Origin of the sequence: Porticoccus hydrocarbonoclasticus MCTG13d, from assembly GCF_000744735.1 — a bacterium.
GTDB classification, from domain to species: Bacteria; Pseudomonadota; Gammaproteobacteria; order Pseudomonadales; family Porticoccaceae; genus Porticoccus; species Porticoccus hydrocarbonoclasticus.
On sequence record NZ_JQMM01000001.1, the window covers coordinates 807,402 to 1,038,087 of the forward strand.

At 54.4% G+C, this 230,686-nt stretch carries 215 protein-coding genes, 1 other RNA gene, 1 pseudogene and 1 riboswitch (2 of these 218 only partly in view); of the genes and pseudogenes, 134 read left to right on the forward strand and 83 right to left on the reverse strand.

The features are described from left to right. On the reverse strand, positions 1–473 hold the start of the coding sequence (locus tag U740_RS03870) for a TolC family outer membrane protein (RefSeq protein WP_036859101.1). 943 nt of this gene lie to the left of the window's left edge; the window shows 473 of its 1,416 coding nt (coding positions 1–473); the start codon lies at positions 471–473; the stop codon falls past the left edge of the window. Positions 474–770: 297 nt separating this feature from the next. Here U740_RS03870 and U740_RS03875 point away from each other — a divergent pair, with 297 nt between their 5' ends. The 13 genes from U740_RS03875 to U740_RS11790 all read left to right on the forward strand — a co-directional run bounded on the left by U740_RS03875 (position 771) and on the right by U740_RS11790 (position 12,906). After that, positions 771–1,376: an NUDIX domain-containing protein gene (locus tag U740_RS03875; RefSeq protein ID WP_152556780.1), complete on the forward strand. Its 606-nt coding sequence runs from the start codon at positions 771–773 to the stop codon at positions 1,374–1,376. A gap of 71 nt (positions 1,377–1,447) precedes the next feature. Continuing rightward, a complete protein-coding gene (locus U740_RS03880) occupies positions 1,448–1,906 on the forward strand; it encodes a DUF1249 domain-containing protein (RefSeq protein WP_036859104.1) in 459 nt (152 codons plus the stop codon). Positions 1,907–1,957: 51 nt separating this feature from the next. Continuing rightward, a complete protein-coding gene (locus tag U740_RS03885; RefSeq protein ID WP_051921186.1) occupies positions 1,958–2,755 on the forward strand; it encodes a phosphodiesterase in 798 nt (265 codons plus the stop codon). Positions 2,756–2,860: 105 nt separating this feature from the next. Next, positions 2,861–3,442: a YqiA/YcfP family alpha/beta fold hydrolase gene (locus U740_RS03890; protein WP_036859109.1), complete on the forward strand. Its 582-nt coding sequence runs from the start codon at positions 2,861–2,863 to the stop codon at positions 3,440–3,442. Next, positions 3,439–5,322, forward strand: coding sequence for a DNA topoisomerase IV subunit B (gene parE / locus U740_RS03895; protein ID WP_036859110.1), 1,884 nt, complete (start codon positions 3,439–3,441; stop codon positions 5,320–5,322). The genes U740_RS03890 and parE overlap by 4 nt, the downstream gene beginning before the upstream one ends. Positions 5,323–5,384: 62 nt before the next feature. After that, complete coding sequence (locus U740_RS03900; RefSeq protein WP_036859111.1) at positions 5,385–8,201, forward strand: DUF748 domain-containing protein; 2,817 nt, start codon at positions 5,385–5,387, stop codon at positions 8,199–8,201. Between the two features lie 44 nt (positions 8,202–8,245). Beyond that, positions 8,246–10,501 (forward strand): DNA topoisomerase IV subunit A, encoded by a 2,256-nt coding sequence (gene parC / locus U740_RS03905; protein WP_036859112.1) that lies wholly within the window; start codon positions 8,246–8,248, stop codon positions 10,499–10,501. A gap of 121 nt (positions 10,502–10,622) precedes the next feature. After that, positions 10,623–10,787, forward strand: coding sequence for a YqaE/Pmp3 family membrane protein (locus U740_RS11985; protein ID WP_036859114.1), 165 nt, complete (start codon positions 10,623–10,625; stop codon positions 10,785–10,787). Between the two features lie 35 nt (positions 10,788–10,822). Then, on the forward strand, positions 10,823–11,035 hold the full coding sequence (locus U740_RS03915) for a DUF4177 domain-containing protein (RefSeq protein ID WP_036859116.1): 213 nt from the start codon (positions 10,823–10,825) through the stop codon (positions 11,033–11,035). A 3-nt stretch (positions 11,036–11,038) separates the two neighbouring features. Beyond that, the gene (locus U740_RS03920; RefSeq protein WP_036859118.1) at positions 11,039–11,425 is read left to right on the forward strand and encodes a TM2 domain-containing protein; all 387 of its coding nucleotides are present in this window, start codon (positions 11,039–11,041) and stop codon (positions 11,423–11,425) included. Positions 11,426–11,448: 23 nt separating this feature from the next. Beyond that, the gene (locus U740_RS03925) at positions 11,449–12,255 is read left to right on the forward strand and encodes a mechanosensitive ion channel family protein (protein WP_200877036.1); all 807 of its coding nucleotides are present in this window, start codon (positions 11,449–11,451) and stop codon (positions 12,253–12,255) included. A 62-nt stretch (positions 12,256–12,317) separates the two neighbouring features. Next, on the forward strand, positions 12,318–12,569 hold the full coding sequence (locus tag U740_RS03930; protein ID WP_036859120.1) for a GlsB/YeaQ/YmgE family stress response membrane protein: 252 nt from the start codon (positions 12,318–12,320) through the stop codon (positions 12,567–12,569). Between the two features lie 43 nt (positions 12,570–12,612). Next, positions 12,613–12,906 carry a hypothetical protein gene (locus U740_RS11790; protein WP_051921187.1) on the forward strand — a complete coding sequence of 98 codons (294 nt, stop codon included), beginning with the start codon at positions 12,613–12,615 and terminating at the stop codon, positions 12,904–12,906. 83 nt (positions 12,907–12,989) lie between these two features. Here U740_RS11790 and aceK read toward each other — a convergent pair whose 3' ends face one another. From aceK to U740_RS03950, 3 genes are read right to left on the reverse strand one after another with little or no spacing between them, the layout of a single operon-like run. Continuing rightward, positions 12,990–14,741 carry a bifunctional isocitrate dehydrogenase kinase/phosphatase gene (gene aceK / locus U740_RS03940; RefSeq protein WP_081890834.1) on the reverse strand — a complete coding sequence of 584 codons (1,752 nt, stop codon included), beginning with the start codon at positions 14,739–14,741 and terminating at the stop codon, positions 12,990–12,992. Between the two features lie 18 nt (positions 14,742–14,759). After that, entirely contained in the window at positions 14,760–15,422 is a 663-nt protein-coding gene (locus tag U740_RS03945) for a replication protein P (protein WP_160172041.1), read from the reverse strand. Then, a complete protein-coding gene (locus U740_RS03950; RefSeq protein WP_036859121.1) occupies positions 15,331–16,455 on the reverse strand; it encodes a DnaT-like ssDNA-binding domain-containing protein in 1,125 nt (374 codons plus the stop codon). Before U740_RS03950 ends, U740_RS03945 begins: the two co-directional genes overlap by 92 nt. A 130-nt stretch (positions 16,456–16,585) precedes the next feature. Here U740_RS03950 and U740_RS03955 point away from each other — a divergent pair, with 130 nt between their 5' ends. The 9 genes from U740_RS03955 to U740_RS03995 all read left to right on the forward strand — a co-directional run bounded on the left by U740_RS03955 (position 16,586) and on the right by U740_RS03995 (position 27,383). Then, positions 16,586–18,643 (forward strand): TonB-dependent receptor plug domain-containing protein, encoded by a 2,058-nt coding sequence (locus U740_RS03955; protein ID WP_036859122.1) that lies wholly within the window; start codon positions 16,586–16,588, stop codon positions 18,641–18,643. 74 nt (positions 18,644–18,717) lie between these two features. Next, positions 18,718–20,088, forward strand: a complete 1,371-nt coding sequence (gene radA / locus U740_RS03960) for a DNA repair protein RadA (RefSeq protein ID WP_036859125.1) — start codon at positions 18,718–18,720, stop codon at positions 20,086–20,088. A 70-nt stretch (positions 20,089–20,158) separates the two neighbouring features. Next, positions 20,159–20,402: riboswitch (cobalamin riboswitch) on the forward strand. 115 nt (positions 20,403–20,517) lie between these two features. Further along, positions 20,518–22,467 (forward strand): TonB-dependent receptor plug domain-containing protein, encoded by a 1,950-nt coding sequence (locus U740_RS03965; RefSeq protein WP_036859127.1) that lies wholly within the window; start codon positions 20,518–20,520, stop codon positions 22,465–22,467. 26 nt (positions 22,468–22,493) lie between these two features. Next, complete coding sequence (locus U740_RS03970; RefSeq protein ID WP_036859130.1) at positions 22,494–23,189, forward strand: Dph6-related ATP pyrophosphatase; 696 nt, start codon at positions 22,494–22,496, stop codon at positions 23,187–23,189. After that, a complete protein-coding gene (locus tag U740_RS03975; protein WP_036859133.1) occupies positions 23,186–24,112 on the forward strand; it encodes an ABC transporter substrate-binding protein in 927 nt (308 codons plus the stop codon). Before U740_RS03970 ends, U740_RS03975 begins: the two co-directional genes overlap by 4 nt. Before the next feature lie 9 nt (positions 24,113–24,121). Then, the gene (gene cobO, locus U740_RS03980) at positions 24,122–24,715 is read left to right on the forward strand and encodes a cob(I)yrinic acid a,c-diamide adenosyltransferase (RefSeq protein ID WP_036859135.1); all 594 of its coding nucleotides are present in this window, start codon (positions 24,122–24,124) and stop codon (positions 24,713–24,715) included. Between the two features lie 11 nt (positions 24,716–24,726). Further along, positions 24,727–25,743, forward strand: a complete 1,017-nt coding sequence (locus U740_RS03985; RefSeq protein ID WP_407674692.1) for a FecCD family ABC transporter permease — start codon at positions 24,727–24,729, stop codon at positions 25,741–25,743. Positions 25,744–25,747: 4 nt separating this feature from the next. Beyond that, complete coding sequence (locus U740_RS03990; RefSeq protein ID WP_036859139.1) at positions 25,748–26,518, forward strand: heme ABC transporter ATP-binding protein; 771 nt, start codon at positions 25,748–25,750, stop codon at positions 26,516–26,518. Position 26,519: 1 nt separating this feature from the next. Continuing rightward, on the forward strand, positions 26,520–27,383 hold the full coding sequence (locus U740_RS03995; RefSeq protein WP_036859141.1) for a cobalamin-binding protein: 864 nt from the start codon (positions 26,520–26,522) through the stop codon (positions 27,381–27,383). Between the two features lie 105 nt (positions 27,384–27,488). Here the strand turns inward: U740_RS03995 and U740_RS04000 are convergent, their stop codons facing one another. Then, positions 27,489–28,799 carry an ammonium transporter gene (locus U740_RS04000; RefSeq protein ID WP_036859143.1) on the reverse strand — a complete coding sequence of 437 codons (1,311 nt, stop codon included), beginning with the start codon at positions 28,797–28,799 and terminating at the stop codon, positions 27,489–27,491. 303 nt (positions 28,800–29,102) lie between these two features. Between U740_RS04000 and U740_RS04005 the strand changes: the two genes are divergently transcribed. The 4 genes from U740_RS04005 to U740_RS04020 are packed head-to-tail and all read left to right on the forward strand — an operon-like array spanning position 29,103 to position 30,936. Beyond that, positions 29,103–29,378, forward strand: coding sequence for a DUF4404 family protein (locus U740_RS04005; RefSeq protein ID WP_160172042.1), 276 nt, complete (start codon positions 29,103–29,105; stop codon positions 29,376–29,378). Between the two features lie 43 nt (positions 29,379–29,421). Further along, positions 29,422–30,228 (forward strand): SPOR domain-containing protein, encoded by an 807-nt coding sequence (locus U740_RS04010; protein ID WP_036859148.1) that lies wholly within the window; start codon positions 29,422–29,424, stop codon positions 30,226–30,228. Continuing rightward, complete coding sequence (locus U740_RS04015; protein WP_036859151.1) at positions 30,221–30,601, forward strand: thiol-disulfide oxidoreductase DCC family protein; 381 nt, start codon at positions 30,221–30,223, stop codon at positions 30,599–30,601. Before U740_RS04010 ends, U740_RS04015 begins: the two co-directional genes overlap by 8 nt. Next, positions 30,601–30,936, forward strand: coding sequence for a cupin domain-containing protein (locus U740_RS04020; protein WP_081890835.1), 336 nt, complete (start codon positions 30,601–30,603; stop codon positions 30,934–30,936). Before U740_RS04015 ends, U740_RS04020 begins: the two co-directional genes overlap by 1 nt. Positions 30,937–30,944: 8 nt before the next feature. Here the strand turns inward: U740_RS04020 and U740_RS04025 are convergent, their stop codons facing one another. The 4 genes from U740_RS04025 to U740_RS04040 all read right to left on the reverse strand — a co-directional run bounded on the left by U740_RS04025 (position 30,945) and on the right by U740_RS04040 (position 35,498). Then, a complete protein-coding gene (locus U740_RS04025; protein ID WP_051921189.1) occupies positions 30,945–31,910 on the reverse strand; it encodes a GIDE domain-containing protein in 966 nt (321 codons plus the stop codon). 55 nt (positions 31,911–31,965) lie between these two features. Next, the gene (locus U740_RS04030) at positions 31,966–32,541 is read right to left on the reverse strand and encodes a LemA family protein (protein ID WP_036859160.1); all 576 of its coding nucleotides are present in this window, start codon (positions 32,539–32,541) and stop codon (positions 31,966–31,968) included. A gap of 202 nt (positions 32,542–32,743) precedes the next feature. After that, a complete protein-coding gene (gene ettA, locus U740_RS04035; protein WP_036859163.1) occupies positions 32,744–34,408 on the reverse strand; it encodes an energy-dependent translational throttle protein EttA in 1,665 nt (554 codons plus the stop codon). A 205-nt stretch (positions 34,409–34,613) separates the two neighbouring features. Then, positions 34,614–35,498, reverse strand: coding sequence for a diguanylate cyclase (locus U740_RS04040; protein WP_036859166.1), 885 nt, complete (start codon positions 35,496–35,498; stop codon positions 34,614–34,616). A gap of 327 nt (positions 35,499–35,825) precedes the next feature. On the opposite strand from U740_RS04040, the gene U740_RS04045 reads away from it, so the two are divergent. Further along, positions 35,826–36,647 carry a polyphosphate kinase 2 family protein gene (locus U740_RS04045; RefSeq protein ID WP_036859174.1) on the forward strand — a complete coding sequence of 274 codons (822 nt, stop codon included), beginning with the start codon at positions 35,826–35,828 and terminating at the stop codon, positions 36,645–36,647. Between the two features lie 126 nt (positions 36,648–36,773). Here the strand turns inward: U740_RS04045 and U740_RS04050 are convergent, their stop codons facing one another. The 5 genes from U740_RS04050 to U740_RS04070 all read right to left on the reverse strand — a co-directional run bounded on the left by U740_RS04050 (position 36,774) and on the right by U740_RS04070 (position 39,424). Next, on the reverse strand, positions 36,774–37,259 hold the full coding sequence (locus U740_RS04050; protein WP_036859176.1) for a hypothetical protein: 486 nt from the start codon (positions 37,257–37,259) through the stop codon (positions 36,774–36,776). 207 nt (positions 37,260–37,466) lie between these two features. Next, entirely contained in the window at positions 37,467–37,718 is a 252-nt protein-coding gene (locus tag U740_RS04055) for a GlsB/YeaQ/YmgE family stress response membrane protein (protein WP_036859178.1), read from the reverse strand. A gap of 13 nt (positions 37,719–37,731) precedes the next feature. After that, the gene (locus tag U740_RS04060) at positions 37,732–37,947 is read right to left on the reverse strand and encodes a DUF3185 family protein (RefSeq protein ID WP_051921190.1); all 216 of its coding nucleotides are present in this window, start codon (positions 37,945–37,947) and stop codon (positions 37,732–37,734) included. 118 nt (positions 37,948–38,065) lie between these two features. Beyond that, positions 38,066–38,485, reverse strand: a complete 420-nt coding sequence (locus U740_RS04065; RefSeq protein WP_036859180.1) for a hypothetical protein — start codon at positions 38,483–38,485, stop codon at positions 38,066–38,068. A 201-nt stretch (positions 38,486–38,686) separates the two neighbouring features. Next, positions 38,687–39,424, reverse strand: a complete 738-nt coding sequence (locus U740_RS04070) for a FadR/GntR family transcriptional regulator (protein ID WP_036859182.1) — start codon at positions 39,422–39,424, stop codon at positions 38,687–38,689. Between the two features lie 206 nt (positions 39,425–39,630). Between U740_RS04070 and U740_RS04075 the strand changes: the two genes are divergently transcribed. The 4 genes from U740_RS04075 to glyA all read left to right on the forward strand — a co-directional run bounded on the left by U740_RS04075 (position 39,631) and on the right by glyA (position 47,990). Then, a complete protein-coding gene (locus tag U740_RS04075; RefSeq protein ID WP_200877037.1) occupies positions 39,631–43,074 on the forward strand; it encodes a methylmalonyl-CoA mutase family protein in 3,444 nt (1,147 codons plus the stop codon). A 290-nt stretch (positions 43,075–43,364) separates the two neighbouring features. Continuing rightward, positions 43,365–44,591, forward strand: coding sequence for an ATP-grasp domain-containing protein (locus U740_RS04080; RefSeq protein WP_036859188.1), 1,227 nt, complete (start codon positions 43,365–43,367; stop codon positions 44,589–44,591). Continuing rightward, positions 44,584–46,590, forward strand: a complete 2,007-nt coding sequence (locus U740_RS04085) for a hypothetical protein (RefSeq protein WP_036859190.1) — start codon at positions 44,584–44,586, stop codon at positions 46,588–46,590. Before U740_RS04080 ends, U740_RS04085 begins: the two co-directional genes overlap by 8 nt. Positions 46,591–46,730: 140 nt before the next feature. Continuing rightward, positions 46,731–47,990: a serine hydroxymethyltransferase gene (glyA, locus tag U740_RS04090; protein ID WP_036861236.1), complete on the forward strand. Its 1,260-nt coding sequence runs from the start codon at positions 46,731–46,733 to the stop codon at positions 47,988–47,990. Here glyA and U740_RS12185 read toward each other — a convergent pair. Further along, positions 47,987–48,163 (reverse strand): hypothetical protein, encoded by a 177-nt coding sequence (locus U740_RS12185; RefSeq protein WP_160172043.1) that lies wholly within the window; start codon positions 48,161–48,163, stop codon positions 47,987–47,989. The genes glyA and U740_RS12185 overlap by 4 nt on opposite strands. On the opposite strand from U740_RS12185, the gene nrdR reads away from it, so the two are divergent. From nrdR to hisF, 11 genes are all read left to right on the forward strand, one after another. Further along, positions 48,162–48,635, forward strand: a complete 474-nt coding sequence (gene nrdR / locus U740_RS04095) for a transcriptional regulator NrdR (RefSeq protein ID WP_036859192.1) — start codon at positions 48,162–48,164, stop codon at positions 48,633–48,635. The two genes, U740_RS12185 and nrdR, sit on opposite strands and share 2 nt — an antisense overlap. A 5-nt stretch (positions 48,636–48,640) precedes the next feature. Next, on the forward strand, positions 48,641–49,744 hold the full coding sequence (gene ribD, locus U740_RS04100) for a bifunctional diaminohydroxyphosphoribosylaminopyrimidine deaminase/5-amino-6-(5-phosphoribosylamino)uracil reductase RibD (RefSeq protein WP_327078578.1): 1,104 nt from the start codon (positions 48,641–48,643) through the stop codon (positions 49,742–49,744). A gap of 57 nt (positions 49,745–49,801) precedes the next feature. Further along, complete coding sequence (locus U740_RS04105; protein WP_036861239.1) at positions 49,802–50,410, forward strand: riboflavin synthase; 609 nt, start codon at positions 49,802–49,804, stop codon at positions 50,408–50,410. 45 nt (positions 50,411–50,455) lie between these two features. Continuing rightward, positions 50,456–51,568: a bifunctional 3,4-dihydroxy-2-butanone-4-phosphate synthase/GTP cyclohydrolase II gene (ribBA, locus tag U740_RS04110; RefSeq protein ID WP_036859194.1), complete on the forward strand. Its 1,113-nt coding sequence runs from the start codon at positions 50,456–50,458 to the stop codon at positions 51,566–51,568. 69 nt (positions 51,569–51,637) lie between these two features. Continuing rightward, positions 51,638–52,108 (forward strand): 6,7-dimethyl-8-ribityllumazine synthase, encoded by a 471-nt coding sequence (ribH, locus tag U740_RS04115; RefSeq protein WP_036859196.1) that lies wholly within the window; start codon positions 51,638–51,640, stop codon positions 52,106–52,108. 9 nt (positions 52,109–52,117) lie between these two features. After that, a complete protein-coding gene (gene nusB / locus U740_RS04120; RefSeq protein WP_036859199.1) occupies positions 52,118–52,558 on the forward strand; it encodes a transcription antitermination factor NusB in 441 nt (146 codons plus the stop codon). Positions 52,559–52,589: 31 nt separating this feature from the next. After that, on the forward strand, positions 52,590–53,552 hold the full coding sequence (thiL, locus tag U740_RS04125; protein ID WP_036859200.1) for a thiamine-phosphate kinase: 963 nt from the start codon (positions 52,590–52,592) through the stop codon (positions 53,550–53,552). Between the two features lie 55 nt (positions 53,553–53,607). Beyond that, positions 53,608–54,096: a phosphatidylglycerophosphatase A family protein gene (locus U740_RS04130; RefSeq protein WP_036859202.1), complete on the forward strand. Its 489-nt coding sequence runs from the start codon at positions 53,608–53,610 to the stop codon at positions 54,094–54,096. Positions 54,097–54,157: 61 nt separating this feature from the next. Further along, positions 54,158–54,808, forward strand: coding sequence for a TIGR02281 family clan AA aspartic protease (locus U740_RS04135; protein WP_235189811.1), 651 nt, complete (start codon positions 54,158–54,160; stop codon positions 54,806–54,808). 92 nt (positions 54,809–54,900) lie between these two features. Further along, positions 54,901–55,515, forward strand: coding sequence for a GTP cyclohydrolase II (gene ribA / locus U740_RS04140; protein ID WP_036859204.1), 615 nt, complete (start codon positions 54,901–54,903; stop codon positions 55,513–55,515). Continuing rightward, positions 55,515–56,285, forward strand: coding sequence for an imidazole glycerol phosphate synthase subunit HisF (hisF, locus tag U740_RS04145; protein ID WP_036859205.1), 771 nt, complete (start codon positions 55,515–55,517; stop codon positions 56,283–56,285). Before ribA ends, hisF begins: the two co-directional genes overlap by 1 nt. Before the next feature lie 27 nt (positions 56,286–56,312). Here the strand turns inward: hisF and U740_RS04150 are convergent, their stop codons facing one another. The 4 genes from U740_RS04150 to gpmI all read right to left on the reverse strand — a co-directional run bounded on the left by U740_RS04150 (position 56,313) and on the right by gpmI (position 60,742). Beyond that, positions 56,313–56,546 carry a DUF6316 family protein gene (locus U740_RS04150; RefSeq protein ID WP_036859208.1) on the reverse strand — a complete coding sequence of 78 codons (234 nt, stop codon included), beginning with the start codon at positions 56,544–56,546 and terminating at the stop codon, positions 56,313–56,315. Between the two features lie 137 nt (positions 56,547–56,683). After that, positions 56,684–57,967 carry a S41 family peptidase gene (locus U740_RS04155; RefSeq protein ID WP_036859211.1) on the reverse strand — a complete coding sequence of 428 codons (1,284 nt, stop codon included), beginning with the start codon at positions 57,965–57,967 and terminating at the stop codon, positions 56,684–56,686. Positions 57,968–58,019: 52 nt separating this feature from the next. Then, positions 58,020–59,195, reverse strand: a complete 1,176-nt coding sequence (locus U740_RS04160) for a murein hydrolase activator EnvC family protein (RefSeq protein ID WP_051921191.1) — start codon at positions 59,193–59,195, stop codon at positions 58,020–58,022. Then, complete coding sequence (gene gpmI / locus U740_RS04165; protein WP_036859213.1) at positions 59,192–60,742, reverse strand: 2,3-bisphosphoglycerate-independent phosphoglycerate mutase; 1,551 nt, start codon at positions 60,740–60,742, stop codon at positions 59,192–59,194. The genes U740_RS04160 and gpmI overlap by 4 nt, the downstream gene beginning before the upstream one ends. Before the next feature lie 163 nt (positions 60,743–60,905). Here gpmI and U740_RS04170 point away from each other — a divergent pair, with 163 nt between their 5' ends. The 3 genes from U740_RS04170 (at position 60,906) to secB (ending at position 62,174) form a co-directional block, all read left to right on the forward strand. Next, positions 60,906–61,316, forward strand: coding sequence for a rhodanese-like domain-containing protein (locus U740_RS04170; RefSeq protein WP_036859215.1), 411 nt, complete (start codon positions 60,906–60,908; stop codon positions 61,314–61,316). Beyond that, positions 61,303–61,581, forward strand: coding sequence for a glutaredoxin 3 (gene grxC, locus U740_RS04175; RefSeq protein ID WP_272980879.1), 279 nt, complete (start codon positions 61,303–61,305; stop codon positions 61,579–61,581). Before U740_RS04170 ends, grxC begins: the two co-directional genes overlap by 14 nt. 83 nt (positions 61,582–61,664) lie before the next feature. Continuing rightward, entirely contained in the window at positions 61,665–62,174 is a 510-nt protein-coding gene (gene secB, locus U740_RS04180) for a protein-export chaperone SecB (protein ID WP_036859223.1), read from the forward strand. Between the two features lie 59 nt (positions 62,175–62,233). Here the strand turns inward: secB and glnG are convergent, their stop codons facing one another. The 4 genes from glnG to glnA all read right to left on the reverse strand — a co-directional run bounded on the left by glnG (position 62,234) and on the right by glnA (position 66,961). After that, complete coding sequence (gene glnG / locus U740_RS04185) at positions 62,234–63,649, reverse strand: nitrogen regulation protein NR(I) (RefSeq protein WP_036859224.1); 1,416 nt, start codon at positions 63,647–63,649, stop codon at positions 62,234–62,236. Positions 63,650–63,652: 3 nt separating this feature from the next. After that, positions 63,653–64,720: a nitrogen regulation protein NR(II) gene (gene glnL, locus U740_RS04190; RefSeq protein ID WP_036859225.1), complete on the reverse strand. Its 1,068-nt coding sequence runs from the start codon at positions 64,718–64,720 to the stop codon at positions 63,653–63,655. A gap of 180 nt (positions 64,721–64,900) precedes the next feature. Then, on the reverse strand, positions 64,901–65,431 hold the full coding sequence (locus tag U740_RS04195) for a DUF4124 domain-containing protein (RefSeq protein ID WP_036859226.1): 531 nt from the start codon (positions 65,429–65,431) through the stop codon (positions 64,901–64,903). A gap of 123 nt (positions 65,432–65,554) precedes the next feature. After that, the gene (gene glnA, locus U740_RS04200; protein WP_036859227.1) at positions 65,555–66,961 is read right to left on the reverse strand and encodes a glutamate--ammonia ligase; all 1,407 of its coding nucleotides are present in this window, start codon (positions 66,959–66,961) and stop codon (positions 65,555–65,557) included. Positions 66,962–67,298: 337 nt separating this feature from the next. On the opposite strand from glnA, the gene thiI reads away from it, so the two are divergent. Both thiI and U740_RS04210 read left to right on the forward strand, forming a co-directional pair. Beyond that, positions 67,299–68,753, forward strand: coding sequence for a tRNA uracil 4-sulfurtransferase ThiI (gene thiI, locus U740_RS04205; RefSeq protein WP_036859228.1), 1,455 nt, complete (start codon positions 67,299–67,301; stop codon positions 68,751–68,753). Positions 68,754–68,875: 122 nt separating this feature from the next. Continuing rightward, positions 68,876–70,648: an SLC13 family permease gene (locus tag U740_RS04210; RefSeq protein WP_036859229.1), complete on the forward strand. Its 1,773-nt coding sequence runs from the start codon at positions 68,876–68,878 to the stop codon at positions 70,646–70,648. Between the two features lie 176 nt (positions 70,649–70,824). On the opposite strand, the gene U740_RS04215 is transcribed toward U740_RS04210, so the two are convergent. Further along, positions 70,825–71,775: a sensor domain-containing diguanylate cyclase gene (locus U740_RS04215; RefSeq protein ID WP_200877038.1), complete on the reverse strand. Its 951-nt coding sequence runs from the start codon at positions 71,773–71,775 to the stop codon at positions 70,825–70,827. Between the two features lie 297 nt (positions 71,776–72,072). Between U740_RS04215 and typA the strand changes: the two genes are divergently transcribed. Continuing rightward, complete coding sequence (gene typA / locus U740_RS04220; RefSeq protein WP_036859231.1) at positions 72,073–73,884, forward strand: translational GTPase TypA; 1,812 nt, start codon at positions 72,073–72,075, stop codon at positions 73,882–73,884. A 23-nt stretch (positions 73,885–73,907) separates the two neighbouring features. On the opposite strand, the gene U740_RS04225 is transcribed toward typA, so the two are convergent. The 13 genes from U740_RS04225 to U740_RS04285 form a co-directional block, all read right to left on the reverse strand. Then, on the reverse strand, positions 73,908–74,546 hold the full coding sequence (locus U740_RS04225; protein ID WP_456107053.1) for a DNA-3-methyladenine glycosylase I: 639 nt from the start codon (positions 74,544–74,546) through the stop codon (positions 73,908–73,910). Then, entirely contained in the window at positions 74,543–75,058 is a 516-nt protein-coding gene (gene yjgA / locus U740_RS04230) for a ribosome biogenesis factor YjgA (RefSeq protein WP_036859232.1), read from the reverse strand. Before yjgA ends, U740_RS04225 begins: the two co-directional genes overlap by 4 nt. A 5-nt stretch (positions 75,059–75,063) precedes the next feature. Then, complete coding sequence (gene mgtE / locus U740_RS04235) at positions 75,064–76,422, reverse strand: magnesium transporter (protein ID WP_036859233.1); 1,359 nt, start codon at positions 76,420–76,422, stop codon at positions 75,064–75,066. 94 nt (positions 76,423–76,516) lie between these two features. After that, the gene (locus tag U740_RS04240) at positions 76,517–76,798 is read right to left on the reverse strand and encodes an HPr family phosphocarrier protein (RefSeq protein WP_036859234.1); all 282 of its coding nucleotides are present in this window, start codon (positions 76,796–76,798) and stop codon (positions 76,517–76,519) included. A gap of 25 nt (positions 76,799–76,823) precedes the next feature. Next, a complete protein-coding gene (rapZ, locus tag U740_RS04245; RefSeq protein WP_036859235.1) occupies positions 76,824–77,684 on the reverse strand; it encodes an RNase adapter RapZ in 861 nt (286 codons plus the stop codon). Between the two features lie 12 nt (positions 77,685–77,696). Continuing rightward, positions 77,697–78,155 carry a PTS IIA-like nitrogen regulatory protein PtsN gene (gene ptsN, locus U740_RS04250; RefSeq protein WP_036859236.1) on the reverse strand — a complete coding sequence of 153 codons (459 nt, stop codon included), beginning with the start codon at positions 78,153–78,155 and terminating at the stop codon, positions 77,697–77,699. Between the two features lie 5 nt (positions 78,156–78,160). Then, positions 78,161–78,448, reverse strand: a complete 288-nt coding sequence (hpf, locus tag U740_RS04255) for a ribosome hibernation-promoting factor, HPF/YfiA family (protein ID WP_036859238.1) — start codon at positions 78,446–78,448, stop codon at positions 78,161–78,163. Positions 78,449–78,468: 20 nt separating this feature from the next. Further along, on the reverse strand, positions 78,469–79,920 hold the full coding sequence (locus U740_RS04260; protein WP_036859240.1) for an RNA polymerase factor sigma-54: 1,452 nt from the start codon (positions 79,918–79,920) through the stop codon (positions 78,469–78,471). 124 nt (positions 79,921–80,044) lie between these two features. Further along, entirely contained in the window at positions 80,045–80,770 is a 726-nt protein-coding gene (gene lptB / locus U740_RS04265; RefSeq protein WP_036859241.1) for an LPS export ABC transporter ATP-binding protein, read from the reverse strand. Beyond that, a complete protein-coding gene (gene lptA / locus U740_RS04270; protein WP_036859242.1) occupies positions 80,771–81,274 on the reverse strand; it encodes a lipopolysaccharide transport periplasmic protein LptA in 504 nt (167 codons plus the stop codon). Then, positions 81,264–81,845 carry an LPS export ABC transporter periplasmic protein LptC gene (gene lptC, locus U740_RS11795; RefSeq protein ID WP_051921193.1) on the reverse strand — a complete coding sequence of 194 codons (582 nt, stop codon included), beginning with the start codon at positions 81,843–81,845 and terminating at the stop codon, positions 81,264–81,266. The genes lptA and lptC overlap by 11 nt, the downstream gene beginning before the upstream one ends. A gap of 4 nt (positions 81,846–81,849) precedes the next feature. Beyond that, entirely contained in the window at positions 81,850–82,383 is a 534-nt protein-coding gene (locus U740_RS04280; protein WP_036859243.1) for a KdsC family phosphatase, read from the reverse strand. Positions 82,384–82,385: 2 nt separating this feature from the next. After that, complete coding sequence (locus U740_RS04285; RefSeq protein ID WP_036859245.1) at positions 82,386–83,357, reverse strand: KpsF/GutQ family sugar-phosphate isomerase; 972 nt, start codon at positions 83,355–83,357, stop codon at positions 82,386–82,388. 273 nt (positions 83,358–83,630) lie between these two features. Here U740_RS04285 and U740_RS04290 point away from each other — a divergent pair, with 273 nt between their 5' ends. From U740_RS04290 to hisC, 6 genes are all read left to right on the forward strand, one after another. Continuing rightward, positions 83,631–84,290, forward strand: coding sequence for an MlaC/ttg2D family ABC transporter substrate-binding protein (locus U740_RS04290; RefSeq protein WP_051921194.1), 660 nt, complete (start codon positions 83,631–83,633; stop codon positions 84,288–84,290). A gap of 3 nt (positions 84,291–84,293) precedes the next feature. Then, on the forward strand, positions 84,294–84,527 hold the full coding sequence (locus U740_RS04295) for a BolA family protein (protein ID WP_036859246.1): 234 nt from the start codon (positions 84,294–84,296) through the stop codon (positions 84,525–84,527). Positions 84,528–84,598: 71 nt separating this feature from the next. Then, positions 84,599–85,864, forward strand: coding sequence for a UDP-N-acetylglucosamine 1-carboxyvinyltransferase (gene murA, locus U740_RS04300; protein WP_036859247.1), 1,266 nt, complete (start codon positions 84,599–84,601; stop codon positions 85,862–85,864). 53 nt (positions 85,865–85,917) lie between these two features. Then, positions 85,918–86,550 (forward strand): ATP phosphoribosyltransferase, encoded by a 633-nt coding sequence (gene hisG, locus U740_RS04305; protein WP_036859248.1) that lies wholly within the window; start codon positions 85,918–85,920, stop codon positions 86,548–86,550. 2 nt (positions 86,551–86,552) lie between these two features. Further along, positions 86,553–87,866 (forward strand): histidinol dehydrogenase, encoded by a 1,314-nt coding sequence (hisD, locus tag U740_RS04310; protein ID WP_036859250.1) that lies wholly within the window; start codon positions 86,553–86,555, stop codon positions 87,864–87,866. A gap of 10 nt (positions 87,867–87,876) precedes the next feature. Further along, positions 87,877–88,941: a histidinol-phosphate transaminase gene (gene hisC / locus U740_RS04315; protein ID WP_036859251.1), complete on the forward strand. Its 1,065-nt coding sequence runs from the start codon at positions 87,877–87,879 to the stop codon at positions 88,939–88,941. Positions 88,942–88,950: 9 nt separating this feature from the next. On the opposite strand, the gene U740_RS04320 is transcribed toward hisC, so the two are convergent. Both U740_RS04320 and U740_RS04325 read right to left on the reverse strand, forming a co-directional pair. Beyond that, complete coding sequence (locus tag U740_RS04320; RefSeq protein ID WP_272980885.1) at positions 88,951–90,099, reverse strand: trypsin-like peptidase domain-containing protein; 1,149 nt, start codon at positions 90,097–90,099, stop codon at positions 88,951–88,953. 88 nt (positions 90,100–90,187) lie between these two features. Then, positions 90,188–90,703 carry a Z-ring associated ZapG family protein gene (locus U740_RS04325; RefSeq protein WP_051921195.1) on the reverse strand — a complete coding sequence of 172 codons (516 nt, stop codon included), beginning with the start codon at positions 90,701–90,703 and terminating at the stop codon, positions 90,188–90,190. 220 nt (positions 90,704–90,923) lie between these two features. On the opposite strand from U740_RS04325, the gene zapE reads away from it, so the two are divergent. From zapE to U740_RS04365, 8 genes are all read left to right on the forward strand, one after another. Further along, positions 90,924–92,060 (forward strand): cell division protein ZapE, encoded by a 1,137-nt coding sequence (gene zapE, locus U740_RS04330; RefSeq protein WP_036859252.1) that lies wholly within the window; start codon positions 90,924–90,926, stop codon positions 92,058–92,060. A 150-nt stretch (positions 92,061–92,210) separates the two neighbouring features. Next, positions 92,211–92,639, forward strand: a complete 429-nt coding sequence (gene rplM, locus U740_RS04335) for a 50S ribosomal protein L13 (protein WP_036859253.1) — start codon at positions 92,211–92,213, stop codon at positions 92,637–92,639. 13 nt (positions 92,640–92,652) lie between these two features. After that, positions 92,653–93,045, forward strand: a complete 393-nt coding sequence (gene rpsI / locus U740_RS04340; RefSeq protein WP_036859255.1) for a 30S ribosomal protein S9 — start codon at positions 92,653–92,655, stop codon at positions 93,043–93,045. 181 nt (positions 93,046–93,226) lie between these two features. Further along, positions 93,227–93,820, forward strand: a complete 594-nt coding sequence (gene petA / locus U740_RS04345) for a ubiquinol-cytochrome c reductase iron-sulfur subunit (RefSeq protein ID WP_036859256.1) — start codon at positions 93,227–93,229, stop codon at positions 93,818–93,820. After that, positions 93,820–95,853, forward strand: coding sequence for a ubiquinol-cytochrome c reductase (locus U740_RS04350; protein ID WP_036859257.1), 2,034 nt, complete (start codon positions 93,820–93,822; stop codon positions 95,851–95,853). The genes petA and U740_RS04350 overlap by 1 nt, the downstream gene beginning before the upstream one ends. 68 nt (positions 95,854–95,921) lie before the next feature. Further along, positions 95,922–96,548, forward strand: coding sequence for a glutathione S-transferase N-terminal domain-containing protein (locus U740_RS04355; RefSeq protein ID WP_036859258.1), 627 nt, complete (start codon positions 95,922–95,924; stop codon positions 96,546–96,548). Positions 96,549–96,645: 97 nt separating this feature from the next. Further along, positions 96,646–97,083 carry a ClpXP protease specificity-enhancing factor gene (locus U740_RS04360; protein WP_036859260.1) on the forward strand — a complete coding sequence of 146 codons (438 nt, stop codon included), beginning with the start codon at positions 96,646–96,648 and terminating at the stop codon, positions 97,081–97,083. Between the two features lie 11 nt (positions 97,084–97,094). After that, positions 97,095–98,273, forward strand: coding sequence for an acetyl-CoA C-acyltransferase (locus U740_RS04365; protein WP_036859262.1), 1,179 nt, complete (start codon positions 97,095–97,097; stop codon positions 98,271–98,273). A 68-nt stretch (positions 98,274–98,341) separates the two neighbouring features. Here U740_RS04365 and U740_RS04370 read toward each other — a convergent pair whose 3' ends face one another. The 4 genes from U740_RS04370 to U740_RS04385 all read right to left on the reverse strand — a co-directional run bounded on the left by U740_RS04370 (position 98,342) and on the right by U740_RS04385 (position 101,886). Then, positions 98,342–98,914, reverse strand: coding sequence for a BON domain-containing protein (locus U740_RS04370; RefSeq protein ID WP_036859264.1), 573 nt, complete (start codon positions 98,912–98,914; stop codon positions 98,342–98,344). Next, positions 98,914–99,501 (reverse strand): D-sedoheptulose-7-phosphate isomerase, encoded by a 588-nt coding sequence (locus tag U740_RS04375; protein ID WP_036859266.1) that lies wholly within the window; start codon positions 99,499–99,501, stop codon positions 98,914–98,916. Before U740_RS04375 ends, U740_RS04370 begins: the two co-directional genes overlap by 1 nt. Positions 99,502–99,524: 23 nt before the next feature. After that, the gene (locus U740_RS04380) at positions 99,525–99,914 is read right to left on the reverse strand and encodes a YraN family protein (RefSeq protein WP_235189812.1); all 390 of its coding nucleotides are present in this window, start codon (positions 99,912–99,914) and stop codon (positions 99,525–99,527) included. Positions 99,915–99,987: 73 nt separating this feature from the next. Then, entirely contained in the window at positions 99,988–101,886 is a 1,899-nt protein-coding gene (locus U740_RS04385) for a penicillin-binding protein activator (RefSeq protein ID WP_081890838.1), read from the reverse strand. A gap of 5 nt (positions 101,887–101,891) precedes the next feature. Between U740_RS04385 and rsmI the strand changes: the two genes are divergently transcribed. Continuing rightward, positions 101,892–102,728: a 16S rRNA (cytidine(1402)-2'-O)-methyltransferase gene (rsmI, locus tag U740_RS04390; protein ID WP_036859269.1), complete on the forward strand. Its 837-nt coding sequence runs from the start codon at positions 101,892–101,894 to the stop codon at positions 102,726–102,728. Positions 102,729–102,749: 21 nt separating this feature from the next. On the opposite strand, the gene U740_RS04395 is transcribed toward rsmI, so the two are convergent. Further along, on the reverse strand, positions 102,750–103,457 hold the full coding sequence (locus U740_RS04395) for a ParA family protein (RefSeq protein ID WP_081890839.1): 708 nt from the start codon (positions 103,455–103,457) through the stop codon (positions 102,750–102,752). 163 nt (positions 103,458–103,620) lie between these two features. On the opposite strand from U740_RS04395, the gene rnpB reads away from it, so the two are divergent. The 21 genes from rnpB (at position 103,621) to mutT (ending at position 127,667) form a co-directional block, all read left to right on the forward strand. Further along, an RNA gene (gene rnpB / locus U740_RS11940) (RNase P RNA component class A) lies at positions 103,621–104,007 on the forward strand. Between the two features lie 456 nt (positions 104,008–104,463). Then, positions 104,464–104,919: a division/cell wall cluster transcriptional repressor MraZ gene (mraZ, locus tag U740_RS04400; RefSeq protein ID WP_036859270.1), complete on the forward strand. Its 456-nt coding sequence runs from the start codon at positions 104,464–104,466 to the stop codon at positions 104,917–104,919. Between the two features lie 17 nt (positions 104,920–104,936). Then, positions 104,937–105,872, forward strand: a complete 936-nt coding sequence (rsmH, locus tag U740_RS04405) for a 16S rRNA (cytosine(1402)-N(4))-methyltransferase RsmH (protein WP_036859271.1) — start codon at positions 104,937–104,939, stop codon at positions 105,870–105,872. Further along, positions 105,869–106,174, forward strand: coding sequence for a cell division protein FtsL (ftsL, locus tag U740_RS04410; RefSeq protein WP_036859273.1), 306 nt, complete (start codon positions 105,869–105,871; stop codon positions 106,172–106,174). The genes rsmH and ftsL overlap by 4 nt, the downstream gene beginning before the upstream one ends. Continuing rightward, the gene (locus U740_RS04415; protein ID WP_152556784.1) at positions 106,171–107,913 is read left to right on the forward strand and encodes a peptidoglycan D,D-transpeptidase FtsI family protein; all 1,743 of its coding nucleotides are present in this window, start codon (positions 106,171–106,173) and stop codon (positions 107,911–107,913) included. The genes ftsL and U740_RS04415 overlap by 4 nt, the downstream gene beginning before the upstream one ends. After that, positions 107,913–109,415, forward strand: coding sequence for a UDP-N-acetylmuramoyl-L-alanyl-D-glutamate--2,6-diaminopimelate ligase (locus U740_RS04420; RefSeq protein WP_200877102.1), 1,503 nt, complete (start codon positions 107,913–107,915; stop codon positions 109,413–109,415). Before U740_RS04415 ends, U740_RS04420 begins: the two co-directional genes overlap by 1 nt. Then, a complete protein-coding gene (locus U740_RS04425) occupies positions 109,412–110,770 on the forward strand; it encodes a UDP-N-acetylmuramoyl-tripeptide--D-alanyl-D-alanine ligase (RefSeq protein ID WP_036859274.1) in 1,359 nt (452 codons plus the stop codon). Before U740_RS04420 ends, U740_RS04425 begins: the two co-directional genes overlap by 4 nt. A 2-nt stretch (positions 110,771–110,772) precedes the next feature. Then, positions 110,773–111,855, forward strand: a complete 1,083-nt coding sequence (mraY, locus tag U740_RS04430; protein WP_036859275.1) for a phospho-N-acetylmuramoyl-pentapeptide-transferase — start codon at positions 110,773–110,775, stop codon at positions 111,853–111,855. A 21-nt stretch (positions 111,856–111,876) separates the two neighbouring features. Next, a complete protein-coding gene (gene murD, locus U740_RS04435; protein ID WP_036859276.1) occupies positions 111,877–113,220 on the forward strand; it encodes a UDP-N-acetylmuramoyl-L-alanine--D-glutamate ligase in 1,344 nt (447 codons plus the stop codon). Further along, entirely contained in the window at positions 113,217–114,401 is a 1,185-nt protein-coding gene (gene ftsW, locus U740_RS04440) for a putative lipid II flippase FtsW (protein ID WP_051921197.1), read from the forward strand. Before murD ends, ftsW begins: the two co-directional genes overlap by 4 nt. A gap of 13 nt (positions 114,402–114,414) precedes the next feature. After that, complete coding sequence (gene murG / locus U740_RS04445; RefSeq protein WP_327078579.1) at positions 114,415–115,467, forward strand: undecaprenyldiphospho-muramoylpentapeptide beta-N-acetylglucosaminyltransferase; 1,053 nt, start codon at positions 114,415–114,417, stop codon at positions 115,465–115,467. Beyond that, the gene (gene murC / locus U740_RS04450) at positions 115,457–116,881 is read left to right on the forward strand and encodes a UDP-N-acetylmuramate--L-alanine ligase (protein WP_407674696.1); all 1,425 of its coding nucleotides are present in this window, start codon (positions 115,457–115,459) and stop codon (positions 116,879–116,881) included. The genes murG and murC overlap by 11 nt, the downstream gene beginning before the upstream one ends. A gap of 3 nt (positions 116,882–116,884) precedes the next feature. Further along, on the forward strand, positions 116,885–117,826 hold the full coding sequence (locus U740_RS04455) for a D-alanine--D-alanine ligase (RefSeq protein WP_200877039.1): 942 nt from the start codon (positions 116,885–116,887) through the stop codon (positions 117,824–117,826). A 68-nt stretch (positions 117,827–117,894) separates the two neighbouring features. Next, the gene (locus U740_RS04460) at positions 117,895–118,725 is read left to right on the forward strand and encodes a cell division protein FtsQ/DivIB (protein WP_051921199.1); all 831 of its coding nucleotides are present in this window, start codon (positions 117,895–117,897) and stop codon (positions 118,723–118,725) included. Positions 118,726–118,733: 8 nt separating this feature from the next. Further along, positions 118,734–119,972, forward strand: coding sequence for a cell division protein FtsA (gene ftsA / locus U740_RS04465; RefSeq protein ID WP_036859281.1), 1,239 nt, complete (start codon positions 118,734–118,736; stop codon positions 119,970–119,972). A 38-nt stretch (positions 119,973–120,010) separates the two neighbouring features. Further along, entirely contained in the window at positions 120,011–121,195 is a 1,185-nt protein-coding gene (gene ftsZ / locus U740_RS04470) for a cell division protein FtsZ (RefSeq protein WP_036859282.1), read from the forward strand. Between the two features lie 142 nt (positions 121,196–121,337). After that, complete coding sequence (lpxC, locus tag U740_RS04475; RefSeq protein ID WP_036859284.1) at positions 121,338–122,252, forward strand: UDP-3-O-acyl-N-acetylglucosamine deacetylase; 915 nt, start codon at positions 121,338–121,340, stop codon at positions 122,250–122,252. 42 nt (positions 122,253–122,294) lie between these two features. Further along, positions 122,295–123,215, forward strand: coding sequence for a M23 family metallopeptidase (locus U740_RS04480; RefSeq protein WP_036859286.1), 921 nt, complete (start codon positions 122,295–122,297; stop codon positions 123,213–123,215). A gap of 77 nt (positions 123,216–123,292) precedes the next feature. Next, the gene (gene secA, locus U740_RS04485; RefSeq protein ID WP_036859287.1) at positions 123,293–125,992 is read left to right on the forward strand and encodes a preprotein translocase subunit SecA; all 2,700 of its coding nucleotides are present in this window, start codon (positions 123,293–123,295) and stop codon (positions 125,990–125,992) included. Positions 125,993–126,048: 56 nt separating this feature from the next. Then, positions 126,049–127,266: a bifunctional glutamate N-acetyltransferase/amino-acid acetyltransferase ArgJ gene (gene argJ, locus U740_RS04490; RefSeq protein WP_036859288.1), complete on the forward strand. Its 1,218-nt coding sequence runs from the start codon at positions 126,049–126,051 to the stop codon at positions 127,264–127,266. Then, on the forward strand, positions 127,263–127,667 hold the full coding sequence (gene mutT / locus U740_RS04495) for an 8-oxo-dGTP diphosphatase MutT (RefSeq protein ID WP_081890840.1): 405 nt from the start codon (positions 127,263–127,265) through the stop codon (positions 127,665–127,667). The genes argJ and mutT overlap by 4 nt, the downstream gene beginning before the upstream one ends. 43 nt (positions 127,668–127,710) lie before the next feature. On the opposite strand, the gene yacG is transcribed toward mutT, so the two are convergent. The 5 genes from yacG to pilB all read right to left on the reverse strand — a co-directional run bounded on the left by yacG (position 127,711) and on the right by pilB (position 132,644). Continuing rightward, positions 127,711–127,929 (reverse strand): DNA gyrase inhibitor YacG, encoded by a 219-nt coding sequence (yacG, locus tag U740_RS04500; protein WP_036859290.1) that lies wholly within the window; start codon positions 127,927–127,929, stop codon positions 127,711–127,713. A gap of 188 nt (positions 127,930–128,117) precedes the next feature. Then, positions 128,118–128,741 (reverse strand): dephospho-CoA kinase, encoded by a 624-nt coding sequence (gene coaE, locus U740_RS04505; protein WP_327078580.1) that lies wholly within the window; start codon positions 128,739–128,741, stop codon positions 128,118–128,120. A gap of 82 nt (positions 128,742–128,823) precedes the next feature. Beyond that, the gene (locus tag U740_RS04510) at positions 128,824–129,687 is read right to left on the reverse strand and encodes a prepilin peptidase (protein WP_036859293.1); all 864 of its coding nucleotides are present in this window, start codon (positions 129,685–129,687) and stop codon (positions 128,824–128,826) included. A gap of 8 nt (positions 129,688–129,695) precedes the next feature. Continuing rightward, positions 129,696–130,904: a type II secretion system F family protein gene (locus tag U740_RS04515; protein ID WP_036859294.1), complete on the reverse strand. Its 1,209-nt coding sequence runs from the start codon at positions 130,902–130,904 to the stop codon at positions 129,696–129,698. Between the two features lie 3 nt (positions 130,905–130,907). Then, a complete protein-coding gene (gene pilB, locus U740_RS04520; RefSeq protein ID WP_036859296.1) occupies positions 130,908–132,644 on the reverse strand; it encodes a type IV-A pilus assembly ATPase PilB in 1,737 nt (578 codons plus the stop codon). Positions 132,645–133,040: 396 nt separating this feature from the next. Between pilB and U740_RS04525 the strand changes: the two genes are divergently transcribed. Together U740_RS04525 and U740_RS04530 are read left to right on the forward strand one after the other, a co-directional pair. Next, on the forward strand, positions 133,041–133,526 hold the full coding sequence (locus U740_RS04525) for a pilin (RefSeq protein WP_036859298.1): 486 nt from the start codon (positions 133,041–133,043) through the stop codon (positions 133,524–133,526). A 135-nt stretch (positions 133,527–133,661) separates the two neighbouring features. Further along, positions 133,662–135,764, forward strand: coding sequence for a sulfatase family protein (locus U740_RS04530; protein WP_036859299.1), 2,103 nt, complete (start codon positions 133,662–133,664; stop codon positions 135,762–135,764). A gap of 75 nt (positions 135,765–135,839) precedes the next feature. On the opposite strand, the gene U740_RS04535 is transcribed toward U740_RS04530, so the two are convergent. From U740_RS04535 to U740_RS04570, 8 genes are all read right to left on the reverse strand, one after another. After that, the gene (locus tag U740_RS04535) at positions 135,840–137,252 is read right to left on the reverse strand and encodes a sulfatase-like hydrolase/transferase (RefSeq protein ID WP_160172044.1); all 1,413 of its coding nucleotides are present in this window, start codon (positions 137,250–137,252) and stop codon (positions 135,840–135,842) included. Positions 137,253–137,398: 146 nt separating this feature from the next. After that, a complete protein-coding gene (locus U740_RS04540; protein WP_200877040.1) occupies positions 137,399–138,481 on the reverse strand; it encodes a class I SAM-dependent methyltransferase in 1,083 nt (360 codons plus the stop codon). Positions 138,482–138,834: 353 nt separating this feature from the next. Beyond that, positions 138,835–139,083, reverse strand: a complete 249-nt coding sequence (locus U740_RS04545; RefSeq protein ID WP_036859303.1) for a hypothetical protein — start codon at positions 139,081–139,083, stop codon at positions 138,835–138,837. Between the two features lie 65 nt (positions 139,084–139,148). Further along, positions 139,149–140,462 carry a hypothetical protein gene (locus U740_RS04550; protein WP_036859304.1) on the reverse strand — a complete coding sequence of 438 codons (1,314 nt, stop codon included), beginning with the start codon at positions 140,460–140,462 and terminating at the stop codon, positions 139,149–139,151. Between the two features lie 341 nt (positions 140,463–140,803). Continuing rightward, the gene (locus tag U740_RS04555; protein ID WP_152556785.1) at positions 140,804–142,303 is read right to left on the reverse strand and encodes a hypothetical protein; all 1,500 of its coding nucleotides are present in this window, start codon (positions 142,301–142,303) and stop codon (positions 140,804–140,806) included. A 159-nt stretch (positions 142,304–142,462) separates the two neighbouring features. Further along, entirely contained in the window at positions 142,463–143,530 is a 1,068-nt protein-coding gene (locus tag U740_RS04560; protein WP_036859307.1) for an ABC transporter ATP-binding protein, read from the reverse strand. 1 nt (position 143,531) lies between these two features. Continuing rightward, the gene (locus U740_RS04565; protein WP_036859309.1) at positions 143,532–145,196 is read right to left on the reverse strand and encodes an ABC transporter permease; all 1,665 of its coding nucleotides are present in this window, start codon (positions 145,194–145,196) and stop codon (positions 143,532–143,534) included. Between the two features lie 22 nt (positions 145,197–145,218). Next, positions 145,219–146,244, reverse strand: a complete 1,026-nt coding sequence (locus tag U740_RS04570) for a Fe(3+) ABC transporter substrate-binding protein (RefSeq protein ID WP_036859311.1) — start codon at positions 146,242–146,244, stop codon at positions 145,219–145,221. Between the two features lie 335 nt (positions 146,245–146,579). Here U740_RS04570 and U740_RS11800 point away from each other — a divergent pair, with 335 nt between their 5' ends. The 3 genes from U740_RS11800 to U740_RS04585 are packed head-to-tail and all read left to right on the forward strand — an operon-like array spanning position 146,580 to position 148,837. Beyond that, positions 146,580–147,314: a CDP-alcohol phosphatidyltransferase family protein gene (locus tag U740_RS11800; protein ID WP_160172045.1), complete on the forward strand. Its 735-nt coding sequence runs from the start codon at positions 146,580–146,582 to the stop codon at positions 147,312–147,314. 4 nt (positions 147,315–147,318) lie between these two features. Then, positions 147,319–147,711: a GtrA family protein gene (locus U740_RS04580; RefSeq protein ID WP_036859313.1), complete on the forward strand. Its 393-nt coding sequence runs from the start codon at positions 147,319–147,321 to the stop codon at positions 147,709–147,711. Between the two features lie 31 nt (positions 147,712–147,742). Then, positions 147,743–148,837: an inositol-3-phosphate synthase gene (locus U740_RS04585; protein ID WP_036859314.1), complete on the forward strand. Its 1,095-nt coding sequence runs from the start codon at positions 147,743–147,745 to the stop codon at positions 148,835–148,837. On the opposite strand, the gene nadC is transcribed toward U740_RS04585, so the two are convergent. After that, the gene (gene nadC / locus U740_RS04590; protein ID WP_036859316.1) at positions 148,834–149,688 is read right to left on the reverse strand and encodes a carboxylating nicotinate-nucleotide diphosphorylase; all 855 of its coding nucleotides are present in this window, start codon (positions 149,686–149,688) and stop codon (positions 148,834–148,836) included. The genes U740_RS04585 and nadC overlap by 4 nt on opposite strands. A gap of 297 nt (positions 149,689–149,985) precedes the next feature. On the opposite strand from nadC, the gene U740_RS04595 reads away from it, so the two are divergent. The 4 genes from U740_RS04595 to ampE all read left to right on the forward strand — a co-directional run bounded on the left by U740_RS04595 (position 149,986) and on the right by ampE (position 156,196). Further along, a complete protein-coding gene (locus U740_RS04595) occupies positions 149,986–152,217 on the forward strand; it encodes a DUF1631 family protein (RefSeq protein ID WP_160172046.1) in 2,232 nt (743 codons plus the stop codon). Between the two features lie 190 nt (positions 152,218–152,407). Beyond that, positions 152,408–154,681 carry a DUF1631 family protein gene (locus U740_RS04600; protein WP_036859319.1) on the forward strand — a complete coding sequence of 758 codons (2,274 nt, stop codon included), beginning with the start codon at positions 152,408–152,410 and terminating at the stop codon, positions 154,679–154,681. Between the two features lie 116 nt (positions 154,682–154,797). Further along, on the forward strand, positions 154,798–155,355 hold the full coding sequence (ampD, locus tag U740_RS04605; RefSeq protein WP_051921201.1) for a 1,6-anhydro-N-acetylmuramyl-L-alanine amidase AmpD: 558 nt from the start codon (positions 154,798–154,800) through the stop codon (positions 155,353–155,355). Between the two features lies 1 nt (position 155,356). Further along, a complete protein-coding gene (gene ampE, locus U740_RS04610) occupies positions 155,357–156,196 on the forward strand; it encodes a regulatory signaling modulator protein AmpE (protein WP_051921202.1) in 840 nt (279 codons plus the stop codon). A 7-nt stretch (positions 156,197–156,203) separates the two neighbouring features. On the opposite strand, the gene U740_RS04615 is transcribed toward ampE, so the two are convergent. After that, on the reverse strand, positions 156,204–157,238 hold the full coding sequence (locus U740_RS04615) for an ABC transporter permease (protein WP_036859325.1): 1,035 nt from the start codon (positions 157,236–157,238) through the stop codon (positions 156,204–156,206). Positions 157,239–157,242: 4 nt separating this feature from the next. After that, complete coding sequence (locus tag U740_RS04620) at positions 157,243–158,127, reverse strand: ABC transporter ATP-binding protein (protein WP_200877041.1); 885 nt, start codon at positions 158,125–158,127, stop codon at positions 157,243–157,245. Positions 158,128–158,195: 68 nt separating this feature from the next. On the opposite strand from U740_RS04620, the gene U740_RS04625 reads away from it, so the two are divergent. Then, a complete protein-coding gene (locus U740_RS04625; RefSeq protein WP_051921203.1) occupies positions 158,196–159,575 on the forward strand; it encodes an AmpG family muropeptide MFS transporter in 1,380 nt (459 codons plus the stop codon). On the opposite strand, the gene U740_RS11990 is transcribed toward U740_RS04625, so the two are convergent. Continuing rightward, a complete protein-coding gene (locus U740_RS11990; RefSeq protein WP_081890951.1) occupies positions 159,533–159,841 on the reverse strand; it encodes an MGMT family protein in 309 nt (102 codons plus the stop codon). The genes U740_RS04625 and U740_RS11990 overlap by 43 nt on opposite strands. Positions 159,842–159,941: 100 nt before the next feature. Between U740_RS11990 and U740_RS04630 the strand changes: the two genes are divergently transcribed. The 3 genes from U740_RS04630 to groL all read left to right on the forward strand — a co-directional run bounded on the left by U740_RS04630 (position 159,942) and on the right by groL (position 162,543). Continuing rightward, positions 159,942–160,409, forward strand: a complete 468-nt coding sequence (locus U740_RS04630; RefSeq protein WP_036859327.1) for an FxsA family protein — start codon at positions 159,942–159,944, stop codon at positions 160,407–160,409. A gap of 134 nt (positions 160,410–160,543) precedes the next feature. After that, positions 160,544–160,837: a co-chaperone GroES gene (gene groES / locus U740_RS04635; protein WP_036859330.1), complete on the forward strand. Its 294-nt coding sequence runs from the start codon at positions 160,544–160,546 to the stop codon at positions 160,835–160,837. Between the two features lie 53 nt (positions 160,838–160,890). Next, entirely contained in the window at positions 160,891–162,543 is a 1,653-nt protein-coding gene (gene groL / locus U740_RS04640; RefSeq protein WP_036859331.1) for a chaperonin GroEL, read from the forward strand. A 205-nt stretch (positions 162,544–162,748) separates the two neighbouring features. Here the strand turns inward: groL and U740_RS04645 are convergent, their stop codons facing one another. Continuing rightward, complete coding sequence (locus tag U740_RS04645) at positions 162,749–164,074, reverse strand: sigma-54 interaction domain-containing protein (RefSeq protein ID WP_200877042.1); 1,326 nt, start codon at positions 164,072–164,074, stop codon at positions 162,749–162,751. A gap of 283 nt (positions 164,075–164,357) precedes the next feature. On the opposite strand from U740_RS04645, the gene U740_RS04650 reads away from it, so the two are divergent. The 7 genes from U740_RS04650 to U740_RS04680 all read left to right on the forward strand — a co-directional run bounded on the left by U740_RS04650 (position 164,358) and on the right by U740_RS04680 (position 172,393). Beyond that, positions 164,358–165,686 carry a cytochrome ubiquinol oxidase subunit I gene (locus tag U740_RS04650; protein WP_407674729.1) on the forward strand — a complete coding sequence of 443 codons (1,329 nt, stop codon included), beginning with the start codon at positions 164,358–164,360 and terminating at the stop codon, positions 165,684–165,686. Then, positions 165,686–166,684 carry a cytochrome d ubiquinol oxidase subunit II gene (locus tag U740_RS04655; protein WP_036859335.1) on the forward strand — a complete coding sequence of 333 codons (999 nt, stop codon included), beginning with the start codon at positions 165,686–165,688 and terminating at the stop codon, positions 166,682–166,684. Before U740_RS04650 ends, U740_RS04655 begins: the two co-directional genes overlap by 1 nt. Positions 166,685–166,706: 22 nt before the next feature. Beyond that, on the forward strand, positions 166,707–167,603 hold the full coding sequence (locus U740_RS04660) for an MBL fold metallo-hydrolase (protein WP_051921204.1): 897 nt from the start codon (positions 166,707–166,709) through the stop codon (positions 167,601–167,603). A gap of 52 nt (positions 167,604–167,655) precedes the next feature. After that, positions 167,656–169,329: a bifunctional protein tyrosine phosphatase family protein/NAD(P)/FAD-dependent oxidoreductase gene (locus U740_RS04665; protein ID WP_036859336.1), complete on the forward strand. Its 1,674-nt coding sequence runs from the start codon at positions 167,656–167,658 to the stop codon at positions 169,327–169,329. A 16-nt stretch (positions 169,330–169,345) separates the two neighbouring features. Next, a complete protein-coding gene (locus U740_RS04670) occupies positions 169,346–171,067 on the forward strand; it encodes a SulP family inorganic anion transporter (RefSeq protein ID WP_036859338.1) in 1,722 nt (573 codons plus the stop codon). Between the two features lie 211 nt (positions 171,068–171,278). Then, positions 171,279–171,905, forward strand: a complete 627-nt coding sequence (locus U740_RS04675; RefSeq protein WP_036861283.1) for a peroxiredoxin — start codon at positions 171,279–171,281, stop codon at positions 171,903–171,905. 107 nt (positions 171,906–172,012) lie between these two features. After that, positions 172,013–172,393 carry a rhodanese-like domain-containing protein gene (locus tag U740_RS04680; protein WP_036859339.1) on the forward strand — a complete coding sequence of 127 codons (381 nt, stop codon included), beginning with the start codon at positions 172,013–172,015 and terminating at the stop codon, positions 172,391–172,393. 187 nt (positions 172,394–172,580) lie between these two features. Here U740_RS04680 and U740_RS12240 read toward each other — a convergent pair. Further along, positions 172,581–172,897: pseudogene (locus U740_RS12240) on the reverse strand (DDE-type integrase/transposase/recombinase); the annotation flags it as partial. A gap of 58 nt (positions 172,898–172,955) precedes the next feature. After that, entirely contained in the window at positions 172,956–173,537 is a 582-nt protein-coding gene (locus U740_RS04690) for a Fe-Mn family superoxide dismutase (protein WP_036859341.1), read from the reverse strand. A gap of 465 nt (positions 173,538–174,002) precedes the next feature. Between U740_RS04690 and U740_RS04700 the strand changes: the two genes are divergently transcribed. The 10 genes from U740_RS04700 (at position 174,003) to U740_RS04745 (ending at position 185,466) form a co-directional block, all read left to right on the forward strand. After that, a complete protein-coding gene (locus U740_RS04700) occupies positions 174,003–174,641 on the forward strand; it encodes an antitermination protein NusG (RefSeq protein ID WP_036859344.1) in 639 nt (212 codons plus the stop codon). Between the two features lie 131 nt (positions 174,642–174,772). Further along, complete coding sequence (locus U740_RS04705; RefSeq protein WP_036859346.1) at positions 174,773–175,567, forward strand: hypothetical protein; 795 nt, start codon at positions 174,773–174,775, stop codon at positions 175,565–175,567. A gap of 49 nt (positions 175,568–175,616) precedes the next feature. Then, a complete protein-coding gene (locus U740_RS04710) occupies positions 175,617–177,131 on the forward strand; it encodes a fumarate hydratase (protein ID WP_036859348.1) in 1,515 nt (504 codons plus the stop codon). A gap of 140 nt (positions 177,132–177,271) precedes the next feature. Next, positions 177,272–178,237, forward strand: coding sequence for an OmpA family protein (locus U740_RS04715; RefSeq protein ID WP_160172047.1), 966 nt, complete (start codon positions 177,272–177,274; stop codon positions 178,235–178,237). Between the two features lie 91 nt (positions 178,238–178,328). Further along, positions 178,329–179,747, forward strand: coding sequence for an exodeoxyribonuclease I (gene sbcB, locus U740_RS04720; protein ID WP_036861286.1), 1,419 nt, complete (start codon positions 178,329–178,331; stop codon positions 179,745–179,747). Between the two features lie 74 nt (positions 179,748–179,821). Further along, a complete protein-coding gene (locus tag U740_RS04725; protein WP_036859352.1) occupies positions 179,822–180,838 on the forward strand; it encodes an aspartate carbamoyltransferase in 1,017 nt (338 codons plus the stop codon). Between the two features lie 58 nt (positions 180,839–180,896). After that, the gene (locus tag U740_RS04730; protein WP_036859353.1) at positions 180,897–182,045 is read left to right on the forward strand and encodes a 1-acyl-sn-glycerol-3-phosphate acyltransferase; all 1,149 of its coding nucleotides are present in this window, start codon (positions 180,897–180,899) and stop codon (positions 182,043–182,045) included. Between the two features lie 2 nt (positions 182,046–182,047). Continuing rightward, positions 182,048–184,180, forward strand: coding sequence for an ATP-dependent DNA helicase DinG (gene dinG, locus U740_RS04735; protein WP_036859355.1), 2,133 nt, complete (start codon positions 182,048–182,050; stop codon positions 184,178–184,180). 25 nt (positions 184,181–184,205) lie between these two features. Beyond that, positions 184,206–184,553: a YqcC family protein gene (locus U740_RS04740; protein ID WP_036859357.1), complete on the forward strand. Its 348-nt coding sequence runs from the start codon at positions 184,206–184,208 to the stop codon at positions 184,551–184,553. A gap of 73 nt (positions 184,554–184,626) precedes the next feature. Beyond that, positions 184,627–185,466, forward strand: coding sequence for an SDR family oxidoreductase (locus tag U740_RS04745; RefSeq protein ID WP_051921205.1), 840 nt, complete (start codon positions 184,627–184,629; stop codon positions 185,464–185,466). Between the two features lie 41 nt (positions 185,467–185,507). On the opposite strand, the gene dxs is transcribed toward U740_RS04745, so the two are convergent. The 3 genes from dxs to U740_RS04760 all read right to left on the reverse strand — a co-directional run bounded on the left by dxs (position 185,508) and on the right by U740_RS04760 (position 188,658). Continuing rightward, positions 185,508–187,445: a 1-deoxy-D-xylulose-5-phosphate synthase gene (dxs, locus tag U740_RS04750; protein ID WP_036859358.1), complete on the reverse strand. Its 1,938-nt coding sequence runs from the start codon at positions 187,443–187,445 to the stop codon at positions 185,508–185,510. Between the two features lie 89 nt (positions 187,446–187,534). After that, positions 187,535–188,425 (reverse strand): polyprenyl synthetase family protein, encoded by an 891-nt coding sequence (locus U740_RS04755; protein WP_036859361.1) that lies wholly within the window; start codon positions 188,423–188,425, stop codon positions 187,535–187,537. After that, a complete protein-coding gene (locus U740_RS04760; protein WP_036859363.1) occupies positions 188,425–188,658 on the reverse strand; it encodes an exodeoxyribonuclease VII small subunit in 234 nt (77 codons plus the stop codon). Before U740_RS04760 ends, U740_RS04755 begins: the two co-directional genes overlap by 1 nt. Positions 188,659–189,204: 546 nt before the next feature. Between U740_RS04760 and U740_RS04765 the strand changes: the two genes are divergently transcribed. Both U740_RS04765 and U740_RS04770 read left to right on the forward strand, forming a co-directional pair. Then, the gene (locus tag U740_RS04765) at positions 189,205–189,765 is read left to right on the forward strand and encodes an HNH endonuclease (RefSeq protein WP_036861292.1); all 561 of its coding nucleotides are present in this window, start codon (positions 189,205–189,207) and stop codon (positions 189,763–189,765) included. A 114-nt stretch (positions 189,766–189,879) separates the two neighbouring features. Beyond that, positions 189,880–190,647 (forward strand): SDR family oxidoreductase, encoded by a 768-nt coding sequence (locus U740_RS04770; protein WP_036859364.1) that lies wholly within the window; start codon positions 189,880–189,882, stop codon positions 190,645–190,647. Between the two features lie 9 nt (positions 190,648–190,656). On the opposite strand, the gene U740_RS04775 is transcribed toward U740_RS04770, so the two are convergent. After that, positions 190,657–192,006, reverse strand: coding sequence for a sodium-dependent transporter (locus tag U740_RS04775; RefSeq protein ID WP_036861295.1), 1,350 nt, complete (start codon positions 192,004–192,006; stop codon positions 190,657–190,659). A gap of 60 nt (positions 192,007–192,066) precedes the next feature. After that, on the reverse strand, positions 192,067–193,146 hold the full coding sequence (locus U740_RS04780) for a quinone oxidoreductase family protein (protein ID WP_200877044.1): 1,080 nt from the start codon (positions 193,144–193,146) through the stop codon (positions 192,067–192,069). Between the two features lie 143 nt (positions 193,147–193,289). Here U740_RS04780 and U740_RS04785 point away from each other — a divergent pair, with 143 nt between their 5' ends. From U740_RS04785 to U740_RS04805, 5 genes are all read left to right on the forward strand, one after another. Beyond that, positions 193,290–193,709: a universal stress protein gene (locus tag U740_RS04785; protein WP_036859368.1), complete on the forward strand. Its 420-nt coding sequence runs from the start codon at positions 193,290–193,292 to the stop codon at positions 193,707–193,709. 160 nt (positions 193,710–193,869) lie between these two features. Beyond that, on the forward strand, positions 193,870–194,337 hold the full coding sequence (locus tag U740_RS04790) for an Hsp20 family protein (RefSeq protein ID WP_036859369.1): 468 nt from the start codon (positions 193,870–193,872) through the stop codon (positions 194,335–194,337). Between the two features lie 216 nt (positions 194,338–194,553). Next, positions 194,554–195,921 (forward strand): DegQ family serine endoprotease, encoded by a 1,368-nt coding sequence (locus U740_RS04795; protein ID WP_036859371.1) that lies wholly within the window; start codon positions 194,554–194,556, stop codon positions 195,919–195,921. Between the two features lie 265 nt (positions 195,922–196,186). Further along, on the forward strand, positions 196,187–196,567 hold the full coding sequence (locus U740_RS04800; protein WP_036859373.1) for a PA2779 family protein: 381 nt from the start codon (positions 196,187–196,189) through the stop codon (positions 196,565–196,567). Positions 196,568–196,605: 38 nt separating this feature from the next. After that, the gene (locus U740_RS04805; protein WP_036861298.1) at positions 196,606–197,538 is read left to right on the forward strand and encodes a PA2778 family cysteine peptidase; all 933 of its coding nucleotides are present in this window, start codon (positions 196,606–196,608) and stop codon (positions 197,536–197,538) included. A 10-nt stretch (positions 197,539–197,548) separates the two neighbouring features. On the opposite strand, the gene U740_RS04810 is transcribed toward U740_RS04805, so the two are convergent. Both U740_RS04810 and U740_RS04815 read right to left on the reverse strand, forming a co-directional pair. Next, complete coding sequence (locus tag U740_RS04810) at positions 197,549–200,701, reverse strand: efflux RND transporter permease subunit (protein ID WP_036859376.1); 3,153 nt, start codon at positions 200,699–200,701, stop codon at positions 197,549–197,551. A 26-nt stretch (positions 200,702–200,727) separates the two neighbouring features. Then, positions 200,728–201,912, reverse strand: coding sequence for an efflux RND transporter periplasmic adaptor subunit (locus tag U740_RS04815; RefSeq protein ID WP_051921206.1), 1,185 nt, complete (start codon positions 201,910–201,912; stop codon positions 200,728–200,730). 308 nt (positions 201,913–202,220) lie between these two features. Here U740_RS04815 and U740_RS04820 point away from each other — a divergent pair, with 308 nt between their 5' ends. Further along, a complete protein-coding gene (locus tag U740_RS04820; protein ID WP_051921207.1) occupies positions 202,221–202,901 on the forward strand; it encodes a TetR/AcrR family transcriptional regulator in 681 nt (226 codons plus the stop codon). A gap of 10 nt (positions 202,902–202,911) precedes the next feature. On the opposite strand, the gene U740_RS04825 is transcribed toward U740_RS04820, so the two are convergent. Genes U740_RS04825 through U740_RS11805 form a run of 6 tightly spaced genes read right to left on the reverse strand, consistent with a single transcriptional unit; the run spans position 202,912 to position 207,215 of the window. Further along, complete coding sequence (locus U740_RS04825) at positions 202,912–203,670, reverse strand: heme ABC transporter ATP-binding protein (protein WP_036859378.1); 759 nt, start codon at positions 203,668–203,670, stop codon at positions 202,912–202,914. 11 nt (positions 203,671–203,681) lie between these two features. Further along, positions 203,682–204,704 carry a FecCD family ABC transporter permease gene (locus U740_RS04830; protein ID WP_081890845.1) on the reverse strand — a complete coding sequence of 341 codons (1,023 nt, stop codon included), beginning with the start codon at positions 204,702–204,704 and terminating at the stop codon, positions 203,682–203,684. Then, complete coding sequence (locus U740_RS04835; protein WP_051921208.1) at positions 204,704–205,546, reverse strand: heme/hemin ABC transporter substrate-binding protein; 843 nt, start codon at positions 205,544–205,546, stop codon at positions 204,704–204,706. Before U740_RS04835 ends, U740_RS04830 begins: the two co-directional genes overlap by 1 nt. Further along, positions 205,543–205,956, reverse strand: coding sequence for an ExbD/TolR family protein (locus tag U740_RS04840; RefSeq protein ID WP_036859379.1), 414 nt, complete (start codon positions 205,954–205,956; stop codon positions 205,543–205,545). The genes U740_RS04835 and U740_RS04840 overlap by 4 nt, the downstream gene beginning before the upstream one ends. After that, complete coding sequence (locus U740_RS04845) at positions 205,953–206,504, reverse strand: MotA/TolQ/ExbB proton channel family protein (RefSeq protein WP_036859381.1); 552 nt, start codon at positions 206,502–206,504, stop codon at positions 205,953–205,955. The genes U740_RS04840 and U740_RS04845 overlap by 4 nt, the downstream gene beginning before the upstream one ends. A gap of 15 nt (positions 206,505–206,519) precedes the next feature. Further along, entirely contained in the window at positions 206,520–207,215 is a 696-nt protein-coding gene (locus U740_RS11805; protein ID WP_051921209.1) for an energy transducer TonB, read from the reverse strand. Between the two features lie 274 nt (positions 207,216–207,489). Here U740_RS11805 and U740_RS04855 point away from each other — a divergent pair, with 274 nt between their 5' ends. The 6 genes from U740_RS04855 to U740_RS04880 all read left to right on the forward strand — a co-directional run bounded on the left by U740_RS04855 (position 207,490) and on the right by U740_RS04880 (position 212,600). Next, complete coding sequence (locus U740_RS04855) at positions 207,490–209,562, forward strand: TonB-dependent hemoglobin/transferrin/lactoferrin family receptor (protein WP_081890952.1); 2,073 nt, start codon at positions 207,490–207,492, stop codon at positions 209,560–209,562. A 26-nt stretch (positions 209,563–209,588) separates the two neighbouring features. Beyond that, positions 209,589–209,987 carry a heme utilization cystosolic carrier protein HutX gene (hutX, locus tag U740_RS04860; RefSeq protein WP_036859384.1) on the forward strand — a complete coding sequence of 133 codons (399 nt, stop codon included), beginning with the start codon at positions 209,589–209,591 and terminating at the stop codon, positions 209,985–209,987. 19 nt (positions 209,988–210,006) lie between these two features. Continuing rightward, a complete protein-coding gene (locus tag U740_RS04865; RefSeq protein ID WP_036859385.1) occupies positions 210,007–210,531 on the forward strand; it encodes a HugZ family pyridoxamine 5'-phosphate oxidase in 525 nt (174 codons plus the stop codon). A 32-nt stretch (positions 210,532–210,563) separates the two neighbouring features. Next, positions 210,564–211,034 (forward strand): hypothetical protein, encoded by a 471-nt coding sequence (locus U740_RS04870; protein WP_036859386.1) that lies wholly within the window; start codon positions 210,564–210,566, stop codon positions 211,032–211,034. A gap of 201 nt (positions 211,035–211,235) precedes the next feature. Beyond that, positions 211,236–212,258 (forward strand): NAD(P)H-dependent amine dehydrogenase family protein, encoded by a 1,023-nt coding sequence (locus tag U740_RS04875; protein ID WP_036859388.1) that lies wholly within the window; start codon positions 211,236–211,238, stop codon positions 212,256–212,258. Between the two features lie 159 nt (positions 212,259–212,417). Then, positions 212,418–212,600 (forward strand): DUF6435 family protein, encoded by a 183-nt coding sequence (locus U740_RS04880; RefSeq protein WP_036859390.1) that lies wholly within the window; start codon positions 212,418–212,420, stop codon positions 212,598–212,600. Positions 212,601–212,706: 106 nt separating this feature from the next. On the opposite strand, the gene U740_RS04885 is transcribed toward U740_RS04880, so the two are convergent. Continuing rightward, positions 212,707–214,395 carry a diguanylate cyclase domain-containing protein gene (locus U740_RS04885; RefSeq protein WP_036859391.1) on the reverse strand — a complete coding sequence of 563 codons (1,689 nt, stop codon included), beginning with the start codon at positions 214,393–214,395 and terminating at the stop codon, positions 212,707–212,709. 251 nt (positions 214,396–214,646) lie between these two features. Here U740_RS04885 and U740_RS04890 point away from each other — a divergent pair, with 251 nt between their 5' ends. From U740_RS04890 to U740_RS11810, 3 genes are read left to right on the forward strand one after another with little or no spacing between them, the layout of a single operon-like run. Continuing rightward, positions 214,647–214,922, forward strand: coding sequence for an acyl carrier protein (locus U740_RS04890; RefSeq protein WP_036859392.1), 276 nt, complete (start codon positions 214,647–214,649; stop codon positions 214,920–214,922). Continuing rightward, a complete protein-coding gene (locus U740_RS04895) occupies positions 214,906–215,886 on the forward strand; it encodes an alpha/beta fold hydrolase (RefSeq protein WP_036859394.1) in 981 nt (326 codons plus the stop codon). Before U740_RS04890 ends, U740_RS04895 begins: the two co-directional genes overlap by 17 nt. Positions 215,887–215,923: 37 nt before the next feature. Then, positions 215,924–217,324: a class I adenylate-forming enzyme family protein gene (locus U740_RS11810; RefSeq protein ID WP_051921210.1), complete on the forward strand. Its 1,401-nt coding sequence runs from the start codon at positions 215,924–215,926 to the stop codon at positions 217,322–217,324. Between the two features lie 220 nt (positions 217,325–217,544). On the opposite strand, the gene katG (U740_RS04905) is transcribed toward U740_RS11810, so the two are convergent. Continuing rightward, positions 217,545–219,701 carry a catalase/peroxidase HPI gene (gene katG, locus U740_RS04905; protein WP_407674730.1) on the reverse strand — a complete coding sequence of 719 codons (2,157 nt, stop codon included), beginning with the start codon at positions 219,699–219,701 and terminating at the stop codon, positions 217,545–217,547. Between the two features lie 363 nt (positions 219,702–220,064). Between katG (U740_RS04905) and katG (U740_RS04910) the strand changes: the two genes are divergently transcribed. The 3 genes from katG (U740_RS04910) to U740_RS04925 all read left to right on the forward strand — a co-directional run bounded on the left by katG (U740_RS04910) (position 220,065) and on the right by U740_RS04925 (position 226,528). Next, positions 220,065–222,236, forward strand: a complete 2,172-nt coding sequence (katG, locus tag U740_RS04910; RefSeq protein WP_036859399.1) for a catalase/peroxidase HPI — start codon at positions 220,065–220,067, stop codon at positions 222,234–222,236. A gap of 347 nt (positions 222,237–222,583) precedes the next feature. Beyond that, positions 222,584–222,955 (forward strand): group I truncated hemoglobin, encoded by a 372-nt coding sequence (locus tag U740_RS04915; RefSeq protein ID WP_036859401.1) that lies wholly within the window; start codon positions 222,584–222,586, stop codon positions 222,953–222,955. A 1,800-nt stretch (positions 222,956–224,755) separates the two neighbouring features. Next, on the forward strand, positions 224,756–226,528 hold the full coding sequence (locus U740_RS04925) for an LTA synthase family protein (protein ID WP_200877045.1): 1,773 nt from the start codon (positions 224,756–224,758) through the stop codon (positions 226,526–226,528). A 38-nt stretch (positions 226,529–226,566) separates the two neighbouring features. On the opposite strand, the gene U740_RS04930 is transcribed toward U740_RS04925, so the two are convergent. From U740_RS04930 to U740_RS04945, 4 genes are all read right to left on the reverse strand, one after another. Further along, positions 226,567–227,781: a sensor histidine kinase gene (locus U740_RS04930; protein ID WP_200877046.1), complete on the reverse strand. Its 1,215-nt coding sequence runs from the start codon at positions 227,779–227,781 to the stop codon at positions 226,567–226,569. A gap of 68 nt (positions 227,782–227,849) precedes the next feature. Further along, a complete protein-coding gene (locus tag U740_RS04935) occupies positions 227,850–228,593 on the reverse strand; it encodes a response regulator transcription factor (RefSeq protein WP_051921211.1) in 744 nt (247 codons plus the stop codon). A gap of 1 nt (position 228,594) precedes the next feature. Further along, the gene (locus U740_RS04940; RefSeq protein ID WP_036859408.1) at positions 228,595–230,079 is read right to left on the reverse strand and encodes an ArnT family glycosyltransferase; all 1,485 of its coding nucleotides are present in this window, start codon (positions 230,077–230,079) and stop codon (positions 228,595–228,597) included. Continuing rightward, positions 230,063–230,686, reverse strand: the 3' portion of a protein-coding gene (locus U740_RS04945; RefSeq protein ID WP_036859411.1) for a glycosyltransferase family 2 protein. 405 nt of this gene lie beyond the right edge of the window; 624 of the gene's 1,029 nt are visible here — the last part of the coding sequence; its start codon lies beyond the right edge, outside the window — the gene reads right to left on this strand; it ends in the stop codon at positions 230,063–230,065. The genes U740_RS04940 and U740_RS04945 overlap by 17 nt, the downstream gene beginning before the upstream one ends.

The window sequence follows — 230,686 nt, forward strand, 5'->3', positions numbered from 1 at the left end:
TCCAGGTTTTCCCTGGCTCTCAGGACTTCAAAATAGGCGTCGGCAGTGCGGAGAATCAGGAGCTGCTGATCGGCGGCAAACTGTAGTCGGGCTTGATCGCTGAGTGCTTTGCCCTGCTGAAAAGTGAACCAGGCGGGCAGGTCGAAAATGGGCTGTGTCAGGCTGATGGAATAGCCCTTCGTATCCGTATCCGTATGACCCTCGCGACCGAAGACGGCACCCTGTCCCAGCACGGTGGTGTTTGCCCCATCGGACTCCAGCTCTTGATATTCACCGCTTGCCGTAATTTGTGGCAGCAGTCCGGCACGGCCAATATTTTTTGCTTCGCTGCCCGCCCGGTATGCGGCCTGGGCTGCCCGCAATTGGGGGTCGTGTTCCACCGCCTGTTCATAAATCTGAGACAGCGTCTCGCCGACGGCAAACGGGCTGATCAAAACCAGTGCCAGACAGCGTAGATGTTTCAAGGGATGCATCGGAAATCCTTCCATCAGGTGGCTTGTCAGCGCGAGAGTCTAGCAGATTTTGGGCATTGGAACATGGCCCTGTCTGCAGAGTGGGTCTTTCGAAATGGCCTGCGCAGCTGATGAGGTTTCAGTTGTTGAGAATACCGGGATTGGCATGAATTTGTGTCAGGAAAATTTGCCGGTTAGACCTTTGTTGATGAGGGGATGTGCTGGTGGTGTGCAGGTCGTCAAAAGTCGTTTATTGCCCCTGAAAGCATGACCCGCTAATGGGTATCGGTTACAGTGTGAAAAAGAGAGGGGTTGGTTGTGTCCGAGGCGGATCGTTACACGCGGAAGGATGTCGAGGTGCTCGGCAGTGAACAGGTTTTTCGTGGTTTTTTCTCCATGATAAAACTGACCCTGCGGCACAAACTGTTCTCCGGTGAATGGTCAGAGCCTATTGTGCGGGAATTATTCGAGCGGGGCAGTTGCGTGGGTGTTCTGCTCTATGATCCACAACATGAACTCTTGGCGCTGGCGGAGCAGTTTCGTGTGGGGGCGCTGGAGGATACCGAAAGTCCCTGGTTATATGAAGTGGTTGCCGGAATGGTCGAACCGGGTGAACAGCTCGAAGAGGTAGCAAGGCGCGAGACCATGGAGGAGGCGGGCCTGACTCCCGCTAGACTGATGCCGATCTGCGATTACTGGGTCAGCCCCGGTAATACCAGCGAGCGCATGTATTTATTCTGCGCACTGCTGGACTTGAGCGCGGCGGGTGGTATTTACGGGCTGGATCACGAGTCAGAGGACATCAGGCTCCACGTCATGCCAAGAACCGAGGCGTTTGCCCGGCTGGACCAGGGGCAGTGCAATAACGCGGCTACTATGATCAGTCTGATGTGGTTGCGAATGAATTACCCGCGTTTTGTGTGACAGATTGCGCCATTTTTGATGCCGGGAAAGTAAAGTAGGCAAAAACGTGACTGAGTACTGTGAATCCGAAGATGAAAGTACGTTACAAAGTAGACCTGATCGGGTACATGGCCGAGTGTGATGCAAACTACTTGCGGCTCATGAAGCTGTTTCCCGATATGGCGAACGGTGGCGAGCGCAGAATTGGTCTGCGTCACGACGGTGAGCATGTGTTGCGATTGATTCCGCGCGAGCAGACCGCTTACACCACGCTGCTGGAACTGTCTCAGGGAGCCCGCGATGGTGGTAGAGATGGCTGGTTCAAACTGCCGATACTGATGTTGCGTCTTTATCACGATGCACGCGTTGCAGAGGTGTTGTCCTGGGAGGGCGTCCGACAAATCAGGCCTCGTTACGATTATCCCAACCGGCAGATGTATCATCAGGATGAAAAGGCACAATGGAATCGTTTTTTGGGAGAGTGGTTATCCCATTGCCTGAAATATGGTTATCATCTGGAGCCGTTGTTCGGCGAAACGCCATACGGATGAGGCTGGTTGGCTTGCCGTTGCCAGTGAGCATTAAAAGGGAGTCGAATCATCTTGCAGCACACCAACCGGCACATTGCCCGAATACTGCAAATATCGGATAGTCATCTCGGGCCCGATCGTGAATTCAAATTGGCGGGCATCAACACCTACCGGAGCCTTGGTCAGGTACTGTCGGTCTTGCCCGACCAGGATGCGGTGCCTGAGCTGTTGGCGGTGACCGGGGATATTGCCGGTGACGGTGACGAAGGCGCATACCATTTGTTCAATGAAGCCATGGCAGAACAATCTCGGCCTTTTGCCTGGCTGCCGGGCAACCACGACGACTTTCCCCTAATGCGTCAGGTGCTCCATCAGTCGTTCAGGCGGGTCATCGAGCTGGATAGCTGGGTGGCAATCTTTCTGGTCAGTGCCCAGGCGGGTGAAGTGGCTGGGCAACTGGCAGATGCCGAGTTAGCTGAGCTGGCAGACCTGCTGCACCGTTATCGCGATCGCCATGTGCTGCTGTTTATGCACCATATGCCGGTAGAAATCAGCTGCCAGTGGCTCGACAAACACCGGGTTGCCAACCATCGTCAACTGGCTGACCTGATGGCCGGGTTTCCCGGGGTCAAAGCACTGTTTGCCGGCCATGTGCATCAGGCATTTTCGACCTCATGGCAGGGGATCGGGGTACACAGTGCCCCGTCGACCTGTTTTCAGTTTGCCCCCGGCAGTGATGGTTTCGAATTGGCCGAGCAACCCCCCGGATATCGCTGGATTGATCTGTACGCCGATGGTCACCTGAAAACCGGTGAGGGGTTTGTTGCCGGGGCCGGGCAGCAGGTGGATCATCGTTGCAGTGGGTACTGATGTGTTCTGAGTGCTGTTGCTTTGAGGTAGGCAGTATCACAGCCTGTCACTGTGAGTCGATAGCGTTATAATCTTCTGATTGGTCCTGCAGGTTGTACGTCGATCATGCCTCTTGTTTACATTCATGGTTTCAATAGTTCGCCCGCTTCACTCAAGGCGCGCCAGGCAGCGGTATGGTTGAAAAAAAACTGCCCGGAGGTCTCTTTTGTCTGTCCCGCACTGTCCAATGATCCGGCCAGGGCGATTGGTCAACTTGAGGCAGAAATAGAAAAAGCAGGCGCGCCGGTTGGGTTGGTGGGCAGTTCAATGGGTGGTTACTATGCCACCTGGCTGGCTGAAAAATACCGACTTAAAGCGGTGCTGGTGAATCCCGCTGTAAGACCGTATGAATGGATGCTCGAGTATCTGGGCGTCAATGCCAATTATCATACCGGCGAGCGCTACCAGTTGGAGCAGCGCCATGTGGACGCGGTGAAAAGTCTGGATGTTCCAGGGTTGCAGAATGTCGGCAATTACTGGGTATTGCTGCAAACCGGTGATGAGGTGCTGGATTACCGGCTGGCTGAATCTAGGTACAGTGGTTGTCGCATGACCATTGAGCAGGGCGGGGATCACAGTTTTCAACACTATGAGCGTCACCTGCCTGCCATTATCGAATTTTTGGGGTTATCAACCGGGGTTTCATGAATAAATATACCGCTGAAGATATTGAAGTTCTCACAGGCCTCGACCCGGTTAGAAAGCGCCCGGGGATGTACACGGATACCACCCGTCCCAATCATTTGGCCCAGGAGGTTGTCGACAACAGTGTCGACGAAGCTCTTGCCGGTCACGCCAATAAAATTGATGTCACACTCTACCGGGACGGCTCGCTTTCCGTGGCCGACAACGGTCGTGGCATGCCCGTGGATATTCATCCCGAGCAGGGATTGCCGGGGGTTGAGGTGATCCTTGCCACGCTGCACGCGGGGGGCAAATTTTCCAACAAAAACTATCAGTTCTCCGGCGGTCTGCACGGAGTGGGTGTCTCGGTGGTCAATGCATTATCCAGCAAGCTGGAGGTGACGATTCGCCGCGATGGCCGGGTTTATCGCATGGGTTTTGCCGGTGGTGACAAGGTTTCTGACCTGACAGTGGTGGACAGTTGTGGCCAGCGCAATACCGGTACCGAGCTGCGTTTTTTACCGGATCCGAAATACTTTGACACCGTCAAATACTCGGTCTCCCGCTTGCGGCATGTTCTGCGAGCCAAAGCGGTGCTCTGTGCGGGGCTGACGGTAAATTTTACCGACGAGAACAGTGGCGAAACCGAAAGCTGGTGTTACGAGGATGGCCTGGCCGATTATCTGCGGGGGACGACTACTGGCTGGGAGGTGCTTCCGATAACACCTTTTACCGGTAGTTACTCGTCCGAAAGTGAGGCGGTGGATTGGGCACTGCAGTGGCTGCCTGATGGCGGTGAGTTGACCCAGGAGAGCTACGTTAACCTGATACCCACGACGCAGGGTGGTACACACGTCAATGGCTTGCGCACTGGTTTGCTGGAGGCCCTTCGGGAATTCTGTGAGTTTCGCAATCTGCTGCCGCGGGGTGTCAAGCTGGCGCCGGACGATATCTGGGAAAAATGCTGCTTTGTTCTCTCCTCCAAACTGGCAGACCCACAATTTTCCGGACAGACCAAAGAGCGCCTTTCCTCCCGTGAGGCGGCGGCATTTGTATCGGGTGTTGTGAAGGACGCTTTCAGCCTGTGGCTGAACCAGCACACGGAAGATGCCGAGCAGCTTGCCGAGCTCTGTATCAACAATGCCCAGCGGCGACTCAAGGACAGCAAAAAAGTCGCGCGCAAGCGCATTACTGCCGGACCGGCACTGCCTGGCAAGCTGGCAGACTGCTCCAGTGGCAGCCCCGAGCTGTCGGAGCTGTTTCTGGTGGAGGGCGACTCTGCCGGCGGGTCTGCGAAGCAGGCTCGCAACCGCGAGTTTCAGGCGATTATGCCGCTGCGGGGCAAAATTCTGAATACCTGGGAGGTGGATAGCCAGGAGATTCTCGCCTCCCAGGAGGTACACGATATCTCTGTGGCGTTGGGTATCGATCCGGCCATTGACGGACTGGAAGCGCTGAGGTACCACAAAATCTGTATTCTCGCCGATGCGGATTCTGACGGCTTGCATATTGCCACCTTACTGTGCGCCTTGTTTGTGCGGCACTTCCGGCCACTGGTGGCTGCGGGGCACGTGTATGTGGCCATGCCTCCCCTGTATCGGATTGATGTGGGTAAAGACGTGTATTACGCGCTGGACGAAGGGGAAAAAAAGGGCCTGCTGGACCGCATTGAAGCGGAGAAGAAACGCGGCAAAGTCAATGTACAGAGATTCAAGGGGCTGGGTGAAATGAACCCCATTCAGCTGCGCGAAACCACCATGGATCCGGACACCCGACGACTCGTTCAACTAACCATCGAGGCAGGTGATGACACCAATAGTCTGCTGGATATGCTGTTGTCGAAGAAGCGCGCATCAGACCGCAAAGCCTGGCTGGAGCTGAGCGGCAATCTGGCTGATGTCTAGGCCCTGGCCAATGAGTAGGTGAACGGTATGATTCGAAGGGATGCTTCCGGGGAGCAACTACTATGAAAAAGTTACTCATATGCCTCCGCTGGAGCCTGATCGGCATCGCGCTGCTGGCGGTTGTGGTGCTTTCATTGCTGCCGTTTATGATTCGCTGGCAAGGTATCGTCTGGCTGGAGAAGCAGGGGCTGGATGCCAATATCGGTTATGTGGAAATCCGTCCGATGCTGGGCACGGTGCAAGTGAACAATGTCCACATCCAGTCTCCCGGTGGTGAGCGATTGATACTCGACCAGCTGTTGTTTGATATTGCCTGGAACCCCCTTTTTGAAAACGGCCTACGAATTGAAGAGGTATCCATTGAGGGGTTGACGCTTGATCTGGCCATGACGCCTTCCGGTCTGCGTGTTGGCGGTATCCCATTGCGCAACAATGGTGCCGCGCCGGATACAGCGGGCCCGCCACTGTTTGAGCGATTGGCGCTGGATCAGTTTCAGCTTCGCGATCTGACATTTTGTTACCTCTTGATGAATGAGCGCGGTGAACAGCAGGCGAATCAGTGTGCCGGACTGAATGCATTACGGCTCAGTGACCTCACCATGGCAATGGGTGATGCGCCCTCACTGTCGCTGCCCGGTGTATCGCTCAGTGGACTGCGCTGGTTTGACCGGCTTGACCCCTTGCTACTGGCGACGGTTGAGTCACTGGCCGTCACCGGTCTGAGCAGTCCTGATATGGCTCGTTGGCAGTTGGAGAAGGTCAATCTTCAGTCGCTGGCTCTGTTGCCGGGGGGCACTCCTGCCGTGCAACTGAATGAGTTGGTGTTGAACGGTTTCAACCTCGCGGATGATGTGGAGTTGAATGCCGTATCGCTTGATGCCATGGCTGTCGGGCTGGCACTCGATCAGACCAATGGTCTGGCATTTGCGCCGGCACTGCTGAAACGTGTGGGCCAGCTCACGCCCGAGACCGCTTCTCAGGGGGCTGTCGATGCGAGCGGCGACGCAAACGACAGACAGATCAGGCTCAAACAGCTTGTTCTGCGGCAAATCGACATTGGGGCGGATCGCCCGCTATTGTCTGCCGGTAAACTGCGGATCAGCGATATGCGGTTGGCAGGTGCAGCGGTGGCGATAGACACCCTGACCCTCGGCTATCTCAACCTGCTCCCCGGCGCAGAGGAAGTGCTGGCGTTGGACAGTCTTGAGTTACAGGGGCTTGATATGAACCGGGATATTGCCATCGCCGGGCTGACGCTGGGCGACCTTCAGGTGCGCCTGGAGACCGATTCGCGGGGCGCACTGGCATTTGCACCAACGCTGATCAGCCAGCTTATGCCGACGCCGGAAAAGAATGATAGTGCCGTGGAGAGTGTTGAGCCACCATCCGGAGCATCCGCTGCCATGGGTTTTGAGATGGGTGATCTGCAACTGGGATCGCTGGCCGTTTTTGCCGATCGTGAGTTGCTGTCGCTTGATGCGCTCGGACTGCAACAGTTGAAACTTGCCGGCGATCAGGTTGAGCTGGCCAGACTGGAGGTGTCCACGGTGGATTTTCTCGCGCCCGCCCCGGATACTGCCGAGGTGAGTCACTATGTGAAAATCCCCCGGTTATCCCTGGACAACCTGGCAAAAAATTCCGGTACGTTCAGCCTCGGCAAACTCCAGATAGGGGACCCAGAGATCTTCGTGCATCGCAATGCCGATGGCATGCTGTCGATGTCCAGCGAACTCGCCGTTTTGTTGGGGCAGGATGGTGAAACGGTTGCGGGAGAGTCGGAGGATTCTGCACAGCAACTCACCACAGAAAACGCACCGCCGTTAAAGCTGCAACTCGCTTCCCTGACGATTGGCGAGCAGGGACAATTGCGCATACTGGATGAAAGTGTGTCGCCGTCACTGGATCAGCGCTTTACCGGTGTTAGCTTGAATCTCAAACACCTGAACAGCACCCGTACGGATACGCCCGCCGAAGTCAATTTGAACATGGCCCTCAATCAGTTTGGTGCGCTGTCCCTGGCAGGCCAGGTTGCTCCCTTTGGTGATGCCTTAAGCACCGATCTTGAAGGGGAAATCAAAGGTATTGATGTGCGTGATATCTCCGGTTACGCAAAAAAATTCATCGGCTATCATCTTGATCAGGGGCTGGTAGATTTCGACATCAGGGTTGATATCCTTGAAGACACTATTGACTCGGTGGTCACTGTCCGACTCCACAAGTTGCAGGTGTCACCAGTGAGCAAAGCCGATCTTGAGGCCGGTGCCAGCGAACTGGGCGTGCCGCTGGAGTTCGCCCTGTCATTATTGCGCGATAAAAATGGCATGATCGAATTGAAGCTGCCGGTTAGCGGCAATATCAATTCGCCGACTTTTTCCATCAGACATATTGTCAACAAGGTCATGTTCAAGGTGATTAAAGAGACGGTGATCAATTACTACCTGCCTTTTGGGTTGGTGGTGAAGACATTGGTTGGCGACAGTCTGGCCGGGATGGGCTTTGAGCCGGTGCCCTTTGAGCCGGGTACAGCAGCGCTGGATGAAGCCGGTGAGGCCAACCTGAATCGTCTCTCGGACATGCTGCAAAAACGCCAGCAGCTGCAATTGGTGTTCTGTGCACCCGCTACCCTTCAGGACTGGGCTGCACAATTTTCCCCGGATGAGCTGGCAAGCCTGCAGTCATCCGGGGAAAATCCCCAGCTTCCCGACATCACGGCGGAGCAATCTGCCGGATTGGCTGAGCTTGCCAATCAGCGCACGGTTGTCGCGAAACAGTACCTGATTGATCACGGTGTCACTCCGGGGCAAATCATTCTGTGTACCGGGAAGTTTGATCAGCGCAGTACCCTGCGCCCGGAGATGTCCATCACCATTGGCCAGTAATCCATAACCGCAAACCCGTTGTCACCGCACGAGCAGTAAAATTTATGACAGAGACCACGATCATTAATCCGGCAATTGAACAGATACCGCTGCGCAGCTATACCGAAAAAGCCTACCTTGATTACTCCATGTATGTGATTCTCGACCGGGCATTGCCGCATATCGGTGATGGTCTGAAGCCGGTTCAGCGGCGAATCATTTATGCCATGAGTGAGTTGGGGCTCAAATCCACGGCCAAGCACAAGAAATCCGCCCGCACCGTGGGTGACGTCATCGGTAAATTCCATCCCCATGGGGACAGTGCAGCCTATGAAGCGATGGTGTTGATGGCGCAGCCGTTTTCCTACCGCTATCCACTGGTGGACGGCCAGGGTAACTGGGGCTCATCCGATGACCCAAAATCCTTTGCTGCAATGCGTTATACGGAATCAAAGCTGGCACATTTTGCCGAGCTGCTGCTGTCGGAGTTGGCCCAGGGTACGGTTGACTGGAAAGCGAACTTTGACGGTACCCTTGATGAGCCCATTACACTGCCGGCGCGCGCGCCTCATGTATTATTGAATGGTACGACCGGTATTGCCGTGGGCATGTCCACAGATATTCCGCCGCACAACCTGCAGGAGTTGATCAGTGCTTGTGTACATTTGCTGGATCAGCCCGGCGCAACCACGGCGGAATTGTGTGAGCATATACAGGGACCGGACTATCCCACCGAAGCGGAAGTTATTACCCCCCGGGAGGACATCCTGAAAACCTATGAGACCGGTCGGGGTAGCCTGAAAATGCGTGCTGTCTGGCAGTCGGAACAGGGAGATATCATCGTCACCGGGCTGCCTTTTCAGGTGTCTGGCGCGAGGGTTCTGGAACAGATTGCCGCCCAGATGCAGGCCAAAAAATTGCCGATGGTTGCGGATTTGCGCGATGAGTCCGATCACGAGAACCCGACCCGACTGGTGATCGTACCTCGCTCCAACCGGGTTGATCTGGAGGGGCTGATGCAGCATTTGTTTGCCACCACGGATCTGGAAAAGAACTATCGGGTTAACCTCAATATGATCGGGGTAGACGGTCGCCCGGAAGTGAAGCCCCTCAATAAAATTCTCACCGAGTGGCTCGCTTACCGCATGGATACTGTGCGCCGTCGGTTGCAGTTTCGGCTGGACAAGGTGGATCACCGGCTACATCTGTTGGAAGGCCTGTTGATCGCATTTTTGAATATAGATGAAGTGATTCATATTATTCGCAGTGAGGACGAGCCAAAACCGGTATTGATCCAGCGTTTTAGTCTCAGTGATATCCAGGCAGAGTATATTCTCGACACCAAGCTGCGCCAGCTGGCCCGCCTGGAGGAAGTTCGCATTCGTGCCGAGCAGGAAGCGCTGGCGGCGGAGAAACTGGAGCTGGAAAAAATTCTCGGTTCCGCAAGGCGTCTAAAGACCCTGGTGCGCAATGAATTGCTGGCTGTGGCCGATGAATTCGGTGATAAACGCCGTTCACCGCTGGCCCGCCGTGAGGAAGCGAGGGCGTTTTCTGAAACCGAACTGTTGGTGTCCGAGCCGGTAACAGTGGTGTTATCGGAGAAGGGCTGGATACGCTCTGCCAAAGGACACGATGTCGATGGCGCATCACTCAGCTATAAATCCGGCGATCGCTTTCTCTGTGCGGCCAGAGGACGCAGTAACCAGTCGGTGGTTTTACTGGATTCCACCGGTCGAACCTATTCGTTGGCGGTCCACAACCTGCCCTCGGCGAGGGGGCAGGGTGAGCCTGTCACCGGTCGCCTTAACCCCCCTTCCGGCGCCGGTTTTGTGAGCGTCATAATGGGCGATGATTCACAACAGGTGTTGATGGCAACTGATGCCGGTTACGGTTTTATGGCCAATCTGGCAGATCTGCACAGTAAAAACCGGGCGGGTAAAACGACCCTGACGATTCCCAGGGGCGGTCGAGTCATCAAGCCGGTGGCGATTTCTGACCGTGAAAACAGTCTGGTGGTCGCGGTCAGCAACGAGGGTCGTATGCTGGCGTTTCCACTGGCAGAACTCCCCCGTTTGGCGCGAGGCAAGGGAAACAAGATTCTCAGTATTCCCTCCTCGCGAGTTCAGTCCCGGGAAGAGTTTATGGTAGCGGTGGCGGTCGTGACCCCGGCGCAGCAATTGCTGGTGTTCTCGGGCAAACGTCATTTGAACATCAGGGCCAGCGATCTTGAACATTATCGCGGGGAGCGCGGTCGCCGTGGCAATAAACTGCCCCGGGGCTTCCAGAAAGTGGACAGGGTGGAGGTGACGGGCAATGATTAGCGACGATTTGGGCATGTTGCCCCGACATGGCTGTTTACCAGCTGAGTGATTTTCATTATATTTAAAACGGTTAGAGCGGGGCTGCTGCCCACCGTATAAATCTCGTCCAGAGGATGAACAGATGGATAATAATAAGGTGTTGCTGGTTATTGCGTCGCTGTTACTGCCACCACTGGCAGTGTTCCTGAAAAAGGGTGCCGGTAAGGATCTGGTGATCAATATTGTGCTCTGCCTGTGCTTCTGGGTGCCGGGTATCCTGCATGCGCTTTGGGTGACGTTGGCCTGAACCGAATATTGGCAGGGGGGTGACAGGAAGCCCGCATGGCATTCAGTCAATACAAGGTGATGGCTATCAGCGAGGGAGCTCTGGGAACGATTTTTCTCGGTGCCTCCGGCTTTCCCCTGAAAAAAATGGAGACGGTCCTCAACGAGCAGGCGGCCGACGGCTGGCAACTGGTTTTCCAGGTGGTGGAAAGGCGTCGCCTCTGGCTGTTCTGGGCACGGGAAACCGTCATCGTCACTCTGGGCAAATAACCGGTGGCTCTCCGCGACGAACAATCCCGGGAGGACCAGCTTCGCAACCGAATTGCGGAACTCCCCGCAGAACAGCGCAGGGTTTTTCACGGGCGTATGGCGAGATGCCTCAAAGATCCGGACAGCTATGCGGTGCTGAACTATTTGTTTGTCGCCGGGCTGCACCATTTTTATCTGAGGCGCTGGTTTCGCGGTGGAGTCAATCTGGCCGTTTTTCTGGCTGGTCTGGCTTGCCTGCTCACTGGTCAATGGCGCTGGGGGCTTGGTTTGTTACTTTTGATTACGTTAATTGAGTTGCCAGCACTGTTCTGCTCTCAATGCATTGTATTGCGGTATAACAACGACCTGGCTGAATCGCAGTTGGCGGAGACTGGCCACAGTCAGAACTGATTTTTTACTTAATGGAGCGTGTGATGGAAACGATAGGAAATGCCATTATTTTTTATGGTCTGAAGGTTGTTATGGCAGCCGTTATTTTTTTTGTGGGTAAATTTATTGCGGGCTGGCTGAGGGGCCTGGTAGCCGGCTTGATGAAAAAGAAAGACATGGATGTGGCGATCCAGCAGTTTGTCTCTACGCTGGTTTACTATGCCCTTCTGACCTTTGTCTGTATTGCAGCACTGGGTCAGCTGGGCATACAAACGGCCTCCCTCGTGGCTGTGGTGGGTGCCGCCGGTCTCGCCGTTGGCCTGGCTTTACAAGGTTCTCTGGCCAATTTTGCCGCCGGTGTGCTGATCCTGATTTTTCGTCCCTTCCGTGTTGGAGACTATGTTGAAGTGGCCGGTGTCGGTGGTACGGTGTCGAAAATACTGGTATTTACTACCGAGCTGAACACCCCGGACAACAAGCGGATTGTGATTCCCAATGGCCAGGTAATGAGCGGTACCATTACCAACTACTCCACCCACGATACCCGCCGGGTCGATCTGGTGATCGGTATCAGTTACGGCGATGACATCGACAAGGCCAAGGCAGTGCTGCGTGAAGTTGTTGAAGCAGATAAACGTGTGTTGGCAGATCCGGCCCCGAATATCGCAGTTACCCAGCTGGCGGACAGCAGTGTCAACCTCATTGTCCGCCCCTGGGTTGCCACGGGCGACTACTGGGGGGTCTATTGGGATCTCACCGAAGCCATCAAAAAGCGCTTTGATAAGGAAGAGATTTCCATTCCTTTCCCGCAACGCGATGTGCATTTGTATCCGACAGCCGATAACGCTTGAAGGTAAAATGCTCAAGGCCCCTGTGAAGGGGCCTTTTTTGTTCTATAAATAGAGAGGTACACATGGGTATTCTTTCCTGGATCGTACTTGGCCTGGTGGCCGGAATTCTTGCCAAATGGATCATGCCGGGCAGGGATGGTGGTGGGTTTATTCTCACGGTACTGTTGGGTATTGCCGGCGCTTTTGTCGGTGGCTGGATTGGTTCGTTGCTGGGCTTTGGCGGTGCGGGTGGCTTCAGTTTAGCCAGTATCGCCACGGCCACGGTGGGCGCCATTCTGATTTTGCTGCTTTACCGGCAGTTGAGAAAACAGTGAATTTCGGCAGCTGTCCTGTTTAGTGAACACCGAGGAGAACATGATGAAACACACGATTTTATCCATCGCAATGGTCCTCTTGCTGGGCACTGGTATTGCGTCGGTGACACTAGCTCAGAAGCCAGAGCACGCCGGAAGTGGGAAAGGTGTCATGAAAGACGAGGCCCCGGTGGTCCGGGAAACCGAACAGTCGCGCGAAAAAAAGCTGCTCAAAGATATGGAGCAGAAACGGGAGATGAAGGCCGAGCAGGAGCGGAAGGAACTTGGCAAAGGCTCTGAGCAGGGCCGGGACATGCGCCAGGAACACAGTCGCAAATGGTGGCGCTTCTGGGATTAATTGCGCTCTTTTAATCCCTGCCCCACAGAAAACGCAGCCGATGGGCTGCGTTTTCTGTGGGGCATCAATATTTGAATGGGCGATCAGCGGGCGCGATCAAAGCGCCGTTTACGACGGTAGGGAAAGACATCGACAATTTTGCCGTTGCGGATCTGTTCCTGCAGCCCCCACCAGAATTCCACATCATAGATATCGCTGTGGAGTGCCTGAAAGGCTTCCCGGGCAACGGGATTGCCGGAGAAGAATAACCGGAATTCCTCTGGAAAAATATCGTTGGTTGCCACGGTATACCAGGGGGTGGCAGACATCTCCTCCTCATCAGTCTTCGGTTGAGGGATACGCCTGAAGTGACACTCGGTCAATGGGCAGATTTCATCGTAATCGTAAAACACCACCCGGTTGTGGCGGGTGACCCCGAAATTTTTCAGCAGCATGTCACCCGGAAAAATATTCGCCGCCGCCAGTTGTTTGATGGCGTTGCCGTATTCCTCGATGATGTTGCAGGTTTGTTGTTCATCAGCCCGCTGCAGGTAGATATTGAGCGGTGTCATGCGGCGCTCGGTATAGAGGTGCTTGATGATCAGCCGGTCTCCCTCGAAGGTCAGCAGCGAGGGTGCGACTTTCTGTAACTCGGCGAGTAGTTCGTCGGAAAAGCGATCCACCGGAAACGAAAAATTAGCAAACTCCTGGGTATCGGCCATCCGCCCGATACGGTCGTGCCGGGAGACCATGTTGTACTTCTCCCGCACGATTTCGTGGGTGACCTCCTTGGGCGGGTCGAAACGATCCTTGATGATTTTAAAGACAATATCGTAGGACGGCAGCGTGAATACCGACATCACCATCCCCTTGATGCCCGGTGCGATGACAAACTGATCCTGAGAGTTTCTCAGGTGACTGACAAATTCACGGTAAAATTCCGTCTTGGCGTGCTTGGGAAAACCAATGGACGTGTAGATTTCGTTATCGCCCTTGTGCGGCATCAATTGCTTTAAAAAATGCAGGTAGAGGTAGGGCAGTGGAGCATCCACCATAAAATGGGTTCGGGTAAAACTGAACACCACGCTCATCTCTTCCTTGTTGAAAATGGCTGTGTCAATAAACAGGCCGCCTTTTTCATTGTTCAGTACGGGCAACACCAGTGGAAAAAGCCGGTCGCCATCGATGATGCGACCGACAATATAGGCCGCCTTGCTGCGATAAAACACCGAGTCGAGCGTATCAAATTTCAGTGCCGAAACCGGATTCTTCAGGTGGGGCAGTAACTGCTCGTTAAATTCCTGAACGATGAAGTTCACATCCCTGGTGAGGTTTTCCGGTGGCGTAGAGAACTCGGCATCCAGCAAAATCTGCTCAAACACGGCGGCGATATCGTCAATACCCTCATAGCGCACATAAATGCTGTATTCCGCTTCCGGTATCGACGCCATTTGTGAAGACAGTACGTAGATCAGGTCATCGTCAATCTTGTCGTGATCATTGATGCAGCCAAATACGGAGTTGAAAAAAGTCTCGGCAATTTCGTAATTGGGGAAGTTGAAAACCAGTTGGGTATAGACGGCTTTTGCCTGGCGCCATAATTCCAGATCGGTAATATCTTTATTGGTCACCGTGGCGAGCAGCTCCGATACCTGGCGCACTTTGGTCTTGTAGAGTTCCAGTCGGTCCACGTTGGCGCTCTGCACTGCATGCCAGTCGGCCTTTTCAAAGCGCGCCTTGGCGCCGAGAGTCATATTCAGGTAATCGGCAAAATAGCTGCGGAAGCCATTGAGGATGGTTTTCGACATCCGTCGTGCAGTGCTGTTACGAAAAAACCGGGGGTCCGGAGCGGTCATGGGATCAGTCCAGCTGGGTTACTCATCGAGCTTTAAATCAGCTTTCAGTTCTGCCAATCGTTGCCGCGACACTTCGCGACTTAACGGCGGTTTCTCCGTCGCTTCCCCTGCGGGATCCGGTAAGGCCAACAGCCGACCCTTGCCAAGTTCGCGACAGAGTCGCCGATAATGATCGAGAAACAGGGGGTAGCTGACCGTCTCTGCCTCATGGGCCAACAGGTACCAGCCAGTGGCCAGTCCGGCGTGATAGACCACCGGGTGAGACCAGTGATGAGCCGATTTTGGAGAGGGTGCATTGCAGGCTTCGAGATACGCGCTGCGCGGCGAGGGCAACCCCGCCGGGTTCTGGCAGGCCTCACAGCATTGCAGCATGCGGTTCAGCGTAGGCAGATAGTCGGATGTTTCGATCACCCGTTTGGCGCCCAGCAGAATCTGCTCCCGATCGAAGTGTGCCAGTGCGTCCAGCCACAGGCGTTTTACCTGATTGAGCAGATCGGTATCAGAGTAGGCACTGTAAAACTGATTGTGAAAGTTCAGCCGGAACAGGGCGAACACCTGGTTGATCGTGTCCACCAAGTGTTCTGGACGCTCAGGATGTCGCCCAGCTGCGGTCGCTGAGTTCGTCGACGAGGGTGCGACTCCGCGTACTGCCCGGTCGATCAGATCGTTGTTCTTTTCCATCGCTTGAGTCCTGGGTATGTGTTTGGTGACGCGACCATTCCCGTTTTACCTGTTGCAGGAACTTGGTGTTCCAGGAGCCATAGAGTTGGCCGCTATCCCGCCAGTACAAAACAAATTCCGGTACCAGTCGTTCGGCAAAATCGCGGGGAATATTTGCCAGCGTGAGGACCTCAAAGAGTTCTTCTCTGGGTTGCCAATCCGCCGCCAATGGGCGAGGCATGGTGTCCTGTTCCATCGTGTGGGTGAACCTGGCCCACTGACGTTTCACGTGCATGATAAAGCGGCTGTTCCAGGTACTTGAGGATTCGCCCCGTTCCAGCCAGTAGAGAACAAACTCCGGTATGGCGTCCTCGACAAAGTTACGGTTGATAGCCGCCTGCCGGGTGAGAATCTCCATGGCATCCTGTGACGGCTGCCAATCCCGGCTCATAGACGTGTCCTGTCCTCGCCTGGCCGTTTCTGTCTGTTGTGCCCGCCAGAGACGCAGTACATGCTTGATAAATTTTGAGCCCCAGCTGTAGCGCGGCTCGCCACGTTCCGTCCAATATGTAATGAACTCTGGCAACTGGTCGGCAATGAATGCTGCCGGAATGTTGTACTGGGCAAGTTGTTGCAGAACGTCATTTTCCGGTCGCCAGTCGGGGGATATGGGCCGGGTACTTTGGTGTGCCGGGGTTGTCGGAAGTGTCGCGGAAAATTTGCCGGGCTTTGCTGTATGGCTATTGTCGGCACAGTGTTCATTAAAGGCAAAGCGCAATAGATTGGCTTCAGTCAGGGGGGGGGATGCAACCAGCAGAATGCCCTTGTCCCGAAGACTGCCCACGATACGTTGCAGGTCAGCGATAGACCAGAAGGGGGTAAATTTCTGCAGCTGGCCACTGTCGATATTCAGCCAGTCGTAGTCACCCTGCCGTTCGGGCTTGCCATGACACATCAATTCATTGAGTAATTGCAGCAAAACCGTCTCCTCCAGGCCAATGGTGGCAGCCAGGGAGGGAGAAATAATCAGCGGTTTTTCCGGTAGCAGTGACATGGTGACACTTTATCAGAAAGCGGTGGGCAAGTTTATCGGTCACATTCGTTCAGATGTGGTTTTCTATGTGGTTGCCGCATCGTTACAATAGCGCTTCAAAAAAAACAACAAACAGCAAGGTGGCAATGGAATGGTTCCGAAGCAGGCCAGTTTGGTAGGGAGGCGACCAGCGAGCTGGCTTTGTTGCATCCTGTTGTCGCTCAAATGGCTGCCGGTTTTGGCTGCTTCGGCTGAGGGTTATACCGAGGATGATCTGATCGCGGATATTCCGGTGGCTTTGTCTGTCACACGACTGCCCCAGTCGGTGACAGATACCTCAATGGCGGTTTCGGTTATTGACCGAACCATGATTGAGGCGTCCGGATTTATCGAAATTCCCGATTTGCTGCGCCTTGTGCCGGGTTTTCAGGTCGGCCTCAGCTGGCGTGATCACCATGCATCGGTGACCTATCACGGTCAATCCGATGGCCTATCTCGGCGTATGCAGGTTTTGCTCGATGGCCGTGTGGTGGTGGGGTCACTGTTTGGTCTGGTGGATTGGGACCGACTGGGAATCACCGTTGATGATATTGAGCGGATAGAGGTGGTTCGCGGTCCGGCGGGTGTTTCCTTCGGCTCCAATGCTTTTGTTGGCGTCATTAACATTGTGACCCAGAAACCCTACCGCAATCCCGGCTGGCGGTTCAGCGCGACCACAGGCAGCCGCGACACCAGTCTGCTTACGGCACGCTATGCCCATAGCGGTGACCAATTTGATTACCGGGCTTCTCTCAGCTACTTCAATACTGAGGGCTTCCACAGTGTGAATGACGAGTCGATCGCTCGCTCCGGTCGCTTTCAGGGGACTTTTCAGGCGACGCCTGAAACTTCCCTGGATTTTCAATTGGGCTACGCCGAGGGCCCCTGGGGTCGTGGCGGCAGTGGTGTCTCTGTGGACCCCGTCGGCACCAAGGAAGCCAGCGAGCAATATGGCAGCATTCGCCTGACTCGCACCACAGATCCCGGCAGTGCCTGGTATCTGCAGTTTGGTTTCACTTCCGGTGAAGAAAACGATAAATTTTCTGCCGGATTACTGTCGGACTTGCTGGGGGTCGATCCCGCTGATATTGGCGGGGTGATCCCCGGTCAACAGGAGCAAGAGGTGTTTGGTCGCACCTTTGACTATCAGGTTAATCGGCGCGATATCGAGTTTCAGCAACTGTTAAATGGTCAGCGCTACCGGATTGCCTGGGGCCTGGGTTATCGCAAGGACATGGTGAATAGTTTGGAAATCGTCGGCCAAAAAGAGTGGCAGGCCATGGAGACCTTCCGGACCCAGGGTAATATCGAGTACCGGTTGACTGATCAGTTGTTGTTAAATGCCGGCGCCATATACGAAAAGAACAACATCAGCTCCGGTGAGCTGTCCTGGCGGTTGGGACTGAACTTCACCCCGACTAAAGGCCATATGTTCCGGCTATCGGTTGCGGAGAGCTGGCGGCAACCATTTCTGGTAGAGAATTTTCACAATATTGCCGTGCGGCTGAATGATGGTACCGCGATCGAAACTGTTCAGGTGGCGCCCGAACCGATTGATCCCGAGCGGCTGCGCAGTTACGAACTGGGCTATATCGGCAACTGGCTGGATGAACGGTTGACCGCCGAGATCAAACTCTATCGGGAAACCTTTGAGGACGAGATTGAATACGTCTGGGATCCCGCTTATCCGGAGGTGGCATCAATTTTTAATCAGGGCGCCATCCTTGATGTCAATGGCGGCAGTACCGCTATTGAAGGGTTTGAAACCGGGGCGCGCTGGCTGGCATCCGACCGCACCCGTTTCTGGCTGTCCTATGCCTACGCGGACGCCGATCAGTCCAGTTTGCCCATGGCATTTCGCAGTCTCTATCAAACTTCAGCGACACCACGCCATACCGCCAGCCTGTTGATGTCCCATGATCTCGGTCGCCACTGGCAGGTGAGTGCCGGTTATTACTATCTCGACGATATGGTCTGGATTCTGTGGGGCTCCGAAACTGATGCCTATCGACGGCTTGATGTGCGGATTGCCCGCCAGTTCCCGCTGCGCAATGCCGATTTGAAGCTGGAATTGATTGGTCAGAACCTCGGTGGCGATTACGTGGAGTTCAAGCAGGCCAACCGTTTTGAAACGCGGACATTTTTGCGCGCTACACTGCAGTTTCACTGATATCTCCACAGTTAAACACCCTGAACGGGAGATATCACATGGTAGACTGAAAAGCATTTTCGGGAGATTGTTACTTGGCCAGAAAGAAAACCACTGCCTATGTTTGCAACGACTGTGGTGCGGATTACACCAAGTGGCAGGGGCAGTGCTCCGACTGTGGTGCATGGAATACCTTGACTGAAGTGCGTCTCGGCGCCGTTGCCACCCCGGGTAGCCGCAGTGGCGGTGGCTTTGCCGGGGCTGCCGACGGTGTGGTGAACACGCTGGCGGAAATCGATCTGGCCGATATTCCCCGTATCAGTGCGGGTAGTCAGGAGCTGGATCTGGTGCTGGGTGGTGGACTGGTGCCTGGATCCTGCATTCTGGTGGGCGGCGAGCCGGGCGCAGGGAAAAGCACCTTGCTACTGCAAACCCTCTGCAAACTGGCAGAGAGTCAGGTGGCCCTCTATGTCACTGGTGAAGAATCCCCGCAACAGGTCGCCATGCGGGCCCATCGTCTGGGGCTGCCGGTAAACCGGTTGCAGATCATGGCAGAGACTTCCGTGGAAACGGTCTGTGCCACTGCCGCGCGGGTACAGCCCAGAATTCTGGTGGTTGATTCCATTCAGGTCATGCAACTTGAGGAGATTGCCTCGGCGCCCGGCAGCGTTTCACAGGTGCGGGAATGTGCCGCAATGCTGGTTCGCTACGCAAAACAGACGGGCACAGTGTTGCTGCTGGTGGGCCATGTCACCAAGGATGGCAGTCTGGCTGGCCCCAAGGTGTTGGAGCACATGATCGATTGTTCGCTGATGCTCGAGGGAACCAGCGACAGCCATTTCCGGACCCTGCGCAGCCACAAAAATCGCTTCGGTGCGGTCAATGAGCTGGGCGTGTTTGCCATGACCGACAGGGGGCTACGCGAAGTGGCAAACCCCTCCGCCATCTTTTTGCAACGAGGTGATGAGGTGGCTTCCGGCAGCGTGGTTATTGTGGTCTGGGAGGGCACCCGGCCCCTGTTGGTGGAGTTGCAGGCGCTGGTGGATGACAGTCACCTGAGTAACCCGAGGCGGGTGACCGTGGGACTGGAGCACAATCGGCTGGCGATGCTGCTGGCGGTGTTGCACCGTCACGGCGGAATCATGGTCGGTGATCAGGACGTCTTTGTGAATGTGGTGGGTGGCGTCAAGGTCTTGGAGACCAGTGCCGATCTGGCGCTGATCCTGGCGGTTATTTCCAGCTTCCGTGATCACCCGCTGCCCCGTGATCTGGTGGTCTTTGGCGAGGTGGGCCTGTCCGGGGAGATCAGGCCTGTGCAAAACGGTCAGGAGCGACTGCGAGAGGCCGCCAAACATGGCTTCAAGCGTGCCATAATCCCCTTTGGTAATGCCCCTCGCCAACCGATCAAGGGGATGGAAGTGATACCGGTGCGCAAACTGACCGATGCGCTGGATGCGCTTGGCTAATGCCTCCCTGCCCGCGTCTCCCATGCAAAACCCAAAATTGACTTTGCCCGGTTCCGGGCGTAAATTCCTCCACCTTGCTTAGGCAACAGGTTCTCGACGCAGCGTTCAGTGCGTCGGGTGAAACGGGAAGTCGGTGCGCTCCATGACGCCAGTCAAAGGCAAACCCGACACTGCCCCCGCAACGGTAATTGAGTGAACCCGCAGTACGGGTTCAAACGCCAGATCACACAGCCACTGTGCACATGCATGGGAAGGCGATCTGGCAGGGGAAACCGCTCATGAGTCCGGAGACCGGCCTGTCGCTACGCAAACGAACCACGGGGTGTGGTTGCGTTGGTGTCGACAGTTTTCCTGTTTCATCGCCAATCATAACTCCGTGGACTGATCTCACTCAGCACGCGTTCGGGGTCGAACGCCGGAGACTTGTTAATGAAAAAATTTCCTCCCGTCAGTTGCCTGGCACTCCTTGTCATCTCTATTGCCAGCGCACAGGCTGCCGAAACGGCGATTGACACTGAAACCGGTAAAAATAATCTTCAGGAAGTCGTGGTCACCGCGTCCCTGGCACCGGTTCAGTTGCAGCAGACCGGCAACGCCATTCATGTTATTTCCTCCCGGGATATCGAAGTCAGTGGTGCCGCCGTGGTCAGTGACCTGTTGCGCGATGTGCCCGGTATCGCCATCAACCGGAGTGGTCCACTCGGTTCCACTACTCAGTTGAGAATGCGCGGTGCCGAAGGCAACCATGTGCTGGTGTTGGTGGATGGTGTTGAGGTGAATGACGGTGCCCAGGCCGATGAATTTAACTGGGCTCACATGTCTACCGCCGGGGTTGAACGGATCGAGGTGGTGCGGGGTGCACAGAGCGCCCTTTGGGGCAGCGATGCTGTGGCGGGGGTAATCAATATAATTACCCGTCAGGCAGACGAGCCATTTCAGGCGCAGGTTTTCTCCGAAGGCGGCAGTCATGGCACCAACCATACGGGCTTTGTTATCGGTGCCAGTGCCGGGACAGCTCGCATCAACCTCAGTGGTTCTCACCTGTCTGCCGACGGCGACAATATTTCCCGCTCTGGCAGTGAAGATGATGGCTATCGCAATAGCACGCTCAACCTCAACGCCGGCTGGCGACCGCTGGATAACCTGGGCCTATCCCTGACGGCTCGTCAGACAGAAGGTGAAAATGAATTTGATGGCATTGATGACCTGATTACCGGTTTGCCGGAGGACGGCAACCATGAATCAGATTTCCGACAGCGCTTTGTCCGCGCCCAGGCGGACTTGTCCCTGCTGGATAATCGCTGGCAGCACCGGGTCGCTCTGGCTGTCAGTCGCCACAACAATGAAAACTATACCGATGGCGCGACCACCGGTTCGAATGCCACGCGGAAAAAACAGTACAGCTACCTCACCAGTTTCAGCTGGGATGAGCAGACCCAGCGCCTGTCGCTGCTGCTGGAGCGGGAAACCGAGGATTTTCGTCAGCGAGGCCCCATTCTTTTTGGTGACCCGAACCAGAATCAAAGCCGCGAAACCGACAGTGTGGTACTGGAGTACCGGGTGGTGTTGTGGGATGACCTGACACTGGGTGCCAGTGTGCGTCACGATGACAACAGTGAGTTTCAGAATGCCTACACGCGGCGCTTTGATGCCAGTTACCGCATCCCCGCATCCGCCACGCGTTTGCGTGCAAGCTGGGGCACCGCGGTGAAAAACCCCACGTTCTCCGAGCGCTTTGGTTTCTATACAAATTTTGTCGGCAACCCCGACCTGCGCCCGGAAAAGTCCACCAGTTGGGATGTGGGTGTCGATCAGTCACTGTTTGATGACCGGTTGATACTTGGCCTGACCTATTTCCGCGCCCGTCTGGAAAATGAAATCAACGGGTTTGTCTATGATCCGGTTGCCTTTGCCTTCACAGCAGAAAATGTCGATGGTAACAGCGACCGGCAGGGTGTAGAGCTGACCTTTGATGCCAGCCTGACGCCGACCCTGTCCCTCAAGGGCAGTTACACCTACACGGATGCCACTGAGCCAGACAGTGGCGGTCGGGATGTGGATGAACTGCGTCGGCCCCGCCATCTCGGCAGTACGACGCTGAACTGGCAGGTGGCTGAACGCCTCAATATTGTTCTGAATGCCCAGTACAATGGCCACCAGGATGACCAGTATTTTCCACCCTGGCCGCAACCTTCAACACGGATTGAACTGGATGATTACACGCTGGTGAATCTGAGTGCCCAGTATCAGGCGGGCAAATCACTGACCATTTATACCCGGCTGGAAAACCTGCTGGATGAAGATTATGAAGAGGTTTTTGGTTATGAGACACTCGGTTTTGGTGCCATGGTGGGTGTTCGCTACAGCTTCACCCAATAAGTTGTCAGCTCAGGGAGCTGCGTAGCGTGACCGATTTCAGCAGACTCGGGAAAACCCGAGTGTTATTGTCCTGGAGCAGTGGCAAGGATTCCGCCTGGGCGCTTTATCAATTGCAGCGGGATCCCACCGTGGAGGTGGTCGGGTTGTTGACCACCTACAATCAGGCGTTTGCCCGCTCGGCCATCCACGGCGTCCGCCTGAACCTGGTACGCGCCCAGGCGGATGCTGCCGGCTTGCCGCTGTTGGCGATTCCCCTGCCCTGGCCGTGCAGCAATGAGCAGTATGAGCAGGCCATGCGTACCGGGCTGGAGGAAGCCATACAGCAATTCTCACCCGACGCCATTGCCTTTGGCGACCTGTTTCTGGAGGACATTCGCGCCTACCGCGAAAGCCGTATGGCACAGACCGGGCTTGAGGTATTGTTTCCGATCTGGGCTACGCCCACAGATCAACTGGCCCGGGCCATGGTGGACAGTGGCTTGCAGGCACGTGTGACCTGTCTGGACCCCGGTAGGATGCCCCAGTCACTGGCGGGCGCCGCGTTCAATCTGGATTTTCTGACGAAACTGCCGGCAAAGGTCGATCCCTGCGGGGAGAATGGTGAATTCCACAGCTTTGCCTGGAACGGGCCGATGTTCAAATGGCCGATACGGGTTGAGGTGGGTGAAACAGTGACTCGGGAGGGGTTTTTGTACACTGACCTGAAAGAGGTGGTGGCTTGAGGGTTGTCTCGCTGTTGCCCAGCGCCACAGAGATCATCTGTGGCATTGGACTCCGTGACAGTCTGGTGGGTGTCACCCATGAGTGTGATTTTCCGCCCGACGTGGTGGGATTGCCGGTGGTGACTGCTTCCAGGATTCCCAAGGGGCTGGCCAGTGATGAGATCGATACGCTGGTCAGTGACCAACTGGAAACGGACAGTGCGCTATACAGTCTGAACGAGCCGGTGTTACGGGGGCTCGCCCCTGATTTGATCGTCACCCAGGCCCTTTGTGACGTCTGTGCGGTCTCTGCCGGTGAGGTGAATGAGATGGCCTGTCAGTTGCCCGGTGATGTTCGGGTGGTCAATCTGGAACCCACCTGTCTGCAGGATGTTCTGGATACGGTGTTACTAGTGGGAGCGGCGGCGGGTTGTACCGCGGCGGCCGCTACCTATCACGCCGAGCTCTGTCGCCGGGTCAATCAGGTGGCGGCGCGGACAGCGGCGGCTGTGCCGGCGTTGCGTCCCCGAGTGGCAATTCTGGAGTGGCTTGACCCGATCTACGATGGTGGGCACTGGTACCCGGAGTTGATCGAGCTGGCCGGTGGCACGCCCTGTTTTGGCGAGCAGCAGCGGCCATCCCGCCGCCGCTCATGGGGTGAGCTGATGGCCGTGGCACCGGATGTGGTGGTCGTTTCATTGTGCGGATTTGACTTGGAGCGCACGGCCCTGGATATTCCCCTGCTGACAGGCAGATCAGGTTACGGCATGCTGCCAGCGACAGTATCCGATCAGATCTATATGGTAGACGGCAACAGTTATTTCAGCCGTCCCGGCCCCCGGTTGGTGGACAGTCTGGAAATACTGGCCAATCTGCTGCACCCCGAAATTCACCCGCTGCCCCAGGGTATGATGGGCGCAGTGAAAATTCCGAATACCCCCTGAGGAAATGCAATGACCGACAAACACCAGCAGAAGATGCAGAAGCTCAAGGAAAAAGTCGACGCAGGTATAGCGGCCGCAGACCAGGAGCGCGGTGTGATGATTTTGCTCACAGGTGATGGCAAGGGTAAATCCAGTTCTGCCTTTGGCATGGTGATGCGGGCACTGGGCTATCACTATAAGGTGGGTGTGGTGCAATTCATCAAGGGTGAGCAGCTCTCGGGCGAAGAGCTATACCTGCAGGAAAAGTGCCCGGAAGTGGACTTCTACCAGATGGGCACCGGCTTTACTTGGAATACCCAGGATCGTCGTGGTGATATGGAGGCCGCCTTGCGCACTTGGCTGGTGGCCAAGCGGATGCTGGCCGATGAAAGTTTCCATCTGGTGGTGCTGGATGAGTTGACCTACATGCTCAGTTTTCAGTATCTCGATGAGGCGGAAGTGCTGGATGCATTGCGCAACCGACCGTTCAGTCAGAGTGTTGTGGTGACCGGCCGCGGTGGCGGGGCGGGGCTGCAGGCGCTGGCGGATACCGTCTCCGAGATACGGGACGTCAAACACGCCTATCGCGCCGGTATTATGGCACGGCGCGGTGTGGACTTCTGACGGGCCGACCGTTGCATCGTCTTCCCCCTCGGGCCTTTATGGTGTTTGCCCTGGTTTTGCTGCTGCTGGCTGTATTGCTTGGCTTGCTCGTGGGCCCGGTACAGATTGCTCCGGTAAAACTGCTGACGCTCTGGTCTGCTGATCAGGATATGGACGGTCGTGTGCTGGAGCTGATTCGTCTGCCACGGGTGTTGTTGGCGGCTCTGGTCGGTGCCTGTCTGGCCAGTTGCGGTGCCGTGATGCAGGGTCTGTTTCGCAATCCACTGGCCGATCCCTCCCTGATCGGCGTTTCCAGTGGCGCCTCGGTAGGCGCCAGTTGTGTGATTTTCTTCGGTGGTTTTGGCTTCCTGGGCCCCGGGTTGGGGCTGCCAGCCATTGCGATCGGTGCCTTTCTTGGCGGTATGGCTGCCACGGCCGTCGTTTACCGGCTGGCAACCTCGGTAACCGGCACCTCTGTATCCACCATGTTGCTCGCCGGAATTGCCATTACGGCACTGGCGGGGGCGGTAACCAGCCTGTTCAGTTTCTTTGCCGACAATGAAATGCTGCGTCGCATCAGCCTCTGGCAAATGGGTAACCTGGACAGTGCCAATTGGCACCGTGTGATGGTAATTGCCGCGGTGGTGATACCGCTGGTATTGGTCCTGCCGCGCGAAGGCCGTGCGTTGAATGCCATGTTGCTGGGAGAATCCGAGGCCCGCCATCTGGGGATTGGCGTCGAGCAGCTGAAACGGCGATTGATCGTACTGACGGCACTCGGGGTTGGTGTGGCGGTGGCGGTGTCGGGTGTGGTCGCTTTTGTGGGGCTGATTGTGCCCCATCTGGTGCGGTTGCTGATCGGGCCCGATCACCGTTACCTGATTCCCGGTTCTGCCCTGTTGGGGGCGGTGTTGCTGTTGCTGGCGGATACCGGGGCCCGGACCCTGATGTCGCCAGCTGAATTGCCCACCGGGGTGATCACGGCCCTGCTGGGGGCACCATTCTTCGTTGCTCTGTTGCTCCGGCAGCGCCGGGATCTGGTGAGTTAGCGCGATGCTGGAAGCACAGGGTCTGTCATTTTCCATCGCCGGGTTTTCGCTGCTGCGGGATATCGATTTGCGTGTGGAGCCGGGCAAGGTCACGGCCATTATTGGTCCCAATGGGGCCGGTAAAACCAGCCTGTTACGTCTTCTGACAGGCGAACAGCGGTCCACGGCGGGCAACATTGCGCTGAGTGGCCGGCCACTGGGGGACTGGTCGCCGACACAGTTGGCCAGCGTCATGGCGGTGTTGCCCCAGAGTTCACGGCTCGATTTTCCCTTTACCGCCCGGGAGGTGGTGATGATGGGGCGTATTCCTCACGCCACTGGACTGGTCCGCGATACCGCCATTGTCGATGCAGCCCTGGCCGCTGTGGATGGCAGTTATCTGGACAAGCGTTTTTATACCCACATGTCCGGCGGTGAAAAGCAGCGCGTCCAGCTGGCTCGGGTGCTGGCCCAGATCTGGGAGCCGGTGACCGACCATGCCCGCGTGTTGATACTCGACGAGCCCACCTCTTCTTTTGATCTCGCACACCAGCAACTGACCATTACCAATATGCGCAGTTTTGCCGCTCAGGGCGTTGGCGTATTGGTGGTGATTCACGATCTGAACATGGCGGCCCGCTGTGCCGACCAGCTGCTGGTATTGAGTTGTGGGCGGATTGCCGCCTTCGGTTCGCCGCAGCAGGTGCTCACAGCCACGACGATCAAGCAGGTCTTCAATGTGGACGTGTCCATCGGCATCAACCCGCTGACGGGCACGCCACTGGTGATTGCCTGAGATGCCCCGAACTCTACTGATACTTTTGTTGGCATTGTGCGGAGCTGCGGTGTCTGCAGAAATCCGTGTTCAGGATGATATCGGTGAACAACTTGTGCTCGAGGGCCCGGCCCAACGGGTGATTACTCTGGCGCCTCACCTGACCGAATTGGTATATGCCGTGGGTGGTGGTGACCAGATGACTGCTACTGTGGCCTGGAGCGACTTTCCCGCAGCGGCAAAAGCCCTGCCGGTGATTGGCTCCAATAATAAAATCAATTACGAGGCCCTGCTACAGTATCAGCCGGATCTGGTACTGGTATGGTTGAGCGGCAATGGGGAGAGCATGATCAAACGGCTCAAATCCCTGGGCCTGAACGTCTATGTCAATAAGCCCCGCCACTTGGACGATATTCCCCGCAGCGTGTTGAATATCGGCAAACTGCTGGGTCGCGAAGATACCGCGGAGCCTGTGGCTGCCCAGTTTCGCCAGGCCATAAAAACACTGGGTGATGAGTACGGTCAGTCGCGCCCGGTGACGGTGTATTACCAGATATGGCAGTCACCACTGATGACCTTCGGTGGCAGCCACCTGGTCTCGGATGTGATGGCACTGTGCGGTGGGCACAACGTGTTTGCCAATACCGCAGGGCTGGTGCCAAGACTGAGCGTGGAATCAGTTCTGGCAGCCGATCCGGAAGTCATTGTGGTGGGGCAGTACACGGAAGCCGGGACAGCGTTTGATTACTGGCGTCAATGGCCACAATTGCGTGCCGTCGCCGGTGGACATATTTACGATGTAGACCCCTATCTTTTACACCGTCATACCCCACGTATCGTTAAGGGTGCCCGGCAGTTGTGCGAGGCTATCGATCACGTCCGGTGACATAATGCCGGACAAAGTATTATTGCACCCGTAAAAAAGCCGCCCGGAGGCGGCTTTTTCCTGTTCACATTGACCGGTAAACACAATCGGTACAGTAGCAAATCCTCAGATATCGTAGCCCCTCTCATCATGCTGGGAGATATCCAGCCCCTGGGTTTCCTCCTCGTCGTCTACTCTCAGACCAACCATCAGGTTAACCAGCTTCAACAATACAAAAGTCAGTATGGCAGTATAGGCAAGCGTACTGAGTACCCCGATAAACTGGACTTTTAGCTGGGAATCCATCGCCATACCCTCGGCATAGCCCTGACCGCTGAAGACGCCGAGGTCGGCGGAGATGAATATCCCGGCTAGCAGGGTGCCGAGGATCCCTCCGATGCCGTGTACCGGGAAGACGTCGAGTGAGTCGTCAATCCGGAAGCGCAGTTTGAGCATCTGGGTTGCAAAATAGCAGATGATGCCGGCGCTGAAGCCGATCAGCACTGCACCGCCGGGGCCGACAAAGCCCGATGCCGGGGTGATGGTGCCGAGACCCGCCACCATACCTGTAACGATACCCAGTACCGAAGGCTTGCCGTGTTTGATCCACTCCATCATCATCCAGGCCAGTGAACCGGTGGCGGCAGAGATGTGGGTTACCAGGATGGCCATGCCCGCGTCACCGTTGGCAGCGAGAGCCGAACCGCCATTAAAGCCAAACCAGCCAACCCAGAGCATCCCTGCCCCGGTAACGGTCATGGTCAGGTTGTGCGGCATCATTGGCTGTTGCTGGAAGCCACGGCGGCGACCCAGAACGATCGCCGTCACCAGCGCGGCAACCCCAGCGGTAATATGCACAACCGTGCCACCGGCAAAATCCAGCAGCCCCATTTCAGCCAGCCAGCCACCGCCCCACACCCAGTGGGTAATCGGCACGTAGACCACCAGCAGCCAGAGGCAGCTGAACAGCATGACTGCCGAAAAGCGCATACGTTCGGCAAAACCGCCGACAATCAGCGCCGGGGTGATAATGGCGAAGGTCATTTGAAACATGAAGAATACAGTCTCGGGGATATCTCCGGCCAGACTATCTTTCGTTACACCAGCCAGCATGATATTTTGCAGGTTGCCAATCCAGGCATTCATTGAGCCGCCATCACCGAAAGCCAGGCTATAGCCGCAGATCAACCATATCAGTGAGGCCGCACAGGTAATGGCAAAGCACTGCATTAATACCGACAGCACGTTTTTTGCTCTGACCAGCCCGGCGTAAAAAAGCGACAGACCGGGAATTGTCATGAACAGCACCAGCGCAGTGGCGGTCAGAATCCATGCCGTATTTGCACCATTAACGGCCTCTGTGTGACCCATAGTCGGTGCAAGCAAGCTTAATAACAGTGCATACAGGGTGGTGCGGTGTCTTACAGACCTGAACATAATTAATCCCTCACAGTATTGCACTATAAGTGTGCAATATTTTGGCTCATGCTGGTGCTAATGCATCAGAATAGAGCGATTTTTTTGTTTTTTAGCCTTAAACAAGGCGTTCAGATAAGGTTTCGCAAATGCTGTGCCAGAAAAGTCGATTTGGCGCTACTATGGTGCTTGAATTCTTTTGGTCTCCGTATAGAGCGGATATCAATATGTCTGCTTGCCGACGACAAGGACTTGATTCAGGATTGATAGAAACCAGAAACTCACAAGAACCGCTGCGGTTCTGTGTCCGGAGGAGTGATGACCATGTCCAATGAAAATGATGACTTGCGTGACCAATTGGCCACGCTGCACAACGAGCTAGAAAAGGCAAAGACACTGGATCCCGAAGACCGGGATATGCTGGGACATCTAATGTCTGACATGATACGCATTGCCCAGGGGGATCTCGAAAAAGAGCCTCACCATGAATCGTTGCGGGAGCAACTTGAGCGAAAGGCCGGTGACTTTGATCTGGACCACCCCCGCCTGGCAGGCGTCGTGCGTCAACTGCTGGATTCACTCGGGAAAATGGGTATCTAGCTCTGAGGCTCTAGCGGTCCGGGTTGATGGAGTCTATTGGGAAATGGAGAGAAGAGTCTTTGGTCTGATTGTAGTCGGCGCGCTGATTGTCGGCTGTGCCGGCTCCGATACAAATGAAGACAGCGATAACTACATTGGCTGGGTCTGTAGTGGTGCCAGGCAAAGTGATGACTGGTCCTGTGATATGCGCGAAATCAGGAACGGTCGGGCGGTTGCCACATCAACGGTGGCGGCAGTAGGGGAAGCGACAGTTTCCGATGGACAGGGCGTCAGCCCGTCTTCCGAGCGGGACCGGCACAACCTGCAGGTTGTCCCTCCTCCCAGTCAGGACTGGCGAAACCAGTTACCGGGGCTTGACAGCACGCCAGTGATCTCCGAGTCAGAGTCGTCGACTCTGGTAGAGCGTAAGCTGAGGGAGCGGCCGCCCCGTGTCCCCGAGCCGGTACCCTCAGTCGTGGCAAGAAAGACTTCGCCCTCACCTGCATCAGCGCCTCAAACCTCTGTCGCAGAACCGGTCGCTTATGCACTGGGGGACGATATCGGAGGTGACTTGTCCATTGATGCCAAAAAGCCGGCGTATACCCTGCAACTGGCGGCTTTCAAGGATCCCGCCCAGATCAGACTATTTGTTGAGCGACATCGCCTCGGTGATCTGGGGGTACAGCAGTTCCAGTCCTATAGCGAGAAACAGCACTGGCAATTGCTGGTCTGGGGCACTTTTGAGAGTCCGGCCAAGGCGCGGGAGGCCTGGCGGGCCATCGCCAGGCAGTATCCCGGCGTTGAGCCATGGGTCAGATCAATGAGTTCCCTGGACATGGAGTCCAGTCAAGCGGTAGCTGTGGATGGTTGATCGGGCCGAATCCCCCTCGGAGAGACTCACGGTATTCTACGACGGTGCCTGCCCCATTTGCGTAAGAGATCGCCGTGCCTATGAAAAGCTGGCCGGCGAGCGCGACAATGTCTGCTGGGTGGATATCACGGGTGCAGAAGCTCGATTGCGGGAGGCGGGTATTGATCCCCGAAAAGCCCTCACCGAGTTGCATGTGCAGGATGGAGAGGGCAATATCTTTTCAGAGATAGATGCCTACCGGTTGCTGATGGCGAGGATTCCGCTATTGAAGCCTATCGGTTGGCTGATCGGGTTGCCATTGGTGCGTCCGATCCTGAGCAAACTTTATCGCTGGTGGGTTCGCCGCCGGTTGATACGTGACGGGAGGCTTTGATGGCTACCAACAGCGAGGTGATGGTCGGTAACCTGTTTTCGAACATTCCTGTGTTGACACTGGGTGAGCTTTTTGAGGACGTGATTGTTACCGACTTCACTCGCATCCAGCGGATTGTATCCAGGGGGCAGAGTTCCCCGGAGGGTTTCTGGTATGACCAACCGGAAAATGAACTGGTGGTGATTATTCAGGGGAAAGGTGTGCTGGAGTTCGACAATGGTGACCGAATGGACATGGAAGTGGGCGATTTTGCCGCCATTCCGGCACACCGCAAACACCGTGTTGCCTGGACCGATCCCGATACCGAAACGATCTGGCTGGCTATATTTTATTAGAGCCTGAGTTAACCGATTAAACGGCTGGTCATCAGCCAGGTAGCCAGCGTTCCCGCCAACAGAAATCCCGCTGCGTAGGCTAGCGCCCCCCGGCGAAAACCTCTGCTAAGGTGGGTCTGTTCCGCACTGCTGACGATAAAGGGCAGGCCGCTGTGTTCCGGCTGGCTCAACAAATGATCGGGTGGTGCGCCTGCCACCGCCGCCTGTTGCTCGCGCGCTTTTCCCAGAGCGGCTTCCCGAACGAGTTGCCATTCTCTCAGGTCAAGTTCTCCATCACGGTTGTGATCAAATTTCGTCAACAATGCCGGAAAATCCGTCTTCCAGTTTCTCAGGATATCACCGGCCAGCTGATCTGCCGACAATGTTCTCTGGCCCGTACTATCCGTCGTGAAATGCCCCAGCGTATAAAGTGGGTCGCCCTCCATAATCAGATATTCTGTGTAGCGATATCGGCTGCCAAATGAAATCACACGATTGAGACTGAAAAAGCCGTTATTGAGCTGCGCGGGTTTCGGGATGCCAATCGGGCGGCGGGTATTGCCATACCAGACCTGGCGGTGTCGGGTGCTGATATCGCCACCCGCCGGATCTACCCGGCAAATACCGGTGGTGTCCTGCAGATAAAAAGGTCGACTCGAGGCGCGCTTCTCAACGGTACTCCAGCGGCTGGATCTGCCGGTACGCTGATATTTCTCGATGGTGTAGCGCCACCAAAGACACAGGGTACTACTCAATGGTGCCAATTGCGGATGGCCCTGTCGGGTGGCCACGCCAATCAGCTCCGTGTAACCCTGGCTGGCAGAGCGGATTTTTGAGGTGGGCATGTCTTCCACCAGCCGGGCCCGTTTCAGCAGGTGATAGCTTTTCCACAAACTGAACAGCGAAACAGCGATGGCCAGTGTTAACCACAGGGCAAACTTCCCTGTGGAGAGATTTGCCACGCATTCGGCACAAAACAGGCTGTTAATGGTCACGCGGTATCAGCCACGCACCAGTAAGGCCTTGCGGGGGCAGTAGTGGGCCACCACATCACGAATGGAACAGTCCCTTGATGTCGACATCGGCAATCTGTGCTTCGCTGAATCGCAGCAGGTCGTGTGGACCAAACTTGAAGAAACCGGCAATCAGCCTGTCCGGAAACTGTTCGATGCGGATATTATTCTGATTGACTACTTCGTTGTAGAGTTCGCGGCGGTCGGCGATAGCGTTTTCCAGATCGGAGATCCGCACCTGCAAATGACGGAATGACTCATTGGCTTTCAGCTCCGGATAGTTTTCTGCCAACGCAAACAGTTGGCCCAGACCCTTGCGCAGGGCCGTTTCGGCAATGCCAAGTGCCTGCATGTCACCACCCTGTGCCGCAGCCGATACCTGGTTGCGGGCGTTGATGACCTGCTCCAGTGTGGTCTGCTCGTACTGCATGTACTGTTTGCAGGTGTCCACCAACTTCGGCAACTCCTCGAAGCGCTGTTTCAACAGCACGTCAATATTTGACCAGGCCTGCGCCACCCGATGCTTCAAAGCCACCAGGTTGTTGTAGATAACAATGCCGTAGCCGATGCCCAGTATCAGCAAGCCGAGCACAATAAAACTGAATATACCCATGACATTCACCTGTTTTAAAAGGGTCTGTAGCGGAAGGCTTTGAGAATAGGGGCTTTGGCCATTGGCGGCAACAAAACCTGAGCAAAACATCTGTGATGATTCGCGATGCCGGTAAGCGGGCATCTGGAATTATCGCAGTAGAGGGTTGCAGAGCTGCACACCCGGTATTGGTGTGAAGCCCTGCAAATTGCATGGGGCGGGGTCAGGTTTTCAGGCGCTTGTATTTCAGTCGTCTGGGTTGGGCATCCTGGCCTTTGCGCTTGATAAGATCCTCGTGGTATTCGGTGTAGTCGCCCTCGAAGAACACCACTTCGCTGTCGCCTTCGTAGGCCAGAATATGTGTGGCTACCCGGTCGAGGAACCAGCGATCGTGAGAGATCACCAGCACGCAGCCGGGAAAGTTCTGAATCGCCTCCTCCAGAGCCCGCAGGGTTTCGATATCGAGGTCATTTGAAGGCTCATCGAGCAGCAGCACGTTGGCACCCTGTTTCAGGGTATCCGCCAGATGCAGACGGCCGCGCTCCCCGCCGGACAGTTCGCCGACCCGCTTTTGCTGGTCGCTACCCTTAAAATTGAAGCGGCCCAGATAGGCCCGCGAAGGCACCTGATAATTGCCGATCTGCAGGATGTCCTGCCCGTCGGAAATGGCCTCCCAGACGGTTTTTTTGTCATCCAGGTTTTCCCGGCTCTGTTCCACAAAGGCAAGGTTCACTGTATCGCCCAGTGTGATGGAGCCGCTGTCGGGTTGCTCTGTGCCAGCGATCATCCGGAACAGAGTGGATTTACCGGCACCATTGCCACCGACGATACCCACAATTGCGCCCTTCGGAATACTGAGGGTCAGGTTGTCGATCAGCAGTTGGTCGCCAAAACGCTTGCAGACATTTTCCAGCTCGATGACCTTGTCGCCGAGTCGGGGCCCCGGCGGAATATAGATCTCGTTGGTTTCGTTGCGTGTCTGGAATTCCTGGGAGCTCATCTCCTCGAAGCGGGATAAACGGGCCTTGTTCTTGGCATGGCGGCCTTTCGGGTTCTGTCTCACCCATTCCAACTCATTCTTGATGGTGCGCTGGCGGGCGTCCTCCTGCTTCTGTTCAGTTTCCAGCCGTTTTTCCTTGGCCTCCAGCCAGGTGGTGTAATTGCCTTCGTAGGGAATGCCGTGGCCGCGGTCCAGCTCCAGAATCCAGCCCGCCACATTGTCGAGGAAGTAGCGGTCATGGGTCACAGCCACCACCGTGCCGGAAAATTCCTCGAGAAATTTTTCCAGCCAGAATACCGATTCGGCATCCAGGTGGTTGGTGGGCTCATCCAGCAGTAGCATATCGGGCTTTGACAGCAGCAGGCGACACAGGGCCACCCGGCGTTTTTCACCGCCGGACAGCTTGCTGACATCGGCATCCCAGGGCGGCAGGCGCAGGGCGTCGGCAGCCACTTCCAGAGTGTGGTTCAGATTATGGGCGTCCCAGGTCTCGATAATGTTTTCCAGCTCGCCCTGGCGTTTGGCCAGCTTGTCGAAATCCGCATCCGGTTCGGCATAGGCGGCGTACAGTTCGTCCAGTGCGTTCAGAGCGTCCACCGCTTCCCGTACACCGTCTTCCACGTTGCCGCGCACATCCTTGGCGGGGTCCAGTTGCGGCTCCTGTGGCAGGTAGCCCACCTTGATACCGGGCATCGGGCGCGCTTCCCCCTGAATGTCGGTGTCGAGTCCGGCCATGATTTTCAGCAGGGTGGATTTGCCTGAACCATTAAGGCCGAGTACGCCGATCTTGGCGCCCGGGAAAAAGGACAGGGAGATATCCTTGAGAATCTGGCGTTTGGGCGGAACAACTTTGCCCACCCGGTTCATGGTGTATACATATTGGGCCATGGAATACTTGCCTGAGTTTTTGTTAAAAGAATGGTGCCTGTCAGTACTGACCGGGGTGTTATACCCGGCAGGGGCGGGGCTGTTTATGTCTCCTGTGAAGAAACAGCGAACAGGCCATATCAAGTGTGTGGATTGTAGCGGAAACTGAAACGGGTCAGAAGCACCCCGCCGGGTTCTTACTGTGGGGACCCTGCCTGCCGGGTACTCAATATTCTGTCACTACGCGATTGCGCCCCGACTTTTTTGCCTCATACATTGTCTTGTCGGCAATCTCAATGGACGCTTCAACGGGCCGGGATGGGTCGAGCATGGCCACACCCAGTGACGCAGTGACCTGCAGAATGTTATCGAAGCCGTCGGGCTGAATTCGCTGGGCGGCGACGGCATGACACATCCGCTCGGCCACTTCCCGCGCTTCCTCCGGCGTTGTGCCAGGCATGCAAAGAAGGAACTCCTCTCCTCCATAGCGGTATATCCGGTCGTATGGCCGGAGAATGGTCTGCAGGCATTGCACCGTTGAGATGAGCACTTTGTCGCCGGCAAGATGACCGTATTCGTCATTGACCCGCTTGAAGTGGTCGAGGTCCAGCATCGTCAGGGCGCAGTGCTGCCCCCTTCTTTGACTCAAAGCATGTTGTTCGCGAAGCCAGGGTAGCAGGCCGGCTCTGTTTTGTGCCCCGGTGAGGGGGTCCTGATTTTGGATGACCTCTGAAAGTTCAAGTCGCAACGACTGAATCTCCAGCCGCATTTTGTCCAGGGCATTTTCGAATTGATCCAGCTGGCTGGTGGCAACAGGTTTATTGTCAGAGACGAGTTGGAGCAGGGTTCGTGCATAGACGTGCATTTTTTCGTGGGCATCGCCGAGTGAAACAAAGGCCGGATGCTCTCGGAGTAGAGCTGTAGAGACGTTTTCATACCACTGACCAAAGCGACAGTGCTGGTGCGCATCCGGTCTCAGGTCTGCCGGTTCCGCCGGTACCCTTGAAATGAGGATACGCAGCAGGCTTTTGTACCATTGCTCGTGGCTGAAAATCGCCTGATCCAATTCCGCGATGGCCGACTGCAATTCCTGCATGGTAAAAGAGGACATGACGTGAGCTCATTCAGTGGTTGATGGTTCATGTGGTCTAATTCACCTGGATTGACGTCAATCCATCGACCCCAAAATTGTTGTTCACTCTAGACGAAACGGCTGCTGTGTGCGAGTCACCGGGGTTCGGCTATTGCCGGGACATGGCGTGAAAATATGGAAGTTTTGGGTCAGGACATTTAGGCTCAGGGCCATTGGTCGTTGCCCGGCCTGCCGGTTTCGACTACAAAGAACATAGGATGCCGGTGTGGGCATGGGGCACACCACCTGTAAACGCAATGCTGAGGTAACTCCCGCCATGGGTAGAAAAACGAAAGAGACAGATCGATGAAGGCGTCGATTGACCCTGTGGGGGATGGCGTCCAGCTCAGTGATATTGACCCGGATCGGGCGCTCAGGGACAAGGGCGAATATAAACACCTGCTGGGCAAATTGCAGGAAAAGATGCTGCAAATCCAGCTGGCCTATTACACCCAGGGTCGACGGGCGGTGATCGTGCTCGAGGGGGTGGACTGTGCTGGCAAGGGCGGCATTATCCGTCGACTCACTCAACCCCTGGATGTGCGGGGAGTGCAGGTCTGGCCGATCGGTGCTCCCAGTGCTGAGGAGTCCGGGCAGCACTATCTGCAACGTTTTTGGCAGCGACTGCCCTCGTCGGGCTCCATTGCGATTTTCGATCGCTCCTGGTACGGCCGGGTGCTGGTGGAGCGTGTCGAAGGGTACTGCAGTAAATCTGCCTGGCAGCGTGCCTATGCCGAGATCAATGACTTTGAACGGATGCTTCACGACGATGGCGTACCGGTCGTCAAACTGTTGCCGGTGATTACCAAAGTTGAGCAAATGCGGCGTTTTGAAGAACGCCTGCGCAATCCGCGAAAACACTGGAAAATTACCAGCGAAGATATTCGTAACTGGCACCGCTGGGATGACTACCAGCAGGCATTCCAGGAAATGCTTGAAAAAACATCGACGGAGTTTTCCCCCTGGCACCTGATTCCCGGCAATCGAAAATGGTTCGCCCGTGTCGAGGCCCTGAAAGTGGTCACTGAGGTGCTGGCCAGGGGAGTCGATATTTCAGTGCCGCTGTTGGAGCCGGAACTGATGCAGGAAGCCCTGGAAATGTTGCGTCGGGAGTTAAAGGATTCGTAACCATTCGCAATCGGTGCTTTCACCCTGGTTGCCAGTGTCGGATGCCAACTATCGGGAGGGGGCGAATAAAGTGATTGCTGCCCCGATACATCAAGGCTGAAAAGAGGTGGCATTCGCCTTGGCTGTCTACGTGCATTCAGCCAGTAACCTCCCGGCTTTTTGTGGCGAGATGGGCTCGTTGACCAGAACTTCGTTGCCCGACCAGGGTTTGCCATCCATGGAGATGGCCGCCAGAACACCCTGAATTGCGGTAATTTTCTTGTCCATGGGTTCCCGAAAGATATAGAACATTTCCTCGGAGTGGTTTAGCCCGCGCAGATGCACATAGATAAACCGGTCTTTTACCCTGATAGCACCTTTATATTTGAAGGGGTTTTCATGATTGAGCTCCTCGATTGTCACGCCGATAGAGCCGTTTAACTTTCGTGCAATTTTCCACCGGTGGGAAACGAGCTTGCCGGCATCTGTGGTGGCATAGCGGTATGAATAGAATTCACCCTTGTAAGCGAGCCGGATGAACGTCTGGTTTTCGATAAATGTCAGGAGTTTGTCGACGGCGTAACTGATCAGGCCGCCAATGAGCGCCCCGGCAAGAAGTGTGCTCCAGTCCATGGTTATACTCTCTCTTTGGGAATTCGAACCTGTTTACACAGGCTCGAACAGTCAGCTGGATGATTACTTCCTGATTTTAATTTTGGCGGGTTGCCTTGCCATCGGAATTACCTCCTTTTGTGATATTCCTCGGTCGATTTTGCTGGATGCTGGTAGCGACATCAACGGAAATCTGTTTTCCCATCCTGTCTCAGGTGTTAGAACCAGTCAGGCTTTCTTAATGATGCTGACAATATATAACAAAATAACAGCGCCAATGGTGGCCATAATAATCGAGCCTAATAAGCCGCCAGTGGTTATACCTAGCAAACCGAACAAAAATCCACCAAGTACGGCACCGATAATTCCCACAATAATGTTGGCTACGACGCCAAATCCACTTCCCTTTACGATGTTGCCAGCAAGCCAACCGGCCAGTGCGCCAACGGCTAAGAAGATGATTAAGCTGATGATATCCATGTTGACTCCTGTATTAATTTTTAATGAAAAGGTATAGACCAACCACAAAACTGGCAGCACCAGCAATGTAGAGCGTCATGACCTTATCCGTCTCCGATCCTGTAACGGCCTGGGTTATTTCCGAGCCGATGGACTCCGACAGTTGATACCCCCAGAGTGCCAGCCCGGCGCCCACAACCAGAAGGATAAGGCCGATTATTTTTATTGTGCTTGCTGATCCCATTGCCATATTAAATACCTCACTGTTGAATGAAATGTTGGTCGTGAAAACGCTAACGCTTCAGTAACCGGCACGGAACAGTTGCTGCTTTTTAGTGCCCGGTGCCGAACACACAAAGTCATACTGGTTATAGTTCAGTTTGATCATCGGTAGAGCCCTGAGCTTTTGAACGTTGCCCGAATACACGAACGATGACATAGGCAATTAAGGCGAATACAAAAAATACGAGCAGCATCCATGCAATGGATTGCAATGACTCGATAATGGTTCGGTAGATCTCCAGCACCCAGCGATCAGAGGTCAACGCAGGTGGGGTGAAATGTTCCGTTGGCTCTCGCAGGAAGTTCTCAAGGTAGTGAATGCGAACACCGCCGGAGATGCCTACCACATAGACGGCAAATTTCAGATAGGTAGTCCAGGCATAGGCGATATCGTTGGCAACTATTCGCTCAAGTATCCCTTTGATAGGCCTTGCAAATAATTTTGAAACGACGAAACATACCACCAGTGAAACCGCAAATGTGATGCCCAATAACGATAAAAACATTTTACTCTCCCCTAGCGCTATAGGCTGTCAATGCCAAGTCAGGCTGCAACCTCGCCCTGACAGTATAGTGGTTGGAGGTCGCGATCCAGTGTTGGTATCAATAATTATAGATAGGCAGCCAATGGCCGGTATTTTTTGCCGGAAGAGAATTCACAGTTCGCATCACCATTTGGGGCAGGGTGTCGGTCAGCTTTGGGGCGGTTATGCCTGGCCCCGTACCGGTTTATCGAATCCCAGATTGCCGAGTTCGATGCCCCGGCGGAAGTCGCGCATATGTTTTTCCATCCACTCTTCTGCTTTTTCCTGATCACCCGCGCAGATGGCATCGTAGACATGTTGATGGGCTACCAGGATACGTTCACCCGGTGACAGGGCGCGAATCACGGCACCCCAGGCGGGGTAGAACAGTTCGTTGAGGGGTGCGCGGGCCAGCAGCAGGGCGCTGTTGTGGGTGGCTTCGGCCACCAGGTTGTGAAATTCGATTTCCACTTCCAGCAGGACGTCGTGGTCGTCCATCACCTGTGCGGTGCGCGCCAGGTTGTCCGCCAGCAACTGTTTTTCTTCTTGGGTGGCAGACAGGCACGCCAGTTTGCCCGCCAGGGGTTCCAGCCCCATGGCCACCTGCCACAGTTCTTCGAAGGTCACCCGATGCATCAGCATGGCGGCGCTGACGGAGCGACCGATGGCCTCGGTACCGGGTCTCGTCACTACCAGCCGCTTGCGGTCTGCGCGCCCCAGAATGCCGACGTGCTCCAGCAGTCGGATCGCTTCCCTCACGGTGGAGCGGGTGACGCCGAATTGTTCGGCCAGATCGGTTTCGGTGGGGAGCAGTTCTCCCGCCTCAATATCGCCGGAAATAATGGCGTGGCGGATTTTCTCACTGACCAGTCGGTAGGCAGGTTGATGGGCCAGGGGGCCAAAGTTGACGGGTTGAGCCATGATGGATGATCCGTTGCCGGCGGTCTGTTAATAGTGGCAGAAGGATAGCAGAATTTTCTAAATTGACATATTGTCGGACAATATGTCAGCATCGATTCATTCGGCTGATGTTCGATACTGAATACCTATGATTAAAAGGCTGTGAACCTGACAGGCAGAGGGTGCTCTCCCTGTTCTGCGTATCCGGTCTTGTAAAGGAGGTGACTGTGACAGAAGCAATGCGTGATAACCCTGCGCGCCCGGAGGTCGAGACCACGCCGTTGCGGATTGTGACGGCCACGTCACTGTTCGACGGTCACGATGCCGCCATCAATGTGATGCGCCGGTTGATTCAGGGCGGCGGCGTCGAGGTGGTGCATCTCGGCCATAATCGCAGTGTCGACGAGGTGGTGCGGGCGGCGATTCAGGAGGATGCCGATGCCATTGCCATCAGCTCCTATCAGGGCGGCCACATGGAGTATTTCCGCTACATACTGGAATTGTTGCGCGACAATAATGCCTCACACATTCAGGTATTCGGTGGGGGTGGCGGCACCATAACACAAGACGAGATTGCCCAGCTCGAAGCTGAAGGTGTCAACCGTATCTATCACCCGGCTGACGGGATGAAGCTGGGCCTGACCGGCATGATTGACGATCTGGTGGCCCGAGCCCATCAAGCCCGCCGTCCCGGCCCCTGTCCAAAGCAGCCCTCGCCGGATGATGACGTTGCGGTGGCGCAGATGATCTCTGCTATCGAGGAAGGGGCCATTGCCCCGGCTGAACTGGCGCGGCTGACAAAGAGCTGGCAACTGGCCGCCGGCAAAACCCCCGTGGTGGGTGTGACCGGCACCGGTGGTGCGGGAAAAAGCAGTACCGTGGATGAGCTGCTGAGCCGTTTTCTGTTGCAGCGCCCCGGCATGCGCATCGCCGTGCTGGCGGTGGATCCGACCCGCCGCCGCACCGGGGGTGCACTGCTCGGCGATCGTATTCGCATGAACAGCCTGTCCTCACCACAGATTTATATGCGCTCCATGGCGACCCGTCGCCAGCACCTGGCCACCAGTGAGATGCTCGGCGATGTCACCCTGTTCCTGAAATCCCTCGGCTACGATCTGGTGCTGGTGGAGACCGCCGGTATCGGCCAGAGCGATTCCGAGATTGTCGATCTGGTGGATTTCTCTCTCTATATCATGACCAGCGACTACGGCGCGGCGAGCCAGCTGGAAAAGATCGACATGATCGATTACGCCGACATGGTGATTCTCAACAAGTACGACAAGCGCGGTGCTGAGGATGCCTTGCGGGATATTCGCAAACAGTGGCAGCGCAATCACAATGCCTTTGCCGTGACTGCGGAGCAGATTCCGGTATACCCGACCATTGCCAGCCAGTTCAACGACCCCGGTCTGAACAGTGCCTTTTATCACCTGTGTCGCCTGCTGGTGGAAAAGAAGGCCCTGGATGAAAATCTCTGGGTGCCGCCCGCCGTTGATGGCGATATTGCATCGCGGTCCGTGGCGCTGATCCCTGGCAGTCGGGTGCGCTACCTGGCGGAAATCAGTGAGAGTGGCCGCCAGATCAAGGTGGACAATAACCACCAGGCAGAGCTTGCGGCCAGTGCGTTTCAGCATTATCAGGTATTGGCATCCCTGGGCGATCCGCTGTTACCTGAGCCGCTGGGGCTCTACTCGGCGGCGGCCATTAGTGACGGCGAGGCAGACAAGACGCTGTGTGCCCTGCGACGGGGTTATCAGGATGCCATCGGTGAGCTGAATGGCGAGTCGATCCGGCTGTTGCAGGAATGGCCCGCTCGCAAGAGCGGCGTGGAAGACGAACAATATTATTATCAGGTGCGCGGCCGGGATATCAGTGGCGACAACTATGTGGAATCCCTCAGCCATCTGAAGATTCCCAAAATTGCAGCGCCCCAGTACAAAAATTGGGGCGAACTGCTGGCCTTTCTGTTGTCAGAAAACCTGCCCGGCAGCTATCCCTATACGGCGGGGGTGTTTCCCTATCGTCGCGCCGGGGAGGACCCCACCCGGATGTTTGCCGGTGAGGGCACTCCGGAGCGCACCAACCGGCGTTTTCACTACCTGTCCCGTGGGCAATCCGCCACCCGACTGTCCACCGCCTTTGATTCAGTGACGCTCTATGGTGCCGACCCGAATCCGCGTCCGGATATCTGGGGGAAAGTAGGCAATTCCGGTGTGTCGGTGGCGACCCTGGACGACATGAAAAAACTCTATTCCGGTTTCGATCTCTGCTCGCCGTCTACCTCCGTCTCCATGACCATCAACGGTCCGGCACCGATCATTCTGGCGTTTTTCATGAATACCGCCATCGACCAGCAGGTGGAAAAATACCTGAAAGACAACAATCTCTGGGATGAGGCGCAGCAGACAATCGATGCCTGGTTTGGCGATGACCCGCGTCCACAGTATGCGGGTCAATTGCCGGAGGGCCACGATGGCCTGGGGTTGGCACTATTGGGCATTACCGGCGATCAACTGGTGGATGCCGAGACCTATGAGCGTATCCGTGACGAAACCCTGGCGTCAGTGCGCGGCACCGTGCAGGCTGATATTCTCAAGGAGGATCAGGCCCAGAATACCTGTATTTTTTCCACCAGTTTTGCCCTGACCATGATGGGCGACATGCAGGCTTTTTTCATCGAACACAATGTTCGCAACTATTACAGCGTGTCGGTGAGTGGGTATCACATTGCCGAGGCGGGGGCCAACCCGATCTCCCAGTTGGCGTTTACCCTGTCCAACGGGTTTACCCTGGTGGAATACTATCTGTCACGGGGCATGAAGGTGGATGACTTTGTGCCGAATTTCAGCTTCTTCTTTTCCAACGGTATGGACCCGGAATACACGGTGATGGGCCGGGTGGCGCGGCGCATCTGGGCGCGAGCTATGAAGGCCCGTTACGGTGCCAGCCCGCGCAGCCAGATGTTGAAGTATCACATCCAGACGTCAGGTCGCAGCCTGCACGCCCAGGAAATGAGTTTCAACGATATTCGCACCACGTTGCAGGCGCTTTACGCGATTTTCGACAACACCAACAGCCTGCACACCAACGCCTACGACGAGGCCATCACCACGCCCACCACCGAATCCGTGCGCCGGGCGGTGGCGATTCAATTGATCATCAACCGGGAGTTTGGCCTTAATATCTGCGAAAACCCCTGGCAGGGCTCATTTATTATTGATCAGCTGACAGATCTGGTCGAGGAGGCTGTCTACAGCGAATTTGAAAAAATCTCCGAGCGCGGTGGCGTATTGGGTGCCATGGATACTATGTACCAGCGCGGCAAGATTCAGGAAGAGAGCCTTTATTATGAACACCGCAAACACGACGGCTCTCTGCCGTTGATTGGGGTCAATACCTATTTGCCGGAAGCCGGTACAGAGGAAACCATTGAGGGCCGCGAACTGGCCCGCTCCGACGATGCCGAAAAGCAGCAGCAGGTGGATAATCTGAAGGCCTACCAGACACTGCACAGCGGACAATCCCCAGCCGCTCTGGGGAAGTTGCAGCGGGTAGTTCTGCAGCGGGAGAACTCCTTCAGCTGTCTGATGGAGACCGCCAAATGCTGCTCACTCGGGCAGATGAGTGGGGCTTTGTATCAGGTTGGCGGATTATATCGACGCAACATGTGAGCGGTTGGTATGGCCTCGCTGACGGGCATTTTGGCGATAAACTTTTATCCTGATTATTCGGCCGCACCGAGCCCTTTCGGCGGCTGTTTAACGGCGCTGAATCGTCACTAATTCCGTGTTTCTATTGCAATTTCCAAAAAGCCGCTTATTTGATCTTTAACCCCCAAATGGGCCACACTGGTCTCTGAAGTGCCTTTCCTTTGACCAGGTTTCACTGGTTATCAAGCGTCGTTAACTCACTTTTTTGATGAAAAAAAGGCACAGAAACAAGTGTTACCCGGAGGTTTATTATGTCAACAAAGAATCAGGAGAAAGGCTATGTTGCCTTGCTGGGCTGGTCGCTAAATGCTATTGACGCTGTGGACAGGATGGACAGGCGTTACGTGGTCATTGCTCCGCCGTGGGCGGAGGAATATGCAACCAAGCACAGTATTCCCTATATTCCCTGGAACTTTGAGCGGCTGAATGATCGCTCCATGGAAATTGCTCAGACTTTGCAGGATGAGGGTGTGGATGTCGCCATCCCGCTGTTCGAGGAAACAGTAGAATGGGCTGGTGCGATCAACGCGGTATTGATGAAAAACCCCCGCTTGATGGGACAGTCGTTGTTGTTTCGCGACAAGGCGCTGATGAAACGACGTGCGCAACTGGGTGGTATCCGTGTCGGTATTTTTGAAGAAGCCCATGACAAATCGGACGTTATTCATTTTCTTAAACGGGTCAATCAGGCCCTGCTCAAGCTGGATGGCGACCCCAATGACCCGATTCACCTGAAGGCTTTTGACAAGGCCGGCTGTCTCGGTCATCGGGTTGTCAGAACCCCCGATGATGTCCAAGCTATTCCTGAGGACGAGTTCCCGTTTTTGATGGAAAGCCATCTGGACGGCTGGGAATTCGCCGTGGAAGCGTGGATTCACGACCGTAAAATCCGTTTTCTGAATATTTCCGAATATGTCACCCTCGGTTACTCGGTGTTTGTGCCGGCCTCTCCCGAGCTGGAGAAATGGCGACCCCGTATTGAGGAAGAAATAGAAAAACTGATTGAAACATTTGATATTGATTTCGGTTTCATTCACCCGGAATATTTTGTCACCAAAGACGGTAAAATGTACTTTGGTGAGGTGGCTTATCGCCCGCCAGGCTTTAAAGTGTTTGAATTGCTTGAACGGGCTTATGGCTTTAACGCCTATCAGGGCATGGTACTGGCATTTGATCCACACACCACAGAAGAGGAAATTACGGCATTTTTCCCCAAAGAAGTGGTGGACGCCAAAGGCCATGCCGGGTGTTTCGGGGTCTATCCGCGCCGACGGGTAGTGAGTGAATTGCGTATCCCGGAAGAGACGGAACAACATGAGTACTTCGAGTTTCATGAGTTGCAGGCTCCGCAGGAAAACAAGGTGACCAAGCGCTCGGCATTTGGTACGCATTGGGGACTGGTATATTTCTTCGGCGCGGAGCCCTACAGGATGCGTGATTTGCTGAAGTATCAGGAAGAACTGGATTTTTATGTCTGAAGTTCACCCGGAAACGGGCCCTGTGGCCAGCTCCCCTGAGCTGGCTGACGTGATTGAAAACTCCCTGGAGCAGGCAGTTGGCCGGCTGGAGCGCAGTCGGGAGTTCGCCAAACCCGCGGCGACGCCGCAGGTGCTCGAGCTCTGTCGTCGGTTGATGATGCAGCCGGGGGGTATTGAGCGGCTCTATCTGTGGGCCCCCAGACTCGACCGCGCCGGGGTGTTTTTGGGCACCGACTGGCAGGACCCGAAAACGCTGCTGGCTAGTCTGGTGGCCAATACCTTCGAGCTGGGTGACCGGCAGACGCTTGTGATTGAATGTCTCAGTCAGTTGCGGGCGTTGTCAGTGGCCAATGGCAGTTATGTCCGGGCCGGATTTTCAGCAGAGCAGGCCCACCACTTCCTCTCCCAGGTACTGGCCCATAACCTGAGCAAAGTATTTTCTGCCGGTGTTTCCGAGGCGGAACGGCAGAGTCAGCCCGATATGACACGGGTGGTCAATGATTTGCTGCATTTTCTGGTGGAGCACGTCGGCTACGAGGATATTCTGGGCAACCTCACCGATGAAATCTGGCGTATTCTCGGCCAGCGACCGATCCAGGTCGGCCATGTCAAAGCCATGATCACCCAGATCGCGATTACGTTGGCCAGGGGCGATTACAGCCTCGGTGATGCCCGCCTCGGTGCAGACCGGTTGATCTCGGCATTGTTTGGGCCCACCAAGACCAGCCTGGATGATCTTGGAATACCCCACTATCGGGCGTATCTTGCCGCGATGGATTTCAATGCCCTCCAACAAGAAGCTCGCGGGTTTGCCCGGGCCATGCACGATGTGGGACTGGTCTCCGATTACCATGCGGCGTTTTTGCGCTGGCTGCTGGAAAATGAACGGGTTGAGTTGATACCCGATGCGCTGGGTCTGAGCAATACCGGGCTGGATTCACTGCAATGTTACAGCAGGCTGGTCTATCAGTTGATTGAAGAAGCCATCTATCCTGAAACCGCCCAGGCGGTTTACGGACTGGCCATGTTGCTGGAGCGCGGCGTCCTCTTCATTCCGCCGATTGGCCCCGGTCTTTGGCGGCAGATATCGCTCGATCTGTCCGAGAATGCCAACGCTGCGATCAGCGCTGCCTTTGGTCACGCGCTGCCCGCACGGGTCTTCTTGCTGGCCGGGACCATTTCCGTGCTTGGGCAACCCCTGGGTCTTGGGCAGGGCAACAACCCCACCTGTCAGTCGGTGCGGGCGATTTCCATGTGGTCGTTCAATGCCCCCGACTACCTGCTGCATCTGATTGATCAGGTTGGCCATTTTGATGGCATGTTGATGCACTTTGAAGGGGCGTCCATCAATTCCGCAGAGTTACCAGTGGATCTGACACGAGCTGTACCAATCGACAGCGATCCGGTTTCCAATTTGCTGGTGCCACACCTCGATCGTATTTATCTCCAGATGGGACGCCTCTGCGCCGACCGTGGTGAGGATCCGCATCGTTGGATCAATCCGGAGTTTCACGGCTGGTGGGTGGGTCGTGGTTTTAATATCGCCGTCGATGTGGCCACCGGTAAGCTGCACGACTACGATGGTTTTCTGCGCAATTTCTTTGCCTGTTATCACCCGCTCAATAATGGCAACCAGTTAGTGATTCACCCTCAGCCGGCGGGGTTGGCAGTGACCGACAGCTCAGCGCGGTTTGTGGGCTGGCATGCCATTACCATCCTGCGTGTGGCGCTCGATCAGTCGGGAGAAATGCGGGTTTATTTCTATAACCCGAATAATGACAGTGGGCAAAACTGGGGCAATGGCATCAAGGTTTCAACCCAGGACAATGGGGAGCGCTATGGTGAGTCCTCACTACTGTTCAATCAGTTGGCCTCCCGCCTGTATATTTTTCACGATGATCCTCTCACGTCCAATGCTGTCTGGGGTGTGGCAAAGGAGGAATTGCAAAATGTCAAAGAAATGGCCTTTTCAAGCTGGGCCGCTGACCGTATAACTTGATGGTTAAGGGCTGGCCGCTGGGTAGGGTGATATGTTGCCGGTGAGTCAATAGCGTTCAAAGCATTGTATTTAGCTTGGGAATCGCTGGTGGATTTGTGTACAATTCACGCTCTTTTTCCCCAGCCACCAGTGTGAGATCCATGTTCGATAAAGATATCAGCATTGCCAGTTTTGACCCCGAAATCTGGGCTGCCATTCAACACGAAGAGCAGCGTCAGGAAGAGCACCTCGAGCTGATTGCCTCCGAGAATTACACCAGTCCGGCCGTCATGGCCGCTCAGGGCACCAAGCTCACCAACAAGTACGCAGAGGGCTATCCCCACAAGCGCTACTACGGTGGTTGTGAATTTGTTGATCAGACCGAGGAGTTGGCCATTGAGCGAGTCAAGGTGCTATTTGGTGCCGGCTATGCCAATGTCCAGCCGCATTCCGGTTCTCAGGCCAACAGTGCGGTCTATCAGGCACTATGCATGCCGGGTGATACCATCCTCGGTATGAGTCTGGATGCCGGTGGGCATCTAACCCATGGTGCCAAACCGAATTTCTCGGGCAAAATTTACCATGCTGTGCAATATGGTCTCGATCCGGAAACCGGTCTGCTGGACTATCACCAGGTCGAGACACTGGCGCTGGAACACAAACCAAAAATGATTGTGGCCGGCTTCTCTGCTTATTCAGGGATACTGGATTGGGCTAAATTTCGCGATATTGCTGACAAGGTGGGCGCCTACTTGCTGGTGGATATGGCTCACGTGGCGGGTCTGGTGGCCGCAGGGGTTTATCCTAGTCCAGTTCCCTATGCTGATGTGGTGACGTCAACCACCCATAAAACCCTGCGGGGTCCCCGTGGCGGTATCATTCTGACCAACAGCGAAGAGTTGGCAAAAAAAATTAACTCGGCGGTATTCCCTGGTGGTCAGGGTGGCCCCCTGTGCCATGTGATTGCTGCCAAGGCGGTGTCTTTCAAGGAAGCGATGACCGAGGACTTTCGTGTCTACCAGCAGCAGGTGGTGAAAAATGCCAAGGCCATGGCTGCTGCCTTTATGGAACGCGGTATCCGGATTGTCTCCAAAGGCACTGAAAATCACCTGATGCTGGTGGATCTGATCGGCAAGGATTATACCGGGAAGGATGCGGACGAGGCTCTCGGCCGCGCCTTCATCACTGTCAACAAGAATGCTGTACCCAACGATCCCCGCTCACCATTTATAACCTCGGGGCTTCGGATTGGTACGCCGGCAATTACTACCCGTGGGTTTACCGAGAATGAGAGTATCCAGCTCACCCACTGGATCTGCGATGTGCTGGACAGCCTGGAAAACGGTACCGCTGAGCAGGTGATTCCACAGGTAAAAGAAAAGGTGCTGGAGATCTGTGCCAGATTCCCCGTGTATGGCTAAATGACCTCCGCCATCAGATAGTCAGAAAAGCCCTGCTCAAGCGGGGTTTTTTGTTTCTGATTGGGTTCTGATTGAAGGTGTCGTTTTGTCCCTGTGACCGGTTTTACAGAGCGGGTAGCAATGACAAGATGTGGTACCATTTGCGCCTGTTCGAATTCATTGGCAAAACCCATGCACTGTCCTTTCTGTAGCGCCGACGACACCAAGGTGATTGACTCCCGGCTGGTTGCCGAAGGCGATCAGGTACGCCGTCGACGCGAGTGCCTCTCCTGCAAGGAGCGCTTTACCACCTATGAGGTGGCAGAACTGCTCATGCCAAGAGTGATCAAGCGTGATGACGTGCGGGAGCCGTTTGACGAAGACAAGCTGAGGGCGGGGTTGTTGCGTGCGCTGGAAAAAAGGCCAGTAAGTATTGAGCGTATTGAAGCAGCCATTTCCCACATTCAGCACCAGATCCGCGCTACCGGGGAGCGTGAGGTGACGTCCCGAATGATTGGCGAGCAGGTGATGGAGCAGTTGCGCGAGCTCGATGAAGTGGCCTATGTCAGATTTGCCTCGGTCTATCGCAGTTTTCAGGATCTGAGTGAATTTCGTGCGGAACTTGATCGGCTGGAAAAAAATCTGCCTGATATTAAAGGTGCCTGAATCCGGTGAGCCGTCGTCTTGATTTGAGCCTGATGGCCAGAGCAGTGCAACTGGCGGGCCGGGGTCGCTACACTACGAAGCCCAATCCGGTGGTGGGTTGTGTCATCGCCAGCGGTGATCGGGTGATCGGGGAAGGCTGGCATGAGCGAGCCGGTGAGCCCCACGCGGAAATTCATGCTCTGAGTCAGGCAGGTGCCGCAGCCAAAGGTGCCACGGCGTATGTCACACTTGAGCCGTGCAGCCATCACGGCCGTACCCCGCCCTGTGTGGAAGCGCTGATTTTGGCGGGTATATCTCGGGTAGTGTATGCGATGGTGGACCCCAATCCCGAGGTTGCCGGTGCTGGTCTGGAAAAGCTTCGGCGTGCTGGTATCACTGTGGATGGCCCCGTGCTGGAGGATCAGGCACGGGAACTCAATCGGGGCTTTATCAAGCGTCACCAGCACGGCATGCCCTGGGTTACGGTTAAACTAGCCATGAGTATGGATGCGCGCACGGCTATGGCCAGTGGCGAAAGCCAGTGGATTACTGGTGTTGCAGCGCGCAGCGATGTGCAGCGTCTGCGGGCGCAAAGCTGTGCCATTATTACCGGTAGCGGTACGTTGTTGCACGATGATCCATCCCTCACCGTCCGGGCCGCCGAGCTGAGGCTTGATAATGCAGCCGAGATTGCCATGAGGCAACCGCTCAGAGTGGTGGTGTGTGGAAAAAGCCCCTTGCCCCCCGAGGCAGTCCTGCTAACCGACGGTGGCAGGACACTGCTGGTGACGGCGGTTGAAAAAAATATCCCCGGTGTGGCATCGGTCACTCTCGACAGGGGAGATGGCAGCGTAGATCTGGCAGCCCTGCTGCGACATCTCGCAGGGCTGGAATGCAATCGTGTGCTGGTGGAAGCCGGAGCGACGCTCGCTGGTGCGTTTGTCGGTCAGGGGCTGGTGGATGAGCTGATTGTTTACATGGCGCCGACATTACTTGGCAGTCTGGCGAGGCCTATGCTGGTGTTGCCTTTTGATAATATGGATCAGCAGTTGCCGTTGAAGATACGGGATGTCCGCATGGTGGGTGACGATTTGCGGATCACGTCGGAACCCTCGACACCGTCCCGGTAAAAGACGACAAATTGAGCTTGATCAACTGGTAATCGCGTGCTGGTGGGCGCAGGTGTTATGTTTACAGGCATTATTGAAGCAGTTGGCGAAATCGTGGCTTGTGAGCCCCGCAGTGGCGATCTGCGGTTGCGGGTTAAAACCTTTGGTCTTGATCTGGCTGGTATCAGCCTGGGTGACAGTATCGCCACCAACGGTGTTTGTCTGACCGTAATAGAATTGCCCGGCGACGGTTATGTCGCCGATGTGTCTTCGGAGACCCTGGCGAACACCACTATTGGTGACTGGCAAGCGGGAACGCCTGTCAATCTTGAGCGGGCATTGACGCCTTCGAGCCGCCTGGGAGGACACCTGGTTTCCGGTCATGTGGACGCGGTGGGAGAAGTGTTGAGCCGCCACCCCGATGCGCGGTCCGAGCGTTTTCGTCTGCGCGCCCCCGATTCGCTGGCAAAATACATTGCCCACAAGGGATCCATCACCGTTGATGGCACCAGCCTTACGGTAAATCGTGTGGAGGGCGCAGAGTTCGAGCTGAATATTGTTCCCCATACACTCGAGCATACGGTGATGGGTACCTACGTGCCCGGCAGCCGGGTCAACCTCGAAGTTGATTTGGTAGCTCGCTACTTGGAGCGGCTACTGTTGGGTGACAAGGCGGCAGAGGCCTAACCGAAATAGGACCGCGACAAACGGACAGTTAGAGAAGATTGAATTATGGCATTGAATACTATCGAAGAACTGGTTACCGATATCCGCCAGGGGAAAATGGTCATTCTCATGGACGACGAGGATCGTGAAAATGAAGGCGATCTGGTTATGGCGGCGACCATGGTTCGCCCGGAAGATATTAATTTTATGGCCACCCACGGCCGCGGACTGATCTGCCTGACACTCTCCGAGGATCGCTGTCGCCAGCTGAATTTGCCCTTGATGGTGGATGCCAACAAGGCGAGCCATGGCACTAATTTTACCGTATCCATTGAGGCGGCCGAGGGTGTTACCACCGGTATCTCTGCGGCTGACCGCGCCCGGACGGTGCAGGTGGCGGTGTCCAGTAATGCCAGGCCCCAGGATATTGTGCAACCGGGGCATATCTTTCCCCTCAAAGCCCAGCCGGGTGGCGTATTGAGTCGTGCGGGGCATACGGAGGCCGGTTGCGACCTGGCTCGCATGAGCGGCTTTGAACCGGCGGCCGTGATTGTCGAGATCATGAATGACGATGGCACCATGGCCCGGAGAGCTGATCTGGAAGCCTTTGCGGTCAAGCACCAGTTGAAAATCGGCACTATCGCCGATCTGATCCATTACCGGCTGGTGACCGAGAAAACCGTCAGCTGCATCAATGATCGCCCTATTGATACCCAGTACGGTCGGTTTGATCTGAAAACCTATCTCGACGTGGCTCGCAATGAAAAACATTTTGCACTGGTGATGGGTGATGTGACGTCGGGTGAGCCGCCGCTGGTTCGGGTGCATATCAATAAATCATCCCGCGACCTGTTTGCCATGGAGCCCGGTGATGGTTACCGGAGCTGGAGTCTGTCGCGTGCCATGGAGAAAGTCGCCGAGGAGGGTCGTGGCGTTGTCGTGTTCCTCTACTATCCGGAGACGGCGGATGATATTGATGCCAATGTTGATGAAATGCTCAGCCGTGAACCCTCCAGGCCCCAGCAGGCCAGTGAGGTGGTGTATCAGCAGGTTGGCACCGGCTCACAGATACTGATGGATCTCGGCATTCATAAAATGCGCCTGATGAGCGCGCCCTTCCGTTTCACCGGCATTTCCGGGTTTGATCTGGAAGTCGTCGAATATATCAATTGTGATTGATTCCCGCGGATCATTCAGCGGGGGCCTGGAGGCTGTTTTAACAGGCTGTAAACCTACTGGAAAAAGAACATGAGTGAATATCGCCCCGATGAGGGTAGTTTTAACGTGGAGGGTGCACGCATCGCTATTGTGGTGGCGCGCTGGAACAGCCAGATTACCGACAGCTTGTTGGCGGGCGCGCAGCGAGCCTTGTTGCGTCATGGTATTGATGAGCAGGCTATTGATCTGTTCCGGGTCCCCGGCGCCTTTGAGTTGCCGCTGACCTGCAGTCAAGTGGCAAAGACCCGCCGTTATGATGCCGTGGTTGCCCTGGGGTGTGTGATCCGTGGGGGTACACCCCATTTTGACTATGTGTGCAGCGAAACGACTCGTGGCATCGGGGAGGTCGCTCTGCAGGAGGGACTGCCCGTCGCTTTCGGTGTTTTGACAACCGATGATCTGGCGCAGGCGCAACAGCGCGCTGGTGATAATCAGGAAAATAAGGGAGAAGAAGCGGCACTGACCGCACTGGAAATGATCTCCCTTTTTCGTCAGCTTTAGGAGATTGTCTTGTCATTGCCCTCAACACGAAGAAAGGCCCGCCAGTTATTGGTTCAGGCACTGTATCAGTGGCAGCTCTCGGGTTCGGATTTACACAGTATCGAAGCGGAGTTTTTTGTCGACAATGATATGCGCAAGGTGGATACCGAGTTTTTTCGGGAACTGCTGCACGGTATTCCGCGTCATCTGGACGAACTGGATGCTGTTTACGGCAGTCACCTCGACCGTAAGAATACCGATCTGGATCCGGTATCCAGGGCGCTGCTGCGCATGGGTAGTTACGAACTGTGTTATCGCATTGATGTTCCCTACAAGGTGGCTATCAATGAGGCGGTCAATCTGGCCAAGACCTTTGGTCCAACCGATGCGTACAAATATATCAACGGCATCCTTGATAAAGTAGCTTTTGAACGCAGGGCGGTGGAAGTAAAAGCAGCCAGGGCGCGCTGATTCTCTTTCCATCATTCGGGACAGGGTGAACATGCCACTCAATGAATTTTCGCTGATCGAGCACTACTTTTCCGCCATCGGTCAGGCTGATGGGGTGATGCTAGGGGTTGGAGACGACGGCGCGCTACTGGATATTCCAGCAGGTCAGCACCTGGTTGTTTCGGTGGATACATTGGTCGCCGGCGTGCATTTCCCCCCGGATGCCGCCCCTGATGATATTGCCCGTCGCGCCTTGCGGGTTAACCTCAGCGATCTGGCGGCAATGGGGGCAACCCCCCGCTGGTTTACATTGGCACTGACGCTGCCCGGCGCTGATATGGATTGGCTGAAGGCATTTTCCCGGGCATTGGCGGTGGATGCAGAGCAGTTTGGCTGTGCTCTGGTCGGTGGTGATACCACTGCCGGGCCGCTGACTATTTCAATCCAGGTCATGGGTTTGGTGCCAAGGGGGCGGGCGCTGACCCGCGTTGGGGCCCGGGCAGGCGATTATGTTTTTGTCACGGGGACACTGGGTGAGGGAGCGGCAGCACTGCAACTGTTTGACCCCTCGGTTGAACTCGCTGGATCAGTCAGAGAGCGACTGAAAGAACGCTTTTATCAACCCATGCCCCGACTGCGGGAGGGGCTGGCATTGCGCGGCCTTGCATCGGCGGCACTGGATGTATCAGATGGTTTGTTGGCAGATCTCGGGCATATCGCTGAACAAAGCGCCCTCGGTGCCGATTTGGAGTTATCTGCGTTGCCGGTGGCACCCTGGTTGAAGAAGCTCGCCGATGCCGGGACAGTGCAGGACTGGGTGCTGTCCGGTGGTGACGACTATGAGCTCTGTTTTACGGTGCCGGCAGAAAATCTGGCCGCGATTGACGGTATGATAGTCGGGGGTGAATTGATCGCGACCTGTATTGGCCGGATGACCCCCAACACGGGAATCCGCTGTATCAATGGCAACGGCATGTCGGTGCAGGTTGAGCAGACGGGGTACCGGCACTTTTAGTCTTTTTTGGCCGCTCGTTTGATTGATGTTGGCCACTGGTTTTCAGGTGTAGTGAATGGATCGTCGACTGAACCCCTCTTTTGCACAGTTACTGAAAAACCCTGTGCATTTTCTGGCATTTGGCTTCGGCAGTGGGCTGGCTCCCAAGGGTCCGGGTACTGCCGGCACGCTGGTGGCCGTGCTAATCTGGCCGGCCCTGGCCACTCTGCCATTAACGCTCTATTTGTTGATCGTGGCACTGGCCGCGCTGCTGGGTTTTTATCTTTGTGGCAGGACGGCGCACGATCTTGGTGTCAAGGATCATCAGGGGATTGTCTGGGATGAGATGGTGGGCTACTGGCTGACCATGGCAGCACTCCCGGTGACCTGGGTCTGGGCGCTGGCCGGGTTCGTCCTGTTTCGTCTTTTTGATATCTGGAAGCCCTGGCCCATCTGTTGGCTTGATCGTCACGTGGATGGGGGTGCCGGTATCATGCTGGATGATTTGCTGGCCGGTGTGTTTGCCTGGCTCATACTGTTTGCTGTAGGGCAAATCTGGTTTTAGGTATCGAACAGGCGTGTTATAGCCGATACTGTTCAAGGTTTTCGGATAAGCGTGGGCAGGGATGAAACAAAAGTTCGCTGTAATCTTGCTGGGTGTGATAGGGCTGACCGGTTCTCTCCCGGGTTGGTCGATGCCGGAGATTCAGGTGAATGGGCTATTCGGTGGTAGTGCAGTGCTGGTCATCAATGGCAAACAGCACCTGCTCAAGCAGGGCCAGACCAGTCCGGAGGGCGTTACACTGCTGGAAAGTAATAGTCAGCAGGCGGTATTGCTTGTAGATGGCAAGCGATTGTCCCTCGGGCTTTCAGATCGCATCTCTGCCAGCTTTCACGCGGCGGAAAAGGCTGAGGTCAGAATCCCCCGGGCTGAAAATGGCCACTATTATGTCAGTGGCTATATCAATGGCCGCCCGGTCGATTTTATGGTGGACACCGGGGCCAGTGCGGTAGCCATGAATATGCACGATGCCCGGCGGCTGGGGGTGAACTTTCGCCGCGGCATTAAAGGTAATGCCAGCACAGCAGGTGGTATTGTGAATACCTATCACGTCGACCTCGATAAGCTGAGTATCGGCAATATCGCGGTCCATCAAGTTCGATCAACTGTTGTGATCGGTAACTTCCCGGCGCAGGTGTTGCTGGGTAACAGTTTTTTGAGTCAGATTGAAATGAGTGAAGAAGCCGGCGTTCTGGTGATGAGAAAAAAATATTAACTTTTCATGCTTCACTAAAAACCTGGCCGCCAAGCTTTACTCGGCGTCTATCCCGGCTAAAATACCCACCCGCCGAATTTCAGGAGTCGTTGGTGACCCTACGTTTTGTTGAAAGCTCCAAACTGCCCACTCGCTGGGGGGTGTTTGATATTCACGGCTTTGAAGACGTGAATAGCGATAAAGAGCACGTGGCCATTACCATGGGTGACGTCACCGGTGATCGACCTGTTATGTTGCGCGTTCACTCCGAGTGCCTTACCGGTGATGCACTTTTCAGCATCCGCTGTGACTGTGGTGCACAGTTGGAAGAGGCGATGCGGCGTATTGCCGCCGAAGGTCGCGGGGCCATTCTTTATCTTCGCCAGGAAGGGCGGGGTATAGGGCTGCTCAACAAAATCAGGGCATACCACCTTCAGGATGCCGGAGCCGACACCGTGGAAGCCAATGAGCAGCTCGGTTTTGGCGCTGATCTGCGCGATTACAGTATCTGTCAATCGATGCTCAGGCACCTGCAGATAACCAGAGTCAGACTGTTGACCAATAATCCCCGCAAGGTAGAAGCGCTTGAGAGTCTCGGGGTAGAAGTTGTGGAGCGGGTTGCGTTGCAGTCGGGCCGAAACCCCCACAATTTTCGTTATCTTGCGACAAAAGCTGGCAAGATGGGGCACCTGTTCGATGAGCAGAATGAAAATGAGGATGATCATTAATGCTGGCCAAGCGAATTATTCCCTGTCTCGACGTGGACAAGGGGCGAGTGGTTAAAGGGGTTAAATTTCTCGATATACGTGATGCCGGTGATCCGGTTGAAGTGGCTAAGCGCTACAACGAGGAAGGTGCCGACGAAATCACTTTTCTGGATATCACTGCGAGTCATGAAGAGCGGGACACGATGATTCAGACGGTGGAGCGGATGGCCAGCGAAGTATTTATCCCCCTGACGGTTGGTGGCGGTGTTCGCAGCCTTGAGGATATCCGTTCACTGCTGAATGCCGGGGCGGATAAAGTCAGCATCAATTCGACTGCCGTCAAAACTCCCGAATTCGTCCGGCAGGCGGCGGAGCGTTTTGGGTCGCAGTGCATTGTGGTCGCCATTGATGCCAAACAGGTGAGTGCCGACAACGAGCCGCTGCGCTGGGAGGTGTTTACCCATGGTGGCCGTATTGCTACCGGTATTGATGCGGTTGCCTGGGCCGAGCAAATGGCTTTCTTTGGTGCGGGAGAGATTCTTCTTACCAGCATGGATAGGGATGGTACTAAAAGCGGGTTTAACCTTCCCCTCACCAGGGCCATCAGTGATGCAGTCGATGTTCCTGTCATCGCCTCGGGTGGCGTAGGCAATCTGCAACATCTGGTCGATGGTGTCATTGAAGGAAAAGCCGACGCTGTATTGGCGGCAAGCATATTTCACTTTGGGGAATACACCATCAGGGAGGCCAAGGTGTATATGGCAGAACGGGGTATCGAAGTGCGTCTTTGACTTCGTGAGTCTCGGGGGCGGGCGGTTCTAGATGGCGTAACGTGTCCCGATTTTAAAAAACTGCAGTGTCTCCTCGTCTGCTTTCTTGGCAAATTCAATGTAGTCAGCTACGGCCTGAACAGCCCCTTCTTTGGAGTCAAACGGACCAACGGCCGCACCCTCGCGTGTGGCAAAGAACCAGAAATTGTGAAGTTTAAAAAAACGGTCACTTCTTATAAGTGGTTTTTGACTGCCATCTTCTGCTTTTCTTGGCGTTACCATGTGGTCTCCTGCAACTACTGGTATTATTTTTAAGTCAAGGTCTCCACACAATCCGATTAACGTCCTAATGTTTCGAAAGGGTAAATACCCTCTAATTCAGCACAATTTTTCCAGAAAAGTCAATGTGATTACATGTTCTATTGAGCTGCGTCAGCTCGGCTGGTGTTACGTGAAAAAATCTCGAGTCCCTGCAAAAGGTTGATGGCCTCGTATAACTGGTTGTCTGTCTGCAACAGATCTTCCTTGTCAGCTATTTGTGGGTCACTGTCACTGCTCAGATGGCCGGCAAGATTGGCTTCCTTGATCTGTTTCTGTGTCTCAAGCAAGTGAATCTCGGCCGGCCTGACGGTAATGTCGGGCTGAATTCCCTCTGCCTGTATAGAGCGTTTGTTGGGTGTGTAGTAACGAGCAGTGGTCAACTTGATAGCCCGTTTTGTCCCCAGTGGTATCACTGTCTGGACTGAACCCTTGCCAAAACTGCTGGTACCCAGCAGTACCGCGCGGTGATGGTCCTGGAGCGCTCCGGCAACAATTTCCGCCGCTGAAGCCGACCCTTCATTAATCAGCACAACAACGGGAATACCATTCAGTACATCGCCAGCTGTGGCATAAAACTGTTCTTTTGAGCTGGGGATCCGGCCCTCTGTATAAACCACAAGCCCACCGTCGAGTAGCGCATCGGCAACATCCACTGATGAATTGAGTAACCCGCCCGGATTATTACGTAAATCCAGCACGAGCCCTTTCAGGCCGCCTTTCTTTTTCTGGAGATCAGACAGAGCCTCCCGAAAGTCGGCACCAGTATTTTCCTGAAACTGTGCAATTCTGACATAGCCAAAGCCGGGTTCCAGGATTCTGTGCCGGACACTCATCACCTGAATAATGTCGCGGGTAATCTCCACCTCGAAAGGGCCGTCGGTATTTTGTCTAACAATCGTCAAGGTTACTTTTGAGCCTTTTGGGCCGCGCATCAGTTCAATCGCTTCTGTCAGGGGCATGCCCTGTACCAGCTGATCGTCAAGTTTGATAATGAGGTCTCCGGCCTGTATGCCGGCGCGGTATGCCGGGGTGTCGTCGATTGGACTGATAACCTTGATAAAACTGCCTTCCATTCCAACCTCTATGCCGAGTCCGCCAAATTCTCCGCTGGTGCTCTCCTGTAGCTCGGAGAAGGCAGCTTCGTCCATATAGAGCGAGTGGGGATCGAGCCCGTTCAGTAATCCGCTAATGGCCATTTCCAATAGTGCCTGATCGTCAATTTCTTCGACATAGGCCTGGCGTATCTGGTCAAACACCTGAGTGAAATAGCGCAACTCTTCCAGTGGTAAGTGGGCATTTTCAGAATCTTCATTTGCATACGAAATCACTGGCCATGCCAGTAAAAGTAGCGTCGTCAGTAGTGATTTGGTCAGCAGTTTCATGAAATATCCTGATTGATTGATGGCGGTTCGGCCCTTGTCCCTGGAAAATTTCTCAACGCCCGGCTTTACTGGCCAGCCATGCCTTCGGATTGGTGGGTTTGCCATTATGTCGAATTTCAAAGTAAAGTGCATGATCTGCCTGTCCACCAGTGTTGCCCACTCTGGCAATCCGCTCACCGGGCTTAACCCAATCACCGGTTTCCCTGAGCAAGACCTGATTGTGGGCGTAGAGACTCATATAGCCTTCGCCGTGATCAATGATTACTAGCAGTCCATAGCCCCGCAGGTAGTCGGAAAAGATGACTCGGCCATGATGGATACTGTGCACGTGCAGCCCCTCCACGGCTTGCATTAACCAGCCACTCCAGGTGATATCTGCGTTGCGTACTGCCCCAAAATGTTGGGTTAATTTGCCGGATACCGGCCAGGGCAGCTTGCCTTTCTGTTTGCTGAAGGGCTGTTTGGATGCAGGGGCCGCCAGCTGCATGGCGCGCTGCTCCAGTGCTTTCAGTACAGTTTCCAGACGTTGCCGTTCGTTTCTGAGCTGATTCAGTGTTTGTTGAGAATTTTGTATCTGTTTGCCCAGCGAAGTGAGTAACTGTTCTCTCTGTTGTCGATTCTCTCTCAGGGTTTGCTGTTCGATGGCCAGTTGCTGGCGCGATTCTGCCAGGGACTGCTCGCGGGAGGCGATATCGCTTTTGGTCGTCTCAAGCTGTTGATGCGTCTGTCGGTAAGAAGCGAGTTTTTCAGCGCGTGCCGCGAGAAAGTAATCGTAGTACTTGAGGGATCGGCTGAACTTTTCTGGATCTTCCTGGTTGAGAAGAAGTTTGATAGGTTCTTCGCTACCGAGTCGGTAAGCAGCGACGATCTCCTGGCTGATCAACTGTTGTTGGCTGTGTTTTAATGACTCGAGTTTTTTCTGTTGTTTCTCAAGTTGAATGAGCTCTCGGTTCAACGCTGCCCGCTGTTTTTCAATGGTGGAAATTTTGTTGTTCAGATCAGCGGATGCCAGCTCAATTTTTTTCAGCTCACCAGCCAGCTTGTCCTGTTGTCGGCTCTGGCCTTTGATGGACTGTTCAAGCTTGCTGATATCCTTGCCGATTTTTTCCAGTTTGGCGCGGTCTTCCTTTTCCCCGGCACTGGCTGTGCTCAACAGGAGGAAGGCGATTGCCGTGAGCAGTGCCTTTTGTATCCCGACCATGATCATCAGCCATGTTGTTTTCGTCAATGGACAAAACTGACCAGCGAATGTCCGGTCATCTCCGGTGGTGGGGGTAAATCCAGCAAGTCGAGCAGGGTCGCCGCCACATCCGCAAGTGAGCCGTTTTCCCCCAGTATCAACGGTCTTTGGCCCACGTAGATCAGCGGTACCGGCAAGGTTGTATGCTGGGTGTGCACCTGGCCGGATTCTGTGTCAAACATTTTTTCAACATTACCGTGATCCGCCGTGATCAAACATTCACCTCCGGTTTGTCGGAGTGCCTCCAGTACTCGATCCAGGCAGGCATCCACGACTTCCACAGCTTTTACCGCTGCGTCGAAGACACCACTGTGGCCTACCTGATCGCAGTTGGCATAGTTACAGATAATGACATCATATTGGCAACCGGTGATGGCTTTAACCAGTTCGTCCGTCAGTTCGTAGGCACTCATTTCCGGCTTCAGGTCGTAGGTGGCGACCTTCGGGGAGGGGATCAGGATGCGATCTTCCCCCTGAAACAGGGTTTCCTGGCCGCCGTTAAAGAAGAAGGTCACATGGGCATATTTTTCTGTTTCGGCAATTCGCAGTTGTGTCATGCCCCGATTGCTGAGGTATTCGCCCAATGTGTTATGCAAGTCCTCGGGCGGGAATGCACAGTCAGCCTGGATGTCAGCTGCATATTCTGTCGTCATCACGAAAGCGCCCAGCTTGGGATGGGCCGTGCGGGAGAAGCCTGAAAAATCCTTGTCCACAAGTGCGCGTGTCATCTCTCTGGCTCGGTCCGGCCGGAAGTTCATGAACAGCACGGTATCGCCATCCCCAATGGTGGCAGCCGGGTGCAAAGCATCGGCGATGATGGTGGGTAACACGAATTCGTCATTCTCACCGCGCAAGTAAGCGGCGTGTAGCCCCTCGACCGGGTCGGCTGCGCGATGTTCAGTCTTGCCCAGCGTGAGCAGGTCATAGGCGGCCTGAACGCGATCCCAGCGGTTGTCTCGGTCCATCGCGTAAAAGCGACCACAAATAGAGGCGACTCTGCCCACACCGAGTTCGGCCAGTCTGGCACTAGTGCGCTGCAGCGATTGCTCTGCGCTGCGCGGCGGTGTATCCCGGCCATCGAGAAAGGCGTGCACATAAACCTCTTTTGCGCCCCGTTGTGCGGCCATATCCACCATGGCGTTGATGTGATCTTCATGGCTGTGAACACCGCCCTGTGACAGGAGCCCGAGTATATGGATCCTGTGCTTCCCGCTGACTGCTTTATCAATGGCTCGGCTGTAGGCAGGGTTGGTAAAAAAGTCGCCGTCGGCAATGGCCTTGTTGATGCGGGTAAAGCTCTGATAAATCACTCTGCCCGCGCCAAGGGTCATATGGCCCACTTCGCTGTTTCCCATCTGCCCTTCGGGCAGGCCCACAGCCAGTCCCGACGTGGCAATAAGTGTTGTAGGGCAATGGTTCCGGAGGTGGTCCATAACCGGGGTTTTGGCTGCCTGTACAGCATTGGATTCTTTGCTGTCGCTGTGGCCATAGCCGTCAAGCACCAGCAAAACCAGCGGTTTTTTTTGCTCGCTCATGATTTCAGTCAGGGGTTTTCCAGCAAGTTTGAATAGTAGGTGAATCTTACCTGTAAAGGTGTTTCAGTGCTAATGGTGGTTCCTAGAGAAGAGCGTGGTGTGTATACTTTCGCAGCTTCCCGGGGCCGGTTTGGTCCGGCCCGTAACTGTAGGTATCTTAATCGTGGAATTCTTTGTTTTTATCAGCGAGCAGTGGGTGCTGGTGAGTGTATTGCTGATATTGATTTATCTGTTTGCAATCAATGAACGCATTAAAAGTGGCAGACCCCTGTCAGTCCATGCCGTTACTCGTATGATCAATGCAGATGAAGCATTGTTGCTCGATATTCGGGACAGCAAGGAGTTCAAAGCGGGACATATTGCCGGAGCGGTGAATATTCCCCAGACAAAACTGTCAGACAAACTTGCTGAGCTGGATGAGCACCGTGAAAAATTTATTATTATCGCCGACAAGGTGGGGCAGAACGCTGGTGCTGCGGGACGCCGGCTGCGGCAAAACGGCTTTAAGGTATTCCGGCTTACCGGCGGTATGATGGAGTGGCAGAGTCAGCAACTGCCGGTTGTCAAAAGCTGACATGGTTGCGGTAAAAATCTACACCACCCGTAGTTGTGGTTACTGTGTCGCAGCAAAGAATCTTCTTGCGGCAAAAGAGTTGTCTTACCAGGAAATTTCTGTAGATAACGATCCGGCCATGAGGCGAGAGTTGGTGGTGCTGAGCGGTTACCACACCGTCCCCCAGATCTGGATTGGTGAGACCCATATTGGCGGTTATGATGACCTGCGCCGCATGGAGCAACAGGGCGAATTGGATACTATTATCGCTGATCATAACAGTTGAAGTGAGCTGCCTGGAGTCCTGATGCTGCCATGTCGGTACATGATTGGCCAGGCACAAATATTGAGTGAATATAAGGCATGACTATGACAGAAGAAAACGTTACTGATGACGCGGCAGCTGGCACCGAATCTCCACAGTTTGCCCTGCAGCGGGTTTACCTGAAAGACCTTTCATTCGAAACTCCCATGGGTCCTGAGGCTTTTCATCGCGAGCTGAAGCCGCAAATTGCACAGGAATTGGCGACTAAAACCAACCGGCTGGATGAGACGCACTTTGAAGTCGTTATCACCGTGACGATCACGGTTAAAGACGGCAACGACACGGTTTACCTTATTGAAGTACATCAGGCGGGTGTGTTTCTCGTCAAGGGGCTGGATAAGTCCCAGATGACACACGCCATCAATGTGCTTTGCCCTGCAACCCTGTTTCCCTATGCCAGGGAGGTGGTAGACAATATTGTGATCAAGGGTACTTTCCCGGCCTTGATGTTACCGCCAGTCAATTTTGAAGCGCTATTTGCCCAAGCTGTTGCCGAGGCGAAAGAAAAGAAAGAGCAGGAAGCTGAGTCGGATAAAAAAGATGTAACGCACTAAGCTCAGGCCGGTTGAGTCGGCAATTTCTGCAGGTTCGACTGGCTGACGGGTTGCCCGTATTAATGATCTTCTTCATCATTCATCCCCAGCTCTTTCAGTTTTCGGGTGAGCGTATTCCTTCCCCATCCCAATAATTCTGCTGCATCACGTTTTCGTCCACGGGTATGATTCAGTGCCGTTTCGATCAGGGTGCGCTCAAAAACTGGCACAGCTGACGCAAGTATATCCTGCCGACCGGCATGCAACTCGGCATCAGCCCAACTCCGCAATTGTTGTTGCCAGCTTCCCGATGTGACATTTTTTTCCACCGGGCTGTCGCGCAACTCCGGTGGCAGGTCTTCCATATGTACCTCCCGGCCAGATGCCATTACGGTCAGCCAGCGACAGGTATTTTCCAGCTGACGAACGTTGCCAGCCCAGGGGAGGAGGCTGAGGAACTGCTCAACCTCGCTGGACAGAGTCTTGGTCTCTGTCTCAAGCTCCTTGGCGGCCCGCTGGAGAAAATATTGCATCAACATGGGAATATCTTCCCGCCGATCTGCCAGTTTTGGTAGGTGAATGCGGATGACATTCAGGCGGTGAAACAGATCCTCACGAAAACGATTTTCCACCACCAGTTGTTCAAGGTTCTGGTGAGTGGCGGCAATGATACGCACATCGACTTTTACCGGTGTGTGCCCGCCGACCAGATAAAATTCACCGTTAGCCAGTACCCGCAGCAACCGTGTTTGTGCTTCGGGCGGCATATCTCCGATTTCATCGAGAAAAAGTGTCCCGCCATCGGCCTGTTGAAATCTGCCTTCACGTCGCTGGGTTGCACCGGTAAAAGCCCCTTTTTCATGACCAAATAGTTCAGATTCAATCAAATCATGGGGGATCGCTGCCATGTTGAGAGCGACAAAACGTTTGTTGTGGCGTGGGCTGTGATCATGTAATGCCTTGGCGACCAGTTCTTTGCCGGTGCCGGACTCGCCATTGATTAGCACAGTAATGTTGGAGTGGGACAGTCGCCCTATGGCGCGGAAAACCTCCTGCATGGCCGGCGCTTCACCGATAATTTCACCGCTGATGTCAATGTCGTTCTCAACCGGCTTGCGATTCTGTTCTGTGACAAAATTAATGGCTCTATTGGTCACCGCAACGAGTTCGTCGAGGTCGAATGGTTTGGGTAGATACTCGAAGGCGCCCCCCTGATAGGCCGCTACCGCACTGTCCAGGTCAGAGTGAGCCGTCGTGATAATTACCGGCAGTGCCGGGTTGCTGGTGTGAATCCGTTGCAGTAGTTGAAGGCCGTCAATACCTGGCATGCGGATGTCGCTGATGATGGTGTCGGGCTGTTGCTTGTCGAGTTTGGCGATCAGTTCGCTGGCATTTTCAAAGCTGGTGACATCGAGATCTGCACGACTCAGTGCTTTCTCCATTACCCAGCGGATTGAACGGTCGTCATCGACTATCCATACAGTTCGTTTGTCCATTTGTTATGCATCCAAAGGTAGATAGATCGTGAAACGTGTTTCACCACGCTCGTTATCACACTCGATCAAGCCGTGATGAAGGTGGATAGCTGATTGGGCAATGGGTAAGCCCAGGCCGCTGCCCTCGGCGCGGCCGCTGATCATCGGAAAGAAAATACGGTCCATGAGATTTTCGGGTATCCCCGGGCCGTTGTCCGTAATGTCAATTCGGCACACGACCTTGTGATGTGTTTTGCCGATGGTGAACTGACGTTGTATTCGCGTTCTGAGCTTGATGGCAGGCCGCTTTTGGGGGCTATTGCGCAAGGCTTGGACCGCATTGCGGACGATATTGAGCATTGCCTGGATCAGTTGTCCCCTATCACCGCTGATTTCGGGAATGCTCGGGTCATAGTTGCGTTTGATCAGGATGCTGCCCCGGGTTTCTGCCTCAGCGAGCGCGGCGACATGCTCAAGAACCTCATGAATGTTTACCGGTAGAAACTTTGGCATGGTGTTGGGGCCGAGCAATCGATCGACAAGGTTACACAGGCGGTCTGTTTCAGCGGAGATAATATCTGTGTACTCCCTTAGCTCCGGTTGATCATGCAAATCTTCCGAGAGTAATTGTGCGGCACCACGGATACCGCCCAGCGGATTTTTTATTTCATGGGCGAGCCCCCGCACCAGATTCCGGGTAGTATCGTGAGTAGTGATGAGTGCCTCTTCACGATTGATTTTCATCAGCCGATCCATGGGTTGCATTTCCAGCAGCAACATTTCGGCCGAGGTTGTTTGTATGGGTGTGGCGGTAAAATCCACTGTGATATGTGATTGGTCAGGAAGCGTTAGTGGTGCCTGTCGCTGGGTAAAGGGGTGGTTGGTCGCCAGGGCCTCTTTTAGCGAATCGTAAGTACCGTCCCCGGTATCAAAAAGGGTGTTAACGGAGTTTCCGCAGAAGCGCATGGCGCTCACTGCCAGGAGACTTTCTGCAGCAGGATTCAAGTAGCATATATCCAGCTCGTCATTCAGCAATAGCACAGCCGTGCTGAGATTATCCAGTAATAGGTGGTGGAGCTGGTGGTCAGTCATCTCTCTGCTTCATTACGGCTTCTTACAGACTGGGCAGTATTGCCTCTTTATGGTTCAGTACCAGTAAATACATAGCAATTACTGGGCCAGCTTTGTTGTGGCTGTAAGGTGCCTGAACCCCGGTGCATGTGGCTAGAGTGTAGTTAAAGAATTGTTATTTTGCACCAACATGGTGCTCTGCTAGGGGTTGTGCAATATGGAGTGGCGTTTGACATGGATGGTAATGATGTCTGACTGGCCAAGTTGGTTGTCGGAGCCGTCAACCACCTGTGCTTGGAGAGTATGTTTGCCGCGTATCAGTGAATCTATCACGAATGATGTGGCCGGAACTGCTGGGCCGTGGGGCTGGCCATTGTGTAGTAATTGTACCCGGTGCCCCGATCTAAGTGCGGGTTCTAGGTATACCTGTACCACCACCTCAAGCTGCCCGGGCGGGATCGTGGAGTCCTGAGCGGGTGATAGAATGACGACTTCCTTATAACTGACTTCCTCTTTTTGGCTATTTCTGGCAGGTTTTTTCGGTGCCAAGGCGGGCTGTGTGTTGATTGAGGGCAAAGTGAGCTCTTCAGCAGATGTATCATTGGCAGGAGGCTGATCGGTGTATTTAACATTGCCCTTTTCATCCACAGTGCGATAGACCTGAGCAGCAACGGTCAGTGAAAGCATCAGTGCCAACAATGCGATAACGGTTTTACTTTTCTGCAGTGACATGGCTTTCTCCCTACGAATAGTTTTCAAGACTAACTCTGCTTTGACAAAAGAAAAAGCCCGCCATTCGAAAATGACGGGCTTTTTTATTTACTCAGCTACAGCAGCTGAGAGCAGATCTTCTGCTTAAACCGAGTAATACATGTCGAACTCTATCGGGTGAGTGGTGTGCTCAACCCGGTAAACTTCCTGCATTTTCAGCTCAATGTAGGCATCGATCATGTCATCGGTAAAGACACCACCAGCGGTGAGGAAAGCTCGGTCTTCATCGAGGTTGCTCAGTGCTTCACGCAAGCTGCCACAAACTTGCGGGATCGCGGCGGCTTCTTCCGGGGGCAGGTCATAGAGATCCTTGTCTGCAGGGTCGCCAGGGTGAATCTTGTTTTGTACGCCGTCGAGACCGGCCATCAACATGGCAGCAAAAGCCAGGTAGGGATTGGCAATCGGGTCGGGGAAGCGGGCCTCAACGCGTTTTCCTTTGGGCGATGCAACGTAGGGAATGCGGATTGAAGCAGAACGGTTCCGGGCCGAATAGGCGAGCATCACTGGTGCCTCAAAGCCCGGAATCAGACGCTTGTAGGAGTTGGTGCCGGGATTGGTGAATGCGTTAAGGGCTTTGGCGTGCTTGATGATGCCGCCGATATAATACAGGGCCGTTTCGGACAGGCCTGCGTAACCGTCACCGGCAAACTGGTTGACGCCGTCTTTCCAGAAAGACTGGTGACAATGCATGCCGGAGCCATTGTCACCAACAATGGGCTTGGGCATGAATGTGGCTGTTTTTCCATAGGCATGGGCCACGTTGTGAACACAGTATTTAAGTATTTGGGTTTCATCCGCTTTCTTGACCAGCGTGCTGAATTTCACGCCGATCTCACATTGACCAGCAGTGGCCACTTCGTGGTGATGTACTTCCACATCCAGGCCCATTTGTTCCATTGCAGTACACATGGCAGCCCGGAGGTCGTGCAGTGAGTCAATCGGGGGTACCGGAAAATATCCACCTTTCACACGGGGGCGGTGACCCATATTGCCTTCAGCGTATTCATTTCCTGTGGACCAAGCGGCTTCCTCTGAGCTGATTTTGACAAAGCAGCCGCTCATGTCGATGCCCCACTTGATGTCATCGAAAACAAAGAACTCGGGTTCGGGGCCAAAAAAAGCGGTATCCCCAAGGCCGGTGGCGGCCAGGTATTGCTCGGCGCGCTTGGCTACAGAGCGAGGATCGCGCTCATAACCAGTCATGGTGTTGGGTTCCAGGATATCACAGCGAAGAATGACGGTGCTGTCGTCCGAGAAGGGATCGAGAATGGCTGTGCTGTCGTCGGGCATCAGGACCATGTCTGATTCGTTGATGCCTTTCCAGCCAGCAATGGATGAGCCATCAAACATTTGTCCGGTTTCAAAAAACTCCTCATCGACAGACTTTGAGGGAATGGTGACGTGTTGTTCTTTACCTTTTGTGTCGGTGAAACGCAGGTCTACCCAGCGAGATTCACTCTCTTTGATCAGGTTAAGAGTTTTATTGGACATTGGCTCCTCCAAGTGTGGATATCCGGTTTTGTAGGGTTGCCGAAAGCGGCAGCTCTGGGTTGAGTATATCGTTAGTTCAATGGTTTTGTTTTAATGGTTTGCAAGCAATGTGCCAATATGAAGCAAAAGCCATGCCATTGGTATCAGCCAAGTAAAACAACAGGTTATCAGTTTGGCAAGACGGTCTTTTGCACCATATTGGAATCTATTTTATAAATTTTGCACTAAAATAGTGCGAATTGCTTGGGTCCGGTTGCAGTGTTTCATGATAAGCGGATTTGGCCACATTTGTAATATAATCTTGGGCCATTAAACACGAGCTACCGTCATTATCCCCATGCATTTTATCGTCAAGCTTTTCCCCGAGATTACCATTAAGAGTCCCCCTGTCCGCAAGCGTATGACCCGCCAGCTGAGGGATAATCTTCGCAAATTACTATTGAACATCAATCCTGCCATCCATCTTCAACAGGACTGGGAGAAAGTTCAGGTCGTCGGCCCTGCCGACGAGGAGCTGGCCCGCCAGGTTGTAGATCTGTTGGGCAGAACCCCAGGAATCGCCAAATTTGCCCGAATACAGCGCTATCCGCTGGGAGATTTTGATGATGTAGTTGAAAAAACACTGACTTTTTGGCGGGGTCGCCTGGATAACAAAAGTTTTGCTGTTCGCGTGAAACGGGTTGGCGAACATGGGTTCAAGTCCAGTGATCTCGAGCGTTATGTCGGTGCTGCCCTGCTGAGCCACTGTGACTCAGCCCGCGTTAATCTTAAGCAGCCGGATGTCACCGTCCGTCTGGAGATCCGTCACAACGAGCTTTATGTGGTTCAAGCGGTTTATCCCGGGTTGGGTGGCTTCCCTCTTGGTACCCAGGATGCAGTAATTTCACTACTGTCGGGTGGGTTTGATTCCTCTGTGGCCAGTTACCTCACTATCAAGCGGGGCCTGTGCACACATTATCTGTTTTTTAATCTGGGTGGACGAAATCATGAGGTGGGGGTAAAACAGGTGGCCTCTTATCTGTGGCAGAAATATGCCAGTTCCCACCAAGTGCACTTTATAACAATCCCGTTCGCCGGTGTGGTGGAGGAAATCCTGACCAGGGTTGGCAATGCGGAAATGGGGGTTGTTCTGAAGCGTATGATGCTACGTGTCGCCAGTGAAGTCGCCAGGGAGCTTAAAATTGATGCACTGGTGACGGGTGAGAGCGTTGCCCAGGTATCAAGTCAGACACTGGCCAATCTCGCGGTTATTGATGCGGTGACTGATGCGCTGGTCCTCCGGCCACTGATCACCGCTGACAAAGGTGAAATCATCGATATTGCCCGGGCCATAGGAGTGGAAGGTTTTGCGGCCAATATGCCTGAATACTGTGGTGTTATTTCGGTCAGGCCCACCACTCGTGCGACGGGCCAGAAGGTCGCTCACGAAGAGGAGAAATTTGATTTCAGCGTATTAGAGCACGCGCTCGCCCATGCTCGTGTCCAGACCATCGATGAGGTGCTGAACGATAACGGCATCATTCCTCTGGATGTCTTTGAAAACCCACCACCGGACTCAGTGATCCTGGACATTCGCCATCCTGAGGAGGTTTATTCCCGGCCATTGAATGTGCCTGAAGCAGAGGTAGAGCTGATGCCTTTTTATACATTGCAGGGCCGGTTCCGCGAGCTGAAACAGGCCTCCCGGTATGTGCTGTATTGTGACAGGGGGGTGATGAGCCGACTGCATGCGGAGCACCTGATAGAGCAGGGTTTCTGCAATGTGGGCGTTTATCGCCCTGCCCGAAAATAAAGGGTGCAAAGGCTTCGAAAAGCTCTATATATCTTAAATGTACCCGCAGATAATTTTTTATTCTTTGTGAATATTAATAATGCCTCTACCCTTGCTCACTCTGAGCAGGCGAAGTGAAATTTATGGACTGGCAAGGCATTTTATCATTGGCGTTGACACTGGGCGCTTTGCTGATATTGGCAACCACCCGGATTGGACCCCATCTGGTGATGATGGTGGTGCTGAGCATACTGAGCGTCACTGGCATCTTGACTGCCACTGAAGCGCTGTCAGGGTTCAGTAATAGCGGTGTTATCACTGTCGCGGCGATGTTTGTGGTGGCAGCAGGGCTGCATGGGTCCGGTGGGATTGATCTGCTGGTGAACCGTTTCCTGGGGCGGCCTAAAACCGTCCGGTCTGCCTTGACCAGGATGTTTGCACCTGTGGCGTTGCTGAGCGGCTTTTTAAACAACACGCCTGTTGTCGCCACGATGATTCCGGCCATTCATGCCTGGTCGCGACAAATCAATATTGCGCCATCCAAATTGATGATCCCGCTTAGCTATACGGCAATTCTGGGCGGTACCCTGACCCTTATCGGTACCAGCACCAATCTGGTGGTCAATGGTCAATATCAGGTGTTGACGGGTGAAGCGGGATTTTCGTTGTTTTCTATCACTGCTGTGGGATTCCCGGTCGCTGTTATTGGGCTGTTTTTTATCTGGCTATTTTTCCCCAAGTGGCTGCCAGATCGCGGTGATCAGCAGGCTTTTGGCAATCTGCGCGAATTCACGCTGGAAGTTTCCGTTGCGAAAGATGGCCCATTGGTCGGTAAAACGGTGGCAAGTGCAGGGCTGCGGCATTTGAGACGCGTTTATCTTGTGGAAATCGAACGGGGTGGCACCGTGGTGACCGCCGTTCCCTCTGAGGAAAAACTGCAGGGTGGGGACCGCCTGGTGTTCGCCGGTGATACGGAGGCGATTTCAGATCTACTCCGTATCAATGGTCTGGTGCCATCGACGGAGAATGAGGAAGGATTGTCTCTGGATACTGACCGCGCTGAGCGGCGTCTGGTAGAGGTGGTCGTATCTCCCCACTGTGATGCGGTGGGGCATGCCATACGGGATTCTGGATTTCGGAGTCGCTATGGCGCAGTGGTGCTTGCTGTTGCGCGGCATGGTGAGCGGGTTCAGGGGAATCTGGGTACGATTGAGCTGGCAGTGGGCGATACTCTGTTACTCGAAGCCCGGCCCGCATTCGTCAGCCGTCAGCGCTATAACAAGGATTTTCTGTTAGTCAACGAGCGGAATACCGATCCTCCTAGACACGAGCGTGCCTACCTGTCCTGGTCTATTCTGGGGGGTATCGTCGCTCTGGCGGGACTGGGCCTGACCAGTATGCTTAACGCCGCGCTGCTCGGTAGTTTGCTGATGATTCTCAGCGGTTGCTGCTCGGTCAGCCAGGCGGAAAAAAATATCGACATGATGGTTATAGTGACAATCGCAGCGGCGTTTGCACTGGGTATGGCGCTGGAGAAAACCGGAGTGGCGGCATTTCTTGCCGACAATATGATTCAGCTGGGTTCCGGTAAGCCCTGGTTGCTGCTGATACTCTGCTATCTGCTGGTATCAATTCTGACCGAGCTGATTACCAACAATGCCTCGGCCGTACTGGTGTTGCCGATCGTGTTGGAAATGACAGGGCAGGCTGGTTTGAACAACGAACCTTTTATTTTCGCCATTATCATGGCGGCCTCGGCAAGCTTTGCGACGCCTTTGGGCTACCAGACAAATCTGATGGTTTATGGGCCGGGTGGCTACCGCTTTTCGGACTTTCTCCGGGTAGGGGTTCCGATGAACCTGCTTATCGGCGCAGTCACAATAACGGTTTTATTGATCGGTTGGCCGCTCAGCTAATTTTCGAGCGGAAACATGTCGCAACAAGCAATATGAGCCGGCTTTCCGTAACAGGGGGCAGGTAGCCCACAATTGAAAAAGCATGTCCCTGTGTCCGCTTTGTCGTGATCATTGCATTCAGCGGACTTCATGCACAATTTGTCGGTGGAGCAGGCGTTTTTTATTCAGTGCCGCAGCTAACAGGTATCGCTGGCAACTGTCTGATCTCGCCCCCTGCCCTTGGCCTCATAAAGGGCTTTGTCGGCCAGAGAGGTCAGCCGTGAGGAGCTTTCTTCCGTAGTGGGGACCAGGCTGGCGACACCGGCGCTGATAGTTATCGACGATGATATGGGGCTGTCGGCGTGTGGAATTTGCAGTCTATTGATGTTCGCCTGGACCTGGGCCGCTACTTTCAGGGCTCCGGTCAGTGAGGTGTTGGGCAGCAGGATGCAAAACTCCTCACCGCCATAGCGGGTAGCCATGTCGGTGGCGCGTAGCAGGCTGTGCTGTATGGTGGTGGCAATGGATTTCAGGCAGTCATCGCCAACCATGTGCCCGTAGTGGTCGTTGTATTGCTTGAAGTAATCGATATCCAGGAAAATCAGTGCCAGCGGTTCCCGGCTGCGCATACCCCGTCGCCATTCCATGTTGAGATGGTCGGTAAAATAGCGCCGGTTATAGAGGCCGGTAAGCTCGTCGGTGATGGCCATTTTCTCCAGTTTTGACTGGGCATTTTTATAGTCGGTATTGTCCCTGATCGTTTGAACAACGGCGATCAGACTGCCGTGGGCATCGTAGATAGGACCCGCATCCACCGTGAGATAGAGTCGTGAACCGATGCGGGGCATAACGCACCAGTTTTCGGCTTTATAGCCTTCCCCATAGATTGAGAGTTGTGCGTGAACCGCGTAGAGCTGATCGAGCTCAGCTGTTCGTTCCTGCACCAGTACATCAGCGAGACAGAGCCGTTGCTTTGCATAGAAAGCCTTCCAGTGGTCCCGTGTCCCAAGCACTTCCTCGGCCCTGACACCGGTGAGTCGCTCACAGGATTTGTTCCAGATGACGACATAACCCTCCCGGTCGAGGACAAACGTCGCTGTGACCAGATGCTCCATGAGACTGACAGCAAATTTTTGCTGTTGAACCACCAAAATAAGATCCTTATATATGGTGTGCGTAAATTGCTGAGCAGTATATGGCTCTCGGATTGGGATGTCGATTTGCAGTCACTGGCCGGCGTCGGCTGGGTCCCCTCGCCCTGTTTGTTTGTCGGGTTTCATCAAAGTTGTTCGGGGCATCCCGGTTGGAGTTCCTGACTAAAACGGCTTTCCATGATGGTCCTTGCCATTTGTGGGTAGATCTGAGTACGGTGTTGAAGAAATCCCTGCGTTCTGGCGCTATAACCGCTATAATCCGCGCCTATTTTTTACCGACCGAGAAATCCTGTGATCGAAAATCTCCGCAATATCGCCATTATCGCCCACGTTGACCACGGTAAAACCACCTTGGTGGACCGTCTGTTGCAACAATCCGGTACGCTGGACCGCAAAGCCATGGGTGCCGAACGGGTCATGGATTCCAATGATCAGGAGCGTGAGCGCGGTATTACCATTCTGGCCAAAAACACGGCCATCGAATGGAACGGTTACCGGATCAATATCGTCGATACTCCCGGCCACGCTGACTTTGGCGGTGAGGTCGAGCGGGTTCTGTCGATGGTGGACTCCGTATTGTTGCTGGTGGACGCGGTTGACGGCCCTATGCCGCAGACCCGGTTTGTTACCCAAAAGGCCTTCGAGCAAGGGCTCCATCCGATTCTTGTGGTCAACAAGGTGGATCGCCCCGGCGCCCGTCCCCATTGGGTCGTCGATCAGGTATTTGATCTCTTTGATCGTCTCGGTGCCACCGATGAACAACTGGACTTCCCCATTATGTATGCCTCGGCGCTGAATGGCGTTGCCGGTAATGAGCCGGATGATCTGGCGGAAGATATGACACCGCTGTTCCAGATGGTCGTGGATAAGGTCAAAGCACCGGCAGTGAACCGCGATGGCCCACTGCAAATGCAAATCAGTGCCCTGGATTACAGCAGTTACGTGGGGGTTATCGGCATCGGTCGAATTACCCGTGGCAAACTCAAAACCAACGAGCAAGTGGTGGTGGTTGATCGCGAGGGTAAAACCCGGCGCGGTCGCGTATTACAGGTGATGGGTTATCGCGGTCTGGAACGATTCGAGGTAGAGCAGGCCGAAGCGGGTGATATTGTCTGTATCACCGGTATCGACAAATTGAACATTTCCGACACCATCTGCAGCCCGGACAAGCCGGAAGCGATGGTGCCACTGAGTGTTGACGAGCCCACCGTCAGCATGACTTTTCAGGTAAACGATTCCCCGTTCGCCGGTCAGGATGGCAAATACATTACCTCAAGAAATATCCGGGAGCGGCTGGATCAGGAGCTGATTCACAATGTGGCACTGCGGGTTGTGCAGGGGGAGACCCCCGACAAATTTGTGGTGTCCGGGCGCGGTGAATTACACCTGTCGGTATTGATTGAAAACATGCGCCGGGAGGGTTTCGAGCTGGGTGTGTCGCGCCCCGAAGTGATCCAGAAAGATGTGGACGGCGAGATTCACGAACCTTTTGAGCAGGTCGTGATTGATATTGAAGACCGGCATCAGGGTGCGGTAATGGAGGAGTTGGGGTTTCGCAAGGCGGATATGACCAACATGGAACCCGACGGTAAAGGCCGTGTCCGACTCGAATTTATGGTGCCCTCTAGAGGCCTGATTGGCTTTCGCTCACACTTTCTGACGCTGACCAGTGGTTCCGGCATCATGACCAGCATTTTTGATCACTACGGTCCAGTGAAACAGGGTGACATGGCCGGTCGCCAGAACGGGGTGCTGGTCTCCATGACCAAGGGCAAGACACTGGCTTATGCCCTGTTCACCCTGCAGGATCGTGGTCGTTTGTTCCTCGGTCACGGTGCCGAGGTCTATGAAGGGCAGATTATTGGTCTGCATTCCCGCAACAATGATTTGCCAGTGAACCCCACCAAGGCCAAGCAGCTGACCAATATCAGGGCGGCCGGTACCGATGAGAACTTGGTGCTCAGCCCGCCGGTTCGACATACCCTTGAGCAGGCGCTGGAGTTTATTGCCGAAGATGAGCTGGTAGAGGTAACCCCCCACCACATTCGTTTGCGCAAAAAGCTCCTGAGCGAGAACGAACGCAAGCGTGCCGGCAAAAACTGAGAACTATCAGGGAGGAGCCACGATTAAAGATCTTGGCATTGCCGGTGGCGAAAGCAGCCGATCAGGTGGTCGTTGACCAACCCGGTAGCCTGCAGGTAGGCATAACAGATGGTGCTGCCAAAAAATCGGAAGCCGCGTTTTTTCATGTCCCTGCTGATAGTGTCCGATAGCGGGGTAGTCGCGGGGACAGCGTCGGTATCCTGCCAATGGTTCTGAATCGAACGGTTGTCGACGAAGCCCCACAGGTAATCTGCAAAACTGCCGAATTGTGCCTGAATGTCCAGAAATAGACGGGCATTACTGACAGCGCTTTCAATCTTCAGTCGATTTCTCACAATACCCCTATTCTGCAGCAGCTGCGCAACATCTTGCTTATTGAAGCTGGCTACCTGCTCCGGTCGAAATTCGGCAAAGGCTCGTCGATAGTGTTCGCGCTTTCTGAGAATGGTGATCCATGCGAGACCGGCCTGAGCACTTTCAAGTACCAGAAATTCAAACAGCTTTTGGTCATCGCGACAGGGTACACCCCATTCCTGATCATGATAGTCCTGATAGAGTGGATCATTGCCAGCCCAGGGACATCGGAAAACAGGGTTGTCGCCGGATATTCGCTTCCGGGAAAAGCCGATAGAGCACTTCTCCGGGTCGCTGGACGAACTCACTGACAGTTATCCCGAAGGTACTGAAACAATTTGCGACTGGCTGCCGGTGGTTTTTGTTGGGATGCGTCGCGCTGGGCCTGTCTGATTAACTGGCGCAAGTGCTGTCGGTCCAGTCCCGGTATATCGCTAATCAGCTCTTCTAGTGCGGAGTCGCCCTCACTGATCAGTCTGTCGCGCCAGTTCTCCATCCGTTGAAACTGCTGGCGAAAAACCTGACTGTCGTGATGAAAGCTCTCAAGCTCCCGTCGTATGCCCTCGCTGTCAATAACACGCATGATTTTGCCAATATATTGTAGTTGGCGTCGTCGACCCTCGCGATTTTTTAGCCGTCTCGCCAACATCACGGCTTCGGCAAGTTCTTCTGGCATGGTGACCTTGGCCAGTTTGGCCGGGGCTAGATCCACGAGCTCTTCACCGAGCTTTTGCAGTGCGATCATCTCGCGCTTGACGGCCGATTTGCTTTTGGGTGGTTCCTCGTCTGGCAGACGGTCTGGAAAAGAATCTTCAATCATGATGGTTAGCTATAAAACAGGGTGGCGAGACCCAGAAACGAGAGAAAACCCACCACATCTGTAACCGTGGTGAGAGCGACGCTCCCCGCCAGAGCGGGGTCGATACGGCATTTTTTTAGAAACACCGGCAGCAACGTGCCTGCAACAGCGGCGGAGATGAGGTTGATGGCCATGGCGGCAGCAATGATGAAGGCTATGATCGGGTCGTTAAACCAGAGAGCAGCAACGCCGCCCATGACCAGTGCCCATAGCATGCCATTCAATGCCCCGACGGCAAATTCCTTGCTCAGTAACCAGCGCATATTGTTTTTGCTGATCTGTCCCAGTGCCATGCCCCGAATAACCACGGTGAGAGTCTGACTACCAGCAACACCACCCATGCTGGCGACGATGGGCATCAGGATAGCCAGCGCGACGACCTTTTCAATCGTGGCTTCGAAAATGTTGATCACCGAGGAGGCGAGGATAGCGGTTATCAGGTTCATCCCGAGCCAAACGGCCCGACGGGGTGCCGTGCGTTTAACCGAAGCAAACGTCTCTTCTTCATCGCTGAGACCGGCCAACCCTAACAATGAGTGGGCGGCATCCTCGATAATCACGTCTACCACGTCATCGATGGTGATTCGGCCAAGCAGTTTGTGGTCTGCGCCTACCACTGGAGCTGAAACCCAGTCATTCTTTTCAAACAGCAGTGCAACCTGCGAATCGGGCATATCGGCTGTGATGGCCTGTGCATCAGTTACCATCATCTCGCGCACGGTGATATTTGGGCTCGCGGTCAGCAGTTTGGTGAGCGGTAATGTGCCGAGAAAAGTATCTTCCCTGTTCACCACAAAAATATTATCGGTGATATCCGGAATTTCTTCATGGCGGCGCAGATAGCGCAAAACCACATCAATCGTCAGATCGGGCCGGACAGTGATGGTGTCCGTATTCATCAACCCGCCGGCGGTATCTTCATTGTAAGTGAGTACTCGCTCGACCCGCAGCCTGTCCTGGCTGCTCATCGCCTGGAGTACTTCTGGTATTACCTGGTCGGGGAGTTGCTGCAGAATGTCCGCAATATCGTCGGGATCAAGACCTTCAGTGAGTGAGGCGACCTCGTGACTTTCCATTTCACTAAGGATTTCACCGCGAAGTTCCTCGCTGAGCTCACCGATCACTTCGCCTTCCAGCTCCCGGTCAACCAGGTCCCATAATACCCGCCGGGCTTTAGGTGGTGCAGACTCTATCTGGTCAGCGATATCGCCGGGAGAAAGGTTATTGAGCATGTGCCGGAGCAGGCGCACATCGCTCGAATTCATCATTTCGTTGATGCTGGCGAGCCTGGACAAATGGCTGAATTTTTCGTTAGGCCCCTGCATCTGAGAAGTTTTCCCTGACTGTCAGTTTGAAGGCGGATAGTGTATAGGTGGGCGTGACAAAATTATACAGTGGTCTGGTTGGTAGGCGGCGCGGTTAGTGCTCTTCCTCGAATCGGTTACCGATTAACTGTTCGATATCGCGATGGGCGCGCTCCGCATCACTGCCTTCGAAAATGAAATGGAGAGAGGTGCCCTGGGTCGCGGCAAGCAACATCAGTGACATCACGCTTTTGGCGTCCACCAGTTTGTCGGGACTGCGCCCGGTTTTGATGGCGCAGCCATATTTTCCGGCAGTCGAAGCCAGCTTTGCGGCTGCTCGAGCATGCAGCCCTAGACGGTTCACAATGGTGATTTCTGTACAGATTATTTTTGACATAACAGCCTTCTCGTGATGGCGCCCGTCAGGCCAGTTCTCTGTGCCGGACCTGTACATTCGGCATTGTGCTGCTGAAATGTCTGGCTAGAACGCTGGATATGTAGACTGAGCGGTGCTGTCCCCCGGTGCAGCCCACTGCAATGGTTAGATAGCTGCGATTATTGGCAAGAAATGACGGTGTCCAGCGGGACAGAAACTGCTTGATATCATTAGTCATGTCGATGACTTCCGGTTGCGATTCGAGAAATTCGATCACTGGCTGGTCATTGCCGGTAAAGGGCCTTAATTCCTGTTTCCAGTGGGGGTTTGGCAGGCAGCGAACGTCAAAGACAAAATCCGCGTTGACTGGTACTCCGCGTTTAAAGGCAAAGGATTCAAACATGACAGCCATGTCATCTCTGCTGTGGGGGGCAATTTGTTGTTTGATGACATCGCGCAGCTGGTGCAGAGTCATGGTGCTGGTATCAATTCTGCGATCTGCAATTGAGGCAATCGGGTCCAGCAGGGTGGTTTCGAGTTCTATGGCTTCGTGGATATCCACCCGGTCATTGGTGAGGGGGTGCTTGCGACGTGTTTCACTGAAACGCTGGATAATGACGGAATTTCTGGCATCGAGAAAAAGCACTTCATAATTGATGCCCGAATATTTCAGCTCCGCAAGAATTTTTGGTAGTTGGTCAAGGTCTTCGCCCAGGTTGCGGACATCGATTCCCACCGCAATTTTTTCCAGCCAGTGTTGGCTCTTGGCGTTGATGGCTTTCTGAAAAAGACCGGGAAGCAAACTGGCGGGAAGATTGTCAATACAGGTAAAACCGACATCTTCGAGAACGTTCAGTGCGGTACTCTTGCCAGATCCGGAACGCCCACTTACCACCACCAGTCGCATTAGTCTTTCACCTCAGTCACCATCATTGCCGGTTGCTATCCGGAAGAGATCTTGATCACTGCTGGCCTGCCGCAATGCATTGCGAACCGTTTCGTCCTGAAGTAATTCGGCAATGGAAGAGAGGACCTGCAGGTGTTCGTCGTTTTGCTCCTCGGGTACGATTAGTGCAAAGATCAGATCTACCGGCTCTCCATCAATGGCATCGAAATCGACGGCATCAGCCAGTTTGACAAGTGCCCCGGTAATTTTTTCACAGCCTGCCAAACGACAGTGGGGGATGGCAACACCTTCTCCTATCCCGGTGCTGCCCAATCGCTCTCTTGCCAGCAGGCTCTGGTAAAGGTCGTCTGCGTTAACCCCTTCCATGCGTTCTGTCAGGAAGACGGAAAGGTTTTCCAGTACCCTTTTTTTGCTACCGCCCTCGGCGCTGGCAACGGTGTTTTCAGGGGTGAGTACATCAATCAGTTTCATGAGTGTTATCTACCGCGGTTCTTTTCCTTGTGCTTGATCAACTGTCGGTCCAGCTTGTCGGTCAGCATGTCGATAGCGGCATAAAGATCTTCATGCTCGGAATCGGCAAAGAATTCACCGCCGCTGACATGGACTGTTGCTTCAGCTTTCTGGATCAATTTGTCAACTGAGAGAATCACATTCGTGCTGGTGATGCCGTCGTGGTGACGCTCCAGTTTGGATAATTTGGTAGTGACATAGTCTTTGATCGGATCAGTGATATCGAGATGATGTCCGCTGATGTTCAATTGCATGCGGTTCTCCTTAATGGGTGTTAGGTGTTGGGGTTGTAGCGTTTTCTTTCGCTGGAAGAGGGGATACCCATCCCCTCGCGGTATTTGGCAACAGTGCGTCGGGCAACCTGAATACCCATCTCCTGAAGCAGTGCTGTCAGTTTGTTGTCACTGAGGGGCTTGCCCGGATTTTCAGCGCTTACCATTTTTTTCAGCATAGCGCGAATGGCAGTTGATGAACACTCCCCGCCAGCGTCGGTCGAGACGTGGCTGGAGAAGAAATACTTGAGTTCAAAAACACCCTGCGGTGTGTCGATGTACTTTTGGGTGGTCACCCTCGAAATAGTGGATTCGTGCAGTTCCAGTCGTTCGGCAATATCTGCCAGCACCATGGGCTTCATCGCCACGGGTCCCTGTTCCAGAAAGCCCTGTTGTAATTCAATGATGCAGCTGGTGACGCGCATCAGGGTGTCATTGCGGCTTTCCATGCTGCGCAGAAACCATTTGGCCTCCTGGAGGTGATTCTTGAGGAAGGTGTTGTCCTGACTGGAATCGGCTCTGCGAATCAACTGGGCGTACTGTTGATTGATACTCAGGCGAGGGGTGATGTCCTCATTGAGGGAAACTTTCCAGTGATTATCGACTTTGGTGACCCGAACATCGGGTACCACGTACTCGATATCATCGTTTCGAATGGCGTCACCGGGGTTGGGAGACAACGTCTGGATTAGCAGGATGGCACCCTCGAGTATCTCGTGGGACAGACCGGTGATTTTTTCCATTTGTCGAAAATTGCGCTGTCCAACCAGTTCCAGGTGGTCGGTGACGAGCTGGATGGCCTCGTTAATCAGCGGTGTATCCGGAGAGAACTGGTTCAGCTGGATCAGAAGACATTCGGCGAGGCTGGTGGCTGCAACACCAGGTGGGTCAAACTGCTGAATGCGGTGCACTACAGCGAGCACTTCATCCAGCTCAATTTCGTCGTCCAGCGCGGCCCAGATTTCTTCAACCGGTGCCGTCAGCATGCCCCGGCTATCAATTGAATCGATGATTATTTCACCGATCAGGTAATCCTTGGGAGACATCGGCGTCAGATTAAGTTGCCAGATCAGGTGGTCCTGAAGCGACTCTGTGACGTTGTGAACGCTGTCAAAGTCCCGTGTGTCCGCACCGGTGTTTCTAATGGTGGTACTGGGTTGGTAAATATCGTCCCAATTAGCGTCGACTGGCAGGTCAGTGGGTATTTTACTGTCCCATTCACTGCTGTTGAGATCACGGGTTGCACTGTCGATATCTTCATTTTTCCCGGTGGCCGTTTCTGCGGCCAGGTTCTCGGATTCTTCGGCAAGCTCAAGCAGTGGGTTATCGTAGAGGTTCTGCTGGATTTCCTGGTGCAAGTCGAGAGAGGATAATTGCAACAGGCGGATGGCCTGCTGTAGCTGAGGGGTCATCGTCAGCTGCTGGCCGATTTTCAGTTGCAAGCTGGCTTTCATGTTATGACTGCGTATAGAGAGTTGTTACGAAAATGTTCACACGGAAAGTGTAGTCTGCCTCCGGGGGGAGAGACAAGCAAAATGTGTGCCGCTTTGCACAATCGCTGCGCGGTGGTACGTCCCATCAAAGCATAAAGTCTTCGCCGAGATAGATATCCCGTACCTGCTGGTTGGCGACAATATCGGTGGCCTGTCCCTCGGCAATAACCTGTCCTTCACCAACGATATAAGCATGTTCGCAGATATCGAGTGTCTCGCGTACGTTGTGGTCTGTGATCAGGACACCAATACCTATATCGCGTAAATGACGGATGATCTGTTTGATATCGTTGACTGAAATCGGGTCGACCCCGGCAAAGGGTTCGTCCAGAAGAATAAAGGCTGGCTCAATGGCCAGTGCGCGAGCAATTTCCACTCTGCGACGCTCTCCTCCCGAGAGACTCATGCCAAGGGTGTTGCGGATATGGCTGATATGGAACTCCTGGAGCAGCTGTTCCAGCTTTTTCGCTCGCTGTTGTTTGTCGAGATCTTTTCTGGTTTCCAGGATCGCCAGAATATTATTCTCCACGGTCATCTTGCGAAAAATGGAGGCCTCTTGCGGGAGATAGCCAAGCCCTTTTCGAGCCCTGCCGTGCATGGACAGAGAAGTGATGTCTTCATTATCGATATGAACAGAACCGCCATCTTGATGAACCAGCCCGACAATCATGTAAAAGCAGGTGGTTTTGCCAGCACCGTTAGGCCCGAGCAATCCCACGATCGCACCGCTTTCGACGGTGAGGGAGACATCGCGAATCACCGGCCTTCTTTTATAGCTTTTGATCAGGTTTGACGCTTTAAGGATAGCCATTTAGTTTGCATCCTTTTGCTTGTTGGGTGGAATGACCATTTGGATTCGCTGGCGGGGATTGTCGCCACTGCTCGCCTTGACTACCTCTGCCTTCAGGTCATAGTTGATTTTTTCACCGGTGATAACGGTGCCATTTTGCTCAACGCTGGCATTTTTCAGTAGATCAATACGGTCGCTGGCCAGATGGTATTCAATAGTGTCACCCTTGGCGTACATCATGTTGTCGTTGGGGTTCGGTTGTTGTTGGTAGCGGGCAGGCTTTCCCACGCAGACAATTCGAACGACCTGGTTGTTTGCCGTGTAGACGGTGACCTTGTCCGCGTGGATTTTGATGGTTCCCTGGGTAATAACGACAGCGCCTTCGTAGATCGTTGTGCCGGTTTTCTCGTATCGTTCGGCTCTGTCCGATTCAATATTGATAGGCTGTTGTGCGTCGCTGGGTAGCGCCAGACTGGAGGAATGACATGCTGCCAGTAGCAGCAGAATGAATAAATTATGGCGCACGGTGAATCCCCTTTACTTTTGATAGCAGTTTGAATATCTCATCATTAAGATCTGCCCACATGCCTGTGCCAGTGGTCTCTCCCCGAGGTGTTTTAATGGTCACAGGAAGGCCGGTTTCGGCAATATTGGTCTCAGGGAATATGGTTAATTTGCTGGTGAGAAATTCATTCTTGCCGCCTTTTTTAACAGATTGCCACGCATAGACCTCACCGGACAGGACAGCCCGCTCACCCCCGTTGTAGATAGTGCCTTTCTGGGAGGTTACATGCCATGGGGGTGCCTGTTCCGAACCCTCGTTCGGCTCACTGTAAGACACCATGCCGGGGTTCTCCAGTTCCAGTCGGTTGCCGCGATTAAAGTGGCGTGCCTCCGTGGCTGTGAGGGTGTAAGCCCGGTTGCCATCCCTGTCAAAATTTACCGTATCAATATTGTTCATATAACTGTCTGCTTTAGGTAATTCTTCTGCATCGGCGCTTGGCTTGTTCAGAAATACCTCTGGTGGTGACAGCCAGAACAACAGGAAAATCCCTGTTGAGGCGAGCAGCATGGCAGTCATCAAAATATTGCGCATAAGTCTAGAGGTAGTCCGTAAAGGTGGATTCCAGTTTATCCTGAGCCTGCAAAAGCAGCTCGGCCAGTTCCCGGACAGCACCGGCTCCACCGCAGGTGGTGGTCTGCCAGAGTGCGTGTTCAGCAATAATTGGCCGGGCATTTGCCACGGCGGCCCCCAGCCCCACTCGTCTGATGACAGCCAGGTCGGGAAGATCGTCGCCGAGAAAGGCAATTTCATTCATCTGGTAAGGGTGAGTAACCAGCAAGTCTTCCAGAGCGGTCAGCTTGTCCTCTCTTCCCTGTACGACAAGGTCGATACCCAGTTCTTCGGCCCGTCTTGCCACCAGTGCTGAAGATCGGCCGGTGATAATGCCGACTTTGATACCGTTGCGCTGTAACAGTTTGATCCCGAGACCGTCCTGTATATTGAACGATTTCAGTTCCTCTCCATTGTTGCCGTAGTAGAGGCGGCCATCGGTCAGGACTCCGTCTACATCCAGTAGCAATAACCGGATTTGACGAGCTCTGCTGGTGATTTTCAGGTTCGGGGCTGACATGGTTACATGACTCCCGCGCGCAGGATGTCGTGCATATGGAGAACCCCAATCGGATGGTGGTTGGCGTCTTCAATAACAAGTGCCGTAATTTTATTGTCTTCCATGATTTTTAATGCCTCAGCCGCGAGCAGTTCCCGATGAACGGCCTTACAGCTGCCCTTGATTAATTGACGGACCGTGCTCTGATTGATATTGATATCGTTATCGACGGCCCGGCGCAGATCGCCGTCGGTAAATACCCCGACCAATTCTCCCTGGCGGTTAACCACTGTCGTCATGCCAAACCCTTTGGCGGTCATTTCCACGAGGGCTTTTTTCAGTAGCGCGTCCTCGAACACCCGGGGCAGCTCGTCGCCACTGTGCATGATGGTTTCCACCTTGAGTAGCAGTTTTCGACCGAGCGCACCGCCCGGGTGGGAAAAAGCGAAGTCCTCGGCGGTAAAACCCCGTGCCTCCAGCAGAGCAATTGCCAGGGCATCACCCATGACCAGCGTTGCCGTAGTGCTGGTGGTAGGTGCCAATCCCAGAGGGCAGGCCTCACTGGGAACCCGGACATCCAGGTGCGCCTCTGAAGCCTGAGCCAGAATCGAATCCGGGTTGCCGGTCATACTGATCAGCGGAAGGCCCATACGCTTAATGAGTGGTAGCAGGGTAATGATTTCGGCGGTGGTTCCGGAATTGGATAATGCCAGCACCAGATCAACCCGTGTGATCATGCCAAGGTCGCCATGGCTGGCTTCCCCAGGATGAACGAAAAAAGCGGGGGTTCCCGTGCTCGCCAGACTGGCGGCAATCTTCCTGCCGATATGTCCCGATTTTCCCATGCCGGTAACAATGACGCGACCTGTACACTGCATGATCAGCTCACAGGCACGGTCAAAAGCTGCATCAATCCGCTCTTCGAGCAGGGTGACGGCTTCGGCTTCAAGACGGATGGTGCGGCGTGCGGCTTCGGCAAAATTACTGGTGGTCATTGGCTACCCAAAATATTTTGCCAAGTATACCGGCAACGAAGTAATGCTGTAAGTACTGGCAGTGATCAGGGGGAGGCCATCAGTGCCGCCATGTACCGGGTCTCCAATTGCCTGGCTCTCAAGGATTTCGAAAATAGCGGGGCAATGGTATAGTGCATGCCTTTTCAAACCAGCTAATTGGGCACTTGGCTGCGTTGTTGATGTCAAATGGCTGTGGCCGAACAAGGGTCAGCTGTTCAGCCAGTAGGTCCGAATAACTTGAGGAAAATTGCCATGTACAAAAGGTTGATAAAAACATTGCTTCCCGCACTCGTTGTTCTTTTGTCGGGTCATGCAATTGCTACCCAGGCTGCGGATGATGCCGTTACCTCATCGGAACAAAGTCCCCATGAATTAATTGAGACCGTGACCGACGACCTGTTGCAGATGATTGACGAACACCGCGAGACCTTTGACGATGATCCCCAGGCTTTCTTTGATTCGCTGGATTGTCTGCTGACCCGGGTGATTGATTTCAAGTGGATTGCCAGCAATGTTATGGGTACCTATCGTGCTGAGGCTACCGATGAACAGCGTGAGATGTTCGTCAAAACCTTTCATCGCGATCTGATTGAAACCTATGGTCGTGGTCTGATTTCCTATGGCGATGAAACCATTGTGGTGTTGCCGCCCAAGGAAGATCTTGAAGGTAAGCGCCGGGTTACCGTGGTTCAGGAAATTCGTGGCAAGGATGGGGTCTTTCCGCTCTATTACTCTATGGCGCTCAATCGTGAAGGCGCGTGGAAAATCACCAACGTTGTGATCAACGGGATCAACCTGGGTAAAACGTTCCGCAACCAGTTTGCCCAGAGAGCCGAAAAGTATGATGGCAATATCGATCAGGTCATAGCTAATTGGTCCGCTCCTTCAGATGTCATTAAAAGTGAGGGGTAACCCATGACCCCCGATGATGTTCAGGTGCTCCTGCAAAATGCCTTGGCCGATTGTGATATCACCGTGAGTGGCGCTGGTAGCCACTTTGATATCCAGGTCGTTGGCGAATTATTTTCCGGACTCCGCCCGGTACAGCGGCAACAAAAAATCTATGCCGTGCTTCAGCAACACATAGCCGAAGGTGCTATTCACGCGGTAAATATCAAAACCTATACGCCGGATGAAGTTAGCAAATAAGCCCGCGCCGGTTTCCTTCACCAATTTCAGCTCAAACTGGCCACTGCCTTGCTGAATCACAAGGGTTTTGAATGGACAAGTTGTTGATTTCCGGAGGCGGCCCACTGTTCGGGGAAATCCGTATCTCCGGTGCCAAAAATTCCGCACTGCCGATCATGGCGGCCACGCTCCTGGCCGATGGGCCGGTGATGATTTCCAATGTGCCCCACCTGCATGACATAACCACCATGTTCGAGCTGCTCGGATGCCTCGGTGTCAGTGTGGTGTTGAATGAAAAGATGCAGGTGGAAGTTGATGCCACAACTTTGCACAGTCATGTGGCACCCTATGACTTGGTCAAGACCATGCGTGCTTCCATTCTTGTTCTGGGCCCAATGCTCACGAAGTTTGGTGTTGCCAATGTCTCATTTCCCGGTGGATGTGCAATCGGCAGTCGACCGGTAGATCTGCATCTGCGCGGGCTGGAAATGATGGGTGCCGAGATAGATATTGACGGTGGCTACATCAATGCCCGCTGTAATGGACGCCTCAAGGGTGCCCATATTTTGATGGACACGGTCTCCGTGGGTGCAACGGAAAACCTCATGATGGCCGCGGCGCTTGCCGATGGCCAGACCATTATTGAAAATGCCGCTCGTGAACCCGAAGTGGTAGACCTGGCTAACTGTATTAATGCGTTGGGTGGCCAGGTGACGGGTATGGGTACCACAACCCTGACCATCGATGGGGTCGACACCCTGCATCGGGGCAGTTACCGGATTATGCCCGATCGTATTGAGACGGGAACTTATCTGGCGGCGGCGGCAGCGACCCGCGGACGGGTCAAGTTGAAGGATACCGATCCGCATATTCTCGAGGCAGTGTTGATCAAGCTGGAGGAAGCCGGTGCGAAGATAAGCGTCGGCAAGGATTGGATAGCACTGGATATGGAAGGGCGCAGACCGAAATCGGTCAACTTCAAGACAGCGCCCTATCCGGCGTTCCCAACGGATATGCAGGCGCAGCTGACAACCGTTAATGCGGTTGCCGATGGGGTAGGCGCGATTACCGAGACGATCTTTGAGAACCGTCTGGTTCAGACCCATGAGCTGAATCGAATGGGGGCCAAAATTACCCTGGAAGGAAATACCGCCATCGTTACCGGGGTTGAGCGGCTCAAAGCGGCGCCGGTCATGGCTTCAGATCTGAGGGCCTCGGCCAGTCTGGTGATTGCCGGACTGGTGGCTGATGGTGAAACCATTGTCGATCGTATTTACCATATAGATCGAGGGTATGAATGTATTGAGGAAAAGCTGCAGCAGCTTGGTGCCAATATCCGCAGGATTCCGGGTCGTTAGTCCCGGTCGAGCGTTTTCCTCAAGTAACCAGTTGCATAAACAATGTGAGTGCCATGCAAATTACCATTGCCCTGACCAAGGGACGTATTCTGGAAGAAACCCTGCCTTTACTGGCGGAAGTCGGTATTGCACCTCTGGAAGACATCAGTGCCAGCCGCAAGCTTCTGTTTGATACCAGTAGATCCGATGTGCGATTACTGGTATTGCGCGGTTCGGATGTTCCAACTTATGTGCAGTTTGGGGCAGCGGATTTGGGTGTGTCGGGAAAAGACACCCTCCTGGAGCATGGCGGTGACGGGCTCTATGAGCCGCTGGACTTGGGAATCGCCCGCTGTCGTATGATGACTGCGGCAGTGGCTGGGGTAGCGGCTGGCTCAGGGCGTATCCGGGTCGCTACCAAATACGTTAATGTGGCCCGCCGTTTTTATGCCGAACAGGGTCGTCAAGCGGATATCATAAAACTCTACGGTGCCATGGAGCTGGCTCCGATCATGGCCCTGGCGGATGAGATTGTCGATATTGTGGATACCGGCAATACGCTTCGGGCCAATGGCCTGGAGGCCCGGGAGTTTATTGCTGACATCAGTTCCCGGCTAATTGTGAACAAGGCCGCCATGAAGATGAAGCACCGATTGCTGCAAGATATCGTAGACCGTCTGACGGAAGCGGTGAAGAAGGTCCGATGACGATGCAAAGTGAACCCATCAGTATCCTGCAGTTGTCTACCGCAGATAGCTGTTTCGACGACCGGCTGACTGAATTGCTGGCGTGGGAGAATGTATCAGATCAAAAGGTTGAGCAGATCGTTGGTGATATTCTGGCGGCTGTGCGCCAGCGCGGTGATCAGGCTTTGATTGAATTTACCAATCGCTTTGACGCCCGGGATGTCGGTGATGTCCGGGAGCTCGAAATTCCTCCCGACGTTGTTTCCGAAGCATTGGCCGGTCTCCCCGCAGCTGAGCGCGATGCACTGGATTTGGCGGCGGAACGAATTCGCCGTTATCACCAGCACCAGAAGCAGGCCTCCTGGCACTACCGGGAAGAGGACGGCACCCTGTTGGGGCAGCAGATCACCGCACTGGACCGGGTGGGCATTTATGTGCCCGGGGGCAAAGCCAGCTATCCGTCGTCGGTTCTGATGAATGCTCTGCCCGCCCGGGTGGCCGGCGTTAACGAGATTATCATGGTGGTGCCCGCGCCGGGTGGTGAACTGAATCCGCTGGTGCTCGCTGCGGCAGCGATTGCCGGAGTTGATCGCCTGTTTACACTGGGCGGCGCTCAGGCCATTGGTGCATTGGCCTATGGTACGGAAACCGTGCCTCGGGTGGACAAGATTGTAGGGCCGGGCAATATCTTTGTTGCCACGGCCAAGCGAGCTGTGTTCGGAGCCGTGGGTCTGGACATGGTGGCGGGGCCCTCGGAAATTCTGGTGGTTTGCGATGGTCAGACAAACCCGGACTGGATCGCTATGGATCTGTTTTCCCAGGCTGAACACGACGAAGAAGCTCAGGCCATCCTGATCAGTCCGGATATGGATTTCCTTGAACAGGTAAAAACCAGTATTGGCAAGTTGCTGCCCACCATGGAGCGGGCATCGATTATTCGTGCGTCACTCGAGAGGCGCGGTGCCCTGATCGCGGTAGCGGACATGACGGATGCACTGGCGTTGATTAACCGCATTGCTCCCGAGCATCTAGAGCTATCTGTGGCGAGCCCCGAAGACTGGTTGCCGGGTATTCGGCATGCAGGAGCTATCTTTATGGGTCGTTATACCGCAGAGGCGGTGGGTGATTATTGTGCCGGTCCCAACCATGTCCTGCCGACCTCCATGACAGCCCGTTTTTCCTCGCCGCTGGGTGTTTATGATTTTCAAAAGCGCAGTTCACTGATTATGTGTTCCGCCGAAGGTGCTTCGACATTGGGGAAAACTGCGTCGGTGCTGGCCCGGGGGGAAAGCCTGACAGCCCACGCCCGCTCTGCCGAATATCGTATCAAGTCATGATGGTAACCCCGTGAGTAGCCCTTTCTGGAGTGATATTGTTGCAAGGCTGGATCCCTATGTACCCGGGGAGCAGCCTAAGCTGGCCAACCTGACCAAGTTGAACACCAATGAAAACCCCTATGGACCGTCACCCCGGGTTCTGGAAGCCATCGCCGGAGAGTTGGGGGATAGCCTTCGCCTCTACCCTGACCCTAGCGGTACATTACTCAGACAGGCGGTGGCAGATTACTATGGTGTTGATCTGGCTCAGGTGTTCCTGGGCAACGGTTCAGATGAGGTGCTGGCCCATATTTTTCAGGCACTGCTCAAGCACGAGGAACCGGTTCTTTTCCCGGATATCACCTACAGTTTTTACCCCGTCTACTGCGGTCTGTATCAGGTGAATTATCAACGGATACCGCTGGGCAGCGATTACCGCATTCAGGTGGCGGACTACCTGTGCAGTAATGGCGGCATTATCTTTCCCAATCCGAACGCGCCCACCGGGATACTACTGTCGTTGCCGGAAATTGAATGGTTGCTGAAAAAAAATCAGCGGTCGGTTTTGATAGTGGATGAAGCCTACATTGATTTTGGCGGAGAGACAGCGGTTTCCCTGGTCGGGCGTTATCCCAATCTGCTTGTGACTCAGACGCTGTCAAAATCGCGCTCACTGGCTGGCCTACGGATCGGTTTTGCTATCGGCGATGTTGCTCTGATCGAGGCGTTGGAGCGTGTGAAGAACAGTTTTAACTCCTACCCGCTCAGTCGTCTTGCCATTGTTGGAGGCGCTGCGGCCTTCGCCGATGAGGACTATTTCCGCGAGGTCTGCGAGCAGGTTGTTCGTAGTCGTGAAACGTTGGCCTCTGGCCTGAAATCACTGGGTTTTGAGGTGCTGCCATCCTCCGCGAACTTTCTGCTGGCGACCTGCCCGTCCCGGGATGCAGTCGAGCTTGCGGCGCGATTACGTGAAAAGGGTATTATTGTTCGTCACTTCAGGCAGCCAAGAATAGAACAGTTTTTGCGGATTACTATTGGCACAACCGAGCAAAACCGTCGGCTGTTGGATGTTTTGGTCGAATTGCTCAAACAGTAATTCCTGGAGCTATTCGGGCGGTGGTCGGGTGCCTGTCACCGCCATGATTGTGCTTTTTTGCCCTTCCCTTATAACCTCCAGTTTGACGGAGTCACCGGGTGAGAGATCGGCGATCAGATTCATGCTTTTTTCATTGTCTACCACCCAGTAATCATTGATACGGGTGATAATGTCCCCCGGCTGCAGACCTGCCAGATGAGCGGGACTGTTGATGTAAATGCTGGTAATCACAAGTCCCGATGGCGGATCCATGCCCAGTTTCGTCGCCGCCAGCCTGGTCAGTGGGCGGGCTTCGACGCCAAGCCAACCGCGGATTACATAGCCGTGTTCAACGATATCCTGTAGAACCTTTACTGCCGTATTGGCGGGGATGGCAAAGCCGATGCCCACCGAATAGCCGGTCTTGTCGAGAATGGCGGCATTGATACCGAGCAAGTTGCCAAAAGCGTCCACCAGTGCCCCGCCAGAATTACCCGGGTTGATGGCTGCATCAGTCTGGATGAAGTTTTCAAACGTGTTGAGTCCCAGACCATTGCGACCAGTAGCGCTGATAATGCCCTGGGTGACCGATTGTCCGACCCCGAACGGGTTGCCTATGGCCAGTGTGACGTCACCCACCCGGGGCATAGAGGCCGCATCAATATTGATAGGTATCAGGTTGTCGAGATCTATCTTTAGCACAGCCAGGTCTGTATCCGGGTCCTTGCCGATGACCTTGACCATTGCCTCTCGACCATCCTGGAGCTGGACGACGATTTCATCTGCTTCGGTCACCACATGGTTGTTGGTCAGAATGTAGCCGTCTTCGGTCAGGATGACCCCGGAGCCCAGAGATGACTGCATGCGCTGTTGTTGCGGCAGGTTGCTGTTGCTGAAAAAGCGGCGGAAGAAAGGATCGTCCAGTAACGGGTGGCGGGGGCGCTCGAGCGTTTTACGCGTATAGATGTTGACGACCGATGCCGATGCCCGTTGTACTGCAGAGGCGTACGAGGCCGGTCCCTGCCACTCTCCGGAAACGCCAGGTGACAAACCCCTGGTTTCCATTTTGACTGCGTTGTTGAGCGTTTCCGGCAGTAATAACATGAACAGTGCGGCCGCAAGCAGGCCGGCAACTACAGGCCAGCTGATATAGCGCAACACTCTAAAAATAAAAGACACCACAGGCTCCGCGAGCTCACAAAGAGCGCATTATGTCACAAACCGCACAGCGGGAGGCTTTGATGGATCGCTTTGTTCCCGTTCCCCGTCAGCTCACTTTAAGCGTCGGGTCATCATTGTCGTCGGTATCTTCTGCGGTATCATTTGCCACTTTTGCGCGGAGATTGTCGCGGGATGCGCTGTCATCTCTGAGCCCGTATTCTTCGCTGAGAATGCCGCCTGGGACCTTGGGTGCGTAATCTTTCGGCGGTTCTGGTATTTCTGTGGGCAACATTGTGCCGCGCTCCTCAAGGCGTCCAAACCCGGCATCGACCATTTTCTTGCTGGTGTCGGCGCCGGTCAACCGCATGGCGCTGGCAGAGAGGTACTCGTGAACATCGCGGTAGCTGTGTGACAGGTTGTTGAACAGCTCGGAGGTTTTGATGAAATGCTCGGTTACCTCGTGTTCGTAATCCTGGAGCTGTTCCTGTGCTTCCTTGAGTTTGTGCTCGGTGGCTTTGCGTTCTTGCTCCCCGGGGTGAAGGGTTCGCCCGGTCAGCAGGCCAACAACCAAGCCGCCTAACGCACACAGCAAGCCAATCAATAATACAGTCGGGGTATCCAAGCGACCACCTCCAGAGATATGCAGCGGATTTTGACGTGTAGTCTGAAAGAAGCTCTATCTGGAGGCAACTGTTTTTTGAAGAGGCTTTCGTGTGTTCCCTGACGCTGTCGTATGGCAATGATGTCATGCTCACTGTGTGAGTAACGGGTTGCGATTATCCTTTTGCACGGCTAAAGTTCCCGGCCTTGTTTTCTGCATTCTTCCATTGAACCAGTCAATTATGATTCGGGCGTCTGTTCACACACACACACCTTTGCAGCGATATCAGCAGGATTTGCTGCAGGCCTCTTTCAGCTACGATCCTGCCCAGGAGCAGGCAGTGGCTTTGCTACAGGCGCTCTATGAAAAATTATTGGAGCAAAATGCCCGGATAGCAAATCACTCGATTTTTCAACGAGTCAGAGCGTACTTTCGATCTACCCGGCCCTTTGTGCCGGTCAAGGGGTTGTATTTCTGGGGTGGTGTGGGCCGCGGTAAAACCTACCTGATGGATAATTTTTTTGAATCCCTGCCCTTCGAAGAGAAAATGCGCGCGCATTTCCATCGTTTTATGCGCCGGGTTCATCGGGAGCTGCGCCTGCTGGACGGTGTAAAAAATCCATTGGAAAAAGTCGCTGACAATATCGCTGCTGAAGCCAGGGTGATTTGTTTTGACGAGTTTTTTGTCGCTGATATCGCTGATGCAATGTTGTTGGGAGGGCTGCTGAAATTGCTGTTCGAGCGTGGGGTGACATTGGTGGCAACATCCAATATTGTCCCTGATCTACTCTATGAAAATGGTCTGCAGCGGCAACGCTTCCTGCCCGCCATTGCACTGCTCAATACGCATACCCAGGTTGTTAATGTTGATGGTGGCGTCGATTATCGATTGCGTACCCTCGAGCAGGCCCAGTTGTACCACGCGCCTCTGGATGATAGAGCGCAGCGGGCTATAGAAGCGGCTTTTGGCAGCCTTGTGCCAGCCAGTGGTGAAGTGCAAGTGGCTGTGGATATCACCATCGAAGGGCGAGACATTCCCTGTCGCGCGGTTGCTGAAGATGTCGTCTGGTTTGACTTTGATGTGATATGCAATATCCCGCGTAGCCAGAATGACTATATCGAGCTGGCCCGTGAATTCCATGCGGTGCTGGTCACTAATGTTCGGCAAATGGGGCGCGGCAACGAGGATCAGGCGCGGCGTTTTATCAACCTGGTAGATGAATTTTATGACCGGAATGTTAAGCTGGTGCTGTCCGCCGAGGTGCCATTGCCCGCATTGTATACAGAAGGTCGACTGGGTTTTGAGTTTGAGCGAACCCGTAGTCGCTTGCTCGAAATGCAATCACACGAGTATCTGGCACGACCACATCGCCCCTGACGGGGTCGGTCTCAGGAGCCTTGCAGGCAGGGACTGTCCCGTTTGATTCGACAATATTCTTTTAGGCAAAATTATCCTTGAAAAGGGTAGGGGTGGTCTGTAAAATGCGGCCTCCTTTTAGGAAGGCCAGAAACTTTCAGGCAGGAAAAAATGAAAACATTTAGTGCAAAGGCCGAAACCGTCCAGCGCGACTGGTTTGTTGTAGATGCGGCTGACAAAACATTAGGTCGTTTGGCTGTCGAGATTGCCTCTCGCCTTCGTGGTAAACACAAGCCGGAGTTCACTCCGCATGTGGATACCGGCGACTATATTGTCGTTGTGAATGCTGAGCGGGTGCGTGTGACAGGCAATAAGGCCAGAGACAAAATTTATCACCACCACACCGGTTATATCGGTGGGTTGAAGTCCATTAGCTTTGAAAAGCTGATCGCCAAGGCTCCTGAGCGGACTATCCAGACAGCTGTGAAAGGCATGCTGCCTAAAGGTCCGCTGGGTCGCGCTATGTTTAAGAAGCTCAAAGTATACGCAGGCACCGAGCATCCCCACACCGCTCAGCAGCCGCAAGAACTGAACATCTAACGGATTGTTAATTATGGCAGACACCCAATATTACGGTACCGGCCGTCGTAAAACCTCCTCCGCCAGAGTCTTTCTGAAATCCGGAGCTGGTAACATCGTGGTCAACGACCGCACTCTCGATCAGTATTTTGGCCGTGAGGTGGCGCGTATGATTGTGCGTCAGCCGCTAGAGCTGGTGGATCGTGCTACCACATTCGACCTCAATATTACCGTCGCTGGCGGCGGCAGTTTTGGTCAGGCGGGTGCTATTCGCCATGGTATTGCGCGTGCGTTGCTGCAATATGATGAGGGTCTTCGGGGTCAACTTCGGACAGCTGGTTTTCTGACCAGAGATGCCCGTGAAGTGGAGCGTAAAAAAGTGGGTCTGCGCAAAGCCCGCAAGCGCCCCCAGTTCTCCAAGCGTTGATCGATCATTTTGTTCACGGAAAACCCGGCTGTATACAGCCGGGTTTTTTTATGTTTTAAAACAGACTATTACCTACTTTGTATAGGGTTTTGTCTTGTAATAAAAAGTGGTTTTCTTTACTATTGCACGCCATTTTGCACAGATAAAATTTGCCAACCTTTGCTGCTAACGGGAGTGCGTCATGAGCAATGACGGTATTAATCAGGGGCGTAGACGTTTCCTGACGGGGGCCACTTGTGTGGTGGGTGCCGCTGGGGTCGTAGGGGCTGTTATTCCCTTTGTGGGTTCCTGGAACCCAAGTGCCAAGGCAAAAGCCGCTGGTGCTCCGGTAAAAGCCAATATTTCAAAAATCGAACCCGGTCAGATGGTGACCGTCGAATGGCGTGGTAAACCGGTATACATTGTTCGCCGCACCCAGCAGGCGCTCGATAACCTCAAGGGTCGCGAAGAGCTCAGGGACCCGTCGTCCGAGGCATCCGATCAGCCTGCCTACGTGGACGCCGAGCACCGTGCGATTAAGGAAGAGTACCTGGTGCTGGTGGGCCTGTGTACACACCTGGGTTGTGCTCCAATGTTTCGTCCCGATGTGGGTGCTCAAGACTTGGGCGGTGCCGAGTGGCTGGGGGGCTTTTTCTGTCCCTGCCATGGCTCTAAATTTGACCTCGCCGGTCGGGTTTACAAAGGGGTTCCCGCACCGACAAATCTGGTAGTCCCTCCGTATTCCTACGAGAGTGATGGTGTGGTTGTCATTGGTGTAGATCAGGAGGCAGGCTAATGAAAGCGTTGGTGTCTTTACGTGATTGGGTAGATGCGCGCCTGCCAATCGTGCGTGCGTGGAATACCCACATGGGTGAGTATTACGCTCCGAAAAACTTTAACTTCTGGTACTACTTTGGTGTTCTCTCACTGGTGGTATTGGTCATTCAGCTGGTTTCCGGTATCTGGTTGCTGATGAGCTATCAGGGTTCCGCTGAAACTGCATTTGCTTCAGTAGAGTACATCATGCGTGATGTGGACTACGGCTGGATTATCCGCTACATGCACTCCACAGGGGCATCGGCATTTTTCGTTGTTGTATATCTGCACATGTTCCGTGGCCTGCTCTACGGTTCCTACAAGCCACCTCGGGAACTGGTCTGGATTTTTGGTATGACGATTTACGTAGCCCTGATGGCGGAAGCCTTCCTCGGTTATGTGCTGCCCTGGGGGCAAATGTCCTACTGGGGAGCCCAGGTGATTATCTCGCTGTTTGGTGCGATACCCGTGGTTGGTGAAGACATCGTGCAGTGGGTTCGTGGTGATTACCTGATTTCCGGCATTACGCTGAATCGTTTTATGTCACTGCACGTGGTTGCGCTGCCGATTATTCTGCTGGCGTTGGTGGTGTTGCATATTCTGGCGCTACACGAAGTCGGGTCGAACAACCCCGATGGTGTTGAAATCAAGAAAAACAAGAATGCCGACGGTGTCCCTGTGGACGGTATTCCTTTCCACCCATTCTATACCGTGCACGATTTGGTACCGATTGTCGTATTCCTCTTTGTATTCTGCTTTATCCTGTTCTTTGTGCCGGAAATGGGTGGATACTTTCTTGAGCATGCCAATTTCGAGATTGCAGACCCACTGAAGACGCCCGCACACATTGCGCCAGTCTGGTACTTCACGCCCTTTTACTCCATGTTGAGAGCGGTGCCCGACAAATTTGCCGGCTTCATGGTCATGGCAGCAGCAATCGCCATTATGTTTGTGCTGCCCTGGCTTGACCGCAGTCCGGTCAAATCAATCCGGTATAAAGGCCTGTTCAGTCGGTATGCTGTTCTGGTGTTCGCTGCCTCTTTCATTATTCTGGGTGTGCTGGGTGTCAAGGCTCCGACACCAGCTCGCACCTTTCTGGCGCAGGTTTGTACTGTCCTGTATTTCCTGTTCTTCCTTGCAATGCCGATCTGGACCCGAATGGAGAAAACCCAGTCAGAGCCGAAGCGAGTGACTACCGATGGTGGCTTTGGTTTCTGGAAATCCATGGGTGGATTGTTGATAGTTATACTGCTGGCCTGGTTGCCACTGAAAGCGGTCGGTGCGGAGTCGGAATATCATTGCGGCACCATTCCCTGTGATGAATTCGAGGCCGACCCCTCAGACAAGGTGTCCTTGCAGCGAGGCGCCAAGCTGTTTGTGAACTACTGCATGGGTTGTCACTCAGCTGAGTACTCACGTTGGGGCCGGGTCGCCTCAGACCTGAAAATGCCCGCTGGTCTGGTGATGGACAATCTGGTGTTTGCCGATCAGAAGATCGGGGACTTGATGAAAATTGCCATGACCAAGAAAAAAGGTAAACAGTGGTTTGGTGCCCCGCCGCCAGACCTCACCATGATTACCCGCGCCCGTACATCCGAATGGGTGTATACTTACCTGCGACATTTCTACGCCGATCCGAACCGTCCGATGGGCGTCAATAACAAAGTGTTCAAGGATGTGGGCATGCCGCATGCCTTGCTCGATCTTCAGGGACTTCAGGAGTGCGCGCCGGGACCCGTGGTCGCCGCCAATGGTGGTGTGAAGCGAGATCCTTTGACCCGCGAGGAAATCCTCGAAGACAATTGCGGGCGTTATACACTCGTTCAGGAAGGGGCTCTGTCTCCGGAGGAATACGACCAAGCGGCATATGACTTGGTAAACTTTCTTTCCTACACCGCAGAACCAATGGTCGAGGATCGCAAGAGAATCGGCACCTACGTTTTGCTCTTTCTTGCCTTCCTCTTCATCTGGGTTTGGTTGCTGAACAGGGAATACTGGAAAGAGATTCACTGATTTCAATGGGGATGGCTGCCGTATGGCCGCCATCCAACTGCCAATAACAACATAACTGAGGTTTTATTATGGGGGTTGTTGCAAAACGATCTTCGATGACGTTTTTTTCTGACCCTACATGCCACTACAGCCATCGTGTACGTATTGTTTTGGCAGAAAAAGGGGTCACGGTAGACATCGAAAATGTCGACGGCAAAAATTTGCCCGAAGATGTACTTGAACTGAATCCCTACGCATCCCTCCCTACCCTGGTAGATCGGGATCTGGCACTCTATGAAACCAAAGTGATGATGGAGTATCTCGACGAGCGATTCCCTCACCCGCCATTACTGCCTGTCTATCCCGTGGCCAGAGCGTTGAGCCGCCAGTTCATGCACCGTATTGAGCGGGATTGCTGTAGTCAACTGGATTTTATTATTGGCAGCAGTGACAACAAGGCAGTCGAAATAGCCCGCAAGGAGCTTTGTGACAGCTTAACAAGCATTGCACCGATCTTTGCCGATCTGCCATTTTTTATGAGCGAAGAGTTCACGCTGGTCGACTGCTGCCTCGCACCTATTTTGTGGCGATTAAAGCACCTTGAGATTAAACTGCCATCAAATCGTCAGACAAAGCCTTTACAGGACTATATGAAACGATTGTTTGACCGGCCGTCCTTTGCAGAAAGTCTGTCAGAGTTTGAAAGGGACATGTGAAAACCCTGTGTGGCCGGAAAGGATCTTGAAAAGGGGGCATGATATGTCCCTTTTTTCGTAAACTGCAGCACAGAGATATTGGGCCGAAATTACTGTCATGAGCATGACGTCGAATAAAGCTTATCTGGTTCGGGCATTCTATGACTGGATTGTGGATAACGACTGCACTCCCTACATAGTCGCCGATGCCTTTTATCCAGGGGTTGCTGTTCCCCAGCAACATGTCAGTGACGGACAGATTGTGTTGAATCTGGCACCGCGAGCAATAACCTCGTTGGTGATGGACAACCGGATCATTTCCTTTACTACCCGATTTGGGGGGGTGCCGAGTACGATAGAGTTACCTGTGCAGTCTATATTGGGCATTTATGCTCGTGAAAACGGTCAGGGTATGATGTTCGAGCCAGAGACTGGCCACGATCCTCAACCACCTGCCGGGCCGGGTCCTGTGAAATCTGTACCATCGAAAGAGAAACCTTCAGGAGGGATTGCTGGAGACAATGGCAAAAAACCCTCTCTCAGAATTGTAAAATAGAGGTCTCAATTATGTCAGATCCAATTGTCATTGCCGGTATGGCAAGAACGCCTATCGGTAGCATGCAAGGGCAGTTTACCGGTGTTCCCACAACAGAGCTCGGTGCCGTGGCCATCAGGGCTGCCATTGAACGGGCAGGGGTTGCCGGAGAGCTGATTGACTCCGTGGATATGGGTTGTTGTCTCACGGCTGGCCTCCGGCAGGCACCGGCTCGCCAGGCTGCCATTGGTGCGGGATTGCCGCCGAGTGTGGGTGCCACTACCCTCAATAAGGTATGTGGCTCCGGTATGAAAGCGGTGATGAATGCCTGTGACAGCCTGACACTGGGTAATGTGGATGTGGCTGTAGCCGGTGGAATGGAGAGCATGACTAACGCCCCATACCTGATGACCCAAGGTCGCAGTGGTTACCGGTTTGGGCATGCGCAGATTTTTGACCACATGACAATGGATGGCCTTGAGGATGCCTACAATGGCGAAGCGATGGGTATTTTCGCCGAAAAATGTGTCAGCAAATTCGGTTTTACCAGGGAGGAGCAGGACGCTTTTGCCGTGTCCTCACTGGAGCGGGCTCAACGGGCGATCAAGGACGGCAATTTTGAGGATGAAATTGCGCCTGTAACCGTCAAGACCCGCAAGGGCGAGGTAGTCTGTTCAATCGATGAGCAGCCTGGCAAGTCAGTTGCCGATAAAATCTCGCAGATGCGCCCTGCGTTCATCAAAGATGGCACTGTGACAGCGGCCAATGCCAGTTCCATCAGTGATGGCGCTGCGGCCCTGGTGTTGACCCGTCTTTCTGTTGCAGAAAAGCTGGGCATGAAACCCCTGGCAACCATTCACGCTCACAGTACCCATTCTCAGGAACCCGAGTGGTTTACAACCGCTCCGGTAGGTGCCATCAATAAGCTGCTCGCGAAAGTGGCCTGGAGCAAGGACGATGTGGACCTGTTTGAAATTAACGAAGCCTTTGCTTGTGTCACTATGGCGGCCATGAAAGAGTTGGGTTTGCCACATGAAAAAGTCAACATTCACGGTGGAGCCTGTGCCTTGGGTCACCCCATTGGCGCCTCGGGTGCACGGATTATTGTGACTCTTCTGGGTGCTTTGCAAACTTACGGGAAGCGCAAGGGTGTGGCAGCTATCTGTATTGGTGGTGGAGAAGCCACTGCGATGGCCGTCGAACTGATTTAGCCACTCCCGAGTAATTAAAAAACCGGCCCGGCTGATCAGCCGGGCCGGTTTTTTTATAGATGGGACTGTTAATCGATATATTCAAAAACCTTCACAACCCGCTGAGCGCCGCGGGTCTTGCTGGCAATCAGGGCAGCATGGTCGGCGGTACTATGTGTCACGAGCCCCATCAGGTAGATCACACTGTTTTCGGTGATCACTTTTATGGTCGACGATTTCAGGTTTTTTTCAGCAATCAGCTTGGCCTTTACCTTGGTGGTTAGCCAGGTGTCATTGCTTCTCGAGATCAGGGATGTTGGGGTGCGTATCTGCAGTTCATTATGTACTTGGCGGACGCCGCGAAACTTTCTTGCCGTATCACCCGCCAGTGTACGAAGATCTCCGGTAGCCACTTCACCGGTCAGCAGAATCACGCCATTGTATGCTGTAATGTTGACGTGAGCGCTTTCAAGGTCTGTGTGGGCTTTCTTGATATTGACACCGATAAGCGTTTCCATCTGCCAGTCATCAATATCGGTGCCCAGCGAGGTGGACGAGGGGTCGGGCTTGATTGGCTCGTCGGTGGTTGCATGGATAATACTGGTGCAGCCCGAGAGAGCCAGCATACCCGCGAGTAACAGAGGTGCCAGACGTGGCAACATCAAGAATTTCCTCCAAACAATTGTTGATCAATAAGCTCACAAAGACAGAACAGGCTCAATAAATGAATTTCGCTGATGCGATGTCGGTCATGATGATCAACGCGAATTTCAATATCGTCGCCGCTCAGCAATGCCGACAGGTCGACATCGCCTGTACCAGTAAAACCAATGACAGAAATGCCGCGGTCATGGGCGGTGTGAATCGCCTGTACCAGATTGCTTGGGTTGGTCCCGAGGCTGAAAATGACCAGTACATCCTCTGCCTGGCCCAGGGTTTTCAGTTGTCTGCTGAAAATTTCACTGACACTGTGATAATGACCGATAGCAGTAATTGTAGAGCTATTGCTGTTCAGGCAGATTACCGGTAGACCCGGCCTTTCCAGTTTATATTGCAGTAACAGGGATTGTGAAAAAATATTTGATAGTGAGGCGGAGAGGCCATTGCCACAACAGAGTATCTTCTGCCCCTGGAGTAACCGTTGAACCGCCACTGTGCTGGCTTCGGCAATCAGTGGTGCCAGTATCTCGCCACAAGCCATTTTCGCTTCAATGCTCTCGTGAAATAGCTCAATAACACTGGATTCCATAGGTTTTCTTTGGTTTTCTGGGGTTAGTGGTCAAAGGCGTTTGGTAGCCATTCTACCTGATAAGATGGGTCATTAGTGATGTCTTTGCAGAGGCACACCGCGTCAAAACGGCAGGCTACCTTGTCCCACGTCTGGGTGGCTTGTAAAAAATGCCTGGCCGCTGCAATGATTCGCCGTTGTTTCCTGTGATCAATACTATAGATTGCACCACCGAAGGCGGCATGGTTGCGCAGTCGAACTTCGACAAAGACCACGGTCTGACCCTCCTGCATTATCAGGTCGATTTCTCCCTGTGGGGTCCGGTAATTCCGATGTAGCGTCACCAGGCCCTGCCCTTCCAAAAATGTTCTGGCCCATTGTTCGGCAATAGCACCGCTCTGGTTTGAGCGGGCTGGTGGTTTCCCTTTCATCATTTGAAAATTCCTTTTTTCTGATGCTTTTCCCCGTATGTATTTTCCCGATAACCGGAACAGTTTTTCACTGCTATCAAGGGGTTTGATGTGAGGAAGCCGCCTGATGCTCGGCTTCAGGGATTTTTTTCTGCAATTGTATGGCGGGAACCACCCTGCCATTTTTAAAAATGCCCCAGGGCTGTTCACGTTCAATGGTGTCCGGTGGCGTCAGATATAACATGCCGGTGTTCCCGGGGAGTCGGATATTGGGAAACAGCAACATCTGTCCCAGCCATTGGTGCAAATGGTAGGTATCAATGCCCAGCGCAAACATATGCCGGTAAATAGGTTCAAGATCTTCTGCTGGTCCCATAGAGTCGGCACTGTAGCCGGGGAGTGTCCAGGGCATGGCGCTGAAACGAACCCCGTCCAGATCGCGATTGCGTCCCGGATCCTGTATGCCGCTAAAAAGTTGGGAAGTGCCATAAACCTGGAGATCACTGGCGAAAAGAAAATCCAGTGTGGGTTTGATCTGTCGTGCCTGATTGGGTGAGGCGATCAGAAAAACCATATCCAGATCCTGGCGCCGCCTGGGTGTATGAGCCAGTTGTTTTCCGAGTAAACGCTGTAAGCGGTTATTGCGCTCACTACTCTGTTCAATCTGAAGTGTGGGCTTTAGCAACGCGATGAAATCGCTCTGGGATGCTCCGTAGGCGGGAACTTCGACCAGCGTGCCCCCTCGCTCTTGCCAGCGCTCCCTGAATGCTGCCAATGCACGTATTCCCGAGCTGGAGTCTGGCGTGATGGCTAGTGCGAATCGGCGTCCTTCGAGCCATGCCCGGTCGGCGACCTGACGTGCTTCAGCGGTGGAGGAAAGGCCAAATTGAAAAAAATTCTGGTGGACTTCGGTGCTGGGTGTATCCAGATAATTGAGCGCCACTGTCGGTACCGGCAGCTCCGGAAGGGCGAGTAATTGGGCAACTTTTTCCCGTTGTACCGGGCCTATGATCAGCTCGGCCCCATCGCTGATAGTCTGCTGGTAGAGTGGGCCGATGTCGTCGCTGGAGGACGTGTCGTAGAAACGTATTAATGGTGTCTTGCCGCTAGCCCCTCTGACGTCATACCAGGCGGACAGTATGCCGCCGCGAATGGCCTTGCCCGCTTCTGCAAGGGAACCCTGTAGTGGTAGCAGCACTGCAATCTGTTCAGGGAGATTATTCGCGACTTCCTGCAATGCCGTGAGTGATGGTGGCGGATTCAGAGCAGCGGGATGCTCCGACCACTTGATTTGCCAATCTGTTATCTCGCGGAGCTGTTTGTCCATATCGCCCTGGTTTTCCCGAACCCTGCTGGCAAGTGTGTACCAGCCCTGTAACAGCTGATCGGATTCTGTTGCCTGCAATGCCGCCAGGTGCTGCTGTGAAATGTGGGTCAGCAATCGCCATATCGCTTCGGAAATGGCTGTCTGCTCCCCGGGTGATGTCACTAGGCTGGAAAGTTCCGCGTAAGCGCGAATGCTTTGCTCATCTTCCCCCAATAGTGAAAACAGCTCTCCGCGCAGTTTTTGCCACTTAACCCGGAGGCTGGTCGGCAGTTGACCAGTATTGGCCGAGAATTCCGGGTCCGTGAGCAAGTCCCTGGCGAGAAAAAACCGTTCCTGACCCATGGCCACTTCGGTGAACAGCAGGTGGAAGTCCACAAGGCGTTGACCGGAGAGTGCATTCTGATCAATTGATGACAATACCTTTAGGGCCTGTTGGTTGTCCCCCGCGAGTACCAGAAGCTCGGCAGCATCCAGTTGGTGGAGTTGTCGGTGCGGTGCTATGCTGTTCGCGGCCAGTGAGAGCGCCTGTTCGGCGCGCTCTGCGGGACTCAGGGGTGTCGCCGGACCGGTTTTAGGTGTGTCGCGGCCCGTCTGAGTGCAGCCGCCGAGCACTAAAACCAGTCCCAGCAGCACCATCGCTGTTATTCTGAATTTGAACATAGGTGTCATTTCTTATGCCGGGTCAATTGTATGTGGTGGCCACGCCCATTGGTAATCTGGGTGATATGGTACCCCGAGCCGTTGAGGTTCTCCATGCGGTTGATCTCATTGCTGCAGAGGATACCCGTCACAGTGGTCGATTGCTGAAACATCTCGGCATCGATACACCGCTGGTTGCCTATCACGATCACAGCGATGAGCGACAGATGGGCCGGGTTCTCGATATGCTGGTACAGGGCCAGACGGTGGCGCTCATCTCGGATGCGGGAACGCCGTTGATCTCTGATCCAGGCTACCGCCTGGTCAGAGAGGCCCGGTTGCAGGACATCAGGGTCACGCCGATCCCCGGTGCCTGCGCCGCTATTGCAGCCCTGAGCGCTTCTGGCTTGCCCAGTGACCGATTCAGTTTTGAGGGGTTCCCGCCGCCAAAAACTGCTGCCAGAGTGAAAAGATTTGAAACCCTTGCCGAATCAGCCCAGACAATGATTTTTTATGAGTCCCCTCACCGGATACTCGACACACTTAGGGATATGATTACCACCTTCGGCCCCGACCGTGAAGCCGTGCTGGCCAGAGAAATAACCAAGACCTTCGAGACATTCCTGACCGGTACCCTGACGACAATATTGCAGCAGGTTTGTGCGGACAGCAACCAGCAAAAGGGCGAAATGGTGGTGATGGTGAAAGGGAACGTTGATGCTGTCAGTGCGTCCGAGGCAGAGCAATTGAGAATCCTGAAAACGCTGCTGGATGATCTGCCCGTCAAACAGGCTGCTGCACTGGCGGCCAGAATTACCGGCGGCCGGAAAAACGCGCTTTACCAGTTGGCGCTTTCATTGCGCCCCGATTGAAGCCGGTCCGGGTATGGCCGGTCAGGCACTGCAGGCCAGTGCAATGGTTTCCGGGCTGATTTGCCTGAATTGCCGGACAGGCTTGCCCGATGTTTTGCCAGCACACCATTCGGCAATGCGCGCGATATCTTTTTGATCACCCTTGTAGTGGGCTCCGTGCATTTCGACCATGCCGAGGCCCTGGCCGGCAGCGTTGAGGTAATTGCACGAATTGCGCAGGCTGCCGATGACCGGAAGTCGAAACTGTTTGGTCAACGCTTCTGCCTGTCTGGCGGTGGTGACAGTTCGCGGCACACGATTCAAGACCATGGCGATAGTCTGTTTGGACGGCAGCATCCGCTGCAGTTGCTGGACGGTAGTGGCAATGGCGTGCAAATCAAATTCGGCCGTTAACACCGGCAAAAGTATAGCGGTCGCCTCACGCAGCAATGGGCTAAGATTATCCAGATCCGGTCTGGCTGGCGTGTCGAGAACCAGCACTTCCGTATTGCGGGGTGGCTGAATTGCCCAGCTGCGAGTGACATTTTGTGGTGCGTGGTGTGCATCCACCAACTGAACGTAGGAGGCTGTCTCTGGCCGTTTGTGAGCCCAGAACACGCTCGAGCCCTGGGGGTCCAGGTCCATTAATGTGGTTACTTTGCCCCGATGGCTGAAATAACTGGCCAGGTTGGTGGACAGTGTCGTTTTGCCGCAGCCTCCTTTGGGGTTCATTACCACGATTCTTTGCATCTCTTTGGTCCCGTATGATTCGCAAGATTACCTAGGCTACCCAACAACGCTTCGCAGAAACCACGATCAGATCAAAAAATGACCAATACGCCTGCTGTGCAATGAGTTTTTTGCCGCTTTTGCCAATCGCCAGCGGGGCTGGCTTCGTGCTAACCTTGCCGCGGGAGTTGGCCAGGCAACCGCCGCTTTAATTTCTCGCTATCTCCGCAGGTGATGGTGGGAGTGAAGGGGAGGAAAGTCCGGGCTCCATAGGGCAGAGTGCCAGGTAACCCCTGGGGGGCGTGAGCCTACGGAAAGTGCAGCAGAGAGCAGACCGCCGATGGCCGCAATACGTTGTGGCACAGGTAAGGGTGAAAGGGTGCGGTAAGAGCGCACCGCGCAACTGGTAACAGTTTGTGGCACGGCAAACCCCGCTCGGAGCAAGACCAAATAGGGATCCTTTGGCGTGGCCCGCGCTGGATCCGGGTAGGTTGCTTGAGGTGTACGGTGACGTGCACCCTAGAGGAATGGTTGTCCAAGACAGAACCCGGCTTATCGGCCAACTCCCATTTTTTACTCCCCCTTTTTTTGAGTAGCTTGTTCCTCGGCTTGATGGGCGGTGCTCATGTTCGCGTTGAGTCCCTGGAACTTATCAAAGTCGACAGCCCAATGCCGCCGGAATACAGTACCGGGATCAACCCGTTTTCGCCTCTCTGATTTGATCAAAAAATAATCAAAAAAATCTTCCTGTGTGTTTGCCCGTGCATCGTTATTTGAAAGTTAATGTAAAACATTAACGGAAGATTCTAGCGAATTGTTTATCTTCGCTATATTTTTCAACAAGCTTTTCTGTCTGCTGTTCTTAATCGCAAGTTGTTGAGTTTTCGAAACATTTTTCGTGATTCGGGTCCCTTTTTTTGCCTTGACATTGGTCTTGGTCAGCATATAGTGACGAAAAGTGGGTAAAAGTGGGGCGAAGTGGGTTTTCTCACCTAATCCTCCTGTCATTTCGAGTCGGGCGATAGCAGTGTTCAGAGGCAGCAACGAAATTAATGTGGATACCAAGGGGCGAATGGCCATGCCCGCGCGGTACCGTGCCTCCCTGGAAGCCAGCTGTGGTGGCTGCCTGATTGCCACTATCGATATACAGGATAAATGTCTGCTGATCTACCCGCTACAGGAATGGGAAAAGATTGAAGAAGAAATAGCGGAACTGCCTTCCTTCAACCCGCTGACGCGCAAGTTGCAGCGAATCCTGATCGGCCATGCCCGAGAGCTGGAACTGGACAGTAACGGACGTGTTCTGATCCCCCCGGAGTTGCGCCAATACGCGCAACTGGACAAGAAAGTGGTGCTGGTAGGCCAGCGCCACCGCTTTGAGTTGTGGAGCGAAGAAAACTGGAATTCCGGTAGAGAGAGCTGGCTGGCTGACAGCGAAGGCGATCTGCAGATACCGGTAGAAATGCAATCCCTGTCACTGTAATGCTGAGGTAAGGGGCTATGTCGGCACAGGTCGAACACACGACCGTTCTGCTGGACGAGGCAGTTTCTGCCCTTGTCACCGACCCCGACGGTTTTTACGTGGACGGCACTTTCGGCCGGGGCGGGCACGCGACCAGAATTCTCGCTGCGCTGAGTGCGCGGGGTCGGCTGATGGGAATCGACAAAGACCCGGTGGCCTGTAAGGTTGCCAGCGAAAAATTTGCCCAAGACAAACGCTTTCAGATAGTTCGTGGCTCCTTTGCGCAGTTGGCTGAAATGGTCTCGGTCCAGCATAGGTTAGGCGAAGTTCAAGGGGTGCTACTGGATCTGGGTGTTTCCTCTCCCCAGCTGGATGATGCATCGCGGGGGTTCAGTTTTCTTCGCGATGGGCCTCTGGATATGCGCATGGATCCGGAATCCGGTATCAGTGCGGCCGACTGGCTGGCAACCGCAGAAGAGCAGGAGATCACACGGGTGCTGCGCGACTACGGCGAAGAGCGCTTTGCCCGGCGTATGGCGAGGGCCATTATTGCCGCCCGCAACGAGCAACCAATTACCCGCACTGCGAGGTTGGCCTCGATTGTCGCTGAAGCCAATCCCTCCTGGGAAAAGGGCAAACACCCCGCGACCCGGGCTTTTCAGGGCATCCGAATTTTTATTAACCGCGAGCTGGAAGATCTTGAGCTCGCGTTGGCATCAATTCTGGACGTGCTCGCAGTTGGTGGGCGGCTGGTAGTTATCAGTTTTCACTCGCTGGAAGATCGGATCGTTAAGCGGTTTATCCGGGAGAAAGAACGCGGCAAGCCGCTGCCAAAAGGACTGCCCATCATGGAGAAAGATATTGTTCGGCGGATGCGCTCTGTGGGCAAGGCAAGTAAACCCGGTTCGGCTGAAGTGGCCGCTAACCTGCGTTCCAGAAGTGCCGTGATGCGTGTTGCGGAGAAACTGTCGTGATTGCCAGGCGCCCTTTAACCGTTCGCACGGGCGGCTGGCTGCCGGTGCTGTGGCTGTTGTTGGTGCTCTCGGCACTGTCGGTGATCTATGTCAGTCACCTGTGTCGCCAGCTCTACAACGAGCTGGCCAAACTTGAACAGGAAGCCAATGCGCTTCAGGTTGAGTGGGGCCGCTATTTGCTGGAGCAGAGTTCTTGGGCTTCGCTGAGTCGCGTGGAGCAACTGGCCAAATCGGAATTGCAGATGCGGGTGCCGAAACCCGGTGAAGTTATTGTGGTGCGTGCCGGAGAGAAAGTGGAATGAGTGGCATCAGGCCCAACAAGCTCACCATTCAGCGCTGGCGTTACATGCTGGTGGTGATGGTGCTGGCGATTCTGCCGGTGGCAGGTTTCTGGCATATCGCCAGCCTGCAGGTGTTGCCGGACGTCGATCGCGGTTATGAGTTTTTGCAGATACAGGGGCAGGCGCGCACAGTCCGGACCGAAACGATTCCGGCCTATCGGGGCGTCATTACCGATCGTCGCGGCGAGCCGCTCGCTGTCAGTACACCGGTTGTAACACTCTGGGCCAATCCAAAGTTGATGGATAACCAGGCGCCCGAGCTCACCGAGCTGGCCAGTTTGCTGTCTATTACCCGGGAGGAGCTGCAGCAGCGACTGGCTCGTTATGACAACAAAGAGTTTATGTATCTGGCGCGTCAGGTGACACCCGAGCAGGCGGAGCAGGTACTCAAACTTGAAATGCCAGGAGTGTTTGGTCAGCCGGAATACAAACGGTTTTATCCTGCCGGAGAAGTTGCAGCCCAGTTGGTGGGCTTTACCAATATCGATGATCGTGGTCAGGAGGGTATGGAGCTCGCCTACGACCACCTGTTAACCGGTGTGCCCGGGGCAAAGCAGGTTCTCAAGGATCTCAAGGGTCGGGTAATCAAGGATCTGGCGCTGGTGCACAGCGAAAAGCCGGGACAGAATCTGGCCCTCAGTATCGACCTGCGCCTGCAATATGCCGCCTACCGTGAACTCAAGGCGGCGATGGGTAAATTCAAGGCCGTCTCGGGTTCGGTGGTTATACTGGATGTGCGAACCGGCGAAGTGCTGGCGATGGCCAATCAGCCGTCTTTCAACCCCAATGATCGCAGCCAGCTGAGTTCTGATGCGCTGCGCAATCGCGCAGTGACCGATCTGGTAGAACCCGGCTCCACCATGAAGCCGTTCACTGTGCTGGCAGCACTGGAAAGCGGCAAGTATTCACCCGAAACCCTGATTGATACCAATCCCGGCTCAATACGGGTCGGCAGAAAGACTTTCTACGATCATCGCAACTATGGGGTGATTGATCTGACCACGCTGTTGACCAAATCCAGTCAGGTAGGCACCACCAAGCTGGCACTGGATCTTGAGCCGGAGCATATTCGGGAGATGTTCTACCGGGTGGGGATGGGAAAAAGTCCCGGCACCGGATTCCCCGGAGAGAGCCCTGGCAGCCTGCCTGACTACCGTCGTTGGCCCTCAATCGAGCGGGCCAACTTCGCTTTTGGCCACGGGTTTTCTGCCACGGCATTACAGCTGGCCCAGGCCTATGCCGTGATCGCCAGCAACGGTCTGAAAAAACCGGTATCGCTGCTCAGTGTGAATGATGTCCCGGTCGGCGAGCAGGTGGTGGATCCAGAGCTGACTGCCACCATGCGAGAGATGATGACCCATGTCACCCAAACGGGCGGTACAGCCACCCGGGCGGCGATCAGTTCATACGATGTGGCAGGAAAAACCGGCACGGTGCACAAGGTGGGCAAATTTGGCTACGAGAAACATCGCTATGTCTCGATGTTTGCCGGGATGGTGCCTGCTGACAACCCGCGGCTGGTGACCGTAGTGGTGATCAATGATCCGCGGGGTGACGATTATTTTGGCGGGGCAGTGGCTGCGCCAGTATTTTCCGAAGTGACTGCCGATGCCCTGAGAATGCTGAAAATTCCGCCATCGTTGGAAAGTGTCCAGCAGGAAGTGGTGTTGAACAATCGTCAGCCCGGAGATGCCACGTGATGACATCATCCGCGAACACGCCGCTGCCAACACTGGCAACCCTGTTGCCGGGGATGTCTCTGCCTGCCGCATTGGCCGGCATATCTGTTAAAGGGTTGTGTCTCGACAGTCGCCTGATCGAACCGGGCCAACTATTTATCGCGATTCCCGGTACCAGAGCCGATGGCCGCGACTACCTGCCCCAAGTACTGGCAGCCGACGCTGTCGCAGCACTGGCCGAGGCGGATGGGCTCGATTGCCGGGACCCGCGAGTGATCCCGGTCGAGGGCCTGAATCGTCAGCTGAGCGAGCTGGCGGGACGTTTTTATGGCGATCCCTCGGCGTCACTGTTACTGACCGGCATCACTGGCACCAATGGTAAAACTACCTGCAGTCTGTTGTTGGCGCAGTTATTCAGTCTGGCGGGTTATCCGGCCGGAGTAATCGGTACGCTGGGTTGTGGCGTGGCGCGCGACGGTCAGGTGGCACTCACTGAAACCGGTATGACCACACCGGATGCCATCACGCTACAGGCGCTGTTGGCGGATTTTGTCAATGCGTCGGTAGATCGTGTGGCGATGGAGGTGTCCTCCCACAGTCTCGATCAATGCCGGGTGTCGGCCCTGGAGTTTGATACTGCGGTATTCACCAATCTGAGTCGCGATCATCTGGATTATCACGATGATCTGGCGAGTTACGCTCATGCCAAATCGCGGCTGTTCACCCTGCCGGGATTGTCCCACGCAGTGATCAACATTGATGACCCGGTGGGTGCAGAAATGACCTTGCAGTTGCCCGCATCCGTCGCTTTGTATACCTACTCACTGTGCAATCCTGCCGCTGCTGTGTATGCCTCGGACATCACCTTTTCCGCCAGTGGCCTGCAGGCCAATGTAATAACGCCCTGGGGGGAGGGCTTGCTCGTCAGTCCTCTGCTGGGCCGTTTTAATTTACAAAATCTGCTGGCGGTATTGGCCGCTGCCTGCATTCAGGGTCTGCCCCTGGAGCAGGTGTTGAGCGTGTTGCCGGGGTTGCAGTCAGTGACAGGTCGTATGGAGAAAATCACCAAAGGCGTCGGGCCGATGGTGATAGTGGATTATGCCCACACGCCAGCTGCCCTGGAGCAGGTGTTGCTCACCTTGCGCGAGCATTGCAAAGGCCAGTTGTGGTGCGTATTTGGTTGCGGCGGTGATCGTGATCGGGGCAAACGTGGGCAAATGGGTGCAATCGCCAGCCAGCTGGCTGATCGAACCATAGTGACCAGCGACAACCCGCGCAGTGAAAAGCCCGACGAGATCATTGCCGATATTGTTCGGGGCGTCGCAGCAGGTGCTGTCGTGGACGCCATTGCCGATCGCGCTCTGGCCATTCAGAGCGCGGTTTGGGAAGCGGCCGATGCCGATGTCGTGCTGATTGCTGGCAAGGGGCACGAACACTACCAGTTGATCGGTGCCGAACGGTTGCCGTTCAGCGATCAGGCACAGGCCAGGCTGGCGCTGAAGCAGCGAGGGGGGTGTCGATGATTCAGCCGATGACCCTGACGATGGCAGCGCAAACGTTTGGCGGCACACTCATGTATCCCGATTGTGAATTTAGCGCGGTCAGTACGGACAGCCGTCATATCCGTGAGGGCGATGTGTTTGTCGCCTTGCGCGGTGAGCGCTTCGATGCCCACAATTTTCTGCCTGATGTGGCCACCCGAGCCTCCGGAATGGTCGTGGAATACGCCGACAGGGACATCAATCTACCCCAGTGGGTCGTGCCGGATACGACGGTGGCGCTTGGCCAGCTCGCATTGTTGAACCGCCGACGCTTCCACGGGCCGGTGGTGGCGATTACAGGCAGTAGCGGCAAAACCACCGTCAAGGAGATGGTGGCCGCTATTCTCGGCGAATGTGGCTCCGTGCTGGCCACAAAAGGCAATCTGAATAACCAGATTGGTGTGCCGCTGACTCTGCTCAGTCTCACAGCCAAACACCGTTTTGCCGTGATCGAAATGGGTGCCAGCGGGCCGTCGGAAATCAGCTACTTATGCAGTCTGGCGAAGCCGGATGTGGTGCTGGTGAATAATGTACTGCCCGCACATGTGTCAGGTTTTGGCAGTCTGGAGAGGATTGCCAGCGCGAAGGGAGAAATATACAGCGGCGTCTGCTCTGAAGGCACCGCCGTGATCAATCTCGATGAAAGCTGGGCGCCCCAATGGCGTGCGGCCACTCTGGCCAGGGTAGTCAGCTACTCCCTCGTCAACGAATCCGCAGATTTTCGTGCCAAAACCATGGTGTCAGACCCGCAGGGCTGTTACTCGTTTGTGCTGGTGACCCCCGTCGGCGAAGCCGCGGTACAGCTTGCGGTCAGCGGTCGCCACAACGTTGCCAACGCGCTGGCCGCGGCGGCCTGTGCCCATGCAGCGGGTGCCGACCTAGGCGCAGTTGCCGCCGGCCTGAACAAAGTCCGGGCAGTGCCGGGTCGTCTGCACAGGCAGGTGTTGGCCTCTGGCGGCACGCTGATTGATGACAGCTACAACGCTAACCCCGGTTCCGTAAAAGCCGCAGTGGATACCCTGATGACTATCCGCGGAAAACAGATTCTGGTGTTGGGCGACATGGGTGAGCTGGGCGACAACGAAGCTGCACTGCATGGTGAAGTGGGGCGTTATGCCGCTGACAGGGGTGTCTGTCACCTGCTCGCAGTCGGGCCTTTGTCGATCAATACGGTTCGCGAGTTTGGTGAAGGGGCCGAACATCTAGACAGCAAGGAACAGCTGCTGGAAAGATTAAAGAGCCTGCTGGATAAAGATGCCGTGGTGTTGGTGAAGGGATCGCGTTTCATGGCCATGGACACTGTGGTGAAGATGATAACGGAACTGGGGGAACACTAGCCATGTTGCTTTTACTGGCAGACTACCTGACACAGTACTTCACCGTTTTCGGCGTGGTGAAGTACCTGACATTTCGCGGCATTCTCGGTGCGCTCACCGCGTTGGGACTGTCATTGGTGCTGGGTCCGATGATGATCCGCCGGCTCAACCATCTGCAGATTGGGCAGTCGGTGCGCAACGATGGCCCACAGAGCCACCTCAGTAAATCCGGCACACCGACCATGGGTGGCGCACTGATTATTCTATCCATTTTTATCAGTGCGCTGCTCTGGTCCGATCTCACTAACCGTTATGTCTGGGTGGTTCTGGCGGTGATGCTGGCCTTCGGCGCCGTTGGCTGGGTGGATGATTATCGAAAAGTGGTGGAAAAAAATTCCCGTGGCCTGCCGGCCCGGTGGAAATATTTCTGGCAGTCGGTTGCGGGATTTGGGGCTGCCTTTTTTCTTTATTACACCGGTAGTACCGGTGCGGAGAACGAACTGATCGTACCGTTCTTCAAGGAGGTGGCGCTGCCACTGGGCCTGTTCTATGTGCTGCTGGCGTATTTCGTGATCGTGGGTAGCAGCAACGCTGTCAACCTGACCGATGGCCTGGATGGGTTGGCGATCATGCCCAGTGTCGTCATCGGTGGTGCACTGGGGGTGATCGCCTACGCCGTGGGCAATGCCCAGTTTGCCAGTTATCTGCACATTCCCTATGTGGTGGGCGCGGGCGAACTGGTGGTGTTCTGCGCAGCACTGGGTGGTGCCGGTCTCGGTTTTCTCTGGTTCAACACTTACCCGGCCCAGGTATTCATGGGGGATGTGGGTGCGCTGGCGCTGGGGGCGGCACTGGGTACCATCGCAGTGATCGTGCGCCACGAAATTGTGTTTTTCATTATGGCGGGTGTGTTCGTACTGGAAACCGTCTCGGTGATCATGCAGGTGGCCTCCTTCAAATTGACCGGACGGCGGATTTTTCGCATGGCGCCGATCCATCACCATTTTGAACTGAAAGGTTGGCCGGAGCCGCGCGTGATTGTGCGTTTCTGGATTATTACGCTGGTGCTGGTGCTGTTTGGCCTGGCTACCCTGAAGCTGCGTTAAGGGAAGGATACGGGAGTGGCAATGACGCAATTAATCGCTAGTAGCAAACTGAAGGTGGTCGCCGGTCTCGGCGTCACCGGTTTGTCCGTGGCGCGTCATTTAAACGAGATGGGTGAGCGGTTTGTGGTGCTCGACAGTCGCACCAACCCACCCTGCCTGGCACAGCTACAAAGCGAACTGCCCGAGGTGTCGCTGGTCCTGGGCGAGTTAAACGACGACGCCTTTCTGGGTGCCGATGAAGTCATTCTCAGCCCCGGGTTATCGCGCCAGCATCCGGCGGTAAAAACAGCCGTTGAGGCCGGGATTCCGGTGATTGGCGACATTGAGCTGTTTGCCCGGTGCACGAGTGCGCCGATCGTCGCCATCACGGGTTCCAACGGCAAAAGTACCGTCACCACTCTGGTGGGGGAGATGTTTGCGGAAGCCGGCATCGACGCCGCCGTGGGCGGTAATCTAGGCGTGCCCGTGCTCGATCTGCTGGCGCCCAACGTCGCTTATTACGTACTGGAGCTGTCCAGTTTTCAGCTGGAGTCTGTGCTGGCACTGAATGCCGAAGTCGCCACTGTGCTGAACATCAGTCTCGACCACATGGATCGCTATCAAAGTTTGTTGGACTACCATCAGGCCAAGCACCGGATTTTTATCGGGGCTCGCCAGGTGGTGACCAATCGCGACGATCGGCTCAGTGCGGCTCTGGTGGGCGATACCGTCAAACAGTGGAGTTTCGGGCTCGATCAGCCCGATTTCAAAGGCTTTGGCCTGCGTCAGCACCAGGGCGAGCCTTGGTTGTACTACCAGTTTGAACCGCTGATGGCGGAGCGGGAACTGGGTATGACGGGGCGACACAATACCGCCAACGCACTGGCGGCCCTGGCACTGGGGACGGCAGCCGGTTTGCCAATGGACCCAATGCTGGCCGTGTTGCGGCGTTTTGAAGGCCTGCCTCACCGCTGTCAGCGGGTGGCGACGCGTAACGGTGTCACCTACATCAACGACTCCAAGGCCACTAATGTCGGAGCCACCCTGGCGGCAATCGCCGGCCTCCGCGGTGCTGACAATCTGGTGCTGATCGCCGGTGGGCAGGGCAAGGGGCAGGATTTCGCCCCGCTGGCCAGCGCCCTGCAGGGTGCGGTCAGGCAACTGATTCTAATGGGTGAGGACGCAGCGGTGATTGGTGATGCAGTGGCTGGGACCGTTCCCGTTCTATTTGCCACTGGTCTCGATGCGGCAGTCAAGGTCGCCGCACAGGTTGCCAAATCCGGAGACATCGTGTTGTTGTCACCGGCCTGTGCCAGTTTTGATATGTTCCAGGGGTTTGCTGACCGCGGTGAACAATTTGTCCGGGCGGCGGAGGCATTGCAATGAACCTTGCTGCTGTCTACTGGCCGCGCATCACCCTGTTCCTGCGGGAGCTCGATCAGTGGTTGTTGTTGTCGACAATCGCTATTGCCACCATCGGATTGGTGATGATCAGTTCGGCCTCCATCAGTTTTGCCGAACACAACCTCGGCGATGGTTTCTATTTTCTCAAGCGCCAGATGTTGTACATGACTCTGGGGCTGGTAGTAGCTGCGCTGTTTCTCTACATGCCATCGCGATTTTGGTATCACAACGCGGTACCTCTGCTGGTGGTCACCATTATTTTACTGGTGGCGGTGCTGATTCCCGGAATCGGTCGCCGCGTCAATGGTGCCCAGCGCTGGATCCCCCTGGGGCCACTCAATCTGCAGGTGTCCGAAGTGGCCAAGTTCATGATGATTCTGTTCATGGCCAGCTATCTGGAACGTTATCAACGGGAGCTGCGTGAGTACTGGAAAAGCATGATCAGGCCGGTACTGCTATTGATAGGTGTCGCTGGTCTGTTACTGCTGGAGCCGGATTTTGGCTCAATGGTTGTGGTGTGCGGCACGGTGCTGGCCATGCTGTTCATCGGCGGTGCAAAGCTTTGGTTGTTCAGCGGGCTGTTGCTCGCCGGTATCGGTGGTATTGCCTCAATGGCGTTGATCTCCCCCTACCGTCTTGAGCGTCTGGTTACGTTCCTCGATCCCTGGGCGCATCAATACGACAGCGGTTATCAGTTAACCCAGTCGCTGATCGCTTTTGGTCGCGGCGAGTGGTTCGGGGTTGGTCTGGGCAACAGCATCCAGAAATTGTTTTTTCTGCCCGAGGCCCACACGGATTTCGTGTTCTCGATCTATGCCGAGGAGTTTGGCCTGATCGGGGTTGCGGTTGTGCTCGGGCTCTACAGTCTGCTGGTGTCGCGAATTGTGCATGTGGCGAGAAAGGCAGTTCGGCAGGAAGACTGGTTTGCCGCCTACAGCTGTTTCGGTATCGCAATTGTGCTGGCGGGCCAGGCGTTTATCAATATCGGTGTCACCTCCGGGCTGTTGCCCACCAAAGGGCTGACACTGCCCTTCATCAGTTACGGCGGCAGCAGCTTGCTGGTGTGTAGTGCCATGGTGGCACTGGTGCTGAGAATCAGCCGGGAGATGGATGATGTACAGGCCGTTGCAAAACAGGTGAGACGTGACAGAGCGGAGTTGTAACAAGGTGATGGTCATGGCTGGCGGCACTGGTGGGCACGTGTTCCCCGCTCTGGCGGTGGCGCATGTCCTGCGTGCGCGAGATATTGCGGTGTGCTGGCTCGGCACCCGGCGCGGTATCGAGGCCGAACTGGTGCCGGTCAATCGTTTCCCGATCCGTTATATCGAGGTGGCGGGGTTACGCGGTAAGGGGTGGCACAAGCTGATCAGTGCACCCTGGCAGTTGTTGCGGGCACTTTCTCAGGCCATCGCCGTATTGCGCAGCGAGCGGCCGGATGTGGTGCTTGGCTTTGGCGGGTTTGCCTCTGGCCCCGGTGGCCTGGCGGCCAAATTACTGGGTATTCCGCTGGTTATTCACGAGCAGAATGCTGTGGCCGGGACCACCAACCGTTTGCTGGCGAAGGTAGCCAACCGGGTGCTGTCGGCGTTCCCCGATGCCCTGCCTGACGCGGTGTGGACCGGCAATCCGGTGCGGTCCGAGATTGCCGCGCTCGGCGCTCCACAGCAACGAATTGCCCTGTCAGACAGGCCCCGCCATCTTCTGGTGCTGGGCGGTAGTCTCGGTGCGCTGGCCATCAATCAGATTCTGCCGGCGGCGTTGGTTCTGCTACCTGAAGCCCAGCGGCCTGTCGTCCGTCACCAGTGTGGCAGGGACCATGTGGATGCCACTGCTGCGGCCTATGAGCAACAGGGTGTGAATGCCGAGATCGAGCCGTTTATCAAGGATATGGCCGAGGCCTATGGCTGGGCGGACATGGTGGTTTGCAGGGCAGGTGCCCTGACCGTCTCCGAGCTGGCGTCGGCGGGCATCGGTGCCATTCTCATTCCGTACCCCCACGCCATTGACGACCACCAGACCGGCAACGGCCAGTGGCTGGTGGCCGAGGGCGCGGCCGACATGATCCAGCAACAGGACCTGACCGCTGAAAAACTGGCGTCATTGCTGACGGACTGGCTGGCGGATGCCGGCCAGTTGCAACAGCGCGCGCTGAATGCGCGAAAACTGGCCAGACCCGATGTGGCAGAGACCATGGCCGAAATTTGCGAGGAGGTTTGCCGTGGACGCTAAAGGCTTTCATCCCGTACCGGAAATGCGCCGTATCCGCCGTATCCACTTTATTGGTATTGGTGGCAGCGGCATGTGTGGCATCGCCGAAGTATTGCTGAATCAGGGGTACCTGATTTCCGGCTCCGATCTGGCGGACAACAGCAATATTGTCAGACTGCGTCAACTCGGTGTCCAGATTACCCTGGGGCATGCGGCCGAGCATATTGCGGATGCGGATGTGGTGGTGCAGTCCTCCGCGGTGGATGAAGGCAACCCCGAGATTGTCGGTGCGCGGGAACGGCGCATTCCGGTTGTTCGACGCGCGGAAATGCTGGCGGAACTGATGCGCTATCGACACGGCATTGCGGTGGCGGGTACGCACGGTAAAACCACTACCACCAGTTTGCTGGCATCGGTACTGGCCGCCAGTGGCAAGGACCCGACTTTCGTCATCGGCGGGTTGGTGAAGAGCGCGGGAACCAACGCTCGATTGGGGGAGAGCCGCTATCTGGTGGCCGAAGCGGATGAGAGCGATGCCTCTTTTCTTCACCTGCAACCGATGGTGGCCATCGTGACCAATATTGATGCCGACCACATGGAAACCTACGGGTTTGATTTCAACCGGCTCAAGCAGACGTTTGTCGAGTTTTTGCACAACCTGCCGTTTTACGGGTTGGCGGTGCTGTGTATCGATGAGCCGGTGATCCGAGAAATTCTGCCGCTGGTGTCGCGCCCGGTGCTGACCTACGGCTTTGCCGAGGATGCTGATTTCCGCATTGACCAGGTCAGTATTCAACAGAACAACAGCCATTTCGTGATCTATCGGCCCGACCATGCCGAGCCCTTGCCCATCTCCCTGAATATTCCCGGGGAACACAATGTGTTGAACGCAGCGGCAGTGGTGGCTGTCGCCACCGATGAAGGTGTCGACGACCAGGCCATCCAGAGTGGGCTTGCCAATTTCCAGGGGGTGGGTCGACGTTTTGAAATTTACGGCGAATACCCCGTGAGCGGTGGCACAGCCATGCTGGTGGATGACTACGGACATCACCCGAAAGAAGTGGCCGTGACGATCAAAGCCGTGCGTGAAGGTTGGCCCGAGCGGCGTCTGGTCATGGTTTTCCAGCCACACCGCTACACCCGAACCCGCGACCTCTACGAAGACTTTGTACAGGTGCTCTCCGGTTGCGATGTGCTGATCCTGCTGGAGGTTTATCCCGCCGGTGAAGAGGAGATCCCCGGTGCGGACAGCCGCGCCCTGTGTCGCAGTATTCGTCAGCGCGGGCTAGTGGAACCGATCTATGTGAAAGACATTGAAACTGTCGGTGATGTGCTGAAAGACCTGCTCCGCGACGGTGATCTGGTGATGACCCAGGGGGCGGGCAGTGTGGGCAAGTTGGTGAAGCTGCTCGATGATCGACAATTGGTCCAGTGAAACATGACAGAGAGAACGATGGCAGTCAGTGAGGCAATGAAACAGAAATATGGCCGGGTGGGTGTGCTCTACGGGGGCACCTCCGCTGAGCGGGAGATTTCACTGATCTCCGGTAGCTCGGTGATCGCTGCCCTGCAGCGCAGCGGTGTCGACCTGGTGGCCATCGATGTGGGTGCCGACCTGTTGCAGCAATTGCCGCAGCTGTCACTGACGCGGGTGTTGATCATGCTGCACGGGCCGGGTGGTGAAGACGGCTCCCTGCAGGGCGCCCTGCAGTTTCTCGGTCTGCCCTATACCGGTAGCGGCGTATTTGCCTCCGCGCTGGCCATGGACAAATTGCACAGCAAGCAGTTCTGGCAGGGCGTGGGGTTGCCCACGGCAAGATTTTCGGTATTGAACGACAGCACTGACTGGCAGGGAACACTCGATGCCCTGGGCGGAGTGGTGATGGTCAAGCCGTCCCATGAGGGGTCCAGTCTTGGCATGACCCGGGCGGACAGTGCCGCTGAGTTGAAGAAAGCGTGGGTTGAGGCCGCTGCACTGGATAGCAGTGTGATTGCCGAACAGTGGATCAGTGGTGCCGAGTACACCGTGGCGGTGCTCAACGGCGAAGTTTTGCCGCCGATCAAGCTGGAGACCGACCACAGTTTTTACGATTACAACGCCAAATATCTGGCTGATGACACCCGCTATCTATGCCCCTGTGGGCTGGATCAGGACCGGGAGGCCGAACTCAAAGAGTTGGCACTGGCGGCGTTTAACAGCCTCGGCTGCAGTGGCTGGGGTCGGGTCGATGTGATGTGTGATCAGGCCGGTAATTTCCAGCTGCTGGAAGTCAATACAGTCCCGGGCATGACCGACCACAGTCTGGTACCCATGGCGGCGAAGGCGGCGGGCTACAGCTTTGATGAACTGGTATTGAAGATCCTCGACACCTCTCTTTAGCAGCGCTTTGAGGACGAGTGATACAACCTGAACATTTGGCAAGACAACAACGGAGAGACAACGGAGCGATGGCAGGCAAGTTACCAAAAATGGCAGGGGCTAACCGACGGGGCGAGACGAAATCCTGGCGCGAGCACCTGGGCTGGCTGCAACGCGGTCTGTCGCTGCTGCTGCTGAGTGGATTGCTGGTCGGCAGCGGTTGGGGTGCGTGGCTGGTGTTCAACAAAGTTGATGCGCCCATCGGGGTGATCCTGGTGCGGGGGCAATATACCCAGGTGGATCAGGAGCAGATTCAGAAGATGGTTGAGCCGCTATTGAGTGGTGGTTTTATCAGCCTCGACCTGCAAAGGATCCGCGACGGTCTGGAGCAACACCCCTGGATCGAGGAAGCAAGCATCAGTCGCCAGTGGCCGGACAGTCTGGTGATCCGGCTGGTAGAGGAGGTGCCCATAGCCCGCTGGGGCAACAGTGCGTTCCTCAACCATCGCGGGGAGCGGCTGGAAATAGGCGACAACAGCATGCTGTCACACCTGCCGGTGCTGGAAGGCGTTGAACGCAGTGAGCGACAGATGATGCGCTCCTACCGGCAGATGGTGCAGATGCTGCAACCGGCCGAATTGCGTATTGCAGCGTTGAAGCGTGATGCCCGCGATGCCTGGCGGCTGACACTGACCAACGATCTGGAACTGGTGATCGGCCGCGATCAGATAATCGAAAAAATGCGCCGTTTCCTGCTGGTCTGGGATCAGCACCTGAAGACGCGGGCGACAGAGGTTGAACGGGTAGATATTCGTTATGACAACGGTGTCGCGGTGCAGTGGATGAAAAAACCTGCGCAACAGGCGCAACTCAAACAACAGCAATTATCAATGGCATCTGGCGAACCAGAGCAAGTATGAGGTCGAGAATGGCGAACTCAAATGACGAACAACTCATTGTTGGGCTGGATATCGGCACATCAAAAGTCGTGACAATCGTGGGGCTGGCGGGACCCGGTGGCACACTGGAAATCGTCGGTACCGGGCTGCACCCTTCTTCCGGCTTGAAAAAGGGTGTGGTGGTCAACATCGAGTCCACGGTTCATTCCATTCAGCGGGCAATTGAAGAAGCCGAGTTGATGGCGGGGTGCCATATACACTCGGTCTATGTGGGGATCGCCGGCAGTCACATCCGCAGCCTGAATTCCCACGGTATCGTGGCCATTCGAGATCGCGAGGTGCTGCCCCTGGATATTGAACGGGTTATCGACGCGGCGAGGGCCGTGGCGATTCCCGCTGACCAGGAGATCCTCCATGTCCTGCCCCAGGAATTCATTATCGACAATCAGGAAGGTGTTCGCGAACCGCTCGGCATGTCGGGTGTCCGTCTGGAAGCCAAAGTGCATCTGGTGACCTGTGCCGCGAATGCCGCCCAGAACATTAAAAAATGTATTCGGCGCTGTGGTCTGGATGTCGACGACATCATTCTCGAGCAGCTGGCCTCTTCCTACGCTGTGCTCACCGAAGATGAAAAGCAGCTCGGCGTCTGTCTGGTGGACATTGGTGGTGGCACCACGGATATCGCGATTTTCACCGACGGGGCCATTCGTCATACCGGGGTCATTCCCATCGCCGGGGATCAGGTGACCAATGACATTGCCCATGCCCTGCGCACGCCCACTGCGCACGCCGAAGAACTGAAGGTCAAGTATGCCTGTGCGCTGGCCAAGCTGACTGGTCCGGATGAGACCGTCAAGGTGCCCAGTGTCGGCGATCGTGCTCCGCGGGACCTGTCTCGGCAGGCTCTGGCTGAAGTGGTCGAGCCGCGCTACGACGAGCTGTTCACACTGGTGCAGGCGGAGTTGCGTCGCAGCGGTTTTGAAGACCTGGTGGCCGCCGGCGTCGTACTGACCGGGGGCACTTCGAAGATGGAGGGGGTCATCGAACTGGCGGAAGAGATCTTCCACATGCCGGTGCGCGTTGGCTCGCCACACAATATCAAGGGGTTGGCCGACATTGTCGACAACCCGATCTACTCCACTGGCGTCGGACTGCTGCTCTATGGCTTGCAGCAGCAACAGGACGGTACCCGTCCCGTGCGACGCCGGGAGAGCGTCAAGGAAAGTTTTATTGCCCGGCTGAAAAGCTGGTTTCAGGGAAATTTGTAATTTTTTAACGCAGTTATACCAAATGAGGGGTATTTATCATGTTTCAGATCGTGGATAGCGCACCGGATAGCGCAGAAATCAAAGTAATAGGCGTCGGAGGCGGTGGCGGAAACGCTGTCCGTCATATGATGAGCAGCTGTGTGGACGGGGTAGAGTTTATCTGCGCCAATACCGATGCTCAGGCACTCAAGGACCTGGGGCACGCCACCATCCTGCAGTTGGGTAATGGCCTAACCAAGGGACTGGGTGCGGGTGCCAACCCTGAAGTGGGGCGTCATGCTGCCATGGAGGATCGCGAACGCATCGCCGATGTTCTGCAGGGTGCCGATATGGTGTTCATCACAGCTGGCATGGGTGGCGGAACCGGTACCGGTGCTGCGCCCATTGTGGCCGATGTGGCCCGTGAGCTGGGTATTCTGACCGTGGCGGTGGTCACGCGGCCGTTTATGTTCGAGGGCCGCAAGCGCATGGCCATCGCCGAAGAAGGCCTGAAAGAACTGAAAGACCGGGTGGACTCGCTGATCACAGTACCCAATGAGAAATTGCTGCAGGTACTGGGTAAAACCACCAGTCTGCTGGAGGCTTTCAAAGCGGCCAACGATGTGTTGCTGGGTGCTGTGCAGGGGATTGCCGACCTGATTATCCGTCCCGGCATGATCAACGTGGATTTCGCCGATGTGCGCACCGTAATGTCCGAAATGGGGCAGGCGATGATGGGTACCGGCGAAGCCACGGGAGAAGATCGTGCCCGGATCGCCGCTGAAACAGCGATTCACAGCCCCCTTCTGGAAGACATCAACCTGCAGGGTGCCCGCGGCATTCTGGTTAACATCACCGCCGGTCCCGACCTGTCTCTGGGTGAGTTCTCCGATGTGGGTGACACTGTAGAAGCTTTTGCCTCCGATAATGCCACCGTCGTGGTGGGTACAGTGATCGACCCGGAAATGGGTGATCGTCTGCGGGTCACGGTCGTGGCCACTGGTCTGGGGCAGCCCGCACTGGAGCGCAAAGCTCCGTCCAAAGTTATCGACAACGGCCATGTAGCGCCAATTCACATGCGCAAGAGCAGTGGTGAAACCGACTACGATGCCCTGGAAAAACCCACCGTCATCCGGCGCGGGTCCAGTGGTGGCGAGGCGGTGGCACGCAAACTTGACCCCCGTGCCGATGCCGATATGGACTATCTGGATATTCCGGCATTTCTGCGTCGTCAGGCCGACTGACCGCCGTACGTTATCCGGACCCACAAGGTGAACCGCCAGTGACACCCCTCAAATGTCTGGCGGTTTGCTTTATGGAGCTGTGGGCAGAGTTCTGCTAGTATTGCCGACAGTTTTTTGTAATTTTGGCAGGTATTCGTAACGCATGATTCGACAGCGTACTTTGAACAACATGATTCGCGCCACGGGTGTGGGTCTCCACACTGGCGAGAAAGTCTACCTGACCCTCCATCCAGCCCCTGTCAACACCGGCATTATCTTCCGTCGAACCGACCTCGATCCCGTGGTGGAAATTCACGCCAAGGCTGAAAATGTCGGTGAGACCACCCTGTCCACCACCCTGGTGAACGGCGACGTCAAGGTATCCACTGTGGAGCACCTGTTGTCCGCCATGGCCGGCCTCGGTATCGACAACGCCATTATTGATGTCACGGCGCCGGAAGTCCCGATCATGGATGGCAGCGCCGGGCCTTTTGTATTCCTGCTGCAATCTGCGGGTATACGCGAGCAGGAAGAACCGAAACGGTTCATTCGTATCCTGAAGCCGATCACGGTGACTGATGGGGACAAATCGGCATCCCTGCGACCGTTTAACGGGTTCAAAGTGACGTTTTCCATCGATTTTGATCACCCGGTATTTCACAACCGGACCCTTAAGGCCGAAGTGGACTTTTCCACCACCTCCTTTGTAAAAGAAGTCAGCCGGGCCCGCACCTTCGGATTCATGCACGAAATTGAATACCTGCGCTCCATGGGCCTGGCCCGGGGAGGCAGTATGGACAACGCTATTGTCGTGGACGAGTATCAGGTGTTAAATGAGGACGGTCTTCGCTACGAAGACGAATTCGTCAAGCATAAGATACTCGATGCCATTGGTGACCTGTACCTGCTTGGCAACAGCCTGATCGGCGAATTTGTTGCGCACAAATCTGGTCATGGACTGAACAATGCTTCGCTGCGGCAGTTGATTGCGCAGAAAGATGCCTGGGAAATGGTCACCTTCGAAGAGGATGAAGCCGATGTGCCCATCTCCTATATCAAGCCAATGGTCACCGCCTAGCGTGGGCAGTTGTGCAGAACCAAAGAGGGTGACCGTCAACCCGTGAATATCATTTTTATCGGTAACCGCAAGGGAAAAACCTGGACGCTGACCCTGAACAACTGGGCCAAATTCCTGTTGTCCATGTGCCTGCTGGGTTTGCCTGTGTCCGGTGGTATATACCTCGGCATGCAGCTTGGTGAAAGCAAGGTGGATGACCGGCTGATGGACTACATGCAGCAGGAGCTTGCCGAGCAGCAGGCCAATCTCAATGCGGGCCGTGAAGAGGCCAGACAAAAGGTGGCGGCTCTCACCAAAAAACTGGCTGCCCTGCAAACCCGCTTGTTGAGATTAGATGCACTGGGAGCGCGGCTGGCAAGCATTGCCGATCTCGAAGACGGTGAGTTTGATTTCAGTCTGCAACCGGCTATCGGTGGACCAGAACTGGAACCCCTCGCGCTTGAGTACAGCCACACTGAGCTGGACCTCATGTTCGCCCAGCTTCAGTCCCAGGTAGAAAACCGCGAAGGCCAGCTCGGTGTCCTCGAATCACTGATGCTGGACCGCCAGCTTAATGGTCAGAGCCAACCGGCTGGACGGCCGGTGCTGAAAGGTTGGCTGTCCTCCCGCTACGGCAGACGAACTGATCCCTTTAGTGGCCACCGTGCCTGGCATAACGGCATCGATTTTGCCGGCCAGGAGGGTGATCAGATCATTGCGGTTGCCTCTGGTGTGGTTACCCGGGCGGGTCGACACAGCGGCTATGGTGAACTGGTCGAGGTGGATCACGGTGAAGGCTACCTGACACGCTACGCCCACAACCGCGAAAACCTTGTGAAAGCGGGCGATACCGTCAAGCAAGGTGATGTGATTGCCCTGATGGGCAGTAGCGGCCGCTCAACCGGTCCCCACGTTCACTTCGAAGTCTACAAGAATGGTCGTTCGGTCGATCCGGCCAGTTATATCCGGCGCACCATTCGCTAGCGCTCCCATCTGTCCAAACCCCACACCCGCACGTTTTTCAGGGCGCATTGGCGCATCTTGTGATACTGGATTTAATAATGAAACTCTTAAAGAAGCTTCTTGGCACTAAAAATGACCGTGAAATCAAAAAAATGTGGAAGACTGTTCGTCAGATCAACGCATTTGAACCGATTCTTGTGGAGCTCACCGACGATCAGATAAAAGCCAAAACCACCGAGTTCAAACAACGTGTCAGCGAGGGGGAATCTCTCGATCAGCTACTCCCGGAAGCCTTTGCCGTGGTGCGCGAGGCCGCCAGGCGAACCCTCGGGCTGCGCCACTTCGATGTGCAGATGATCGGTGGCCTGACGCTACATCAGGGACGCATTGCGGAAATGGGCACGGGTGAGGGTAAAACGCTGGTGGCGACCCTGCCGGCCTATCTCAATACCCTCGCTGGTGACGCCGTCCATGTGGTTACCGTGAACGAATACCTGGCCCGGCGGGATGCCGAATGGATGTCTCCGGTCTACGAATTTCTCGGTCTGAGTGTGGGCGCGATTATGTCCCAGCAGTTGCCAGAGGACAAAAAACGGGCCTACCAGGCGGACATTACCTACGGTACCAATAACGAATTCGGCTTTGATTATCTGCGCGACAATATGGTGCTGAGGCTCGATGATCGGGTTCAGCGGGGCCAGAAGTTTGCCATCGTGGATGAAGTGGATTCCATCCTGATCGATGAAGCCAGGACGCCACTGATCATCTCCGGTGCGGCCCAGGACAGCTCGGCCTTGTACAAGCGCATGAACAGTATGATGCCGATGCTGAAGCCCCACAGCGATGAAGAACCCGGCGACTTCATCATTGATGAAAAAACCCGCCAGATAGAACTCACCGAAGAAGGCCACAAGAAGATAGAGTCATTGCTTGAAAGTGATGGCTTACTTCAGGCTGGAGATAGCCTCTACAACGCATCCAATTTGGGCATGCTGCACCATGTGCAGTCCGCCCTCAAGGCCCACTACCTATTCCACCGGGATGTCGAGTACATCATTCAGGAGGGCGAGGTCGTCCTGATCGATGAGCACACGGGGCGGACCATGTCGGGCCGGCGTCTCTCCGAGGGTTTGCACCAGGCCATCGAAGCGAAGGAAGGAGTGAAGATCAAGAGCGAGAGCCAGACACTGGCCTCCACCACCTTCCAGAATTACTTCCGTCTCTACGAAAAACTGGCGGGCATGACCGGCACCGCAGATACCGAAGCTTACGAATTTCATCAGATTTACGGCCTTCCGGTGGTGGTCATACCCTCGAATAAACCGCTGGCCCGAAAAGATCTCAATGACCTTATCTACCTCTCCACCGAGGAAAAATACGATGCCGTGGTGGAAGATATCCGCGCCTGTATTGAAAAAAAGGCGCCGGTACTGGTGGGTACAGCTTCCATCGAAACCTCGGAGGCCATGGCGGCCCGCCTTCGGGAAGCGAAAATACCCCATCAGGTTCTGAACGCCAAGCAGCATGAAAAAGAGGCGGTGATTATCGCCCAGGCGGGGCGGCCGGGCGCTGTCACCATTGCCACCAATATGGCAGGTCGCGGCACGGATATCGTGTTGGGGGGCAATCTGGAGGCCGAGATTGCCGAGCTGACTAATCCGGACGAGGCAAAAATTGCAGCAGTCAAAGAAGCCTGGCAGGAGCGTCACGATGCGGTCATTGCCGCCGGTGGTCTGCACATTCTCGGTACCGAGCGCCATGAATCCCGCCGTATTGACAATCAGTTGCGTGGTCGGGCCGGACGTCAGGGCGATCCCGGTGTTACCCGCTTCTATCTATCACTGGAAGACCAGTTGATGCGCCTGTTCGCCTCGGACCGGGTCAAGAACATGATGCGCGCCCTCGGTATGGAGAAAGGCGAAGCCATTGAGCACCGCATGGTGACCGGTGCCATTGAAAAGGCGCAGCGCAAGGTCGAAGGTCGCAACTTTGATATCCGGAAAAACCTGCTGGAATACGATGATGTTGCCAACGATCAGCGGCAGGTCATTTATCAGCAGCGCGAAGACCTGCTGTCGGCAGATCATATCGCCGATGTGATCACGAACATCATGGCCGATGTGGTCAATCAGGCGATCGACTATTTTGTGCCGCCCCAGAGTCTCGCTGAACAGTGGGATATCCCCGGACTGGAAGAACACCTCTCCACGGAATTCGGGTTGAAACTGCCGATTCAACAGTGGCTGGATGAGGATTCCCGGCTGCACGAGGAGGGTCTTCGCAACCGTATCCAGCAGGCGATGAGCGAGCGCTATGAGCAAAAAGCTCAGACTATCGGCGAGGATATCCGCACCATTGAACGGCAGGTGATGTTGCAGGTGCTGGATACCCTCTGGAAAGAGCATCTATCGAACATGGATCACCTCCGCCAGGGTATTGGTTTGCGGGCCTACGCGGCAAAAAATCCCAAACAGGAATACAAGCGCGAATCCTTCATGCTGTTCCGGGAAATGCTCGATAATATCAAGCTGGAGACCATCAAGTTTCTCTGTCGCGTCGAAGTTCGCAGTCACGAGGAAATTGAAGCCCTGGAGCGGCAGCAGCGGGAAGCGCAGCAGCGTCAGCAGTTGCAGATGCAGCACGACGAAGTATCGGCGCTGGGTGGGCAATCGCCTGCACAGCAACAGGGAAACCCGGAGCAACCGTTTGTCCGGGAAGGTCGCAAGGTGGGCCGGAATGACCCCTGTCCGTGCGGCAGTGGAAAGAAATACAAACAGTGTCACGGACGTCTGTCGTGAGTGGGTTCAGGCCCTGCGACGTGTGCCCATAGCGAAAATATAAAGAGACAGACATCATGGCAGTTGGCGAAGACTGTTTTCCGATAATGCACCCGGTGCCGGGTTTCCGGCTCGGTACAGCCAGTGCGGGTATCAAAAAGCCCGGCCGCGAGGATCTGGTGCTGATGGCGATTGCGCCGGGTGGACGCGCTGCTGGCGTGTTCACCCAAAACGCCTTTTGCGCAGCACCGGTACAGCTGGCCAAAGCCCATCTTGCCGGAACTGCCACTCGCTACCTGGTGACCAATACCGGCAATGCCAACGCGGGAACGGGTAAGTCAGGCCGTATTAACGCGGCCCGGGTCTGCGAGAAAGTCGCCGAACTCGGTGATGTTGAACCCACTGCGGTATTGCCATTTTCCACCGGGGTGATTGGCGAACCACTGCCGGTGGAAAAAATTCTGGCTGCCCTGCCATACGCCATTGACGCCCTCAGTGAGGACGGCTGGACCAGCGCGGCCAAAAGCATTCTCACTACCGATACCCGCCCCAAAGGCGCCAGCGTCCAGCTGACCCTGGCGGGGCAGTCAATCACCATCACCGGCATTGCCAAGGGCGCCGGGATGATCAAACCGAACATGGCCACCATGCTGGCCTATGTGGCCACCGATGCCCAAATCTCGGCAACCCGTTTGCAGACACTGGTCAGTACGGCCGCAGAATGCTCCTTCAATCGCATAACCGTAGATGGCGATACTTCCACCAACGACGCGGCCATGCTGGTGGCCACCGGAGCATCGAATCTGGATATTGACCGGCTGTCCGCCGAGGAGCAGACCCGTTTTGAGCTGGCGGTGATCGAGGTGTTTATCTCCCTGGCGCAGCAGGTCATCCGGGATGGCGAAGGGGCCACTAAGTTTGTCACCGTGCGTGTCACGGGTGGCGGTGACAGTGCCGAATGTCTGGCGGTGGCTTATACCGTGGCGGAATCGCCGCTGGTGAAAACCGCCCTGTTTGCCTCGGACCCCAACTGGGGGCGGATTCTGGCCGCCATTGGCCGGGCCGGTATTGCCAATCTCAATGTGGACGCCATTCAGGTCTACCTCGACGATGTGCTGATCGCTGAAGACGGCGGACGCGCCGCCAGTTATACCGAGCAACTGGGCCAATCGGTGATGAGCCAAGAAGAAATTACCATCGAAATCCGCCTCAACCGCGGTGAAGCGAGGGAAACTGTCTGGACCACCGACTTTTCCCACGAGTACGTCACCATCAACGCGGAATACCGCACTTGACCCTTCGCATTCATGTGGCGGCGGCGGTGATTCTGGCGGCAGACCAGCGCATTCTGATTGCCCGACGGCCCGAGCATAAGCATCAGGGTGGGCTGTGGGAATTTCCCGGCGGCAAGGTCGAGCCGGATGAAACCGTGGCGGCCGCCCTGCACCGCGAACTTCAAGAGGAACTGGCGATTTCGGTGCAGTCCGCCGAGCCCTTTATCGAGGTGCAACACGATTACGCCGACAAGGCGGTTCTGCTGGATGTGTGGTGGGTACGGGCATTTTCCGGCCAGCCGCAAGGTAACGAGGGCCAGCCGTTACAATGGGTGACAGTGGCTGAATTGGCGGACTACGCTTTTCCCGCTGCCAATCAGCCGATTATCGATGCACTGCAATCGGCATTACAGCCGAACTGACTGACCGCGCAACCTCCCCAACGCCGGTTAGGCAGGTTGCAGGTCAATGCCGGGTGACACCACCGTTTTCGGCATCTGAATCTGCATCGTCTGGCGGCATGGTCTCATCGCCCGGAATACTGAACTGTTCACTGGCCCAGGCGCCAAAATCCAGCTGTTGACAGCGCTTGCCGCAAAATGGCCGATAGGGTGAGTCCTCTCCCCAGATCACGGATTTTTTGCAGGTGGGGCAGTTTACGGTAAGGGCTTTTGATTCATTCATACTGACATCAGACACTGTTGTTGGAGGGATGGAGCTGTTATTAATTCATTGAAAGTTAAGCCATTATTGACCATACATTACTCGCCATATGCTAATAGCGATAAAGTGAAAGCCCGAATGTTACGGCATATTCACCGATTTATCATCCGGGCTTCTGACACCTCTGTTATGACCGCTCTCGCAGTTTTCTATTGCCCGGTGTGCTGGGCTGCCAACGCCAGATAGCGCTGATGCAGTGCCGCCACGGCCGGCTCCAATGCCGCCAGTGGGCCATCATTATCGATGATGTCATCCGCCCTGCCGAGTCGTCCATAGCGGCTGATCTGGGCATCCATAATGGCGCGAATCTGTGCCTCATCGCCACCGTCACGTTGTATGGCACGGGCCACCTGGGTCGCCTCGCTGACATCCACCACCAATATCCGGTTCACCAATGTATGCTGCGAGGTTTCCAGCAGCAGGGGCGATTCCAGAATAGCGTAAGGGCTGGCGGCATTAGCCAGAGCCTCGTCTATCAGCACTGCAATGGCCGGATGTAACAAGGCTTCCAGCCACTGCCGTTGTTTGGGATCGGCAAACACCGCGCCCCGCAGCCAGGCACGGTTCAGAGAGCCGTTTTCCTTCAGCACCGGGCCCCCAAAATGGGTACGGATTTCCGCCAATGCCGGCGAACCGGGCAGAACGGCCTCGCGCGCCGCCTGATCGGCATCCACCACAGTGATACCGTGCTCTCGAAATAACTGTGCCACGGCACTTTTGCCGCTGCCGATGCCGCCAGTCAGACCTACGGTAAACATGATGGAGTCGCTCACAGGAAAGTTGAAAACCTACTAATTACGGGGGAAAGCATAACCGAGCTAAACATCACCGAACAACGTCCGTCGATGGCATCGCTCAGAACAGCGTCAGGTAACTCGTGATCAGGGTTTCGCCCCAGAGCAGGGCAATCCAGCCAGCCGCTGCCAGGTAGGGGCCGAACGGAATGGGTATCTGCCTGTCCCGCCCCAGCAGAATAACCATCAGCAGGCCCACCACGGCGCCCACCAGCGACGACAGTAAAACGATCAACAGCAATTGTTGCCAGCCCATCCAGGCACCCAGTGCTGCCAGCAGTTTGAAATCCCCGTGGCCCATGCCCTCCTTGCCGGTCACCAGCTTGAACAGCCAGAACACGGACCAGAGACTGAGGTAACCTGCTGCCGCACCAATCACAGCACTGTCCAGCGAGGTGAACAGGCCGTTGACGTTGACCAGCAAACCCAGCCACAGCAGGGGCAGGGTGATGCCATCCGGCAGTATTTGCTCGTTGAAGTCAATGCCGGTAAGCGCCAGCAGACTCCAGCTGAACAGTAATGCCAGCGCGGTGGTCGCCGTCAGACCAAACTGATACACCACCATTACAGTCAGCAGGCCGGAAACCAACTCAACCAGCGGATATTGCAGGGAAATGGCGGCACGACAGTGCGCACAGCGGCCGCGCAGCAGGAGGTAGCTCAACAGTGGGATGTTCTGAATAGCCTTGATCGGGGCACCACATTGCGGACAGTGGGAGGCGGGAAAGACCACATTGAGCGGTTCCGGCACGGCCTCTGAATCCGGTTCGATCTCCAGAAACTCCTGGGAATCCCGGCGCCAAGTGGCTGCCAGTTGCCGGGGCAGGCGGTAAATCACCACATTGATGAAGCTGCCCACCAGCAAGCCCAGTATCAGACTGACAGCCAGCACTGGCGCAACGGATAAACCCAGCATATCGGGCATCAACGGACCTAGATCACCGCGCCAAGTTTGAAGATCGGCAGGTACATGGCAATCAGCAGACCGCCCACCAGAACCCCCAGAACTGCCATAATCATGGGCTCCAGCAATGTGGTCAGGTTATCCACGGCATTGTCGACCGCCTCTTCGTAGAACACGGCAGACTTCTCCAGCATGTCATCCAGCGCACCGGACTCCTCACCGATTGAGGTCATTTGCAGCAACATCACAGGGAATTTGTTGGTTGTTTTGAGGGCCTGGTGAAGCTGAATCCCCGTGGTCACATCGTCCCGAACCTTGTAAATGGCCTCCCGGTAAACCGCATTGCCCGCGGCCCCCGCCACCGACGTGAGCGCATCCACCAGCGGTACCCCGGCGGCAAAGGTGGTGGAGAGCGTGCGGGCGAATCGGGCGATAATGGCCTGGTAGAGAATATTGCCCACCACCGGCACTTTCAGTAGGTATTTATCAATGAACGCATCAAACTTCGTTGAGCGCCGTTTGGCCTCACGGAAGATCAGAAAAAAGGCGACCAGGCTGATTATCCAGATAAACCACCACTCCTGTGCCGTATTCGAAAGGCCCAGCACGAACTGGGTAAACGCGGGCAGGTCGGCCCCGAAGTTACTGAAGGTTTCGGCAAATACCGGCACTACTTTGACCAGCAGTATCCCGGTCACAATCACCGCCACCAGTACAACGGCAATCGGGTAGGTGAGGGCTTTTTTGATTTTGGCTTTCAGGGATTCAGTTTTTTCCTTGTAGGTGGCAATCCGGTCCAGCATGGTTTCCAGCGCACCAGCCTGTTCACCGGCTCCAACCAGGCTGCAAAACAGATCATCAAAGTGTTTGGGGTGTTTGCGCAGGGCGCCCTCCAGGCTGATACCAGAGGAGACGTCATCGCGAATGGTATAAATGATCTCGCGCAGGGATTCTTTATCGGCACCTTCGCCGACCAGATCAAAGCTCTGTACCAGCGGTACACCGGCGCGCATCATGGTGGCCAGCTGACGGGTAAAAATCGCGATATCCTGGGGTTTGACGGGTTTCTGACCTGTGAACAGGGGCTTGGCCTTTTTCTTGACCCGGCTGGCGGCAATGCCCTGCTTGCGGAGCTGGGCCTTCACCATCACTGCGCTACTCGCCTTCAGTTCGCCCTGGATGGGCTTGCCTCTTTTATCCTTTCCCTTGTAGGTATAGACCTGTGCCGTTGTTGCCATGGATTAGTCCTTGGTTACCCGATTAGCCTCTTCCAGGCTGATTATACCTTCGCCCGCACGACGAAGTGCCGACTGGCGCAAAGTTCTGAAGCCTTCTTCGATGGCCGCCTGCTCAATTTCAATCGAATTGCCACCTTCCATAATGAGCCGGGCGATTCTGGGTGTCACTTTCAACACCTCGTAAATCCCCACCCGTCCTTTGTAGCCGTTGGTGCATTTCGGGCAGCCGAACGGGTGAAACAGGGTCAGCTCCTCCAGGGGGCGGCCAATGGTCTTAAAACCCTCATCGATCAGGATATTATGGGGTATATCGTCGGCGGGCTTTTTGCAATGCAAGCAGAGTCGCCTGCCCAACCGCTGGGCAATAATCAGGTTCACCGAGGTGGCCACGTTAAATGCGGGTACGCCCATATTGAGCAGTCGGTTGAGAGTTTCCGGGGCACTGTTGGTGTGAAGGGTGGACAACACCAGGTGACCGGTCTGGGCTGCCTTGATGGCGATTTCGGCGGTATCCAGGTCGCGAATCTCACCCACCATGATTACATCCGGATCCTGCCGCAGGAAAGCCCGTAGCGCCTCCGGGAAAGTGAGTTTCACCTTGTAATTGATCTGTACCTGGTTGATGCCCGGCATGTTGATTTCCACCGGATCTTCGGCCGTGGAGATATTGCGTTCGGTGGTGTTGAGAATATTCAGGCCGGTGTAAAGCGAGACGGTTTTACCACTACCGGTGGGACCGGTCACCAGAATCATGCCCTGGGGTTGGTTCAGCACATCCAGATACATCTGCTTCTGGTCTTCTTCATAGCCGAGGTTTTCAATGCCCACCTGAGCGCTGGTGGGATCAAGAATCCGCAGTACGATTTTCTCGCCGAACTGGGTGGGCAGAGTGTTCACCCGAAAATCGATGGCCCGGTTCTTTGAAATCCGCAGTTTAATCCGGCCATCCTGGGGTACGCGACGCTCGGAAATATCCATTTGTGACATCACCTTCAGACGCGCCGCCAGCCGTGGGGCCAGATTGGCCGGGGGCTTGGTAACTTCGCGAAGAATACCATCGGTCCTGAACCGCACCCGGTAGGTTTTTTCATAGGGTTCAAAGTGAATATCCGAACATCCCTGTTTGATGGCGTCCAGCAGCAGTTTATTGATAAACCGCACAATCGGGGCATCGTCCACATCGGCAGTGTCAATGCCAGTGCCGCCGCCTTTGTTATCCTCGTCGACGGCCTCAATATCCAAGTCATCGAGGTGCACATCATCCATGGTGCCGAGCGCATCGCCCATTTCATGTTCATCCTGCTCATGCAGGTAGGCATCCAGCGCCCGCTCCAGTTTGTCGTGTTCCACCAGCACCAGCTCAACGGACAGGCCGGTCTGAAAGCGCACCTCGCTCACCGCCTGGTGGTTGGTGGGGTCGCTCACTGCCAGAAACAGGCGGTTGGCCCGCTTGAACAGGGGCAGAACCTGGTGCTTGCGAATCAGCTTTTTCTCGACCAGCTCTTTCGGGCTGGACTCGATGTTGTGGGCGGAGAGGTCGTAGAGTGGTGTGCCAAATTCATTGGCCGCAACCGCAGCGATCAGGCTCGGGGCCAACAGGTTATTGTGAGTCAGGTAATGCAACAGGTTGGACTGGTCGCTTTCACATTCTGCCAGTGCCTGCACGGCAATATTTTCTTCCAGCAACTGATCCGTTACCAGACGTTTGGCCAAGCCTTTCAATGTATCGGTTTGTTTCATGGGCGGACAGATACTCAGCGGCTAATAAAGAAGTAGAAGTAGTAGAACCAGCCGTGATGGTAATACAAGGTGACGGCGGGAGCCATAGTCTGGCAATCGGTTGTCAACCCCGTTGGCTGCGGCGCAACCAATTAATGATGGCTGGCGGCTGAATCGCGCCCGCATTCAATGCCTGGTCCCGGATGCCGGTCCGGAAGATCGGTGTAGGTGGAGGGCATTGCCTCAGGCTGAATGCGCCATGACCGCCAGGTCTGGTTATAAACTGACAAAAATTGTCAGTCTGCGGTGAGCGCTAACCCTTGCTAGCCGTCAATCCATTCTTTGGCACGGTAAATGCTAGATATATACCCTGCAATAACGCCAAATGGCATTTAGTGATTTCAAGGGAGAAATACAATGAAGAAAGTACAACAGGGTTTTACCCTTATCGAACTGATGATCGTGGTTGCGATTATTGGTATCTTGGCTGCAGTGGCTCTGCCTGCCTACCAGAACTACGTGGTCAAGGCCAAAATGTCCGAAGTCATCATGGCTACCAGCCAGTGTCGCACTGCAGTATCTGAAACTTATCAAACCGCTAGTGACTCAGCCTCCATGCCCGATTCCGACGGCTGGGGTTGTGGTGAAGGCAGTGGTGAAAACGGCAACGGCATTACCAAATATGTCGCCAGTATTGCGACAAATGCCGATGGGGTGATCACTGTTGAGACTCAAGGCTTTAATGATTCTGATGTTGACGGCGCAACCATTACGCTGACGCCCTATATCGATGACAGCGTTGCCATGACTTCAGCTGACGTGGGCAAGCAGGTGTTCAAATTCAAGTGTGAACCAAGCGATACTGCCATCTTAGGCAAATACATGCCCGGTTCCTGCAAGTAAGGGGTTGCTGGTGTGAGGTGAGTGGGATGGTAGTCCCGTTTCATTCGCCATTATAGTAAGTGAAAACCCTGCCTGGTCCCGATCAGGCAGGGTTTTTTAATGAATGATGATTACCACCAACAGATGTAGATGATAATGACGGATACTCCCGAGACAGAGGCCATCCAGTCCACCAGCCTGGACCAGCAAGCACCTCCACCGCGCCGACCAATTACACTCTATGCCTGGTTGATTCTGGGCTTTCTGGTGGTGGTGCTGGTGGCCAACTTTTATCAGGTGCTGATTGTGGCGCCGGATCAGGTTGATATGAAGGGCTTTTATTATGCGCTGCTGGTCAGCCCCGGCTTCTGGTGGGATCTGGGCTACTTTGTGCTGGCCATGGTGGCCATTCATCTGGCCTGGCTATTTTTACTATGGCTGTCCTCCGCTGGCTGGCTGAGCCTGCCAGCGGTCAGCCCGAAAAACCGCCAGTTGTTGCCGGTATTACTGTTTCTGTTGTCGGCGCTGTTGTTGTTGGTGTGGAGTAACCGGCGCTATCCGCAGATGCAGGGTAGTGGATTTCTGAATCAAAGCCCCTGGTTAATGAGTGACTCGGTATTTGTCGGTCTGCTGGCGATCTTTGCCGTGGCGTTTGTTGTAAGCCTGGGCTTTCTGATTCGGCGCAACGCCCGTGTCTGGGGTTCGGCCTGTGTGTTGGTCGTGGGCGCGTTTGGCGCGATGTACGGGTTGAGCACCACCGCTGGCAATGCGCAATTTAATGGCGGTGTGGTTAATAGTGCTGGGGCCAATGGTGCTGGACCACCCAATATCTTTATTATCGGTATCGATTCCCTGCGCCCGGACCAGACCGGCTATTTTGGCAACACCACCGGTCTAACGCCCAATGTGGACAAATTTCTGCAACAGAGCACCGTGTTTGAAAATGCCTACACGCCCTATGCCAGAACCTTTCCAGCGTGGATGAGTATCCTCACCGGTGCCGAGCCGGTCAACCACAATGGCCGCTACAACCTGACTAACCATAAATATATGGACAAAAATCGCGCCCTGGGACACTGGATGCAGGACAGTGGCTATCGCTCAATTTATGCGATGGACGAGAGACGCTTCAATAACATTGATGAAACCTTCGGCTTCGATGAGGTAGTCGGCCCCGAGTACGGAGCACTCAACTTCATGTTGGGCGGTTTTGATCACCCGCTGGTTAACCTGCTCTGCAATACCGTGGCGGGCAAATGGCTGTTCCCGAATATGTATCTGAACCGGGGGCGCGACATGAACTACGACCCCGAGCGATACAGCCAGGCCATTCTGGATGCTGTGGTCAGCGAGCCGGACAAACCGGTGTTTCTGGCTGCTCACTTTGTATTGCCCCACTGGCCCTGGTTATCACGGGAGTGGGAGCCGCTGGAAGGCGAGCCCTACAGTGAAGACCCCGCTGAGCAGTCGTTTTACCGCTACCGCATGATGCTGAAGCAGGTAGACCGGCAATTCGGTCAGTTTATGGCGGATCTGGAGGCGACCGGTGCGCTGGATAATGCCTACGTGTTTTTTATGTCGGACCATGGTGACGGGTTTGACTTGCCGACCGATGAGTTAACAGCGGCGCGGGACGATGCCATCTTTGAGGTATATACCACCACCCGTGGCCACGCCACTAACCTGCTCAATCTGGGCCAAAGCCGTGTGCTACTGGCGGCGAAAAGTTACGGCAACGACGATTTCGGTCCGGCGCTCCGCGCCGGTAACGGCTCACTGATGGATATTGCTCCGACGATCTCAGAAGTGCTGGACAACCGCTTCGCAGATAAGTCGTTCGATGGCCTATCAATGCTCTCTGCAACTGATACTGAACTGGCAACCCGGCCACTATTTATGGAAACCGGGGTGATTGTCACCGAACTGACCAAGGACGAGATAGATAAAAAACGCCTACTGACCCAGACCGTGGGCATTTACGCCACCGATGCTGCCGGCAAGCTGGTTGTTCGAGATGACTTCCGGGACATGATTATCAGGAGCAAACACCGCGCCGTGGTCAAAGGCGACTGGCAGTTGACTCTGATCCCCAGCATGGGCGAGCACATGGTGCTGATTAACATCCCCGAAAAAAAATGGTGGTCGCTGGACCAGTATGAAGGGGATGCCGACACCGCTGGTATGCTCCGCGATCTATGTGAGCATTATAAGAACGACGTCGGATTTGATGCGGCGGGGGTGTGTGACTCGGTTCGGTAAGAAAGGGTCTGTGCATGGTGAAAACAGAATATTGGACGAACATACTTTTGATGCCCGTCTCTGTCTGGCAACTCACTATTGTTCGCAATGGGTGTCTTGCGTGAAGTTAACCGGATGTATCCCGCTCAGGTTGTTCCAGGGAATGAACCAGGATCTATTCTCAAGTGGTGTCAAGTACTCATCGAATATCCCGCCGAGAATAATTCTGTAGGTGTTAACAATGTTGTACGGACGATCCTTGTAGTTTGAAAATGTCTGGGTGATGGACGCTTTCGTGCTGTAGACCGCAAAAAAAGGCGAAAACCGGTCAGTGAGACAAGTGTTTTCACTGCTGTTCTGATCAAGGTGGGCGCCGCCGCCATGGTCCCCCTGAATGATGATGATTAAATCCTCTGGTGGCGTTTGAAATAACTGTTCAAGTTGGGCCAGCAGTAGTTGATTGGTCACTTTCAGCTTGTTGATGTAGCCCTGTTTATATTGCTCGATTTTTTCCGGTATCAGCCCTGTCGCGTGGTTGCCATCGCCAGTGGTCAGAAACGCCGAAAACTGGTTGGTTGTGTTGCCTTCGTGGTCAAAAATAAAGGGCGGGTGCGGTGACAAAACGTGCTGATACAGGAAAAAAGGTTTTTTTGCCTTCCGATACTGTGAATGGGAGAACGCGTTGACGAGAAGATCTCTGTGTCGGCTGATGGAATCCGATGCCAGTGATTTTTCGAGCCATGGGCCAACGATGGTTCTGAGCGTGTAGTGATAGGTGAAATCGTTGATCAGGTCCCGGCCCGTTTTTGGTTTAAGAAAAACGGCATCTGAGGCGGGTTTGAGGTAGGGATAACCAGAGTCCGTAAAAAGTAGGCTGTAACCAGCGTCTTTCAGTTTGCTGTGCAGAGGTCCCTGCGTTGTGAGTTGACCCCAGCGGCGGCGGGTTGTTTTATTGTTGCCCGAAAATTCATGCGCATCGGTATCCCAGTACCTACCAAGAAAAATTGCGCTGAGTGTTGGTAGAGTCTGGTTATAGGGGCTGTGGGTGTTTTTTAGAACAACAAAGCCCTTGTTTTCAAGTTCTCGGACAAAGCTACTGTTATCGTAGTGATAATTTTCTTTCAGGGAATGCTCTCCGGAGTAGCCGTCCAGAACGATATGAAGTATCGATGGCTTGGAGTCTTGCGCTGCCTGCACATTCAGGTCGTTAAACTCAGACTCTGCACTCTGGTACTCAGCAAATGTATTTTCGGCGACCGGGTTTTTCTGAAAGTCCTGATTGGTAAAAAGCTGGAAGAGCAAATACCCGATCAGATAAAAGCAGAAAATATTTGCAAAAACATTCAGGGTTTCCGGTGGGCGCCAGCGTAAAAGAGCTAGCGCAATGATGGCAGTGGCGAATAGCCAGGCCAGTGAGGCGTTTCCAGTCATGGCAATGCCGCCGAGCGACAACCCGAAGAAAAATGTCAGGACTGCTGCACGATTGCTTGATCCGTAGATTTTTTTCAAAAAAACAAAGATGCAAAAAGAGGCTGTTAAGAGAATGATTTCTATTAGAAAAATATCAATAAAATTAAAAAATTTCGCGTTATCATTCAAAAATTTTATCGGGTAAAAAGCAGCCAGAAGAAAAGGGTAGATTGGCGAGGATATTTTTATTGGCATGAGATGACTTTGTAGGAAAATAGGGTTCTTTTTGTATTAGGCACATCTACTGAATCGATAATTTCCGCCCGTGAGGCCAGCATGGATATGAAGTTTTCTTTTGTGTAATCGCTAAAAATATCTTCTCTATTGGCAAGCATGAATGCCGTGGTCGGATCATCCTTTTCGACAAATTCAATGATGCCCGTGTTGGCAAAATCAAGTAACCACTCAATGATTTGGGCCAGAGGAATATTTTTTGCAATGGCCAGGTGGTGAATAAATGCCAAAGCTAAAATGGCATCGGGGTGGCCGCGTTCATTGAGCCCTTTTCTTTCGGCTTGTCGCCAGCCTTGGGATGGCGAGGTGTTGGCCGCATCAAAATATAACGGCTGAAAGGGCAAGTTGTGTTTCTCTGCGCGAAGAAATGCCCCGTCTACTGCATTCTGGTCGATGTCGAATCCGATAACGCGACATCCACCACGCTGGATAGCCAGTTCAGAATATTCACCCGTATTACAACCAAAATCCCATACCATGGAGGGTTTTTGCCGGTCGATGAATTTTTCTATGAAAGCTTTTTTGGTGGATTCGGCCGCACGGTCATATGTGTTTTCAGTGGCGTAATCCTGCCAGACAGAGCGGTCTTTGGATCCTTTTGGTTGCATCCCGGCAACCCATTTTCTCATGCCAGTCAGCATCCGTTGGTAGGCGGCCAAAGGCATTGGTCTGGAAGGAGACTTGGTTTGCCGGATGTCATGACTGTCGGGATCTATTACAGACGTATTAATTGTCTTTTTCTGCAGTTTTGCTTGGGCAATAATGTGAAACAGCAAGTTCCAGGATAGCCAGGCTGTTTTGGGTAGCATTTTGTAAATGTCATCAATTGGAATACCTTCGAGGTTGCCACGGTACCAGCCGTTGTGGGGTATTCCCCAGCGCGTTCTGAGCAGAAGCGGGGTAATAAACGATTCACAGAACTGGCGGTGGGCCAGCCAGTACTCTCCTTCCCTATAGGGTCTGATAGACAGCAGGTCAATAAAGACGGGCGTCGTACCTCTAAATTGAACGTTGTACGCTGTTCCGTCTGTCAAGGTGTAACCATCTGCCAGCAATTTTAAATGGAAGTCCAGATGAAACAGGGCCGCTTTTTTTAACGCTGAAAACCCCCATTCGTAGGGGTAGGAAATAAAGGGTATGCGCTCATGGCTGACAACATAAGCTGTAGTGTCGGGAAACTCACAGGACAGGGAGGTCATGTCGACTTCACGTGTTTCTATGAGCCAGCCCTGTTCTACTAGGCTCTGCAGGTAGTTTTGATCTCTGAGCTGTTCGTAGTATTGCCTCGCAGGCTCATTGATCGTTCTGTAAATCTGTCCGTCAATCTCAAAAACATGTCCTGACGAGTCTCGAAAGGAACCGCTGTCCGTTAATGGTTCCATCGGGACTATTTCCTTTCGCCCTGTGGATTCCCTTGGCTGTGCGGGGTTTCATCACTGTCCATCGGGCCTTCTTCAGGTCTTTTTCTGGAAAAAAACTGTTTTATTTTTCCGTAATAAATACCAAATACGGTGGTCGCTGTGGCGACAGCTGCCAATAGCCCCTGCAGTATGAGGCTTCCGGTGCCGGGGTCTATGTAGGCGAACGTGTTACTGGAAAACGTCAGGATAAGGATCATCAGAAAAACGTTTTTCATGTTAATGCACCTCGTTACAAGTGAGTCCCCTGCACAAATTATCTTCATATGGGAGGGATTATTAATCAACCCAAGCCGTTAAATACATAATTCACGTATTGCTTGAGCTTGTAGTTCAGGTAGTTCCAGAGATCCTTTTGTCCGACTAGGTTGCTCCGCCATGAGAGGTTGTCCCATTTGCTCTGTCGGCTGGTAGCCATTTCTAACTCGAGGTAAGGCAGGATCTCATCCAGGTCGGTAATATTGAAAGTGTGTTCCATGGGGCCGTTATACAAGTAATTATGAGACAGCCGTCCCTCTGCATGGCTGCTGAAGGCATAGCTTGGGTAATAGTGCCAGAGAAAAATGGGTACTTGATCCCACTTGTCATCCCATGACCAAGGCGGTTTGGGCCTTGACCAGGCGCTTCGGTCATAATCTTCACCCGCAATATACCTGCCCACAAAGAGGGGCTCTCCGTTCTGGTCGGTACCTATGTGAATTTTGTCCTCAAAAACGGTGGTCGCTTTTTCCCCCGACACTGAAACAGTAGTGGCGTATTCATACCAAGGCTGCAGGCTGGTCAGGGTGTAACCGGTATCGAATTGTGTTTCCCGGTCAGCCCGGGGTGGAATCAGTTTTTGTGGATCTGGCTGGTAACGCATGATCTTTGTATTTATATCCAGTGAAGTCAGGTCACTCCTGGTGGCACAGCGCACGCCGTGACCGAGCGCTTGAGCATAGATCACGATGTGGGTGCCACCCTCAAAGAGAGAAAGTGACTGAATGGGCTCGGTGCCCTTGCTTTCACCAGTGGAATTGCAGAGAAAAAACCGGTTGTGGTACCAGGTTTCTACGTGAGCCACGGCCATGCTTTCTTTATCGATTCGTAACTGGAACCCTTCGTTGTCACTGTCGTGATAAGTCCAGTGGGTCAGGAGTTGTCGGAGTGGCTGGTCGTAATCCTTGATGTGATAGAGCATGTAGGCCAGGTAGTAGGAATCCTCGGTTTCTGCAATAACTTCCCCGTGGATTACCGACGGTAATTGATCGACCATGTCAGCGTTTCTGACGTTATTTCTCGGGTCGGGATCTCCATCAAAAAATAGGTCTGTGGGAATATCCCAAAGCGGTCTGTGCCCCATTTTATGAATGATGGTCGGGCTGTAGTTCTCGACCAGATACCTATAGAAGCTGTCCCTGTCGGATGTGGCGGCGGGAGCCAAGTAGGTGGGTTTATAGCCCGGAAGCTCCACGTCCTGTCCCTCAAGCATGTCATCCTCGGTGACCGAAAATTGATAGTTGGGTGTTTCTCCCACAATCTGACCATTAAGGAGGATCAATACTTCAAAGAAGATGGCGATTGTCAGTGGTATGCCTATCAGCAGGTAGGTGACCAAGCCCCAGGCTCTTGTGTGGTATCTATGTCTCCCTGGATGCATGACTTTTCGGGGCAGCCAAAAACTGAACCTGAACAGTGTGGCCGGAAAGAACACAATGGATGTAATCAAGGTTTTAAACATAGGGGATTGGGTGATCTACGGCCAACACAGGGGCTAGTGTAAAGGCACACCCCTCTTGATAACAGTGAGGTAATCAATGTTTTGAGATGTTTGGTGGTAGATTCAGGGTGAATGATTGTGCTGCTAGGGGTTGTGGTTGTCTTTTATTGTGCCTGGCCAGTAAAGAGGCAGAGCGGGACGATACTCGCACCTGTCTGTGCTGAATCGTTTGGCCGGAATTACCCCAACGAATGAATCACGTAGTTCATATAACGTTTGACCTGTACTCCAATGCCCGATTTTTTTGCAGGCGGTAACGACGGCTGTCGGTTTACCGGGTTGGTTTTTCTCGCCAGCTGCTGTGGTGCACGGTGGTAGTGTTCGGTCAGCAGGCTGGTGAGTACGGTGTAGCTTTCATTGGCGGTAAAGATCAGGCTCATCGGGGCGTTGTAGTGATACTGCTCCGAGTAGGTTTCGCCGGTGTGGCTGTTGAAGGCCAGGGCGGGGTGGAAGTGCCACAGGGCGACGGGGATGTCGTCCCAGCGATCATCCCACGCCCAGGGCGGTTTGGGGCGGGACCAGGCGCGCTTTTCAAAGTCGTTGGAAGCGAAGAATTTGCCAATCTGAATTTCCCTGCCGGTGGAATCTGTGCCCAGCACGATGGTGTCTTCGAACAGGGTCGTGGCGTGATTGCCTGAGGTGGCGTGGGTTTTAGCCAGGCGGTACCAGGGTTTCAGGCTGGCGAGCCGGTAGCCGATATTGTATTCGGTGTGGTCGTCGATGCCGGGGGCAATCAGCCCGTCCGGGTCGCTGGCCAGTCGTAGGATTTTGCTGTTGCTGGCCAGTTCGTCGAAATCTGCGGGGTTGGCGCACCGCACGCCGTGCCCCATGCTCTGGACGAACAGGACAATGTGGGTGCCGCCCTCGAACAGGCTGCGGGTCTGGATGGGTTCGGTGCCTTGGGATTCGCCGGTGCGGTTGCACAGGAAGAAACGGTTGTGGAACCAGGTTTCCACCAGGGTAACCTGCATGCTGGCCTTGTCGATGCGCAATTGAATGCCTTCGTTGTCGCCGTCGTGAAAAGTGGCATCGGAGATGGCTTCCCGCACGGGCAAATCGTAGTCCTTCACGTGATAGAGCATGTAAGTGAGGTAGTAGGCGTCGTGGGTTTCGGCGATGACTTCACCGTGGACCACGGCGGGCACTGTGCCTAGGCTCAGGGCTTTGCTCACATTGTTGCGCGGGTCGGTGTCGCCGTCGAAGAAAATGTCGGTGGGAATGTCCCACAGTGGTTCGTGCCCCATTTTGTGAAGGAGGGTGGGGCTGTAGCTTGCCAGTAGCTGACCATAAAACTGGTCGCGTGGCAGTGTCGGGTCCGGCGGTGGGGATACGTTGTCCACATAGCCGGGCAGTGTGACCTGCAGGTCTGAGGGCCATTCCTCCAGTGCCCTGCCTGGCCAGTGGTGAGTGGGGTTGTAGCTGGTCGATGAGATCGGTCGCTGTGTATCTTCGTCGTCATCCATCGGTTGTGCCATCAGCTGGGTATTGATGACGATCAGCATTTCAAGCAACAGCAGGATGGACAGCGGCAGGCCAAACAGGCCGTAAAGTAGCAAGCCGAGAGCCGTGTTGACGCGGGGGTGCCACCGGTCGCCATGCAGCCGTGCGGGGAGCCACAGACAGGCCCGATAAATGGTGATGGGGAACAGCACCACATCCTTGCAGGTTTTTCTTAGCATCAATGATTATTAAAAATAGTTATTATTTTTAGGGGTTGGTCGAGTCGGCGCCTGGGCAGATTAGCTGTGCGAAGTGTAATCCGGCAAAAGCCGTCTGGATAGATAGCAGAGCGGAGTTTTGTGGTTTTTTAAACGGTGCCCGGGATAAGTGACCGGGTGTCAGGTTGCCGGGGATGTGTGCCGCCTGAAAACCGGCAGGTGGTCTGCCTCCAGACGGATACCGAGCATTTCACCGATTTCGTGTTGGTGATGGCTCTGCACCAGACAGAGTACTTTCTGTCCGCTCTCCAGGCGGAGGGTGTAGAGGTATACAGCACCGCGAAAGGCCCTGGCGACGATTTCAGCTTGCAGGTGGCTGTCTTCAACGTGAATGACGTCGTCGGGACGCAGCAATAGGTCGACTATTTTGGCAGGTGAGGTGGCTTCGCCGGGTTCCAGATCACCGGTGACTATCCCCAGTTCGGTGCGCACCTGTTTATCGTTGATGATCATGCCCGGCAGCAGCACACCCTGGCCGATAAAGTCGGCGACAAAGCGGTCGGCAGGCCGGTGGTAAAGGTCAAACCCCGTGCCCCACTGGTGCAGTGCTCCCTCTCCCAGTACGCCGATATGGTCTGCCATGGCAAAGGCTTCGTTCTGGTCGTGGGTCACCAGAATAGCGGTGATGCCATCTTTGCGCAGCAGTTGGCGCACGTCACGAGCCAGTTGTTCGCGCAGTTCCGAGTCCATACTGGAAAAAGGTTCGTCGAGCATCAGGATATCCGGGCGCGGCGCCATGGCGCGCGCCAGTGCGATGCGCTGTTGCTGGCCACCGGAAAGCTGGTGGGGGTAGTGGTTGCGGGAGTCCTGCATCTCCACCAGCCTGAGCAGTTCGTCGACCCGTTGCCGACGTTGCCCGCGAGGCATTTTGCGCAGACCGAAGGCGATATTCCTGGCTACGGTGAGGTGGGGGAACAGGGCAAAGTCCTGAAACACCATGCCGATGTGGCGCTGTTCCGGCGGCAGTATTTTGTCGGGGCCGGAGACGATCCGACCGCGCAGTTCGATCTGTCCGGCGGAAATCGGTTCGAAGCCGGCGATGGCTCTCAACAGGGAGGTTTTGCCGCAGCCAGACGGCCCGACAAGGCAGGCGATTTCACCCGCTTCCAGGGAGAAGGAGATATGTTGCAGGATACTTGTTCCGGCGTAGTTGATTTGCAGGTCCGTGACGGTGAGTTGCGATGTCATGTCATGGGGTATCCCTGGTGACGGCCACCCGGCGGGTCCGGGTAATGGTCCAACTGATCAAGATGACCGGCAGTATACCAGCAGCGACGATGGCCAGGGCAGCGGGCGCGGCTTCGGCGAGGCGTTCATCCGATGCCAGTTCGTAGGCGCGCACGGCGAGGGTATTGAAGTTGAAGGGCCTCAAAATCAGGGTGGCCGGGAGCTCTTTCAGGACGTCGACAAAGACCAGCAGCAGGGCTGTGAGCAGGGAGCCTTTCAGCATCGGCACGTGCACCTGTCTGAGGATTTGCAGGGGGCCATAACCGAAGGAGCGACCGGCTTCGTCCATGGATGGGGTGATTTTGCTCAAGCCGCTGTCCACCGTTTGCAGCGACACGCCGAGAAACCGGGTCAGGTAGGCAAAAATCACGGCCACCACGGTGCCGCTGAGCATCAGCCCGGTGGAGATATCGAAATTGCTGCGCGCCCAGCCATCAATGCTGTTGTCGATAAAGGAAAAAGGGATCATAACGCCCACCGCAATCACCGGGCCGGGTACCGCGTAGCCCATGCCCGCCAGCCGGACGGCACCCTGTAAAACCTTGCCCGGAAACAGTCGTTGGCTGTAGGCCAGCAGTAAAGCCAGCAGCAGAGCCAGCACGGCGGCGTAACTGGCCAGCTTGAGACTGTTTGACACCAGTCCGATGAACCGCGCGTCGAGGACCTGGTCGGCAACGCTGACCGTCCAGCCAAGCAATTGAGTGGCTGGCAGCAGAAATCCCAATGCGACGATACCGAAGCAGAAGCCGCTTGCTGCAACGGCTCGCATGCCCCGCAGTGAATAGCGGTGGATATCCTGATGGCGGCGGCTGGTGTGGTGGTAACGGGCGCGGCGTCGGGAGTAGCGCTCCACCAGAATCAGAATCATCACGAAACACATCAGCCCTGCAGCCAGTTGGGCCGCGGCGGCGGCATTGCCGATGCCGAACCAGGTGCGGAAGATGCCGGTGGTAAAGGTGGAGACTCCGAAATATTGCACGGTGCCAAAATCCGCGAGGGTTTCCATCAATGCCAGCGACAGCCCGGCGATTATTGCCGGTCGCGCCAATGGCAGGGCGACAAACAGAAAGGTGCGCCAAGGGCCGTTGCCCAGAGTGCGGCTGGCATCCAGCACGCAGATGGACTGATTGAGAAAGGCGGCGCGGCTGAGCAGGTAAACGTAGGGGTAGAGCACCAGCGTGAGCATGATGGCGGCCCCTTCGATTGAGCGAAGATCGGGGAAATAATAATCCCCGTAGCCCCAGCCGGTGAGCTCCCGCAGGGTGGTTTGTACCGGTCCCGAGAAGTCCAGCATGCCGGTGTAGGTGTAGGCGATGATGTAGGCGGGCATGGCCATGGGCAGCAGCAGGGCCCATTCGAAAATGCCCCGGCCGGGAAACTGGCACATGCTGGTAAGCCAGCCGGTGCTCACTCCGATCAGCAGGGTGCCGATGGCGACGCCAAGCATTAGCAGCAGCGAGTTGATAATGTAATCCGGCAGCACCGTGGCGGCCAGATGGCTCCAGATTTCGCCAGTGGGTACAAACACGTAGCTCACCACGACAATCACCGGCAGTGCCAGCAACAGTGCCAGAAGCACTGCGCCGGTACTGATCAGAGTCTGTTGTTGTCGTGGAGAGTCTGGCATTTGGAGAGGGCTTGGCGGGCTGCTAGCGCCAGCCGGCCCGATCCATCAGGCGCAGGGCCTCGCCATTGCCGGCTCCAAGCTTATACAGTTCCACCGGGTCCGCCTTGAAGGTGCCCCAGCTGCTCAGTACCGGACCAATCTCGATATTGTCGCGGATGGGGTATTCGCCATTTTCACGTGCATACCAGGATTGTGCCGCATCGGTGCTTAAAAATTCCAGCAGGGCAATGGCGTTGTCGCGGTTGGGTGCCGAGGCGGTGACGGCAGCACCGGAGATATTGACGTGAGCGCCACGACCATCCTGGTTGGGCCAGAACACGGCCATTTTCTCGGCGGCAGCCCGTTGCTCTTCGTCATCGCTGGTGAGCATGCCCGCCAGGTAATAGGTGTTGGCGATGGCCAGGTCGCACTGGCCGGCCGCCGCTGCCTTGATCTGGTCGCGATCGCCACCTCTGGGTGGCATGGCGAAATTGGCCACCAGCCCCTTGGCCCATTCTTCGGTGGCCTCCAGGCCATTGGCGGCGATCAGTGATGCCACCATGGACTGGTTGTAGACATTGCTGGAAGAGCGAATACAGATTTTGCCTTTCCATTTAGGGTCGCTGAGGTCTTCGTAGCTGCTCAGTTCGGCCGGATCCACTTTGTCCTTGACGTAAAGGATGGGCCGCGCACGCAGAGACAGACCAAACCAGTGATTGCTGTCATCGCGATACATCACGGGGATATTCTGCTCCAGTGTGGCCGATTCCACCGATTGGGTCAGGTTGGCCTCTTTGGCCCGGTACAGGCGGCCCACATCGGTGGTGAGCAGAATGTCTGCGGGGGAGTTGCGGCCTTCACTCTTCAGGCGCTGAATCAGACCGTCTGCGTCGCCGGTGACCAGATTGACCTCAATACCGGTCTGTTCGGTAAAGGTGTCCAGCAACGGTTTGATCAGCGCCTCGATCCGTGCGGAATACAAGTTGACTTCAGCGGCTGAGGCAACCGCAGTGGAGCAGGCCAGAAGCAGGCCCAGAATACAGTGTGGAAAACGCCTACTGATTTGCATAACACCCTCTCCGGTAGAAACAACCCTTAATGGTAATGAGATTTATTATTAAATGAAACAGTCGCTTTGAGAAATATGTGGCGGATCGTTGCGCTGGATCAAATTATCACCTCTCATTGCAACGGGTGTCATCGGTTTGAAATAAACGGTGGGAAGCGGCTCTTGACCTTCCTATAATGGCCGGTGTCGAGGGGGCAGAGCAGCACGGGTTTCCCCCGGTCGTAGATGCTGGCTGAAGGTGAAATAAAAATAACCATGTTGCTTGGCATGTTATTCAGGCGAATTCGCCGTCAATGGTTGCCGACTGGAGCCGGTCAGGTCCCCGGGTGTTCGCGGTGATAAAGAGCGAGGCATGGTTTGTGCTGGCGGTATTTGTGTTGATGCTGTCACTCGGCCTGATTTATTTTCTGCGGGGGTTGGCTGGTGGAGGTTTCAAGCGCTATGAGCGAGTGGACCGCCAGGGTGGCAGTGCGCTGCTCGGCAAGGGGGTGATGAATTTTGCCGTTTGGTGTGTCGAACCGCTGGTTAGACTGTTACAGCGCTGTTCGATAACACCCAATCAGGTCACGTTCGTGTCTTTGCTGCTCGGCCTGCTTGCCGCGGTGTCGATTGCCTTCGGCCATTTTGGCTGCGGGTTTTTCCTGGCTTTATTGTCCGGTATCAGCGATGTACTGGACGGTATGCTGGCGCGGTTGCAGGCGACATCGGATCGCGGTGGTGTGGTGCTCGATTCAACTATTGATCGCTATGTGGATTTTATGTTGCTGGCCGGGTGTGCGTTGTTTTTCCGCCATCAGACCTGGGCTCTGCTGGGTTGCCTGCTGGCGATTCACGGTTCATTCATGATCAGTTACACCACCGCCAAGGCGGAGGCCATGACGCTGGCCGTCCCCCGGGGTGTCATGAAGCGCACGGAGCGCTACGTTTATCTGTTGCTGGGATTGGCGGCCTCGGCATTCTGGCCGCAGGGCCTGCCGTTGTTGCTGGTGATCTGGGTCCTGGCCGTACTGGGTAATGTCTCTGCAGCGCTACGGTTCAGAGCGCTGTACCTGTCAGCACGGGCGGGCTGACGGGATGTTTTTTCGAGCGCAGACATCGGCTGTGGTGGCCACAGCTATCGATTTTCTGGTGATGATGCTGTGTTTTCAGGTGTTGGGCCTGCCGCTGGCGTTTGCTGTGGCGGCTGGGCCGATCAGTGGCGGGCTGGTAAACTTTTTTCTCAACCGCCGCTGGAGTTTCAAAGCCCATCGGGAGGGTATTGGCTGGCAGATCTACAGCTATATGCTGGTTTGTCTGATTGCCGCCGCGGCCAATGTGGTTGGGGTGTTGACGCTGGTAGCCTACTTTTCGCTGGATTATTTGCTGGCGAGGATATTGGTGGCGATTGTAGTGGCATTGGCTATTAATTATCCCCTGCACCGGCGGGTGGTATTTGTGACCTCTGGCAGGTTTGTCAGCGACGATTAGTGTGTGCTGTTTTTATGTTTAAGGAGCCGAAGTGGAAAGAAAGAAAATAAGAATAGCTGTGGTGGGTGTGGGCAACTGTGCAAGCTCGCTGATTCAGGGAATTTACCACTACCGTTTGCGCGGGGTGCAGGATTCAATCGGTTTGCTGAATTACGAGCTGGGCGGTTACCGGCCGGAGGACATTGAGGTAGTGGCGGCCTTTGATATCGATAAGCGAAAAGTGGGCAGGGATGTCAATGAGGCGATTTTTTCACTGCCCAACTGCACCACGGTGTTTTGCCCGGATGTGCCGCCCTGCGGTGTAACGGTTTCCATGGGCAATGTGCTGGATGGCTATTCCGAGCACATGGCGGGTTACGGCGATGACCGCACTTTCCTGCCCGGGTCCGAGCCCCAGCCGAGTCTGGCCGATGTGGTGGCTCAGTTAAAGGATGCGGCGGCGGATGTGGTGATGAACTATCTGCCGGTGGGCTCCCAGAAAGCCACAGAATTTTACGCGGAGTGCGCCCTGGAGGCCGGTTGTGCCTTTGTTAATAATATCCCGGTATTCATTGCCAGCAATCCAGATTGGGCCGCCCGCTTCAAGGCAAAGAACCTGCCGATTATCGGCGATGATATCAAGGCCCAGTTGGGGGCGACGATTCTTCACCGCACGCTGGGTAACCTGTTCAAAAATCGTGGTGTGAAACTGGAGCGGACCTACCAGTTGAATACCGGTGGCAACACGGATTTTCTGAATATGCTGAATCGGGATCGCCTGGCCTCCAAGAAAGAGTCAAAGACTGAAGCGGTGCAAAGTGCCATTCCCCAGCGGCTGGCTGATGAGAATATTCACGTGGGACCGAGTGATTATGTGCCCTGGCAAAATGACAACAAGGTCTGCTTTATCCGTATGGAGGGCAAATTGTTTGGTGATGTGCCGATGAATATTGAGCTGCGGCTGTCGGTGGAGGATTCGCCAAATTCCGCCGGGGTGGCCATTGACACCCTTCGCTGTGCGAAGCTGGCGCTGGAGCGCGGTATCAGTGGAGCTGTGGACATCCCCTCGGCGTTCTTCTGCAAGCATCCGCCGCGCCAGATTCCGGACGATGAGTCCTATGCTGCGCTGATGGCAGAGTGGGTTTAGTGCGGCAGGTTTTTCAGCTGTATCCGCATCGACAGGTCAATGGCCCGGCAGTGCTTCGTCAGGCTGCCGGATGACAGGTAATCGATTCCCTCGATAGCTTTGGAGGCGAGGTTGTCCACTTCCAGGTTGCCGGACACTTCCAGTCTGGCGACCCCCCGGTTCATGGCGATGGCTTCGTGGATCTGTTTTTCATCGAAATTATCCAGCATGATAATGTCGGCTCCGGCCTGCAGTGCCTGCTGAAACTCCTCCAGACTCTCTACTTCCACCTCGACGGGTTTGTCGGGGGCGATTTCCCGTGCCTTGGTGACTGCGGCGGCGATACCGCCGCAGGCGGCAATGTGGTTTTCCTTGATCAGAAAGGCGTCGTAAAGCCCGATGCGGTGATTGTGGCAGCCGCCCACGGTCACCGCGTATTTTTGTGCCAGACGCAGGCCGGGGATGGTTTTTCGGGTATCGAGAATCTGAATGGTCGTCCCTTTTACCAGTGCCGCAAACTGCCGTGCAATGGTGGCGGTACCGGAGAGGGTTTGCAGAAAGTTAAGTGCGGTGCGCTCGCCGGTCAGCAGGCTGCGGGCCGGTCCGGATAGAGTCAGGAGAATTTCCCCCGGTTTTATCTCGTCACCGTCGCGAACCCGCCATTCGATCCTGACGGCGGGGTCCAGCTGGGAGAACACTTCATCCACCCAGGCCGTTCCGCATACCACCATCTGTTCACGGGTAATGACGCTGGCCTCGGCAGTGTTTTCTTCTGGAATCAGGAGGGCAGTAATATCCCCTTCGCCGATATCTTCTGCGAGGGCCTGCTTGACGGAGGTGGAGATATGGTTTTCAGGCAAATTCTTTGACATAGGGTATCCAGCTGCGATCCGGGCATATTACAACAGTCGTTTATGGGGGAATAGGCTGGTGTGGAATAAGTTGCGGCAGTTATTGATGGCGACAAGTGTGATCTGTATCTCGGTTTTGGGCAAAGTCAGGATCGACTGGTTAGTTTTGGGAACTGGTTGGCGTTTCACTTATCCCGGGTGCTGGGTAAGAAACCTATAATCCGAGTCAATAGTTGACCATCTTCGTCTTATACGATTTATCTCCGAGCAGGCCACACAATGATGAACGAACGTTTGAAGTTAGTTGAGGCTGAAAAAATGAAGGGCCGAGGCTTTGAAATGCCTGAGTCGCTTCGCCAGTTGAGAGATCACGCAAAAGTCGTTTTGGATCAGCGGCTGGCTGAGGTCTTTGATCATGTGGATGATACGTTTTTCGATCTTGCCGATCGGGCGGCAAGTAACGGTGAACAGGCAACGTACTTCGATGCCATGCGCTTGATTCGTCTGCAGCGAAAATCCATTGAGCATAAGTTTTCACAGGCCATCGACAATTCGTTTCAACGACTTGGCAACCGCGGGTATCGGGGGGCCAGCCAGAGGGCAGTCGCAACGGAGAGCCCGGCGGGCCTCACACTGGTAGAAAACGAAGATCTCGAAGAAATGATAGCCATGGATAGCATGGTTTCCAAAGTTGCGAAGCGCCATAAATACGATCTCAGGTTGCTGGTGATGCGTATCAATTCCATTGTGCCCAGTGACGTCACCGCAATTAACAACCCTCTTGGGCCGGAAATTATCTGTGAATCACTGCGGCAGACGTTGTTGGAGCTGGAAATAGACATTCGCTCAAAACTGGTGTTGCTTAAACTGATTGACCGGCATGTCATGGATGCTGTTGGGCCTCTATTGATTGAAGGTAACCGGCTGCTCCGTAAGTTCGGTGTCTTGCCTGACCTGGAAAAGCAGCAGGCAAAAAAAGCGATCAATTCCAGTCAATCTGCTCAGGTTGGTGGTACGGCAAAAAAACCGGATTATCACGAGGGGAATCCCGCCTTTGCAAAACATGGCACTGAGAGAGCCGGCGGCCACAGCCAGCTTATTTCTCAATTACAGGAGTTTCTGGGGCAGCCGGATTATGGTTACACTTCTGGCTCTGGCGCATCAATCAGCCAGGATCAGCTGGTTTCTCTGGTTTCCGGTTTGCAGCGCGAGTGGGGCGAGAGCAACCACAGTGAAGGGGGGCTGCTTGGTCTGATTGAGGAGCGACTCCAGCAGCAGGGCGGCCCCGGTCTGGGGCGTCAGGATTACAGTGTGGTCAGTCTGCTGGATCAGCTGTTCTCGAGAATGCGCAGTGAAAACCATATTTCGGGCGGGTTTTCCCGTGAGTTGCGGAAGCTCGAATTACCCCTTTTGCGAATTGTGCTTCAGGACCCCAGTTTCTTTGATAAGGAGAAACACCCTGCAAGAAGGCTGATCAATGAGATAACACAGGTTGCCATAGGGTTCCCCGAGGATGTGGATATCAATAGCGATCCTGTGGGTAGAGCTATCTCCGAAATCGCTCAAAAGCTTTCGGCTGAAGAAACCATGGGTACGGAGGACCTTAAACAGTTGCTGCTCGACTTTATTCAGCTGACAGAAAAGGAGCGTCGCAAGGCCCTCATGATGGAGCAGCGGGTTATAGAGAAAGCTGCAGCCTCCGAAAAGGTCAACCAGGCACACCAGTTGGTCGACAAGACCCTGAATGAGCGCATGCAGGGCAAGTCTTTTCCTCGACTGTTGGTACATTTTGCCGAGAAAGCTTGGTGTCGGGTCATGTTCATGGCCTGTCTGCGGACTGAATCGTCGCCCGAGCAGTGGGAAACTGCAGTTGAAATACTGGACCGGGTGCTGGCGCATGCAGATGACGGCGAGGTGAGTGATGACGACGTCAAGTCGTTATTGGCCACCATTCAGGAGCACCTCGAAGATATCGCTTATGAATCCTACGATCTTGGGCGGCTGATAATCAGGCTCGAGGAATACTTTTATCGCAATAAAGCTGAAAACGAGAAACCCGAGGAATGTGTTGGCCAGGCAGAACCGACCGCTCAGGACTTGCCCGGCCAAACGGAAGATCTCGCAGAGCCGAAAGTTCAGACAATCGTTGTTTCCAATAAACCACATGAAACAGTGGTTATCAGGAAAATTAAAACGGACATGCTCGGGCATCGTAAACTGGAGGAGGACGCTGTCACCGAAAGTGACGAGGCGGCAAGCCCTGATGAAGAGTCTCTGAAAGCGCTCAATTCTCTCTGTCGCGGCGCCTGGGTTGATTTTCTGGATCAAACTTCTTCGAACAAGCGCTGCAAGGTAGCTGGGGTTATATCCCCCCCAGGTATCTATATTTTTGTGAACCGCCAGGGTACCAAGGTTGCCGAGATGAACCGCAACCGGACCGCTATCAGCATACAAAACAAAAATCTGGTTGTGTTGGATAACTCACACTTGTTTGACAATACCCTGGAGCGTGTCATAAAAGATATTCGAACCAGCCGTCAGGCCCATTAGGGCTCGTACACACTTTTCTGATGCCCTCTTCTGCGGCAAATGAACAGTTGGTGACATAGCCGGCCTGTCTGGTGGCTTGACACCGTTGCTGTTCCCTGTTGTTAAGCTATTCTTCCAGGAGAACCTGGGACTCAAGTGTGCAGGTAAGTGTTATGATCAGCAACTGGTTGTTCTGGAATAGAGGGCGGAAGTGACAGATGTAGATAAGCTATCAGTAGCTTTGTTTCGGTTACCTCGGCCATTGCTGGCACTCAAGGGGCGTATCCATACATTCCTCTCTTCACGCCTGAACAATATGTTTGATCAGGTGGATGACACCTTTTTCGATCTCGCTGATCGCGCGGACAACAACCGCCAGCAAACCATGTATTTTGATGCGATGCGTCTGATCCGGATGGAACGAAAAAATATCGAGCACAACTTTTTTGGTGTGCTCACCCAGAGCTTTCAGCAGCTGGGTCAGTACCAGGATCCGGAATTACCCAGTCAGGAACCCGAAGGGCTGGAAGTGGTCGAGAACGAACAGCTCGAAGAAATTATCGCACTGGATACCATGGTGTTTCGGGTGTCAGAGCTCTGCAAGCCTGAACTTGATGCCCTCAATACTCGTCTCAGCTCAATGGTCCCGGCCTTGGTGACCCTGAAAAATAATCCGGTCGGGCCCGAAGTAATCTGTGAATCCTTTAATGAGGCTGTGGCCCACCTCGAGCTCAAGCTGCCGGTTAAACTGGTGCTGTTTAAGTTGTTTGATCGCCAGGTAATGGTGTCGTTGAAGGACTTCCTGGTGGAGGGCAACAAGCGTCTCAGCGATATGGGGGTGTTGCCCGATCTGGAGCAGTTGCGCAAGGCCCGGGCTGAGCCGCGTCAGCAGGAAAAGCCCCCGGCGCCGCCGCCAGAACAGACGTCTGTGGCTGGCGCTGCACATTCCTCCTCTTCCCCCGCCTCTTCCACTACCCCGGCTTCCGCTTCTGAAGAGGCCGTTGGTCGGCCCGGCCCGGATAGTCGCACTCCCGACAGTCTCCGTCAGGCCGGTGCCGGACAGGCGAAGAAACGCAGACAGGATGATGGTCAGCGCTATGGTCAGTTGCTTTCCCAACTGAAAAATCTGTTGCACTGGGGGCCGTCGGGAACTTCGGGTTCTGATGCCAGCATGCACCAGCGAATTGAGGGAGACGAGCTTGTCTCCATGGTGGGCAACTTGCAGCAGGACTGGTCCAATGCCGTCAGTACGGAAGCTGATGACAGCGAGGGGCTTTTGCAGCTCATTGATGGCCATCTCGAACGGCAGGGAGAGGGCCGCCTCGATGGGACCGAACGAGGGCTCGTCGATTTGCTTGACAGGTTGTTTGTCAGGGTCAATCACCAGACGATTGCCTGTGCCCAGCTGGCGGCGGAATTGCGCAAACTGGAGTTGCCTATTCTGCAGCTGGCCCTCAAGGACAGCACATTTTTTGATCGGGAAAAGCATCCGGCCAGACGGCTGTTAAACGAAATTGCCGAGGCGTCCATCGGTTACACGGAAAAGGTCGATGTTGACGGAGACCCCGTTGCGCGAGCGATTTCCGGTGTGGCCGCTGAGCTGTCCGGACAGTCCCCCGGCGATCATGCTGCGCTGACACAGCTGTTACTGAATTTCATTGATCTGGTAGAAAAGGAGCGCCGTCGCGTTGCCGTGCTTGAGCAGCGGCTGATGGAGGAGGCGACTGCCACGGAAAAGGTCAATCATGCCCATCAGGCTGTGGTGAGGGTGCTGATGGAACGCGTAAAGGGCAAAACCCTGCCGCGTTTTGTGGTCAGTTTTGCCGAGGACGCCTGGTGCAAGGTGTTGTTTCTGAATCACTTGCGGTCCGGTCAGGATTCTGAAGAATGGCATTGCAGTATTAGAGTGTTGGACCGTTTGCTTGAACTGGTCGCCCAGGGGCAGGCGGATGCCGGGGTTGTAGCACCGGTACTGACAACCATCAGGGAAAGTCTGGAAAACGTCTCTTACGATGCCTATGACATGGGCCGTTTGCTGGGGGCGATGGAACAATATTTTCGTGGTGAGCTCAGCAGTGAGGAGAGCCTGCGTCAGGGGGTGTCTGCCAGTCCACTCCAGTCGGTGCTGGTGGATGCGCTCAGAACCAATATTCCGGGTAATCCTGCCGCGCTGGGGGAAGATTCCGATGGCTCGGTGGATGAGCAATATCTGCGTCGCGCCGATAGCCTCACCAGAGGAGCCTGGGTTGAAATGACCGATGACGGTGCCGACAAGCGACGTTGTAAGCTGGCGGGTGTTGTGTTGCCTTCCGGTAAATTTATTTTTGTGAATCGCCAGGGTGCCAAAGTATCTGAAAAGCACCGCAACCGGGTGGCGATGGATCTGCAAACCGAGAAGCTGCGTCCACTGGAAAAAACCCAACTGTTTGATCGTGCCCTGGAAGGTGTGGTCGGTGAGATGTGCCAGTCCCGATCGGTGCATTGAGGCTATGTTGGCTTACCTGCTGCAAACAAGAGGCTGCGGTGCTGCCCCCGCTAATTCTTTAATCCATGGACAATCCCCACTAGTATTCAGGTGTTTCTTTGTTGGGAGCATAGACTATTTCTGGTTTTTCTATCGATTCGCAAGGCTGGCTGACGGGTGCGCGGCATGTGCCCTCGCCAAATTTTAATCAGCGGCCGGCAACGGCGGCGTTATCACTGCTGGTGATCCACAATATCAGCCTGCCGCCCGGTGAATTCGGCGGGACGCACATCTGCGATTTTTTTACCAATTGCCTGGATGCCGACGCTCATCCCTATTTTCGCGAAATTGTCGATCTCAGGGTCTCTGCCCACCTGTTGATCCGGCGCGATGGTGACGTGGTGCAGTTTGTATCGTTTCACGATCGTGCCTGGCATGCGGGACAGTCCTGCTTTGACGGGGCGGAAAACTGTAATGACTTTTCATTGGGGATAGAGCTAGAGGGCAGTGATGACAAGCCCTACACCGATCAGCAGTACCGCTGTCTGGCGGCGCTGGTTCGGGTTTTGCTGGCGCACTACCCCGGTCTATCAAAACAGCGTATTGTCGGTCACAGTGACATCGCTCCCGGCCGCAAGACCGATCCGGGCCCCTGCTTTGACTGGCGGCGATTAAGCGCTGCCCTGGAGGCGTGATATGGAGTTTATTGTAATTGTGGTGGGGCTTTTGCTGTTGCGTCAGCTGGGTTCGTTGGCATCAATCCAGTCCGATGGCTGGTTTCACCGGTTCTGTGATCGGCTTGCCAACTGGCCAAAGCTTCAGTCTGCTCCCCGCGTGCAGCAGCTGATCACCCTGTTGCTGCCGGTAGCTGCCCTGGCGCTGGTGATCGAGTTGCTGGGCAACAGCTGGTTGGGTTTGCCGCAGTTTGTGCTGAGTTTGCTGGTGTTTCTCTATGCGCTCGGGCGCGGCAGCCTGGAACCTGAGGTGGCAGACTATGAGGAAGACCTGGGGCGGGGTGATCATCAGGCAGCTTATCGCGATGTTGCAGTGCTCAGCCCCGAGCGACAGGACGATGTGATGAATGCGGAGCAGTCCCGCCAGGCGGCCCTGGAGGTGATTACCTACCGTTATTTCGAACGTTATTTTGCTGCGATGTTCTGGTTCATCCTGGCAGGTGCTCCCGGTGCACTGTTATACCGGTTGTCGGTGATTCGGCGAGACCGCACAGTCATAACTGGCGAGTCTGTCGATGCCGGCTGGCTCTGGTTGCTGGAATGGCTGCCAGTCAGGCTGGTGGGTATATCCATGTGCTTCGTGGGTAATTTTTCGGCCTGTCTCAGGCGCTGGCAGTGTTCCTTCTTTTCTTCTGCCGAAAGTGCCGAGGTGTTGGGCAGTTATGTGGAACACGCTGTGCCCGAGGATGAGGTGGCGCTCAATGCAGCCGGTGAAGAGATGCCGGCCAACCTTCAGGCGTTGTTCACCCGGACCTTGATCTTTGCGCTGTCAATGGTGGCGCTGTTGGTGGTGCTCTGGTGAGGGTGGTTCATTCGTGCCAGCGGAACAACAGGCCTGCCAGGGTAATGAATACTGCCGTCATGGCGACCAGCGCCAGTAGCTGAGGGGCGACCTGTAGGATTCCGGCTCCTTCCAGCATGACGCCCCTTGCGGCCGACACCAGGTGGGTTAACGGTAGCAGTTGGGAGAGCTGCTGTAACCAGTTGGGGGCATCGTCAAGCGAGAACCACAGCTCCGACAGCAACAGCATGGGAAAGCTGATCAGGTTGAGCAGACCGTTGGCCAGCTCTTCGCTGGCGGTGCGGGCGGCCATTAGCAGTGAAATGCTGATGATGGACAGGTTGCCGATGATGGCGATCAGCAATAACAGCAGATAACTGCCGGCCATCATGAAACCGATAAACAGATGGCAGACCAGAAACACAATGACGGTTACGGCAAGCATGATGCCCAGTCGTGACAGCCCCTGGGATATCAGAAATTCCCAGGCCCTGAGAGGGGTAGCCTGAAGCCGCTTCAATACACCGTTTTTGCGGTAGCGAACGATGACATAGCCAATTCCCCACAGACCACTGAACATCATGTTCATGGCCAGTATTCCCGGGATGACCCAGTCGATGTAACGAATTTTTTTCCCGCTGACTTCCTGCTTCTGCCAGTTCGGTTTCGGTGGCGAGGTTGTCCCGGTCTGTTGCCGGGCGAGTAGCAGCTTTTCAAGTAGTCGGCCCTTTGCCGATTCGGTATTGACCCAGTACCGGGGTGGCTGCTGGGTGGTGAGGAGAATATCCAGTTGATGAAACTGTACCCGCCGCAGAGCCTCCTGTGGGTCGGTGTATTCGACTAGGCCAATGGCGGTTTCTTCGCCAAAGGGGTGCTTGTAAGTGTGGTCAGAGGCGCCGTCGATTAACAGGCCAGCGCGGAATATTTCCTCATTTTCGGAGGAGAATGCGACCGCCAGCACAATCACGATAAACGGGGTGGCGATGAACGACCAGAACAGGGAGCCTTTGTCCCGGTAGTATTCGCGGTTTCTCGCCATCCACAGGGCCAGTATTCGTCGCATGGGTTTATTCCCTTAAATGGTGGCCGGTGAGTTTGAGGAACAGATCGTCCAGGGAGGGGTTGCGGACTCGCAGGGAGCGCAGATTGATATTGAGGGCCACCAGCTCGGCGAGGGTTTTTTCGACTTCAGAGGTGGCGATGGCAATACCGTCTTCACGCACCTCAACCCGGCTGCCAAGGCTTGCCAGGTCATCGTCGAGATCTTCCCTGTTTAGGCAGATGTAGCTGTCCTTGAAGTGCTGGCGTAACAGGGATTGGGGCGACCCCTCGGCGATGATATTGCCCTTGTCCATAATGATCAGCTGATCGCACAATAGCTCGGCTTCTTCCATGTAGTGGGTGGTGAGCAGCACGGTTTTGCCGCGGGCCTTGATGGTTCGTATCAATGACCAGAAATGTCGTCGGGACTGGGGATCGAGTCCGGTGGTGGGTTCGTCCAGAAACAGAATTTCCGGATCGTTAATCAGTGCCACCGCTAGCAGCAGGCGTTGGCGCTGGCCGCCGGACAGGCGGGTGGCATAGGTGTCCAGAAAATCTTCCAGTTGGCACAACTCGATCAGCGCTTCAATGGGCGTACTATTGGCGTAAAAGCGGGCAAACAGGGCCAGCACTTCGCGGGTTCTGAGATAGTCCATCAGCGAGGTGGATTGAAACTGTATGCCGGTTTCCTCCAGGAAGCTACTGTCTCTGGGCTTGCCCTTGTAGTAGATCTCACCCGAGCTGGGGGTGGTGATGCCTTCCACCATTTCGATGGTGGTGGTTTTTCCTGCGCCGTTGGGCCCGAGCAGCCCGAAACAGGCCCCTTTGGGAATGGCAAAGGAGATATCATCCACGGCTTTCAGTGAACGAAATGATTTGCTCAGGTTGCGTACTTCGAGGATGGCTGTCATGGCGGCGTAGTGTATAGCATCTGCGGGATTATCTGTTAGGGTATTGCCCTGTTTGGAGAGGCGTCGTTATGGCATTGAAGGATGGTACGGCAAGCTGGGGTGAGGCGGTACGGGTCTACTCCAGACCACAGGTCATTGCCATGCTGTTTCTCGGCTTTGCCGCCGGTTTGCCACTGTTGCTGGTGTTCTCGACTCTGACCGCCTGGCTCCGGGATCTAGGGATCAGCCGCAGTACGATCGGTTTCTTTGGTTGGATAGGCATCACCTATTCCATCAAGGTCCTCTGGGCGCCGGTGGTGGATCGCCTCAGGCTGCCGGTGTTGACTCGGCTGCTGGGTCAGCGGCGCAGCTGGATATTGCTCGGTCAGATGGGGGTGATGTTGGGATTGGTGGCGATGGTGCTAACCGACCCGACCGTGTCGCTGGTCAGTGTGGCCATCTGTTCGCTACTGGTGGCTTTTTCAGCCTCTACCCAGGATGTGGCCATCGATGCATTCCGGATCGAATCGGCTATTGATGAATATCAGGGCGCCATGTCGGCCATGTATATCTTTGGTTACCGGATCGCCATGCTGGTGGCTGGTGCCGGTGCCTTTTATCTCGCCGACTGGTCGGGCTGGAGTACGGCGTATTTGTGTATGGCGCTGCTGATGCTGGTCGGCGTGGTAACCGTGTTGCTGGTCAGTGAACCCGAGCGGGCCGTTCCAGCTGAAACGCGGCAGCTTGAATCCGGTTTGAAGCATCGACTGCATGCGGATCGACCCGGTTGGTGGTTCAGGCTGGAAAGCTGGTTTCTGGGAGCGGTGGTGGCACCGTTTGTGGAGTTTTTCCGACGCAACGGGACCTGGGCCATTCTGATCCTGTCTTTTATTGGCCTTTATCGGCTCAGTGATATCACCATGGGCATCATGGCTAACCCGTTTTATCTCGATCTCGGTTTCAGCAAAACGGATATCGCCAATATCGGCAAACTCTACGGTTTTGTGATGACACTGGTCGGCTCCTTTCTGGGGGGGCTGCTGGTGGTGCGTTATGGTATATTCCGGCCCCTTTTTGCCGGTGCGATGATGGTAGCACTGACCAATCTGCTGTTCGTGAAGCTCGCTCTGATGGGCGCTGATCTGACCTGGCTAGCGGTGGCCATAAGTGGCGATAATTTGAGTGGTGGTTTTGCCAATGCCGCTTTTATCGCCTATCTGTCCAGCCTGACCAATCGGGCCTATACGGCAACCCAGTATGCGTTATTCAGTTCGTTGATGACGTTACCGGGAAAATTTTTCAGCGGATTTTCCGGTGTGATTGTCGATGCCAGTAGTTATGAGCTGTTTTTTACCTATGCGGCTCTGATGGGATTGCCCGCCGTATTGCTCTCCTGGTTGTTGTGGCGACACGCGCTGGTTGCCGGTCAGCCTCTCCAGCCAAACTCGGATAAATCCACTCTGCCCTGAGTTACGGTTACGCCCTCGTTTTCAAGTTGTTGCCTCTGACGACGATATGACGAGCTATTCTCCGGAAAGGCAATTGCGCCATCGGCTCTGAGTACCCGATGCCAGGGCAATGTTGTCTCTGCGGGAAGCTGACTGAGGAGTTTGCCCACCTGCCTGGCGCCCCGGGGGAGTTGTGCGAGTGTGGCCACGCAACCGTAGCTGGTGACGAGCCCCCTGGGAATGGCATTAAGCACACTGTAGATACGTAGTTGGTCATCGTATTTCATAGTGAATGATAGAAATATTTTCTTCCGTTCGTCCACTGATTGCCTTGAATTTGGTGGCGACTGCCCCCATTTCGTTGGCTATGGGTTCAGGAGAACGGCTTTGAGATATCTGTTGCTGCTTTTTATCGTGATGCCGGTCGTGGAGATGTGGTTGCTGATTACTGTCGGGCGACAGATTGGGGCTCTGCCAACCATTGGCCTGGTATTGCTCACCGCTGTTGTGGGAGTGGCTCTGTTGCGGGCACAGGGTTTTGCAACCCTGTTCAGGGCGCGACAGAAAATGGATATCGGAGAGTTGCCGGCCATGGAGATGGCGGAAGCCATCGTGCTGGCTGTGTGTGGGGCATTGCTCCTGACGCCGGGTTTTGCGACCGATGTGCTGGGGTTTGCCGGTTTGATTCCTCCGGTGCGGTTATGGCTGGTCTCCAAGTTTGTGAAAAACCTGGTGGTAGCCCGCTATCAGGCGCCGCGTGGTAGTGACCCTTTCTCCGCCGATGAGGCTCCCCAAAAAGGCGAGGGCAAAACCCTTGAGGGGGAGTTCTGGCGGGACCAGGATAATGAAAAATAAAGGTTGAACGCACGAAATATTTTTTTAGGGCCCTTGAAATACCTTCAGGTGCCTCCACATAGTGCACAGCTCGGTTACATCCGGACTCTGTTCTTATTAATAGGGTAGAACGTTAAAAGTTGGAGAGAAACACAATGAAAATTCGTCCCTTACACGACCGTGTCGTTATTCGTCGCAAGGAAGAAGAAGAAAAAACAGCCGGTGGCATCCTGTTACCTGGCTCCGCCAAGGAAAAACCCAATGAAGGCGAGGTGGTCGCCGTAGGTATTGGGCGAGTACTGGATAGCGGTGAAGTTCGCCCGGTTGACGTCAAGGTCGGTGACAAAGTGGTGTTCGGTAAATATGCCGGTAGCGACACCATTGAAATTGACGGTCAGGAACTGGTTATTCTGTCTGAAAGCGACATCAAGGCCGTTATCACTGGATGATGCCTTGTTGCTCAGTAAATCTCATTAGCACGATTCTTTAAGGAAGGTTAATTATGTCAGTCAAAGACGTAAAGTTTGGAGATGATGCGCGCCACCCGATGCTAACAGGTATCAATATTCTGGCGGACGCTGTAAAGGTTACCCTAGGGCCAAAGGGCCGCAATGTGGTTCTGGAGAAATCTTTTGGTGCGCCCACCGTCACCAAAGATGGTGTTTCTGTGGCCAAGGAAATCCAGCTGAAGGACAAGTTCCAGAACATGGGTGCGCAAATGGTGAAGGAAGTCGCCTCCAGAGCATCTGATGATGCGGGTGATGGTACGACCACAGCTACTGTGCTGGCTCAGGCTATCGTTAATGAAGGCTTGAAGTCCGTTGCTGCGGGTATGAACCCGATGGACCTGAAGCGCGGTATCGACAAAGCCGTGATTGCCGCTGTGGCAGAAATTGCGAAACTGGCAAAGCCCTGCACGAACAACAAGGAAATTGCCCAGGTCGGTACGATTTCTGCCAACAGTGATGCCCACATCGGCGATGTCATCGCCGAGGCGATGGACAAGGTTGGCAAGGAAGGTGTCATCACGGTAGAAGAGGGTACTGGTCTGGAGAATGAGCTGGATATCGTGGAAGGTATGCAGTTTGATCGCGGTTACCTGTCGCCTTACTTTATCAATAATCAGGAAAGCATGAGTGTCGAACACGACGATGCCTTCATTTTGTTGGTTGATAAGAAAATTTCCAATATTCGCGAGTTGTTGCCGCTGCTGGAGAACGTTGCCAAAGCCGGCAAGCCACTGATTATTATCGCGGAAGATGTAGAAGGTGAAGCACTGGCTACGCTGGTGGTTAACAATCTGCGTGGTATCGTCAAGGTCGCCACCTGTAAAGCACCGGGATTTGGTGATCGTCGCAAAGCCATGCTGGAGGATATTGCTGTCCTCACCGGTGGTACGGTGATTTCTGAAGAAGTGGGTCTGGACCTGGAGTCAGCGACGCTGGATCACCTGGGTACTGCCAAGCGCGTGGCCATGACCAAGGAAAATACCACTATTGTGGACGGTTCTGGAGATCACGGTGCCATTCAGGGTCGAGTCAATCAGATTCGTGCCCAGATCGAAGATACTTCCTCGGACTACGACCGTGAAAAGCTGCAGGAGCGAGTTGCCAAGCTGGCTGGCGGTGTTGCAGTGATCAAGGTCGGTGCTGCCACTGAAACGGAGATGAAGGAGAAGAAAGCCCGTGTGGAAGATGCGTTGCACGCCACCCGTGCTGCAGTAGAGGAAGGTGTTGTGCCTGGCGGTGGTGTTGCCCTGATTCGTGCGCTTCAGGCGATTGAGTCGCTGAAAGGTGAAAACCACGACCAGGATGCCGGAATCAGTCTTGCCCGTCGTGCTATGGAAAGCCCACTTCGCCAGATCGTTACCAACGCCGGTGAGGAAGCCTCCGTGGTAGTGGCCAAGGTCAAGCAAGGTAAAGGCAACTACGGTTACAACGCCGGAACAGGTGAATACGGTGACATGATTGCCATGGGTATTCTCGACCCCGCCAAGGTGACCCGTACAGCGTTGCAGGCGGCAGGTTCGATTGCCGGTTTGATGGTGACCACCGAAGCCATGGTGGCAGAGGCACCTCAGGAGAACAATGCTGGTGGTGGCATGCCCGATATGGGTGGTATGGGTGGTATGGGTGGTATGGGCGGCATGATGTAAACGTCCAAGCATACTCTCAATAAACCTCAAAAAGGCCTGCAAACCGAGTGTTTGCAGGCCTTTTTTAGCTTGGTGTAGCATTTCATGATAACCCATCAATTACTGGGATATTGATTGGGGGCAGGTTGGTTAGAGAAAATGATGCATCTGTCCACTTAGTGGCCTTCGCGTCTTCGCGAGAGGTGTTCTTATTTGTAGAAGTCTGTTACCCCTCGGCGAGTTTGCGATACAGCGAACGTACACTGATGCCGGCGATCTTTGCCACCTTGCTCTTGTCCCCCTGGTGCGTTGACATTAATGTCAGCAGGTAATTGTATTCCAGTGTCTTGAGATCAATGTCCTGTTGCTCGATGCGAGGTTGCGGAATTTGCGGTAAGTCGTTCAAGCACCTGATAATCACCGAGTCATCAATGACATTGGATTGCTTGAAGATTAGCGCGCGCTCCATTAGGTTGCGCAACTCACGGACGTTGCCCGGAAAGGACTGTTGTTGCAGGAGCTTGACGGCGGAATTGCTGATATGGAGCTTGTCGCCGCCACTGATTTTCTCGAGAACGGATTTGGCGATCAAAGCGATGTCTTCGTACCGCTTGCGCAGTGGTGGTAGCTCAATGGGGAAGACATTGATGCGGTAATAGAGATCTTCGCGGAACTCGCCGCGCTCAATCAGTGCCGGCAGATTCTTGTGGGTGGCGCAGATCAGTCGAAATCGGGCGCGCTTGATTTCTGTGTTGCCCACTGCACGGTAGGTTCCTGTTTCCAGCAAGCGCAAAAGCTTGACCTGCATGCCCAGTGGTACGTCGCCGATTTCGTCGAGAAACAGCGTGCCGTCCTCGGCGGCTTCTATCAATCCGGCTTTCCTGGAGATGGCGCCGGTAAACGCCCCCTTGACGTGACCAAACAGTTCACTTTCGAACAGCGTCTCCGTAAGACCGGCACATTCTACGGTGACTAGGGGTCGATCGTGCCTGGGGCTGGCTTGATGGATGGCGCTGGCGGCCATTTCCTTGCCTGTCCCGGATTCGCCCAGCAGCAACACGGCGGTGTCCCTGGCTGCAACCAGGTTGATCATATCTACCATGTGGTTGAAGGGGGGGCTGCGGCCCACCATCTGCCTGGTGCTGGATTCTGCGCTGGCGATGCTGACCGGCTTTAATAACTCTACAAAAAACTTGGGGCGTCCCTCATCGTCCAGGATGGGTAGCATTTCCACGTCCACATATTCCTTTCCCCGAGATGTATTGTGGATATGCAAAACCCGCTCTTTTTGTCGGGAGTCTGTGCAGGTGGCCAAGGGGCAAGTCTCGCCGGCCTGATCGCAGGGACGGTCGTAGCCATGAGATACCTCAAAACAATGAGCGGGGCGTCCGGGCTCGATCTCGCCGAAACTCTCCAGGTATCGTTCGTTGGTGGCGAGGATCCGGTAGTCGTTGGTGACCAAAATGGCTGGGCATTCAAACCCGTCGAGTATGCGGGCGGCATCCTGATTGGTGTCGCTGGCGATCAAGTGCATGGCTGTCAAATCCGGCAAACGTGTTTGCCAATAATGACAAAGGTGGGTCGGCTGCGGCAACTGCTTTTATCACTCTTGAGTTTATTTCTAAAAAAATTCAGGTAAAACAATTGGCTACTGCATATAGTGTTGTTTGGTAAACACTTGGCATAAGGATTGCAAAAATAATCTCAAGATCAGAGTTGCTGGCATAGTGGAACGCGACATGCAGTCCACCCCACCCCACAGTGGAGCCAGCATCTCCATTCACCATAATTGGGAGGAGTCCATTTTGGAATTTGATGCTTTTGTTCTGGCGCGCATGCAGTTCGCCGCCAACATAACTTTCCATATTCTTTTTCCCAGTATTTCCATCGGCCTGGCCTGGGTGTTGTTTTACTTTCGTGCCCGCTTTACGTTGAGTGGCGAAAGAGCCTGGGAGTTTGCCTATTATTTCTGGGTGAAGGTCTTTGCCCTGACGTTTGCCATGGGTGTGGTTTCCGGAATCACCATGAGTTTCCAGTTCGGCACTAACTGGCCCGGCTTTATGGAACGCGCCGGCAATGTCGCCGGTCCTCTGCTGGGCTATGAGGTACTGACTGCGTTCTTTCTCGAAGCCTCTTTCCTCGGGATCATGTTATTCGGCAAGGATCGGGTATCAAACCGCATGCACCTGGTCGCCTCTTTTCTCGTGGCTTTCGGCACCCTCCTGTCTGCCTTCTGGATTCTCAGTCTCAATTCCTGGATGCAAACGCCATCTGGTTTTTCCATGGAAAACGGCCGGGTAATGGTGGACAGCTGGTGGGCAGTTATTTTCAATCCGTCGTTTCCCTATCGGTTTATTCACATGACGCTGGCGTCGTTTCTGACCACAGCCTTTTTGATCACCGGGGTCAGTGCCTGGCGGCGTAGAAAAAAGGTCGATGGACCGGCAACCTGGAACGTCATGAAAACCGGTATTGTCATCGCCGCGGTGCTGGCGCCCGTGCAGATACTGGTGGGGGATCTCCACGGGCTGAACACGCTAGAGCATCAACCGGCGAAAATCGCGGCCATGGAGGCGATTTGGGAGACGGAAAGGGGCGCGTCTTTTACGGTCTTCGGTTTGCCCGATGAAGAGAGCCGGGAAACACGATTTGCACTGAAGATCCCCTATGCCGCCAGCTGGATTTTGACCCACGAACTGGACGGTGAGGTGAGAGGCTTGAGCGAATTCGCCGACCATCCCCCTGTGGGTTGGGTGTTCTGGTCCTTCCGGGTCATGCTGGCGGTTGGCAGTTTAATGCTGTTGGTTAGCTGGTGGGCTGCCTGGCATGTCTGGCGCGACCGGGTGCCAGGTCCGGCCTTGTTACGGGCGCTGTCGTGGATGACTTTTTCCGGTTGGGTTGCGGTGGTAGCCGGCTGGTATGTGACCGAGATCGGCCGTCAGCCTTGGATTGTCGATGGCGTGCTGCGTACCGCGGATGTGGTGGCGGACCACGCCTCCGCGACGCTCACGGGGACGCTGTTGGGCTATGTCGCACTCTATGTCTTTCTCCTGATGGCCTATATCGGTGCCTTACGTTATCTGGCTAGCAAACCGGCGGCATCCCTGGCGACAAAAAAACAACCAATCGTTTCGCAGCAGCATGGCACGGAGGGAGCGCACTGATGGTGATGGAATTCTGGTTACCAATTGTCTATGTCGCCATCATGGGGTTGGCGTTGTTGATCTATGTCGTGCTGGATGGTTACGACTTGGGGGTAGGCCTGCTTTTACCGGCCGCCGACGAGCGGGAAAAAGACATCATGATCGCGTCCATAGGTCCGTTTTGGGATGCCAATGAAACCTGGATCGTACTCGGTGTGGGCGTGCTGTTGATTGCTTTTCCCATGGCTCACGGTGCCATCCTGACAGCGCTTTACATCCCCGTGACTCTGATGTTAATGGGTTTAATCCTGCGCGGAGTAGCTTTCGATCTGCGCGTCAAGGCGGGTGACCATCGCAAGCAGTTGTGGAACCGGGCCTTCTTCCTGGGGTCATTGGTTGCCGCGGTTTCCCAGGGCTGGATGCTTGGCGCCTATGTCACTGGCCTGCGCGGTGATCTGACTAGTCATCTGTTTGCCCTGTTGATCGGGCTGACTTTGCCGGCGTTCTATCTGCTGCTTGGGTCGGCCTGGTTGCTGATGAAAACGGAAGGCGCCTTGTTCGACAAGGCGTTGCGTTGGGCACGCTGGTCGGTGTTACCCACCGGGCTGGGTCTGCTGGCGGTGTCGGTAGCCACACCCATTGCCAGCGGGGCTATCGCTGCTAAATGGTTCACGCTACCGAATTTTATAGGACTGTTGCCGATTCCAGTGTCCTGCCTGGCGCTCTACGCGGGCATCGTATGGCTCCTGCGGCGAGACAACTGGCTCCGCGAAGGTCACAGCTGGGTGATTTTCGTTGCGATTGTGTTGATTTGCCTGATGGCATCACTGGGACTGGCCTACAGTATCTATCCCGATATCATCATTGGTGAGATGACGATTTGGGAGGCCTCGGCCTCTGTCAGTTCCCTTTTGTTTACTCTGGTGGGCATTGTTATCACGTTGCCCGCGATCCTTTTTTACACTATTTACGTCTACCGTGTTTTTCGCGGCAAGGCGACCGAATTGTCCTATGACTAGCATGAGATTGAGGAGCGAAACCATGAACCAGGCTATCGACTTTGAAGTAGATTTCGAGCACAAACCCGCAGTTGTGCCGTTTTTCGATGAGCAGACCAGTACCTTTTCCTATGTGGTGAAGGACCCGACTTCCCGTGCCTGTGCAGTGGTGGATTCGGTAATGGACCTCGATTATGCGGCTGGACGCTTAAATCTGGACGGTGCCGACAGGATTATCGACTACATCCGCAAGCAGGGGCTTGAGTTGGAATGGCTCATCGAGACCCATGTACACGCCGATCACTTATCCGCTTCGCCCTATATCCAGGAGAAACTGGGCGGTAAGCTCGGCATTGGCTCGAAAATAGTTACCGTACAGGAAACCTTTGGCAAGATTTTCAACGCCGGTACAGAATTCCAGCGTGATGGCTCCCAGTTTGATCACCTGTTTACCGATGCAGAACAATACGCCATCGGCAATATCGTCTGTCATGCCATTCACACACCGGGACATACGCCTGCCTGCATGACCCATCTCATCGGCGATGCCGCGTTTGTGGGGGACACTCTTTTCATGCCGGATGCCGGTACCGCAAGGGCGGATTTTCCGGGTGGTGACGCCCGCGTGCTTTACCAGTCCATCATGCGCGTACTGTCACTGCCGGACGAGGTGCGGATTTTCATGTGCCATGACTACCAGCCCGGCGGCCGCGAGGTGGAATTTGCAACCACTGTGGGAGAGCAGAAAGCCAACAACATCCATGTGGGGACCGGCAAGACCGAGGACGATTTCGTCGAGATGCGGGAGGCGCGCGACGCCACACTCGACATGCCGCGTCTGATACTGCCTTCCCTGCAGGTGAATATGCGCGCGGGACATATGCCGCCGGCCGAGGACAATGGCACGGTCTATCTGAAAATACCGCTGAATGTCCTGTGATAAGTAATCGGGCAGCATTGTGACCATTGCAATCCAATAAGAGAGGCAGTTAATGGAAATTAAGCGAATCAATGACAGCTACTCCGTTTCCGGTCAAGTGAGTCCGGCGGACATCGACACGCTGGTGGAGGCCGGTATTCGCAGCATCGTTTGCAATCGTCCCGATGGCGAAGGCGCCGACCAGCCCAACTTCTCGGAGATCGAGCAGGCGGCGCAGGCCAGAGGTATGGAGACGTACTACCTGCCGGTAACCTCGGGTAAGGTGCTGGACGAGGACGCGGCCAAGTTCGGCAAATTGATGCAGACCATGCCGAAGCCTGTGCATGCGTACTGTCGTAGCGGCATGCGTTCGACGACACTCTGGGCGTTGAATGAAGGCGCCAGGCAGGCGGATCTGCAACAGATTCTGAAATCGGCCCGGGATGCTGGATACGATATGAGTGGCGTGGTGCAACGGATCGCCGGGCAGGGAGTCGAGGGGGCCGTCGAACCCGTCGGTCAGTACGATATTGTCATCGTCGGAGGGGGTGCTGCGGGTATTGCCGCTGCCTCGAGTATTCGGCAGCGATCCCGCAACGTTTCCATCGCCATCATCGATCCGGCTGAACTTCATTATTATCAGCCCGGCTGGACCTTCGTTGGTGCCGGCGTGTTCAGCCCGGAAAAAACCGAACGCCGTATGGCCGCTCTCATTCCCAAGGGGGTGGAGTGGATCAAGGCGGCGGTGGCGGCCTTCGACCCGAAAAACGACGCGGTGATTCTGGAAGGCTGCCGAGCCGTGAAGTACAAACGGCTAGTAGTGGCACCCGGTATAAAACTGGACTGGGATGCCATCGAAGGGCTGCCGGATACCTTGGGCCGCAATGGCGTCACCTCCAACTACCGTTTCGATCTGGCTCCCTATACGTGGGAACTGGTGAAAAATATGACCTCCGGCCGGGCCCTATTCACCCAGCCGCCCATGCCCATTAAATGCGCCGGCGCACCCCAGAAAGCGATGTACCTGTCGGCGGACTGGTGGTATCGCCAAGGGGTGCTCGGGGATATCGATGTCGAGTTCTACAATAGCGGTGCCGTACTGTTCGGTATCAAGGAGTATGTGCCGGCACTGATGGAATACGTGAAAAAGTACAACGCCAGTCTCAATTTTCAGCATCGACTGTTTAAAATCGACGGCCCGGCACAGAAGGCGTGGTTCGAGCACACGGATGACAACGGCAATACCGAGGTGGTCGAGCGCACTTTCGATATGATTCACGTCTGTCCGCCGCAAACCGCGCCGGACTTTATCCGGGTTAGCCCACTGGCGGATGAAGCCGGTTGGGTAGATGTGGATCAGACCACCTTGCGCCACAAAAAATACGACAACATCTGGTCATTGGGGGATGTCATAAACGCCCCCAACGCCAAAACGGCAGCGGCCGCCCGCAAGCAGGCACCGGTGGTGGCTACTAATGTCCTGTCAGACATGGGGCTGATAAAAGGTGTGGCGCATTACGATGGCTACGGGTCCTGTCCTCTGACGGTGGAGCGCGGAAAAGTGGTGCTGGCAGAGTTCGGTTATGGCGGCAAACTATTGCCCAGTTTCCCGCGCTGGTTGGTCAATGGCACCCGCCCTTCGCGCCTGTCCTGGTTGCTCAAGGAAAGGGTCATGCCACCGCTTTACTGGAAGGGCATGCTGCGTGGCAGGGAATGGCTGGCTAATCCCGTGATCAGTGACGAATGAAAAGAACTAACCACTGATGGCAGTAAGAGAGCTGTTTCCTTGTGTTGAGTGGTTGCGGCAATACGATCGCAAGATGCTGATCAGCGACACGATTGCGGCGGTGATCGTGACCATCATGCTCATTCCCCAGTCGCTCGCCTACGCCATGCTGGCGGGGTTACCGCCGGAAATGGGGCTTTACGCCAGTATCCTGCCGTTGATTGCTTATGCCGCGTTCGGCACCAGCCGTACCCTTGCTGTGGGGCCGGTGGCAGTGGTATCGCTGCTCACCGCCGCCGCCGCGGGCAAGGTGGCTCAGCAAGGCTCGCCGGAGTACATGATGGCGGCCATTGTGCTGGCTCTTTTGTCGGGCATGATGTTGTTGTTGATGGGGGTTCTCCGTCTCGGCATGCTGGCGAACTTCCTGGCTCACCCGGTGATCGCGGGCTTTATAACGGCGTCCGGGATCATTATCGCGGTCAGTCAGGTACGCCACATTCTCGGCATTGAAGCCCATGGGGAGAATCTCTTCGATTTGTTGGTCTCGCTTTGTCAACATCTGGGTGATGCCAACATATCCACCATGGTGGTAGGTGTGGGAGCCGTTGCCTTTCTCTTCTGGGTGCGCAGTGGACTTGCGCCACTTCTAGTGCGCACAGGGCTTAACCCTGAGGCTGCCGGGATGGCTGCCAAGGCCGGGCCGGTATTATTGGTGATTGTCACCACGCTGGCCGCCTATACCCTGGACCTGAAGGGGCAGGGTGTGGCTCTGGTCGGTGCAGTACCCAAGGGCCTGCCGGATTTGACGATACCCACATTTTCACTGGGGCTTTGGGGTGAGCTGGCCGGTTCCGCACTTTTGCTGTCGGTTATCGGTTTCGTGGAATCAGTCTCTGTCGGCCATACGCTGGCGGCCAAGCGTCGCCAGCGTATCTCTCCCAATCAGGAGTTGATCGGTCTGGGCGCTTCCAATGTAGCTTCGGCGGTTTCCGGAGGTATGCCGGTTACGGGCGGCTTTTCCCGCTCAGTAGTTAATTTCGACGCCGGTGCTGTCACCCCGGCAGCCGGTGTCTTCACAGCAGTCGGCATCGCGCTGGTGGCGTTGTTGCTCACACCCCTTCTGTTTTTCCTGCCCAAAGCGACATTGGCAGCAACGATTATTGTCGCGGTCCTATCCCTGGTAGATCTGGCGATCCTGAAACGTGCGTGGAATTACTCTCTGTCAGATTTTCTCGCCGTGGCAATCACCATCGGTGTCACTCTGATATTGGGTGTGGAGCTGGGCGTTCTATGCGGTGTGCTCGCGTCCATTGGTATGCATCTGTACAAGACGGCCAAGCCCCATATCGCTGTAGTGGGACAGGTGCCGGGTACCGAGCACTTTCGCAATGTCAGTCGACACGAGGTCATCACCGATCCCCGCATTCTATCGTTGCGTGTGGACGAGAGTCTGTACTTCGCCAACGCGAATTACCTGGAAGATCGTGTCTACGAGTTGCTTGCTCAGCGTCGGGAGCTCAAGCACGTCATCCTCCAGTGTACCGCAGTCAATGAAATCGACATGAGTGCCCTGGAATCACTGGAGGCGATCAACACCCGCTTGCGGGAAGCCGGCATTCAATTACATCTGTCGGAAGTTAAGGGGCCGGTCATGGATCTGCTGAAGTGTACGGACTTTCTCGAGCACCTTTCCGGTGAGGTCTACCTCAGTCATTATCAGTCAGTGAAGGCGCTGTCCGGTGACGGGGAGACGTCCTGATGTCGGTAGCGAGGCTGTTGATCACCAGTGTGGCGCACTGACGACATCTTGAGCAGGGTTGATGATGTCACTGTTGCCGTTGATTCCGGTGTTTTTGCCGGAAGTGAGGAAAAGTGCTATTTGTGTAATGGCACAGATTTACCAAACTGATCGCGGGCGAGGATGTCCGAACTCCGCGGTCATTACAATTGTTAATCAGAAGGAGTCAATTATGAGTTTACGTCTTGGCGATACTGCCCCCAATTTTAAGATTGCCACCACCACAGGTGATATCGACTTTCACGAGTGGGCCGGTGATTCCTGGGTGTTCTTTTTTAGCCACCCGGCGGATTTCACCCCGGTCTGTACCACGGAGATGGGCCGAACGGCACAGCTGGATGCCGAATTCACTGCCCGCAACGTCAAACCGCTGGGCCTGTCCACCGACACCGTGGAAGAGCACCTGAAGTGGATCAAGGATGTGGATGATACCCAGAATACCAGTCTCAAGTTTCCCATCGTAGCGGACAAGGATCACAAGGTGGCCCAGCTCTACAGCATGATCCATCCCGGGGAGAGCGAGACTGCCGCAGTGCGTTCGGTCTTCATCATCGATCCGGACAAGAAAATCCGGCTCACCATGACTTATCCCATGAGCGTGGGTCGCAATTTCACGGAGATACTGCGGGTTATCGATGCCCTGCAGCTATCGGATGAAAAAGGTATCGCCACTCCCGCAGACTGGAAGAAAGGTGACAAGGTGATCATCCCGCCGAGTGTTTCGAACGACAAGGCGAAAGACCTCTTCCCCAACGGTTGGGATGAACTGCGCCCCTACCTGCGGCTGACTAAGGTGTAGGATCCAGAGCCGGTACGACGCCGGCTTTTAGTAATCGCCGCGCCCGTTGTCGGCGTGGCAACCGCTTCCTGGTTCGGGACCACTCGGAGCATTAGTTGGAGTAGCCTATGAAAACTGCACACGATCTGGTGTTAGAAGCCAAACAGCATATTACCGAGATCAATACCGACGAGGCAGAAGTAGAAATAAAAAATGCTGATATTGTCATCGATATTCGGGAGCCTGAAGAGTTCCACCAGGGGCACATTCACGGTGCGGTGAATATCCCCCGCGGTATTCTGGAATTCAGACTCTCGTCAGTGCCGGAATTCGAAAACAGGGAAATGGGTATTGTGCTTTACTGCAAAACTAACGGTCGGGGCGCTCTGGCAGCAAAAAGCCTGAAGGAGATGGGTTACATTCAGGTTAAAACCATTGCTGGCGGTATGGATGCTTGGGCAGCGGCAGACAAACCCATCGCAGTTCCTAGCAAACTCGATTTCGACTGATGATTGTAGCCATTTTACGCTTGGTAGTAATATGCCCGACAGCTGGAGGATCACCGTAACTCCAACCCTGATCCGCATTTTTAAAGTTAGGACGCTGTTGCTCTTTATCGCCGGAGTAACCCCTCCCTCCCCTCTCACTTTATGGGCAGACGGAATCCAATGGTAGGCAGTGATGACAAACTGACCAATGAAAAACAGCGCTCATGGAGCAGTTTATCCCGTTCTGTTTGAGAGGCCGCTGATAATTGCCACAGAGGAACTGGCTGCCCCGATCTGAGTGAAGGATCGGTGAAGTCTCAACTTGCCTCTGTCAGATAGCCATCTCAACAGCAGGCATCACCATCTGCCGATCCTGTCGGTAATGCATAATCCAGCCGACAACTAACTTGCTGAACAGGTCGATAATCACACACAAATAGAGCTTGCCTTCGCTAATAGATACCCCAATTATATCAGTGACTTACCGGGTTTCGGCGCAGTGAAGTTGCGCTCTAGATGGTTCTGTCACCCCCAATAAAAAGGCTCCCGTTTGGAAGCCTTTTTATTGGATACAGCAAATTGCTCAGGCAAAGTTGCTGTTGACGAACTGCCAGTTCACCAACTTCCAGAAAGCTTCCAGGTAGTTGGGGCGGGAATTGCGGTAATCGATATAATAGGCGTGTTCCCAGACATCCACTGTGAGCAGCGGGGTGACGCTGTCATCGGTCAGCGGGGTGCCGGCGTTACTGGTGTTGACGATAGCCACACTGCCATCGGCCTTTTTCACCAGCCAGGTCCAGCCGGAGCCAAAGTTGTTGGCGGCGCTGGTGTTGAAGGCTTCCTTGAACTTGTCGAAAGAGTCGAAGGTGCTGTTTATGGCATCGGCGACCGGGCCGGTGGGTTCGCCGCCGCCATTGGGGCTCAGGCAGTTCCAGTAGAAGGTGTGGTTCCATATCTGAGCGGCGTTGTTAAAGGTGCCTCCGGAGGCAGTTTTCACAACTTCTTCAAGGCTTTTGCCTTCGAACTCAGTACCGGGAACCAGGCCGTTCAGCTTGTCGACGTAGGTTTTGTGGTGCTTGCCGTAATGGTACTCCAGAGTTTCCCGGGAGATCTGTGGGGCGAGTGCATCCATCGCGTAGGGAAGTTCAGGTAATGTAAAAGCCATGATGGTCATCCTTTGGTTACAACGATAAAGGCGCCTTGGATGTGTTGTTACAACAACAGGCATCCGTTTGGCGGAAAGATTTATTCCAGGTGGACGCGGTCGGAGCGGGGAAGTATTGCGAATGGACAGCCCGGTAGTCGATGCCACCAGGTTATCCGGAAAACCTTCCAAGAGTCTGCCGAGAAAAGTTGGCGCCCATTGGACGGGTTAGTATAGCAAACATTGGATGGAAAAGCCTGGCCAGGACAGGATTTACCGTGCCCTGCTTCAGGGCAAAAGCCAGGATTGGCGGGGGCTTTTTTATCTTCATGGCATTTTGTGACAGAATTAAATAGACATGGTGGGTGATTCCGGTTGCTATAATTACGGCGTCGGGGGATTTATCCATAGCCCAACAAGTGCTCAAATGCTTTAATGAAAAAAAACCAAATATAACAATCATTCGCTGTCTGTAAGGAGATTCACATGGAATTCATTAACTTCCTCATCCGCTGGGGGCATCTGCTGTTCGGTATTACCTGGATTGGCATGTTGTACTACTTCAATTTTGTGCAGGGTGGCTATTTCAAGCAGGCTACCCCAGAAGCGCTGGCCGATGCCAAAGCCAAGCTTGCACCCAACGCCCTGTGGTGGTTCCGCTGGGGCGCCATGTTCACGTTTATAACCGGTGTTTTATTACTGGGTGGCCTATCCCACAACAACCAATTCAATAACTCCATTGTCATCGCGGCCCTTATGGGTACGTTGATGTTTCTGAACGTCTGGCTGATTATCTGGCCAAATCAGCAAGTCGCCTTGGGCATGAAGGAGGGTGATGGACCCGCAGCTGGTGCCAAGGCCTTGCTGGCGTCGCGTACGAATGTCCTGTTTTCCGGACCTATGGCATTTGGCATGCTGGCAAGCCCTCACGCATCACAGTGGGGTGGAAGTGGTTACGGCACTGGTGTTGGCGGGATCGACCTGATTGTCTGCATCGTGATCATTGCTGCGCTCGAAGTAAATGCGCTGATGGGTAAACAAGGCCCCATGGCATCAGTGAAAGGCGTTATTCATGCAAGTCTCGGCCTGACGGTGGTGCTGTTTGGTATCCTCTACTATTTGTAAGCACTGCATGACATAAAAAAGCCGGCCCTGGGGCCGGTTTTTTTGTGCTTGAGACGTATATAATAACGCGCTCCGCTCGGCGGGTGTGTCCATACTTGAACGATGTTTTGTAACCAAAGGTTAACGCTATCATGACAGACAGGGATTTTAAGCGTTTTGATCCAATCGTTCCGGAAAGTGATGACCGTATTGGTCGATCCTCGGGTGGTTCGGTTGATGACGGCCGCAGGCGAGCAGCGAAACGGCCGCCACCGTCTGATTCGCACGGTGGTGGATCAATCGGCGGAGTCTGGAAGCTTTTGGTGCTGGTGTTGTTGCTGGGTCTTGCAGGAATGGGCTATATGCTGGTTCAGGAGAAAGCTCGCCTGGCGCAATTGCAGTCCCGCTTTGACGAGCTGGAAGCCAAGATCGTATCCACGGATGAATCGCTCAATCAGTCTGGCGCTACCCTGGGTATGAAAATACGCGAACACACTGAGGCACTGGATAAGCACTGGTCGGAAATTCGTAAATTGTGGGGTGTTTCTTACGATACAAATCGTAAAACTATTGATACAAACAGCAAAACTATCGAATCCCAGGGCGCAACCCTTGCTGCGCAGAATAAGGCCATTAACGGTTTGCAGGCCTCTGCTGGGGCCCGCAAAAAGGAGATAGCCGCGCTTGCCAGTAAAGTTGACAAGGCCGGCCAGTCGGTGGAAACCGCAGCGAGTTCTGCCATGGCAGCCAAGCTGGAGGTGAACGATTTGGCGAGTCAGTTGCAGGATATTACTGCACGTCTCAATGCGGTCGATAAAACGGCCAAGGATTCCAATGCCCGGACTGCGGCAAATGAAGAGGCAATTCGTGCAATTGATGCCTACCGGCTTCAGGTCAATCGCGATCTGCAGTTGATCAAACAGCAGTTGGGCGCCCCCCCAGGCTGATCGCCAGGAACTGAAATTATTTCGGATAGATTACCCTTGAGAGAGTGACATGACTGTAATTCGACAAGACGATCTGATTGATAGTGTGGCCGATGCGCTGCAATTTATTTCTTACTACCACCCGGTGGATTTTATCCAGGCGGTAAATGAGGCCTATGAGCGTGAGGAATCCCAGGCGGCGAAGGACGCCATGGCCCAGATTCTGATCAATTCCCGCATGTGCGCCATGGGCCACCGTCCGATCTGTCAGGACACCGGCATCGTCAACGTGTTCGTCAAGGTCGGGATGAACGTCCAGTGGGAGGGTGATCTGAGTGTCACCGATATGATCAACGAAGGGGTGCGCCGCGCGTACAAACACCCGGATAACGTGTTGCGGGCCTCTGTACTGGCAGACCCGGACGGCGCCCGCAAGAACACCGGTGATAACACTCCGGCGGTGATCAATTACGAAATTGTGCCCGGCGATACCGTCGAGATCGACGTGGCGGCCAAAGGCGGCGGCTCCGAGGCGAAATCCAAGTTTGCCATGCTCAATCCCTCCGACTCCGTGGTCGAGTGGGTGCTGGAACAGGTGCCGAAAATGGGAGCCGGTTGGTGTCCGCCGGGGATGCTCGGTATCGGCATTGGTGGCACCGCCGAAAAAGCCATGCTGTTGGCGAAAGAGTCACTGATGGAGCCAATCGATATTCAGGAATTGCGAGCCCGTGGCGCATCCTGTCGCGCGGAAGAGCTGCGTCTGGAGTTGTTTGAGAAGGTGAATAACCTGGGCATCGGCGCGCAGGGATTGGGCGGTCTGACTACTGTGCTGGATATCAAGGTCAAGGATTTTCCCGCCCACGCAGCCAACAAGGCGGTGGCGTTGATTCCCAATTGTGCTGCCACACGCCATACCCATTTCACGCTGGACGGCTCCGGGCCAGCCTATCAGACGGCACCGGATCTCAATGATTGGCCGGACATTGCCTGGGAGGTCGGCGACAGTGTGCGTCGGGTCAATCTGGATACCGTCACCCGGGAGGATATCAAGGCCTGGAAAACCGGTGAAACTCTTCTGTTGTCCGGCAAAATGCTGACCGGGCGCGATGCCGCCCATAAACGAATGGTGGACATGCTGGCCAACGGCGAAAAACTGCCGGTGGATATGACGGGTCGGTTTATCTATTACGTGGGTCCTGTGGACCCTGTCAGGGATGAAGTGGTGGGTCCCGCCGGTCCAACCACCGCAACCCGGATGGATAAATTTACCCGTACCATGCTGGAGCAGACCGGGCTGATCGGTATGATCGGCAAAGCCGAGCGCGGGCCGGTGGCGATTGAAGCGATCCGCGATAATGAGGCCGTTTATCTGATGGCGGTGGGCGGTTCCGCCTACCTTGTGTCCAAAGCGATTACCGGTGCGAAGGTGGTGGCGTTTGAAGATCTCGGCATGGAGGCGATCTACGAATTCGAGATTGTCGATATGCCGGTGACTGTGGCGGTGGACTCGAAAGGCGAGTCGGTTCACCAGACTGGTCCAAAGATCTGGCAGGCCCGTATCGAAGAGCGCGCGTTGGTAATTTGACCGGTTGATTAGACAATCTTTTCTGTAAAAAGAGCGTCATAACAGGAAAAAAAACCGGAGATGTAGTAAACTCAACACAGTTACTGTTGTAACAAGGCGAGGAGCCTAGTTTTATTAAATTGGAATTTATGGTGGATATGATGAAGAAGATTTCAGCTGTAATGGGTACATTACTTTTAGCCGTATCTGTGTCAGCGACAGCGCAGACACCGGAAGGTTTATATTTGGGTCCGTCACTCGGTTACTACTATCTGGATAGTGAGCGTGTTATCAGCGGACATGATGAATCGGGTGTTTTGGGTCTGAACCTTGGTTACCGTTTTTCAAATGACTGGGCTATTGAAGCGAGCTACGGTCACGATATCGCTGATGCGGATCTCGAAGTTTCACAGATCAACGCCTACTACTGGTTTGGTGAAGACAATGGTGGCTGGCGTCCTTACATGCTGGCAGGTGCAAGCTACTATGATCGCAGTGGCAGCAATGAAAATAACCTGCAGTCCGAAGAAAAATATACCCATCAGCTGCAAGTTGGTCTCGGCCTCTCCAAAATGATTGCCGAGCAATGGGAATTTCGTGGGGATGCACGTTTGCATAGCAAGGTGCGCGAAGGCGGTTTCCAGGGCGTTAACGATGCTTCCGTCAACTTTGCTGTAAATTACTACTTCAACAAGCCGATTGCCCCGGTTGTTGCCGAGCCTGCCCCGGCCCCTCAGCCAGAACCGCCGGCACCAGAGCCCGAAAAACGCACCATCACGATTCGTCTGAACGTTGAATTTGAATTTGACAAGGCAATCGTTCGTGCCATCTACGGTGATGAACTGCAGGCAGTGGCCAGTGCGATGAAAGTGCACGATGACATTACTCTGGAACTCGAAGGTCATACTGACTCACGCGGCCCTGACGAGTACAACCAGACCTTGTCAGAAGACCGCGCTGCAGCGGTTAAAGCAAAAATCGTTGAAGATTACGGCATTGCTGCAAACCGCATTACCACTAGCGGCTACGGTGAAACCCGTCCGATTGCCGATAACAACACCGACGAAGGGCGTGCCCGGAACCGTCGTGTGGTCGGTGAAATGACTTACACCGAAGTGGTTAAATAAGCCGGGATTGATACGGTTTATTGCACGAAACTAACGGCGTCCTCGGACGCCGTTTTTCGTTGAAGACTATGTGGGGGCGGCGGACATTGGTGTGAACACACTTTACTGGCACGATTACGAAACCTTTGGCATTGATCCCGCCCGCGATTGTCCTTCACAGTTTGCCGGGATCCGCACCAATGAATCACTGGAGATTATCGGGGAGCCGTTGCGACTGTATTGTCGGCCACCCCTGGATCGTCTGCCTTCTCCCATGGCGTCACTGGTGACAGGCATTACACCTCAGGATGCTCTCGATAAAGGCGTACCAGAGCGTACTTTCATTGAGCAGATTCACCGTGAATTGTCAGTCCCCGGCACCTGTGGTGTTGGTTACAACAGTATCCGGTTTGATGATGAAGTGACTCGTTATACACTTTATCGGAATTTCTATGACCCCTATCAGCGGGAATGGAAACAGGGCAATTCCCGCTGGGATATTATCGATATGATCCGGCTTGCCAGAGCACTGCGGCCCGACGGTATCGAGTGGCCCGATTACGACGATGGTTCTCCCTGTTTTAAACTGGAACAACTCACTCTGGCCAATGGCATCAGCCATGAGTCGGCCCATGATGCCCTGTCGGATGTTATGGCGACCATAGCCATGGCAAGAGTTGTTCGGGAGAAACAGCCACAGCTGTACCAGTATGTTTATGAGCACCGCCTGAAACACAAGGTGGCTGAACTGATTGATCTCAATCACCGCAAACCTTTCTTACATGTTTCCGGGAAGCTACCCAGGGAAAATGGCTATACGGCGCTTATGATGCCCCTCGCCCGACATCCAGTGAACAAGAATGCCATCATCTGTTTTAACCTGATGGGAGATGCTCGCGCGCTGATGGAACTTTCCCCGGAGCAGATCAGTGAACGACTCTTCACGCGCACGGATGCATTGCCCGAGGGGGTGGCCCGGATACCCTTGAAAGGGGTGCAGTTGAACCGTTGTCCGGTCGTGGCAACGCCGCGGTTGATGGATGCTGCGGCTGCGCATCGGCTGGGTATCGATCTTGCGAGATGCGAAAGACAATGGCGGCTGCTGCTTGAACAGGATTTGACCGCCAAGTTGGCAGCGGTTTTTTCAAGCCAGCAATATGAGCCCTGTGACAATGCTGAACAGGCCCTCTATGAGGGTTTCGCCAGTGAGGCCGACAAGGCACTTTTTCCGGTGGTGAGATCTGCCAGTCCCAGCGAACTGGCCAGTGATACCATACATTTTCAGGATCGGCGCTATCGTGACTTGTTGTTCCTGTATCGAGCGAAAAATTTCCCCGACACTCTCACTGATGAAGAGCAAAACTGTTGGCAGGAGTGCCGCTTTCAACAGTTGACCAATGGCAGGGGCGGCTATCTCTCGCTGAACGATTTTTACGCGCAGATAGAAGCGTTGCACGACAGGGAAGATTTGTCCGAACGGGACAGAACTATTCTCTACGCTCTGCAAGAGTGGGGCGAGCAAATTTTATAGTGGGTGGGCAGCTGGTTCACACCTGACAAAGTCGCTAAAATGCAGCGGTTTTGTTATTCATCTAGGGGCAGTGTGTGGAATTCAAAGGCGCCAGTATTCTTTCCATCAGTCAGTTTGAGCGCAATGATATTGATCGGATTTTCCGGGTGGCCGATCGCATGGAGCCCTACGCGCAGCGGCAGAAAATCACCCGTGTACTGGAAGGCGCAATCCTCGGCAATATGTTTTTTGAGTCGAGCACCCGAACGCGGATCAGCTTTGGCAGTGCCTTCAATCTCCTCGGCGGTGAGGTGCGTGAGACGGCCGGTTTCGAGGCGTCGGCCCTGACTAAGGGTGAGTCCCTGCAGGATACGGCACGGGTACTATCCGGTTTTAGCGACATAATCTGCCTGCGCCATCCCCAGTCCGGTTCTGCAGCGGCCTTCGCCTCCTCCAGCCGGGTTCCGGTGATCAATGGAGGTGACGGCAGCAATGAACACCCCAGTCAGGCGTTACTGGATCTTTATACCATTGAAAAAGAGCTGAAAGGTCGCGGACGCCAGCTGGACGGACTACGGGTTGCCATGATCGGTGACCTCAAGCATGGCCGTACGGTACATTCCCTGTGCCGGTTGCTGATGCTGTTCCGGCACATTTCAGTGGAGCTGGTTTCCCCGAGGGAGCTGGCCATGCCCAGGGAACTGGTGGAGGAGATGCGCACGGCGGGAATCAAAGTGGACGAATCAGACCGGCTTGAGCCGAGCATTGCGCATGTGGACATTGTCTACTCCACACGCATTCAGGAAGAACGTTTTTCCAGTAAGGATGAGGCGGACCTGTATCGCGGACGGTTTCGTCTGAACCAGGCGATTTATACCTCGAACTGTGAACCCAATACCGTCATTATGCATCCGCTGCCGCGAGACTCCCGGGCGGAAGCCAACGAGCTGGATTGTGATCTGGACAGCAATCCGAATCTGGCTATTTTTCGTCAGACGGACAATGGCCTGCTGGTAAGAATGGCCCTGTTTTCAATGATTCTGGATGTCACCCACCTGGTGGAAAAATACGCCACTGAGGTCTGTTGGTATAACCCGCGCTTGTCACCCTGATCCATCCCACGGCCTTTCCTGTGGGCAGTCGATAATAATTTATTACCATGCAGGTCCTATGAACGAATTTGACGATATTCGTCCCTACTACGATAGCGAAGTGCCAGATGTGCTGGCCCGCCTGGCCATTGACCGGGAATTCATCGATACGCTGATGTCCATCAAATATCGGCGTCTGGGTCGCTGGATGCCCTGGCTGATGCGACCACTGATCAGCCGTGTACTCAGAAAAGCCTTTGCCAAAATTGATAATGTACGGGATTTTCAGGAAGCCGTGGGCACCAGCATGGCCAACCTGCTACGCAATATTGGTACCGAGGTAACCGTATCGGGACTGGAGAAGTTGGACCCGGACTCGGCTTATTTGTATATCAGCAACCATCGTGACATCGCCATGGACCCGGCGTTTGTCAATTTTGTGCTCTACCACAACGGCCGCGATACGGTGCGAATTGCTATTGGTGACAATTTATTGACCAAAGATTTTACGTCCGATCTGATGCGCATCAACAAAAGTTTCATCGTCAAACGCTCCCCGGTAGGGCGGCGGGAAAAACTCACTGCGCTGGTACAACTGTCGCGCTACATCCGTTTTTCCCTGCTTGAAGAGCGGGCTTCTGTGTGGATAGCACAACGGGAGGGTCGAGCAAAGGACGGTGTGGATAAAACGGAAAAAGCCCTGTTGAAAATGCTCTCATTGAGCAAGACCAAGGAGCAGAGTTTTGCCGAAGCCATCCGTGAATTAAAGGTAGTGCCAGTGGCCATTTCCTATGAGCTGGATCCGCTGGATGAGGCGAAGGCCAAAGAGCTGTATACCCGTCAAACAGCGGGGGCTTATGAAAAAGAGGCACATGAAGACCTGCTGAGCATCTATCAGGGTATTGTGGGGCGCAAGGGCGCTGTCCATGTGGCTTTTGGTGATCCGCTGGACAGATCAATCGACTCTCCTGAGGCCATGGCCGAAGCAGTGGACCGGCAAGTTATCGGTAATTACCACCTGCAACCTACCAACCTGATTGCCTATCAGAAACTGGAAGGCGATTCACCGCAACTGGCTCACTGGAAAGCGCAGCATCCCTGTGACTGGGCGAGGGAAACCCGGGCTTTTGAGGGGCGCATCCTCGCCATGCCGGAGGCCTATCGGGAGATTGTGCTGGATATGTATGCCAACCCGGTGCGCAGCAAACTGAAACTCGGTCTGGTTTAGGCGTGCTGGAAGAGGAGCTGAGAAACACTATCCAGGGAGGCTACCGCGCTTTTCTCGACAGCAACGGTTTGCGGCCCCGGTTGGGCCAGAAGCAGATGATTGCGGCCATTGCCAACAGTCTGGGTTCCATTAACAGTGATGCAGAGGGGCACCGCAAAGCGGGCAACCCGGTCTGTGTGGTGGAGGCGGGCACCGGTACCGGCAAAACGCTGGCTTATCTGCTGGCGGCATTACCGATTGCACGTCATCGCGGCAAGCGGGTGGTGATTGCCACCGGCACGGTGGCGCTGCAGGAACAATTGGTCAACCGCGATATCCCGGCCCTGCTCAAAAGTACCGGCTGGGATTACCGGATCTCCCTGGCCAAGGGGCGTGGTCGCTATCTTTGTCCGGTTCGTCTTGAACAATGCCTGGACAGTGTCACTGCGAAAGACAGCGGTCAGTTCATGTTCGAAGACGAGATCAGCTTTAATCCCACCGGCAAATTGATTGCCAGCTATCGCGCCATGAATGATGCCCTGCAAACAGATCAATGGGCGGGTGACCGGGATGCCTGGTCGGAATCGCTGGAAGACAGTGACTGGCGTCCCCTGACCGTAGACCGGCGTCAATGTGCAGGTCGTCGCTGTCGCCTGATTCGCGAGTGCTGTTTTTTCAACGCCCGCGATGCACTGGATCAGGCGGATTGTATCGTGGCCAATCACGATCTGGTCATGGCAGATCTGGCCCTGGGTGGTGGTGTCATCCTCCCTCCGCCGGAGGACACGATTTACCTGTTTGATGAGGGGCACCGCATTGCTGGCACAGCGCTCAATCATTTTGCCGGTAGCTGCAGACTGCGAACCACAAGCCAATGGCTGGGCAAGATGCAGAAGCAGGTGGATAGTTGGTACGAATTACTGAAAGACGCGCCGGAAATACAGAGCCGTCTGGAAAAGCTGACGGCCGCTGCCGGTGATGCAGAGAAATTACTGGGATTGGTCTACCCGGTGCTGGAAAAATCTCTGGCCCAGGCTGGTGATGGGGATGCGGAGCCACGCTGGTGTTATCCGAATGGTGATCCCGGTGAAGATGTTCGCGAGCTGGCAGGTCATCTGGCGCAAACCTTTGGTGTTCTATCAACCCTTCTGGAAGTGCTCTCCGACCGGCTGGGTGATGCGATGGACGAGCCCCATTTTCCAGTCCCTAGGGTGGATATTGAGCAGCTTTTTCAACAAGTGGGGATCTGGCAGGGACGTACCGATAGTGTACTGAAACTCTGGTGCTGTTATGCCCGCGAGGATGATCTTGCCAACAGCTCGCCCTATGCCCGCTGGCTCTCCCTTGAGCAGCAGGCCGGCGGTGTCCTGGACATTCAGGTATCGGCATCGCCCACGGATGCGGGTGGCCTGTTCAGGGAGAACCTCTGGCAACGTTGTCATGCGGCGGTGATTACCTCGGCGACCCTGCGTACTCTTGGCAAATTCGAGAATTTCGGCAAACGTTGTGGCCTGCCGGCAGATACGGCGTTCACGGCGGTGGCCGGCGCGTTTGATTTTGCCCGGGCCGGATCGCTGTCGGTGCCGGATATCGGCGCCGATGGCAGTGACAGCAAGGCCCATACCGATGCGCTTATCCGAACCATGCCAGAGCTGGTGGACTGGTCAGAGGGGACGCTGGTACTGTTTGCCTCGCGGCGACAGATGGAACAGGTTTACGAGCAGTTGCCCGATGCCTGCCGGGAGTCCATTCTGCTCCAGGGACAGTGGGCCAACCAGGAGATTGTCCGTCGGCATCGCGCAACAATTGATAAGGGTGCAGGTAGCGCGATTTTTGGTCTGGCCAGTTTTGCCGAGGGCATGGATTTTCCCGGAGATTACTGCCGCCATGTGGTGATTGCCAAGCTGCCGTTTTCCGTGCCGGATGATCCAGTCTATCAAACCCTGTCGGGTTGGCTGGAACTCCGCGGCGTCAATCCGTTCATGGAGTTGATGTTGCCCGATGCCTCACTGCGGTTGCATCAGGCCTGTGGCCGACTGATTCGAACGGAGCAGGATACCGGTAGAATTACCATTCTTGACCGCCGGATTGTGAGCAAACGCTATGGCAGGCAAATGCTCGATGACCTGCCCCCTTTTCGCCGTGAGTTGAATTGATGATACAAGCTGTCGGGAGACTAGAATGAGTGAGGTCCGTCGGCAATTGACTGTACGGCTCTTTGCTGTGGAGCAGCATTTGCGGGATCTCGATGTCTGGTCCGACTCGGCCCCGAGCGCAGAGGCTCTCGCCAGCGACCAGCCCTTTGCCATTGATACGCTGGAATTTGTTGAGTGGCTACAATTCATTTTTCTGCCGCGTTTGCAGGATCTGGTACAGAGTGGGGCTCCCTTGCCCGCAACTTGCGGGATCGCGCCCATGGCAGAAGAATATTTCAGGGGGAGATCAATAGCTAGGGAACACTCAAAAGAGGCAAATACGGAGCAATTGATCGCGGCGCTGACAGCAATTGACCGGCTGCTGTCTGGCTGACCAAATTGCTGCTTGCCTCATAGGTTGCTGGAGACCGGACCTGTTTAGTACCACCATTTCAGGAGACAAATTCATGCCCCAGTGTTCTTTCGATTATCGTGGCAGCGTGGTATTTGTTGCCGGCGGCACCAGTGGTATCAACCTGGGCATTGCCCGGGGTTTTGCGCAGGCCGGTGCGGCTGTTGCCGTACTGAGTCGCTCCCAGGCCAAAGTCGATGCGGCAGTGCTGGCATTGCAGGAATATGGTGGCATCGTACTGGGCTTTGCTGCCGATGTACGCGATGCAGGGCGACTGGAAGTGGTTTTTGGGGAGGCCCACCGCCAACTGGGTTCCATCGACGTGCTGGTCTCCGGTGCGGCGGGCAATTTTTCGGCGGCGGCCAACAGCATGTCCGGCAATGCATTCAAAGCGGTGATGGATATCGATCTGCTGGGGACTTTTCAGGTGCTCCGTTTCTGTTATCCCTACCTGCGGAAACCGGGCGGTTGTGTGATAAATATTTCCGCGCCACAGGCCTTTGTGCCAATGGAAATGCAATCCCATGTCTGCGCCGCCAAAGCGGGTGTCGATATGCTCACTCGCACGACGGCACTGGAGTGGGGGGCGGAAGGCATTCGGGTGAACTCACTGGTGCCGGGCCCTATTGAGGGAACTGAGGGAATGAAGCGACTGTCGCCCCCGGGACCGGGGGGTGCCCGGCAGATAGCAGATTCAGTGCCAATGAAACGGCAGGGCACGGCGGCTGATATTGCCGCAGCGGCGATGTTTCTCGGTTCTTCTGCCGCGAGCTACATCAGTGGCGCCGTGTTACCGGTGGACGGTGGCTGGAGCCTCGGTGGTGCCGGACTGATTGGGCAGATCCTGTCGGGCCAGTCCGAAACAGAACGCGGCGAAAAACCTCTCCAACCGTGAAGCCGTTGCCAGCTTTCGTCGCCAATGCCAGTGGCGTGGTTTCAGGAAGCGGTACCCGACAGATTATTGTTTTTTTGTTGCAGCCGTTGCTGGATGCTGCGCTGGATACCGGCTGCATCAAGCCCGGCCGCCGCCAATTGCTGCTGATGGCTGCCATGTTCCAGAAATATATCCGGCAGACCCAGGTGCATTACTCCTACCAAAAGGCCCATACAGGCCAGATGTTCGCTGACGGCGGCTCCCGCGCCACCTTGGGTAGTATTTTCTTCGAGAGTGACCAGCAGTGTATGTTGTGTGGCTAGCCGGGTTATCAGATCTTTGTCCAGGGGTTTGACAAAGCGCATGTCCACTACGGTGGCATCCAGTTGTTCGGCGGCGTCCATGGCTGCAGGTAGCAGGGTGCCAAAGTTCAGTATGGCCACCTGATGGCCTTTTCGACGGATCAGCCCTTTGCCTATTGGCAGTGCGGTCATCGCCTGCTCAATCGCCGCGCCGGGCCCTGTTCCTCTGGGGTAACGGACCGCAGCCGGGCCGTTGTGAATATAGCCGGTATAGAGCAACTGACGGGTTTCATTTTCATCAGAGGGGGTCATCACCAGCATGTTCGGGATGCAGCGCAGATAGGTGAGATCAAAACTGCCGGCATGGGTTGGTCCGTCTTCTCCCACAAGCCCGGCGCGATCAATACCAAAAAGTACATCCAGACCCTGCAGGGCTACATCGTGAATCAGCTGATCATAGGCGCGCTGCAGAAAAGTGGAGTAGATAGCCACGACGGGCTTGATTCCCTCACAGGCCATCCCGGCGGCCAATGTGACGGCGTGCTGTTCCGCGATAGCTACATCGTGGAAGCGATTGGCAAAGCGATTGGCAAATTCGACCATCCCAGAGCCTTCGCACATGGCCGGTGTAATCCCTACCAGGCGTGAATCTTTTTCCGCCATATCACACAGCCAGTTACCGAATACCTGCTGGTATTTGAGTTTTGGCGGATTGACCTTGGCAACGGGTTTTGCGACTGCTATCTGGGGCTTGGTTTTCGGCTCAATCTTGTTCAGTGCATGATAGCCCACCGGGTCTGCTTCGGCGGGGCCAAATCCCTTGCCCTTGCGGGTAATGGTATGCAACAGGATAGGGCCATTCAGGCAGCGCAGATTGTGTAGTGTTTGCACCAGCAGGGGCAGATTATGGCCGTCGATAGGGCCGATGTAATTGAAGCCCAGTTCCTCAAAGACAATACCGGGTGCCACCATGGCTTTTAGATGTTCTTCTGTTTTGCGAACAAAGGTGGCCGCTGAGGGTATTGAGCGGAGCACCTTTTTGCCACCTTCGCGGATGGAGTTATAGAACCGGCTTGACCAGATTTTCGAAAAATAGGTAGCAAGCCCCCCCACATTGTGGGAGATGGACATATTGTTGTCGTTCAGCAACACCAGTAGGTCGGCATCGGTGTGGGCGGCATGATTGAGTGCCTCGAAAGCCATGCCTGCGGTCATGGCTCCGTCCCCGATTACTGCCACCGCCTTGCGTTTCTCACCATTGAGGGCAGAACCCAGCGCCATCCCCAGGGCGGCGCTGATGGATGTGCTGGAATGACCGCCACCGAAGGTGTCATATTCACTCTCCGACCGTTTTGGGAATGCCGAGAGGCCTTCCATCTGCCGGATATGGAGCATCAGGTCGCGTCGGCTGGTCAGTATTTTATGGGGGTAGGCTTGGTGGCCAACATCCCATACCAGACGGTCATGGGGCGTGTTGTATACATAATGCAGGGCAATGGTCAGCTCGACGGTTCCCAGGCCAGCACCGAAATGGCCGCCGCTTTTCCCAACACTGTAAAGCAGGTAGGCGCGCAATTCATTTGCGAGCTCCGGCAGCTGCTCCGGTTCCAGTTCGCGGAGATGAAAGGGCTGATCGATGGTGTCCAGCAGCGGGGTTTCCGGACGAACCAGTGGTATGTCATCAAAGGTCTTTGGCATGCAAGATCAATTCTGGGTAAAGGGTGCAATCTTACACCAAAAAGTCGTGTGAAACGTCCCCACCTTACCGAGGTCAATAGCCCTGTACGTTAGTATTCCCTTTTGACGATATAGTTTGCTATGGCGCGAAGCTGGTCTGCGCGCTCATCGAAACTGGCCAGTGCGGATAGTGACTTGCCGTGAAGCTCGGCGGCTTTTTGTCGGGCGCCATCAATGCCCAGTAGAGATAGATACGTGGGTTTGTTGCGGGCCTGGTCTGATCCCTGTTGTTTTCCAAGCACAGCGGTATCGGTTGTGACATCGAGAATATCATCCTGTACCTGAAACGCGAGACCGATTGCTTCGCCATAATCTTTCAGCGCACCGAGCTGCCCTTCCGAGGCACCGGCTGTCATCCCCCCCATCATGACACTGGCGGAAATCATGGCGCCTGTCTTGTGGCGGTGCATATGTTCCAGTTGCGGGAGTGTGAGCGTTTGGTTGACGGCAGCCATATCGATGGCCTGACCGTAAACCATGCCATCGATGCCAGCTGCTTTGGTCAGCATCGCGAGTAAGCGCAGCGTTGTCTGTGGGGGCAACTGCTGTGCCTCGAGGAGCTGTTCAAATGCGAGTGCTTGCAGGCCGTCGCCAGCCAGAATCGCTGTGGCCTCGTCGAAGGCAATATGGCAGGTGGGCTTGCCACGACGCAAATCATCGTTGTCCATGGCGGGAAGATCATCGTGAATCAGGGAATAGGCGTGAATCATTTCCAGTGCCGCCGCTACCCGGTCGGTGGAAGGATTGATTTCACCCACTGCATTGGCCGCAGCGTAGGCCAGTAGAGGACGAATGCGTTTGCCACCGTTGAACAGACTGTAGCGAATTGCCTCGAAAAGGGTGGTTTCTCCCTGGCCGGCAATGGGGAGTATGGCATTGAGATGTTGATCAATTCGCTGCTGCGACTGCTGCTGAAAGTCTGCAAAAGAAAGGGTGTCCATCAGCCGCTCTCAGGATCAAAGACCTTGGGTTCAGAGGATCCGCTAGTCAGCATATCGACTTTAAGCTGGGCATCCTTGAGTGCCTGCTGGCATTCGCGGGTTATTTTAATGCCTGCTTCAAAGGCTTTGAGTGAGTCCTCCAGACTTAGAGTCCCCTTTTCCATGTCGTTGACCAGTTCTTCAAGCTGGTGCAGTTTTTCCTCAAAATCCAATGGTTTTTTGCGGCTGGCCACGTTTTACGCTCCAAAAATCAAGCTGCAACACTAACCGAGCCAGGTGAAGTGGTCAATTCTGTGAGCTCACATCTGTAATCTTTTTCCTACAAAAAAAACAGAAAAATACCAATGGTGGCGGCATTGGAAAGAGTAGATAGTAATGTGGCATGGACGCTGTGACACATGGATGTGTAACGCAATGACCAAGGAAAAACATGGATGTTAGGTTATTCTGTGGTTTCCAGATGGAAGCCACAATTTCCTGTACTGCCCCTAAAGCCCTGATATCTCCTGTATCAGGGCTTTATTTTTTATCTGTTGACAGTGTTTTCTCCGGGTTTATTATTGCTGAAGTTGTACCTCGCAGGAGCAATAGGCCTTCAGTTGCAGCAATGAGCCCAAAGCAGTGTGCCGCCCCAAAAAAATACCCGTGATGCTGCGGTGGGTATGCTTTATGCCTTTTTGCCCTGATTCTCAGGCCCCGTTCGTTCTTGACGGGGCTTTTTGCATTCTGGAAAGACGGTCTGCAGCTACTTCTGGAATTGAGCAGTGGTGGTCGGCGTGATACAACCGAGGATTTTACGACTCAATCAGGCAGGCCAGCCTATCGAATGGCTGGATTGGCAGGAAGCCGTGTGCCTGTTTGCCAGGGAGCTTGTTGTCTGGACGTTGGGTGATGTGGTCAAAAAAGTTCATGGAGGTTATAGCCGCCATACCGGAGAACAGACCCGTATGGTATTGCCCAGTATCATTGCCTGTACCGGTGAGCAGTTGGCGCGTCCACAGACACGGCACCCGCTGAGCAATCCTGCACTGTTTGCCCGCGATGGTTATTTGTGCATGTACTGTGCCCGTCCCTTTGAGAGCAATGCGCTCACACGTGATCACATCGTGCCCACTTCCAGGGGTGGGGAGGATCGTTGGGAGAACGTGGTTGCCGCCTGTCGCCGTTGTAACCAGCACAAAGCTGATCGTCTGCTCGATGAATTAAATATGCAGCTGGTCGCTCTGCCGTTCAGGCCCAACAACGCAGAATATCTGGCACTGATTAACTCCAGGCGGATATTGGGGGATCAGATGGAATTTTTGCGGAGCCAGTTTTCCAGAAATTCGAGGCTGTTGTAGTCTATTTGTTCGACACTTCCCGGCGATCCTACAGTTTAACAGGCGTCACATTTTGCCAATTCCATGCTAGCCTCTTGCCCCGAAAGCCATTAACCCATTGTTGAGGATCATTGAATGGAGCTCGGAATTGCCGGAAAAACGGCGTTGGTTTGTGCCGCCAGTAAAGGGCTGGGTAAAGGGTGTGCGATGGCCTTGGCAGCGGAGGGCGCCAAGCTGGTAATCATGGCGAGGCAGGCCGGTACGCTGGCAGCAACCGCTGAGGCGATCCGGGTAGCCACGGGCGCCGAGGTGACCACGGTGGTAGGTGACATTACGACGGAGGCGGGTCGGGATGCGGTCCTTATCGCCTGCCCTGCACCGGATATTCTGGTGAATAATGCCGGGGGGCCGCCGCCGGGAGATTTCCGCAACTGGGGGCAGAAAGAATGGTTCGAAGCGGTCAATGGCAATATGTATAGCCCGATTGATATGATTCGCCGCACCCTGGATGGCATGATCGAACGACGGTTTGGGCGGATTATCAATATCACCAGTGCTGCGGTAAAGCAGCCGTTTGAACCACTGGGGTTGTCCAACGGCGCCCGTTCGGGGTTGACCGGTTTTGTGGCCGGGATTTCCCGGGACCCGGCGCGCTTTAATGTGACCATCAATAATTTATTACCGGGACTCTTTGATACCGAGCGAGGTCATGGCGCCGCCACACTGATCGGTGAGAGCCGGGGGCTTTCTGCCCGGGACATTATCGCCGGTCTGCCGGCCGGCCGGTTGGGCATGATCGAGGAATTTGGTGCCACCTGTGCATTTCTTTGCAGCCAACAGGCAGCCTACATCACCGGCCAGAATATCCTGATTGATGGCGGCAACTACCGAGGCACTTTCTGAGGCGCAGTGCTAGTTCATCAGGCTCTGTGCCAGTACCATCAGTATCAGTGCTGGGCAGCAGAATTTTGCGTAGCCGGGCCAGATTCGCCAGAACAGACTGTGCTGTACATCGGGCAGACCTCGGCGAATTTCCTCCAGAACCTGGTCCCTGCGCCAGACCCAGGTGGCGAAAACACATAACATCAGTCCCAGCAGGGGCTGGCTGTAGCGGGTGGTGAGGGTCACGACGACCGCAAACAGAGTGTCAAAATTCATCACGATCACCGTGCTGATGGCAAAGACTATCGCGCCGGACAGCCAGGTGGCCATAGGGCGACTGGCAACATGTTGTTCGAGAGTGTAGGAAACGGGCACTTCAAGCATGGAAATCGATGATGTGAGCGCTGCGATAGATAGCAGGGTAAAGAACAGCAAAGCAACCACAGTACCGCCAGCCATAGTTTGAAACAGAGCGGGTAGTGTTTGAAAAATCAGGTCTGGCCCGGCCATCAACGTCCCCTGAGCCGTATAGATTTCCACCCCCTGATGCCGGGCGACAAACATTGCTGGCAGTACAAGCAGACCCGCCAGAAAGGCCACGGATGAATCCAGTGCCGTGACAATGGCGCCCATGGCGGGAAGGTTGTCGTCTGGCCTGAGATACGAGCCGTAGATCAGCATGGTGCCGACTCCGAGTGACAGGGAAAAGAAAGCCTGGCCGAGGGCGCTGAGGATCAATTTTGGATCACCGATGCGGCTGAAATCCGGGATCAGGTAGAGTTTGAGCCCATCGACTGCGCCGGGCTGGGTGAGCACATAAACGATCAGAAAAACCATCATTGCCAGCAGAGCCGGCATTAACCGACATGACCATTTTTCGATGCCGTGCTCAACGCCGGAACTGATAACCGCGCAGGTAACAACCAGAAAAATCGCGCAGAACAGTAGGTTTCTGGGTGCGCTGAAAGCAGTGAGCCAGTTGGCCAATCCCGGCAGTCCGCTGAGGTTGACCATCGGTTCCAGCAGATAGGCGAGCATCCAGCCGGCCACAATGCTGTAAAAGCTGAGGATCAGCGCGGCGACAATAATGCCGTAAAAACCCGTCAGTTTTCCCAGCAATCTGGCGTTTTTTCCAGGAGATATGATTTGCAGTGCAGAAACCATATTGGCGCGGGTATGACGACCGATAATCAATTCGGCCATGAGTGCCGGGTAGGCCAGGCAAAACGCCAGCAGGAAATACACCAGTACAAAGGCACCGCCGCCATTCTCGGCGGCATTGGTGGGAAATCCCCAGATATTCCCCAACCCCACTGCCGACCCCGAGGCCGCCAGAATAAAGCCAATACGGGATGAGAACTGCCCGCGGGGGGAAGACATGGCAATCACTCGTGTTGAGCGTTGAGTTCTGACGACCGAAGTTGCCGTCTTGCTGGGATGTTAGTCATTCAGCAGCACTATTTTACCGGTGTGTGAAAACCCTTCCATCCGTTGATGGGCCGCGACCGCGTCCTCCAGCGCCATCACCCGATCAATAACAGGCAGGATCCGGTGTGCTGTCACAAAGTCGATCATGGCGGCAAACTCTGCATTGCTGCCCATGGTCGTACCCTGTATACGGATTTGTCGGAAGAAAAGTTTAGCCAGTTCCAACCCTTTGGCCGGGTTGCCAAGGGTGGCACCAAAGAAGACCAGTCGCCCACCGGGTAACAAACTATCCAGCAGGCTGTTGAGCGCGTCGCCGCCAGCGCTGTCGATCACTGTGTGAAAGCCGCCGGATTGTTGCCGAAGTTTTTTATAGCACGCTGGATCCCGGTAATTTTCGCCACCGGTTACCCCCATGACTTTGGCGTGAGCCAGCTTCTCATTGCTGCCACTGCTGACATAGACTTCGGCGCCGAGATTAAGGCACCAGAGAACGGCAAAGGTCGAAACACCGCTGCCGGCACCGGTAATCAATACCCGATGACCGGGCTGTACATCTCCCTGGGTGGTAACGGCACGCCAGGCAGTCAGTCCCGCCAGCGGAATAGCGGCTGCCTGTGGCCAGTCGAGGTGGGCAGGTTTTGGGTAAACATCGCTCGCCGCAACACAGATGTATTCGGCGAAAGTGCCCTGGTCCGGCATACCCAATACCCGAAAATCCGGGCCGTAGTGGCGCTGTTCCGGGCCCCAGTTTTTGGCAGGGTATATCACCACCTGCTGTCCCAACAGCTCGTTCTGGACACCCTCCCCCAGTTCATCGATAACCCCTGCACCGTCAGAGCCGGGAACACAGGGTAACTCTATTTTTGGGTACTTACCCTGTGTGATCCAGAGGTCGCGGCGGTTCAGCGCACTGGCAGCCAGTTTTACACTTACTTCACCCGGCCCAGGGGCTTTTCGTTCAATGTCACGCAGCGTCAGCTTTTCAGGTCCACCAAGACTGTCGAGTACCACTGCCTTCATGTTAGCTCTCCATTGTTCGCAGGCGAAAACAGATCCCTGATCGGTAATCGCGTTGCCTGCGATTTTGACCATGGATACCGACTACACCGCATTGATACTAACATGTCATTATGGGCAGGGAGTGTAAACAGTTGTGACAGTCATCCTGACTGATTTGCAGGTCGGATGGTTAAGAAATCGAGTCATATCGCAATACTTAAAAAAGGGGAATAGTGATGTATAAAAATATTCTGGTTCCGACGGATTTGACGGATAAAAATGAGCCCGCTATCCGGGAAGCACTGTCGATGGCTTTCCAGTCCGGCGGCCAGCTACACCTGCTACATGTGCTGGAGAAGCTGGGTGGTGAAACCGATGGAGAGCTGGAAGCTTTTTACCAGAAGCTTGCCAGTCAGGCCGACGAAACCCTGACGCGTTGGCAGCAACATTTTCAGTCAGAGTTTCCCGGCGTGCCAATCGAGAAATTGATAGCAGTGGGTAAGCGCGCCCCCGAAATCATCCATTATTGTAGAGAAGTGAAGATAGACCTGATTGTGATGGCGGCCCGAATCATCAAGCCGGAACAGCAGTCTTTTGGCACCCTGAGCCATCAAGTCGCCCTGTTCGCGCCAGTATCCGTATTGATGGTTCGCTGAAACGCCTTTTGCGTCCTTCTTGTGTTCAGGGAGAGCCAGCCACAGCGACCCTTGAAATTCAGATTGCCGTACCTACATAAGCCATGTGGGCGTCACGTCTCTTGCAGAGTGCATGCCCACGACCATTACTTTTTATATTGCTTCTAATGGAGGATATGTTATGGCAACTGTTGACCTGACCCCGCTGTATCGCAGCACAATCGGTTTTGATCGTCTTGAACCGTTGCTGGAAACTGCGTTGCGCACTGAGCAGACCTCGACGGTATACCCGCCCTACGATATTGAGGTGCTCGATGAAAACCGTTATGCCATCACCATTGCAGTGGCTGGCTTTGATCGCGCCGAACTGGATATCCAGGTGGAGAAAGGTGTGCTGACTGTGTATGGCAAAAAAGCGAGTGACAAGACCTCCCGCAATTACCTGCATCAGGGGATTGCCCGGCGCGCCTTCGAACGCAAATTCAACCTTGCGGATCATGTTGAAGTGACATCTGCGGATCTCAACAATGGCCTGCTGACCATCAGCCTGCTCAAGGAAATTCCGGAGGCCATGAAACCAAGAACCATCCCGATCAGTGACGGTGGGAATGTGTTTGAGAATAGCGATAACAGTAGCCAGGCGGCCTGAACAAGTGGGGCGGCAGGGTAATTGCCGCCCCGCTCACTAAAAATACTTGGGAATTATTTTTTCCAAACCGTGTCCCACAACACTGTCAGGGTCGAGAGCGTAGCTGATCGGACCGGTGGCAAGACAAGTGGTTCAATGATCAAGCAAGTAAAAGTAAACGGGTTGGGCACTGTTATTGGACAGTCAGGCCTTCGGTAATCCTCAGGAGTTTTTAGCATGCATCAGTTCAGACATTTCATGCTCGCGGTATCCATGTTGTTGGTGGTTGGTTTTACCCAGGCGGCGCTACCGCTGCACGATGGCTCAGACAGGGAGCTGCCCTCGCTGTCGCCAATGCTGAAGAGTGTCAGTCCGGCAGTTGTCAATATCGCGACATTTTCCAGCCAGCAGGCTACGAACAACCCCTTGATGAACGACCCCTTTTTCCGGCATTTTTTCAATGCGCCGGACCCCCGTCAGCAGCGCCAACAGCCGCCCAGAAAACGCCAGCAAAGCGCGGGTTCGGGGGTGATAGTCAATGCCGATGACGGCATTGTGATGACCAATTATCACGTGATCAAAGGTGCAGATGAAGTCCAGGTATCCATGGAAGATGGCCGTTCGTTTACCGCCAAGGTCAGAGGTTCCGACCCCGAGTTGGACATCGCCATTTTGCAGATTGAGGCCGATAACCTGGCTGAAGTACCACTGGGTGATTCCGGCAAACTGGAGGTCGGCGACTTTGTCGTGGCCATCGGCAGCCCGTTTGGGCTCGGACAGACCGTGACAACCGGTATCGTCAGTGCGTTGGATCGCACCGGTCTCGGTATTGAAGGCTATGAAAATTTCATACAGACAGATGCTTCCATCAACCCCGGCAATTCCGGTGGTGCACTGGTCAGTCTGCGCGGGGAGCTGGTGGGAATTAATACTGCGATTCTGGCACCAGCCGGTGGCAATATCGGCATTGGCTTTGCTATTCCTATCAATATGGCCAAAGCCAGTATGGATCAGATACTCGAATATGGCGAAGTGAAGCGCGGTCAGCTGGGTATTGGTATCCAGGATATTACGCCCGAGTTGCGCGAAGCCTTCAATCTCGAGAACGGCCAGCGAGGCGTGCTGGTGACCGGTGTTAGTGACGACTCCACTGCCAAGAAGGCTGGCGTGCAGGCAGGGGATGTGATTATTGCCGTCGATGGTGAAGCGACCAACTCTTCCGGACAGCTACGCAGCCAGATCGGCATCAAATCCATTGGTGACGAAGTGCGACTCACCTACATTCGCGATGGCAAGGTGAAAAAAGTTGATATTGAGGTGGGTGAGCCACAGCAATTGACGTCCACCACGGGTGAATTGCACAAGCTGCTGGAAGGTGCCCGCTTTGAAAACAACCCGGATGGTGAGGGTGTACTGGTGTCGGGCTTATCACCGAACTCGGTAGCTGCCTATAACGGTTTGCGCCCCGGTGATGTGATTCTGGGTGCCAACCGGCAGCGCGTCACCAACCTAGATAGCTTCAAAAAAGCGCTTTCCCTGAGCAAGCAGTCCGTCCTGCTCCATGTCAACAGGAATGGCAACTCCCTCTACCTGGTGATCCGCTAGCGTTCCATATTATCCGGTGGGCCTGTCTCTTGCAGGCATCACCGGATACCTTGCCTGCCATGAAAAATCCCTTTGCCTGTGCCGGTTACATTCATTTGTCATGCAATGATCGATTTAACAGTTATTCAGTCAAAACCAGAGTAGGATGAAAGTGTTCCCTGAGTGGCCAGTCGATATCGGTATGTAAGCCACGTTTCTACTATCTTCAAAGTATCCGCGCACTCAGGTTTGCAGCGGTCGATTCTTTTCAATAGGGAGTTCAAGTATGAATAATCAATCCGTTAGGCAACTGGTCTGCTATATACTGGTTTCCATGGTGATGTTCGCTGGGCTGGTGAGTCAGTCCCATGCGGTGATGGTGGGTACCGATACGGTTGCCGCTGAGGTTTCTTCCGATCTGGGTCGTGAAGAAATCAAAGACCTTCTGGCTCGTCAGGATGTATCCGATAAACTGACCAGCCTGGGTGTTGATATTGCCGATGTCAGTGATCGGGTGGACTCAATGAGCGACGCGGAGGTCGCCGAGCTGAACCAGCAGATGGCCGACCTGCCTGCAGGCGGTGTTCTGGGTACAATCGCATTGGTATTGTTGATCCTGATTCTGCTTGATGTTGCCGGGGTGACCGATATCTTCCCCGGTGTCTGAAATTGATTCACAGTAATCTGGTCCTTCAAAAACACGCGATGATCTCGCGTGTTTTTTTTCTGTGTTCTGTTCTGCTTTCCGGGTGTGTCAGTACACCCCAGACAGACCAGCTGTTGGCTGGACAAGCGGAAGATAGCTCCCGGCATGTATCCCACATCATAGAGGGGGTGCCTTTTTTTCCGCAAAACGATTATCACTGTGGTCCCGCTGCTCTCGCCACGGTGCTCTCTGCCTCTGGGCTTTCCACCGTAGTGCCCGACGATCTGGTGAGCAAGGTGTATGTGCCCGACAGAAAGGGCAGCTTTCAGGTAGAAATGCTGGCTGCTGCCAGATCCTATGGACGAATCCCCTATATTATCGAACCCCGTCTCGAGCATCTGATCGGTGAAGTGCAGGCCGACAACCCGGTGTTGGTGTTACAAAATCTGGGCGTCAGCTGGTATGAGGTCTGGCATTACGCAGTCGTGGTTGGGTACGACCTGAGCAGTGAAAAACTGGTGATGCATTCCGGTGAGAAGAAGCGGCGCATGACCAGGCTGGGGGTGTTTGAACAAACCTGGCAACGCAGTGATTACTGGGGTGTGATTCTGCTGAAACCGGGGAAGTTGCCCCGGCAGGTGGACGAACAGAAATACTTCCTTTCGGTGATCGACTTTGGGCGCAACAATCCTGCAGTAGACGTGGAAAAAGCCTACCAGGCGGGGCTGGAACGCTGGCCGAACAGCAAGATATTCGGGTTTGCCCTGGCCAACCTGCACTACGATATGGGCAAATTGCCGGAGGCGCTTGCCGGGTATCGCCGGTTACTCACCGTCGCCCCGGATTTTGCCCCCGCCTATAACAATCTCGCCCAATTGCTCTTTGAACTCGGTGAACACACCGAGGCGATTGCCATGGCTGAACAGGCAGTGGCCCTGGGGGGGCCACACGCATCAATGTATCAGAAGACCCTCGACGCACTTCGGCAGTGATCCGCCCGATTTATTCTGCGGGTACATGGAATTTGCTGGTGCGTGACAGTTTTCTGAACAGCACATAGAAAATCGGGGTAAAAAACAACCCGAAAAACGTTACGCCGAGCATGCCGGAGAAAACCGCAACCCCGATGTCGCTGCGCATTTCGGAACCTGCGCCGGTGGACAGTACCATCGGGACTACACCCATGATGAATGCGAAGGACGTCATCAGAATTGGCCGCAACCGCATCCGGCTTGACGTCACCGCAGCGTGCCAGGTGTCCATGCCCTTGTGCTCCAGCTCCCGGGCAAACTCCACGATCAGAATGGCGTTTTTGCTGGCCAGGCCCGCCAGCACGAACAGGCTGATCTGGGTGAAAATATTGTTGTCGCCACCGGTCAGCCACAGGCCGGCCACCGCCGACAATACCGACAGTGGCACAATACTGATCACCACCAACGGCAGCACCAGGCTTTCGTACTGTGCGGCCAGCACGAGAAAGACCAGCAACAGGCACAGGGGGAAAATAAAGATGGCGGTATTGCCACTCAGTACCTGCTGGTAGGTCAGGTCCGTCCACTCAAAGGTCATGCCCAGTGGCAACACCCTGTCAAGAATTTTGCTGATGGCATCCTGAGCTTGACCACTGGAATAGCCGGGTGCCGCGTCACCATTCATATCTGCCGCCAGATAGCCGTTGTAGCGAATGGCGCTTTCCGGACCGTAACTCTCTTTCATTTCCAGCACGCTGCCCAGCGGTACCATCTCCCCCCGGTCATTTTTCACTTTCAGGTTCAAGGCATTTTCAGGGCTGGTGCGGTATTCGGCATCCGCCTGGGCAATAACCTGGTAGGTGCGACCGAAACGGTTGAAATCATTCACATACAGCGAGCCGAGGTAGACCTGCATGGTATCGAAGATTTCCTTGATATCCAGGCCGAGCTGTTTGGCTTTGGTCCGGTCAAGATCGGCGTATAGCTGGGGGACATTGATCTTGTAGTTGGAATAGACATTGACCAGTGCCGGGTCCTGCCATGCGGCCTGTTGAACATTGTCTACAACCGCGGCCAGCTGCTCATAGCCAAGATTGGCGCGATCCTCGATCTGCAGTTTGAATCCGCCGGTGGTGCCGAGGCCCATGACCGGCGGTGGTGGGAAAATCGCAATGAACGCCTCATTGATACCGGCGTATTGCATTTGCAGGCGTTCGGCGATGGCCGCGGCGGACAGTTCGGGCGAATTGCGCTGGTCAAAGTTTTCCAGCGTGACAAAGACGATGCCGGCACTGGCGCTATTGGTAAAGCCGTTCACCGAAAGGCCGGGGAACTGTACCGCATTGGCGACACCCTCTTCGGCCATGGCAATGCTGCCCATTTCCCGGATGACGGCTTCCGTGCGGGCCAGGGACGCACCATCGGGCAGCTGCGCGAAACTGATCAGGTACTGCTTGTCCTGGGGCGGGACAAATCCCTTCGGCAGACCGCTGAAGCCAATAGCGGTCACGCCGATCAATACCAGATAAACCGCAAAAGACGTGGTTTTATGGCTCAGCAAATCAGCGATGGATGTGGAGTAGGCGCTGGACGATTTTTTGAAGCCCCGGTTGAACAACCGGAAGAAGCCGCCAAACAATTTGTCCATGATCCTTGTCAGGCGATCTTTGGGCGCATCCTGGCTTTTCAGTAGCAGCGCCGCGAGGGCAGGGCTCAGCGTCAGAGAGTTGAAAGCCGAGATGGTGGTTGAGATGGCAATGGTCAGGGCGAACTGCTTGTAGAATTGGCCGGTCAGCCCACTGATAAAGGCAATCGGCACAAATACAGCCACCAGAGTGAGCGAGATCGCGATAATCGGCCCACTGACTTCCTGCATGGCTCGATAAGTGGCCTCACGGGGATCCAGTCCCTCGGAAATATTGCGCTCGACGTTCTCCACCACCACGATGGCGTCGTCCACCACGATGCCAATGGACAACACCAGCCCGAACAGTGACAGGGTATTAATGGAAAAGCCGAACAGCCACATCAGGGCGAAGGTGCCGATAATCGACACCGGCACAGCCAGCAGCGGAATAATTGAGGCACGCCAGGTCTGGAGGAAGACCACGACCACAATCACCACCAGCAGCAGGGCTTCCAGCAGGGTTTTCACCACAGCCTTGATCGAGTCCTTGACGAATACCGTGGGATCGTAGACCACCTCGTAATCGAGGCCCTCGGGAAACAGCGGCTTCAGTGCCTCCATGGTGCGGCGCACCTCATCGGAGATGGCGATGGCATTGGCGCCAGGTGCCTGAAAAATCGGGATCGCCACAGCGGGTTTGTTATCCAGCATGGCATTGAGGTTGTAATCGGCAGCTGCCATCTCAATGCGTGCGACATCTCTGAGTCGGGTGATCTGACCACTATTGCCGGCATGCACGATGATGTCGGCGAATTCCTCCGGGGTTTCCAATCGCCCCATGGCATTGACGGGCAGTTGCACATCCACCGGCTCGGCCATGGGCGCGCCGCCGATGATGCCCGCTGCCACCTGCACATTCTGTTCCCGGATCGCCGCAATTACTTCATTGGCCGAGAGGTTGCGCTCGGCAATTTTCTCCGGGTCGAGCCAGATACGCATTGCATAGTCGCCGGAGCCAAACAGGCGCACCGTGCCAACCCCATTGACCTTGGCCAGCTCGTCCTTGACATGCATCAGCGCATAGTTGCGCAGGTAGAGCTCATCGTAGCGCTGATCCGGTGATACCAGGTGGACCACCAGGGTGAGATCCGGCGAACTTTTCACGACCGTTACCCCGAGCTGCCGCGTCACTTCCGGCAAGCGGGGCAGGGCCTGGGATATCCTGTTCTGTACCATCTGTTGGGCTAGATCGGGGTCGGTCCCTATTTTGAAGGTGACGGTCAGGGTCATCCGCCCATCTGAGGTGGCCTGGGAAGACATGTAAAGCATGTTTTCCACGCCGCTGAGTTGCTCCTCAAGCGGCGTCGCCACTGACTCGGCAATGACTTTGGGATTGGCGCCGGGAAAAGAAGCATTCACTACCACTGAAGGCGGTGTTACCTCGGGGTATTCGGAAATCGGCAACTGAAACATCGCCAGCAGACCGGCGATCATCACCATCAGGGAGAGTACACCGGCGAAGATCGGTCGATCTATAAAAAATCTGGAAATATTCATGGCGGTCCTTCAGGGGAATATTGAGACTATTCAGCTGTTGTGTCGGCAGCCTCGGGTTGGGCAGGTGTGGGATCGACCGGCATTCCCGGCCGAATGTGGGCGAGTCCGTTGATGACTACCTGATCGTCAGGTTGCAACCCGCTCAACACAACCCGTTGCCCTTTGTGATACTGACCCAGGGTGACTTCGCGGTAGGCGGCGATATGGTCTTCGCCGACCACATAGACAAACTTCTTGTCCTGATTGGTGCCCACAGCGCCAGTGGGAATCAGCAATACCTCCACTTCGGTGGCTGCACCGAGTTGAACATTGGCGTACATGCCGGGTGTCAGGGCCCCGTCGGTATTATCAAAGATGGCCCGCGCCCGGATGGTTCCGCTGGAAATATCCAGTTGATTATCGAACGCATGGACTTTGCCCCGGTAAACCCGGTCGTCGTTCGCCAGTGTCAGTTCTACCGGCATCGCCGCGGTATTACCGGTGGTCCGGATTGATTGCAGATAGGTTTGCTCGTCCACATTGAATTCGGCATACAACTGCTGGTTGGATACCAGTGTTGCCAGTACGGGCGCACTGGCACCGGCTTCCACCAAGTTGCCGACGGTGAGCTCTGCACGGCTTATCCGGCCTGAAAAAGGCGCCTTGATATGCGCATACTGGAGATCCAGCTCCGTTCTTACCACGGTGCTTTCCGCCTCCTGTATCATCGCGCTGGCTACCTGGTATTCATTTTTCGCCGAATCATAAATGCTGTCCGACACCAGTTTCCGCCCGACCAGCTTGCTGGCCCGTGCCAGTTCGTCTCGCGCCAGGGTGGTGCGGGACTCTGCAGAGGCAAGTTGTGCTTTTGCCTGTTGCACGGCGGCCTGGTAGGGCCGGGGGTCGATCACAAACAGTAGTTCACCCCGTTCGACCAGTTGACCATCCTGAAACAGCACCTGCTGAATCTCGCCGCTTACCCGGGGTTTTATCTCGGCAGTATTTACTGCGGTCAGGCGTCCGGCAAAGCGTGTCCAGAGGCGAACGGATTCCAGCGCCACCGCTGTAACTGGAACCTGTCTCGCAGGTGGTGCACCTGTTGCCGTCTTGTCACTGGAATGGCTCTGGTGAGGGAATGCGGCGTAATAGAGGGTCGCCAGCAGGGTCAACAGTACAGTGGCTGTTGCGCCCGCAGCAACGCGAGGGCGCCTTTTGCCGGATGTGTCAGGCATGGTTGAGCTCCAGATTTTGAGGTATTAAACGGCTTCCTGTTGCCGAAAAAGGCGATTTGTTCTTGAATATGGCAGCTTACATACCGGTCGGTATGTCAGTCAATTGCTGAAATCAAAATAGGCTGGCTGGGGCATCGTTTTGTATTTGAGTAATTTATAGATATATTTCAACCGGTAAGCGCAGTTACACCATCGTGGGTTTTCAGACGGCAGCGGTGTCAGGGGTTTTGCCAGCTGGCATGGGTTGCTGGGCAAACCGTTAGGTATCTATACTGTGAAGCCTGACGTTAACCTGAAAGATACCTGATATGTCGTTAACCGAAACCCGGGAGCGCCTGCTGGAAACAGCGCTTGAGCTGATCTGGCAGAGTAATTACAACAGTGTCGGTGTGAATGAAATCTGCAAACAGGCGGGCGTCACCAAGGGTGCCTTTTACCACCACTTTGATTCGAAGGCGGCACTGTTCTGTGAGGCTACAGCCTATTACTGGCAAGTGATAAAAAGTGATCTTGATGCGGTTTTTTCACCGGTCAACACCCCGCTTGAGCAACTTGAAAATCTGGTGCATTTTCTGTTTGTGGCGAAGATGGGTAACGATCGTGCGGGTATCCGGGGCTGCCCTTTTTACAATGCCGGGGCACAGATTGGCTCCGGTGACGAGAAGGTGATCGAAGCGCTCCAGCTACTTTCGCAAACTGCGGTAAAATACAACCTGTCACTGGTAAAGGCCCTGCAGTTAGCGGGTTGTCTTGATGACGGTGTGGATGCCGAGCAAACCGCCAGATTGCTCTATCATTACATCCACGGCGTGCTCAGCTATGCCCAGGTGCACAGTGATGACGAGGAAATCAAACGTGATCTGCCCACCGGTCTCTACCGCTTGCTGGCACTGAAAACGGACTACTGGTTTAGCACCAGACCCACCTGGGAGCCACAGCCGGGGGTTTCCCCTCTTGTCGGCGAGATACTGTTGCCAAGACTCAGATAGCCGCGTTCGGTTATACAAAAACCGGGATGGACTCCATATGACCGACCAGTTGTGGCCGGTATTCCCAGTGAGCCTCAATGGTATTCTGGGTGAGCACATCGCCGGGTTTTCCCTGTGCGGATAATCTTCCTTCCTTCATCAATACACAATGGTCGCAGTAGCGCAGTACATGGTTGAGATCATGCAGCACGGCGATGACTCCGTAACCGCGTTGGCGGCATAGTGAGCGGGCCAGTGCCAGTATTCTGTGCTGTTGTTTGAGATCCTGTGCCGAGGTCGGTTCGTCCAGCACCAGCAAGGGTGGTTGTGTGGCCTGGCTCAATTGCAGTAGCACCCTGGCCAGATGGACTCTTTGCTTCTCTCCTCCGGACAGTGATGGGAATGCCCTGCCCATCAGGTGGTGGCAATCCGTGTCTTTCATCAAAGCAGCCACCTGCTGTCTGCCTTCCTGACGGGACAGGGAAAGTGGGATCATTCCCATGGCAACAATTTCGTCGGCAGTAAATGAAAAGCCAATCTGGCTGAACTGGGGAAGTGCGGCTAGGTGTCGCGCCCTGTCCAGTGGATCCCACTGGCGCAAGGATCGCTGATAAAAAAGGATGTCACCGGTGACAGGCAGATCACCGCCGATGGCCCTGAGCAAGGTGGATTTTCCCGACCCGTTTGGACCGGCGACCCCCACCATCATGCCCGTGCCGATGCTCAGTTGCTCAACGACAAGGTGTGGCACTTTGCCGTGTTGAGAACGGAGATTGGTCAATTCAAGCATAGCGGTAGGCCCTAGTTCCATTGACGCCGTTGCTGGATTAACAGCGCCAGAAAAAAGGGCGCCCCCAGTAGTGCAGTGACCAGACCCACCGGCAGTTCTGCCGGCTGTACCACCAGTCTTGCCATGAGGTCCGCCACCAGCAGGAGCAGGGCACCGCAGAGTGCAGAGAGCGGGATCAGGCTGCGGTGGTCAGGCCCGGTCACCAGCCTTACCAGGTGCGGTACCACCAGACCAATAAAACCAATAATACCGGCGTAGGCGACGGAGATGCCGACCCCAACGGCGACCAGAATAATCAGCTGCTGTTTGAGCCCTTCCACGTTGATACCGAGGTAGCGAGCCTCACATTCCCCGAGTACCAGTGCATTCAATGCGGACGTCTTCCTTTGGAATGCAATAGCCAGGGCCACAACGGTGAAAAATCCCAGCCACAGGTTTACCTGACTGGCGCCGGCAAGACTGCCCATCTGCCACAGGCTCAATTGGCGAAGCTTTTCATCGTTTGAAAAGTAGCTGATAAAACCGATGGTCGCACCGGCAAAGGCGGAGATGGCCACTCCGGCCAACAGGAGTACCAGTACTGAGGTGCCCTGTTTCGACCGGGACAGGCTGTAGACCAGCATTGTGGTGAGCAGGCCGGCGACAAAAGCACTCACGGGCACGGCCAGAGGACCTATGGAGGCGGGAAAAATAGCGATAGCAACAATAGCGCCGACCGCAGCCCCGGAGGAAACGCCGATAATGCCGGGGTCTGCCAGTGGATTGCGGAACAGTCCCTGCATCACTGCGCCACACTGTGCCAGCATGGCGCCGACAAACACAGACAGCAGCAGCCTCGGCAGTCTCAGCTCAGTGACGACTACCCGCTGGTAATCATCCAGTGTGCTCCAGTGGGTGCCGAACAGGGTATCGCAGAGTGCCAGTAGGCTCTCTGTTGGCGGTAAATCCAGCGCGCCCTGCAGTAGCGACAGCAAGCTGCCGAGGATAATCATGGCAACCAGCGCGATACCGGAGATCATAACGGGGAGTCGCATCAGTTCGCCTTTACTGCAAGGATCAGTTGTCTGGCTTCTTCAATGGACGCTAGGCTCAGTCCTGCGACCAGTGTGCTGCCATCAACGGCAATAATGTGCCCGAATCGGGCGGCCCGGCTGTGCGTCAGTACCGGATTGCTTTTGATAAAGCTATCCAGAGCGTGGTCTTTTTCCTGCCCGGCGAGAATGATGATGTCGGGGTCCATGGCGAGCAGGGATTCTGCCGAGACAGTGCGGTAATTGGTGAAATCTGCAACATTGTGGCCGCCGGTGAGGCGGATGAATGCTTCGCCAGTGGTGCCGTGGCCGGCCAGGCGAAGCTTGGCGGGATCGGTGGCCAGCAGGAAAGCGGCACTGCTGCCTGTTATAGGCTGGCTTTCCAGGGCTAGCAACTGTTGATCCAGTCTTGCCAGCAAGGGTGCCACTGTTTCAGACAGGCCCAGTGATTCGGCCACTCGTTGAATATTGTCACGCAACTGCTTCGGATGATCTGGAGAGGACAATTGCAGCAGGGTGACGCCCGCCTGCCTGAGTGCATCAAGTGCGGGTGCCGGACCCATATGCTCACTGCCAATCACCAGCGTGGGTGACAGGCTCAGCAGGCCTTCTGCAGACAGGTTACGGTGGTAACCGACGATTTTCAGTGGCCGGTAATCCGGTGGCAGGTGGCTGGTGACATCCACGGCAACCAGATACCTGTCCGCCCGCAGAGCAAAGATCAGCTCAGTGACCAGCGCATCGGTGCTCACCAGCCTTGTATCGGCCTGTGTTGTGGCAACAGCGCCAAATAATACCCCGGCCAACAGGACTGACATCAGGGATGAGCGGAGGAATTTTTTCATGGTTTCGATTCCATCAGAATTTGGGTGTCGGTCATCTGTCGTTCATTCAGCAGCGCCAGCAGTTTGACCAGCGACTCCACGGATGCGCGGCTGTCGGGGGCGACCGTCACAGGCCGGTTTTTGTCATCCAGCTGGGGCAAAAGGCGGGACTGAAATTCCTGCCAATGGTTGTAGCGCTGTTCGCCAATACCCCAGTGGGGCGAGTCCTGATAGAGCGTGATCAGCAGCCGTTGAGGTCCCTCCTCCAGTTCGCTGGTAGCCTGGTCGGTATCCGGAATATCCACGGGCAGAGAGAGCAGTCGATGATTGGCGGTAAGCAGCAGGAACACCACGACGATAAAGATGATGTCAATCAACGGGGTCAGTTCCAGGCCTGCTTCCAGCTTGATCTGGAGGGGCGAGCGAATCACGGCAGGGTACCCATCGAGACGCCATCGAGCTTCAGCAGTTGCAGGTTGATAAACTGTTCAGTCCCGCTTATCAACTGGTCGACCCACATATTGAAGCCGTGTGCGCCCACCAGTGCTGGCACCGCAATGATCAGTCCGGCGGCCGTTGTTTTCATGGCGATCCCCAGCCCGCCGGCAAGCATGGCGGGCTCAATGGGGCCCCGTTGTTCCCCCAGGGTATCAAAGACCTGTATCAGTCCAACCACTGTACCCAGCAGTCCCAATAGTGGCGATAGCAGGGCGAGTATCTGCAGTAGCCGGATACCGCTCGCCAGCCGCCGTTGTCGGTGTTGCAGCCACACGGCAGCAATTTCCTGCTGGATATGTTTTGGCTGTCCAGCGTGTCCTGTCATGACGGTCAGGCTGTCCCGTCTGAGTTTGCCTCGCACGGTTGTGTAACCAATCACAACCAGCCGCTCTGTCAGGATGATCAAGGACAGTAGCGCACAAAGTGAGAGCGGATAGGCCATTGGGCCCAGTTGTTGTTCAAGCAGTGTCATCAGATTCATGGGACGTAGCAGGCATTAGTGGTAGGTTGATTTTTTCAGGGCGAATTGCACCGGAACCCTGACCCTTGATTCGGCGCTCTTGCCATTTATCCGGTAAGGCATGAACTCCCAACTGGCAACGGCCTGTAGTGCGGCCTCGTCCAGTACAGCGATTCCCGAACTTTTGCTGACTGACAGCTGACGCTGTTCGCCCTCGTCGTCGAGCCAGATATCCAGCCAGACTGTGCCCTGCTGGCCCCGCTTGCGAGCAACTGTGGGGTAATTGGGCGGTGTAGGTGGCCTGGCGAACAGAGGTTCGGTAACCAGCGGCGCTGTATGAATGCCCTGCTGTTTGGGCGATTCAGGCTGGCTAGCCACAACGCTTGCCGTATCGTCAAGCTGCCCTGTCTCGTCCTCCCTTGTGGCGTGCGGCCGCTTCGCTTCCGGGATTTTTTCCCGAAGTGGTTTTGTCTCTGCAGGGGGTTCGACATTCGGCTCGGTAGTCACTTGGGGCTGCTTTTTTTCAGGTGTGCGGGCTACCACTGGCTCTGAAGCAGGGGGCTGTCTGTGCTTTGTTGTGGCAATAGGTTCAACAGCTTTTAGCATACTCTGTTCGCGGCGGAATGAGATCGACACCGCCACTGGCGCGGTGTGAAACGAGGACGCCGATTCAGCAGATGGCGCTTCTGTCGGCGGTAGAGTGATTGCCCAGCTGTGGGCAACCAGAGCCATCAAAAGGCTCCCGCTCCGCCAAAGCAGTGTTGGCCAGTATGTTTTCAGTGCTTTGCCCATAACCGAGATGATTCAAATGTCAGTGGTGCCCATGGTATACAGTCGGCCTCTTTTTGTAAATAATAATGATTCGTATTTACATTTGAGGTTGGTGTGTGTAAATTGCTGTTCCCATAGTTGGGTAAGTAGTCGGGTAGGCTGATTTGGTTTCTTGCCAAAAGCGTCGCTATTCCGGGTGCAATTAGTGATGGGGAACAGTGATGGGGAATCCGTTATGAATGATTGGCAAAAACAGAAAAACTTTTTTTCAGTTGGCTGGTATCAACTGGGTCTGGTGCCCGCGTTACTTCTGTCGTACCCGGCGGTCACTGTTGCCGTCGAGGCCAACGACAATACTGGTCAGTCTGCAGAATCTTCGGCCTTTGAAGTCGCACCGGTGGTGGTCAGTGCAACCCGGGTAGAGCAGGACATTGACGACGTATCTCGTGCCATTGTGGTGATAGACGAGGATGAAATAAGCACCATGCAACCCCAGTCGGTGGCGGAAATATTGCGCTATCAGCCAAATATTACGGTATCCGGTGGCCCCAGACCCGGCAATCAGTCGGTCAATATTCGGGGGCTGACCGGCCAGAAGGTCCTGCAAACCATAGATGGGGTGCGTCAGACATTTGAGTCTGGTCATCGTCCCACTTACTTTTTGGATCCTGAGCTAATTCGTGATGTTGAAGTTCTCAAAGGGCCCACCAGCAGCCTGTGGGGTTCGGGTGCACTTGGCGGGGTAGTTTCCCAAAATACCATTTCTGCCAGAGATTTGTTGAAGCCGGGTGCCAATCTGGGTGGCTTGGTCAAATCGGGTTACAACAGCAACAACCATCAGCAAACCACCACCACAGCATTGGCCGGGCGAGTGGGTAATGTAGATCTGCTGGCCAGTGGTTATTACCGGGATGCCAATGACATCGAGCTCGGTAATGGTGACGCCCTGGCGGGCTCAGCCACGCGGGATCAGGGCGGATTGCTGAAGGCAGAATGGCAAATCGACGACCAGCAATCCCTGGCGATTAATTACCGCCGTGCCGAAGTGGAAGGCGGTGTGCCTTCCAATGGTGCCGCTAATCTAGGTAGCAGCAATTTCCTGATTGACCGGGATCAGCGAACGACCACCTGGTCAATGGAATATCACCTGGATACCAATTCTCCCCTGGTGAACAGTCGGCTGCTGGCCTACAGAAACAAGGTGGAAATGGATGAGTCCAGGGTCAGTGATGGACGCTACGATTCCACTGAACTGGTGGTGCGGGGTATTAACCTGAACAATCTTTCCATGATAGGTGATATCGCACTGCTCTACGGGATTGATGGTTATCGAGAAGAATTCGATGCCCGCCGGGGCGGCATAGACCGCCCTGCACCTCCGGATGCGGAAACCGATGTCTGGGGCGCATTTGTACAGGCCACCGTACCGCTCTCGGAAGCCTGGAAACTGGAACTTGGTGTCCGTTATGACCGCTTTGAAACCGAGGCTAAGAACCTCAATGCTGACAGCAGTGACAGCGATGTCTCCCCATCGATTGCTGTCATCTGGCAGTCATCGGACTGGTTGAAACTGACCCTTCGCCACGATCGGGCATTTCGGGCCCCCGGGGCGGAAGCCCTTTACAGTACGGGAACCCATTTCTGTATGTTCCCGGGATTTTGCAACAGCTTCCTGCCCAATCCGGATTTGAAGCCCGAGCAAGCGGCCAACACAGAACTGCTGGCCAATATGCAATTCGAGAACCTGTTTGCTGATGACAGCCTGCGTATCAATGCCGCTGTTTTCCGCAACAAAGTGGATGACTTTATCGAACAGATCGTCACAGACCCTACCTTCTTCCCGGTGATGGACCCCGGTTATACCACCTGGGTGAATGTGGATGAGGCGGAGATAAAGGGCTATGAGCTGAGTGCGGATTATCGGCTTGACCAGTGGCAGTTGAAACTGGCCTATGGCCAAACACGGGGTGAGGATGATAAAACCGGTGATGATCTCACCAATATTCCTGCCGATACTTTCTCGGCTGACCTGAATTACCGTTTCGGTGCCAGGCCATGGTTGGCTGGAGTACGCTTTACCCATGCCGCCAGGCAGGATCGTACCGACTACCCGGAGAACACGGCGGGTCAGGAGTACAGTGATTACAACATCACGGACCTGTATGCCAGCTGGCAGCCGGAAAGTCTGAACGGCGTCAAGCTTGATCTCACGGTCAACAACGTCACGGATAAGCACTATCGGCGGGCCTGGGAAGAACTCTATGAGTCAGGACGGGAAATTATCCTGACGGCAACTTACCGTTTCTAGTGGCGACAGGGTATAGGTAACCAACAATGACAGCGTGGGACGACAATCAGGGGATGTCCGGGGATCAGGCAGAAGCACTGCTTCGGCTATTGGCCGAGTGGGGGAATACAACCACTGTCATCGTGCATGGCGGTTGTGTGTTCGAGTTCAAGGGGTGTTTTCCCGCCGGTAGCCTCGGTGAGGGTTACTACAATCTCGACGGTGGCAGTTCGGGGCTGCACGGGCACATCAATCTCGGCAGGATCCAGCGGGTGGCTTTCCAGGCGCGTCCCCACCGGGGCAGAGAGAGCTACGCCTTTGTTTTTTTGGACAAGGACAGCGAACCCATTTTCAAGGTCTTCCTGGGCAGAGACAACGATGGCGAATTATTTCCCGGACAGGTAGCCGAATTTCATCGTATTAGAGAGCACCGCTCGGTGCAGTGACGAATATCAGGAGAGCAGAATGAGAGAGTCAATTGTGCAGAAACGTATTAATGAAGAAGTGGTCAACTTTATCAGTAGCCGCAAAAGTCTGATGTTATCGACTCTTACAATGGAGGGAACACCCTATGCCTCCTATGCCCCCTTTGCGATTGGCGAAGAATGTCTGTATGTGTTGATCAGTGAAATTGCCCTGCATGCCGTTAACCTTCAGCATTTTCCGGAAGCCTCTGTCCTGATCATCGAGGATGAGGACAGTGCCGGCGAGCTGTTCGCCCGGATCAGGGTAAATTACAGCGTGCAGGCAAAACACATTGAGCCGGATGGCAAGCATTGGGCCGAGGGCATAGCACGACTGGCCGACAGACATGGCGAGCGTATTAATCACCTCAGCCAGTTGGCAGATTTCAAGCTGTTTCGACTTGTTCCTCAGGGTGGACGTTATGTGAAAGGTTTTGGTCGGGCATTTTCCCTGGCGGGAAAAACCCTCGCCGGTGAAACAGTGGATCACCTCAGGGATGGTCACCAGAAACGGGACGTGGCCTGAAATATCCATTAACCGGAGAGGGGAGAATCGCTATGGAACCACAATTCCTGTGTGTGCATCACAGGCAGTTTCTGTCAGCCAACCCCTGTACGGCAAGGCGTTACTGGGAGCGGTGTATGCAGGAAGGGCAGGTGTTTATGACACGCAGCCACTATCGGTCAGCGCTCCCCCATTTTGGTAGCGGTTTTGAAATTGCCATGATTCTGTTGGCCAATGACTGTCAGCCTGTAAAGGTTCAAGGCGGGGGGTATGCTGATGTGGAAAGGCTTGTTGATGCAGGCCATGGCACGGCTGTCTGTTACAGGCAGCTGGGGCAGTTTCATCTCGAGAAGAACTATCTGTTGACGACGTACTATGCGGTACTTGAGGCCGGTGAATTTGTCCGTGGAGATCAGTCAGCGATTTACCGGGAAGTCATTTCCAGGGCGCTGGAAAAATCAGCGAGGCCTCCCTGGCCAGCTCCGGACTCCCCGGTAGCGACCCGACTCAGCACCACGTGCTGAGCAGGGCAATGCATTAGGATCTGTTCAAAATTTTCATCATTGATCCCGACAGGGTTGTCCACCATCGAGTCGGTTTTTTTGGCATAACTGCAATACGGATCGGGGTTACCATCTGCCCTTGAGCTTGCCTATACTGTGGCACTGTTATATCGACTACAGACCGATGTAACTGAACACGATAATAACGAGAGGGTGGTATCCATGAAAAAAATCAAAGCTGTGGTTTATGGTGTCGGGACAATGAATTCGATCATTACCCGTATGTTGCTCGACAAGGGCGTCGAGATTATCGGGGCCATTTCCCGCAGTCCGGCAAAAGTCGGCAAGGATCTGGGGGAGCTCACCGGGCTCGGGCGCCAGCTGGGAGTCGCCGTGAGCAATGACGCCGCAGAGGTGTTGAGTCGTGGAGCCGATATCGCGGTTATCGCCGTCAACAGCTATATGTCCGATGCACAGGAGCAGCTCCGTCTGTGTGCCGAGCATGGTGTGAATGCGGTGACGTTGTCTGAAGAAGCACTGTACCCGTGGGACACCTCGCCCGAGATTACTGCTGAGCTGGACAGCATCGCCAAACGCACCGGTGTGACTTTGACGGGTTCCGGTCATCAGGACAGCTACTGGCTCAATATGGTGAGCATGTTGATGGGTACGACCCATCGTATAGACAAAGTGCTGGGCCAGGCCAGCTGGAATGTCGACGATTACGGCCCCGAACTGGCTCGCGAGCAACAGGTTGGCACCACCCCGGAGCAGTTCAATACGTGGCTGGAGTCCGCTTCGCGCCCACCCACCTTTGGTCGCAACGTGTTGGATGCACTGGTGGCGGATACCGGGCTGACGCCCGTGTCGATTACCACGACATCGCGGCCGGTACTGGCGACGGAACCTCTGCCGGTCGCCTCGCTGGGAATCACGGTTCCCGTTGGTAATGTTCTGGGTTTTACCGATATCGATGAAATTAAAACCAGTGAAGGGCCGAGCTTTGTGTTCGAAATGACCGGTTGTGTGTACCGGCCTGATCAGGCTGACATGAATCACTGGAAAATAGCGGGGGAGCCAGACGTTGAGCTTTCCAATGGAGCGGTTCCCACCGCGATGACCACCTGTACCCAATTGGTCAATAGAATTCCCGATGTGATTAACGCCCCGCCCGGCTTTATCACTGCCGAGAAGTTACCCCGGCTGCGCTATCGGGCATTCAGCCTGGAAACCTACTTAACCTGACAGAGTTGCCGCGAGAGGCCAAGCGAGGACGATACCCGGTGGTTGGATTATCCGAATTGTCTACCGGGTACCGGTCCAAAACGTCGTTCGGATCGTAGGAGTATTGATTGGCCGCTGTCCCATCGCGGTTGTTATGAACCCTGCGACACGAGAATGACTATGTTTGGACTGTTCAGAAAAAATCCGTTGGAAAAGCTGGAGAAGAGCTACCAGAGCAAACTTCAACAAGCCATGGAGGCACAACGATCAGGCAATATTCAAAGGTACGCGGAATTGAGTGAGGAAGCGGACGGTTTCTATCAGAAAATCAAAGCGCTGGAAAATACTGACGGTCGGGAGTAATCCGCCGGGCAGTTCAGTTCAGGAGGCCTGCCACACATGAATTGTTATAGGCCAAGCTGCTTCGTCATTGGCTAATCGTATACGGCAGCGTCCCCTCTTTCACCGGTCAACCGGCCTTGATCATGCGGTTGCGGCCTGAGGCTTTGGCTTCATATAGTGCATCGTCTGCGGATTTCAGCAGCGTTTCCAGCTGGTCTCCCGGTTGTGCCAGACAGCTGCCAACACTGACGGTTATTTTTCGTCCCTCCGGCAGCCCGGCCTGCTCAATGCTCAACCGCAGGCGCTCTCCGATCTGCTGTAACGTCGTTTCATCACAAGGTGAAAGCAGCACCAGAAATTCGTCCCCGCCCCACCGGGCTGCATGATCATAGGGCCTGATACCTGCTTTCAGAAGACCGGCAACATTGATCAGCGCACGGTCGCCGACCGCGTGTCCGAAGGAATCATTGATAGTCTTGAAATGATCAAGGTCGAGCCAGATGATGCCGAAGGTGTTTTGCTGGCGGCGTGAACGGTCTATTTCTTGGCTCAGCTGGAGGTTCATACCACGCCGGTTGAGCAGACCGGTTAGCGGATCGAGTTTGGTGAGTTCGTTGAGCGCCTGTGTGCGGTCCTTGACCCGGGTTTCCAGCTCCTTGGTGTGATTGCGAATTGCCTCGGCCATGTCGGAAAAATGGTTGATCAGTCGACCGATTTCTCCCGATCCGCTCGGCAGGTCGGCAGGTCGAAGGTCGCCACTTTTCACTTTGAGCATGGCATTATCCAGTGCTGCTACCGGTGTCAGAACCAGCTTTCGCAACGCCAGGTGCACCAGCAATATGGCGATCAACAGGATGAGGGTAAACAGCATCATCATGGCTGCAAAACTGCTGACAGGAATCACCTCCTCCAGATCCAGTAGTGTGAGTTCAAACCAGTCCAGCGAAGGCAGGTAGACAACCCCTGCCAGATAGCGCTTGCCGTCAATGACCACAAACTGGCTTTTTACCTCGCTGGTATTGTCGCCGACCTCGCGCAGGGTTGTCATTGTATTCCACAGTGCCTGTTGATCTCGTGGTTGGTCAAAGAGCAACTCAATGGTGTTCTTCTGGCCTTCCGGTTTTACCAGACTGGCGTAATCAATGATGCCGGGGTCGCGGTGTAACTGGATGGCGCCTGTATGATCCACAAACACGGTCGTGATACCGGGTTGCTCGATATCGACGATTTCCTCCAGGAACGCCTCCAGAGGCAGGCCGGTGCCGACAATACCCAGTGTGTTATCGCCGTCTTTCATTTGCACGTCAATCCACAGCTGGGTAATGCCCAGCTGCGTATCCGGATTGACATTGATGTGAAAGGACTTATTCAGTTTGAGTAGCTGGTAGAACCAGGCGTCATCGGGCTTGTCACTGTCCAGCGTGTAGCGAAGCTGTTTGCCGGAAAACTCGTCCTCGGCGTTGTTGTAGTAATAGGAGCCGGATTGCTTGAGTGCCACAAAATAATTTTCCGCACTAAAGTTCCGGCGATAGCTCTCCATCTCACGGATGGCTTCGGCGGCGAGTGCGGGATCATGCTCATTCTTTGCCCAGTTCTGGATGACGCGGGAATCGGCCATCTGCCGGGCCAGCGCAATTTCCCGCTCAATCGGTTTCAGTAGGCGGGTGCTGTCGTAGCGCACCTGAATATCGGCGGCGCGCAGTCCCCATTCCTCGATAATATTTTTTGCAACCTGCTGGAACAGCAGCCATGCGCACAGGGAGGAAATAACGATGAGAGCTGCCGTCAGAAGTTGAAAACGTGTTTTGATGCTCAAAGAAAACCCCTGATTAAGCCATACGTTAAATTATCATTGGATTGCCCGGTGTAGGCAACTGGTCAGTGACTCAAACGCATTTGAATTGACGCCAGAGTACCTGTCTGGTGCCCGGATTTTTATTCGGGGGTCAAATATCCTGGCAAATGTTTCATGTTGGCAGCCGCCGTGTTCCAATTTGAGCATCTTGGTTACTGGCTGGGGCAAAACTTTGATGAGGGGTATGTTATAAATTACCGGATCATATTGAAATGAACAAAAATGCTATCAGAGAGTTGCTCGTTCCCATCCTGCAGGACGCCGGAATTTTTTACCTTCGGGATACTGTTGCCGAAAGCGATTTTGTCGCTGGAGTCTGGGATATCGAGCTGACCGAGCTGGAGATAGACAGTCTGTCAGCGATGGAGCTTTGTATTGGACTGGAGGTCGAATGGGGACTGACTGTTTTGCCCGAGGATTTGAACAGACTGAGTACACTTGGCCAACTGGTCGATAGAGTAGAAAAATATTGTGAACAGACTGTATAAACGCCTTGCCGGGTGCTGCAAGTCACCCAACCAGCTGAATAAACTCCATATTACCCTTGAAAACCGGATGACGCCGCTGGAGTTGGCCGGTTTGCGGGATGAGTTCATTACCCGAACAGGGGGTAACTGGTTGTGGAAAAAAATCATGCAGGTTTTTTTCAGAATCCGAAGAAATATTCTCGGAAAAGACAGCGTTGTTAGAAAATATATTTCGATTAATACCCGTGAGCTGTCGAAAGTCTGGCTGGCAAAACTCCATGATCAATACTTGCTTGCTGCGGGTAGCAATGCTCCTGCCCCTTTTGTGCGAAAACGCCTGGGGGGGGCTGTCGTTATCTATGAAGCCGGTGGTGACCGCGCTGGCAAAACATTGGTGGTCTGTTTTAGCGGAAATTTCCAGCGCATGATGATGCCGACACCGGTATTTCTGCAGTTGATAGACGCAAACAGTGCCGACGTGGTTTTACTTCGAACAGAGAAGCACAAAGGTTATCGTACGGGCCTCCCTGGGCTCACCCCTGATCTGCAATCATCGCTTGTGGCACTTAAAACCCTGTTGAAGTTTGATGAGTACCGCAGAGTAGTGACGGTTGGCACCAGTGGTGGGGCAATGCCTTCCCTGTTATCCGCGCTGCGCTGGCAGGCCGATGCATGTCTTAGTGTCAGCCCGAATAATCCGGAGGACGACCGCTGGCGTTCATTTGCTGACGGGGAGGGGGCTCCGGGGCTTTTCAAGCACTTTGGCATGGGTGAGAAACCGCCTCCTGTGCATATCATTTATGGTGAGAGCAGCATCAAAGACGCTGAGTCTGCGAGAGTGATCGAATCGATTCTCCCGTCAGTGAGGCTTGTTCCGGTTCCTGGCGCCGGACATGTCGCGCTATTTCCGCTGCTTAAACGGGGCGAGCTGGGCAGTGTTCTGCAGAGGACGCTATTCGATGCCGGTTTGCCCGGGAGTGATTGAGTTTTAGGGATAAATTCCTTTTTGACGGTAATTTGATATGGGCTTTTTTGCCAAACTTGCGGCACATGCCACGAATAAAATGGCACATCCGGCCATTATTTCAGAGCGCCTGTCACTCACGTACGGTGAACTTTTTGACTGTGTCAAAAAAACTGCTTTAAACCTTGATGCAGCCGGATTCGGCCCCTCAAAAGTGGTGGGGATCTGTATTGAAGACGAAGTTGATCACGTGATAATCAGCCTTGCTCTTTTGGCAACAGGTGCCAGTATTATTACCCTTCCCGGGCACGATGCCCCGCAATTGCGAACCAGTCTGGCCCACAGGGTTTCGGTGACTCGGATAATTGAGTCCTCAGACGCGCATAACTTCCTGGATTACCGTTGTGGCGCATCTCCGTCTCCGGCGTTTCCCCCCGGCGGTCAAGTAGCTGTTGACAGTGTTTTGTACTTCAGAACCGCAGGTACTACCGGTGATGTGAATGTCGTGCCATTCAGTGAAGCACAGGTTGCCGCCCAGGCAGACCGTCACAGGGAGTATGCTGGAGAGCGGCTTCTGAGACTTGCCTCCATCGAACACAACAATTCCAAAAGGCACAGGCTTTATTGTGTCTGGCAGGGCGGAACCAATGTCTTCAAGCCACGGGGTAAATTTGATTTGGTACAGTTCGTTTTACAGCACCGGGTGAGTTGTCTGGATATTTCAAGTATGCATGCTTCGGATCTGACCGCGCTGAATAAAGTGGGCAAGCTGTCTGGACTCAAGATCCGCACAGGTGGTTCAGCCGTGCCCTATGCGGTTCGTCGCGCGATTCAGGAAAAAGTGACCACAAACCTTTATGTCAGATATGCAGCCACAGAATGTGGCGCCATATCCATGGCCGGCCCCGGTGACCATGATGAAGCGGGTGCGGTTGGCATACCACTTGATGGTGTCGAGCTACAAATAGTGAATGATCAGGGCAGCCGGCTGCCACTGGGTGAGCGAGGAGAGATTCGTATTCGGGCCGAGGGAGTAGCCAGTACCTATCTGAACTCACCCTCAGACACGTCAAAAAGATTCAGGGATGGTTGGTTTTATCCGGGGGATCTGGGGCACATCCATGCTGGTGGGCAACTTGTTCTGGATGGGCGAACCGATGACATGATCATCCTGAATGGGCTCAATATCTTCCCCGCTGAGATTGAGCGGGTTCTGGAGACCCACCCTGATGTCGACTGTGTGGCAGCACTTGGGTTGCCTTCGCAGGTGCATGGGCAAATCCCGGTTGCTGCCGTTATCCTAAAGGCCGGAGTGTCAGTGACTACAGTGGAACTTCGATGTTTTGCCAGGGCAAGTCTGGGATTGAGAGCGCCCCGCCGGATTATTGTGTTGGACAGTTTTCCCAGAAACTCCCAGGGAAAAGTGTTGAAAAGAGAGTTACTCAAATTATTTCAATGATTGAAAACTCTCTTGCTCAGGGAGTTTCCAGTTGTTCTTGATAATTTCCTGTGGGGGTTTTACCGGATAAAGAAAAACGGCGGTGTTGTTAACACCGCCGTTTTTGTGTCAGTTCCGAAAAGGATAAATGACCGCTTCTCTAATCGGAGTCAGGTGCTCGAATGGCTTCGTTTTTCTGCCGTTGCGAGCACCTTCCCCGTTGGGACTAAAGTTGACCGGGTTAGAAGCGGTCGAGCGTCATTACCTTGTGCCATGCATCGACAAAATCATTGATGAACTTCTCTTTTGCATCATTGGCAGCATAGACTTCTGCAATGGCACGCAACTCGGAGTTCGATCCAAAAACAAGATCGACCGGTGTTGCTGTCCATTTGAGCTTGCCTGTTTTGCGATCACTGCCTTCATAAATCCCGTCAGTTTTGGCTTTTGACCACTTGGTGGACATATCGAGCAGATTGACAAAGAAATCATTGCTCAATGTTCCGGGCCGGTCGGTAAATACACCGTGTTTGGATTTTGCGGTGTTTGCATCCAGTGCGCGCATACCCCCCACGAGAACGGTCATTTCAGGAACCGTCAGGGTGAGCAGGCTGGCCCGATCCACCAGCATCTCTGCGGGTGATCTGGAATGGCCTTTGCCGAAGTAGTTGCGGAAACCGTCTGCAGTGGGCTCCAGTACAGCGAAGGAGTCGACATCAGTCTGTGCCTGCGTTGCATCGGTGCGACCCGGTTTAAAAGGAACCTCTACATCCTGTCCGGCATTCTTGGCGGCCTGTTCAATGGCTGCGGCACCACCCAGAACAATCAGGTCGGCAAGTGATACCTTTTTACTGCCCGATTGTGACCCGTTAAAGTCTTTCTGGATTTTCTCCAGACGCTTTAACACCTTGTCGAGCTCTGTTGGGTTGTTCACATCCCATTTGTTTTGTGGCGCAAGACGAATCCGTGAACCATTGGCACCACCGCGCATGTCGGTACCGCGGAAGGTGGCGGCAGATGCCCACGCAGTTCTTACCAGTTCAGAGGTCGTCAAACCTGATTCCAGGATGTCGGACTTCAGCTTGGCGATATCTTTTGAGTCGATCAGTGGGTGATCGACTGCCGGGACGGGATCCTGCCACAGCATGTCCTCATCGGGGATTTCGTTGCCGATGTAGCGTTCGCGGGGTCCCATATCGCGATGGGTCAGCTTGAACCATGCCTTGGCGAAAGCGAGTTCGAACTCCTTCGGGTTTTCCTTGAAGCGCAAGGAGATTTCCCGATAAATGGGATCTTCTTTCAGAGACAGGTCCGTAGTAAACATGATGGGTGCATGACGTCTGGATTTATCGTGGGCATCCGGGACGGTATTTGTCGCCTGGTTATTCGCAGGAATCCACTGAACTGCTCCGGCGGGGCTTTTTGTTTGTACCCACTCAAAGGCAAACAGGTTCTCCAGGTACAATGAAGTCCAGGCAGTGGGGTTGGCCGTCCAGGCACCTTCCAGACCACTGGTGATGGTGTCTTCTGCATTCCCTTTGCCACACTTGTTTTTCCAGCCCAGCCCCTGTTGTTCAATGGGTGCACCGGCGGGATCAGCGCCAAGGCACTCATCGGGCTTGTGGGCACCGTGAGCTTTACCGAAAGTATGCCCGCCAGCGATCAGCGCGACGGTTTCTTCGTCATTCATTGCCATCCTGCCAAAGGTTTCGCGAATATCCTTGGCGGCTAGAAGTGGATCGGGATTGCCGTTGGGGCCTTCCGGATTTACGTAGATCAGCCCCATCTGGACTGCGGCCAGAGGGTTCTCCAGCTTTCGGTCACCATGGTAACGCTCGTCGGCAAGCCATTGTTTCTCGGGTCCCCAATACACCATATCCGGTTCCCAGTCGTCTTCACGACCCCCGGCAAAGCCGTAGGTTTTGAAACCCATGGACTCCAGTGCCACATTGCCTGTCAGAACCATCAGATCGGCCCAGGAGAGGCTGCGACCGTATTTCTGTTTGATCGGCCACAATAAGCGCCGGGCCTTGTCGAGACTGACATTGTCCGGCCAGCTATTCAGCGGCTCAAATCGCTGTTGTCCACCGCCAGCACCACCGCGGCCGTCAGCAACACGGTAGGTGCCCGCAGAGTGCCAGGCCATCCGTATAAAGAAAGGTCCGTAGTGGCCATAGTCCGCGGGCCACCAATCCTGTGACGTCTTCATCAACGTCTCAATGTCTTGCTTGACGGTGTCGAGATCCAGACTGGCAAACGCCTTGGCATAATCGAAGTCGTCCCCCATCGGATTGGACTCCTGGCTGTGCTGGCGAAGCGGACTCAGGTTAAGCTTTTCAGGCCACCAGAACTGGTTGGTTTTTGGCTCACCCTCTGCCATTGCCGTACTTGGTGTCATGACCTGCGATACGGCTATCACCAGAGCAGCAATTATAGGTGTTGTTTTTGTAAGCATTGACGTAGCTCCCTAAATAAAAGAAATACAATATTTCAATACACAATATAGCGTAGCCCAGCGTAAATGCGGCATTTACATTCACTATGAAATGGATTGAAAAATTATATTGGTAACGGTATGCACACTGATCGTTCCATCTCAGGGGTAACGTGGTAGCGTGTATCGTCAAAAGATCGCTGATGAACTGGTCGGGCATATTGACAGACAGTTGGAGAATCTTCCGGGGCAATATTAATTTTCCGCAACTCGCTATCAGGCATCCTGCTACTATAATTTTGTGAATACTCGAAGAGGGACTTGAAAATGGATAACAACGCGACGACAGGAGGCAAGTGCCCGGTGATGCATGGCGGCGCCACATCAACCGGTATGTCGAACATGGAGTGGTGGCCGGCTGCCCTGAATCTCGACATTCTGCATCAGCACGATATCAAGACCAATCCGATGGGAGGGGGCTTCAGTTACCGCGAAGAGGTCAAGAAGCTGGATGTTGCGGCGCTTAAGAAAGATATGCATGCCCTGATGACCGACAGCCAGGATTGGTGGCCCGCGGACTGGGGGCACTACGGTGGGCTGATGATCCGTATGGCCTGGCACTCTGCGGGTACTTACCGGATTGCTGATGGCCGTGGTGGCGGTGGCAAGGGCAACCAGCGTTTCGCGCCAATCAACTCCTGGCCGGACAATGTCAGTCTCGACAAGGCCCGGCGCTTATTGTGGCCGATCAAGAAGAAGTACGGTAACAAAGTCAGCTGGGCCGATCTGATTATTCTGGCTGGCACCGTGGCCTATGAGTCTATGGGCCTGCCTTCTTTCGGCTTTTCATTCGGTCGCGAGGACATCTGGCACCCTCAGAAAGACACCTATTGGGGTGCCGAGAAAGAGTGGCTGGCTCCCTCCGACGAGCGCTATGGCGATGTCGACAAGCCAGAGACCATGGAGAACCCCCTGGCTGCCGTCCAGATGGGCCTGATCTACGTAAATCCGGAAGGTGTCAACGGTAAGCCCGACCCGCTTAAGACTGCCGAACAGGTGCGGATGACCTTTGCCCGCATGGCAATGGACGACGAAGAGACGGTAGCGCTGACTGCCGGTGGCCACACCGTGGGCAAATGTCACGGCAATGGCGATGCCGAAGCACTTGGCCCCGAACCTGAAGCCGCCGATTTGGAAGAACAGGGCTTTGGCTGGAAAAACCCCAATGGCTCCGGTAAGGGGCGCGACACCGTTACCTCCGGTATTGAGGGTGCCTGGACCACCTATCCCACAAAGTTTGACATGGGTTACTTCGACCTGCTGTTTGGTTATGAGTGGGAGCTGAAAAAGAGTCCGGCCGGGGCCAATCAGTGGGAGCCGGTGAATATTAGGGAAGAGGACAAGCCGGTAGATGTGGAAGACATGACCACCCGCCTTAACCCGATCATGACCGACGCCGATATGGCGATGAAGATGGACCCCAAATACCGGGCCATCTGTGAGAAGTTCATGGCCGACCCGGCGTACTTCCGCGATACTTTTGCCCGCGCCTGGTTCAAGTTGACTCACCGCGACCTGGGGCCAAAATCCCGCTATATCGGTCCGGAAGTGCCCGCTGAAGATCTGATCTGGCAAGATCCGGTCCCCGCCGGCAATCGCGACTACGATGTGGGCGCGGTAAAGACCAAAATTGCCGACAGTGGTTTGTCCATCGGTGAAATGGTCAGCACCGCCTGGGATAGCGCCCGAACATTCCGCGGCTCCGATATGCGCGGTGGTGCCAATGGTGCACGCATCCGGCTGGCACCGCAGAAAGACTGGGCCGGCAACGAACCGGAACGTCTCGCCAGAGTCCTGCCAATCTACGAAAAAATTGCCGCCGACACCGGTGCCAGCGTGGCCGATGTGATTGTGTTGGCCGGGAACCTGGGTGTTGAGCAGGCGGCCAGGGCTGCAGGCGTGAATATCAACGTTCCCTTCGCACCCGGACGTGGCGATGCCAGCGACGAGATGACAGATGCCGCGTCCTTTGAACCACTGGAACCGCTGGCCGATGGTTTCCGCAACTGGCAAAAGAAAGACTATGTGGTCAAACCCGAGGAAATGCTGCTCGACCGCGCCCAGTTGATGGGACTTACAGCTCCCGAGATGACCGCACTGGTGGGTGGTATGCGTGTTTTGGGTACCAATCACGGTGGTAGCCAGCACGGTGTGTTCACCGACCGCATGGGTGTGCTGAGCAACGACTTCTTTGTCAACCTGACGGACATGGCTTACACCTGGAAGCCAACCGGCAACAACCTGTATGAAATCCGCGACCGCAAGACTGGTGCAGTCAAGTGGACGGCAAGCAGGGTTGATCTGGTGTTTGGCTCCAACTCGATCCTGCGTGCCTACGCCGAGGTCTATGCTCAGGACGATAGCAGGGAAAAGTTCGTGCAGGACTTCGTCGCTACCTGGACCAAGGTCATGAACGCCGACCGTTTTGATCTCGTGTAACGTTCAGTCTGGTTGAACCCGTTATGAGGGTGTTAGTCAGGTTGCCGTAATAACTAAAAAGCCCCAGCTGATATCAGTTGGGGCTTTTTAGTGTTGGTGGTGGCAGGAATTACTCGCCTCTGCGAGGCGGCGGCGTCTACTAAATAAGCCATATAACTATATGAATAATATAGTTATATGGCTATGCTGTTTTTATTTATACCCCCATAAATACCCCCAAAAGTAAGCCGTTGGGGTGTTTTTGGTATTCCTGCTATCGGTGACTGTTAACGAGAAGTTTTGACCACTTCATTCTTACCCTATACTCTGGTCTGTTACGAGATAAACAATAATAGAGGTAAGTAATCATGTCAGATAAAACACTTTATGATCGACTCGGGGGCTATGATGCTATCGCTGCATTTGCTGAAAATATCATACCTCGTTTTCGACAAGACGAACATCTAGCTCGCTTTTGGACTCATCGATCAATCGACGAAGTTGCTCGCGAAACACAAACGTTTATCAACTATATTTGCTCTACGACGGGCGGCCCAGTGTTTTATACAGGTCGTGATATGGTCACAGCCCACAGAGGCATGAGGATCAATAATGACGACTGGGATGCACTTTTGTTCCACTTGGATGCGACCTTTGATCATTTTGGAACCGGCGCGCAAGAACGAGAAGAGATGATAGCTATGATCAATAGTGTAAAATCAGATATTGTTGAAGCTTAATCTTTTTGGATTAAATATTTCCGTAACTTGCAACGGATATCAGGTTAAGCCTGAGTCTAATATCTCTCACGCTATGGTGAAGGGATAGCTCCCAACCTGATGAGATATTAGGGTGATCTACGGGTGGTTAGGGCAAGCTTAGGCGAACTCCAACCATACCGTGATCTTACCCCAGACCTTTCTGTAATCTCCCCGCTACATTGTCGTGAACTTGTTGTACCAGCTCTTTTTAAGTGCCAATTAATCATCAGAGTCGGGGCATCCTTGGTTAGCACTATCTTCGATGGCGCACCTCTGAATATTCGGCTTCGCATGATAGCTCCATAAACAGTTTCGTGTCGCCCATGCGGGTGCTGTGTGGCTGAACCCGCTACGGGGGTGTGCCCATACCAAAAAAGCCCCACCCGAGGGTGAGGCCTTTTTGCTATATGGTGGGGCGGCGGGAGCTTAACTAGTCAATTAATGCTATGATAAATATATAAAATAATAAATTTGATAATAATCAATACTACTATTGGTACTACTAAAATCTTATGTCACTACCGATTCCAAGACATTCAATCCCTGAATGTGGAATTGAATGTCGATCTATCAAATTCAATGTTTGCTGCCTTGCATCACTCCTTGAGTGTCTTGCTCCACCGCTATGGTAAATAGGCAATTGCCTTCACTCGTTGTTGCCATTGTAGTTTTTCTGTACCTTCTTGCGGTTTAGGGGGAATTAGGTCGCTAAATGGCTCTAGTAAAGGTAATTTGTTTTTTATCAGAGCTATGAGCGTGATGTCTACCTGTTTCGGGATGTTGTCTATCAACCTGGCGAGAAATTGAAGCAGTTCGGCCTGAAGGGTGCCAGGCTGCTTGGCATTCCTATGCCAAAAATAGTACTGATGCATCATGTTAGTCGATCAATGGGGCTAAGAACTCCCTTCCCCCACGATTCACCACATGCGTATATATCTCTGTGGTCGCCTTATCTGAGTGGCATAATTATTCTTTAATTGTAGAAAGGTCGTAGCCTGATTTTAGAGTGTGGATAAGCTGAACCTGAAACTATGAAATTTTTCGGGTTTATTGATTTCCTATTGTTGTAGTTGTCTGCTTTATTTTCTTGCGTAGTGAAGATGAGTGCAAATACATCAAATTGTAATTTACCAATAGCTGAATCAATAACAAAGCTAGCAGCTCCCTGATGAATACCTCTATAAACTATCAGTTTGAGCAACATCCTAGATATACTTCAACAGATAGAAAGATTCGGATTCGTAGGTACGAAGTGGTGGGGCAATTTCTAACAAAACAACAATTCTTTTGCTTCCATCTTAACGAATTTCGCGAATCAGCGAAGGCAGCCAAAAATTCAGTAGAAGAGATATGCATACACCTCAGTACTTCCTGGCGTGTGGCTGGAAACGAATACCTGATTTCTATAAAGCCGGTGCAATTGTACTGAATGCCTCTGCGAACTTTGACATTTTCTTGACTTTTTCCTGACACATCACTGATGTCCCTACCTCTATTCTGCACTCCTGTAAATGAATCGCTCGGGTGGACTCCCCGACTGAAACTGAGAGTGCAGGCATGCCTTCATCTTTTTTTTCCAAAAAACACGCAATACCTGAACGTTTGTACCGGTGGTTCAGTTGGGCCGGTGCCTACGCTCCTTTACTGATGTTGTTTTTCGCAATACTTCTTATCGGTAGCCTGTCTCGAACACTTTTGGTTGCATGGCAATTTGACCGGGTTACAGAAACGTCTGTATGGCCTAGTATATTTCTCCATGGGCTACGGGTAGACCTGATCATGGCAGGCATGGCCGTGGCGCCACTGGTCTTGCTTTTGCCAATTCTAGGTAATCGTTTCTGCTGGATTGTTTGGAAACGCTTGACAGGCCTGTGGGCGCTAATCTTCTTTTTTGGATTTCTATTCATGGAGCTCGCAACTCCAACTTTCATCGCCGAGTATGATACCCGGCCCAACCGCCTGTTTATCGAATACCTGAAGTATCCAAAGGAAATACTGAGTATGCTTTGGCAGGGCTATTTGCCGAACGTAGCCGTTGGGGTCTTGTTTTGTATTTTGCTGACCGGTCTGTTCACTTGGTTGATGAAACCCTGGTCGCGGGAAACCGATCCAGGCAGTTACCGCAAAGCGATTTTGGTATGGCCAATCGTGGTTCTAGTTGTATTTATCAGCATTCGCTCCACGACGGGCCATCGCCCGGCTAATCCGGCAATGTTTGCATTGACTTCCGATGTGCTCGTTAACTCACTGATTATAAACTCCACTTGGTCCGTGGCGTTTGCCGTCTACAATCTCAAACATGAAGGGAATGCGAGTGACAAATACGGCGATATGGCGATGTCCGAAATTCTGGACGAGGTCAGGAGCGTACCGTGGCTTAGTAGAACAGAGTTTAACTCCAAAAGTTTTCCGACTCTGCACAATCAAATTCCTATAAAAAATAGACCGCGCCCCCTTAATTTAGTAATTGTTCTTGAAGAAAGTCTGGGCGCTACTTTTGTCGAATCATTAGGTGGCACTCCGGTCACTCCACGCCTCGAAGCCTTGAAAAAATTCGGTTGGTGGTTTGAGAATTTGTATGCAACAGGTACAAGATCTGCCCGAGGCATTGAAGCTGTGGTAGCTGGCTTCTTGCCTTCTCCGGCACGTAGTGTGGTTAAATTATCATTATCCCAAACCAGTTTTTTTACGCTGGGAGAATTGTTGAAGCGCAATGACTACGACACAGGTTTCATTTACGGTGGAGAAGCGCACTTCGATAATATGCGCAGTTTTTTCACCGGCAATGGGTTTGACACGATAGTAGATCAGCACGACTTCCTTAACCCCGCCTTTATCGGGAGCTGGGGTGTAAGCGATGAAGACCTGTTCACTAAGACCCATGAAGACCTTCAGAAGCTTCACGCATCAGGTAAACCTTTTTTTCGCCTAGTTTTCTCGTCTTCCAATCACTCTCCGTTTGAGTACCCTGACAACAGAATTGAGCAATATGACGTAGAGAAGAACACAGTCAATAATGCCGTCAAATACGCTGATTATGCCTTGGGTGAGTTTATAGATAATGCACGGAAAAGTGACTACTGGAAAGATACGCTGTTCTTGATTGTTGCAGATCACGATGCCAGGGTTTGGGGCGATGAGTTAGTCCCCATCAAGAATTTTCAAATTCCAGGGCTGATACTTGGAGCAGATATTGAAAGCCGCCGTATTAAAACGATCACGAGTCAGATTGATCTTGCGCCAACGCTGCTTTCGCTCATGGGTATTAGCAGCAAACATCCTATGGTTGGCCGTGATTTGGTGAGGTTTCCGGACGAACCCGGACGAGCGATGATGCAGTTCAACGATTACTATGCATGGATGGACGATCGCTATAATGTGACTATATTGCGTCCCGACAAAGTGCCTTTAGCAGGAATGTATTCGCGAGAAACCAGAGCCACCCAGTACCTAGAGGATGCCCCGGACGAAACCACCACAAGAAAAGTTTTGGCTCATGCACTTCTCCCTCTGATACTGTATCGCAAGCAAGCCTATGCGCTACCTGAATAACTTGGTCAGAACAGTAGAGTTAGTGTGTGGTCTTTTAATTAAGCGACGTTAACGTGGATCAGAAACTCCGTTCCTTCGTTACTTGATTGTGCGATTTCGAGATTCCATCCCAATCGCTCGCAAACCAACCTGACGATCAACAAGCCAAAGGTGGTGTTACTGAATTCTCCGGCTGTAGATTTCTCACTACTTGGCATTCCAATAACGTTCAGATCTTTAGTTATTTTGTCAGGAAGCCCAGGCCCGAAGTCTCGTACCGAAATTTTGTTCTCGATTAATCGAACCTCCACTTCTGCATGGGTGTGACGTAGCGCATTCTGTAACAAATTACGCAATAACATTCGTACCAAAGCAGGATGAGTAGTGACTCGTAGCTCCGGGCTGTTGTTGGAAACTGTGATGCGTCCGGCATGCTCCGGAAGTCCATGTTCCAGATCATCAATGGTGTTGAGAATGACATCTTGCAGGACTATGGTTCTGGCATCGCCTTCGGACACCTCACTGCGAGCAAGCTCAAGCAGTACCTCCGTATCGTCGCGCATGGTTTGCATGGCCCGGCGGATGCGGCCAATGGTTTTTTGATCCGCTGGAGACAGGCTTTGACGTTGTTCTAATACGTTCAAGGCACCACTCATTACGGCCAAAGGCGTGCGTAGTTCATGGCTGGCTAGTTTCACAAAGGATTTTTCGCGTTCGATATGGTTTTCCAGCGCGAAAAGAAATCGGTTAAATGCCTCGGCAATATCGCAAAACTCCTGATCACGATAGTCTGTGTCGATTTTTGGTATTGTAGATCCAGGTGCTGTGTTAAAGACTTCATGAGTGAGCTTTTTGAAAGGACGTACCAAGTATCGGGCTCCTGTGTGGGCAACAAAAAAGCCGATCAGAATCATCAGGCCAGCCGCTCCAACCAGCATAAGCTGAACCAAGGCCTCACGATTTTCCATGATGGTAATATCTTGGGCCAAAAAGAGCTTGCCATTGGTTGCTTCCAGTTGCTCGCCATGGATTAGCAACGTTGTTTGATCTATCTCGATTTCCTCTGAAAACGGCAACAAACGACTCTGAAAATATTCCGGAAGTATAAGCTCCGTTTCACCTTTTGGTAGGTAAATGGCTTCCAGTTGCGCCGTTTTTATTGGTTGAAAACTCCCTTCCTGAATTTGCTTCTTGAAATACTCTGCGTCTGCTTTCAGTTCAAGGTCAAGAATGGTGTTTTCAACGTCATTAACAAATACCTCAACAATGAACATCGAGGTTGCGGTCGTAGTGGCAATCAAAAAAAATAGAGTTCGGGACAACCGTATGGTCAAAGATGACTTCATGGCGTATCTTCGCCCCTATTTGCTGGTACGTCCAAACGATACCCACGACCATGGATTGTTTTTACCAGCCCGTTGCCCAGGCTCGCTTGCAGGGATTTTCGAAGTGTGTAGATATGTGTGCGAAGACTATTGCCTTCCGGTTCCCCATGATGGGCGCCCCATACGGCATCAGTTAGCGCCTCGTGGCTGAGAAAGCTCGGATACGCTCGCATCAACAATTCAAAAAGACGAGCTGGTGTGCCGGACAAATCTGTTTTCAACCCACGCAGTTCCACTTCCAGTGTGCCTGGATCGAATCGAACATCCCCAGCTCTCAAGACCGGTCTCTGTGGCGAATAGCGCCGATGGAGAGCTTCAACCCGTATCTGTAATTCACGCAGTTCAAACGGCTTCACAAGATAATCATCGGCACCAGAATCAAACCCTTTTTCTTTGTCGGCCAGGGCGCTTAGTGCTGTCATCAAAATAATAGGAGTCTGGCATTGCAGATCTTGTCGGATACGACAACAAATATCATAGCCATTGACGCCGGGCAGCATAAGATCGAGTACGATAACGTCATAGGTGTGTGTGGCCAGTAAATGCAGAGCGGTCAAGCCATCAGCAGCGAAATCTAGTGTGTAGCGATTTTCACCTAGGAACTCGAACAGGTTTTCTGCAAGATCCACTTCGTCTTCGACAATCAATAACCTGAGAGGAGATTGTAAAGTAGGTTCGAGAGAAGTCTGATCAGATGTCATTTTAGCGAACTCCGTTGGCATTAGACACTGGTTGCTTGTTGTGGATCAATCCTTCAATAACCAACAATTGATAGCGTTTATTTTCCATAATCTTTAGAGCTGACGAAGATAAATTAGCTACTTTGTCCTCTGACCAGTCTCTGGGAATTGCGACGTATAAGCTTTTAAACCTGTTGGCACTTGACAAGATTTTCAAATCGTTCTGCGTTACTTCCAAAGCATTTCCACCTGAGTAAAATCTGGCTGAAAATGGCAGATCATTCAAATAGATCAATGGGCTGTCATCGGCTTCCTTGATCAATTGATAATAGTTTACCAGTTCTTTTTCTGTTTTGAGCGGTGCCCAACCTGCTGCGGTTAGGCTCACGAATACGGTTAATAAAACCGGCACAAGCGCGACTATTCCACCCCGCATACGACATAAATATAAAGACTCCCATCGCGACACCCAGCGGCCGATAAGAATAGCTGTAAACGGCAACGAGGGCAGTATATACGTCCAGAGTGTATTTCCCGCGAGTGTGAAAAACAGCATTGGCGCTAGTGCGCTAATCAGCAAAAAGCTAACACCAGCGTTTGATGTGATCTTATGTACAACGCCTTTTCTTGTGCCCCTGAACCAAGTGAGGACTAGACAGACCAATGCAACGATGCCCCAAGGGAAAGATGCCCACAACCAGAAAACCCAAATCATGCCTTTGGGCTGATCGTGAGCGTTACCATAGAGGTCTCCTGCCCACCCTGGATCCAGAAACCGACGGATATGCTCACCCACGATGAAGTAGTCCAGAAAACCGGGGGTCTTTAACTCAGCCAATAGGTACCAGGGGCAGACGAGCAGGGCCGTCATCAGTATTCCTCTTAACCAAGGCAGACGCCGTAGGTTCGTGATCGCTTCCCGCCAGAGGGATAACCACAAAACGATGGGAATCCCGACCAGCACTATGGCCAGCGGCCCCTTCGACAGAAATCCGATTGCCAGTCCAAGAAAAAAAAGCCATCGCCATAGGCCACTTTTCCCTGACATCACTAGACAAAAGCTGACCAAACTAAGCGTGGTGCCCAGCGCCAAGAAGGCGTCTGTCATCACGGCACCGGAGCTGATATAAGTGAGTGCCATGGTTGCGAAGACCAAGCTGCTCCATTGGGCCACTTGTAAATTCCAGAGCTGCCGTGCCAATCGCCAGATCAGTCCGATCATAGCAATCGTTGCCAGCCAAGAGGGAAAACGTAGAGAAAACTCCGAGACACCAAATATATTGATGGCCCCAGCCTGGGCCCAGAATGACAAGGGTGGTTTGCCCCAAAACGGAACCCCGGGCTCAAACCATGGGGTGATCCAGTCACCAGTTTCAGCCATCAAGCGAGCAATTTCTGCGTAGCGCGGCTCGGTGGTGTCGGAAAGTGGAAGTAGTACCATACCAATGAAACGACTAACAAGTACCGCTGCCAATATCAGCATCCAGAGGTTAAACCGCTTTGACATGACGCACCTCAGTTCTATGGCGACTGGCCTGTTGAGGTATGCCATTCCAGCCTTCAATCACTTCCTCTGTCAGGTACGCCGGGCGCTGCTTCGACTCCATATAGGTCTTGCCGACGTATTCACCTACGATGCCCACACCCATCAATTGAATGCCACCCAGAAAGCTGATGATGGCGACAAGCGACGGATAACCGTTGGTTGCATCACCCAGCATGATTGCTTTCACTACAATCCACAACCCGAACGCCCCACCCATGCTGGCCGCGATGAGCCCGATAACGGTTGCCCAGCGCAATGGTGATACAGAAAACGAGGTTAGCCCTTCAAGAGCCAAGCCTATTAACTCGGGGTAATCCCATTTTGTCTCACCTGCCGCCCGGGGCTCACGATCATACTGGATGACCTGAGTAGGCAAGCCGATCCAGGCAAACAATCCTTTCATATAGCGATTGCGCTCCTTGAGTACTAGAAGAGCATCTATTGCTTTTCGGCTCATTAGCCGAAAGTCCCCGGTATCCACCGGGATATTCGTCCGGCTGGTTCGGTTCAACAACCGGTAAAAAAGGTGAGCACTCCAGCGTTTGAACAGGGTTTCGCCCGCTCGTGA

Coding starts and splice junctions, on each gene's coding strand:
- U740_RS04930 (WP_200877046.1), bottom strand. CDS start 227,781: ATGTTCATTGTTGAGGTATTTGTTAATGACGTTGAAAACACCATTCTT.
- katG (WP_407674730.1), bottom strand. CDS start 219,701: ATGACACCAAGTACGGCAATGGCAGAGGGTGAGCCAAAAACCAACCAG.
- U740_RS04005 (WP_160172042.1), top strand. CDS start 29,103: ATGTCCAATGAAAATGATGACTTGCGTGACCAATTGGCCACGCTGCAC.
- U740_RS04560 (WP_036859307.1), bottom strand. CDS start 143,530: ATGACATCGCAACTCACCGTCACGGACCTGCAAATCAACTACGCCGGA.
- U740_RS03955 (WP_036859122.1), top strand. CDS start 16,586: ATGGTTCCGAAGCAGGCCAGTTTGGTAGGGAGGCGACCAGCGAGCTGG.
- U740_RS04845 (WP_036859381.1), bottom strand. CDS start 206,504: ATGAATCTGATGACACTGCTTGAACAACAACTGGGCCCAATGGCCTAT.
- ribBA (WP_036859194.1), top strand. CDS start 50,456: ATGGCATTGAATACTATCGAAGAACTGGTTACCGATATCCGCCAGGGG.
- murD (WP_036859276.1), top strand. CDS start 111,877: ATGACGCAATTAATCGCTAGTAGCAAACTGAAGGTGGTCGCCGGTCTC.
- U740_RS03925 (WP_200877036.1), top strand. CDS start 11,449: ATGGAAACGATAGGAAATGCCATTATTTTTTATGGTCTGAAGGTTGTT.
- U740_RS04625 (WP_051921203.1), top strand. CDS start 158,196: ATGGCATTGAAGGATGGTACGGCAAGCTGGGGTGAGGCGGTACGGGTC.
- U740_RS04660 (WP_051921204.1), top strand. CDS start 166,707: ATGAACCAGGCTATCGACTTTGAAGTAGATTTCGAGCACAAACCCGCA.
- rpsI (WP_036859255.1), top strand. CDS start 92,653: ATGGCAGACACCCAATATTACGGTACCGGCCGTCGTAAAACCTCCTCC.
- U740_RS11790 (WP_051921187.1), top strand. CDS start 12,613: ATGAAACACACGATTTTATCCATCGCAATGGTCCTCTTGCTGGGCACT.
- U740_RS04000 (WP_036859143.1), bottom strand. CDS start 28,799: ATGTTCAGGTCTGTAAGACACCGCACCACCCTGTATGCACTGTTATTA.
- U740_RS11810 (WP_051921210.1), top strand. CDS start 215,924: ATGGGCTTTTTTGCCAAACTTGCGGCACATGCCACGAATAAAATGGCA.
- U740_RS04380 (WP_235189812.1), bottom strand. CDS start 99,914: ATGATGAAAGGGAAACCACCAGCCCGCTCAAACCAGAGCGGTGCTATT.
- U740_RS04870 (WP_036859386.1), top strand. CDS start 210,564: ATGGAACCACAATTCCTGTGTGTGCATCACAGGCAGTTTCTGTCAGCC.
- U740_RS04710 (WP_036859348.1), top strand. CDS start 175,617: ATGACTGTAATTCGACAAGACGATCTGATTGATAGTGTGGCCGATGCG.
- yjgA (WP_036859232.1), bottom strand. CDS start 75,058: ATGATTGAAGATTCTTTTCCAGACCGTCTGCCAGACGAGGAACCACCC.
- U740_RS04700 (WP_036859344.1), top strand. CDS start 174,003: ATGGAATTCATTAACTTCCTCATCCGCTGGGGGCATCTGCTGTTCGGT.
- argJ (WP_036859288.1), top strand. CDS start 126,049: ATGGCAGTTGGCGAAGACTGTTTTCCGATAATGCACCCGGTGCCGGGT.
- mraY (WP_036859275.1), top strand. CDS start 110,773: ATGTTGCTTTTACTGGCAGACTACCTGACACAGTACTTCACCGTTTTC.
- glnA (WP_036859227.1), bottom strand. CDS start 66,961: ATGTCCAATAAAACTCTTAACCTGATCAAAGAGAGTGAATCTCGCTGG.
- U740_RS03965 (WP_036859127.1), top strand. CDS start 20,518: ATGAAAAAATTTCCTCCCGTCAGTTGCCTGGCACTCCTTGTCATCTCT.
- U740_RS03945 (WP_160172041.1), bottom strand. CDS start 15,422: ATGGAAAAGAACAACGATCTGATCGACCGGGCAGTACGCGGAGTCGCA.
- thiI (WP_036859228.1), top strand. CDS start 67,299: ATGCATTTTATCGTCAAGCTTTTCCCCGAGATTACCATTAAGAGTCCC.
- U740_RS04940 (WP_036859408.1), bottom strand. CDS start 230,079: ATGTCAAAGCGGTTTAACCTCTGGATGCTGATATTGGCAGCGGTACTT.
- ampE (WP_051921202.1), top strand. CDS start 155,357: ATGGAGTTTATTGTAATTGTGGTGGGGCTTTTGCTGTTGCGTCAGCTG.
- U740_RS04775 (WP_036861295.1), bottom strand. CDS start 192,006: ATGTCTTCCCCCCGCGGGCAGTTCTCATCCCGTATTGGCTTTATTCTG.
- U740_RS03995 (WP_036859141.1), top strand. CDS start 26,520: ATGCCCCGAACTCTACTGATACTTTTGTTGGCATTGTGCGGAGCTGCG.
- U740_RS04810 (WP_036859376.1), bottom strand. CDS start 200,701: ATGAATATTTCCAGATTTTTTATAGATCGACCGATCTTCGCCGGTGTA.
- aceK (WP_081890834.1), bottom strand. CDS start 14,741: ATGACCGCTCCGGACCCCCGGTTTTTTCGTAACAGCACTGCACGACGG.
- U740_RS04770 (WP_036859364.1), top strand. CDS start 189,880: ATGGAGCTCGGAATTGCCGGAAAAACGGCGTTGGTTTGTGCCGCCAGT.
- U740_RS04545 (WP_036859303.1), bottom strand. CDS start 139,083: ATGAAAAACGTTTTTCTGATGATCCTTATCCTGACGTTTTCCAGTAAC.
- ettA (WP_036859163.1), bottom strand. CDS start 34,408: ATGGCCCAATATGTATACACCATGAACCGGGTGGGCAAAGTTGTTCCG.
- U740_RS11805 (WP_051921209.1), bottom strand. CDS start 207,215: ATGGCTCTGGTTGCCCACAGCTGGGCAATCACTCTACCGCCGACAGAA.
- lptC (WP_051921193.1), bottom strand. CDS start 81,845: ATGCGCAATATTTTGATGACTGCCATGCTGCTCGCCTCAACAGGGATT.
- parC (WP_036859112.1), top strand. CDS start 8,246: ATGACAGAGACCACGATCATTAATCCGGCAATTGAACAGATACCGCTG.
- U740_RS04040 (WP_036859166.1), bottom strand. CDS start 35,498: ATGTCCTCTTTTACCATGCAGGAATTGCAGTCGGCCATCGCGGAATTG.
- U740_RS04510 (WP_036859293.1), bottom strand. CDS start 129,687: ATGCCCGATATGCTGGGTTTATCCGTTGCGCCAGTGCTGGCTGTCAGT.
- U740_RS04355 (WP_036859258.1), top strand. CDS start 95,922: ATGGGGGTTGTTGCAAAACGATCTTCGATGACGTTTTTTTCTGACCCT.
- U740_RS04615 (WP_036859325.1), bottom strand. CDS start 157,238: ATGCGACGAATACTGGCCCTGTGGATGGCGAGAAACCGCGAATACTAC.
- U740_RS04715 (WP_160172047.1), top strand. CDS start 177,272: ATGAAGAAGATTTCAGCTGTAATGGGTACATTACTTTTAGCCGTATCT.
- zapE (WP_036859252.1), top strand. CDS start 90,924: ATGATTCGGGCGTCTGTTCACACACACACACCTTTGCAGCGATATCAG.
- U740_RS04835 (WP_051921208.1), bottom strand. CDS start 205,546: ATGAAAAAATTCCTCCGCTCATCCCTGATGTCAGTCCTGTTGGCCGGG.
- U740_RS04395 (WP_081890839.1), bottom strand. CDS start 103,457: ATGCAAAGAATCGTGGTAATGAACCCCAAAGGAGGCTGCGGCAAAACG.
- U740_RS04285 (WP_036859245.1), bottom strand. CDS start 83,357: ATGACCACCAGTAATTTTGCCGAAGCCGCACGCCGCACCATCCGTCTT.
- U740_RS04790 (WP_036859369.1), top strand. CDS start 193,870: ATGGCAACTGTTGACCTGACCCCGCTGTATCGCAGCACAATCGGTTTT.
- U740_RS04745 (WP_051921205.1), top strand. CDS start 184,627: ATGCCCCAGTGTTCTTTCGATTATCGTGGCAGCGTGGTATTTGTTGCC.
- U740_RS04045 (WP_036859174.1), top strand. CDS start 35,826: ATGAAGGCGTCGATTGACCCTGTGGGGGATGGCGTCCAGCTCAGTGAT.
- nadC (WP_036859316.1), bottom strand. CDS start 149,688: ATGTCAAAGAATTTGCCTGAAAACCATATCTCCACCTCCGTCAAGCAG.
- U740_RS04135 (WP_235189811.1), top strand. CDS start 54,158: ATGAAACAAAAGTTCGCTGTAATCTTGCTGGGTGTGATAGGGCTGACC.
- U740_RS04680 (WP_036859339.1), top strand. CDS start 172,013: ATGAAAACTGCACACGATCTGGTGTTAGAAGCCAAACAGCATATTACC.
- U740_RS04555 (WP_152556785.1), bottom strand. CDS start 142,303: ATGCTAAGAAAAACCTGCAAGGATGTGGTGCTGTTCCCCATCACCATT.
- groL (WP_036859331.1), top strand. CDS start 160,891: ATGTCAGTCAAAGACGTAAAGTTTGGAGATGATGCGCGCCACCCGATG.
- U740_RS04800 (WP_036859373.1), top strand. CDS start 196,187: ATGAATAATCAATCCGTTAGGCAACTGGTCTGCTATATACTGGTTTCC.
- hisF (WP_036859205.1), top strand. CDS start 55,515: ATGCTGGCCAAGCGAATTATTCCCTGTCTCGACGTGGACAAGGGGCGA.
- glyA (WP_036861236.1), top strand. CDS start 46,731: ATGTTCGATAAAGATATCAGCATTGCCAGTTTTGACCCCGAAATCTGG.
- hpf (WP_036859238.1), bottom strand. CDS start 78,448: ATGCAATTGAACATCAGCGGACATCATCTCGATATCACTGATCCGATC.
- dxs (WP_036859358.1), bottom strand. CDS start 187,445: ATGCCAAAGACCTTTGATGACATACCACTGGTTCGTCCGGAAACCCCG.
- groES (WP_036859330.1), top strand. CDS start 160,544: ATGAAAATTCGTCCCTTACACGACCGTGTCGTTATTCGTCGCAAGGAA.
- gpmI (WP_036859213.1), bottom strand. CDS start 60,742: ATGAGCGAGCAAAAAAAACCGCTGGTTTTGCTGGTGCTTGACGGCTAT.
- U740_RS04665 (WP_036859336.1), top strand. CDS start 167,656: ATGGAAATTAAGCGAATCAATGACAGCTACTCCGTTTCCGGTCAAGTG.
- U740_RS04295 (WP_036859246.1), top strand. CDS start 84,294: ATGACCCCCGATGATGTTCAGGTGCTCCTGCAAAATGCCTTGGCCGAT.
- U740_RS04415 (WP_152556784.1), top strand. CDS start 106,171: ATGAGTGGCATCAGGCCCAACAAGCTCACCATTCAGCGCTGGCGTTAC.
- U740_RS04935 (WP_051921211.1), bottom strand. CDS start 228,593: ATGACATCTGATCAGACTTCTCTCGAACCTACTTTACAATCTCCTCTC.
- U740_RS04530 (WP_036859299.1), top strand. CDS start 133,662: ATGACGGATACTCCCGAGACAGAGGCCATCCAGTCCACCAGCCTGGAC.
- U740_RS12185 (WP_160172043.1), bottom strand. CDS start 48,163: ATGGGTTTTGCCAATGAATTCGAACAGGCGCAAATGGTACCACATCTT.
- secA (WP_036859287.1), top strand. CDS start 123,293: ATGAAACTCTTAAAGAAGCTTCTTGGCACTAAAAATGACCGTGAAATC.
- U740_RS04370 (WP_036859264.1), bottom strand. CDS start 98,914: ATGTTGCCACGTCTGGCACCTCTGTTACTCGCGGGTATGCTGGCTCTC.
- U740_RS04010 (WP_036859148.1), top strand. CDS start 29,422: ATGGAGAGAAGAGTCTTTGGTCTGATTGTAGTCGGCGCGCTGATTGTC.
- ftsZ (WP_036859282.1), top strand. CDS start 120,011: ATGTTTCAGATCGTGGATAGCGCACCGGATAGCGCAGAAATCAAAGTA.
- U740_RS04455 (WP_200877039.1), top strand. CDS start 116,885: ATGACAGAGAGAACGATGGCAGTCAGTGAGGCAATGAAACAGAAATAT.
- U740_RS04420 (WP_200877102.1), top strand. CDS start 107,913: ATGACATCATCCGCGAACACGCCGCTGCCAACACTGGCAACCCTGTTG.
- U740_RS04595 (WP_160172046.1), top strand. CDS start 149,986: ATGAAGGGCCGAGGCTTTGAAATGCCTGAGTCGCTTCGCCAGTTGAGA.
- U740_RS04730 (WP_036859353.1), top strand. CDS start 180,897: ATGAACGAATTTGACGATATTCGTCCCTACTACGATAGCGAAGTGCCA.
- U740_RS04055 (WP_036859178.1), bottom strand. CDS start 37,718: ATGGATATCATCAGCTTAATCATCTTCTTAGCCGTTGGCGCACTGGCC.
- hisG (WP_036859248.1), top strand. CDS start 85,918: ATGCAAATTACCATTGCCCTGACCAAGGGACGTATTCTGGAAGAAACC.
- U740_RS04365 (WP_036859262.1), top strand. CDS start 97,095: ATGTCAGATCCAATTGTCATTGCCGGTATGGCAAGAACGCCTATCGGT.
- ftsW (WP_051921197.1), top strand. CDS start 113,217: ATGAACCTTGCTGCTGTCTACTGGCCGCGCATCACCCTGTTCCTGCGG.
- rapZ (WP_036859235.1), bottom strand. CDS start 77,684: ATGCGACTGGTGGTGGTAAGTGGGCGTTCCGGATCTGGCAAGAGTACC.
- ptsN (WP_036859236.1), bottom strand. CDS start 78,155: ATGAAACTGATTGATGTACTCACCCCTGAAAACACCGTTGCCAGCGCC.
- parE (WP_036859110.1), top strand. CDS start 3,439: ATGAATAAATATACCGCTGAAGATATTGAAGTTCTCACAGGCCTCGAC.
- nrdR (WP_036859192.1), top strand. CDS start 48,162: ATGCACTGTCCTTTCTGTAGCGCCGACGACACCAAGGTGATTGACTCC.
- U740_RS11990 (WP_081890951.1), bottom strand. CDS start 159,841: ATGAAATACGATGACCAACTACGTATCTACAGTGTGCTTAATGCCATT.
- U740_RS04655 (WP_036859335.1), top strand. CDS start 165,686: ATGGTGATGGAATTCTGGTTACCAATTGTCTATGTCGCCATCATGGGG.
- U740_RS04080 (WP_036859188.1), top strand. CDS start 43,365: ATGTCAACAAAGAATCAGGAGAAAGGCTATGTTGCCTTGCTGGGCTGG.
- U740_RS03880 (WP_036859104.1), top strand. CDS start 1,448: ATGAAAGTACGTTACAAAGTAGACCTGATCGGGTACATGGCCGAGTGT.
- U740_RS04580 (WP_036859313.1), top strand. CDS start 147,319: ATGTTTTTTCGAGCGCAGACATCGGCTGTGGTGGCCACAGCTATCGAT.
- U740_RS04260 (WP_036859240.1), bottom strand. CDS start 79,920: ATGAAAGCCAGCTTGCAACTGAAAATCGGCCAGCAGCTGACGATGACC.
- U740_RS04565 (WP_036859309.1), bottom strand. CDS start 145,196: ATGCCAGACTCTCCACGACAACAACAGACTCTGATCAGTACCGGCGCA.
- U740_RS04915 (WP_036859401.1), top strand. CDS start 222,584: ATGTCAGATAAAACACTTTATGATCGACTCGGGGGCTATGATGCTATC.
- U740_RS04385 (WP_081890838.1), bottom strand. CDS start 101,886: ATGACACCTATGTTCAAATTCAGAATAACAGCGATGGTGCTGCTGGGA.
- lpxC (WP_036859284.1), top strand. CDS start 121,338: ATGATTCGACAGCGTACTTTGAACAACATGATTCGCGCCACGGGTGTG.
- ftsA (WP_036859281.1), top strand. CDS start 118,734: ATGGCGAACTCAAATGACGAACAACTCATTGTTGGGCTGGATATCGGC.
- U740_RS04060 (WP_051921190.1), bottom strand. CDS start 37,947: ATGGCAATGGGATCAGCAAGCACAATAAAAATAATCGGCCTTATCCTT.
- U740_RS04650 (WP_407674729.1), top strand. CDS start 164,358: ATGCAGTTCGCCGCCAACATAACTTTCCATATTCTTTTTCCCAGTATT.
- U740_RS04065 (WP_036859180.1), bottom strand. CDS start 38,485: ATGTTTTTATCGTTATTGGGCATCACATTTGCGGTTTCACTGGTGGTA.
- cobO (WP_036859135.1), top strand. CDS start 24,122: ATGACCGACAAACACCAGCAGAAGATGCAGAAGCTCAAGGAAAAAGTC.
- mgtE (WP_036859233.1), bottom strand. CDS start 76,422: ATGCAGGGGCCTAACGAAAAATTCAGCCATTTGTCCAGGCTCGCCAGC.
- petA (WP_036859256.1), top strand. CDS start 93,227: ATGAGCAATGACGGTATTAATCAGGGGCGTAGACGTTTCCTGACGGGG.
- U740_RS04150 (WP_036859208.1), bottom strand. CDS start 56,546: ATGGTAACGCCAAGAAAAGCAGAAGATGGCAGTCAAAAACCACTTATA.
- U740_RS04290 (WP_051921194.1), top strand. CDS start 83,631: ATGTACAAAAGGTTGATAAAAACATTGCTTCCCGCACTCGTTGTTCTT.
- U740_RS04020 (WP_081890835.1), top strand. CDS start 30,601: ATGGCTACCAACAGCGAGGTGATGGTCGGTAACCTGTTTTCGAACATT.
- U740_RS04070 (WP_036859182.1), bottom strand. CDS start 39,424: ATGGCTCAACCCGTCAACTTTGGCCCCCTGGCCCATCAACCTGCCTAC.
- U740_RS04675 (WP_036861283.1), top strand. CDS start 171,279: ATGAGTTTACGTCTTGGCGATACTGCCCCCAATTTTAAGATTGCCACC.
- U740_RS04670 (WP_036859338.1), top strand. CDS start 169,346: ATGGCAGTAAGAGAGCTGTTTCCTTGTGTTGAGTGGTTGCGGCAATAC.
- U740_RS04785 (WP_036859368.1), top strand. CDS start 193,290: ATGTATAAAAATATTCTGGTTCCGACGGATTTGACGGATAAAAATGAG.
- U740_RS04795 (WP_036859371.1), top strand. CDS start 194,554: ATGCATCAGTTCAGACATTTCATGCTCGCGGTATCCATGTTGTTGGTG.
- U740_RS04105 (WP_036861239.1), top strand. CDS start 49,802: ATGTTTACAGGCATTATTGAAGCAGTTGGCGAAATCGTGGCTTGTGAG.
- U740_RS03890 (WP_036859109.1), top strand. CDS start 2,861: ATGCCTCTTGTTTACATTCATGGTTTCAATAGTTCGCCCGCTTCACTC.
- U740_RS04050 (WP_036859176.1), bottom strand. CDS start 37,259: ATGGACTGGAGCACACTTCTTGCCGGGGCGCTCATTGGCGGCCTGATC.
- katG (WP_036859399.1), top strand. CDS start 220,065: ATGGATAACAACGCGACGACAGGAGGCAAGTGCCCGGTGATGCATGGC.
- U740_RS03950 (WP_036859121.1), bottom strand. CDS start 16,455: ATGTCACTGCTACCGGAAAAACCGCTGATTATTTCTCCCTCCCTGGCT.
- U740_RS04865 (WP_036859385.1), top strand. CDS start 210,007: ATGAGAGAGTCAATTGTGCAGAAACGTATTAATGAAGAAGTGGTCAAC.
- U740_RS04705 (WP_036859346.1), top strand. CDS start 174,773: ATGACAGACAGGGATTTTAAGCGTTTTGATCCAATCGTTCCGGAAAGT.
- thiL (WP_036859200.1), top strand. CDS start 52,590: ATGCCACTCAATGAATTTTCGCTGATCGAGCACTACTTTTCCGCCATC.
- U740_RS04820 (WP_051921207.1), top strand. CDS start 202,221: ATGTCGTTAACCGAAACCCGGGAGCGCCTGCTGGAAACAGCGCTTGAG.
- secB (WP_036859223.1), top strand. CDS start 61,665: ATGACAGAAGAAAACGTTACTGATGACGCGGCAGCTGGCACCGAATCT.
- U740_RS03900 (WP_036859111.1), top strand. CDS start 5,385: ATGAAAAAGTTACTCATATGCCTCCGCTGGAGCCTGATCGGCATCGCG.
- murA (WP_036859247.1), top strand. CDS start 84,599: ATGGACAAGTTGTTGATTTCCGGAGGCGGCCCACTGTTCGGGGAAATC.
- U740_RS04825 (WP_036859378.1), bottom strand. CDS start 203,670: ATGCTTGAATTGACCAATCTCCGTTCTCAACACGGCAAAGTGCCACAC.
- murG (WP_327078579.1), top strand. CDS start 114,415: ATGGCTGGCGGCACTGGTGGGCACGTGTTCCCCGCTCTGGCGGTGGCG.
- U740_RS04620 (WP_200877041.1), bottom strand. CDS start 158,127: ATGACAGCCATCCTCGAAGTACGCAACCTGAGCAAATCATTTCGTTCA.
- glnG (WP_036859224.1), bottom strand. CDS start 63,649: ATGGACAAACGAACTGTATGGATAGTCGATGACGACCGTTCAATCCGC.
- U740_RS04890 (WP_036859392.1), top strand. CDS start 214,647: ATGAACAAAAATGCTATCAGAGAGTTGCTCGTTCCCATCCTGCAGGAC.
- U740_RS04195 (WP_036859226.1), bottom strand. CDS start 65,431: ATGTCACTGCAGAAAAGTAAAACCGTTATCGCATTGTTGGCACTGATG.
- U740_RS04855 (WP_081890952.1), top strand. CDS start 207,490: ATGAATGATTGGCAAAAACAGAAAAACTTTTTTTCAGTTGGCTGGTAT.
- U740_RS11985 (WP_036859114.1), top strand. CDS start 10,623: ATGGATAATAATAAGGTGTTGCTGGTTATTGCGTCGCTGTTACTGCCA.
- yacG (WP_036859290.1), bottom strand. CDS start 127,929: ATGAATGAATCAAAAGCCCTTACCGTAAACTGCCCCACCTGCAAAAAA.
- U740_RS04780 (WP_200877044.1), bottom strand. CDS start 193,146: ATGGTCAAAATCGCAGGCAACGCGATTACCGATCAGGGATCTGTTTTC.
- U740_RS04350 (WP_036859257.1), top strand. CDS start 93,820: ATGAAAGCGTTGGTGTCTTTACGTGATTGGGTAGATGCGCGCCTGCCA.
- pilB (WP_036859296.1), bottom strand. CDS start 132,644: ATGAAACAAACCGATACATTGAAAGGCTTGGCCAAACGTCTGGTAACG.
- ribH (WP_036859196.1), top strand. CDS start 51,638: ATGAGTGAATATCGCCCCGATGAGGGTAGTTTTAACGTGGAGGGTGCA.
- U740_RS04130 (WP_036859202.1), top strand. CDS start 53,608: ATGGATCGTCGACTGAACCCCTCTTTTGCACAGTTACTGAAAAACCCT.
- U740_RS04830 (WP_081890845.1), bottom strand. CDS start 204,704: ATGCGACTCCCCGTTATGATCTCCGGTATCGCGCTGGTTGCCATGATT.
- U740_RS04805 (WP_036861298.1), top strand. CDS start 196,606: ATGATCTCGCGTGTTTTTTTTCTGTGTTCTGTTCTGCTTTCCGGGTGT.
- U740_RS03915 (WP_036859116.1), top strand. CDS start 10,823: ATGGCATTCAGTCAATACAAGGTGATGGCTATCAGCGAGGGAGCTCTG.
- U740_RS04425 (WP_036859274.1), top strand. CDS start 109,412: ATGATTCAGCCGATGACCCTGACGATGGCAGCGCAAACGTTTGGCGGC.
- hutX (WP_036859384.1), top strand. CDS start 209,589: ATGACAGCGTGGGACGACAATCAGGGGATGTCCGGGGATCAGGCAGAA.
- U740_RS04925 (WP_200877045.1), top strand. CDS start 224,756: ATGGCAGGCATGGCCGTGGCGCCACTGGTCTTGCTTTTGCCAATTCTA.
- rsmI (WP_036859269.1), top strand. CDS start 101,892: ATGCCGGGTCAATTGTATGTGGTGGCCACGCCCATTGGTAATCTGGGT.
- U740_RS04085 (WP_036859190.1), top strand. CDS start 44,584: ATGTCTGAAGTTCACCCGGAAACGGGCCCTGTGGCCAGCTCCCCTGAG.
- U740_RS04015 (WP_036859151.1), top strand. CDS start 30,221: ATGGTTGATCGGGCCGAATCCCCCTCGGAGAGACTCACGGTATTCTAC.
- rplM (WP_036859253.1), top strand. CDS start 92,211: ATGAAAACATTTAGTGCAAAGGCCGAAACCGTCCAGCGCGACTGGTTT.
- U740_RS04210 (WP_036859229.1), top strand. CDS start 68,876: ATGGACTGGCAAGGCATTTTATCATTGGCGTTGACACTGGGCGCTTTG.
- rsmH (WP_036859271.1), top strand. CDS start 104,937: ATGTCGGCACAGGTCGAACACACGACCGTTCTGCTGGACGAGGCAGTT.
- U740_RS04460 (WP_051921199.1), top strand. CDS start 117,895: ATGGCAGGCAAGTTACCAAAAATGGCAGGGGCTAACCGACGGGGCGAG.
- U740_RS03930 (WP_036859120.1), top strand. CDS start 12,318: ATGGGTATTCTTTCCTGGATCGTACTTGGCCTGGTGGCCGGAATTCTT.
- U740_RS04755 (WP_036859361.1), bottom strand. CDS start 188,425: ATGGACACCCTTTCTTTTGCAGACTTTCAGCAGCAGTCGCAGCAGCGA.
- U740_RS04690 (WP_036859341.1), bottom strand. CDS start 173,537: ATGGCTTTTACATTACCTGAACTTCCCTACGCGATGGATGCACTCGCC.
- U740_RS04280 (WP_036859243.1), bottom strand. CDS start 82,383: ATGTCAGCCCCGAACCTGAAAATCACCAGCAGAGCTCGTCAAATCCGG.
- U740_RS03990 (WP_036859139.1), top strand. CDS start 25,748: ATGCTGGAAGCACAGGGTCTGTCATTTTCCATCGCCGGGTTTTCGCTG.
- U740_RS04375 (WP_036859266.1), bottom strand. CDS start 99,501: ATGGAATCCAGTGTTATTGAGCTATTTCACGAGAGCATTGAAGCGAAA.
- U740_RS04815 (WP_051921206.1), bottom strand. CDS start 201,912: ATGCCTGACACATCCGGCAAAAGGCGCCCTCGCGTTGCTGCGGGCGCA.
- U740_RS04515 (WP_036859294.1), bottom strand. CDS start 130,904: ATGGCAACAACGGCACAGGTCTATACCTACAAGGGAAAGGATAAAAGA.
- lptB (WP_036859241.1), bottom strand. CDS start 80,770: ATGGCTATCCTTAAAGCGTCAAACCTGATCAAAAGCTATAAAAGAAGG.
- glnL (WP_036859225.1), bottom strand. CDS start 64,720: ATGACTGACCACCAGCTCCACCACCTATTACTGGATAATCTCAGCACG.
- hisD (WP_036859250.1), top strand. CDS start 86,553: ATGCAAAGTGAACCCATCAGTATCCTGCAGTTGTCTACCGCAGATAGC.
- U740_RS04570 (WP_036859311.1), bottom strand. CDS start 146,244: ATGCAAATCAGTAGGCGTTTTCCACACTGTATTCTGGGCCTGCTTCTG.
- U740_RS04525 (WP_036859298.1), top strand. CDS start 133,041: ATGAAGAAAGTACAACAGGGTTTTACCCTTATCGAACTGATGATCGTG.
- U740_RS04155 (WP_036859211.1), bottom strand. CDS start 57,967: ATGAAACTGCTGACCAAATCACTACTGACGACGCTACTTTTACTGGCA.
- U740_RS04880 (WP_036859390.1), top strand. CDS start 212,418: ATGTTTGGACTGTTCAGAAAAAATCCGTTGGAAAAGCTGGAGAAGAGC.
- U740_RS04240 (WP_036859234.1), bottom strand. CDS start 76,798: ATGTCAAAAATAATCTGTACAGAAATCACCATTGTGAACCGTCTAGGG.
- U740_RS04030 (WP_036859160.1), bottom strand. CDS start 32,541: ATGGGTATATTCAGTTTTATTGTGCTCGGCTTGCTGATACTGGGCATC.
- U740_RS04875 (WP_036859388.1), top strand. CDS start 211,236: ATGAAAAAAATCAAAGCTGTGGTTTATGGTGTCGGGACAATGAATTCG.
- U740_RS04740 (WP_036859357.1), top strand. CDS start 184,206: ATGAGTGAGGTCCGTCGGCAATTGACTGTACGGCTCTTTGCTGTGGAG.
- U740_RS04360 (WP_036859260.1), top strand. CDS start 96,646: ATGAGCATGACGTCGAATAAAGCTTATCTGGTTCGGGCATTCTATGAC.